Below are 230686 nucleotides of genomic sequence, written 5' to 3'. Positions count from 1 at the left end.
TTATCTGTATCACCATTTTATAGGACTATGGACTACGCATTTATGGGCCTACGGGGCAGGAGTCCCTTGCATAGTCCCAAAATATCGCCATACCGAACGATAACAGGCAATAAAAAACCCGCAAACCTAATCAGGCTGCGGGTTTTTGTGATGTTTCCGATAGTAACCGTTACTATCCGAATAGGTGTTTGGTCGGCATGAGAGGATTCGAACCTCCGACCCCCGACACCCCATGACGGTGCGCTACCAGGCTGCGCTACATGCCGACGCAGTGCGACCTATACTACCGTTTCCCGTCGTGAATTCAAGATGGCTTATCGCTGATTGCTTTAGATTTAAGCAGTTAGTTGGCAATAAAGCGTTTAACGTCGGTCAGCACCTGCAATAACAGCGCTAACTGAGGTTTTTCATCTTTTATCTCATTATCATCCTGATCGTAGGCGCGATAACTGCCGTTGCTGTCCAACATCAGGGTTTGCGTTGGCGTGGTAATGACCAGCAGGCTGCGGTTGCCGGTGGCTAGCCAGTCATTTTTCCGCTGTGCGGCAAACAGATCTTCGCCCTGCGAGTAATCATTCGCGGCGGTGCTGACATGCAACAGGCGCTGCATCAAGGTACGCATCACGTCATTGTGATTGGTCAGTTTATTGATCGCCTGTGCCGGCGTACCTGGCCAATGAATAACCAGAGGAACCTGCAACTGGCTGCGGTTGAAGCGGGTACCTGCCCCCCAATTCCCTTCGCCGGTATCATTGAATTCCATACCGTGCTCTGCGGTGATCACCACGACGGTGTTGTCCAGCATCTCTTTTTCTTTCAGCGTCGCCAGCACTTGTGCGATCTGGGCATCAACATCCTTCGCACCATTACGGTAGCGCTGGATAAATGCATCCGGTTTGTCGCTATTATTCTGTAGGGCAGCACCGCTGAAGTTGAGGTAAGAGAACCACGGTGCGGTGTGATTCTGGGCGGCCAGCCAGCGTTGCCATTGTTGGGTGGTTACCGCATCGCTCTGCACGGTAGGGGCTGGTAGCGAAAAATCAGCCAGCAATGCCTGGCGATACAGCGCGGCATTAAATCCATCCGAAGAGAACAGGCCAAACTGATAGCCTTGATCGCTCAGCGCATTAATCAATGCCGAAGGTTTACGCCCGGCTAGAATCCCATCCAGATAGGTAGGCGAAATGCCGTAAAACAGGCCAAACAGACCGGTATCAGCCTGGTTGCCGGAACTGTAATGATTGCTGAAGCGGATATTTTCTTGCGCAAAGCGGGTAAGGGTGGACATATCCTGCGCGATATCAGCCGGGCGAATGCCATCAACAACAATCATCAACAGGTTGTAACCACTCCCTTTATCACGGTAACTCAATGGGCTCAGCGGATATTCCACAGCCACGGCTTCAGGGCTGCCCTGTTGCATCAGGCGGCGTTCGTACTCTTCTTGGTTCAACAGGCCGTGTTTTTCCAGGAATTTACGCGCGGTCATCGGATAAGACAGCGGCAAGTTGGCGCGCTGCATGGTGATCGGGCGATAGAAATTGGCATCTGCCCAGATATAGATCAGATGCGAAGCAAAGAACGAGCAGATAAACAACGCCGCCAGCGGTTTGCCAAAGCTGCGCCGGTTAAGGCTGCGCAGTTTCTGCCAGCTCCAGGTGGCAAACAGCATTTGGATCAGGAAGATCACCGGTACGCTGATGAACATCAGTTGCCAGTCACGCGCCAGTTCACTCTGATCCGGGTTGATCACCAGTTCCCATACCACCGGGTTAAGGTGCAGGTGGAAGTGGGTAAATACGGCGCTATCGACCAGCAACAAGGTCAGGCCCATGGTGGCCAGCGCGGCAGAAATAAATCGCAGCAGGCGCTGCGACATCACCACAAAGGTGAGGGGGAAGATGATCAGCAGGTAGGCAGCAAACACAATAAAGCTGAAGTGCCCAATCAGGCTGACCCACGCATAAACCCGCCCCAACAATGAGGCTGGCCAGTCGGTAACAAACAGATAGCGGCTGCCCAACCCGATACTGAGCAGAATATTGAATAAGGCGAACCAGTGCCCCCAACTGATCATCTGGGAGACTTTTTCACGATAACGCTGACGGTTTGTCACCATAAATAATTATTAATGCGCTTTATCTTCACGGATCGAAGCTTGCAGAGCTTCGGCAAACGATCTTGCCAGTGACTTCCGCTGCGCGGGAGCAATACTGGTGTTGATCAGGTTGGTTACCATATTGCCCAGCACCATCAAAGAGAGGTCGGTGGGAGTATGGTGTTTTTCCAGAACATTGACCAGTTCAGAAAGCAATTGTTCAACGTGTTCGTCACTGTAACGAGATGATTGTGGCATAAAGATTGTGCTCAAAGCCTGACAAAGTCCAATATCTTACCGTATAGAGCCGTGTTTTTCCGCTCTTTTATAGCGTGAAGATCGTTAAGGAAATGATTATACCCGTTGCCTTTCAAGATGCAGGGGGCTGGCTGCTTCTATCCCTGCGCCTACCTGTATCTTGAAATCCACCGGGTATCGGTTGCAGGGCGACGCCTTCAGTGCTTGAATACGCGCTCAAAGAACAGGAGGATTTATCATGAGTCTGGATATCCAGCAGATCGCACTGCACCAGTTGGTTAAACGCGACGAACAGACGTTGGACGTGGTGTTGCGCGATTCCCTTCTCCCTACCAATGCGGCGGTGGAAGAGATGATGGCAGAGCTGCACCGCGTTTACAGCGCCAAGAGCAAAGCGTACGGCCTGTTTAACGAAGGGAGCGAACTGGCGGATGCGCTGCGTACCTGCCGCAAGGGTGATGAAGACTTCCTGGCATTCAGCCGCGCCGCGACCGGTCGCCTGCGCGATGAACTGGCCAAATACCCGTTTGCCTCCGGCGGCGTGGTGTTGTTTGGCCAATACCGTTATCTGGCGGTGGAGTATTTGCTGATCGCCGTGCTGAACAGCTGTAACAGTACGCGCGTCAATGAAGAGCTGGATCTCAGCATGACTCACTATCTGGACATCAACCACGCGGATATCGTGGCGCGTATTGATTTGACCGAATGGGAAACCAATCCGCAATCAACGCGTTATCTGACCTTCCTGAAAGGGCGCGTGGGCCGTAAAGTTTCTGATTTCTTCATGGATTTCCTGGCAGCGGCCGAAGGTTTGGACACCAAGGCGCAGAACCGTGGGCTGCTGCAAGCGGTGGACGATTACTGTGCCGATGCGCAGTTGGGTAAGAACGAACGCCAGTCGGTGCGCCAGCAGGTTTACAGCTACTGCAATGAGCAGTTGCAGGCGGGCGAAGAGATTGCGTTGCAGGAGCTGTCGAAAGAGATCGCACCGGTGGGTGAAAAAGATTTCCTGCAATTTTCCAGCGAACAGGGTTATCAACTGGAAGAGAGTTTCCCGGCGGATCGCGGTACGCTGCGTCAGTTGACCAAATTTGCCGGTAGCGGTGGCGGCATCAGCCTGAACTTTGATGCGATGCTGTTAGGTGAGCGGATCTTTTGGGATCCGGCTACCGATACGCTGACTATTCGCGGCACGCCGCCGAACCTGCGCGATCAGCTGCAACGCCGTTCAGGCGGCAAATAAGCCCGATCGCAGCCAATAAAAAACGCCGCAATTGCGGCGTTTTCTACTTCGGCGTCCCGAAATATCGATAACGTGGCGATTAAACGCGAACGAAGTCGATGTGAGCCAGTTTTGGCTTGAACGGGTGACGCTGTACAGCCTGAACCTTAACTTTGGTTTCTTTACCGTCGATAACCAGAGTTACTGCTTCGCTGTAGAATTCTGGTTTAACTTCCATGTTCTTCACAGAATCATGGTCTAGTTCGATGGAAACAGCAGCTTCTTTGCCACCGTAAACGATAGCTGGGAATTTATTTGCTGCACGCAGGCGGCGGCTCGCACCCTTACCCTGGTCTTTACGTACTTGTACGTTGATAGTGAACATTGTTTTTTCTCTTAAAAGAAAATTTACCCTGCTACAGGCGACCCAGTAACAGGCTCGATAACCTGCTTTCACACTGGGCGAACCCAGGTAAAGCGGGCGGCATTTTAACGGAAAGCCGCTCTGTGGGCAATGAAAACCTGCCGCAAGTGCGCGCCACAGCCCTTAATACAGCTCATTGGCACGGCGGAAGCGCCCCTGATAATCAAAAACTTTTTCGCGGATTTGCCAGAACTGGCCGCGTTTACGCGCCACCACAAAGTCTGGATGGCGCAGCAGCGCTTGCTGAGCCAGAACATCCGCAGCATTCTGCCAACGGAATGGCACCCCCGGCGCGCGCTGATGTGGCCGCAGGAACAGCATTTCAAACGCTTTGCGCTGAGCCGGGGTTTGCAGGCGAAAACGCTCACTAGTGCTGGTGCCGTCTTCGTCGTAGTAGGTGGCTTTCAGCCATTCCCCTTTGTCATCCCGGCCGTCTTGTAACTCCATGCCGCCGCAGCGCAACACCAGCGCATCTTTCAGTTTTAGTGCGGCTTTTAGCATATCATCAGGGTCGACCAGCACTTCCTGGCACTGATGGCAACGGCGTGCGGCGATATCGTTCTCAGCCCCGCAGTGCGGGCAGTTTTTGAAGCGGAAACGGTAGTCACACTGTTCACGATTGCCGTCGTCGTCTTCCAGCCAGCCCTGGCAGCGGCGGCCATAATGCTCGATGATCGCGCCACTCTCGGTGCATTTGCCCCAGAACAGATTGGCAAAGCCGCAGGCGGGGCAAAATACCTGCACCGGCTGGCTGCCCGCGTGCGGCTTGCTGACCCCCACTTCTGGGGTGAACAGGTCGTGCGGGTTGCCAGCATAGTCGAGGATCAAACAATCTTTCTTGCCGGGTGCCAGCCGCAAGCCGCGCCCGACGATCTGCTGATACAGGCTGACGGACTCGGTTGGCCGCAGAATCGCGATCAGATCGACATGCGGAGCGTCGAAACCGGTGGTCAATACCGCCACGTTAACCAGATAGCGTAACTGCTGCTGTTTAAAGGCAGCGATCAGAGCATCGCGCTCGGCAGGTGGCGTTTCGGCGCTAACCAAGGCGGCTTCCCCGCTTGGCAACAAACCGTGGATTTCGCGCGCATGTTCTACCGTTGCAGCAAAGATCATTACGCCTTTGCGGGTTTCAGCATACTCAACAATCTGGCTGATGATATGTGGCGTGATGCGATGCTGCTTTTTCAGTTCGCGGTTAAGATCCACCTCGCTGAACAAACCGTTGCTTCTGGCTTCCAGTCGGCTGAAATCGTACTGCACGATCGGCATATCCAACCGCTCGGGCGGAACCAGAAAGCCGTGCTTGATCATGTAGCGCAGCGGCAGCTCATAGATACAGTCGCGGAACAGGCTGCTGCTGTCGCTGCGGGTAAAACCGTGGTAGTGAAACTGATAAATCCAGCCTTTTCCCAGCCGGTAAGGGGTGGCCGTCAGGCCAAGCAGGCGCAGTTGTGGGTTGGATTTTTGCAGATGCTGGATAATCTGCTGATACTGGCTGCCGTCGTCGTCGCTGATGCGGTGGCATTCGTCGATAATCAGCAGCGAAAAAGCGCCATCAAACAGCGGTAGATTGCGCGCCACCGACTGCACGCTGCCAAACACCACTTTACCGGCGCTCTCTTTCTGCTGTAGCCCGGCGGCAAAAATGTCCGCCTCCAGCCCGTAAGCGCAGTACTTGGCATGGTTTTGCGCCACCAACTCTTTGACGTGCGCCAGCACCAGCACCCGGCCACGGGCACGCTTTGCCAGCTCGGCGATCACCAAGCTTTTGCCAGCCCCGGTCGGCAGCACAATTAATGCCGGTTCAGGATGCTGGCGGAAATGTTGGATGGTGGCTTCGACCGCCTCCAACTGATAGGGGCGCAGGATAAATGCCATGAATTAACGCCGTTTGCTGGAATGGGCCGCTGAGTGCTTATGAAAGCGAGCAACCAGCGGAAAAATTTCTATTATTATGCCCTTATCGCGCGGGGGGGGCGAGAGGCTTGGAAATTGCCGCTGTCATGGCACCGTTTACACCGCTATACTTGTGTGACAGCAATCGCTGTTTCCCCACGCGATTTTACTGATTCCTCCTCTTCGAACCTGCTTTTTGCACCTGGTGTAAGGGTGGGGGCGTCATATTCAGCAATACGATCAATGCGATCATAACAACGACAGGCAAAGCAGATTCAATGCGACTGGACAAGTTTTTATCTCAGCAATTAGGCATCAGCCGCGCCCTGGTAGCGCGTGAACTGCGTGCAAAACGCGTCACCGTAGATGGCGAAGTGGTCAAGAGCGGGGCGATCAAGCTGGCCCCGGAACAGGAAGTGACATTCGACGGCAACGTGCTGTCACAACTGACCGGGCCACGCTATTTCATGCTCAATAAACCGCAAGGTTATGTGTGTTCCACCGAAGATCCAGATCACCCGACGGTGCTTTATTTCCTTGATGAACCGGTGGCCTACAAGCTGCATGCGGCAGGGCGGCTGGATATTGATACCACCGGTCTGGTGTTGATGACCGATGACGGCCTGTGGTCGCACCGCATCACTTCTCCGAAGCATCACTGTGAGAAAACCTATCTGGTGACGCTGGAGCATCTGCTAGCCGAAGATACCGCACAGCAGTTTGAACAAGGCGTGCAGTTGCATAATGAAAAAGACCTGACCAAACCGGCGCGCCTGGAAAAGATCGAAGATCACCTGGTTCGCCTGACGCTCAGTGAAGGGCGCTATCATCAGGTAAAACGCATGTTTGCTGCCGTAGGCAACCGGGTGATTGAGCTGCATCGTGAACGTATTGGCGCCATTGTGCTGGATGATGATTTGGCGCCGGGCGAATATCGCCCGCTGACCGAAGAAGAGATCGCCAGCGTCGGTGCGCCGCACCTGCAGGATTGATTTTGCGGCCGATGAAGGAGTCGTTGAACGTGCAACAGAACCGGACATCTCACCTGGGTTTGATCTTTATCCTTGGCCTGCTTTCCATGCTGATGCCATTGGCGATCGACATGTATTTGCCCAGTATGCCGATCATCGCCCAGGAGTTTGGCGTGGAATCTGGCCGGGTACAGATGACGCTCAGCGCCTACGTGCTGGGTTTTGCCCTGGGCCAACTGTTCTATGGGCCGATGTCAGACAGCATCGGCCGCAAGCCGGTGATCCTGTGGGGTACGTTGGTTTTTGCCATCGCGGGCGGGGCTTGCGCCATGGCGCAGTCGGTTGAGCAACTGATCAACCTGCGTTTCCTGCATGGCCTGTCGGCGGCGGCGGCCAGCGTGGTGATTAACGCATTGATGCGCGATATGTTCAGCAAGGATGAGTTCTCGCGCATGATGTCGTTCGTGATCCTGGTGATGACCATTGCGCCGTTGCTGGCCCCGATGATCGGTGGTGTGCTGTTGCTGTGGTTTAGCTGGCATGCCATTTTCTGGACGATGGGTGCTGCGGCGTTACTCGGTTCCGTGCTGGTGGCGTTTTTTATCAAGGAAACCCTGCCGAAAGAGCGGCGGCAGAAGTTCCATCTGCGCACTACGCTAAGGAATTTCGGCTCATTGTTCCGCCACAAACGGGTGCTGAGCTATATGTTGGCCAGTGCCTTTTCGTTTGCCGGGATGTTTTCGTTCCTCAGCGCCGGGCCCTTTGTTTACATTGAGCTGAATAATGTTTCGCCCCAGCATTTTGGTTACTATTTTGCGCTGAATATCGTGTTCCTGTTCCTGACCACCTTGATCAACAGCCGCAATGTGCGCCGCGTTGGTGCCGTCAAAATGTTCCGTTTCGGCTTATCAGTGCAGTTGGTGATGGGCGTGTGGCTGCTGCTGGTGAGCGCTGGCGGGCTGGGCTTTTGGGCTCTGGTGCTGGGCGTGGCGGTTTATCTCGGCTGTATCGCCATGATCTCTTCTAACGCAATGGCGGTCATTCTGGATGATTTTCCGCATATGGCAGGAACGGCTTCTTCCCTGGCGGGTACTTTGCGTTTCAGTATTGGTGCGCTGGTCGGTGCAATACTTGCCATGGCACCGGGCAAAAGCGTGTGGCCAATGGTCTCCTCCATGGCGTTATGTAGCATTATTGCCATGTTGTTTTACCGCTTTGCTAGTGCGCCCAAGAAATAACCTGTCTATCCCCCTGCATTTCGCAAATGCAGGGGGATGCTTGCAGCTATACCGCTACATTCTTTCTGTGAAAAAAATGTGTTAATACCTCTGGTTTTGACAGGTTAGCCATTGGAGTCAATATTTGTGAGCTTTCTCTAATATTGCGCCTGATTTCCTCTAGTAAGTATCTTAGAGAAGGTTGTGGTTAGACGACTATTATATCAAGGTAATTTAATTGGTTAATTTATCTAAAGAGTTTTAAATCACAGGTGGGTAAAGCCTGGAGGGCATGAGAATAGCGATTCTAGCTACCGTATATTATAGGTATTCATCAATGTTTCTACCGTAATATTATTCTTATCTATCACTATCATTAAATGTGAATTAAATCACACTGCATAATAAGACAATTCCCCGTCCTAAGTGAAAATCCTATTTTAAAATTTTGTCAATGGGTTACTTGTTAACACTTATGTTGCATTTGGTTAGGGGTGAGATACATAATATGAGGTAGTGCAATCTATACGGCCTTATGTATAGAAAGAAACAGTGCACGTTAAGTTACGTTTAAAGGATTCAAAACGATGTACCCAATGGGTTTCAGAATACAGGTATATGGTAACTAGGTGAACTCCCAAACGCTGGATAAGCGAGGAAACTAGCATCTATATGTTCTGAAAGGCACCAGGGATATATGCATTAGAAAATATAATAATTGCACTAACAATAACTCTAGGAAGGAGATGCTGTGAAAAAAATACGTTTCTTACGCTCTTTATGTATTGGGATGTTTGTTGCTACGTTGTCCGCGTGCGATTCTGGCGGGGGAGATTCTTCAAACACCAACCCGCCAGTGAGTCCACCCGTTAGCCCACCCGTCACTCCGCCAGTTACACCACCTGTTGTTCCACCAGAACCCCCAATTGTCACTCCAGAGACTGCGACTCTGGATATTATTACGCAAGGCAAAGATGGCGTTGTCCTGACTGGCGCTGAAATATTCTTTGATGAAGTAAAGGTATCATCCAGCGACCAAAATGGCGTAGCGCAACTCTCTTCTCTCCCTGCGGATGAGAAGGGTTTCTGGGTCGTGAAGGCGAAAAAAGCAGGCTATGTGACGCAAGCCGTCAAAGTTGCGGTACAGGAAAAAATGCCGCCGCTGACCATATATTTGATGCCGGTAACAGAAACTAAGTACCTTGAAAATATTGAAAAAGCGCAGGGTATTTCCAGCCTGACCATGGATGCCCACGTTATTCTGCCTGAGGCTGCGTTGGTTTATGCGGACGGAACGCCTGCGACAGGCAAAGCGCGTGTTGAATTGACGCCTTGGAATATCGACAGCGATGACCTGAAAGCCATGCCTGCCAATGGGCGTGCTATTACCGCAGATAATCAGGAAGTTGACTTGATCAGCGCCGGGCTGATGGCCGTCGCGTTTTATGATGAAGACGGTAACGCCTTGAATTTGGCCGAAGGCAAAACCGCTACCTTGCAGATGAGCCTGCCGTTCTCCAACATTGATGGCCATGATTTATCGGCGGGTGGCGCAATCCCGATGTGGTACTTCAACGAGAGTCTGGGGTTGTGGGAAGAAACGCCTGATGTCAAAGGATCGGCAATCGTGGTGACCCGCAACGGCGAGAAAGTGTTGATGGTAGAAGCTACCGTGCCGCATTTCTCATCGTGGAACTGGGATTTTAAATATGAATCTCCAGGCACAACTTTCTTGCAATGTCTGGATCTCGAATCTAAACCCATTGCCTGTAGCGTAAATGCTTCGGTGGTTCTCGCTGATGGTTCAAAACTCACAAGAGGCAATAGTATTGATGCCAATGGTGCCACAATCATCAATATGCCAGATCGGGTAAAAGAGATTACTTGGGAGGCCTTTGCAGTCTTACCGGATAATGGGCGTTTAATCGGTAAAATTAAAAATCCATTAGATACGACCGGGATTGGGGCATTGATTCCTACCGCAATATCGATTCCTTTATCTGTCCCCTATCAGTTTACTGCCCAATGCCAGTTACCTGACCTGACTCCAGTAGCCTGTCGAACCAAGATGACGTTCAATGGAAGTGCAGAGGTGCAGGAATATAGCTTACCATCGGAAGGTGCTGTCATTTATCAGCAAAATGCACTGCAACTGATAAACTGGAATGCATCTCAGTACGTCACTAAAGAGAATGGTGAGGTATGGAGATATACGGCGGAAGGTAGTAATACATCATTGAGCGGAAATAAATTAGTGATGACATTTGCTACGCCGCCGGAAAAAATTGACCAGCAATATATTTATGTGCGTTGCGATCCTCAAGCACGTAACGTTGAGCCAGTTGAAGAATATTTCGCTATTGCACAATGTGAATTATCATTGAGACCTCAAATTTGGGATCAGTTCCTTCCTATACCACCGACCATTGTTTCTGCAACTATCCCTACAGGAGTCGTTTACCCTCTAGCTGTTCTTCCTGAATGGATTGCTCAGGGATATGAGCGCTTTTATCTCAACGCGGACAGTTCTATTGGTGCCTTGGAAGGCAATAGCAATAGTGATGGGTGCTATTTCTCTGCATATCGTGATTTTTCGGTAGATGAACTCTTTAACAATAATAACCAGATTTATGATTTATCCTTGGATGGCTATTGCAGGGATAAAGAGCAGCCTGCAGTAAGGTGATAGTGCATTGGCCTCACTGTAGCAAAACCCGGGAGCCCAATGATATGGGCTCCCAGTCTTGCGTAAGCTCATCAAGACCGTTCATTTGCAACCTGTAACACTCACACCTTTGACATCACCCATTAGTGGACGAGCCGAATGTGGCTTTTTTGTTAAAAATCACGCCATCGCTTAATAGGTTGTTACAGTTGCAACCCCGTTGGTAGTAAGTAGCCTCTCTTCTTTCACTCCTGTTTTTAATCATACTGTTATGCTCTATCGGGGGCGCTGCGCACTGACTGAGTGTTTACGCAATGTAAAATTATAGCAATTGTAAAGTAACCGCATTGCAATAAAAAAATGTTGAGTTCAGGGTCTGAAAGGGTTACATATAACGCAAAAAATGCGAGCTGAGTCGCAAAATGCGGTGAAATAACATTTTACGGTAGGTTAGAAAGCCGTGTGACATCAGCAAGCACAAAATTAAGTTAATTTTTTGTAAAATTTTTACGTTTAAATAACACTTGCTCACAGCAAAATCGGTTGATTGCGGCTATAACTAAGGTAGTCCTGTGATGTAAAAAAGTGTTTCACCTTTTCATACTAGGGATTTCATGTGGATACTCTCCAGCTTTCGGTAGTGCATCGCTTGCCGCAAAGTTATCGTTGGCTATCCGGTTTTACCGGTGTCAAGGTTGAACCGATTCCGCTTAGCGGCGTAGACGAGGATAACAATCTGATCGGCCTGAAGCTGCTCAGCCATGATGGAAATGATGCTTGGCTTGTCATGCAGCAGCTCAACCTGTCTTTGCAAGAGATTCAGGTCAATTGTGCCATCGTGGAATGGGAAGGTGAGCCTTGCCTGTTCGTCCATCAGCACGATGAAAGTGCCGCTATGTGCCGGTTAAAAAACGTCGGTGCGGCGATTGCTGAACAGCTCAGTGCGCAATATCCCTTCTGAATCCCGCGTCAATTAATCCACTAACTGCAATAATTGCTGTGTATAGGCCGCCGAGGGTGCATTGAAAATAGTCTGGCAGTGCCCTTGCTCCACCACTTCACCTTGGCGCAACACAATTACCTGATGGCAAAGCGAACGCACCACTTGCAAGTCATGGCTGATAAACAGGTAAGCCAATTGGTGACGTTGCTGTAACGATTTCAGCAACATCAGGATTTGTGCCTGAACCGATTTATCCAGCGATGAGGTGGGCTCGTCCAGAATCAGCAGTTGCGGTTGCAGGATCAAAGCTCGAGCAATCGCAATACGCTGGCGTTGCCCACCGGAGAACTCGGTCGGGTAACGATGACGCAATGCCGGATCCAACCCCACTTCCTGCAATGCCTCGATCACCCGCTGTTCCCGTTGTTCCGCCGTCAGTTGTTGATGAACCTCCAAGCCTTCGGCGATGATCTGCTGTACGTTCAGCCGCGGGTTTAGCGCAGAATAGGGATCCTGGAAAACAATCTGCATCCGGCTGCGGTAAGGTAACATCTGCTGGTTATTGAACTGGTGCAGGGGCTGGCCGTCAAACCAGATTGCGCCTTGCGAGTTCAACAAGCGCAGCAGCGCCAGGCCGGTGGTGCTTTTACCGGAGCCCGATTCGCCCACCAGGCCTACGCTTTCCCCCGGTTGCAGCTCGAAACTCAAATTCTTCAGCGCATAATTCTGGTCGACAACGCGTCGCAGCAGGCCGCGTTTGATCGGAAAGCTGACCTGCAAATTCTCCACTTTCAGCAGCGGGCTGTTTGATTGCTGCTTCACCGGCAGCGGCAGCGCTTCACCGACGTCCTCGGCGGCCAGCAACTGGCGGGTGTAGGGATGCTGCGGTGCACTGAACAAGCGTTCGCGGCTGCTGTGCTCTACACACAACCCTTGGCGCATCACTGCTACGTTGTCTGCCAGACGGCGCACGATGTTCAGGTTATGGGTGATAAACAGTAACCCCATGCCCAACTCTTGTTTCAGCTCTTTCAGCAAGATCAGGATCTGGGCTTGAATGGTGACATCCAGCGCAGTGGTCGGTTCGTCGGCGATCAGCAGTTTTGGCTGCGTCAGTACCGCCATGGCGATCATCACACGTTGACGTTCTCCACCGGAAAGCTGGTGCGGATAATCTTTTAAACGTCCTTTAGCGTTACGTATGCCCACCCGATCCAGGCACTGAATAATCTCACTGCGAGCGTTATCGCGGCGCATACCCCGGTGCAGCATCAGCACTTCGGCCAGTTGTTTCTCAATGGTGTGCAGCGGATTCAGTGACACCATGGGTTCTTGGAAGATCATGGAGATCTGGTTACCGCGCACCTTACGCAGTTCAGCCTCGGGTGCGTGCAATAGCGAATTGCCGTTAAACCGGATGTCGCCACCGGGGTAAACCACCGGCGGAGCAGGCAATAGCCGCAGCACGGAAAGGGCGGTGACGCTTTTACCCGAGCCTGATTCACCGACCAGCGCCAGCGTTTCACCCTGTTCAATTTGCAGCGAAACGCCGTTGACCACCTGATTGAACGTTGCCCCCTGGCGGAAAGCGATGCTGAGATCCTGAATGGCAAGCAGAGGAGTCTTCATATCAATGCGCCTTGCTGGGGTCGAAGGCGTCACGAACCGCTTCGCCAATAAAAATGAGTAATGAGAGCAGGATCGCCAGCACCAGGAAGGCGGTGATGCCCAGCCAAGGCGCTTGCAGATTGTTCTTGCCCTGCAATAACAGCTCGCCCAGCGAAGGTGATCCAATGGGCAAACCGAAGCCGAGAAAGTCGAGTGAGGTGAGGGTGGTAATCGAGCCGCATAGGATAAACGGCAGGAAGGTCAGCGTGGCGACCATGGCATTCGGCAGCATATGGCGATACATAATGACCCGATCCGGCACCCCCATGGCTCTGGCAGCGCGTATATAGTCGTAATTGCGGGTGCGCAGGAACTCGGCGCGCACCACGCCCACCAGGCTCATCCAGCCAAATAAAATGGTGATCGCCAGCAGCCACCAGAAGTTGGGCTGCACAATGCTGGAAAGCAAAATAATCAGGAACAGCGTTGGCATACCAGACCACACCTCAATAAAGCGCTGCCCCCAGAGATCGAACCTGCCGCCGTAATAACCCTGAGTGGCCCCCACGCAAATGCCGATCACGCTGGAAAACAGCGTCAGCGCCAGCCCGAACAACATGGAGATGCGGAAACCATAAAGCACCCGCGCCAATACGTCGCTGCCATTGCTGTCGGTGCCGAGCAGGTTCTGCCTAGAGGGTGGCGAAGGGAAGGGAACTTCGGTGGCAAAGTTAATGGTGTTGTAACTGAAGCGAATAGGGGCCCAGATCGCCCAACCGTGCTGGTCGATCTGCTTCAGCACGAAAGGATCCTGAAAGTCCGTAGTGGTGTGTAACTCGCCGCCGAAGGTGGTTTCGCTGTAGTTGACCATAAACGGCACGTACAGACGGCCTTCATAGCGCACCAGCAAGGGTTTGTCGTTGGCGATCAGATTGGCGGCCAGGCTGAGGATAAATACCACCAAAAACAGCCACAGTGACCAGTAACCGCGGCGGTTAGTGCGAAAACGGGCCCAACGGGCCTGATTGATGGGGCTTAAGCGGCTCATTGACGTGCCTCGAAATCAATGCGCGGATCGACCAGGGTATAGGTGATATCGCTGACGATATTCAGCAGCAGGCCGATCAGGGTAAATATGTACAGCGTGCCGAACATCACCGGGTAGTCGCGTTGTAGCGTAGCGTCATAACCCAGCAGCCCAAGGCCGTTGAGTGAGAACATCACTTCGATCAGCAACGAACCGGTGAAAAACATGCTGATAAAGGTGGCCGGGAAACCGGCGATCACCAGCAACATGGCGTTGCGGAACACGTGGCGGTAGAGGATTTTTTTCTCGTCCAGCCCTTTGGCGCGGGCGGTGACCACATATTGCTTGCGGATCTCATCAAGGAACGAGTTCTTGGTTAACATGGTCAGGGTGGCGAAACCGCCGATCACCGTCGCTAACACTGGCAGGGTGATGTGCCACAGGTAGTCGATAATTTTGCCGTACCAGGGGAGGGTATCGAAATTACTGGATACCAACCCGCGTAGCGGGAACCAGTCGAGGTAGCTGCCGCCAGCGAACAGTACAATCATCAGGATGGCGAACAGGAAGGCAGGGATGGCGTAGCCGATGATGATCAGCGTGCTGCTCCAGGTGTCAAAGGCGCTGCCGTTATGAATGGCTTTGCGGATCCCGAGCGGTATTGAAACCAGATAGATGATCAACGTGCTCCATAACCCCAGAGTAATGGAAACCGGCAGGCTTTGGCCGATCAACTGCATTACCGAGGCTCCGCGGAACAGACTGTCGCCAAAGTCGAGACGCATATAGTTCCACAGCATGGTGAAGTAGCGCTCATGCAGCGGCTTATCGAAGCCATAGCGCTTGGTGATTTCCGTGATGACTTCGGGATCCAATCCGCGTGAACCACGGTATTGGCTGTCACCCACGTTGCCGATGCCTGCTTTGCTATGCCCAAGGCCATCTCCCCCGCCCCCACCGCTAAAACCGCTGGTTTGGCCCAGTTCAATGGCGGCAATCGCCTGATCGACCGGCCCACCGGGCGCGATTTGCACAATAAAAAAGTTGATCGTGATAATGGCCCACAGGGTGGGGAGCACCAGCAATAATCTGCGTATCAGATAAGCGGCCACCACAGACTCCTTATTGTTGTTGCGTCGGCAAACGTGCAGCCTTGTTGACGTCAAACCACCAGTTATCAAACCCGAGTGAATAGGTCGGGTTTATCGCCGGCGAGGAGAATTTATCCCAGTAGGCGTAGCGGTCGTGATTGGAGTACCACATGGGGATCATGTACATGTTCCAGGTCAGCACCCGATCCAGCGCCCGCCCAAGGGACAGTAATGCTTTCTCATCCCCCTGGTGTTTCATGATTTGCCGCACCAGGCTATCGACAGCAGGATCGCTGACGCCAGGCGTGTTCCAACTGGAATCGATATAATCAGAATCCCAGCGGGTTTGCAGCGAAGAGTTTGGGAATGGCATCGCAGGATATACCGTTGGCATCATATCAAAATCACGTTTGCGCATGCGCCGCGTGAACTGACCGGTGTCTATTTCACGGATTTGCATATCAATACCCAGCCGTTTCAGGTTGTGCTGGAATGGCAGCACATACTGGAAATTGCTGCCGCTCAGCAGCATCAGTTCAAAAGTAAATGGTTTACCGGTTTTACTGTTCACCAGTTGCTGATTTTTCACTTCCCAACCGGCCTGTTGCAGCAGTTCAGTGGCTTTCAGCAGGTTTTCCCGGTTATTGCCGCTGCCGTCGGAGGCGGGCGGCTGGTAAATCGAGGTAAAGACTTCGGCTGGCACCTGGCCTTTGAGCGGAGCCAACCAGGCCAATTCGGCGGCATCCGGGTAGCCGCTGGCGGCGTAAACCGTGTTCTGGAAATAGCTGTTGGCGCGTTGGTAGGCATCGTAATACAGCGCTTTGTTCATCCAATCGAAATCAAACGCCAGCGTAATGGCTTCCCGCACCCGACGATCGGCAAAGTTCGGGCGCTGAATATTAAAGGCCAACCAGCGCGCATTTTGCGCTGCCTGATTGGTTTCATCCTGCTTGATGATGTAGTTACGTGCGAAGTTGCCGCCCTGATACTGCGTGGCCCAGCTTTTTGGCGATCCTTCCAGGCGGAAGTCGTAAGCCCCGGCTTTAAAGGCTTCGAGGGCCACTTTATCGTCCAGATAGTAATCGTAACGCAGCGTATCGAAGTTATAGCGCCCGCGGTTTACCGGCAGGTTGGCGGCCCAATAGTCACGCACCCGCTCATAGGTAATGTACTGGCCCAGTCGGTAACTGCCGACTTTATAAGGGCCGCTGCCGAGCGGTGGGGTATTCAGGGGCTCGTTGAATTTGTGATCTTTCCAGAAACTCTCTGGTAGGACAGGCAGGCTTAACAGGCCGAGAAGTTGGTCTTTATCGGGGGTGGGTAATTCTATACGCACTGTTAGGCGTGAGAGGGCTTTGACGGTGACGCCTTTGTAAACTGTACGAAATTGCGGTACGCCTTCCGTCATAAATTTATTAAAAGTGAAGGCAACATCGGCAGCAGTAATCGGGCTGCCATCGTGAAACCGGGCGCGGGGATTGATATCCAGTTCCATCCAGCGCATATCGGCAGGAAAACGGGCCGATTCGGCGATCAGTGGATAATAGCTGGAAGGTTCATCGTCAGAGGTAGTAAACAGCGTGTCGTAAAGTTCCAACGTTCTTTCGCCGGGAACACCGCGCGAAGCGAAGCGGTTGAAATTGTCATAGGTGCCTATCGCTGCCAGCCGCACGCTCCCCCCCTTTGGGGCTGCCGGGTTTACGTAGTCAAAATGGCTGAAGTCGGTGGAATATTTCGGTTCACCGAGCGTGGCGAAAGCGTAGCTTTCATTGAGGGTTTCGGCCTGTAGACCGAAACTGAGTGCCGAAAGCACCAGGGCAGCAAAAATGCGCACAGACATCTTTACGGTAAGCTCCTGCTGTGTAGTCAATTAAACCGGCCGCTAGCATAGCATTTCAGGCCCGCTTGCTGAGTAAAGAAGTTTAAATATCAGATATTCAATGAAGTTTGACGATCGGCAGTTGTATTTGCCCGGCAAAATTCTACCAGCGCCTCAATGCTGAGCGGCTTACTAAAATAGTAGCCTTGCATAAAGTTAACATCGCGTGCTTGTAGAAAGCTCACTTGCTCTGCGGTTTCGACCCCTTCGGCTACGGTGAGCATTTTCAGCTTTTTCGCTAGCGCAATGACGGCGTCCAACACGGGGGCGGTGGCGGTATCCTGGCCGATAGAGTTGATAAAACCCCGGTCGATCTTAAGGTAGTCCAACGGAAAGCGCTGTAGGTAGATCAAGGCGCTGTGCCCGGTGCCAAAGTCATCTACCGCAATCTCAATGTTCTGGCGGTGCAACCAGTCAAACTCGGTCTGTGCATTCTCTTCCTCCACCATCCCGCGTTCAGTGATTTCAAACACCAGCGTGAAATAATCATCCGGCAGTTTCGCCAACAGCTTAGATACATCGTCATGAAATGACGGAACGCTGAGATGGGAAGGTGAAAGATTCAGGCTGAGCTTGGCGCTGCGCGGCAATGCCTGCATCAGCTGCGGAAGATCAGCGACGACCAGGCTAAACAGATGGCGGGTAATCGGCACGATCACCCCTTCGTTTTCCGCGTAGGGGATAAACAGGTCGGGTGAAATACGCCCTTCCGTTGGATGTTGCCAGCGGAGCAGGGCTTCCACTCCCGCCAGTGAGCGGGTTGTGGTATGAAATACCGGCTGATATTCAACAAAAAACTCTCCACGCTTGATACCACGCATCATTGCCCGCTCCGGGCTTTGACGCAGCATCAGCGCGTAGTAACACAGCACGCCTATCATCAGCGAAAGCACCAGGCTGCCGAGCACGGTCAAACGTACATCATTGGCGGTCAGTTGCTGGCCATAAAAGATAATGGTTAATGGATATCGTGGAATTTCCAAGCGATGGGCATGGTTTTCTGGCAATTGAGTCATCGGGATCAGACGAGGGTTGAAGGTGGTGATCGCCTTCTTGCCAATGACTATTGCCAGACCAGGGGCGTTATCATTCTGCGATGTCAGCAGCAAGTAGGGCGTCAGGCTGAGGTCTAATGTCGCCAGCACGCCGGTATTTGTTTTATTGGTCTGGCCCGGCTGACGCAGCCACAGGGCAATGACCGGTTTCCCTGGTACCAGCGGCGTACCCTGTTGCAGTTGCATATCAAGGGGTTTTTGCCAGTCGATTTCCGGGTAGAGACGATTTATCGCCAGCAACATATTACCGGTCGCGGAGGAACAATAAGCAACGTCATCTTTTACCAGCAAAAAAGTACGCACGCCATTGGTAAAAGCTGCCCGGTAAGTGAGAGCCGAAAGGTTGGCAACACAGGGCTGACCGGCGAGTGGCATTATCTCTTGCATGATGGTTTGCAGGCGATCGAGATAATTCAGTGTGAGTTGCTGTGTACGGGTTTCGAACTGATGCCGATACTGCAAACGTTGGTGATTAATCAGGAATAATGTGGCGGAAGTGAAAACAATAAAAAATACCAGAGCGGCAAGGCTGCTTGTGATCAGGCTGCGCCGTTTCTGTGAAACATGGCGTGTGAATGCCCTCTTTAAGCCCATAGCTTGCCCCCTGAGCACGGCGTAACGTTCTTTCGCTGTTATGATGGTGACGATCAATATATCTCATTGATACTACTTGAGTCATTATTCATCAGGCTTAGTATGTGGCACTTCTCAAGTACAGCGTAAATAACGCATCATTCTATCGTTTGCCCTGTGACGATAATAGGCTAGTTTTCCCTGGCCGTGCAGTTTCCTTTAGATAAACGAGTAAAAGTGTGTGGGCTGAGCAACGTGGTGAGCGCTCGGAGCAATGAAAAAACGCCACCCTAGGGCAGCGTCTTGTCTCGTTTGTTTGGTTTCAGGACTGATTCAGATACTACGTGCTTAGCTCCTGCCAAGCACTCGGCGGGCTTCGCGATAACGCTTGTCCCAATAGGTTTCCGTCATACTAGAAATAGTGACACCGCTGCTGGTAGAGGCGTGAACGAATTTATCGTTACCCAAATAGATACCCACATGGCGGCCAGTAGAACCCGCGCGGAACAACACTAAATCGCCAGGACGCAGTTTGGTGCGCTGAATTTTCTTGCCCATATCTTCTTGCTCATAAGTCGAGCGGGGCAAATCCATACCAAACTGTTCGCGGAAAGTGCGCTGAACAAAACCTGAACAATCAATGCCGCGTTTGGTATCCCCACCTAAACGGTAGCGAACGCCTTTCCAGTCGGCATACTGGTCCATAATCTTTGACTTGATGTCAACGTTACGCACCATGGCTTCGAATTCATCCTGAGAGGCTTGCAGTAAAAGACTGTTTTTGTCATTAACTGCATGCATCTCAGTTTGTGAGTTATCTAATTTCGAAGTATTCATTGAGCTACAGGCGGAAAGCACAACCGCTGCTGTAATTGCAGGGAGCACCCGCAAAAAATATCTCATAAAAGGTTGAGATTTGACCATTGTAATTGTTTTCCCTTGAAGTCCTTAACGACAAAAGTCGCTATCTGAAAAATGCCAAACGAAACGAGACTAGTCGGCGCAAGCTGACAGGACAATCAGTTACCGCTGAAAATGTGCATGAACGCACACATTTAAGATGTTTGGTACTGAATCCATGTAAACCAAGCACAAACGCAGCCGAGGTTACCGGAATAAGAGGGGGATTGCGAGTTTTTTTCCGACACTCCTTATATGAAATTGTGATGAAACCTAATGCTTTATTATAAAACACCAAACTAAAAAGCCAAGTATTGAAAGGGTAAAAAATTGTTTATTTACAATGAGATGAATTTTTTTCTTCAAAAGGGAGGTGATGGGTTTTACAGGTGAAACATTCACCTTGAAAACTTCCTGTTACAAAATACGGCCAAGGTTAATTTTGTTAACCAGTGATTGCCAATGTGTAATGAATTCAGGTGGGTTTAAGTGAAAAAGTTAAAGAATAGATAAAAATGCGGTTTTGAGTGCATTTTTTAGGCAGGCAGGGTGCAGCAACGCGAAAGCGAAATTACACCGTTATGTACAGAGGCATTAATAAAAAGCGACCGCTATTCAGTTAGGCCGCTTTGTTGGGATAGGTGCCGGGCTTATAACCAGCCGGAGCGTTTGAGTTTCCTATACAGAAGAACGCAGCCGACGATGGTCACGCCGAGCGTCGTATGATAGGCCCAAGGGAACTTCAGCTCTGGCATATCGGCAAAGTTCATGCCATACAGGCTGAAGATCACCGTTGGGATGGCCAGGATTGCCCCCCAGCCTGCCAGCCGTTTGACCACTTCGTTTTGCTTTACGGTCACCAGCGCCAGGTTAACGTGCATAGCGTTGGTCAGCATTTCACGCATGTCGTCCAGGGTGCTGGCCACCTGCCGGGCGTGATCCTGAACGTCACGCACGTAGGCGCGCAGCTCTTTCGGGATCACATCATCATGCAGGTGAATCAACTGATTGCAGATCTCATCCATCGGCAGCGCCGCGTTACGCAGGCCGAGCAGATGGCGGCGCAGGCTGTAGACGTTTTCAATTGCGGTTTCATCAAACTCCGACTTGAACATACTGGATTCGATGCCTTCGATCATCTCTTCAAATTTGCCGACGATATGGCGGTAATTGTCAACGATGAAATCCAGCACTGAATAGAGTGCAAATCCTGGCCCATGGCAAAGTTGCTTCGGGTTCTCTTCCGCTTTGGCACGGATCGGTGCATAGCTGGAAGAGGCGCCGTGGCGCACCGTGATCAGGAAGTTTTTACCGACGAAGAAATGGGTTTCGCCGTACTCCACCTCGTCATTCTCCCATTGTACGGTTTTCACCACGATGAACAGTGAGTCACCATAGGTTTCAATTTTTGGCCGCTGGTGGGCACACAGCGCATCTTCGATCGCCAGATCGTGCAGGCCGAACTCTTCCTGGATCTTGCGCATGAAAGCATCTTCGGGCTGCCATAATCCCAGCCAGACGAAGGTGTCTGGCTCTTTAACCACCTCACTGATGTCATCGATAGTGAGGTCACCCAGCCGTTTACCCGCTTTGTACGCGACGCTGTTTACCACCATGGTTTGGGTTTCCATCCGGTTACCTCTGTCAGTCCGTGAGCGATTTGGTGAAAAAATAACGTTCATGCTCCACTGGAGCATTGTGCAAGATCATCTGTAACTGGTAGCCCAGCTTTTCGTAGAAAGGCCGAGCCTGGAAACTGAAGGTGTCTACCCGCGCGAACTTGCAGCCATCTGCCATGGCCTGCTGCTCTGCCGCTTTAATGAGTTGGCTGCCAACGCCTTCGCCGCGTAATGCCTCGGAAACCCATAACAGATCGATGCTCAACCAATGGCCTACGGTGCTGCCGGTCAACCCGGCCATTTTGTTGCCGTGATCATCCAAGACAAAAACCCCGATGTTCTTGTTCAGGATGTCGCCGACAAATGTGCGATTATAAGCCTTTAAATGGTTGCGGATCTCTTCGGTGTCTTCTGCTCGCAAGGCATCTGTTACGGTGATGTTCATGTTTCCTCCTTGGTGATTACTCCAGCTTAGCGGCGAATTTTTTAAATTCAATGGGTTAAACGCCGTGATGTATAGCATCAGGTAAGAGGGATCATTACCGTGTTCTGGTAGGCGGGGCGGGCACACAGTTGCTGATACCAACGCTCCAGATGTGGGCGCGGCTGGCGCTTAATCGGCAGTTCAAACCAGGCATAGATAAAGCTGCCCAGTGGGATATCACCGATGCCGAACGCGGCACCGGAAAGGTAAGGCTGCTGTGCCAGAGTTTGTTCGACAATCGCGAAGTGCTGCTCCAGTTCGGCGATCGCCGCGTCAATAGCCGCATGATCGCGCTGTTCGGGCGGAGTACGGACCATGCCCCAAAACAGGGTACGGAATGGTGCTGCGATGGTGGAGGTGAGCCAGTCCATCCATTTTTCTGCGGCGGCACGCGCTTGCAAATCTTGCGGATAAAAGGGTGCCTGACCGTACTTGGCGGCCAGATAGCGCACAATGGTATTGGATTCCCACAGCACGAAATCGTCGTCTTGCAGCAACGGCACCAGCCCGTTAGGGTTGAGTGAGCGGTATAGCTGTTCATTCACCTTGCCGTAAGCGCCACCCGCATTGATATGGTCGTAGTTCAGCCCCAGCTCTGCGGCGCACCAGCGTGCTTTCTTTACGTTATTCGAGTTTTCACGGCCCCAAATGGTCAACATAAAACGCCTCTTCGTGTATTTGAGAAAGTCGCGTTAATACCTACGCGATAAAGCGGTTTTTGTCACACCGAAAGGCATTTTTTGCTAGGTGATACGCAAATCGTCAGCGTTCCCAGTGGCACACTTCCCAGCCAGAAAGGACGGCTAGCGCGTTCAGATCGCGGTCGGGGTTGATGACCGTGGCGCTGTCGACGAATTGCAGCATGGCCTGGTCGTTGATGGAGTCGCTGTAGCCATGGCTGTGCTCAAACTTCAGTTCAGGGTGCTGCTGCAACCATTGCCGTAAGCGGATCACTTTGCCCTGCTGATAGGTTATGGTGCCGTAAGTGTTGCCGGTAAAACGGCCATCAACCACTTCAACGCCAATCGCCAGTGCGCCATTGGCACCCAGTTGTTCGGCAATCGGGGCCACCAGGTGTTCGCCGGTGGCAGAAATGACCAGAATGCAGTCACCACGCTCACGGTGCCACAGCATGCGCTCACGCGCGGCGGGGTAGACGCGAGGCAGGACATCGCGACGGATATAGCGCTGTACCCAACCGGCTACGGTCTGGGTACTCAGCCCCGTCAAGGGAACCAGCGTGGCCCGCATATAATCTTCCATCAGTAATTTACCCTGATAGTAGAGTTGCATCAGTTGCTGTTCCTGCTGTTCCAACTCCGCAGGGGCAAACCCCTCAGCCACTAACCAGCGGATCCACAGGCTGGCGCTGTCGTCATCGATCAGGGTTTCATCCAGGTCGAAAAGGGCTAAGTCCATCAGTTTTCTCCGGTAGGTACGGTGAAATAGCGTAGAGCGTAAGAAACATTGATGACCGTTTAGCGACAGTCTGTTGAATGTTTGCCTAAGCTAGCCGCCACAATGAAAGCGAATGGCATGATTTTTAGCCAATTCACCGACTAAAGCGTACAGTTATGTAAAAGTGCAGAAAAATCAGGCCAATCCCTGCAAGAATAATGGAAACCGAATAAACTCACTGTAGAGGCGCTTTCGGTATAACGTTGCTGGCCCAAACGGGAGCCGCGTGGGTTTTACGGTTGGCAGCGTTGCATCGAGCCACTCTCGCTGGTTGGCCGAAAACGTAAACAAGTTTGAAGGTTAACGCTATTTCAATGGTTTGAATGGACATTCTGGCGACGTCATGATGAAAAAAAACTTTTCCACCTCTTTTAAAAAACTGACCCTCGGCGTAGGCGTCATGTTATTGGTTGTTCCCGCCGTTCAGGCGGCAGAAGCGCCAGCCGTACCGCAAGTGGATGCTAAAGCCTATGTGCTGATGGACTACAACAGCGGCAAGATCCTGACAGAAGGCAATCCTGACACCCGCCTTGATCCTGCCAGCCTGACTAAAATCATGTCCAGCTATGTGATCGGCCAGGCGATGAAGGCGGGCAAAATCAAGCCGGATGACTTGGTCACCGTGGGTAAAGATGCCTGGGCCACCGGCAATCCGGCGCTGCGCGGTTCTTCGCTGATGTTTATTAAACCCGGCGATCAGGTGCCGGTGTCGGAGCTGAATAAAGGTATCGTCATTCAATCAGGTAACGATGCCAGCATCGCGCTGGCGGATTTTGTGGCAGGTAGCCAGGATTCGTTCGTTGGGCTGATGAATAATTACGCTAAATCTCTGGGCTTGCAGAACACGCATTTCCTGACGGTGCATGGCCTGGATGCGGAAGGGCAATACAGCACCGCGCGTGATATGGCGCTGCTGGGCCAGGCGCTGATCCGTGACGTGCCGGACGAATATGCGCTGCATAAAGAGAAAGATTTCACCTTTAATAAAATCCACCAGATCAACCGTAACCGTCTGTTATGGAGCACTAATCTGAACGTGGACGGAATCAAAACCGGTTATACCAGTGGTGCTGGGCATAACCTGGTGGCGTCGGCGACCGATGGCCCAATGCGCCTGATTTCGGTGGTGCTGGGGGCACCGAGCGATCGCGTGCGTTTCAGCGAGAGCGAGAAGCTGTTGGCATGGGGGTTCCGTTTCTATGAAACCGCCATTCCTATTAAGGCCGACAAAGCCTTTGTCACTCAGAAAGTCTGGTTTGGCGACGTGGGTGAAGTGCCGCTAGGGGTAGCAAAAGATGCTGCCGTGACCATCCCGAAAGGGCAAATGAAGAATCTGAAAGCCAGTTACAAGCTAAACGAACCAACGCTGGAAGCCCCTTTAACGAAAAATCAGGTGGTGGGGACTATCGACTTCCTGCTTGACGGCAAAACCATTGAGCAGCATCCGCTGGTGGTGATGCAGGAAGTTAAAGAGGGGAACTTCTTAAGCCGTATGTGGGATTTTGTGATGATGAACCTGAGCCGGTGGTTTGGCGGCATCTTCGGCTGAAGATAAACGGGGCCACATGAGCGGCCCCGCTCAAATCAATGACACGCCACCACTTTGATCGCCAAGCCGCCCTGTGAGGTTTCACGGTACTTGGCATTCATGTCTTTGCCCGTCTCATACATGGTTTCGATCACCTTATCCAGGCACACGCGTGGTTCGCTGGTGCGGCGTAGCGCCATGCGTGCGGCATTGACGGCCTTCACCGCAGAAATGGCGTTGCGTTCGATACAAGGCACCTGTACCTGCCCGGCCAGCGGATCGCAGGTTAACCCCAAATGATGTTCCATGGCGATTTCTGCGGCAATGCACACCTGCGCCGGGCTGCCGCCCATCAGTTCTGCCAGCCCGGCCGCTGCCATGGAGCAGGCGACGCCCACTTCCCCTTGGCAACCCACTTCAGCCCCGGAGATCGAGGCATTCATCTTATACAGCGTGCCGATCACTCCGGAAGCCAGGAAGAAACGGCTGTAAGAGTTGGTGTTGACCGGGCGGATGAACCGATCGTAATAGGCTAATACGGCGGGGATGATGCCGCAGGCACCGTTGGTCGGTGCGGTCACCACGCGGCCGCCAGCGGCGTTTTCTTCGTTCACCGCAAAAGCGAACATATTGATCCAATCCACTACGTTCATCGGGTCGATATTATTCCTGTCGCCGGTCACCAAAATACGCCGCAAAGCAGCGGCGCGGCGCTGAACCTTCATCGGCCCCGGCAGCAGGCCTTCGGTATTCATCCCGCGCTCTATTCCGGTGCGCATCACCTGCCACACCTCGGTAAAATGTGCTTCGATCTCCGCTTTGCTGCGCAGCGCCAGCTCGTTTTGCATCACCAGCCCGGAAAGCGAAAGCCCGGTTTCCTTACAGTGCTGCTGCAAATCTTGTGCGGAATGGTAAGGGTAGGGAATGAGCACGGCATTGCTGGTTGGCTGACCGAAATGCTCTTCATCAACAATAAAACCCCCGCCGATGGAGTAGTAGGTTTTGCTGTGCAGCAACAGCTCATCGGCATAAGCGCTGATACGCATGCCGTTCTCGTGCAGCGGCAAATTGTTGCTGTGGAAGTTCATACCGCCTTGGCGTGGGAAATCCACTTCGTGTTCGCCATTGGCCAACGGCAGGCGGCCACGCTGTTCCACGTCGCGGATAAAATCGGCGATGCTGTCGATATCCACGCTATGCGGCAGATTACCCGCCAGGCCCATGATAATCGCGATATCGGTATGGTGCCCTTTACCGGTCAGAGACAACGAACCATAAACATCAACCACCACGCGCGTGGTGTCGCGCAGTTGCCCGTTGGCGATTAAATCGTCGGTAAACTGTTTGCCAGCCTTCATGGGGCCGACGGTATGGGAACTGGATGGGCCGATACCAATTTTGAAAATATCGAAAACGCTGATCATAGTCTTAACCATCTTCTTCAGGTTACAGGCTTGAGAATAGAAAGGGGCATCGAAAAACCGGCGCCTTGCAACGCCGGTTGAGCGTGATTAACCGAACAGGGTGTACAGGATGGCGGAAATGGCAATCAGGCCCATTACGACCACGAATACGTTACTGATGTATCCGCTGTACTTACGCATAGCAGGGACTTTACGGATGGCGTACATCGGCATCAGGAACAGCAGCATGGCGATGATTGGGCCACCGAGGTTCTCGATCATCCCCAAGATGCTCGGGTTCAGTGTGGCAACGATCCAGGTGGTGACCAGCATGAAGATCGCCGTGATACGGTTCAGCTTATTGCTGCTGATAGTTTTGCCGCGGCTCTTCATGGATTTGATGATCATGCCGTTAAAGCCTTCACGGGCACCCAGATAATGGCCCAGGAACGATTTGGTGATGGCGATAAAGGCAATAACCGGTGCGATATAGGCGATCATCGGGTTGTTAAAGTGATTGGCCAGATAAGACAGGATTGAGATGTTCTGTGCTTTGGCTTCGGCCAGATCGGCCGGAGAGAGGCTCAAGACACAACTGAAGACGAAGAACATCACCGTCAGAACCATCATGATGTGTGCGTAAGCCAGAATACGTGAACATTTTTTCTCGGCTCCCGCGCCATACTCTTCACGCTTTGCCACCGCGAAAGCGGAGATGATCGGTGAGTGGTTAAAGGAGAATACCATCACCGGGATTGCCAGCCACAGCGTGATCACCAGGCCATGCCCCAAACCACTGCTGGAGCCTGCAAGAGAAACATTCTCGAAGATGGCACCGCTCCAGTTAGGGATCAGGTACAGCGCCAGCAGCATCAGCACGCCGACAAATGGGAATACCAGGATGCTCATGGTCTTGACGATTGCCTGTTCGCCGAAACGCACGATGGTCATCAGCCCGACGATCAGGATCAGGGATAAAACAGCGCGCGGTGGTGAGACCAACCCCAACTGATGGGTGATAAAGCTGTCGACGGTGTTAGTGATCGCTACGCTGTAAACCAGCAGGATAGGGTAGATTGCGAAGAAGTAGAGCAGGGTGATCAGCTTCCCGGCGCTGATCCCAAAATGTTCCTCCACGACCTCGGTGATATTTTCACCTGGGTTTTTCCCCGATAGCACGAAGCGGCACAAGCCTCGGTGAGCAAAGAACGTCATCGGGAAGGCGATGATGGTCATGATAATCAGGGGAATCAAACCACCGATACCCGCGTTGATGGGCAGGAACAGCACGCCTGCGCCGATGGCGGTGCCATACAGGCCCAACATCCACATGGTGTCAGATTTGCGCCAGGTACTGCTGGAAACCGAAGCCGCAGAGGCGATAGTGCCGGTCTGTGTAGTGTCCATAAATATCTCCGAGGTGAACACGTTAATTTGAATTTAAAGGCAAAACTTAAGGATTAAACCTGCTGGCGAAATATCAGATTTCTTCAGCAAAAAGCGTGAAGTGAGGTTATATGACCACCCCTGATTGTTTATTATGCTAATTACCGTTTGGCATTATTTGCCGGATAACTGGCCCAATGGTTTCTGCTGTTTAATTGCTGGAAACCGTGACTTCTGCCGGAAGATCGTTGCCTGCCGATTTTTGTTGGCGGCAAGATAACGATTTACAGCATAAACAACCGTGATCGCACTCTCAAATGCGCTATTTGTGCGTATTGGTGGTTTTTAATTGATTTTTCGTGCATATGTTACGCGATTGTAGGAGATGTTATGTTCATTAACCGTGCTAGATTGAACCAGTCTTGATGATTTTTTCAAGACAAAAATCTGCTGATAAAATAGAAAGTAGCGATATATTTTAAAATACTATTTTGATTTAGTTGAAAACCGTACTTATCGAAAATTTGAGCGTTTTTATTACAAGCTGAAACATTTTAATGTTTTATTTATTAATGAGTTAATACAGGCTAAGGCGGATGGGTGAATCAATAAGTTGAGATTTAGAGCGGATAAAAACGCATATCTATTTGTCATATAAATAATGATAATTGCCGATATTTCGCGCAGAGCAGTGAGGCGGATATTACGGTTTAAAACCGATTTATACCCGATTAACTTGAAGACGCTTGCTTTAGCACCTGAAAATTGTCATTCAGCCGGGACGATAATGAACCCGCCATCTCAGGGAGCGTTGTCGTAAAAAAGTTAAATATAGCCGTTCGGAAATCAGGCTTACTGGCAAAGTAACGGTTGTTCCTTGCACATTCGTGCATCAGCTTCCATAACCGTTCTATGGGATTCAAGTTGGGGCTGTAAGGTGGCAGGGAATGCAATTTTATATTGCAGACAAATGCCCAATCTTTGACCAGGTTTGTTTTGTTATACCCCGCGCCATCCAGAATAATATGAATTGGCTGCTTATAGTCGGGATAACATGTTCTTATCTCATTGAAAAATTGACAGATAGTGTATTCATTAATCGTTTCGTAATCATGAATGACTGGATGGGCAGCATCATTCAGATCCAGCGCGCCCAGAATGTTCATCCGAGTACGGCTTCCTGTTGTTTCAACAGTCTTTTTTTCCCCTTTTTTTATCCAGCCGAAGCTCAGTTTTGTCGCCTGAGTCGGATGCACTGCATCCAGAAAAAGGATCGGTTCACCTCTCGTGGCAACTTTTAATTCTTCATAATATTCAATGAACTGTTGCTGTTTCTCTTCACTGAATTTATGGGGTACGCCTGAGGGTTTCTTATAGCTGAAGCCATGCCGGTGCAGCCATTTGTTCATTCCTGGGACGCTGTATATGACACCCCATTTTTGTGCCACGTAGGCCACAATCTGGACAGTATGATGGAATAAATGTTGAGTTAAGTGGCTGATAAGCTGTTCGGTTTTTTCTGTGCTGAGCATGCCATCAGAGCCACCATTTTCGGGTTTCAACTTCCCTTTATTCAGATATTCGCTGATATGGTGGTCAACAGTGGTCTGATGCAGGCGCAGAGCCTGAGCAATCATGACCGAACTCCAACCTTCGGAGGCGAGAAGTACGGCTTTAATACGATCGCAAACGTGTTTGTCCCGGCTGGAATCATGCCGGCGTTCGAGTTCGATTTTTTGCTCAGCGGTGATAAATATCTTCATGGGATGAAAGCATGATCCTCTTCATCAACAAAATCAAGCATCTTCAATGATCACGGGTATATAATATTCTCACTCAGAGCGACTTGATTTAATTTTCGGCAATTTTATTTCGTACGAAATAATAACCACGGCAAGCTGTTGCAATTCATTAACCTGCAATTATGGATAATAAGCTATTTCTTAGGTTTAATTGCTGTTAATTCGTACAGAAAATCACGAGGCGCGAGCTAAAATCGGATGGTGATCGCCTGTTCACTGAAGAATTTGGTGAACTCGCTTTCAGGTTTGCGATCGGTAATGATCCGGTCAAACTGTGTCAGCGGGCCGATGCAGGCCGGTCTGGTTTGACCAAATTTGCTGTGATCCACCACCAGAATCTTTTGCTGCGCCATGGCTATGGCTTTGTGCTTCATATCCAGTTCGTCAAAGTTGAAGCAGGTGGCACCTTGTTGCAGGTTAATACCCGCCGCAGAGATAAAGGCAATGTTGGGGCAGATATGTTCGAGTTCATTATGCTGGCCAACCGTGGCAAAAATGGCGTTGTTCGGCTTGAACTCGCCGCCACACAGGATCACCTTGCAGTTGGGTTTAGCCTGCAATACCAAAAAGGTATTGAGTGAATGGCATACGGCGGTGAAGGCCAGGTCGTCCGCAATCGCGTTAATGATGGCTGGCGTAGTCGTGCCACAGTCAAAAAATACCGTATCGTTTTTATTGATCAACGGTGCGGCCAGCATGCCGATGCGCTGTTTCTCAGCTACCTGCTTAGCCTGTTGGTCAGAGACAAAATAGTGGGTTACGCCATGGCTGCGCGGTTCCGCTACCACGTAACCGCCAAGCAAAACTACGGCGGCAGGCTCGGCATTGAGATCGCGGCGAATGGTCATTTCCGAGACGCCTAACAGCGCGGCAGCCTCTTTTAGATGGATCTTGTCGGAACGCTTTAATGCCTGAATTAACCGGTTGATACGATCTTCACGCCGCTTTTCCATCTGTTCTCCTGTTGCTAAGCATTCCACACCCCAATGCGGGGCGCACGAGCAGCGCTACCCCGCATCAATCTCGGTGTCGATATTCAGTAACTACCGGCTACGGCGCTATCGCCTGAAACAATGGCCACGCCTGAACTGGTGCCGATGCGCGTAGCACCAGCGGCGATCATTTTCCCGGCGGTGGCCCGGTCACGTACCGCCCCGGAGGCTTTCACGCCCATTTCACTGCCCACGGTGGCACGCATCAGTTTGACGTGCTCTTCACGCGCTCCGCCGGTGCTGAAACCTGTAGAGGTTTTAACGAAGGCGACATCGAGTTCGCGGCACATCTCACAGACTTGCGTGATTTGCTCATCGCTGAGCAGGCAGGTTTCCAAGATAACCTTCAACGGAATGGCCGCACAAACCTCACGCACCGCAGCGATATCGGCTTGTACATCGTCCAGCAGGCCGCTTTTCAACCAACCGATGTTGATGACCATATCGATCTCCTGAGCGCCTGCGGCGATGGCCGCTTTGGCCTCGAACGCCTTGGCGACGGTCAGACCTGCGCCCAGCGGGAAACCGATGACTGAGCAGACTTTCACTTCGCTTTCCTGCAACAGGTGTGCCGCCAGCGGAACATAGCCGGAGTTTACGCATACCGCATAAAAATTATGCAGCTGTGCTTCTTCACACAGTTTGGCTATTTGGCTTTCGGTGGCATCCATCGCCAAAAGGGTGTGGTCGATATAGTGGGCATAGTCAATCTGTTCGGTGGTCATGCTGATCCCTATGAGGTCGTTAATGTAGCGCTGAATGTGATTATTCTAACATTCAGCTTTGCTGATTGATAGCTGCTGTTATTGGGGATAGGGGGGTTTTTAACATGGCTAGTTTGACAATGTTATTTAAATAACATTTGGCCTGCAACTCACGTTGAGGGAGATAAAACGCAGACAGGCAGAGGTAGATGGCCCCTGCCTGTGGAGGTATTACTCTTTCACCCATCCTTTGCGGATCGGGAAAGCAAACAGGAAGTGATACAGGCGTGTGAGTTGGTTAGCGATCGCTTCACCAAACAGGTTCCATACCAGTTGTGCGAACAGGCAACCCACAAGCCCCACCAGGAAGCCACCAACCATATCCAACGGCCAATGGACGCCAAGGAATACGCGAGCCCAGGCAATGGCTACCGCAACACCCATCAGCAGAGTACCTGACCAGGCACGGTGCCAGCATAGAAAAGCCAGTGCGAAAGTGAAGATGGCGGTGCCATGATCGCTGGGGAAGGAACTGTCTGGCGCGTGCGCCAGGAAGGTATAGCCAACACCGACCGCAAATGGCCGTTCGTGTGGCAGTAACATACCAATAGCAGCAGCGGTACTCATGGCAAATAACAGAGCAATTGTCGCCTTGGCCACCACTTCTCGCTGTGAATGCAATTTCTGTTGTGGCCCCCAGAACCACAAACCGACAATCAGTAACGGAATAATGACGATCAGATCCCGTGCAAAAAACGTGGCAAGATCGATCAACCATTCCGGGCTGGCCGGGGTGGCATTGATCCAGGCGAAAAGAAAGTAGTTCAATTGCTCCATCATGATGTATTACCTCATCTTGCGGCTGAAATAACCGCTAACCCACCAATAAACAGCCAGTTGGCTGAACCAGACCCACCACCCAGCCCACAGGTTGTGGGTAAGAAAATGTGCTCCGCGCATGATCTGACCAAATCCCATCAGCATGCCGCAGGCGATACCACCGAACCAGCACCAATAAGCGAGGCGCGGGCGTTGCGGATAAAACAGGAAGAACAGTGCCATCAGGGCAAAACCACTGGAGGCATGACCACCGGGAAAACAACGACCTGGCCCTGGGAATGCAGGTGTAGCGCCAAACAGCGGAAACGCCATGGCTTTGCCGCCGTACTCCAGCAGATCCCACGGGCAGGAATGGGCACTGACCGCTTTCAAGATACCAACAACCAATGGCCCGACACCGACCAGTAACATCGTGACGATCAAACGCGTATTGCGGCGGTAAATACCCCAAAAAAGCGCGAGCACCGAACCGGTGATAACCCCGATCTTCAATAGGCGGTGATTGATCAGATCCAGCCAGGCATTGTTCTGCCAAGGAAAACGCTGGCTTGCGGCGTCATACCAGTAATTGCTGAGCATCCAGTCCAATTGTTCATTACGTGACAGCCAGATAAATAGTAATCCGGTCAGAAGCAAGCCAAAAACTTGCCAACGGTAAAAGGATGTTGACAGGGTGTAAAGAACATCAGTCTTAATTTGCATCGTTGTTGAGGATTGATTTAATGAAGATTCTGAGATCACGCGGTAGCTCATTGGCGGTAACGAATAACACTACTGTAATAATTCCGGCTTAAGAAAACCTTAATGGGTTGTGAAGTTGGACCTGGTAAAACGAGAGGATATCCAGATTTAACCTATAATTAGGATCTGTACATTGTGCTAACGTACCGCAGTATTACGCCATGAATCATAGGGATAAAAAATGAATAAGCTTTCTTTTGCGTTTACCGGCCTGCTGATGGTGGCCTCTGCCAGCGCGGTTGCCGCAACAGCGGCCAGCGAAAATGGCGATCTCAGCCTGCAACCGTTGGAAAAGGTCGCGCCATTCCCAAAAGCAGAGAAGGGGATGAGCCGTCAGGTAATTTACCTGCCGAAACAGGAAAATGAGCAGAACTTCAAAGTAGAACTGCTGATCGGTAACACGCTGGAAGTGGACTGTAACCGGCACATGATGGGCGGCAATTTGGAAAGCAGAACGCTAGCCGGTTGGGGCTATGACTATCTGGTGCTGTCAAAACTTTCTGCACCCGCATCCACGATGATGGCCTGCCCGGATAACAGCAAGCGGCAGGAGTTTGTTGCCGCTAACTTGGGCGATGCAGCGATGCAGCGTTACAACAGCAGACTGCCGATCGTGGTTTACGTGCCGAAAGAGGTTGAAGTACGTTACCGCATCTGGTCTGCCAGCGAGACTATTGGGCGTGCGGTAGTGAAATAAGTCCGTTAGGTTTGCCAAGTCTCTCTTCATCAACCTAATCTGCCGGTCAGCGTCGACAGGCAGATTTTTTTATGTCTAAAGCGTGGGAAACATTTGGGACAACAGAGATTATGCTCGCTCAATCTTTGTCGAGAGCGCTGTTTTTATCGCCTAAGTGACACCGTTTGCAATGTTATCTTTAATGTCGCATATCTCTTTATTTAATGCGTTGAAGGTAATAAAGCCAAGAAGTAGCGTTGTGGCCATACACAGGAAACTCAAGCCAATAAGCAGGGATGCTATGGCATTTTTTCTTTCATTTTCTATAGCGTTAATCAAGGCGTTTGCTTTTTCTTTTGATGTCGGAGTGAGGTAATCACAAGCCTCATCGTAAACAGTTGAAAGCGCATATTTATATTGACTGCAATGTTTTTTGTCTATTATTACTTCTGCATTTTTGTTGTATATTTCCTCAGTGGAGATATACAGTCTCTCATGTTTTAAGTTAAAGGTAACGTATCCTATTTTATAGTTTAAAATAGTGTTTGTCAGTAGGGTAATGCCATGAACAACGCTGAGAGTAAAAATAAGGCCAACAAGAATAAAGTCAAAACTAATTATCTTTTTATGCCCTATAGGGCCAAAGAAACCGGTAAGCCAAAATGATGTACGTCTGAGTCGACCATTTTCAATATTCTCCTCTATCAATTTTGCATCATCTACGCAGGTAACATTGATTCCATTTAGAAATCGATAAATTTGCGTGTCAAAGGAGTTATCATTATATTTTTTTAATTTTTCGCTACGAAAGTCTACCCTTAAAACTCTTAATATTATTTGAAATAAAAGCGCAAAGCCTCCCATTCTAATAATCATCAAACAAACAAATAAAAACATTAGCAAAGCTTTACTTTCATCTGTCGTGAAAGAATCAAACATTATTACCCTCCTCACCAGTGAGTGCTATTTTTATAATATAGAATTATATAGCGATTGATAAGTGTTTTTCTTCTTGGGAAAATAAAAGTTGCCGTTGGTTTCTCTTAGTCATTATATCACATTGCCGCTTTTCTCTGAGAACGGCGTTTTATCTCAGAGCGCACCGACTGATATCCTGCACCTGTTGCTCACTCTTATCCAAACTCGCACCGTAAATGCCGCGGGCATAAAATATAAGTTTTGTCGCGCGGAGAGAACCTCAGTTGCCGGGTGGGTCGTATTTGATCAGTAATTACTTTTGAATCTCATCGAATTTAGGCAATAGAAAAAACGCATTCCTCACCACCGCAATAGCTTATTGCTATTTATGATAAGCTGCTGGGGGAGTGGAGAGTAAACATTAGATATATTTATGTATCTATTGTTTTATCTGCTCCCGTCTACAGGAATGTGCGTTCTTTCGGCATATACCTATCACAAAACCTCGACGAGCTGGAACTCTTCAAAAACCAGTTCCATATTTTCAGCATAGGTGCCTTCACGCTTGAAAAAAGCCTGATGCCCGGCTCTCCAGTAATCCAGGCTTAGATCGCCTTCACCTTCTTTACTGGCCTGAGCTGCGGTCATCTCGGAGAATCGGACAAGGCTCAGAGCAAGGGTTCTTATCACACAAACCGGCTGGCCTTCTCCACTCAGAATGATGCTGTAACCACCGATTGAAGGGGATTCATCTTCTTGTTCAAAGGAACTCAGAGAACCACAACTTGCGGTCTTTTTTCCTTGCACGACCAGCGCGACGAGTTCATCGGCAAGTTCCGGTGAATCACCAAACGCCCAAGACACGGCGTTTGGGTATTTTGCTGTTAAGCGATCAATTGTAACCTGTGCAGACATTTGAGAATCCTTTTCTATCGTGTAATTTATTGTATTGTAACTTATTTTTTAAAAGACACTAAAATTCAGGCAACAAAAAACCCGCATTTCTCACCACAATAATAAAATCAATAACTTATTGATTTTATAGTGGGTTTTTCAGATGATGAAGGGTGAGAAAATACGAGGATTACTTACCTACGCCGCCACTTGGTTGGCACGGCGAAGCAACAAATCCGCAGAACAGTGAGCCTGTAGACGACGTGGCGGTGCTGGAGCATGCACCGGAAACCGTTTTGACTGGCAGGATATGACCGTGACACGGTCGGTTATGGCGCAAATAAAGGCCAATACCCCGCAGGTGAACCGATCTCAACGCAGTCGCGATGCTTATCGGGGGCGCAATGTGGCTCCTTCTGCCCGCTTAACTCCGGTGGAGCGTGACAGATTACCTCAGATTGACTCAGCGCTGGTGCGCGGTGCCAAAGTGAAATTCGGTGATATATCAATGTAATATGAACCGGTTAAGGATTGTGCAGGCTTCGAATAATGGGTTGCGTGATCAGAATTAATTAGCGATACTGTATATAAATACAGTTAATTGATGTCGGAGGAAAAGGGTGCATCGGCAAGGCATTGAAGAAGTGATGATCCTGAAACGCATTGAACTCATCGCCCGCCTGGGTGTGTGCTATGAGAGCCAAGCGAAATAGCACTGATTTGGATCTCAGAACTTGCAGGAAATGCCAAGGATGATCTTACTGAGCATGTTAGGCCCAAATTTGTTAATGATTCGGTATTGCTCGAATAATTAAATTTATAAAGCTATGCAACTTTTGTATGCTGCCGTATAGATCGTTGCAATGTTAAGATTGTGAAGCGTTTTCATATGCCACGATTTTTAGATGATCTTTATGCATATGAGCCGAGATTTTGATTGAAAATATAGTTATAACAGTAGGATAGCCTGATGAACGCTCAACAATTTGATTTCCTCACTGATAGTGAGCTGACATTACTAGAACGGTATAAAACCTGTAAGGCTATGGCTCGAGGTTATGCTGATAACTATAAAGCTGATAAAGATAGACTTGTCCAAGCTCGTTCATATTGCGCTCAAATAATCAGTACATATTGGGATAGCCTTGCTAAATCTCAAGATAGTTCAATTAAAATCAAACAGATACCACATTCTGTGGTTTTGGCTGAAGTGTCATGCGATGCATTGGAGTTAGCCAAAAGTACGGGTGAGTTGATCGCTGTTTTTCCTGTAGAGGATGCAGGTTACTTGATCGGCTCTATCTATACGGTAATGTTACCTTCATCCTATCGTTCGGAAATCGGTGCTTATTATACCCCTCCGCCTTTGGTATCTCGTTTACTGGATTTAGCTGAAAATACAGGTGTAGATTTTTCTAAAGGTTCTGTTATTGACCCTGCTTGTGGTGGTGGTGCTTTTTTAGCACCTGTTGCATTAAGAATGCTACAGAAAGATAATGGCTCTTCACCTGAATGGATATTAAGACGCATTGTAAAGCGCCTTAAGGGTATTGAAATTGATCCATTTGCTGCATGGATGAGCCTGAGTCTCCTTGAGGCGGCATTAATGCCACTATGCATTGCTGCTAAAAGGAGATTACCAGAAGATACTATAATTATAGGTGATGCTCTTAAACAAGTTAATATAGGTAACTTCGATCTTGTTATAGGTAATCCACCATATGGTAGGGTTACATTAGATGTGGAAATGCGAGAAAGATATTCTCGCTCCCTTTATGGACACGCGAACCTATATGGTCTTTTTACTGATTTAGCTATTAGGCTAGCAAAGCCGATAGGAGGCATAGTAGCATATTTAACGCCGACATCATTTTTAGGCGGTCAGTACTTCATGGCATTGAGAACGCTATTAAAAGATGAGGCGACACCTTGTGCTTTTGATTTTGTGGCGGATCGTGAAGGTGTTTTCGATGATGTTCTCCAAGAAACGCTTCTTACTACATTTAAGTTAGGTAAGCATAATAATTTAGCTGAAGTATCTTCATTAATACCGAAAGGTCTTAATGATGCTAAAGTTGAAAAAATTGGTCATGTAGAAATAGAACATGGTGGGAAAGCATGGCTACTACCAAGAAATTCAGCAGATGCAGACTTTTTGAATGCTATAAAGTTGATGCCGAGTCGGTTATCTGATCTTGGGTATCGTGTATCTACTGGCCAATTGGTTTGGAACAGGTTCAAATCCCAATTACGCACGGAGCCAACCAAAAAAAGTTTCCCACTTATCTGGGCTGAGTCTATTACGAGTTCTGGATTTAAATTTAGTGCAGACCGTAGGAATCATGTTCCCTATATTGATGTTTATTCAGAGCAATCACATTTGGTGACATCGCAGCAGTGTGTTTTGGTGCAAAGAACAACATCAAAAGAACAGAGCAGAAGATTACTAGCTGCTGTACTTCCACAGGATTTTATAGATAAAAGTCACGGGGTTGTTGTTGAGAATCATATTAACATGATTTACTCGCATGAATTATTTACGTATGTAAAACCAGAAACCATTGCTGCAATATTAAACTCAAAAATAGTGGATCGTGCGTTTCGCTGTATTAGTGGTAGTGTTGCTGTTTCCGCCTATGAACTTAATTCCATACCTCTTCCAAGTGTCGAGGAAATGTTAAAAATAGAGAAGGTGGTATTTTCTGGTAGTTCTAAAGAAAAAATTGAGAAAATAATATCAAAATTCTATGGAGTGAGTTTACGGTGAGCTTACCAAAAGTCCCAAAATTGGAAGTTATAGCGGAAAGACTTCCGATTGTATTTCCAGAAGGTACGGAGAATAGAAACTACGTTATACGTGAGATGGCTGCTAAAACACTGTATGTTATGTTTTATTCTGGAGCCATATATGGTACTGAAAATTGGATAAGACCAAGTCAGGTCACTGACATGGGAACAAGACAGGCGAGTCTTGTTGATGATGTGAGTCGCAAGGATTGGGTCAAGATAACTTTATCTAGTAAAAAAGATCGCCCAATTGATGCTTGGTATGCCGCTAATTCCCGAGAGCCTGTCAGAGACGAAACTATTCGTTCAGGTTTTATACCTTGCGGTGCAGTAATAGAGCGAAGTGGTATTCCCACAACGTCATCAAAGCCGAAGTATAGTCTTGAACCATCTTTTGCAAATTTATTTGATGAAGAACTGATTGGTAGTGATTTAGATATTGCTATAACACAATGGCAAAATACCCATTTAAATAAAGCCGCATTATCTAGATTACGTCTTATGAAATCAGGAGCTGCGATTGCAGAAGATGCAGTAGTTGTCACTTTTCCAAATGGTGAGCAAAGGACATTGGCGCCAGGACCTTCAAGTGTGATAGCTAAGGCTGTTATTGAGGTTTTTGCTCCAACCTTTCTTAAATCTCCGGCCATTCTCTGGTTATCGGAGTCTGGTAATAAAGTCGTTGCTCGTGATGAAGGATTAGCAAAAGCATTAGGTTTAAGGATTGATGCATCTAAAGCACTTCCCGATATAATCCTTATCGACTTAGGGCATGATAGCAGTGGCGCAGATATGTTGGTTGTGTTTACTGAGGTCGTAGCTACTGATGGACCAATAAATAGAGAGAGGAAGAGTGCGTTAACAAAATTGGCTCTGGAGGCAGGTTTCAGCGAAAGTCACTTAGCGTTCCTGACCGCTTTTATGGATAGGGGGAGTACGCCGTTCAAAAAATCAATCTCTGAGTTAGCTTGGGGTTCTTATGCGTGGTTTGTGTCTGAGCCTGAGAATTTGATTGATTTAAAGGATGGCCAGCCACTTAAATTATCGGATAGAAGCTAAGTCGATACTGCTGATAGTAGGGATGCATGCATTGAGTGCATAAATATGCATGATGACCCGGTGCGGTTTTACCCCCGTAGAGCCCGCACTTGGGCGGCTCACGCCGGATCACGCAACTGCATGAAAAGTGATACATGAAACGGGCAGGCGAGGCGGGGATAGCATTGTGCGCAGAACTAGTTTCACTTTGCGAATTATTCACCAACATTATTATTAAATTCATAGTCAGCTAGGCGAGTATTTACAAAGTAAATTTCGAGATCTCAATATGCCAAGCTATGAATGCTCAGTTAAAACTGTGAGGTATGTTGAATAATTTATCTGCAAATAACTTAGTGATAGAAAAAATCTCAACATTGCTTTAATGTGAGGGTAAGGTGATTATTTATATTATGATTTTTAGGGAATGAAATGTCTCAAAACAATGAAGATCCAAATTCTGTTTTTGGTTCAGGTTATGTACCTACACTGAGTAACTCGCAGAATAATGGCTTGGGACTTGGGTGGGGGCTAGGTTCCATACAATTACCTGAAGCAAGAAATTTATGGTATAACAATCAAGATATTCACTTGGAGGGGTGGAAATTTGTATCTTGTAGAATGGACAATTGCAAGCTTTTCGTATCATCAGGAAACTTCATCCTGGAAAATTGTTTCGTGGATAGTCAAACCATGGTGTTATATCAGGGAAATAGTCTTCGATTAATCCAATTATTCAATAGAGGAAACGAATGGCTTAGAATGAACTACCCTATATTCGCCCCTCGTTTTAACGGTGATGGCACGATAAGCGTCGGGGTGTAATTATGGAAGGCCCGAAGTTTGAAACCAAAATGGCTCTCTTGCCAAGGAATAGCCAAATATTTATTGTCACCAGTTTACTTTTTAGTGTGTTATGTTTCTTCGCTGCTTTTGCTTTCTCCTGGTTTGATAAAAACTATTTATTACCTTTGGCTGTGGCAATTATATTCCTCGGTGTGAGTGTGATTTTATTTTTATTAACACATCGAGCAACAGATCTAAAAAACACATCACCTCTAAACATTGACCTATCAGCTAATGGTGATAAAAAAATACAAGTTGACTCTCAGTTACTGTTAAATCAGAAGTACATAGCATTAGTTATTAACTTAATGACAAACATATCTAATCTACCAACTCCATCAGGCATGGTAAATGATCAAGGAAAGATAATTAAAAATTCGAAAGAAAAAGCTATAGAGCAAGTTAATAATGCTAATGGTGAAATCAAGGCTGTATTTGAAGAGAACATTAGGAATATTAGAGATGGAAATATAAAATTTGAAGAACCTAATTTTCATCAAGAACCTTCTTTCGAAGAAAACATTAACACCTTTGAAGGTGGAGTGAAAATAATAGATGGTTACAACGAAAATTAAGCACTAAAATCCGTCACCTAGTGACGTATTTTACTTAACTTATTTATAACTCATATTTAGAAAAAATAATTATCTCTTCCCTAGGCTGTGTCCCTCAATTAAAAATGGTATGCTGATCCTTAGCTATCCCCTCATATGAGTGAGGCATGGTACGGCTTCTGAGGTATGATCTCCGTTATTGACCCGCTAATAACGAGCAGACAATCTCCATGCTTAACCACGAAATAATCCTTAACCACATTGATGACATATTCGGGCAGGACATGCATGCCAAGCGTGTATTGTCGCTCGCCAATGCAACCCACGGGGTGATTGAGTCGGGCTCATTGGCCATCCATGCAATTGGCAATGGGCTCTCTTTGGCAAGCGGCCTTGAGCGAAAGCACGCCGTCAAGCAGGTTGATAGACTGCTCACCAACACTAAACTAAACGTCTGGAGCCTGTTTGATGACTGGGTTCCCTATGTGGTGGCTGAACGTACTGACATCGTCGTCTCCATGGATTGGACTGAGTTTGATACTGATGACCACAGCACCCTGGTTATCAGCTTGCAAACCAACCATGGACGCAACACGCCGCTCCTGTGGAAAACCCACCAGAAATCCTTGCTCAAAGGGCAACGCAACGCTCATGAAAAGGCGCTGTTAACCAAGCTCAGGAAGACCTTGCCGCAAGGGGTTTTTGTCACCGTCGTGGCGGACCGTGGCTTCGGTTATATGGCGTTGTTTGAACGTCTTGAACAAGAGTTGGGTTTTGCCTATATCATTCGTTTTAAAAGCAATATTCTCGTTGGCTACCCAGGTATGGCTCAGGTGCCGGCGACTGAATGGCTTACCCCGACCGGGCGAACTCGCACGCTCAAAGAGGTGGAGCTTACCGGGCAACGACAGCGGGTCGAGCGGGTCTATTGCTGTCACAAGAGCGGTATGAAAGAGCCGTGGTTTCTGGCGAGTAATCGCGTCGATTTGAGCGCTGCCAAGGCCTTGAGTCTGTATGGTCAGCGCTGGGGTATCGAGAGCAGTTTTCGGGACATCAAGGACTACAGATTTGGCATGGGAATGGGTCAGGTTCGTGTCAAAAATCCGGCACGACGCGACCGATTATTTCTGTTCAGTGCGCTGGCGATAGTCCTGTTGACGCTGCTGGGCAAGGCGGGTGACAGCGTGGGTCTGGAACGAACGATCAAGGTCAATACCAGCAAAAGCCGAACGTATTCATTTTTCCGACAGGGTGTCATCTACTATCAGTTGCTGCCTAAAATGAAAGAAGCCTACGCGACGTTGTTGATGGAGAAGTTTACTTATTACCTGAGGCAGCATCGGTTATATACCCGCACACTTGGAATTATTTGAGTCTCTAAAAATGAGGGGATCATTGCAGCATCGGTTATATACCCGCACACTTGGAATTATTTGAGTCTCTAAAAATGAGGGGATCATTAAGATGCTGATCACCTAATTTTCAGACAGTTATCGCTATGGCTCGCTACGATTTTCCTGATGCTGCATGGGCACTTATCCTGCCATTATTACCTCCAGAACGCTCTCAGCGCCCTGGGCATCCCTATATTGAACACCGTAAAGTCATCAATGGCATGTTTTGGGTTCTGTGCTCTGGGGCTCCCTGGCGTGATTTACCCGAACGCTATGGGTCATGGAAAACCGTCTACAACCGTTTCAACCGGTGGGCAAAAAAAGGCATCATTAACTCTATATTCAATAAGTTACTTTCCATTCTTGATGAACATAAGTTGCTCGACTGGTCTGCTATCTCTCTGGATGGTAGCAATATTCGTGCAATTCGTTGTGCTGCCGGTGCCCAAAAAAACATCCCGATATCACCCGTGATCATGGCTTGGGTCGCTCACGAGGCGGTTATGGCACCAAAATCCATCTGGCAACAGACGGAAACGGGTTTCCCTTAAATATCGCGCTGAGTGCGGGTCAAGCTCATGAAAGTCAGTTTGCGCTACGGCTGTTAGATGGCATCGGCGTTCTGAGAAAAAATGGTTTTATGAAGCGTCGAGGCAAGGCCGTTCTCGCTGATAAAGCCTATTCAAACAAGGCATTACGTAGTGAGTTAAAGCGGAGTGGTATCAAGGTCGTTATTCCGCATAAGTCGAATGAAAAGGCCAGTACAGATGGACGAACCCGATTTGATAAAGAGACTTATCGTAAGCGCAATGTTGTAGAAAGAAGCTTTGGTTTACTGAAAGAAAACCGCCGCATAGCAACGCGTTATGAAAAAACAGCGAGGAACTACCTGTCGATGGTTCAACTGGGCTGTATCCGGCTGTTTTTACGACGAATATGTAATTGAGGGACACAGCCTAATCTATCCATTAATCTCTTTCATCCATTTCTGTAACGACGCTAATTCGTTGCGCACAAATATCTGACTGGCCTTCTCCACATCCCCAAAACCCCCGGTATTGTCCAGGATGATCCCTATCATCTGCGGCGGCACACGGTGCGCACTCAGCAGATCGTCGCGGCTGGAGTTTTTGATATTGAAAAAATCATCTTTGGTGGCGACCTCACTCAACGGCAAAATCTTGATGCCGTTAGGCGCGTACATAAGCAGGTTACGGAAGTTGCCTAACCCTTCGGTATCGCGCATCGCCTGCCGCATCCTGTCCACGTTACTGGTGCTTTGTGCTGTGTCGGTCATATACAGGATATACCCCGAGTTTGCGCCGTTCTGGTAATACTTGCGGCGAAACAGCGTGGCGGCTTCATTCAGCCATGCGGAGTTCAACGCGCTCAGGTATTCCGGCAGGCCGTACAGTTCCTGATTGATATCCGGTTCAATCAGGTGAAATACGCTCCCGGGTGCAAATTGGTGCGCCTCTTTCCAGTCTTGCACAAACCAGTAAGTATCCGGCACCACACCCGATGGGGGTATTTGGCTGGGAACACTGTGGATCTGAAAGAAGCCTGCGAAAGCAGGTTTTTTCGCCTGTAAAAAATGCGCCGCCATTTTGTCGCCATCGGATAACTTATTGCAATGTAGATAATTTTTTTAAAAGACACTAAAATTCAGGCAATAAAAAACCCGCTAGTCTTGAACCTGAAACGGCGGGACTAACGGGCTCCACAAATTGGGGACATCAAAGAAAAGCAGTGGCACTAATTCAGACTATCGTCAGATCGAAAAGTTCTGGTGGCCGATAAAAAAATCAAAAATATTTTGCCATTGAATCATTTCTTTCGTTGATGCGTTATCCCCATATGCCTGGCCAGATCACCACAATGAGCGAACCTGCCAGCGTTAACAATACGTTAGCGATAGCGTAGGTCCCAGCATAACCCAGCGCAGGGATGTTGCTGCGTGCCGTATCGCTGATGATCTCCATCGCCGGGGCACAGGTACGTGCCCCCATGATGGCACCGAACAGCAGGGCTCGGTTCATCCGCAAGACGTAAGCCCCGAACAGGAAGCAGATGATCACCGGTACCAGGCTGACGATTAAGCCCGCAATCAGCATCTGGCCGCCAACGGCACCCAAGCTGTTCCCAATGCCCGCGCCAGCACTCAGGCCAACACCCGCCATAAACACCATCAGGCCAAACTCTTTCACCATATTGAGCGCACCCTGCGGGATGTAGCCGAACGTTGGGTGGTTGGCGCGCAGGAAGCCAAGCATGATGCCAGACATCAACAGACCGGCAGCGTTGCCGATGCCGAATGAGAAGTTGCTGAACTGGATGGTGATTTGCCCAATCAGTAAACCGATAATAAAGAAAGCGCAGAAGGCCAGCAGGTCGGTGACCTGGCTGTGAATAGAGATAAACCCGATTTTTTCTGCCACGCTCTTCACACGGCGCGCATCACCGCTAACCTGCAACACGTCACCTTTATTCAGCACAATGCTGTCGTCAATCGGCATTTCAATCTGGCTGCGGATCACGCGATTCAGGAAGCAGCCGTGATCGGTCAGTTTCAACTGACTCAGGCGTTTACCCACGGCGTTGCTGTTTTTCACCACAATCTCTTCGGTCACGATGCGCATATCCAGCAGGTCGCGGTCGAACACTTCTTTACCGTTACGGAAGCTGGGATCGAGGCGTGCATGGGCATCGGGATAGCCCACCAGCGAGATTTCGTCCCCAACCTGCAACACGGCATCACCGTCCGGGTTGGCCAGAATACCGTTGCGGCGAATGCGTTCGATATAACAGCCCGTTTGGCGGTAAATACCGAGTTCACGCAGATTTTTGCCATCTGCCCAGGCAACCAGTTCCTGACCAACACGATAGGCGCGGATCACCGGCAGATAGACTTTGCGCTGGCTATCGGTATCCAGGCCACGCTCGCGGGCAATCTGTTGGGCGGATGTCGGGAGATCCTGATGCTGCAATTTTGGCAGGTAGCGTGCGCCAAAAATCAGGCTCACCAGGCCGATCAGGTAAGTCAGGGCATAGCCCAGGCTCAGATGATCCTGGGCCAACAGCAGCGCCGGGCCATTGGTAATGGTGTTACGCAGCGTATCGCCAGCGCCTACCAGCACGGGTGTAGAGGTCATTGAACCGGCGAGCATACCGGCGGTGAGGCCGATATCCCATTGGAACAGTTTGCCAAGACCGATAGCGATCACCATCGCTGAACCGACCATCACCAGCGCCAGCATGAAGTAATTTTTGCCGTCGCGGAAAAAAATCGAGAAAAAGTTCGGGCCGGCTTCAACGCCAACGCAGAAAATAAACAGCATAAAACCGAGATTCAGGGCTTCGGTGTTAATGGCGAAGTGTTGCTGGCCGAGCAACAGCGATACCACTAAAACGCCAATGGAATTACCGAGTTGAACGGAACCCAGACGGAGTTTTCCAAGGCAGAGCCCCAGGGCGAGTACCACAAACAGTAACAGGATATAGTTACCGCTTAACAAACTAGCGACGTTTATGTTCACGTAGGATAACTTATTGTTTACCAGTAAATTCTTGATGTATAAAACTATAAGATATAAATTTACCTATAGAATATAGGGATAAAAACTTATAGAACAGCTAACCAGCGGAAGGCAATTCAGACCATCGATCAGCGGCGCTTATTCTAGTCTCTATGACGCGCGACAGCCAGCATAAAGCATGCCTGTATGCGCCGCCCGATGCATTTAACCCTTTTTATAGCCAAGGAAAAGTTCAGTCAGCGTTGCCAGCTTTGGCTGCGCATCACAACGTCTGTGAGAAGACTGTTTTTACGATGTAGCCAGTGGTCACATCGCTAAAGGGGAGAAGTGTATGACAAGCTATCGCTACTGGCTGGGTATTTTCAGCAGTTTCTTGCTGTTTAGCCTGGTTTTTCTGGGCCAGAAGGGCGGGGTTTTCAGCGGTTCAGAGTCTGCTCATAATGGTGAGACAGGTTTGCTGCTGTTTGTGATCCCTGGTGCTATTGCCAGCTATCTGTCGAGCAAGAAACGCATTTTGTGTCCACTGCTCGGGGCGCTCTATGCGGTGCCACTTTGTCTGTTTATCCGTCATTTCTGGCTGACGCCCGGTTATTCACTTTGGCAGGAGTTGGCGTATATCGTTAGTGCGGTGTTCTGGTGCGTTTTTGGTGCCATGCTGTCTTTGTTCATGCGGGTTATTATGCATGCGCTGCAGCAGCTTCACTCGCGTGGCAGGCAGTAATGAATCAAAAGGCGCCCTGAGGCGCCTTTTCACTGTTTTACCGCAAATAGTTACTGAAACAGGTTCAGATTTTCTTTGGCATAGGCTTCAAAATCAGTGCAGCCGCCAATGTGTTTCTCATCGATAAAGATCTGTGGCACGGTTTCTACCGGTTTGCCGACCGTTTTTTCCAGATCGGCTTTGGAGATACCTTCAGCGTGGATATCAACATAGCGGAAGTTGAAATCGTCACGCTCTTCAGTCAATTTTTCTGCCAACTCTTTAGCACGGACACAGTAAGGACAGCCGGGACGGCCGAAGATTACAGCAAACATGTCACACTCCTAGTCTGTTATTCAAATCATTGACCGCTATTGTAACGACATTCCATCCGTCATAAAAAGACATCAGTAGCGCGATCACTCACGTTCTTGGCTCTTACTATGCCCGTTGCCGCAGGTAAAAAAAAGCAGGATCTGCCTGTTGGTCTGATTCATAGAACCGATTAATCATCAGGGGCTGTTGCGGCGGCGGGGAATTCACTACACTGAGCACAGCAAGTCTGGAGAAGAAAAATATGCGTTCATTCGGTGACTTACCCCGCTCGGTATTGGTGCTCGAAGGGTTGGGCATGGTGTTGTTGGTGCTTGCCTACCTGAGTATTAATGACTATGTGCGTTTGCCCGGCATACTGGCTTCGCAACAGGCGGCGGTTGGTATGATTTTCCTTGGTGTGGCGCTGATGGTTCCGGCTGCCGCGTATCTGGTCTGGCGCATGGCACAAGGGTTCAGCCCGTTACTGCGCGATCGCCAGTTGCCGAAGAAGGCGCCGCCAACGGATAAAAAAGACCACGGCCCGCAGGAGTGACTGCGGCCATGGGTGAAGGCCTGCCTGTGCAGGTGACAACGTCCCTGGGGTGACGAGTGAAAATTGCCATTCTTTCGCGTGATGGTTCATTGTATTCGTGCAAAAGGCTGCGGGCAGCAGCGGAACAGCGCGGTCACAGTATCGATATTATCGATCCGCTCTCTTGTTATATGAATATCAATCCGGCGGCGCCGACCATCCACTATCGTGGCCGCCAACTGGAGCGTTACGATGCGGTGATCCCGCGTATCGGCTCGGCGATGACCTTTTATGGTACCGCTGTGCTGCGCCAGTTTGAGTTGCTTGGCAGTTATCCGCTGAATGAATCTATCGCCATCACCCGCGCGCGCGACAAACTGCACTCGTTGCAACTGCTGGCGCGCCAGGGAATCGATCTGCCTATTACCGGTTTTGCCCATTCACCGGATGATACCGGCGATCTGATCGAACTGGTGGGCGGTGCGCCGCTGGTGGTGAAACTGGTGGAAGGTACTCAGGGCATTGGCGTGGTACTGGCGGAAACCCGTCAGGCGGCGGAGAGCGTGATCGACGCGTTCCGCGGCCTGAATGCCCATATTCTGGTGCAGGAATATATTCGTGAGGCCCAAGGCAGTGACATCCGGTGTCTGGTGGTTGGGGGGCGAGTGGTGGCAGCCATTGAGCGGCAGGCAAAACCCGGCGAGTTTCGTTCGAACCTGCATCGTGGTGGTACGGCTCGCAGAGTGCAAATTACCGGCAAGGAGCGTACTACGGCGATCAAAGCGGCCGCGACGCTCGGGTTGGACGTAGCCGGGGTCGATATTTTGCGCGCCGATCGTGGGCCGCTGGTGATGGAAGTGAATGCTTCCCCGGGGCTGGAAGGTGTAGAAACCACTACCGGGTTGGATATTGCCGGAATGATGCTTGAGTACATCGAACAGCGTTGTAAGCCAGGCTTTCGGTTGAAATCAGGAGGGGGATCTCAACGGTGGTAAAACCCTGGTTTTTCTAGTGCAAACTTGTCTTGCATCATTCGTAATTATCTGATTAACGAATTTAGTGCCTTTGATCGTGGTATATCGATTGAATATTCCGTAAGCTATGCGCCTTTTCACGTTTTGAATATTGTGAGGCTGGTTATCTATGGATTCACTCATCGTCCCCGATTTGGCGTTATTACGACGTTGGCTGGATCAATTGGGTATCTCATTCTTTGAATGTGACTCTTGCCAGGCGCTGCATCTGCCGCACATGCAAAACTTCGATGGTGTATTCGATGCCAAAATCGATCTGGTCGATGACGTGATTTTGTTCTCTGCGCTGGCAGAGGTAAAACCGACGGCGTTGATCCCGCTGGTGGCCGATCTGAGCCAGATTAATGCCAGCTCGCTGACTATCAAGGCATTTGTCGATATTCAGGATGATAACCTGCCAAAACTGATCGTCTGCCAGTCGCTGAGTATTACCGTTGGTGTGGCTTACGAACAGTTTGCCCACTTTATGCAACAGGGTGAAGAACAGATCTCGATGGTGATCCTGGAAGCCAGGGCGAATGATCTGCTGTTTATGGGGGATGAAGAAGAGAACCCGGCTACTGCCGCCCGCCAGCCAATGCTGCACTGATTCCCGCTGTACGTTATGCATGCCGTAGCTCCGGCGGCATGCTGATCCAGTTTCTCCCTGCAATGAAATATTCTGCATTTCTCTCTTATAGCCCTATATTTCTCGCTGTTTGTGCCGCAATTGGCGTATCACATAAAGAACCAGTGCATAAAAAATCGATAAAAGGCGTTTTTTACTGTGAAGACTGGTACACCCCGGCAACTCCGGTTATGCTGCTGATTCTGTTAAGGGCTTGCGTTTCCCTTTGCGGCCGCGCGGGCTAGGTAGATGAAAAAAGTTTATGTAATCAATTGCATAGCCATTCATTCGCGATCGTAACGATTGTGCTCGATGAGTCGAAGGTTTTGTATCCATTCAGGATACAAATTTACCCCCCTTGTTTTTGGAGGAAGTTACGGATGGTCAACCAACGTAAAAAGTGGTTATCGGGTGTTGTCGCCGGTTTGCTGATGGCGGCTTCCGTCACCGCATCAGCCGCGGAGAATACGCTGCACATCTACAATTGGTCCGACTATATTGCGCCGGATACCCTCGCTAAATTCCAGAAAGAAACTGGCATTAAAGTGGTGTATGACGTCTTTGACTCCAATGAAGTGCTGGAAGGCAAATTGATGGCGGGCAGTACCGGCTATGATCTGGTGGTGCCTTCGTCCAACTTCCTTGAGCGCCAGTCCAAAGCCGGTATTTTTGAACCGCTGGACAAGAGCAAGATACCCAATTACAAAAATCTCGATCCTGAGATGCTGAAATTGGTGGCCAATAACGATAAAGACAACAAGTACGGCATCCCTTACATGATGGTGACGACCGGTATCGGCTATAACGTCGATAAGGTGAAAGCCGCGCTGGGTAAAGATGCACCGGTTAACAGTTGGGATCTGATCCTCAAACCAGAGAATCTGGAAAAACTCAAAAGCTGTGGTGTGTCGTTCCTGGATGCGCCAAGTGAAGTGTATGCCACCGTACTGCACTACCTGGGCAAAGATCCGAACAGCACCAATGCGGAAGATTACATTGGGGCGGCGAACGATTTACTGATGAAACTGCGCCCGAACATCCGTTATTTCCACTCTTCTCAATACATTAACGATCTGGCGAACGGGGATATCTGTGTGGCGATCGGCTGGTCCGGTGACGTGATGCAGGCGGCCAACCGTGCCAAGGAAGCGAAAAACGGTGTGAACGTGGCCTATACCATTCCGCAGGAAGGGGCACTGGCTTATTTTGACATGTTCGCGATGCCAGCAGATGCGAAAAACAAAGATGCGGCTTACCAGTTCCTGAACTTCCTGCTGAAACCAGAAATCATCGCGGATATCAGCAACCACGTCTTTTATGCCAATGCGGTTAAAGAAGCCACTCCACTGGTTAATGCCGAGGTGCGTGATAACCCGAACATTTATCCGCCAGCGGACATTCGTGCCAAGCTGTTTGCGCTGAACGTGCAGTCGCCGAAAGTTGACCGTGTTATTACCCGTGCCTGGACTAAAGTTAAAAGCGGGAAGTAATGTTTAAAAGCTCTACAGGTAGGGCTTGATATTATCTGACCAGCAGGCGGGGGTTATTCCCGCCTGCTTTGCCATTTTGGGCCATGGCAATAGCTGTGGTTATTTGTACTGTTTTAGCCGGAGAGCACCCCGATTGAACGACGCCATTCCTCGTCCTCAAGCCAAATCGCAGAAGGTATTCACCCCTCTGCTGGAAATTCGTAACCTCACCAAAACCTTTGATGGCCAGAATGCGGTCGAAGACGTCAGCCTGACGATCTATAAAGGCGAAATCTTTGCGCTGCTTGGCCCTTCCGGTTGCGGAAAATCCACGCTGTTGCGCATGCTGGCTGGCTTTGAACAGCCAACCGAAGGGCAGATTGTTCTTGATGGTCAGGACATGTCCCACGTCCCGCCTTACCAACGCCCGGTGAACATGATGTTCCAGTCCTATGCGTTATTCCCGCATATGACGGTGGAGCAAAATATTGCTTTTGGCCTTAAGCAGGACAAAATGCCGCGTGCGGAAATCAACGAGCGCGTAACGGAGATGCTTTCTCTGGTGCACATGCAGGAATACGCGAAGCGTAAGCCGCACCAGCTTTCCGGTGGCCAGCGCCAACGCGTGGCACTGGCACGCAGCCTGGCTAAACGGCCAAAACTGCTGTTGCTGGATGAGCCTATGGGGGCGCTGGATAAAAAACTGCGCGATCGCATGCAGCTTGAGGTGGTGGATATCCTGGAGCGCGTGGGCGTGACCTGCGTGATGGTCACCCACGATCAGGAAGAAGCGATGACCATGGCGGGGCGTATTGCCATTATGAATCGCGGCAAGTTTGTGCAGATTGGTGAGCCGGAAGAGATTTATGAGCATCCGAACAGCCGTTTCAGCGCCGAATTTATCGGTTCGGTCAACGTGTTCGATTGCGTGCTGCAAGAGCGGCGCGATGATGCCCTGATCCTGCAAAGCCCCGGCCTGCGCCATGCACTGAAGGTGGATCCTGATTCTTCGGTCGTGGATGGGGTGCCGATCCAGGTGGCACTGCGTCCAGAAAAAATCATGCTGTGTGAAGATCTGCCGGAAGATGGCTGCAACTTTGCCATTGGTGAAGTGGTGAATATTGCTTACCTGGGGGATTTATCGATCTACCACGTGAAATTACTCAGTGGGCAGATGATCAGCGCTCAGTTGCAGAATGGTCACCGTTTCCGTAAAGGAATGCCGACCTGGGGTGACGAAGTGCGCCTATGCTGGGAAACCGATAGCTGTGTGGTCTTGACGGTGTAGTTGAGAAGGTGAGGAGTAACCATTATGACATTGCTTTCTGAACGTACGCCGGAGCCCCCGGCACGCACGCCCGGTGCGATAAAAGCCTTTATCCAGCGTTTGCAAATGGCTCATGGCCGCAAGCTGGTGATCGCGTTGCCGTACCTGTGGCTGGTGCTGCTGTTTATGCTGCCATTCCTGATCGTGTTCAAGATCAGCCTGTCGGAATTGGCGCTGGCAGTCCCACCTTATACCGATCTGATGAGCTGGGCGGACGGCAAGCTCGACATTGCGCTGAACTTTGCCAACTATCTGCTGCTGGCCGAAGATCCGCTGTATATTGATGCCTATCTGCAATCGCTGCAAATTGCGTTTGTCTCTACGCTGTGCTGCCTGGCGATCGGTTACCCGCTGGCGTGGGCGGTGGCACACAGTAAATCATCGACCCGTAATATTCTGCTGTTGCTGGTGATTTTACCGTCTTGGACATCGTTCCTGATCCGCGTGTATGCCTGGATGGGGATCCTGAAGAACAACGGCGTACTGAATAACTTCCTGATGTGGTTAGGGGTGATCGATCAGCCGTTGGTGATCCTCCATACCAATCTGGCGGTGTATATCGGCGTGGTTTATTCCTATCTGCCATTTATGGTGTTGCCGATTTATACCGCATTAACGCGTCTCGATTATTCGCTGGTGGAAGCTTCGCTGGATCTCGGTGCCAAGCCGCTGAAAACCTTTTTCAGCGTGATTGTGCCATTGACGCGCGGCGGCATTATTGCCGGTTCGATGCTGGTATTTATCCCGGCGGTGGGGGAGTTTGTGATCCCGGAACTGCTCGGCGGGCCGGATAGCATCATGATCGGCCGCGTGCTGTGGCAGGAGTTCTTCAACAACCGCGACTGGCCGGTGGCCTCGGCGGTTGCCACTATCATGCTGCTGCTGTTGATTGTACCGATTATCTGGTTCCACAAGCACCAGAACAAGGAAATGGGAGGGCAGGGATGAATAACTTGCCGGTCGTACGTTCACCATGGCGCATCGCCATTCTGGTGGTAGGTTTCACCTTCCTCTACGCACCGATGCTGATGCTGGTGATTTACTCGTTTAACAGCTCGAAGCTGGTTACGGTGTGGGCAGGGTGGTCAATCCGTTGGTACGTTGAGCTGTTTAATGACTCGGCGATGATCAGCGCCGTTGGCCTGAGCCTGACCATTGCGGCGGCGTCGGCCACGGCGGCGGTGATCCTCGGTACTATTGCCGCCGTGGTGATGGTGCGCTTTGGCCGTTTCCGTGGTTCAACCGGTTTTGCCTTTATGCTGACGGCACCGCTGGTAATGCCGGACGTGATCACCGGTTTGTCGTTGCTGCTGCTGTTTGTTGCCATGGGGCATGCTTTTGGTTGGCCGTCGGAACGTGGGATGTTCACCATCTGGCTGGCGCACGTCACTTTCTGTACCGCCTATGTTTCGGTGGTGATCAGTTCGCGCCTGCGTGAGCTTGATCGTTCGATCGAAGAAGCTGCGATGGATCTGGGGGCAACGCCGCTGAAAGTGTTCTTTGTGATCACCTTGCCAATGATTGCTCCAGCCTTGATCTCCGGTTGGATGCTGGCGTTTACCCTGTCGCTGGATGATTTGGTGATTGCCAGCTTCGTTGCCGGGCCAGGAGCTACCACGCTGCCGATGCTGGTGTTCTCCAGCGTGCGGATGGGGGTCAACCCGGAAATCAACGCCTTGGCGACGCTGATCCTGCTGGTGGTTGGTGTGCTCGGTTTTATTGCCTGGTGGTTTATGGCGCGTGCAGAGAAACAGCGTGCGCGTGAGCTGCAAAGGGCTGCCCGCGGCTGATCGTCGTATCTAGCGATTAACCTGGCTCAACGCGCCGCCTGATCAGGCGGCGCTTTTTCATTACCCACAAGTAAGTTTTTGTGGGTATACAGTGCTACAATCTGCGCCCTCATTAGTCATCCTGATTTCACGGTTAATATTCATGCATTGCGCTTTGTACTCGGCGGGCACCTGCCGTTCCTGTCAGTGGCTGGAAAAACCTTACCCGCAGCAACTGGCTGAAAAACAGCATCACCTGCAATCGCTGCTGGCTGGGCACCCGGTTGCGGAGTGGCTGGAACCGGTTGCCGGGGAGCAAAGTGCATTTCGCAATAAGGCGAAAATGGTGGTCAGCGGCAGCGTTGAACGCCCGCTATTGGGGATGTTGCACCGTGATGGCTCGTCGGTTGATTTGTGCGCCTGTCCGCTCTATCCCGCCAGTTTTGCACCGGTATTTAGCCTATTAAAAAGCTTTATTGCCCGTGCTGGGTTAACGCCCTACAACGTGGCGCGTAAGCGCGGTGAGTTGAAATATTTACTGCTAACTGAAAGCACCTGTAATGGCGGCATGATGCTGCGCTTTGTGCTGCGTTCAGAGAACAAGCTGGCGCAGCTGCGTGCTGCTTTGCCCTGGTTACAGCAGCAGTTACCGCAGTTGCAGGTTATCTCCGCCAATATTCAGCCAGTGCATATGGCGATCATGGAGGGGGAATGCGAAATCCCGTTGACCGAACAGCAAACGTTGGAAGAGCAGTTCAATCAGATACCGCTATATATTCGCCCGCAGAGCTTTTTCCAGACTAACCCGCAGGTTGCCAGCCGCCTGTACGCGACCGCGCGCGATTGGGTGCATGCTTTGGGTATTAGCAGCATGTGGGATCTGTTTTGCGGCGTGGGCGGCTTTGGTTTGCACTGCGCGCAGCCGCAAACGCGCCTGACCGGTATCGAGATCAGCGCGGAGGCCATCGCCTGTGCCAGATTGTCGGCACAAAAGCTGGGTTTGCAGCAGGTTGATTTTCAGGCGTTGGATTCAACCCGCTTTGCCACCGCAGAAGGCAGCGTTCCTGAACTGGTGGTGGTTAACCCACCGCGGCGAGGGATTGGTAAAGACCTGTGTGATTATCTCAACCGCATGGCGCCGGGGTATATCCTCTATTCGAGCTGTAACGCAGAAACTATGGCGAAGGATATTGTGATGTTAGTGGATTACCGTATTGAGCGCGTGCAACTGTTCGACATGTTCCCACATACCGCACACTATGAAGTGTTGACGCTGCTGGTGCGCAAGTAACAAGGGCCCGACAAGCAGGCCCGTAAGACGTGAGTGGTCAGCTTACTGTGGGAACCACTTATCGTTGATCGCCTTGTAGGTGCCGTCCGCTTTGATAGCTTCCAGAGCGGTATTCAGTTTGGCCAACAGCGCCTGATTATCTGGGCGCACCGCAATGCCTAAGCCGGTGCCGAAGTAGGCCGCGTCGGTGACATGCTCACCCACCGGTGCCAGAGTTGGGCTCGTCTTCAGCCATTGATTGACCACTGCCGTATCACCGAATACGCCATCGATACGGCCGTTTTTCAGCTCCAGAACCGCATTCTGGTAGCTGTCATAAGAGACTGTGTTGATGTCAGGGTGTCTATCCTGCATGTATTTCTGGTGAGTGGTGCCGTTCTCCATCCCGACCTTTTTGCCTTTCAAATCCGCCAGTGAGTTGAACTTCCCTTTCTCAGCGATCACGATCGCCGAGTTGGCATAGTACGGCTGAGTGAAAGAAACCTGCTTGCTGCGCTCTGGCGTGATGTCCATTCCAGAAATTACCGCATCGTATTTTTTGAATTTCAGCGCGGCGATGAGGCTATCAAATGCATGATTGGTAAAGGTGCATTCAGCTTGCATCTGTTTGCACAACGCCTTCGCCAGATCGATATCAAAACCGACGATCTGGTTACTGGCATCGAGAGATTCGAACGGCGGATAGGTTGCCGAAGAGGCAAAACGAATGGTATCCGCAGCGCTGGCGTTAAAGGCGATCCCGGCCAGCATCGTGGCGGCAAGCAATAGCTTTTTCATGGGTAAAACTCCTGTCAGAAATGGTTTTTATCGCGCCATCATTGGTTTTTACCTAACGGTATTTTGGATGGCTATGCGGATTAATATGTCATTTAATGAATTTATATGCAATTTAAATGACTTAAAATTTAATTTTGCGCATAAAAAAGCCCCGCATTGAGCAGGGCCGAATAGAGCAGGGGCGATCAGTTACGGCGTTCAAATGCCAGTGCGCGGCGTTCGATCAGACGCATCAGCAACGTCAGCAAGCCGTTGACGCACAGGTAAACGATACCTGCGGCACCGAACACCATCACATCATAAGTGCGGCCATACATCAGTTGGCTGTAGCCCATCACTTCCATCAGCGTAATGGTGTAAGCCAGCGAAGTACTTTTGAATACCAGTACCACCTCGTTGGAATAGGACGACAGCGCACGCTTGAAGGCAAACGGCAGCAGAATTCGCAGCGTTTGCTGGCGCGACATGCCCAGCGCTTCGCAGGACTGCCATTGGCCTGCCGGGATAGCGCGTACCGCACCGTGGAACAGCAGGGTGGTATAGGCCGCACTGTTTAGCGCCAGCGCGATCATCGCACACAGCCAGGGCTGTGAAAGCAGGCTCCACAGCCATGGATATTCGCGGATCGCCGGGAACTGGCCTGGGCCGTAGTAGATCAGGAAGATCTGCACCAGCAATGGGGTGCCGGTAAAGAGCGTGATGTAGAGCTTCACCAATGGGGTGAGCACCGGCGTTTTCAGCGTCAGGATCACCGTCAGCAGCAGCGACAACAGCAGCGAAACAAACAGCGCCGCAATGGTCAGCGTCAGGCTGGTATGCAGCCCTTTGAGGATTTCTGGTAGGAACTCAAGCATTAGGATGGCCCCCGTTCAAAACGCGTCGTACGGAGTTCGATCCGTTTGAGGATGTACTGGCTGAGCAGGGTGACGACCAGGTAGATCGCCGCTGCGATCACATACCAGGTAAACGGCTCCTGAGTACGGGTGGCGATACTCTTGGTTTGCAGCATCAAATCATTGACGCTGATCAGCGATACCAGCGCGGTATCTTTCAGCAGCACCAGCCATTGGTTACCTAATCCAGGTAACGCGTGACGCCACATCTGCGGCATGATCAGGCGGAAGAAGATCGCTGCTTTCCCCAAGCCCAGTGCCTGGCCGGATTCCCATTGGCCCTGTGGCACCGCTTTCAGCGCGCCACGCAGCGTTTGTGAGGCATAGGCCGAATAGAGCAGGGCCAGAGCGATCACGCCGCACAGGAACGGGCTGACGTCGAAGTTATCGATAGCCAACTGTACCGGCAACTGGAACAGACCAAAATTCAGGGTAAAGCCGTCCGACAGCATCAGTAACAGCTGCGATGAACCGAAATAGATGAACAGCACCACCAGAATTTCCGGCAGGCCGCGCAGCAGGGTCACCCAGGCGGTGCCGAGCCAACTGACCACTTTCCAGCGCGATGACTCCCAGACGGCAAACAGCATCGCCAGGATCAGTCCGAGGACCAGGGCACAAACGGCAAGGCCGACGGTCATCCCGGCGGCGCTTGCTAAAGGTTGGATTTCATTCATGGATGATGATTACTGCTGGAACCATTTTTTGTAGATGGTTTCGTAAGTCCCATCCTGTTTGATTTTGTCCAGGGCGGCGTTGAACTTGCCCTGCAGTTCGGTATTTTGCAGGCGTACGGCGATGCCCAGCCCGGTACCGAAGTAACCTTTGTCCGTCACCTTGTCACCCAGGGTAGCCAACTCCGCGTTCTGCTTCAGCCAATCGTTAACCACGGCGCTATCACCGAATACCGCATCAACACGGCCATTTTTCAGATCCAGAATGGCGTTCTGATAGCTGTCGTAAGGCACGGTGGTGATTTCCGGGTGCTTGTCGGTCAGGTATTTCTGGTGAGTGGTGCCGTTCTGCACGCCAACGCGTTTGCCTTTCAGCGCAGCCACGTCGGTCACTTTGCCTTTCTGGACGATGAACAACGCCGAGTTGGCATAGTAAGGTTGGGTGAACAGCACCTGCTTTTCACGCTCAGGAGTGATATCCATCCCAGATATTACTGCCTCGAAACGTTTGAACTTCAGGCTAGGGATCAGGCTGTCAAACGCCTGATTGGTGAAGCTACAGTCGGCCTGGATCTCTTTACACAAGGCATTAGCCAGATCGACGTCAAAGCCCTGAATTTTATTGTCCGCACCGATAGATTCGAACGGAGGATAGGAAGCCTCCATAGCAAAACGGACGGTTTCGCCCGCGGAGGCGGAAACGCTGATGCCAGCCAGAACGGCGGCAATGATGAATTTTTTCATCGCAAACTCCCCTAAAAACAGCAAATCAATTTATTAGTGTGATAAGTAGTTGGCAAATTCAGCGGTTTGCGGCTGCGCAAAGTGGCTGGCATCGCCCTGTTCCACGATATGACCGTTTTCCATATACACCACACGGCTGGCGGTTTTACGCGCGACTTCAACTTCGTGGGTGACGATCACCTGAGTGATACCGGTACCGGCCAGTTCGCGGATGATGCTGACAATCTGGGCGGTGATTTCCGGATCCAGCGCGGCGGTTGGCTCATCGAACAGCAACACCTGAGGTTCCATCATCAGCGCCCGGGCAATGGCCACACGCTGCTGCTGACCACCGGAAAGATGCAGCGGGAAACGATCGGCGAAGTCGGTCAGGCGCAGGCGCTTGAGCAACTTATCGGCACGCTCCATCGCTTGTGCCTTGGTCAAGCCAAGCACGCGGCAAGGGGCTTCGATCAGATTCTGCACCACGGTCAGGTGGGGCCAGAGATTATATTGCTGGAATACCATGCCGACATTCTGGCGCAGCTCACGGATAGCTTTTTCACCCGGTGCGTGCTTGAAGTCGAACTGATTACCCGCGATCTGCAAGTGGCCTGAGCGTGGCATTTCGAGCAGGTTTAGCACCCGCAGCAACGAGCTTTTCCCCGCGCCGCTTGGGCCAAGCAGCACTAAGGTTTCCCCTGCTGGACAATCCAGCGTGATGTTAAACAGCGCCTGGTGCGCGCCGTAAAAGCAATTGATATCTTTTAGTTGAATACTCATGCGCCGGAATTGAATAGACATTGATGTCGCGAATGTTAACTTCCACAGAATACTTATGCAATCTTTGTGAGTTAAAATTTATTACTGTGCGTCATAACGATGAAACAATAGCACAAGATACCGCGACTTACGCACGAATGGCGGATTTGTCGCGCACTGTGTGATATTGGTAGCGAATTTTCTTAAATTGTTGGGAACTTGTGCGCAATCAAGGCGTGCTGCCGGTAATTGGCGTATAGCGTGCACCGGTTGAGGTGATATCCTTAATCAGGAAATCCGTGAAAAACACAGGAAGAAACAGGTGAACATCAGGTTAGGGATCGTTGCCATAGCGCTAATGCTGCTGGTGGGCTGCCAAAGTTCAGGGCACGACACGGTGGTGGATCGCGGCAGTTATCAGTTGGAAACGCGTCATCAGGCACAAGGGGCCGATCGGCGCATCCGTTTTCTGGTGATGCATTATACCGCCGAGGATTTCCATTCCTCGCTGAAAACCCTGACCGATGAACACGTCAGCGCCCATTATCTGTTGCCTGAGCATCCGCCATTACGCGATGGTAAACCGGTCGCCTTTCAACTGGTTCCTGAAGAGATGCGCGCCTGGCATGCCGGGGCCAGCAACTGGCGTGGGCGTAGCAATTTGAATGACACCTCGATCGGGATTGAGATCGTCAACCCAGGTTTCAGTCGTACTTTGCTGAGCAAGCAGTGGCAACCCTATACCGCCGAGCAAATCGATCTGCTGATTCGCCTCAGCAGCGATATTGTGCAGCGTTATGCCATGCAACCGACGGATGTGGTGGGCCACAGCGATATTGCTCCGCAGCGTAAACAGGATCCTGGGCCGTTATTCCCTTGGCAACAGTTGGCGCAGGCGGGCATCGGTGCCTGGCCGGATAAGCCGGTGGTCGAGCGCTATCTGGCGGGGCGCGATAAACAATTGCCGGTGCCGATGGCGGCACTGCTGGAGAAGCTGGCACGCTATGGTTACGCCGTCGATCCACTGTGGGATGCCAAGCAGCAGCGCAATGTGCTGGTGGCATTTCAGATGCACTTCCGGCCCAGCGATTATCGCGGTGAACCGGATGCAGAGAGTGAGGCGATTATTGATGCGTTGCTGGCAAAATATGGCGCAGTTCGCTGATTACAAACCGTGCAGCTTGCCGTGATCTTTCAGCCAGCGGGCCGTGCGGCTGATGCCTTCTTCCAGCGAAATCAGCGGCTGGTAGCCTAATTCCTGCTGTGCTCTGGAGGTATCCAGCGTCAGATCGAAGTTGAGTTTGGCTACGCCGTAATGGGTCAGTACCGGCTCTTTCTCGCTTTTGTTGCTCAGCTTTTCCATGCCGCGTGCCAGCATATCCAGCATCGGATAAGGCACTGAGCGGATGCGGCACTTCATGCCCAGTTCGTCGATCAGTTGCTGCACCACCACACGCAATGGGCATACCTGCTGATTGGTGATGTTGTAGGCGCGGCCAGACGGAGTATTTTCTTTCTGGGTCGCCAGCCACATGGCGTGGACGGCGTTTTCCAGATAAGTCATATCCACCAAGGCATTACCGCCGCGCGGCAGCAGCAGGCTGCCATAGTGCTTAATCATTTGCAGCAGGCGTGGCAGCATCACCTTGTCGTGCGGGCCAAACAGCCCCTGAGGGCGCAAAATCGTAAAGTGGGTATGCGGGTTGGATAACGCCAGTTGCTGGATCACCTGTTCACCGGCGGCTTTGCTGCGGGCAAACTCATTGGCAAAGCGCTGTGGGCGGAAATCCTCACCCACGTTGCGATGATGCCGGTAATCGAAGTAAATCGCCGGTGAAGAGATATGGATAAACTGCGAAACACCGTAAGCCGCCGCCCATTCACCCAAACGACGGGTGGCACGCACGTTGGCCAGCTCAAAGGCTTTTTCCGTGCCCCACGGAGAAGTAAAACTGGAGCAATGCCATAACACGTCCACATCCGCCAGCATGGCCTTGGCCTGCGAAGAGATCAGATTGGTGAGATCGGCATGAATGAATTCGGCACCCAATTTTTCCAGCAGGCTGCCCATTGCCTGGTTACGGCCGGTGGCACGCACTTTTATGCCCTGGCGGCGGAGATATTCAACGGCGTTACGGCCTAAACCACTGGTTGCACCGGTGACCAATACCTTCATAGCGAACTCGAGTTCTCACCAAAAATCAGGATGCTGAGCGGGGAGTTGCTACTCCCCGGCAAATAGGGCGCCATTCTTTCGTGAATCTGTGCGCTATGCAATCGGAAAGCACCCAACCGCTGCGGCAAACTGTGCGGTTGATCGGTAAATAGGCACTCCGCCATGTTCAAGGGCGCCGGTGGTCGTATTCTTCGGCCAGTTTGGCGATGCGCTTAGCCATACCGCGGAAAATAAACAGGTGCGCAGGCATCATTACAAACCAGTACAACAGCCCGCTGAAACCCGCAGGGTGCCACCAGGCGCGTACATCAAGCTGGCGGTGGTCGCCAAAATCTTTGATGCTGAATGTCAGCCTGCCAAGGCCCGGTGCTTTCATGCCAAACATCAGTGCCAACTGGCGCAGCGGCTTCATGGTGATCACCTTCCAGCCGTCCACCAGATCGCCAACCTCTAGCGTATCCCGCGCTGGTCGGCCATAAACGATGCCATTACCCGCCATATCATCCATGCGTGCGCGAATTTGCCACAGGATGTTGGCATAGAAGTAGCCTTCCTTGCCGCCCAGTTGCTGAACCACATGCCACAAGGCGGCACTAGAGGCTTGCGTATCCAGCGTGCAACCTGCGTGCTTCGGGTAAAATCCGTAGCCAGGCCGCCAGCGGGCGCGAGCTTCGGGATCGTAACCCCAGTCGGCGGAGTCGATCACTTCATCCTCGCGGCGCAGCGTTTCCTTTACCGCTTCATCAAAGGTTTGCAGCCGTTGTGGGATCAAGGCTTGCAACGGCGCGCCGTCGGCGGGGAGATCGTGATTTAATCCCTGGATCAGCGCGCTGGCAATCGAGGTGGGAACCGAGGTAATCATGCTGATAAACCACACCGAAATAAAACGCGTTGGCAGCGGGATCGGGATCAGCCAGCGTTTTTTGCCACTGATGACGATAAAGCGCTCGAACAGGGTTTGATAGCTGATGTATTCCGGCCCGGCGACGTCAAAAATACGGTTTTCCTGTGCCGGGTGTTGCAGTAACTCGGTCATATAGACCAGCAGATTTTCCAGTGCAACCGGAGAAGACTTGGAACGCACCCAGCGCGGCGGGGTGAGGATCGGCAAGTTATAGACCATGTCGCGCATCACTTCGAAGGCCGCAGAACCGGGACCAACGACGATGCTGGCACGCAATTCGGTCACCGGGATACCGCTCTGGCGCAGAATTTCGCCGGTCAACTTACGGGCGATCAGGTGCGGTGAGCTTTCGCCCTCCGGTTGCAACGCACCAAGAAAAATCACCTGTTTGACTTTAGAACCACGCAGGGCGATGCGCAGGTTTTCTGCTGCCTGGCGTTCTTTTTCAATAAAACCATCGCCATCACCCATGCCATGAATCAGGTAGTAGACGGCATCAATCTGCCACAGGGCTGCGGTCAGCGTCTCTGGGCGATAGATATCCACGTAGCGGCAATTCACGCGTGGCCAGTTTTGCTCTTCCAGCCATTCTATGCGACGCGCTGCGGCGGTGATCTCATGGCCCTGTTCCACCAGGCGGGGGATTAGATGCTGGCCGATATAGCCGCTGGCTCCGAGAACCAGAATACGTTGGGGTATCATCAATGCTGCCTTGTGTCATTAACGTTGGTGTAAGCGGAGTGACAGGATGCCAAATTTGCTGATTAAATGCATTTTTTGTGTGGGTATTCAGCGTTGCATTTGAGCTGGCGTCAGTCCACTATACGCAGCGTATCTTGCTATGAGTTCGTGAACTTCCATGAAAATCAATCATTTCTGTTATCTTTCCCTGGTGCTGGTATCCGTTGGCTGCCTGTACTTTTCAAACCCTCTGTGGGTCTGGTTGTTGCTGGTTAACCTGTTGACGCTGCTGGTTTATGGTGGCGATAAACTCGCTGCCTGCAAAGGGTGGCAGCGCGTGCCGGAAATCACGCTACTGCTGTTCGGGCTGATAGGGGGTTGGTTAGGCGCTATTTTAGGCCAACAGCTGTTCCGGCATAAAACGCAAAAACAGCCCTTCAAGACCTATTTTATGCTCAGCGTGGTGCTGAACCTGCTGGTCATCCTGGGAGCCGGTTATTGGTTCTACGGCCGGATGGTGGTTTGAGATCTTGTATGGTTAATCCCCTGAAAAGCCTCAGGGGATTGCGGTTAAACGGCCTCAGGCATGCTGATGCAGAAATGCCTGCCACAAATCGACCACTTTCTGCAGATCCTGACGGCTGACGTTGAGATGCGTCAGGATGCGCGTCAGCGGCCCTGAGCTGATCAACACGCCGTTTTCACGCATCCATGGGCCGAGTTTTGCGGCCATCTCTGGGGATTGACGCAGATACAAAACGTTGGTCTGTGCGCCCGGCTCGGCGATATCTACGCCGATGTTGCGCAGTTGCTGTTCCAGCCATTTGGCGTTGTTATGATCGTCCTGCAAACGTTCCACGTTATGCTCAAGCGCATACAGGCCCGCTGCCGCCAGAATACCGGCCTGACGCATACCGCCGCCGGTCATTTTACGCCAGCGGATGGCACGCTGGATAAACGCTTCACTGCCGCACAGCAGCGATCCCACCGGCGCACCCAGCCCTTTCGACAAGCAAATGGTAAAGGTATCGCAATATTGCACGAGGGTTTGCAACGGAACGTTGAGCGCCACGGCGGCGTTAAAAATACGCGCACCATCAATATGCAGCGCCAGATGGTGTTCGCGGGTGAATTGCCAGGCCTGTTGCAGATAATCAAGCGGCAACACGCGGCCGCTGATGGTATTTTCCAGGCTCAACAGGCGGGTTTTGGCAAAATGGATATCGTCGGGTTTGATTGCCGCCGCCACTTTATCCAATGGCAGAGTGCCGTCTGGGTTACCCTCGATCGGCTGCGGCTGAATGCTGCCCAGCACGGCGGCACCACCGGCTTCGTATTTGTAGTTGTGCGCCTGCTGGCCAACGATGTATTCCTCACCGCGCTGGCAGTGGCTTAACAGGGCTACCAGGTTCGCCTGGGTACCGGTGGGCAGGAACAGCGCCGCTTCTTTACCGGACAGCCTGACGGCCTCTGCTTGCAGTGCGTTCACCGTTGGGTCATCACCATACACATCGTCACCGACCTCGGCATTGGCCATGACGCTGCGCATGGCCGCGCAGGGTTGTGTGACGGTATCACTGCGTAAATCTATGAGCATACGAATCCTTATCGCCAATCAGAGAAATGGCTCCCATCATAACCGGATTGCAGCGCTGAAAAAGCAGAAAATGCAGGGTGTGATGGATGTTCGATCAGGCGAGAGTCACATCGCCCTGTAACTGGCAACTACAGGCCAAGACATAGCCTTGTTCGATTTCTGCTGGCGTCAGCGTCATGGTGCTGCTGGTGGTGTAGTGGCCTTCCACAATGCGGGTTTTGCAGGAACCGCACACGCCAGCGCGACAGGCGGCAAGGACCGGCAGTTTATGGGCCTCTAGCGCCGCGAGCAGCGTACTGCCGACCGGCACGCGGAATTCGCGCAGTGGTTGGCCGATGCGCAGCGTCAGTGGTTCGCCTTGCTCGTTGTGCTGTTCCGCGGAGGTATGGAACTGCTCTTTGTGGAAGCGTGAAGCCGGGACGCCAAGTTGCTCACAGAGTTGCTCCACCTGCTGCATATAAAGCTCGGAGCCACAGGCCATCACGATACGCTCAGTGATGTCTGGCGCTACCTGTTGCAAGAATGGTGCGCTGATACGGCCGTTCAGCAAGCCAGAGTGCGCGCTTTGTTTGGCGATCAGCGTCAACTGTAACTGTGGATGAGCGGTACACAGATCTTGCCATTCATCGGCAAAAATCACATCTGCCAGAGTACGCACGTTGTAGATCACCCGGATATCGCACTGCGGGCGGTTGGCCACCAGCCAGCGACACATCGACATCACCGGCGTGATACCACAACCGGCCGCCAGCATCAGATAGCGATCGCCAGGGTGCTGGGTACAACTGAAATCCCCTTGTGCGTCTGACAGCCACAGCACGTCGCCGGGTTTGACCTCTTGCGTCAGCCAGCGCGAACCGGTGCCTTCGGGCAGGCGACGCACACTGAGGCTGATAAAGCGGCTCAAGCCGGGTGAAGAGGAAAGGGTGTAGGCGCGCAGCGTATCTTCACTGTTGCGAATGCTGACTAGCGCAAACTGACCAGGTTGGTAGAGGTAAATATCAGGGTTAATCAGGTTCAGCGTCCAGACATCGGCGGTTTCCTGCTGAATGGAGTGTACCTGCATCGGGTTAGGGCAAAGTGGGTTAGGTGGGGTCATCGGGCACCTCAAAAATAAAAAACGGGGCCGCCATCGCAGCCCCGGAAAATGGCATTAGCCAAGAAGTGTTTGCATGTCCTGTTCTACAGTGGTGATTGGGCGCAGGCCGAATTTATCATTCAGCACCGCCAGCAGGTTATCGGTCAGGAACGCCGGTGCGCTTGGGCCGGTGACGATATTTTTCACCCCCAGTGACAGCAGCGTCAGCAGGATGACGATCGCTTTCTGTTCAAACCAGGACAGCACCAGGCTGAGCGGCAGATCGTTCACCGTGCAGCCGAGTTTCTCGGAGAGTTTTACCGCCAGCATCACGGCTGAATAGGCATCGTTACACTGGCCGACGTCCAGCAGGCGTGGCAGACCTTCCAGCGTGCCGAAGTCCAGCTTGTTGAAACGGTACTTGCCGCATCCCAGCGTCATGATCAGGCAATCCTGCGGCACGCTGCGGGCAAAGTCGGTGAAGTAGCTGCGATCGTCACGGCTGCCGTCACAGCCGCCAACCAAGAAGACGTGGCGCAGTTTTTTCTGTGTCACCAGGTCGATCACCGTATCGGCGGCGTTCAGCAGCACCTGGCGGCCAAAGCCGATGGTGATCAGGTGCTCAAGCTCATTATACGGGAAGCCGTTGAGCTGCTGCGCCTGGCTGATTACCGCACTGAAATCATCCCCTTCCAGGTGTTTGACGCCCGGCCAGCCAACCATGCTGCGCGTCCAGATACGATCGCCATAATTGCCGACGTTCGGATCGATAATGCAGTTGGAGGTCATCACAATCGGGCCAGGGAATTTGGCGAATTCGGTCTGCTGGTTCTGCCAACCGCCACCGTAGTTGCCCACCAGATGGGTGAACTTTCTCAGTTCTGGGTAAGCATGGGCTGGTAGCATTTCGCCGTGGGTATAAACGTTGATGCCGCTACCTTCGGTCTGTTCCAGCAACAGGCGCAGATCTTGCAGATCGTGGCCGGAAATCAGGATGGCCTTGCCTGCCACCGGGCGCACGTTGACCGAAGAGGGCTGAGGATCGCCGTAGGCCAGGGTTTCGCCGCGATCGAGGATCGCCATAACGTTGAAGTTCATCTTGCCGATGCCCATGGCGTTATTCAGCAGGGTATCAACATCGCGCGGCGCAGTGCCAAGCCAGGCCATAAAGGCGTGGTAATCGGCGTAGATCTGGTTGTCGAACTGCCCCAGCACATGGGCGTGCTCCATATAGGCAGCGGCCCCTTTCAGGCCATACAGGCACAGCATGCGCAGGCCGTGAATATCGTCACCCACGTCGGCTTTATCGGTATTGAGGTCAAACTGTGCAGACTGCTGCAACAGCGTTGGCATATCGTTGCCAGCCAGTTGCAAGGCCGCCAGTGGATGATCGACGCGCACGCTGGCGTCCAGCAGGCGGCAGCGTGCGGCCAGTGATTCGCGCAGGGCAATGGTTTCACGCGCGTAGCTGATAATGCGGTCGGAATCGAAATTCACGTTGGTCAGCGTTGAGAAAAAGGCGCGTGGAGAGAAACTGTCGATATCGTGATCGACAATGCCTAACGCCCGAGCCTGTAACGCCCAGGCGGAGAGGCCTTGCAGCGCAGCGACCAGCAGATCTTGCAGGTCGGAGGTTTCTGCCGTTTTGCCACACATCCCTTGAGCGTAAGAGCAGCCGTTACCTGCTGGTGTCCGGATAGTTTGTTCACATTGCACACAGAACATAATCGCTTCCTTTTTAAAGTTGCATTTATAATGCCTGTTTTTGAGCATAGAACGGCAGGGCGAGCTTAAAAAGACTTTTTTAGTACAACTTTACCTAAACTTGATGTAGGACAATTTAGCGTGCGGATGGGAATTATTACACTTTGCGCCCCGTCATATTTCAAGCTGTAGGTACGTTGGTTTTCCTACAGCTCGAGTTATTCAGGGGATACGGTAAGGGCGCGTCGAAAGAGTCAGGAGAACAGGGCCATCAGCACCGGTCCCAGCAGGCTCAGCAGGAAACCATGTACGATCGCCGGAGGCACCATTTCCAGCCCGCCGCTGCGTTGCAGAACCGGCAGGGTGAAGTCCATTGAGGTGGCTCCGCACAAACCCAGCGCCGAGGAGCGGCTGCGGCGCACCAGCGTCGGGATCAGCATAATGGCTACCAGTTCGCGCGCCAGATCGTTGAAGAAAGCTGCGCTGCCCAATACCGGGCCGTAAGCGTCGGTAATCAGGATGCCGGAAAGGGAATACCAGCCGAAGCCGGAAGCCATCGCCAGCCCGGTTTTCAGCGGTAGGCCCAGCAACTGCGCCGCCAGCGCGCCACCAGCCAGTGCGCTGACCGCAACCACCACCGCCACGATCATGCCACGGCGGTTGAGCACGATCTGGCGCAGCGTCATACCGCTATTGCGCAACTGAATACCGACCAATAACAGCAGGAAGAGCAGGGCATACTCGCTGCCTTTGCTGGCAAATTGCAGCCATTGCCACTGCGTCAGGCCCAGCACAAATCCCCCCAGCACCACGCCGCACAGCTTCAGGGATTCCAGCGCCATATGCAGGCGCGAAGGCAATTTTTCCTGCTTGTGGGTGTTTTTCCACGGCCTGCGGCGCTCCAGCACAAACAACATCAGCAGGTTAGCGCAGAAAATGCACAGGAAAAACACCCCGGTATACTGGAATATCAGCACCAGATTGCTGCTGAGATTCTCCAGAAATGCCAGGCTGATGCCCATAAAGAACAGAATGACGTACACCATCCAACTCAGCAGACGGTTAATAGTCTGAATCAGGGGTTTGCTGCGCAAGGGAATAAGATAACCGGCGATCAGCGGTAACAGAATAATCAGCAGTCCTGAATACATGATGAAACGAGTGTCCTTTAATCTGGGAGAGGCCGGGAACCCGGCAAGCTCAACACGCTAACTAAAATGAACGCCGGAGTAAAGCAACAGATATGATGATGTCTGCTTGACCTGCAAGGGTTTTTTTGACCATCCTCAAGGGGGATGGTCTTCATATTGGCAGAGTGATTTGCCCTTGGTACTTGAAGTTACAAGGGGATTAGCGACGCTCACTCACTTTTGGGTGGAGCGCGCATGCGAGGTGGATGATGTTCTTAGAACGCGTTGAGATTGTAGGATTTCGTGGTATCAACCGGCTTTCATTGATGCTGGATGACAACACCGTATTGCTCGGTGAGAACGCCTGGGGTAAGTCCAGCCTGCTGGATGCGATGACCTTTCTTCTGGCTCCGGAGCAAACGCTGTACCGCTTTGAGGCCCGAGATTTTCATTTTCCTCCCGGCGATGAAGCCGCCAAAGAGCGCCATCTACAGATTATTTTCACGTTTTGCGAAAAGGATATCGGCCACGCGCACCTGCCGCGCTATCGCCATCTGTCACCGCTTTGGTCGAAGGGTGAGGATAACCTGGGGCGTATTCACTACTGCTGTGAAGGTGAACTGGAAGATGATGGAACGGTGTGTACCTGGCGCCGTTTTCTTGATGCCGACGGCAATGCGCTGCACCTGCATCATATCGATCAACTGGTGCATGCGCTGATCCGCATTCATCCGGTGCTGCGCCTGCGGGATGCGCGTTTTATCCGCCGCTTGCGCTCCCGTTCGCTTAACGATCACCTTCCCGCCGACAACGAAACCTTGGCACAGCAGTTGAATCAACTGACGCGTGAACTGGTGCATAACCCGCAAAAGTTGACCAACTCCGAACTGCGCCAAGGGCTGGCGGCGATGCAGCAACTGCTGGAACACTATTTTGCTGAACTGGGCTCGCAAGTGGCAGGGCCACGCCACCATCGCCAGCCCCAGGAACAGCAGGCGTGGCGCTCGCTGGACAGTCTTAACCGTATGATCGCCGAACCCAACAGCCGCAGCATGCGCCTGATCCTGTTGGGGATGTTTTCCACGCTGTTGCAGGCCAAGGGCAACGTCAAGCTCGATCCCCATGCCCGCCCATTGCTGCTGGTGGAAGACCCGGAAACGCGCCTGCACCCCATTATGCTGTCGGTTGCCTGGAGTCTGTTTAACCTGATGCCGTTGCAACGGATCACCACCACCAATTCCAGCGCACTGGTTTCGCTGGTGCCGGTGGAGCATATTTGCCGCCTGGTGCGTGAATCCGCCCGCGTTGCAACCTATCGCCTTGGGCCGCGTGGCCTGAGCCCGGAAGACGGGCGGCGTATTGCGTTCCATATTCGCTTTAACCGGCCTTCTTCACTGTTTGCCCGTTGCTGGCTGTTGGTGGAAGGGGAAACCGAAGTCTGGCTGCTGAACGAACTGGCGCGCCAATGCGGTTACCATTTTGAGGCCGAAGGGGTGCGGGTGATCGAGTTTGCCCAGTGCGGCCTGCGGCCGCTGCTGAAATTTGCCCGCCGGATGGGGATTGAATGGCATGCCCTGGTCGACGGAGACGAAGCCGGGAAAAAATATGCCAATACCGTGCGTAGCCTGCTGGATAACCATGAGGACAATGAACGCGATCGTTTAACGGTGCTGCCAGCGCCGGACATGGAGCACTTTATGTACAAAGAGGGCTTTAACGCGGTTTATCACCGGGTTGCGTCGGTGCCGCTCAAGGTGCAGATGCCGGTGCGGAAAGTGATCCTCAAAGCGGTGCATCACTCTTCCAAGCCCGATTTAGCCATTGAGGTTGCGGAGCAGGCAGGAACGTGGGGCATCGATTCTGTGCCGCCACTGCTGAAAAAAATGTTTTCGCGGGTGATTTGGCTGGCGCGTGGCCGGGCTGATTAGTATCAATGAAGACTGGGCTAAACGTGATAATTTATCCGCGTTACCGCTTTTGGTAGCCAAAGATTGATAGGAATAGACATTGACGTGGTTAATAGGACGTAAAAAACGCTGGATGCTGATCCTGGTTGTGCTGGCGGTGATTGCTGCGCTGGCCTATTGGCGCTCCAGCCATCCTGTGGCGGTGGATTTTAAAACGGCTAAGGTTGCCCAGCGCGAATTGCAGCAAAACGTATTGGCGACCGGTCAGTTGGATGCGGTACGTAAGGTTGACGTCGGCGCTCAGGTCAGCGGCCAGTTGGAGAGCCTGAAGGTCGAGATTGGCGACAAAGTGAAAAAGGGCCAACTGCTGGCCATTATCGATCCGCAGCAGGCGCAAAACAGCATCCGTGAAGGTGAAGCGACTTTGCAACAACTGCATGCCCAATTGCAACAGGCGCAGGCGGAGCAACGGTTGGCGTCGGTGACCTTGCAGCGCAATCGCGAACTGGCCAAGGTGCAGGCGGTATCAAGCCAGGATCTGGATCAATATGTGACCGAACTGGCGGTGAAAAAAGCGCAGGTGGAGACCATCAAAGCGCAGATCATGAAAAATCAGGCCAGCCTGGATACCGCGAAGATCAATCTGGCCTATACCCGCATCGAAGCGCCGATGGACGGCGATGTGGTGCAGATCACCACCTTGCAGGGCCAGACGGTGATTGCCGCGCAACAGGCACCCAACATTCTGACGCTGGCCGATCTGAGCACCATGCTGGTGAAAGCGCAGGTGTCTGAGGCTGATGTGATTAACCTGAAGCCGGGCCAGAAAGCCTGGTTTACCGTGCTGGGCGATCCGAACAAACGCTTCGACGGCGTGCTGAAAGATATTCAACCGACGCCGGAAAAGGTCAACAACGCCATTTTCTACTATGCGCGCTTTGAAGTGCCGAACCCGGAAGGGGTATTACGCCTGCAAATGACGGCTCAGGTACATATTCAGCTTTCCGGCGTCAGCGATGCGCTGGTGATCCCCTTGGCGGCATTGGGCGATCAGATTGCCGACAATCGTTATCACGTTGCGGTGCTGAAACAGGGGAAAGAAGAAAAGCGTGAAGTCACCATCGGCATACGCAATAACATTGATGTGCAGATCGTCAGTGGGCTAGAGGTGGGTGACGAAGTGATTATCAGCCGCGGCGGGGCTCACTGATGACGGCGTTGTTGGAACTGAGCGGTATCCGGCGTAGCTATCTCTCTGGCGATCAGACGGTGGATGTGCTGAAAGATGTCAGCCTGAGCATTGAGGCGGGTGAAATGGTGGCGATTATGGGGGCTTCCGGCTCCGGTAAATCGACGCTGATGAACCTGCTCGGCTGCTTGGATAAGCCCAGTGCCGGTACCTATCGGGTTGCCGGGCGGGATGTCGCCACTCTCAACGGTGATGCGCTGGCGCAACTGCGGCGTGAGCACTTTGGTTTTATCTTCCAGCGTTATCATCTGTTACCCCATCTGAGCGCCGCGCATAACGTCGAAGTGCCTGCGGTTTATGCAGGTTTAGGCAAAGCCGCGCGGCGAGAAAGGGCCGCCGCGTTGCTGCAACGCCTCGGTTTGGGCGATCGTATCGCTTATCGGCCAAGCCAACTTTCTGGCGGCCAGCAGCAGCGTGTCAGTATTGCGCGGGCGTTGATGAACGGCGGGCAGGTGATCCTGGCGGATGAACCGACCGGCGCACTCGACAGCCATTCCGGTGAAGAGGTCATGGCCATCCTCAAGCAACTGCGCGAGCAGGGGCACACGGTGATTATTGTGACGCACGATCCGGCGGTGGCACGCCAGGCTGAACGGATTATTGAAATCCGTGATGGGGAGATCATTGCTGATTCCGGCTCGGCCGTGCGCGGCAATGTGCAGGCCAAAACCTTGGAGTTGGCAACCCCAGCGCCTTCCTGGCAGCAGATGTTCGGCCGTTTCCGTGAAGCGCTGGTGATGGCCTGGCGGGCGATGGCGGCCAATAAAATGCGCACGGCGCTCACCATGCTGGGGATCATCATTGGTATTGCTTCCGTGGTCTCGATCCTGGTGATCGGCGATGCGGCTAAACAAATGGTGCTGGCAGATATTAAATCGATCGGTACCAATACCGTGGATGTCTATCCGGGCAAAGATTTTGGTGATGACGATCCGGCATACCGCCAGGCATTGAAATATGATGATTTGGAGGCGTTGCGTGAACAGCCCTACGTCAACGCGCTGTCACCCAAGATCGGTAGCAGTATGCGGCTGCGTTTTGGCAATATCGATGTAGCGGCTAACGTCACCGGTGTGAGCGAGCAGTTTTTCCGGGTTTACGGCATGGCATTCACTCAGGGCATCGGCATCGATCCTATGCAAGTGCAATCGCAGGCGCAGATCGTGGTGATTGACGCCAATACCCAGCGCCGCCTGTTCCCTTACCAGAAGAACGTGGTGGGGGAAGTGATTTTGGTCGGCAATATGCCCGCAACGGTGGTCGGGGTGGCAAAAGAGAAACAGTCGATGTTTGGCAGCAGCCAGGCGCTGAGCGTGTGGGTGCCTTACACCACCATGGCGAATCGATTGGTGGGGAAAGACAGTTTTGATTCAATCACGGTGCGCATTCGTGAGGATTACAACAGCCAGGAGGCGGAACAACAACTGACGCGCCTGCTGACGTTGCGCCACGGTAAGAAGGATTTCTTTACCTATAATATGGATAGCCTGGTACAAACGGCGGAAAAAACGACTCGCACGTTGCAGTTATTCTTAACACTGGTGGCGGTGATCTCGCTGGTGGTTGGCGGCATCGGGGTGATGAATATCATGCTGGTCTCGGTCACGGAAAGGACGCGTGAAATTGGTATCCGTATGGCGGTGGGCGCGCGCTCTGGCGATGTATTGCAGCAGTTTCTGATCGAGGCAGTGTTGGTTTGCCTGGTGGGTGGCGCGCTGGGGATTACCTTGTCATTCGCCATCGGTCTGCTGGTACAAGCGGTGCTGCCGGGCTGGCAGATCAGTTTCCCACCCGCTGCGTTGCTGAGTGCGTTTCTGTGTTCTACGGGGATCGGCGTGGTATTCGGTTATTTACCGGCACGCAGTGCGGCCCGGCTGAACCCGATTGATGCCTTGGCGCGTGAGTAGTAAGCTGATAAAAAATGCCAGTCATAGATTGGCTGGCATTTTTAATGTGGCATTGCAGAAGAGCTTTGAAGGGCGCCTAGGCCAGTGCCTCGCTTTCCAGCGGCATAATAAGGCTCGCATGATTCCCTTTCGGCCCTTGATGAACGTCAAATCTGACCTGCTGGCCAGCTTTTAGCGTCCTGTAGCCATCCATCTTGATTGTTGAATAATGAGCGAAAATATCTTCGCCGCCGCCTTCAGGGCAAATAAAACCAAAACCTTTGGCGTTATTGAACCATTTAACAGTACCCGTCTCCATGCTTCTACATCCCTCGCAACGCAATATTTAGGTGAGATGAATAACTGATTCAGGTGAGTGTAGGGTGGTCAAAAGACCAGCAGCTCACGAAATTACACTCTAGAGCAAATGATCATCACGTCAAGGGATCGGCTTTTGACAGCACCGAGCAGTTCATCAAAGTTTGAAGCAGTTAACGCTATTGACATTGTTTGGTAACAAATTGTACCGGAAATCGGCTCTGTTTTATCTGGTTTAAGCTGCGGCGCGCTGGCCATGAAGATGGTAAAATAGTAGTGATATTCCCTTTGAATAACCCGAACGTGCCCTCATATCTGGGGTCATGGTTAGAGAAGATGAACTGCGATGGGCAAAAGCAATGATTGGCTAAATTTTGAACACTTGGCTGAAGAAAAACAAATCGATGCGGTAAAACCGCCATCAATGTATAAAGTTATACTTAATAACGATGATTACACGCCGATGGAATTTGTGATTGACGTGCTGCAAAAGTTCTTTTCTTATGATATTGAACGTGCAACACAACTGATGCTTACGGTTCACTATCGAGGTAAGGCGATCTGCGGTGTGTTCACCGCCGAGGTGGCGGAAACCAAGGTCGTTCATGTGAACCGTTACGCGAGGGAGAATGAGCATCCGTTGCTTTGTACGTTGGAAAAGGCCTGAATGGAGTCCGATTCAATAGGCGCTATCAGCGTAGCCAGTTTGGGCGTAGGCAGCGCATCGTAGCCCGGAGCGTACATGCAGTACGTTACGTAAGGAGGCGAACACTGCCCTGGCGCAAAGTGGCAAGTAAAATAGTCTGGTAAACAGACTAAAAGGTAATCTATTTGGGAGGTGCCTATGCTCAATCAAGAACTGGAACTCAGTCTAAACATGGCTTTCGCCAGAGCGCGCGAGCACAGACACGAGTTTATGACCGTGGAGCACCTGTTGCTGGCACTGCTCAGCAACCCTGCCGCGCGAGAAGCGCTTGAGGCATGTACGGTGGATCTGGCGGCATTACGTCAGGAACTGGAAGCCTTTATTGAACAAACAACACCTACGTTGCCCGTCAGCGAAGAAGAGCGCGATACTCAGCCGACGCTCAGTTTCCAGCGGGTGCTGCAACGTGCGGTATTCCACGTGCAGTCTTCTGGTCGTAGCGAAGTCAGCGGCGCTAACGTGCTGGTGGCGATCTTCAGCGAGCAGGAGTCGCAGGCGGCTTACCTGCTGCGTAAACACGACGTCAGCCGTTTGGACGTGGTGAACTTCATTTCACATGGTACGCGTAAAGATGAGCCGGGCCAGGCCCCGAATGCGGAAAACCCGGTAAACGAAGAGCAGTCCGGAGGGGAAGACCGTATGGAAAACTTCACCACCAACCTGAATCAACTGGCTCGTGTGGGCGGTATCGATCCGTTGATCGGTCGTGACCGTGAGCTGGAGCGTGCTATTCAAGTGCTGTGCCGCCGCCGTAAAAACAACCCGCTGCTGGTGGGTGAGTCCGGCGTGGGTAAAACCGCGATTGCCGAAGGGCTGGCCTGGCGTATCGTGCAGGGGGATGTGCCAGAAGTGATGGCAGACTGCACGCTATACTCGCTGGATATCGGTTCGCTGCTGGCAGGGACCAAATACCGTGGCGACTTTGAAAAACGCTTCAAAGCGCTGCTGAAACAGCTGGAGCAGGATCAGAACAGCATTCTGTTTATCGACGAAATTCACACCATCATCGGTGCCGGTGCGGCTTCCGGTGGGCAGGTGGATGCCGCTAACCTGATTAAACCGCTGCTGTCGAGCGGCAAGATCCGGGTGATCGGTTCTACCACCTATCAGGAATTCAGCAATATTTTCGAAAAAGACCGTGCTTTGGCTCGTCGCTTCCAGAAAATAGACATCACCGAGCCGACGCCGGAAGAGACCATTCAGATCATCAACGGTCTGAAAACCAAGTACGAAGCGCACCATGATGTGCGTTATACCGCCAAGGCGATCCGCGCTGCGGTTGAGCTTTCGGTGAAATATATCAACGATCGTCATCTGCCGGATAAAGCGATTGACGTGATTGACGAAGCGGGCGCGCGCAGCCGGTTAATGCCGATCAGCAAGCGCAAGAAAACCGTTAACGTGGCGGATATTGAATCCGTCGTCGCGCGCATTGCGCGTATTCCGGAAAAAACCGTCTCTGCCAGCGATCGCGACGTGCTGAAGAGCCTGAGCGATCGTCTGAAAATGCTGGTGTTTGGCCAGGATCCGGCGATTGAAGCCTTGACCGAGGCGATCAAGATGAGCCGCGCGGGCTTGGGCCAGGATCGCAAACCGGTGGGTTCCTTCCTGTTTGCCGGGCCGACCGGCGTCGGGAAAACCGAAGTCACGGTGCAACTGGCAAAAGCGCTGGATATTGAGCTGCTGCGGTTTGATATGTCCGAGTATATGGAACGTCACACCGTCAGCCGCCTGATTGGTGCACCTCCAGGCTACGTGGGTTATGATCAGGGCGGTCTGCTGACCGATGCGGTCATCAAGCATCCGCATGCGGTGGTGCTGCTGGATGAAATCGAGAAGGCGCACCCGGACGTGTTCAACCTGCTGTTGCAGGTAATGGACAATGGGACTCTGACCGATAACAACGGCCGCAAGGCAGATTTCCGTAACGTTATCCTGGTGATGACCACCAACGCCGGTGTGCGCGAAACAGAGCGTAAATCGATTGGTCTGATTGAGCAGGACAACAGCATTGATGCGATGGAAGAGATCAAGAAAGTGTTCACGCCAGAATTCCGTAACCGTCTGGACAACATCATCTGGTTCAACCATCTGTCTCCTGCGGTGATCCAGCAGGTTGTTGACAAGTTTATCGTCGAACTGCAGGCGCAGCTGGATGCGAAAGGCGTGTCGCTGGAAGTGAGTGACGAAGCGCGTGATTGGCTGTCAGTGAAAGGCTATGACCGTGCGATGGGTGCTCGCCCAATGGCGCGTGTGATGCAGGAAAGCCTGAAGAAACCGCTGGCTAATGAACTGCTGTTCGGTTCGTTGGTGGACGGGGGGTCAGTGAAAGTTGAGTTGGATAAGGACAAAAAACAGCTAACTTATCACTTCCTCAGTGCTGCGATGCGTAAAGCCGATGAAGGTGCGGTGCACTAAGCGGTAAGCAGACAAAGAAAAGCGATGCCTCGGCATCGCTCAGATTGATGACAAAGTCCTGGCCGTGAGGCCAGGACTTTGATCTAATAAGGTCAGTGCAAAAAATGGACTGACTGCCATGCTCAAAACACCCTCTCCCCAGCAATATCAGTTTGAAACCCTCACCCTGGATGAGTTGGTCCCCGAAGACCATCTGGTTCGCCAAATCGATGCCGCCATTGATTTTGAATTTATCCGCGACGCCGTTGCTCATCTCTACTGTCCTGATAACGGCAGACCCGCTATTGACCCCGTTCGCCTGATTAAAATGATGCTGCTGGGTTATCTCTTCGGTATCCCCAGCGAGCGCCGTCTGGTCAAGGAAATACAGGTCAATGTCGCTTATCGCTGGTTTCTGCGTATGGCCCTCACCGAAAAAGTCCCTGACGCCTCGACCCTGAGCCAGAACCGCCTCCGCCGCTTCAACCACAGCGACGTCTTCCAGCAGATTTTTGACCACATCGTGGAACAGGCTCTCAGCCGCGGCATGGCCAACGGGCGTGTTCTTTACACTGACAGCACGCACTTGAAAGCCGACGCCAACCCTCGCAGAGCGGTGAATGAAGAACGTCCGGTAGGCGTCAGTGAATATCTGGAGCAGCTTGATGCTGCCGTGGAGGCCGACAGGAGGAAGCACGAAAAAAAGCCGCTGCCCGCCGTAAAAAAGACGCCAGAAAGCGTCGCCGTTAAGAACACCAAAGTCAGCACCACCGACCCGGAAAGCGGCTTTATGCACCGGGATAACAAACCGAAGGGCTTCTTCTATCTGGACCACCGCACGGTGGACGGGAAGCACGGCATCATCCTGGATACGCATGTGACACCGGGCAATGTCCATGATAGCCAGCCCTTTATCGGGCGACTTGAGCGGCAGGTAGAGCGCTTCGGTCTGGAGCCGGTGGCGGTGGGTGTGGACGCGGGTTACTTCACCGCCGCGGTGTGCCATCTGACACAGGAAATGGGTATCGCGCTGGTTCCCGGCTATCGGCGGCCGCACAAAGGTCAGAATGAGTTCCAGAAAAAGCACTTCAGGTATGATGAGGCACGGGAAGTGTATGTGTGCCCGGCAGGCGAATTGCTGATATATAGCACGACAGACCGTAACGGTTATCAGCATTACCGTTCAGACCCGGCAGTGTGCCAGTGCTGTGAGCAGAGGCAGCAATGTACGCAGAACAGCAAGGCACAGAAAACGATAACGCGGCATGTGTGGGAAGAGGCGAAAGAGGAAGCCAACAGGTTACGGCTGACGAAATGGGGCAAGAAAATCTACGCGCGGCGCAAAGAGACAGTGGAGAGAAGCTTCGCGGATGCGAAACAGCACCATGGCCATCGGTATGCGCGGTTCCGTGGACTGTCAAAAGTGCAGATGCAGTGCCTGCTGGCGGCCACAGCGCAGAATATGAAGAAGATGGCGCTGCTGGCGCTTCTTTATTGTCTTTACCGGTGGTGGAAAGCGTCTTGGGAAGGCCAGAAAACAGCCTTGTGCGAACAGAAGTCACTAATGACGGTATTATGGAAAAATATCGCGATCGCGACCTGCGGTCGCTAAAAAAGAAGAACCCCACCTGAAAAAGTGGGGTTAGTCAACAGTCTGAGCGATGCCTCGGCATCGCTTTTTTTATACGTGAATTTCACGTGGAACAAAAATGAGTGAGCCCTCTCAGTTTACTCGCGCCGGTACAACTCGGTGGTGAACGTTGCTGCGGGGGTAAACGGAAAGGGCTCCTGAGGGATCACATCCTCAATGTTGCCAAATGCTGGCAACGGGTGAGCCGATTAACGGCTACGGAAGACAATGCGGCCTTTGCTCAGGTCGTACGGGGTCAGCTCTACAGTGACTTTGTCACCCGTCAGGATGCGGATATAGTTTTTACGCATTTTACCGGAGATATGAGCGGTTACCACGTGCCCGTTTTCCAACTCAACGCGGAACATGGTGTTCGGCAGCGTATCAAGAACGGTGCCCTGCATTTCAATATTGTCTTCTTTGGCCATCGAATCCTCTAGGTGTAACTACCTTAGTTTTTAACCGGCAAGATAATGCCGAAAAACCCACATTATGTAAAGATGTGTCGGTGAACAATGCACCGTTTCCGCAAAATTAGTCAGTTGGGGAGGGTGGTTCAACCTGCTGTGGGGGTATAACTTGTGGTTGCCAGCATTCCGGCGCTAAAACCCTGCGTTGAAGGTTGCTCAGCAACTGCAAAAATTGGCGGCGGGAAATCTCTTTTGCTCCCAGCGAGGCAGTGTGAGCGTTAAGCACCTGACAGTCAACCAATTCTCCGCCATAAGCAGCAAAATGACGGCAAAACGCCATCAGGGCATATTTTGACGCATTGGTTGTACGGCTGAACATCGACTCTCCGCAAAACAGCGCCCCTTGCGCGACACCATACAGGCCACCAACCAGTTCATCCCCTTGCCATACCTCAATGGAATGGGCTTTACCCTGCCGATGCAGTTGCCAATAGGCCTGCTGTACTTCTGGGCCGATCCAGGTCCCTTCGTCCGGGCGATAGGCACAGGCGGCAATCACCGCAGCGAAATCGTGATTAAGGGTGATATGGAACGGATTGCTGCGTAGGAAGCGCTTAAGGCTGCGGCTGGCATGGTATTCTGCCGGGAACAGCACGGCACGGGGATCGGGTGACCACCATAAAATCGCTTCCCCCGGTGAGTACCAGGGGAAAATACCGCGTTCATAGGCGGCCAGCAGGCGCGAAGGTGTCAGATCGCCGCCAATCGCCAACAGGCCGTTAGGATCGCGCAGGGCGCTCTCTGGTGAGGGAAACGCCAATGACTGCGGTGACAGCTTAACAATACGCATAAATCCTCTTAGCGTTGCCTACAGGCCGTTTTACAGCGATATATTACTGATCCGCTGATGGAATTGGGCATAACGACCTTGTTGCTGCATTAGGGCAGCATGATGACCTTGTTCCACGATCTTGCCGCCATCCATCACACAGATACGATCGAAATGTTCCAACCCATACAGACGATGGGTCACCAGAATCAACGTTTTGCCACGGCAGTGCTGGCGTAACAGAGCCAAAATCTGCTGCTCGGTTTCGGCATCCAGCCCTTCGGTAGGCTCATCAAGCAGCAGTAGCGGAGCTTGATGCAGCAGCGCGCGGGCAATCCCCAGGCGGCGCTGTTCGCCACCGGAAAGCTGACGGCCACCTTCACCCAACCAGGCATTCAGCCCTTCGTTTTCCAGTAGTTTACCCAGCCCAACCTGTTGCAGGGCGTTGTTCAGTACCTCATCGCTCGCCTGCGGAGCGGCGATGCGCAGGTTTTCACGTAGCGTGCTGCTGAAGATATGCACTCGCTGGCTGACGACCGCAGTCATGGCGCGCAGCGTAGCTTCATCATAGCTGTTCAAGGGTTGGCCATTGAGCTGAATCTTACCGCTGTCAGCATTCCAGGCGCGCGTCAGCAGTTGCAGCAGGGTGGATTTGCCACAGCCGGTTCGCCCCAGCAGCGCGATGTGTTCACCGGCGGCAAGATTCAACGCGATGCTATGCAACACCGGGAGCGGTTGCCCGGGATAGGTGAAAGAGACGCCATGCAGGTTCAGCGTTGCGCCCGGCTGTGCCGCTGGCCCACTCTCAGGGAAAATAACTTCCGGTTGCTGATCGATAATCTGTTTGACGCGCGTTGCGGAGGCGATGACCTGGCCTAGATGTTGGAAAGCGCCGGCAACTGGCATCATGGCCTCAAAGGAAGCCAGTGCGGCAAAGGCAAACAGTGCAATCAGCGCCCCTGGCTGAGTATCACCGCCGATACCGGCTGCCGCCAGCCACAGCATCAGCGTAACGGTGAGGCCGCTGGCAAGAATCGTTAACGCCTGAGCGATTCCGCCCAGCGAAGCCTGCTGCCATTGGCGCTGTTGCCAGCGCTGTTCGGTGGCATTCAGTTTGGTACGGAAACCCTCTAGCGCGCCGAAAATCACCAGTTCTGCCTGCCCTTGCAGCCAAGATGCTAGCTCGGTGCGGTATTGGCTACGCAGTGCGGTTAATTCGCCGCCTATCGGCTTACCGGCGTGATAGAACACTGGGGGAAGCAACAGCAGCAACAGCAGTAAAATGCCACCCAAGGTGAAGGCTAACGGGCCATCCAGCCAGCTAAGGCCGAAAGTCACCACCATAATCACCACTGCGGCGCTGACCAACGGGGAAATCACCCGCAGATACAGGTGATCGAGCGTATCGACATCGGCCACCAATCGGTTCAGCAATTCAGCCTGACGGAAGCGGGCAATGCCACCGGGGGACAGCGGCAAGATCTTCTTGAAGGTAAACACTCGCAAATGCGACAGTACGCGGAACGTTGCATCATGGCTGACCACGCGCTCTGCATAACGCCCTGCGGTGCGGAAGATCGCGGCTCCGCGTACGCCTGCCGCTGGCAACATGTAGTTGAAGGTCAATAAACCGGCCAACCCGGCCAGTGAAGAAGCCGCCAGGAACCAGCCGGAAAGCGCCAGCAAGCCGATACTGGCCAGCAGGGTGACGATCGCTAGAATAATTCCCAGGCAAATCAGAAAGCTGTGTCTGCGGTACAACGCCAGAAATGGCAATAAAACGCGCATGATTATAGTTCCCCGCTGCGGTGGGCAATCAGATTGGCAAACAGGCCGGGTTGGGTACTGAGCGTGGCATAATCGCCCTGTTGAACGATTTTCCCGCTGTCCATCACCCAAATCTGGTCGTAATCTTCGATATCTTCCAACTGATGTGTCACTAGCAAGGTGGTCTGCTGATGTGAGGCGTTATTCAATGCCTGCATCACCCAACGTTCACTGTGCGCATCCAGGCTGGCGGCCGGTTCATCCAGCAGCAGCAAGCGGCGTGGGCTGATCAGCGCGCGTGCGACCGCCACCCGCTGCGCTTGCCCGACAGAAAGGCGCGCGGCACCATCCCCCAGATCGGTTTCCAGCCCGTTTGGCAAATGTGGCAGGAATTCGCTGACGTAAGCCTGCTCAATCGCCTGCTGTAGTTGCTCTTCGCTGGCTTCGGGCGCACCAAGCAGAATATTTTCTCTTAGCGTTGGTGCTGGCAGGTGCGGGTTTTGCCCCACCCAGCCGAGCTGTTGACGCCAGCTTGCCGCCGCCAGTTCACGCAGTTCTGTGCCGTTAACCTGCAACGACCCACGGTATGGCAGAAAGCCGAGCAACAGATTCAGCAGCGAGCTTTTCCCGGCACCGCTTAGCCCGACCAGCGCAATACGTTGGTTGGCCGGTAACGTGAAGCTGAGCGGCCCAGCCAGCAAGACGCCGTCAGGGGAGAGAATCTCCAGATCCTGTGCCTGCAACGTTAGCGCTGCTGTAGCATCGATGGTCTGAGTCCCATTCCCTACCTGTTCAGCTTCTGTGGCCAAGAAGGTTTCCAGCGCTTCGGCGGCCCCTACGGCCTGCGCCTTGGCATGGTAGAAAGCCCCCAGATCGCGCAGCGGTTGAAAGAATTCCGGCGCGAGGATCAGCACCAGGAAACCGGCAAACAGCGTAACGCCGGTACCGTAGCTGCCGAAATTCAGCTCGCCGAGATAGGAGAAACCAAAGTAGACCGCCACCACGGCGATGGAGATGGAGGCAAAAAACTCCAACACCGCAGAGGAGAGGAAAGCCATACGCAGCACTTCCATGGTGCGTTGGCGAAAATCCTCCGAGGATTTGGCAATCTGCTCTGTTTCTGCTGGCCCACGGTTAAACAACCGCAGCGTATCCAACCCGCGCAGACGATCGAGGAAATTGCCACTCAGGCGTGCCAGCGCCACAAAATTACGGCGGTTGGCATCCGCAGCCCCCATTCCAACCAGCGCCATAAAGAGCGGGATCAGCGGAGCAGTGGCCAGCAGGATAAATCCGGCGGCCCAGTTAATCGGGAAGACGGTGATCAGGATCAGCAACGGGATAAAGACCGCCAGATACATCTGTGGCAGATAGCGCGCATAGTAATCCTGTATATCTTCAATCTGTTCAACAATGATGCTGGCCCAGCTACCGGCGGGTTTCCCCTGGATCCAGGCGGGGCCCAGCCGTTGCAATTTATCCAGTACCTGCGCCCGCATGCGCTGGCGGATCACCTGCCCGCAGATAAACCCAACGCGCTCGCGCAGCCAGCTTAACAGCGCGCGCAGCGCAAAGGCGGCAATCAGCCAGATAAACGAGGAAACAAGTTCAGCGCGGGGTTGATGTTCGATAATCAGGGCATGGAGCAGGGAGGCCAGCAGCCAGGACTGGGCGACAATCAAAATGCCGCTGAGCAGGCCTAACAGCATGGAAAGACGCAGCCAACGCTGTGCCAATGCACTCTGGGTTTTGAGCCAACGGGTTAATTGGTACTGTCTGGTTTTTTTCATCAGGTAGTCTGCGTCGCCGATGCCTGTCGCAACAGGTCAGGTTAACGTACTGTTAAAAAGTGTTTGCCTCGACCTGAAGCGAAACAAGTGAACGCTAATGTTACCTCGTCACCATGCAGACTGAAAATAAATATCCCTTTCGTATTATCAGCGTCGGGAATTCAGGGGGGTATTTGAAATGCGCTGGAGATAAATAAGGCGGCTACGGAAGCCGCCTGGCTTGAACTAAGGGGAAGGGCTTACCGCACTTCAGCCTGGGCGATACCGTCAAGATAGCGTTCGGCATCCAGTGCAGCCATGCAACCGGTACCGGCAGAGGTAATTGCCTGACGATAGATATGGTCCATCACGTCGCCAGCGGCAAACACGCCAGGGATACTCGTCTGGGTTGCGTTGCCATGAATGCCGGACTGCACTTTGATGTAGCCATTTTCCAATGCAAGCTGGTCACCGAAGACAGCAGTATTAGGGCTGTGGCCGATCGCGATAAATACACCGGCAACGGCCAGTTCTTCGGCTTCATTACCAGCTTTGGTGCTGCGGATACGCACACCGGTAACACCCATTTGGTCACCCAGCACTTCGTCCAGCGTACGGTCGGTGTGCAGGACGATGTTGCCGTTTTTCACTTTATCCATCAAACGGTTGATCAGAATTTTTTCTGAGCGGAAGCTGTCGCGGCGGTGAATCAGATGCACTTCAGACGCAATGTTAGAGAGATACAGCGCTTCTTCCACGGCGGTATTACCCCCACCCACCACTGCAACCTTTTGATTCCGATAGAAGAAACCGTCACAGGTCGCACAGGCGGAAACCCCTCTGCCTTTGAAGGCTTCTTCGGTTGGCAACCCTAGGTAGCGGGCAGAAGCCCCGGTTGCGATGATCAGCGCATCACAGGTGTATTCGCCGTTGTCGCCAAACAGGCGGAAAGGGCGGTTCTGCAAATCAGCACTGTTGATATGGTCAAAGACGATTTCAGTCTCGAATTTTTCAGCATGCTCGCGCATGCGTTCCATCAATGCCGGGCCAGTCAGCCCTTCGGCGTCACCAGGCCAGTTTTCGACCTCGGTGGTGGTGGTCAACTGACCCCCTTGTTCCATACCGGTGATCAACACCGGGTTCAGGTTTGCCCGCGCTGCATAAACAGCGGCGGTGTAGCCAGCCGGGCCTGAACCCAGAATCAGTAATTTGCTATGTTTAGCCGTGCCCATGAATAACCTCTTTTCCCACGATGGCGGACAGTGGTAGCGATTGTAGGGAAAATGCGGCAGTAAAAAAAGCATCAGGAAATGTTGTTAACGATTTGTTTGATAGCGATTACCGATTAATGACAGATTCCCGATTCCTCGACGCCGTAATTCAGTTAATCTCAAGGCAAGGATTATATCTGTACATAAACGCGTGAAAAATGGCATTTTTGTCGGGTTTATGTAGCTAACTTCCTGACTTTTTAATGCGGAGATTCCTAACTGAAAATGAGGTGCTCCGTTTTCCTCACGGCACGTTCTTCTGATTTTACTTCTTTTACTTTGACAATCCGCTGCGCATTTGCGAAAACATCATAGGAAGAAGAAATTATCCCCGCACCGGCAGTAAATCGTTTGTATTTATGGCAAGAAAGCAGCGTATTACATCGTTGCGGCAGGTGGGGGTGGATTTGGCTCTCGGGGGTGAATTCTCTTCTGCATGTAAGCATCATTTGAATTCGTTGTATGGGGTGGACAGACAGGCTGTATAACGACGGAAGATGGTAGTGAAGGGGCAGTACGGCGGTAAGTGTTACAGAAATATTCCCTGTCTCAGGGGAATGGGCCGCTTATCAAAGACATCGGGTCTTCGCTTGGAACAAGCCCTTGCACATTGACGTTGGCTAGGGTGTGGCAAGTGCAGGGAAGAACATAAGAGAGACAATAATAATGGCAGACAACAAAAAACGCCCGGGTAAAGATCTTGACCGTATCGACCGCAACATCCTGAATGAATTGCAAAAGGATGGGCGAATTTCGAACGTCGAGCTTTCGAAGCGCGTGGGGCTATCCCCAACGCCATGTTTAGAACGTGTGCGCCGCCTTGAGCGCCAGGGTTTTATCCATGGTTATACCGCATTGCTCAACCCACATTATCTGGACGCTTCCCTGCTGGTTTTCGTGGAAATCACGCTGAACCGCGGTGCGCCGGACGTGTTTGAGCAATTCAACTCAGCCGTACAGAAGCTTGAAGAAATTCAGGAGTGTCATTTGGTTTCCGGTGATTTCGACTATCTGTTGAAAACCCGTGTACCCGATATGTCGGCTTACCGTAAATTGCTGGGCGAAACTCTGTTGCGTTTGCCGGGGGTTAATGACACCCGGACTTACGTGGTGATGGAAGAAGTGAAACAGAGTAACCGTCTGGTTATCAAAACACGGTAAGACGCAGGTGCAAAACCTGATTAAATTCGTTATACTCCTGTTTATCCATACAGTTTCGGCGCCGAGGAAGCCTCTCGGCGCTGTTACTATGCCAGCTAACAGGAACCTGGAGAGCCTTTCTTGAGCCAGGAATACACAGAAGATAAAGAAGTTACCCTGAAGAGGCTTAGCAGCGGGCAGCGTTTGCTTGAGGCTTTGTCGATCGTGGTAGCGATTTTTGCCGTTTACCTTATGGCTGCACTGGTCAGTTTCAATCCTTCTGACCCCAGTTGGTCGCAAACTGCATGGCACGAGCCGATCCATAATCTGGGCGGCGGTGTTGGCGCATGGTTGGCCGACACGCTGTTCTTCACCTTCGGAGTACTCGCTTACGCGATACCACCGATCATGTTCACTCTATGCTGGGCTGGGTTTCGTCAGCGCGGCAATCATGATCATATTGACTATTTTGCGCTGTCGTTACGCCTGATCGGCACGTTGGCGCTGGTGCTTACCTCCTGTGGTTTGGCAGCACTGAATGTTGACGATCTCTATTATTTCGCCTCCGGCGGCGTGATTGGCAGTTTGCTGAGCAATGCCATGCTGCCATGGTTCAATGGCATTGGTGCCACCTTGGCGCTGTTAGGCATTTGGGCGGTGGGGTTAACGCTGTTCACCGGCTGGTCCTGGTTGGTTATCGCTGAAAAAATCGGTGGTGTGGTACTGGGAACCGCTACTTTCATGACCAACCGTTCACGTCGTGACGATCATTATCACGATGATGACGACAGGTTGATTGATCAGTCAGAGCCAGATGCTAAGAGCACCGCCGTAGCCGCTGTGACGGACGAGGATGATGTGCTGTTCTCTGCGCCTTCGGTCAGTGAAATGGCGCAACAGGATGACGTTGATCCACTCTTGAGTGGCTTGCGCGCCATCGATGACGAACTTGAACCTGTACATGCGGTGGTTGATATACCGGTAACCACTCCGCCTGCGGTAACGGCTGCCCCCGCAGCACCTGCTTCGATCAGTCAGCATCCATTGAACCCAGCGCCAGAGCAGAGCACGCCACCGCTCTATTCGTTTGAGCTACCCGAAGAAACACCAACGCCGAAAACGACACGCCCGCTAGATCCTTATCAGGACGAAAACGAGCCGCGCTTGGGGGATTGGAACGCCTCTGTGGCGCCGCAGCGTGAGCAGTCGCCGTTTGATTTTTCTACTGCACAGCGCGATCACGTTGGTTTCAGTGGTTCAACCGGGTTCAGCGCCAGCGATGATGTACCTCCTTTTGGTGCAATGAAACCACCATCCGCTACGGCAACAACCGCCGCCGCCAGTGTGGTGAACCATACCTTTATGCCAGCATTTACCGCCACCAGCGACGGTAATTCTCAGATCAAGCAAGGTATCGGCCCTGAGTTACCGCGCCCGAATCCGGTGCGTATCCCCACTCGGCGTGAGCTGGCCTCCTACGGCATCAAGTTGCCTTCGCAGCGGATGGCAGAGCAGGAGCAGCGTCATCGCAGCGAAGAGCCCGTCAGTCCTCCACAAGAGGATGAGGCTTTGCAGGAAGCGGCATTGCGTCAGGCATTTGCCGAGCAGCAAAACCAGCGCTATGGCGAAGAATATCAGCATGATGATGAAAACGCCTTGCAGGAAGCGGCACTCGGCCAGGTTTTTGCTCAGCAACAGCAGGCACGCTATGGTGAAGCTGAATCCGCGCCAGTTTCGCGCCCTATTGATACCAGCCAGGCTTTCAGCTTCTCACCGATGGCAGATCTGGTTGATGATGGCCCAAAAGAGCCTTTATTCACTCTGTCGCCGCAGCTTGAGGAGCGCATCGAACTGCAAAGCGAAAGAGAAGATGATGTGCCTTTCGGCCAATTTGAGCCAGAAACGCCCGCTTATCAGGCACCACGGCCTGTGCCTGCTTATCAGCCGCAACAGCCTTATCAACCACCGGCACAGCAGCAATCTGCCGCGCCTGCCATGGACAGCCTGATCCATCCGTTCCTGATGCGTAACGATCAGCCGTTGCAGAAGCCGACAACACCGTTGCCTACGCTGGATCTGCTGACCGAAGCCCCGAAAGAGGTGGAGCCGGTTGATTCGTTTGAACTGGAGCAGAAAGCCCGTCTGGTGGAAGCCAGCCTGGCGGATTATCGGGTTAAGGCTGACGTGGTGGATATTCTGCCAGGCCCGGTGATTACGCGTTTCGAGCTGGATCTGGCTCCAGGCGTCAAAGCCGCACGTATTTCCAATCTGTCGCGTGATTTGGCCCGTTCGCTGTCAACCTCGGCGGTGCGCGTGGTTGAGGTGATCCCTGGTAAACCTTACGTAGGTATCGAGTTGCCAAACGCCAAGCGCCAGACCGTTTATCTGCGTGAAGTGCTGGATTGCCCGGCATTTCGCGATAATCCGTCGCCGCTGGCGATCGTGTTGGGCAAAGATATTTCCGGCCAGCCAGTGGTGGCCGATCTGGGCAAAATGCCGCACCTGCTGGTGGCAGGGACCACCGGCTCCGGTAAGTCGGTCGGGGTCAACGCCATGATCCTGAGTATTTTGTATAAAGCCACGCCAAAAGAAGTGCGCTTTATCATGATCGATCCGAAAATGCTGGAGCTGTCGGTCTATGAAGGCATTCCGCATCTGCTGACCGATGTGGTCACCGACATGAAAGATGCGGCCAACGCGCTGCGCTGGTGTGTCGCCGAGATGGAGCGTCGCTATAAGCTGATGTCTGCTTTGGGTGTGCGCAATCTGGCGGGTTATAACGAGCGTGTCGATCAGGCCGAAGCGATGGGCAGGCCGATTCCGGATCCGTTCTGGAAACCTACAGACAGCATGGGTACTGTGATGCCGATGCTGGAAAAAGAACCCTACATCGTAGTGATGGTGGATGAGTTTGCTGATCTGATCATGACGGTCGGCAAGAAAGTAGAAGAACTGATCGCCCGTCTGGCACAGAAAGCGCGTGCTGCGGGTATCCATCTGGTATTGGCAACGCAACGTCCATCGGTGGACGTGATTACCGGGTTGATCAAAGCGAACATTCCAACGCGTATTGCCTTCACCGTTTCCAGCAAGATCGACTCCCGTACCATTCTCGATCAGAGTGGTGCTGAATCCTTGCTGGGGATGGGGGATATGCTGTACTTGGCACCTAACTCCTCCATTCCGGTACGCGTGCACGGCGCTTTTGTACGCGATCAGGAAGTGCATGCGGTAGTGAAAGATTGGAAAGCGCGTGAGCGGCCACAGTACAAAGAGGGTATCCTCAGCGGCGGTGACGAAGGCGAAGGTGGTGCGGCTGGCGGCTTGGACGGTGATGAAGAGCTGGATCCGCTGTTCGATCAGGCCGTGGAGTTTGTGGTGGATAAGCGCCGCGCTTCTATTTCTGGCGTACAACGCCAGTTCCGCATCGGCTATAACCGCGCTGCGCGTATCATCGAACAGATGGAAGCGCAGGGGATCGTCAGCGAGCAGGGGCACAACGGTAACCGTGAAGTATTGGCTCCACCGCGCCATGATTGATGGTTGGTTTCTACCCGCATAGAAATAATAAAGGGCCGCTGTAGCGGCCCTTGTGCAAAGAAGCGTAAACACGTGAATTTCTCGGAGTATTGATCTGGCAGCCCGTTCAGGGCTTCAGGTACAGTGGTGAGCGTTAAAGGTTATTTGATCCGTGTGGCACTGCCCTGCGGTAAATGAATTTCATAAGGTATCTGGAATAATGAAAAAACTGTTAGTTGCCTGTTGCCTGCTTTCAGGCTTTGCGTCCACGTCAGTGCTGGCGGATGCCTCTCAGGATCTGCAAAACCGCCTGGCGAAAGTGAACAGTTTCCACGCCAGTTTCTCCCAATCGGTGACCAGCAGTGACGGTGCTGCGGTGCAACAAGGGGAAGGTGAGCTGTGGGTAAAACGCCCGAACCTGTTTAACTGGCATATGACTTCTCCGGATGAGAGCGTGCTGGTTTCTGATGGCGAAACCCTGTGGTTCTATAACCCGTTTGTTGAGCAGGTTACCGCTACCTGGCTGAAGGGTGCTACCGGCAACACGCCGTTTATGCTGATTACCCGTAATAATGCCAACGATTGGAAACAGTACCACGTTAAGCAAAAAGGCGATGATTTTGAGCTGACGCCAAAAGCCAGCAGCGGCAATCTGAAGCAGTTTGCGATCACAGTCACCAGCAGCGGTACGATCAAGAGTTTTACCGCAGTTGAACAAGACGGCCAACGCAGTGATTACCAGCTAAAAAGCCAGCAGAACAGCAGCGTTGATGCTGCCAAATTCAAATTTACCCCGCCGAAGGGGGTGACGCTGGATGACCAGCGCAAGTAGAGGTCTGCGTGAGTAATCTGTCACTTGATTTTTCCCACAATGAATTCCAACCCTTGGCCGCGCGTATGCGGCCAACAACGCTTGCGCAGTACATCGGCCAGCAGCATTTGCTGGCACCGGGTAAGCCTTTGCCACGGGCGATTGAAGCCGGGCAACTGCACTCGATGATCCTGTGGGGCCCACCGGGAACCGGGAAAACCACGCTGGCAGAACTGATTGGCCGTTATGGCCAGGCGGACGTTGAGCGGATCTCTGCGGTCACTTCCGGTATCAAGGAAATCCGCGAGGCGATCGAACGCGCGCGGCAAAACCGTGATGCTGGCCGCCGTACCATTCTGTTTGTCGATGAAGTGCACCGGTTCAATAAAAGCCAGCAGGATGCCTTCTTGCCGCATATTGAAGACGGGACTATCACTTTTATCGGTGCCACCACGGAAAACCCCTCTTTTGAGCTGAATTCTGCCTTGTTGTCTCGTGCTCGCGTCTACCTGTTGAAAGCGCTGACCGCCGAGGATATCTGCCAGGTGCTGGATCAGGCCATGAAGGATAACGGCCGTGGTTTTGGCGGCCAGAACGTGGTGCTGCCGGAAGACACCCAGCGCATGCTATCGGAACTGGTGGGCGGCGACGCGCGCCGTGCGTTGAACAGCCTGGAAATGATGGCCGATATGGCCGAAATTGATGCTCAGGGAATGCGGGTATTAACGCCGGAATTGCTGAAAGAGGTTTCTGGTGAACGCAGCGCACGCTTCGACAATAAAGGCGATCGCTATTACGACCTGATCTCTGCGTTGCATAAATCGGTGCGTGGTTCAGCGCCGGATGCAGCGTTGTATTGGTATGCTCGTATTATCACCGCTGGGGGCGATCCGCTGTATGTGGCGCGCCGCTTGCTGGCTATCGCTTCCGAAGATGTCGGCAATGCCGATCCTCGCGGCATGCAGGTGGCGATTGCCGCCTGGGATTGTTTTACCCGCGTCGGGCCTGCGGAAGGGGAACGTGCGATCGCCCAAGCGATCGTTTACCTGGCCTGCGCGCCGAAAAGCAATGCGGTTTACACCGCCTTCAAAGCCGCGGTGCGTGATGCCAAAGAGATGGCGGATTACGACGTGCCGGAGCATTTGCGTAACGCGCCAACCAAGCTGATGAAGGAAATGGGGCTGGGTGCGGAATACCGCTATGCCCACGATGAACCCAATGCCTATGCGGCGGGTGAGAGCTATTTCCCACCGGAAATGGCGGCTACCCGCTACTATCATCCGAGCTCGCGCGGGCTGGAAGGCAAAATCGGTGAAAAGTTGGCATGGCTCGCTGAGCAGGATCAAAATAGCCAGACAAAACGCTACCGCTAGCGTTGCCGTTGCGGTAAGGTTAACGGGTATCACTCTTCTTTTTATGTGGCTTTAACGTCGCCGTATAAAACAACAATTTCTCTTTCAATAACAACAAGCACAGGATTAGCATGCTCGATCCCAATTTGCTGCGTAATGAGCTAGACGCAGTCGCCGTAAAACTGGCTCGCAGAGGCTTTAAACTCGATTTGGACCTGCTGCGTTCGCAAGAAGAACGCCGCAAAGTTCTGCAGGTAGAAACTGAAACACTGCAGGCAGAGCGTAACTCCCGATCGAAATCCATCGGCGCAGCCAAAGCGCGCGGTGAAGATATCGAGCCGCTGCGTCGCGAAGTGAACGAACTGGGTGAAAAGCTGGATGCCGCCAAGGCCGAGCTGGATAAGTTGCAGAACGAGATCCGTGATTACGCCCTGATCTTGCCAAACCTGCCGGACGACGCCGTGCCTAACGGTAAAGACGACAGCGAAAATCTGGAAGTCTGCCGTTGGGGTGAACCGCGTCAATATGATTTTGCCGTGCGCGATCACGTCGAACTGGGCGAAATGGCCGGTGGCTTGGATTTTGCCGCCGCAGTCAAACTGACCGGTGCGCGCTTCGTGGTGATGAAGGGGCAAATGGCCCGCATGCACCGTGCGCTGTCGCAGTTTATGCTGGATCTGCATACCGAAAAGCACGGTTATCTGGAAACCTACGTGCCGTATCTGGTGAATCACGCAACCCTATACGGTACCGGTCAGTTGCCTAAGTTTGGCGAAGATCTGTTCCACACCAAGCCGCTGGAAGAAGAGTCAGAAAGCAGCAACTATGCGCTGATCCCAACCGCGGAAGTGCCGGTGACCAACCTGGTGCGTGACGAGATCCTCGACGAAGACGATCTGCCGCTGAAGATGACGGCGCATACGCCATGTTTCCGTTCCGAAGCCGGTTCTTACGGCCGTGACACGCGCGGTCTGATCCGTATGCATCAGTTCGATAAAGTCGAAATGGTGCAGATTGTCCGCCCGGAAGATTCCATGGCGGCGTTGGAAGAACTGACCGGTCATGCAGAGAAAGTGTTGCAGTTGCTGAATCTGCCATACCGTAAAGTGCTGCTGTGCACTGGTGATATGGGCTTTGGCGCATGCAAGACTTACGATCTGGAAGTATGGCTGCCTGCGCAGAACACCTATCGCGAAATCTCTTCCTGCTCCAACATGTGGGATTTCCAGGCGCGCCGCATGCAGGCTCGTTGCCGCAGCAAAACCGAGAAGAAACCTCGCTTGGTGCATACGCTGAACGGTTCTGGTTTAGCCGTTGGTCGCACCTTGGTCGCCGTGCTGGAAAACTATCAGCAGGCCGATGGTCGCATTCAGGTGCCTGAAGTATTACGCCCTTACATGGGTGGCCTGGAATATATCGGCTAACAAACAGTTCTAAGCCTGACTGAAAAGCGCCTTCGGGCGCTTTTTTTGCTAGAACAGCCAAAAAAGTCCGTCCTCGATAATACCCCCACCAAATTCTGAAATAAAAATCATTATCATTAAAGCTATTTATATCAACTAATTATTGATTGTGAACAAAGTGAAACTACCTCTTTAGGAGGATAGTTTCGCTGTTCGCAGGCCACTATAAAAACGCTTTCGCCTGCGTGTTTGAAGCCGATCTGCTTTCAGAATGCCGTAACACTTTGATTGCAGATTTTCTTGTTGCCATACCACTGGCTAACTGAAGCAACCCAGAGCGAAACAAATATGAGTGAATCCGAGAAAAAACCATTGCCCAGCCTACGGTGCTCGCGGCGAAAACTGGTTAAGAACAGCGCCATCGGTGGCCTTGCACTCGCCGTTGGCGGGATCTCCCTGCCGTTCAGCCGCCAAGCGGGTGCTGAAACCTCTTCAACGACACCCGCTACCACGCCACCCGACGAAAAAGTCGTGTGGAGCGCCTGTACGGTAAACTGCGGTAGCCGTTGCCCGCTGCGTATGCACGTTGTTGATGGTGAAATCAAATATGTCGAAACCGATAACACTGGCAACGATGAATACGCAGAACTGCATCAGGTACGCGCCTGCCTACGTGGGCGCTCGATGCGCCGCCGCGTGTACAACCCCGATCGTCTGAAATACCCGATGCTGCGGGTGGGCAAACGGGGTGAAGGCAAGTTCAAACGCATCAGTTGGGATGAAGCCTTCACGCTGATCGGCGATAACCTGCAACGCATCATCAAAGACTATGGTAACGAAGCGATTTACCTGAACTACGGCACCGGGACGCTGGGTGGCACCATGACCCGCTCCTGGCCGCCAGGTGCTACGCTGATTGCCCGCCTGATGAACTGCTGTGGCGGCTATCTGAACCACTATGGCGACTACAGCACGGCCCAGATTGCCATGGGCCTGAACTACACCTACGGTGGCTGGGCCGATGGCAACAGCCCGACCGATATCGAAAACAGCAAACTGGTGGTGATGTTCGGTAACAACCCTGGTGAAACCCGCATGAGCGGTGGCGGAGTCACCTATCTGCTGGAACAGGCGCGTGAGCGTTCGAATGCCCGCATGATTGTTATCGATCCGCGTTATACCGATACCGCCGCCGGGCGTGAAGATGAATGGATACCGATCCGCCCTGGCACCGATGCGGCACTGGTAGCCGGGTTGGCGCATGTGCTGATTACGGAGAATCTGGTCGATCAGCCTTTCTTGGATAAATACTGCGTCGGTTACGACGAGAAAACCTTGCCCGCCGGGGCACCGGCTAACGGCCACTACAAGGCGTATATCCTGGGCCAGGGTGAAGACGGTGTAGCGAAAACGCCCGCCTGGGCCGAGCAGATTACCGGCATCCCGGCCGCTCGTATCATCCAGCTAGCGCGTGAAATCGGCAGTGTGAAACCGGCTTATATCTGCCAAGGGTGGGGGCCACAGCGCCAGTCCAACGGCGAACTGACCTCCCGCGCCATTGCCATGCTGCCGATCCTGACCGGTAACGTAGGGATTAATGGCGGCAACAGCGGTGCGCGTGAAGGTTCTTACGGTTTGCCGTTTGTGCGGATGCCAACCTTGGAAAACCCGGTGAAAACCAGCATCTCGATGTTCCTGTGGACCGATGCCATCCTGCGCGGCCCGGAAATGACCGCCAAGCGCGATGGGGTGCGCGGCAAGGATAAGCTGGATGTGCCGATCAAGTTTATCTGGAACTATGCCGGTAACTGCCTGGTTAATCAGCATTCGGAAATCAATCGGACTCACGATATTTTGCAGGACGACAAGAAGTGCGAAATGATCGTGGTGATCGATAACCACATGACATCGTCGGCGAAATATGCCGACCTGGTGCTGCCGGATTGCACCGCTTCCGAGCAGCGCGATTTTTGCCTGGATGCCTCAAGCGGCAATATGGGCTACGTTATTTTTGCCGATCAGGCCATCAAGCCGCGTTTTGAATGCAAAAACATCTATGACATGACCAGCGAGATCGCCCGCCGTATGGGGGTTGAGCAGGCGTTTACCGAAGGCCGCACTCAGGAAGAGTGGCTACGCCATCTTTACCAGCAATCCCGCCAGAAAATCCCGGCGTTACCTGACTATGAACAGTTTTTGCAGCAAGGGATCTTCAAACAGCGCGATCCGGAAGGCCACCACGTGGCGTACAAAGCGTTCCGTGCCGATCCGCAGGCCAACCCGCTGACCACGCCTTCCGGCAAGATCGAAATCTATTCCGCTGAACTGGCGAAACTGGCGGCGACTTGGGAGCTGGCAAAAGACGACGTGATACATCCATTACCGATCTACGCGGCAGGTTTTGAAAGCCTCGACGATCCGTTGAGCAGCAAGTATCCGCTACAGATGACCGGTTTCCACTATAAAGCGCGCACTCACTCCACCTACGGCAATGTGGACGTGCTGAAAGCGGCTTGCCGCCAGGAAATGTGGATCAACCCGCTTGATGCGAGATCGCGCGGTATTGTTAACGGTGACCTGATCCGCATTTACAACGATCGTGGCGAGGTGCGCATTAATGCCAAGGTAACGCCGCGTATGTTACCGGGCGTGGTCGCGCTGGGAGAAGGAGCCTGGTATTCGCCAGACGGCAGCCGTATCGATCATGCTGGCAGTATTAACGTACTGACCACCCAGCGTCCTTCGCCGCTGGCCAAAGGGAACCCTTCTCATACCAACCTGGTTCAGGTCGCCAAACTGTAAGGAGTTGCTGATGACTACGCAATATGGATTCTTTATCGATTCAAGTCGTTGCACCGGCTGCAAAACCTGCGAGCTGGCCTGTAAGGACTATAAAAACCTGACGCCGGACGTCAGCTTCCGCCGCATTTATGAATATGCCGGGGGCGACTGGCAGCAAGACGGTGAGAGCTGGCACCAGAATGTGTTTGCCTATTATCTGTCGATCGCCTGTAACCACTGCGAAGATCCCGCCTGTACCAAGGTGTGCCCAAGCGGGGCGATGCACAAGCGCGAAGACGGTTTAGTGGTGGTGAATGAAGAGATTTGTATCGGTTGCCGTTACTGCCACATGGCCTGCCCGTATGGCGCACCGCAGTACAACGCGGCAAAAGGCCATATGACCAAGTGTGACGGTTGCTATGAGCGCGTTGCCGAAGGGAAAAAACCGGTGTGCGTGGAGTCTTGTCCGCTACGTGCGCTGGATTTTGGCCCGATCGACGAATTGCGCAAACAACATGGCACCTTGGCAGAAGTGGCTCCGTTACCGGCAGCTCATTTCACCAAACCCTGCATTGTGCTGAAACCGAACGCCAACAGCCGCCCAAGTGGTGACACTACTGGCCATCTGGCCAATCCGAAGGAGGTTTAAAATGGGTATGGGATGGCATGAATGGCCGCTGATGGTGTTCACCGTGTTAGGGCAGTTTGTGGTGGGCGGCGTGATAGTCATGGGGCTGGCGTTGATCACCGGGAATCTGACCGATCGCCAGAGCAAAGCGGTACACGGCACGATGTTCTTCCTGTGGCTGCTGATGGGCATGGCGTTTGTCGCCTCGGTGCTGCATCTGGGCACGCCGCTGCGGGCTTTCAACTCGCTAAACCGCATTGGGGCTTCGGCGTTGAGCAACGAAATTGCCAGCGGTGCGCTGTTTTTTGCGGTGGGTGGCCTGTACTGGTTGCTGGCCGTGCTGAAAAAACTGCCGCAGCCGTTGGGGAAAATGTGGCTGGCAGTGACCATGATACTGGGCTTGCTGTTTGTCTATGCCATGACTCGTGTTTATCAGATCGATACGGTGCCGACCTGGCATAACGGCTACACCACCCTGAACTTCTTCCTGTCGGTGTTTATCGGCGGGCCGCTGCTGGGCGTGCTGCTGTTGCGCGCTGCCGGGCTGGAAGTTTCCGGGCGTTATCAACTGGTGATGCTGAGCGTGCTGGCGCTGCTGCTCAGCCTTTGTTCTGCGTTGTTGCAAGGCAGCGAACTGGCGACGATCAGCAGCTCGGTACAGCAGGCTTCGGCGCTGATCCCGCAATACGGCCAACTGATGGTTTGGCGGTTGGTATTGCTGGTGTTGGGGCTGGGTTGCTGGATTTGTCCGCTGTTGCGCCGTGGCAATGCGGGTGTAATGGGGCTGACCTTGGGCTTTGTGTTAGTCTTTGCCGGTGAGTTGATTGGCCGTGGTGTGTTCTACGGCCTGCATATGACCGTTGGCATGGCAGTTGCTGGCTGACGTTTAACCTGGGCGCAGCGTGCTGCGCCTCTGGAGAAGCCCTCGTTATGATGCTTGAAAAGATCGCGTTAACCGGCCGAGTGCTGGGTATTTTGCTGTATGCACCACCGGAGAGCAAAGAGAGCCAGCCACTACTGGCGACATTGCAGGATCCACAGTGGGCTGTGGAATGGCCGTATGAAGGCTGCGAGGAGGCTGCTGCCTTGATCGCAGAGGGAATGGCAGAAGATCAGCCGGAGACGCTGGCAGACGCTTATCAACGTCTGTTTGTTGGCCCTTATGCGTTGCCTGCGCCACCTTGGGGATCGGTATATCTGGATAAAGAAAGCGTGCTGTTTGGTGATTCGACGCTGCGTTTGCGCCAGTGGCTGCGGGCGAATGGCATCGAAGCACAGCGCGAGCATAATGAACCGGAAGACCATATCGGGACGTTGCTGATGATGGCGGCCTGGCTGGCAGAAGAGCATCAGCAGGCAATGGTGAGCGGGCTGCTGGCACAGCATCTGCTGCCGTGGGCTCCACGTTATCTGGAACTATTGCAGCAACACGCCGGGCATCCGTTTTATCAGGGGCTGGCACAGTTGGCGCAAGTGACGCTGGCCGCTTGGGTGGCCGATTGCCCAGCGCCAGTGGTTACGCGGGATCTGTATTACTGATGAAAAATAATCAGCAACTGACACCGCAAGGCACTAGCCGACGCAGGTTGCTGACGGGCTGGATGGATCGCAGCAAACACCAGCCAGAACCTCTGATCCTGCCTGCGGTGGCTCGTCCGCCGCAGGCAGTGCCTGAGCCGTTATTCAGCGCGCAGTGTGACGGCTGTGGTGCCTGTGTGAACCATTGCCCGTATGGTCTATTGCATATCGATCAGGGTAAGGCCGCGTTGAATATCGATTTCACTGAATGCGATACCTGCCGGAAATGTACTTCAGCCTGCCAAACGGGAGCGCTGCGCGATCAAATGCCCTGCGATACCCTGTTGCGCCCGCAGATCAGCCTGAGTTGCCTAGGGCGGCAGGATAGCTGCCGGATGTGTACGATTAACTGCCCGCAGCAGGCGTTGGCTTTTGGCATTTCTGCCGCTGGCGATCGTCAATTGCACTGTGACAGCGAACGTTGCAATGGCTGTGGCTTATGCAAGTTATCCTGTTTCCATGGGCATATTTCGCTTTCTCCGCTCGGCGAAAAGTCGTTACCCGAACAGGCGTAACCGCAGATTTCGCGCATGACCAAACATATTGTGCGGTTATCACTTAGCCACCGATTGACTTTTTTATCGCCAGTGGCATGATGCGCGCACTCTCTTAGCGCGTTCGGTTTCAAATTCATTATGTCCGCATATTCCCGCCCAGTGCTGTTATTGCTCTGCGGTCTGTTGTTGCTCACGGTTTCTATTGCCGTGTTGAATACCTTAGTCCCCCTTTGGTTAACCCATGCTCAACTGTCAACCTGGCAAGTCGGGATGGTCAGCTCTTCTTACTTTACCGGCAACCTGGTCGGCACGCTGATTGCGGGCAAACTAATCAAACGCGTTGGTTTTACCCGCAGCTATCATTTCTCCTGCCTGATTTTTGCCGTAGCGACTGCCGGTATGGCGCTGTCTCTCGATTTCTGGAGCTGGATGGGCTGGCGTTTTTTTGCCGGGGTAGGGTGCGCGTTGATCTGGGTGATTGTCGAAAGTGCCTTATTGCGCAGCGGTAATCTGAGCAACCGTGGCCAACTGCTGGCAGCCTATATGATGGTTTATTATCTTGGGACGGTGGCCGGGCAACTGTTGCTGAGCATGGTGTCCACCGAACTGCTGAACGTAGTGCCTTGGGTGACGGCGATTGTGATCGCAGCAATGTTACCGATGCTGTTTGCCCGAGTGAATAATCAGGATGACGAACCGCAGCAGATTGCCGTTTGGCCAATGTTCAAACGCCGCAGCGCGCGATTGGGGATCAATGGCTGTATTATTTCTGGGATGTTGCTGGGTTCGCTGTACGGCTTGATGCCGCTTTATCTGGCCCATCAGGGCATGAGTGATGCCAACGTGGGATATTGGATGGCGCTGTTGGTCAGTTCGGGGATTGTCGGGCAATGGCCGGTAGGGCGGATGGCCGATCGCTATGGTCGCCTGCTGGTGTTGCGCATCCAAGTGTTTGTGGTGATCCTCGCCAGCATCGCGATGCTGGGCAACTATGCCATGGCACCTGCGCTGTTTATCCTTGGCTGTGCTGGTTTTACCCTGTATCCAGTCGCTATGTCTTGGGCCTGCGAAAAGGTGATGCCGCATGAATTGGTGGCGATGAATCAGGCGTTGTTGATGAGTTATACCATCGGCAGCCTGTTGGGGCCGTCAATGACCTCTATGCTGATGCAGAGTTATTCCGATCGGTTGCTGTTTGTGGCGATCGCCGCAGTGGCGTTGATTTATCTGCTGATGCTGCTGAGAAAACCAGATCGTCATCAGACACCGCTGGCGGCCTGAAAATAAAAAAACCGGCATGAGCACCGGTTTTTTTGAACAAGCCAATGACAATCAATAAATCACTTTATGGCCGTAGCTTTCCAGGATCCCTTTAACGCGCTCCATGGTATCGGCTTTTGGTGGACGGACGCCGTCCAGTTTGTATTCCTCGCCCATCGCTACCCATTTATGCTTGCCCAGTTCGTGGTAAGGTAACAGCTCGATCTTCTCGATATTGGTCATGTCTTTGGTGAATTCACCGAGCAGATGCGTCGATTGATCGTCGTCTGACCAGCCTGGCACCACCACATAACGGATCCAGGTGCGCTGATTGCGTTTGGCCAGATAGCGGGCAAACTCCAGGGTGCGATGGTTGGAAACCCCCACCAGATTCTGGTGAATATCATCGTTCATCTGCTTCAGATCGAGCATCACCAGATCGGTAACATCCAGCAGTTCGTCGATCACCGGATCGTAACGGCGCACAAAGCCGTTGGTATCCAGGCAGGTGCTGATGCCTTCCTGCTGGCAGGCACGGAACCAGTCGCGAACGAATTCCGCCTGCAAAATAGCCTCACCGCCGGACGCGGTGACACCGCCGCCGGAAGCATTCATAAAATGACGATAAGCGACGGTATCGGTCATCAGTTCTTCTACGGTCACTTCTTTCCCGCCGTGCGTATCCCAGGTGTCGCGGTTATGGCAATACAGGCAGCGCATCAGGCAGCCCTGGAAGAAAACAATAAAGCGGATACCGGGGCCATCAACGGTGCCACAGGATTCGAATGAGTGGATGCGGCCTTTTAACGACATTGCGGGGTTCTCTCCAAAATTGACTGTCAAACGCAGTCTAAAATTAGGCTGGTAACCACCAGACAGGTATCAGCGATGCGGCAACAGGGCAGGCCCGGCGCCGGAGTGAAACGATTCCTGTTGGTCGGTTACTTGCCGGGTCACTGTTTTGCCGGATATCCATTCAGTATAACCCCTTCATCTTGCCAGCAGCATGCTGCATGAGATTTATGGGAGATAGGCATCTGGCAAAACAGACTCGTGTAACGTTGCGTATTAAAAAGGCCGGAATATCCGGCCTTGGTATTTCCCAGTGGGCGGTGTGACCCGGCCACTGGCAGCATGAATTACATCGACTGAGTGAAAGTACGGGTAATCACGTCTTGTTGCTGTTCTTTAGTCAGCGAGTTGAAGCGCACCGCATAACCGGATACACGAATGGTCAACTGAGGGTATTTCTCAGGGTTTGCCATCGCATCCAGCAGCATTTCACGGTTCATCACGTTAACGTTCAGATGCTGACCGCCTTCGATGGAGGCTTCGTGATGGAAGTAACCATCCATCAGGCCTGCCAGGTTGGCTTTACGCACGTCATCATCTTTACCCAGCGCGTTAGGCACGATGGAGAAGGTGTAAGAGATACCGTCTTTCGCGTAGGCAAACGGCAGTTTGGCAACAGAAGTCAGAGAAGCAACCGCACCTTTCTGATCGCGGCCGTGCATCGGGTTAGCACCTGGGCCGAATGGGGCGCCTGCACGGCGGCCATCTGGGGTGTTACCGGTTTTCTTACCATAAACCACGTTCGAGGTGATGGTCAGAACCGACTGAGTCGGCACCGCATTACGGTAGGTACGCAGTTTCTGAATTTTCTTCATGAAACGTTCTACCAGATCGCAAGCGATATCATCGACGCGCGAATCGTTGTTACCGAACTGCGGATATTCACCTTCGATTTTGAAGTCAACGGCCAGGCCGTCTTCGTCACGGATGGTGGAGACTTTGGCGTATTTGATGGCAGACAGGGAGTCAGCGGCAACGGACAGGCCCGCGATACCACAAGCCATGGTACGGTAAACATCACGGTCATGCAGTGCCATCAGCGCAGCTTCATAGCTGTACTTGTCATGCATGTAGTGAATGATGTTCAGCGAGGTCACATACTGCATGGCCAGCCAATCCATAAAGTGGTCCATGCGGTCCATGACTTTGTCATAGTCCAGCACGGTATCCATCATTGGCGATTCTTTCGGGCCAACCTGGATTTTCAGCTTCTCATCAACGCCGCCGTTGATCGCGTACAACATGGTTTTCGCCAGGTTGGCACGCGCACCGAAGAACTGCATTTGCTTACCGACAATCATTGGGCTGACGCAACAGGCGATGGCGTAGTCATCGTTGTTGAAGTCTGGGCGCATCAGGTCGTCGTTTTCATACTGTAGGGAGGAGGTGTCGATAGACACTTTCGCTGCGTATTTTTTGAAGTTCAACGGCAGTTTTTCAGACCACAGAATGGTCATGTTCGGTTCTGGCGACGGCCCCATGGTGTACAGGGTGTTCAGGAAACGGAAGCTGTTTTTGGTCACCAGCGTACGGCCATCAACGCCCATACCGGCCAGAGATTCGGTCGCCCAGATTGGGTCGCCAGAGAATAGCTCATCGTATTCTGGAGTACGCAGGAAACGCACCATGCGCAGTTTCATCACCAGGTGATCGATCAGTTCCTGAGCCTGTGCTTCAGTCAGTTTGCCAGCCTTGATGTCACGATCGATGAACACGTCAAGGAAGGTGGAGACGCGGCCGAAGGACATGGCTGCGCCGTTCTGGGATTTCACCGCAGCCAGATAGCCGAAGTAGGTCCACTGCACGGCTTCCTGCGCGGTTTTAGCCGGAGCAGAAATGTCATAGCCGTATTTGGCCGCCATTTCTTTTATCTGGGCCAGCGCGCGGTGCTGTTCAGCAATCTCTTCGCGCAGCTGGATGGTCATTTCCAGATCTTCGCCTTTTTCCAGCTTGCTTTGCAGAGACTTGAACTGGCCCAGTTTGTCGGCCATCAGGAAGTCGATACCGTACAGTGCAACGCGACGGTAGTCACCAATAATACGACCACGGCCATAGGCATCTGGCAGGCCGGTCAGCACGCCAGATTTACGGCAGTTCAGAATGTCTTTGGTGTAAACATCGAATACGCCCTGGTTGTGGGTTTTACGGTATTCGGTGAACACTTTTTTAACTTGTGGATCCAGTTCACGGCCATAAACTTTGCATGAACCTTCAACCATCTTGATGCCGCCGAAGGGGATCAGCGCGCGTTTTAGAGGGGCATCGGTCTGCAAACCGACGATGGTTTCCAGATCTTTATTGATGTAGCCCGCATCATGAGAAGTCACGGTAGAAACAACGTTGGTATCGAAATCAACTGGCGCATGGGTGCGGTTCTCCAGTTTGATCCCTTCCATCACCTTGTCCCACAGGGTAGTCGTCGCCTGACTTGCGCCAGCCAGGAAGGATTCATCACCCTCGTAAGGAGTGTAGTTTTTCTGGATGAAGTCACGCACGTTGACTTCTTTCTGCCAGTCACCTTCGCTGAAACCTTGCCAAGCGTTAGCTAACTTCTCGTTAAGTTCGGTCATTATACACCTACCTTCTAATGTGGATTTCTTTGTAAACCCGGCGCGTGCCAGCCAACAGATTAGTGCTTCTGTTCGCTATCACGCAGATAAATTACCCAATAAGTCAACCCAACCAGCAGACCACCACCAATGATGTTGCCAATGGTAACGGGAATCAGGTTGTCGATGATGAAGTTGCTTACGGTCAGATGAGCAAACTGCTCAGGTGCTGCCCCTACGGCTTGCCAAAACTCTGGCGTGGCGAAGTGTTTAACCACGATACCCATAGGGATCATAAACATATTGGCGATACTGTGCTCGAAGCCGCTGGCGACAAACATGGCTACCGGCAGGATCATGGCGAACATCTTGTCCATCAGACTACGGCCGGAGTAGCTCATCCATACGGCCAGACAGACCATCAGGTTAGCCAGAATGCCAAGGCATACGGCTTCAATAAAGGTGTGGTGCAATTTATGGCTAGAGGTTTGTAAAACATTCAGCCCCCACAACCCATTGGCTGCCATATATTGGCCAGAGAACCAGATCAGGGCGACAAAAATCAGTGCGCCGAACAGATTACCAATATAGACGTTCAGCCAGTTGATCGCTAATTGCCGCCAGGTGATACGGCCACTGGCTTTAGCAATCACGGTGAGCACGGTGGAAGTGAACAGGTCTGCGCCGCAGACCACAACCAGCATTAACCCCATGGAGAAGCAAATACCCCCCACCAGTTTGGCCAGGCCAAAGGGAACGGCAGCGGTGCCGGTGGTGGCGGTAATATAGAAAACAAAGGCGATAGAAATGAAGACACCGGCAGTGATCGCCAAATAAAACGTTTTTAGCGGATGCTTGGTGGCTTTATACACTCCCGCATCTTCGGCGATTTTCGCCATTGCGGCAGGTAACAGCATATCGAAGGGGTTGTCAGCTCTCACACTAACTCTCACTTTTAAGGGTTAAAACAATGCAATGAGATACTAGCAAAGCAGTATAGGGTAAAAATTGACTTGGATCATAACGCGGGGAAGTAAAACGGTAAAAAGCCGCAAAATTCATAGGGGTAATAAGGTTAATTTATTGATTTTTAAATAAAAAATAAATTTTAATCTTTGCAAAAAATTTTGAAAATACAACGATTTTTCACCGTTACCGGGTTAATTTTTTGTACTTATTGTCGCTTTTTTATCAATAATACTTAATTGGTGGTTAATTATTATTTAACCGTCATGCAACAACTATAGAATAATATGCCCTGGTCGGTGAAAAGTGCTTATTTAACGAAACAAATGAAATGTGATTCAGCGTAATTAACGATCAAAATAAACCGGAAAATGCAGGGTGCTGAGAATAATCACGCTGGCAAGTTTCTGCCAGCGTGCTAGTAACACTTATGCCCAGTGGCGGCGTTTCGCTTTCTGCAACTTTTCGTAAGCGGCCAGCAGTGCCTGGTGAGCGGGTAACGCTTGCAAGTCGCTGTCGATGGCAAACAGGCCGTTGAAACGTTCTTCACCGCTCATCGCGGCCGAAGCGGCATCGACTGCGTCCTGGCCGTACATCTTCACAAACGCCGTGTGATACTGGGCCGGATCGCGCTCTGGCTCCAGCGCCAACAGCAGCAGCGTTTGCAGACAACGATAGTAGTTGCTGCGTTCTGGGGTAAAGATCGACGCGTTAAACTCCTGCGTCCACTCCGCCCAGATCAGCGCCTGATCGAGATCGCCACCCGACAAGGCCAGCATCGATTTCAGTTCGCCCACGCGCAGCGTATACCAGGCGTTATCTTTACCTGAAGCGATCCCCAGCAGCTCGCGCACGCGGGTGAAATCGTCCAGACCTTCATCATCCAGCCGCTGGATCAGCGCCAGATACTCTTCCGGCTCCCATTCGCTGCCCGGCAATTGCAGCAATGTCTCGCGCAGGTGTGCGCCCATGCTGTTGTTCGCCAGCAGCAGATCTTCTGCCGGGTAGATATCAGACATGCCTGGCACGATGATACGGCAAGCATAAACGTCCAGGTGCTCGTAATCCGCAATGTACACTTCGGCACCTTCTTTATCGAAGATGCTCATCAAGGTGGCGAATTCTTCTTGGGTGCTGCCGCTGAAACTCCAGTCGACAAACGGATAGTCGGCATTCTGCTTGAACATATCCCAGGAAATCAGGCCGCTGGAATCGATGAAGTGGGTTTCTAAATTGGCATGTTCGGCCACTTCTTCATCATCGAAGGTGGGCGCGGTAAACACGTCCAGATCTTTCAGGCTACGGCCTTGCAGCAGTTCGGTTACGGTACGTTCCAGCGCTACGCCGAAATCAGGATGCGCGCCAAATGAGGCAAAACAGGTGCCGTTAGCCGGGTTGAACAGCACCACGCAGATCACCGGATAGTTGCCGCCCAGCGAGGCATCATAAGAGAGGATCGGGAAACCTTCGGCTTCTAGTTTAGCGATGGCTTCAACCACGCCAGGATAGCGGTTCAGCACGTCGGCCGGGATCTCCGGCAGGCTGATGGATTCGGCGATAATGCGGTTTTTCACATAACGTTCAAACACTTCAGAAAGGCCTTGAACCCGCGCTTCGTTAGCGGTATTACCGGCCGACATCCCGTTGGACACATACAGGTTGCCAATGATATTCATCGGAATATAAACGGTTTGCCGATCAGACTGGCGGGCGAACGGCAGGGCACAGATACCGCGATCGCCGTTGCCCGATTGCAGGTCGATCAAATCGCTGGCACCCAGTTCCTGTTCCGGATCATAGAAGGCGTGCAGACGTTCATCGAGAATACCCTGCGGCAGCGCGTTATCAGCCGGAAGCGGGAACCATTTCTCGTTCGGATAGTGCACAAAATCGCCCTCGGCGATCTGTTTACCCAGATAGAAATCAGCGAAGAAATAGTTGGTGGACAAGCGCTCGAAATATTCACCCAGCGCAGAAGCCAGTGCCGCTTTCTTGCTGGCACCTTTACCGTTGGTGAAGCACAGCGGGCAATCGCGATCGCGAATATGCACCGACCAGACGTGCGGAACCGGATTCAGCCAGGAGGCTTCTTCGATGTTGAAACCCAGATCGGTTAATTTCTGCTGAAAACGAGCGATAGAGTCTTCCAGCGCCGCGTCTTTGCCAGGGATAAAAGTTTGCGTCATTGTCTTCACTTATTTGGGCGTACTAAAAACGTGCAATGATACGGGGTTTTCCCCTTAAGCTCCACGTATTCCTAAAGCTGTGCAAATATCACAGTTTTTATAAGAATAAAGTCCATAATTCAGCGAGTTATCAATCATGGAGAAACGTAATGAAATCAATGAAACTCAGCGTATTGGCACTGTTGCTGGCGGGGGCGAGTGGTTCTGCCCTGGCTTTGCCTTCGATCACGCTATTGGCGACCGGTGGCACGATTGCGGGTGGGGGCGAGTCAGCGACGCAGTCCAATTACACTGCTGGGAAATTGGGCGTGGACGCCTTGGTCAAAGCGGTGCCAGAGCTGAAAAACGTGGCCAATGTGCAGGGCGAACAACTGGTGAATATCGGTTCGCAGGATATGAATGATGAGGTCTGGCTCAAGCTGGTCAAGAAAATTAATGCCGACTGCGGCAAAACCGATGGTTTTGTGATCACCCATGGAACGGATACGCTGGAGGAAACCGCCTATTTCCTCGATCTCACGGTTAAATGCGACAAACCGGTGGTGATCGTCGGCGCGATGCGCCCGGCAACCGCCATGAGCGCCGATGGCCCGTTCAACCTGTATAATGCGGTAGTGGTGGCGGCAGATCCGCAATCTGCCAAACGCGGTGTGCTGGTAGCCATGAACGATACCGTGCTTGATGGCCGTGATGTCACCAAAACCAGTACTACCGCAGTGCAAACCTTCCAGTCACCGAACTTTGGCCCGTTGGGGTACATCCATAACGGTAAAGTGGATTATCAGCGTTCACCGCAGCGTAAACACACTACCGAAACGCCGTTTGACGTCAGTAACATGAGCCAACTGCCGAAAGTGGGCATTATCTATAACTACGCTAATGCTTCCGACGCGCCAGCCAAGGCGTTGATCGCCGAAGGATATCAGGGGATCGTCAGCGCCGGTGTCGGTAACGGCAATCTGTACAAAACCGTGTTTGATACGCTGGCTACGGCCGCGCACCAAGGTGTGGCAATTGTGCGTTCTTCCCGCGTGCCGACAGGATCCACCACTGAAGATGCGGAAATAGATGATGCTAAATTCGGTTTTGTGGCTTCAGGCACGCTGAACCCGCAAAAAGCGAGAATTTTGCTACAGTTGGCACTAACGCAAACCAAAGACGCCAAACAGATCCAGGCGATGTTTAATCAGTATTAATCGCCGTTTAATACGGGGGCGTTAAGCCCCCGTAATTCAGCATAAACCCCCGAGCTAACCCACTGAACCAGCCCCGTTCACAGCGTTTTATCGCAGGAAAAAACGATGGGGCGGCAGAGCCTGTTACCGGCAGCCGGAACAGTTTCCCGCTCTCGGACGAATAAGCATTGCAGCGGCGTTACGTGAGTGATAAAACTCGAAGGAGTTGGTTAACACTCGCGTTAACTTCGGGCGTATTACGACAGGCCGATCTCTGCGGCGAACAGTGAATGTGGTGAGGGGAAATGACTCAGGTTTATAATTTTAGCTCTGGCCCGGCAATGCTGCCGGTTGAAGTGTTGCGTCGTGCAGAACAGGAACTGTGCAACTGGCATGGCCTCGGTACTTCAGTGATGGAAATCAGCCATCGCAGTAAAGAATTTATTGAGGTTGCCGAACAGTCCGAACAGGATCTGCGCGATCTGCTGAAAATCCCCGCCAACTATAAAGTGCTGTTTTGCCACGGTGGTGCGCGCGCGCAATTTGCGGCGTTACCGCTGAACCTGTTGGGTGATAAAACGACTGCCGATTATATCGACGGTGGCTATTGGGCGCACAGCGCCGTTCTGGAAGCCGAGAAATACTGCAAGCCGACGGTGATTGATGTAAAGACCACCGTGGGTGGTTTAAGCGGCATCAAGCCGATGAAAGAGTGGCAACTGAGCGATAATGCCGCTTATGTGCATTATTGCCCGAATGAAACCATCGACGGCGTGGCTATCGATGAAACGCCTGATTTCGGCGATAAAGTGGTGATTGGGGATTACTCTTCTACCATTCTTTCCCGCCCGTTGGATGTCAGCCGTTTTGGTATGATCTACGCCGGTGCGCAGAAAAACATTGGTCCTGCTGGCCTGACGCTGGTGATTGTGCGTGACGATCTGCTGGGCAAAGCACGCCGCGAAGTGCCGTCGATTCTCGATTACACCGTGCTGGCAGAAAATGGCTCGATGTTCAATACTCCGCCAACCTTTGCCTGGTATCTTTCCGGTTTGGTTTTCAAATGGTTGAAAGAACAAGGCGGCTTGGTAGAAATGCAAAAACGCAACCAGGCGAAAGCCGAGCTGCTGTATGCCACCATCGATAAATCCGATTTTTACCGTAGCCAGGTGGCGCTTGCCAACCGTTCATGGATGAACGTGCCGTTCCAGCTGGCCGATCCGGCGTTGGACAAGGTGTTCCTCAGCGAAGCAGAAGCCATTGGCCTGCAAGCGTTGAAAGGCCATCGCGTAGTCGGCGGTATGCGTGCTTCTATCTATAATGCGATGCCGTTGGTTGGCGTGAAAACCTTGACCGATTTTATGGTCGACTTTGAGCGCCGTCATGGTTGATTGCCGTTGCCTGCGTTGAGCAGGTAATATATTACTCAGTGGCTTAAAGCGGCTCCGGCATGATCCCCGGGGCCGTTTCGTTTATCAGATTCTGGAGAGCTTTATTCACATGGTGGATTCCCTGACGTTACAACCGGTGGCTTTGATCGACGGCACCGTCAATTTACCCGGTTCCAAGAGCGTTTCTAATCGTGCTCTGCTGCTGGCTGCGCTGGCCCAAGGGACGACCCGGCTTACCAACCTGCTGGATAGCGATGATGTGCGCCATATGTTGAACGCATTGCAGGCGTTAGGGGTGAGCTATCAACTGTCTGACGATCGTACAACTTGTTGTGTTGAGGGTGTTGCGGGGGCGCTGGTGGCCAAGCAGCCACTGGAGTTGTTTCTCGGTAATGCGGGTACGGCGATGCGCCCGCTGGCAGCCGCGCTGTGCCTGGGCGCTGGTGATGTGGTTTTGACCGGTGAACCACGCATGAAAGAGCGGCCAATTGGTCACTTGGTAGAGGCTTTGCGTCAGGGCGGGGCACAGATAGATTATCTGGAGCAGACCGACTACCCACCAGTGCGCCTGCGCGGCGGCTTCTGCGGCGGTGACGTTAGCGTTGATGGCAGCGTTTCCAGCCAGTTCCTGACCGCATTGCTGATGATGGCACCCTTGGCGCAACAGGATACCGCCATTCATATCAAAGGTGAGCTGGTTTCCAAGCCTTATATTGATATCACGCTGCATCTGATGAAAACCTTCGGTGTTGAAGTGACGCATGATAATTATCGCGTATTCCAGATTCGTGGCCAGCAGACCTATCGTTCACCTGGGGATTACCTGGTAGAAGGCGACGCCTCTTCTGCCTCTTACTTCCTAGCAGCGGCGGCGATTAAGGGTGGCAAGGTACGTGTAACCGGTATTGGCAAAAAAAGCGTGCAAGGTGATACCAAATTTGCCGACGTATTGGAAAGAATGGGCGCACGTATCACCTGGGGCGATGATTTTATCGAGTGCAGCCGTGGTGAACTGAAAGGTATTGATATGGATATGAACCATATCCCGGATGCGGCGATGACGATTGCCACCACTGCACTGTTTGCCACAGGGCCGACCACTATCCGCAATATCTACAATTGGCGCGTGAAAGAGACCGATCGTCTGGCGGCGATGGCCACCGAATTGCGCAAAGTCGGCGCCGAAGTGGAAGAGGGTGAGGATTATATTCACGTTGTGCCGCCGAGCAAACTGCATTTCGCCGAAATCGGCACTTATAACGATCACCGGATGGCGATGTGTTTTTCACTGGTCGCGCTGTCTGACACGCCGGTGACGATCCTCGATCCTAAATGTACTGCGAAAACGTTTCCAGATTATTTTGAACAGTTTGCGCGTATCAGCAAGCTGGCTTAAGTGCTGAAAACTTTGTGATTCAAGGCCCATGATTGGGCCTTTTTTGTACCCTGCGATTAATTGCTGTGGTTTTGAGATTCATCCTATTGTCGACAAATGTTCAGCATGAATGTAAGTGTTACATAAGAAAGGTATTAGGTTTAAATTGATTTTTAACATGCTATTAATACATTCATTATTTAAATCTATCATAAAATAAGTGATAAATATCATTTTTTAATTTTTATTGGTTTATTATCCTTTTTTAATGGGATTATGTTTCTATGTTTTCTTTTTTTCTATTCTATGTCTTTGTTTTTACTGATTTTAAAGGATTTTCTCTGATATAGTTAATGTTTAAGTATTAATGTTATTAATGTTTACTATGGAAGTAGGGAGAATGTAAGGAGGTAAGTGATGGCATTTATAGGGATGGTGGGTATATTGATGATTATCGTATATATATCCGTCGCTTTTGAGGTCGATAGGAGAAAAAAGAATTATCTTAGCCCCAGTAGCAAGTATTTGTATAAAGGAAGGCGTGCCAATATGAAAAAAAGATGCTCAAGATTACTGAAAGTGCTTCTTTTCAATACGTGACTATTTCACTTCTCCATACTCTTTCGATATTGTGGCCCTAATGATTTCGGCCGGTAAAGCTCGTTGGCGCAGACGAAGAAGTCCCGAAAAAAACTCGGGGCTTTTTTTGTGTCTGCGGTTAGCGGTATTTCATTGGAAACGTCTTAAGTTTGAACGTTTCTGCTGTAAATAAGGGACATTGATGACGGTGAGCTGCCCTGTAATGGCCGGGTTAACGCCAAAGTAGAGGTTGAACCAGGTGAGAGATGCGGTGTGCTGCACCTTCTCTATACTTTCTGCACATCAGTGGCCTTATTTTCAACAACTAGACAGTTCTGGGGTAACAGTAAGCGGTCTAGGCGCGTATAATACGCCACCGAATCTGCCCTTGACTGGGCAGATAGCAGGGATGTTTTACCCTTTGCCATTGCAGAGGTGCATCCCGGAGAGGTTTTCTACCTGAAGGAGAGATAAATGACGGCTACAGTCCCGGTGATAACCGTTGATGGGCCCAGTGGTGCAGGTAAAGGCACACTGTGCAAAGCACTGGCCGAGTCCCTTGGGTGGCGTTTGCTGGATTCAGGCGCGATTTACCGTGTTCTGGCCTTGGCGGCACTGCATCATCAGGTGGATATCGCTTCTGAAGAGGCATTAGTCCCTCTGGCCGCACATCTCGACGTCCGCTTTGTTGCTCTGGACGGTAAGTTGCAGGTTATTTTGGAAGGTGAAGATGTCAGCAATGAAATCCGCACCGAAACCGTCGGCAATACTGCTTCGCAGGCGGCGGCTTTTCCTCGGGTGCGTGAAGCCTTGCTGCGTCGCCAGCGTGCGTTTCGCGAGATGCCTGGCCTGATTGCTGATGGTCGAGATATGGGCACCGTAGTGTTCCCCGACGCACCCGTGAAAATTTTCCTTGACGCCAGCGCTGAAGAACGGGCGCATCGCCGTATGCTACAGTTGCAGGAAAAGGGCTTTAATGTTAACTTTGAACGTCTTTTAGCCGAGATAAAGGAACGGGATGACCGTGACCGTAATCGGGCTATTGCGCCACTGGTGCCGGCTCTCGATGCCCTTGTGCTGGATTCTACCAGCATGTCGATCGATGAAGTCATCCAGCGGGCGTTGGCATATGCACATGAGGTTTTAGCGTTGCCGCAGCAATAAATGCGGCGGCGTTATCAGTTTTTTGTCATATTTGTCATTGTATTGCATGGTAGTATCTGAATATATCGGGTAAAATTTTACCCCTGTAACCTAAACCCTGTCGGCATGGAGCCAATGGCGGGGTATGTGAAACAACCCCATTCGGCGGGATGCTAAATGGACGTTAAACTAAAGAACCCTGAAGATTAACAACATGACTGAATCTTTCGCTCAACTCTTTGAAGAATCCCTGAAAACAATCGAAACCCGTCCGGGTTCCATCGTTCGTGGCGTTGTCGTTGCTATCGATAAAGATGTCGTACTGGTTGACGCCGGTCTGAAATCTGAATCTGCCATTCCGGCTGAGCAATTCAAAAACGCCCAGGGCGAACTGGAAATCCAGGTTGGTGACGAAGTTGATGTTGCGCTGGACGCTGTTGAAGATGGCTTCGGTGAAACTCTGCTGTCCCGTGAGAAAGCTAAGCGTCACGAAGCTTGGATCACGCTGGAAAAAGCTTACGAAGAAGCTGAAACTGTCGTCGGTATCATCAACGGCAAAGTGAAGGGTGGCTTCACTGTAGAGCTGAACGGTATTCGTGCGTTCCTGCCAGGTTCCCTGGTTGACGTGCGTCCGGTTCGCGACACTCTGCACCTGGAAGGCAAAGAGCTTGAGTTCAAAGTCATCAAGCTGGATCAGAAGCGCAACAACGTTGTAGTTTCTCGTCGTGCAGTCATCGAGTCCGAGAACAGCGCAGAACGCGATCAACTGCTGGAAAACCTGCAGGAAGGCATGGAAGTTAAAGGTATCGTTAAGAACCTCACTGACTACGGTGCATTCGTTGATCTGGGCGGCGTTGACGGCCTGCTGCACATCACCGATATGGCTTGGAAACGCGTTAAGCATCCAAGCGAAATCGTCAATGTTGGCGACGAAATCACGGTTAAAGTGCTGAAGTTCGACCGCGAACGTACTCGTGTTTCTCTGGGCCTGAAGCAACTGGGCGAAGATCCATGGGTCGCTATCGCTAAACGTTACCCAGAAGGCACCAAGCTGACTGGCCGTGTGACCAACCTGACTGATTACGGCTGCTTCGTGGAAATCGAAGAAGGCGTTGAAGGTCTGGTACACGTTTCTGAAATGGATTGGACCAACAAAAACATCCATCCGTCCAAAGTTGTTAACGTGGGCGATGTAGTGGAAGTGATGGTTCTGGACATTGACGAAGAGCGTCGTCGTATCTCCCTGGGCTTGAAGCAGTGCAAAAACAACCCATGGCAGCAGTTCGCAGAAACCCACAACAAGGGCGACCGTGTTGAAGGTAAAATCAAGTCTATTACTGACTTCGGTATCTTCATCGGCCTGGACGGCGGCATCGACGGCCTGGTTCACCTGTCTGACATCTCCTGGAACGTTGCAGGCGAAGAAGCAGTTCGTGAATACAAGAAAGGCGACGAAATCGCAGCGGTTGTTCTGCAGGTTGACGCAGAGCGCGAGCGTATCTCCCTGGGCGTGAAGCAACTGGCTGAAGATCCATTCAATAACTACCTGTCTATGAACAAGAAAGGTACTATTGTTACGGGTAAAGTCACGGCAGTTGACGCTAAAGGTGCTACAGTTGAATTAGCAGGCGGCGTAGAAGGTTACCTGCGTGCATCTGAAGCCTCTCGCGACCGCATTGAAGATGCAACTCTGGTTCTGAACGTTGGTGACGAAGTTGAAGCTAAATTCACCGGTGTTGATCGTAAGAACCGCGTTGTAAGCCTGTCCGTACGTGCGAAGGACGAAGCTGACGAGAAAGATGCCATTGCTACGGTTAACAGCAACAAACCGGAAGAAAGCAACTTCTCTAACGCTATGGCTGAAGCCTTCAAAGCGGCTAAAGGCGAGTAATGACGGGGGGCGGTTTCTGGCCGCCCCGATACGGTAGTTTAGCTGCAAAGCTTGGAGGTACTATGACCAAGTCTGAACTTATTGAAAGACTTGCTGGCCAGCAATCTCATATTCCGGCGAAGGCCGTTGAGGATGCCGTGAAAGAGATGCTCGAACACATGGCTGCTACGTTAGCCGAGGGTGAACGCATCGAGATTCGCGGATTTGGCAGTTTTTCTCTTCACTACCGTGCTCCGCGCGTTGGTCGTAACCCTAAAACGGGTGACAAAGTCGAGTTGGACGGCAAGTACGTTCCTCACTTCAAACCAGGTAAAGAGTTACGTGACCGCGCCAATATCTATGGCTAGTCTCTGACTCTCCATAGCGTTGTTGCTTGTAAAGAATATGAAACGGTGCCTTCAGGGTGCCGTTTTTTTTGCTTTTAGATCCCACTCTTCCATCCCTTCCTGTTTCATCCGAGTTGCGAGCTAATACGTAATAAAGCTGCAAATGCAATGCTTGAAAGCAATAGCTTGCGTGCTGTTTCCATACATTGATATCCGCTGCTGGCAGTTATTCTCCAGATAATTAATCTCTAGCCCAGCACAACGGGGTAGGTAATGGTGATGGCTATCAGGATTTCAGTCGATATCGCAGCAATAGCGCTGGTAGTGGGGATGTTACCCCTGCTTTTTTTACCGCAATTACCGTCTTCGTTGTTGCTAAGTGTGCTCGCTATTCTGGCATGGCTGCTGTGGCGGCAAACGCAACAGAAGTGGTGCCAATCGCTTTGTTGGCTATTGCTGGGCTTTATCTTTGCTGCTTTAAGTGCCAACCATCTGGTAAAGCAAATGACGTTACTGGCGCGTAGCAATGATGTTGAGGCTATCGTCTCGGTGAGTAGTGTAAAGCTGGAAGGTATGGGGATGCCGAAAGTGCTTTTACGCATTGAACAGGTTAAAGGGCGCAGGTTATTTCCTGCGATCTTTTTTACAGCCAACTGGCAGGGAGGAACCTTGTGCGCAGGCCAGCGGCTAGCAATGAAAGTACGATTTCGGCCGATACACAGCAGCTTGAATGAAGGCGGTTTTGATGGTCAGCGTTGGGCTTTTGCTAACCGGCAGCCGCTCAGTGGCTATATTAAGTCGGCAAAGCACATCGACGAGCGTTGTGGCTGGCGGCAGTGGGTTATCAGCCGGGCAGATGAGCAAATGGGTGCCTTGCCTCACCGTGATATTTTGCTGGCTTTGGCGTTTGGTGAACGAGCATTAATTAGCAATGAAACCCGCGATCTTTTTATTAAAACCGGGATCGCACATTTGATGGCGATTTCTGGCCTGCATATTTCGATGTCTGCAATCCTGCTGTGGGGATTGGTGCGTTTGGTGCAATATCCGCTGCCTGCCCGTTATATCGGCCACCGTTTACCTTTATTGATAAGCTGGTTTGCCATGTGGGTTTATGTCTGGTTAGCCGGTGCGCAACCTCCGGCACTGCGAACCGCTATCGCGCTGTCTTTATGGTTAGTACTGCGTCTGCGAGGGGTTACCTGCTCCTCTTGGCAAATCTGGCTGTGGTGTATTTGTCTTATTCTATTAAGCGATCCTCTGGCAGTGCTGTCAGACAGTTTCTGGCTTTCCGTATTGGCGGTTGCAGCGCTGATTTTTTGGTTCGAATGGGCACCCTTGCCTCAGCGTTTTAACTTATCCTGGTTCTGGGCACCGCTACGCTGGTTGCATATTCAACTGGGTATGACGCTGTTGCTGTTGCCATTACAATTCGGTCTTTTTCATGGAGCCACCTGGACCTCGCTTCCTGCGAATCTGTGGGCCGTACCTATTATTTCACTGCTGTCTGTTCCACTGATTTTACTGGCCTTGTTGCTCAGCTTTATCCCTGTAATGAGTGCCTTTTTATGGTGGCTGGCTGATATCACCGTTGACTGGGCGCTTTGGCCTTTACCTTGGTTGGAGGTAGGGTGGGTGCAGATAGGAGCCACTTTGCTGCCATTCAGTGCTATTGGTTGGTTGATCGTTGCCTGCTGGCGTTTTTATTGGTGGTACAGTTTTCCCGTTGGTTGCCTGGCCGTACTGCTTTGTGGCCTGTTATGGCGGGAACGGCAGCAGGACTACCGTTGGCGGGTAGACATGATTGATGTCGGCCATGGTTTAGCGGTGATTATCGAGCGCGCAGGGAAAGCGGTTATTTATGACAGCGGAGATATGTGGGAGAGAACCAGCGCTGCCGAGCGTTTTATTTTGCCTTATCTGCGTTGGCGGCAGGTTGCTGTCGAGCAGATTATCATTAGCCACAGCCATCAGGATCATATTGGCGGGCTACCGGTATTACAGACTGCGTTCCCGCAGGCCAGCGTTCGTTCACCACTCGCTAATCAAGGCCATTTATCTTGTATTCAAGGGCAACGATGGCAATGGAGTGGGTTGTATTTTCAGGTACTGTGGCCACCACAGCAGAAAAAACATGCGAATAATGACGACTCTTGTATTGTTCGGGTTGATGATGGCAAGTACAGCATTTTACTAACTGGCGATCTGGAACAACGTGGAGAGCAGGAACTACTCAAGCAGCGTTCAGCTCTGCCTGCCACTCTTTTACAAGTGCCACATCATGGCAGCAAGACCTCATCGTCACCGCCATTTTTGCGTGCGGTAGCACCGAAACTGGCTGTTGCATCGGCTTCTCGCTACAACGCGTGGCGGTTACCAGCAGAAAAAATCGTCAAACGATACCGGGAGAACCATATTGCCTGGCGAGATACTGCACACTCCGGGCAGTTGAGTGTGCTATTTTTCGACAACGGCTGGCAGGTTAAAGGCTTTCGCGAGCAATTAATGCCCCGTTGGTACCATCAGCGGTTTGGCGTAGAGGGCGATAATGAGTAGAATGGGCCGCTATTTCTTCCGATGCTGGTATCTGCATGATGAATGATAAAGATCTCTCCACCTGGCAGACGTTCCGTCGCCTCTGGCCGATGATCACTCCTTTTAAAGCCGGGCTGATAGTGGCCGCTGTTGCGTTAATTTTAAACGCAGCAGGGGACACGCTAATGTTGTCCCTGCTCAAGCCGCTTTTAGACGATGGTTTTGGTAAAACCGATAGCCGTGTTTTGGTCTGGATGCCTCTGGTCGTTATTGGCCTGATGCTGATGCGCGGTGTGACCAGCTTCATTTCCAGCTATTGCATTTCCTGGGTGTCGGGCATGGTAGTGATGCATATGCGTCGCCGCTTATTTGGCCATATGATGAGAATGCCGGTGGCCTTTTTCGACCAGCAATCCACCGGGACTCTATTGTCACGTATCACCTATGATTCTGAGCAGGTTGCTTCGTCGTCCTCCAGCGCACTGGTGACCGTTGTGCGTGAAGGGGCGTCGATCATCGGCCTGTTCATCTTGATGTTCTATTACAGTTGGCAGCTTTCGGTCATTCTGATTGTGCTGGCACCGATTGTATCTTTTGCTATCCGTCTGGTGTCTAAACGCTTCCGTAATATCAGCAAAAACATGCAAAACACCATGGGGCAGGTGACCACCAGCGCCGAGCAAATGCTGAAAGGGCACAAAGAGGTTCTGATCTTTGGTGGCCAACAGGTGGAGACGGAGCGTTTCAATTCGGTCAGCAACCGCATGCGGCAGCAGGGGATGAAGCTGGTTTCTGCCTCTTCCATTTCTGATCCTATTATTCAGTTGATCGCATCGTTGGCCTTGGCGTTTGTCCTGTTTGCGGCCAGCTTCCCGAGCGTAATGGAAACCTTGACTGCCGGTACAATTACCGTAGTGTTTTCCTCAATGATTGCCTTGATGCGCCCGCTGAAATCGTTGACTAACGTTAATGCCCAGTTCCAGCGCGGTATGGCAGCATGCCAGACTCTGTTTTCAATTCTGGACATGGAGCAGGAAAAGGATACCGGCACTCGCCAGGTGGAGCGTGCCAAAGGGGACATCGAGTTCCGTAATGTGACGTTCTGTTACCCTGGGCGAGAAATCCCGGCGCTGCGTGATATCAATCTGAGTATCGCCGAAGGTAAAACGGTGGCGTTGGTCGGGCGTTCTGGCTCGGGCAAATCAACCATTGCCAATCTGTTGACGCGTTTTTATGACGTCCAACAAGGTGAAATCCTGATGGATGGTCATGACCTGCGTGAATATACCCTGGCCTCACTACGCGATCAGGTGGCATTGGTATCGCAGAACGTCCACCTGTTCAACGACACCATTGCCAACAATATTGCCTATGCGCGTGAGCAGCGTTACAGCCGTGAAGAGATAGAGACTGCGGCACGTATGGCTTATGCCATGGACTTTATCGGCAAAATGGAGAATGGTCTTGATACGGTGATTGGGGAAAATGGTGTAATGCTTTCCGGTGGTCAGCGCCAGCGTATTGCTATTGCTCGCGCGTTACTGCGTGATTGCCCAATTCTGATCCTTGATGAAGCTACCTCTGCGCTGGACACCGAATCTGAGCGTGCCATTCAGGCCGCACTGGATGAGTTGCAGAAAAACCGTACCTCGTTAGTCATTGCGCACCGCCTGTCTACCATTGAGAAAGCGGATGAAATTTTGGTGGTTGAGGATGGTCAGATCGTTGAACGTGGTCAGCATGCGGCACTGATTGAGCAACGGGGTGTTTACGCACAGCTTCACCGTATGCAGTTTGGTCAGTAATGATAGAGCGTATCTGGTCCGGTAGCTCACTGATTTATCTGCTGCTGCTGCCGCTTTCCTGGCTGTATGGCCTGGTTAGCGGCGTTATTCGGCTCAGTTATCGTGTGGGCTTACGTAAAAGTTGGCGTGCGCCCGTGCCGGTGGTGGTAGTGGGGAATTTGACGGCTGGCGGCAACGGTAAAACCCCTATGGTGATCTGGCTGGTTGAGCATCTTCAGCAGCGAGGTTATCGCGTGGGCGTTGTTTCCAGAGGGTACGGCGGTAAATCCGCGGTATATCCTCTGGTGCTGAATGCTCAAACTACAACGCAGCAGGCTGGTGATGAACCGGTGCTGATCTACCAGCGTACCCGTGCGCCGGTGGCAATTTCCCCCAAACGTACTGAAGCTATTCAAGCATTGCTGCAACAGGGTGAACTTGATGTGGTGATTACCGACGACGGTCTCCAACATTATGCTTTGCAGCGTGATTTTGAATTGGTGGTTATTGACGGTGTACGCCGCTTTGGCAACGGCTGGTGGTTACCGGCAGGGCCGATGCGTGAACGTGCTGCACGGTTGAAGACGGTGGATGCCTGCGTCGCTAATGGCGGTGTCGCGCAACCGGGTGAAATTGCCATGAAACTCCAAGCGCTGGATGCGGTGAATCTGGCGAGTGGTGAACGATGCCCGGCAACCGAACTGCCACATGTGGTCGCAATGGCTGGAATCGGTCATCCGCCGCGCTTTTTCGCCACGCTGGAAAAGCTGGGGATTGAGGTTGAAGGTGAAATCCCGTTTGCCGATCACCAGGATTACACTCATGCGCAGTTGGCTACGTTGACAAAAGCAGGGCAGACGCTGCTGATGACTGAAAAAGATGCGGTGAAATGCCGTCATTTCGCCCAGCCTGACTGGTGGTATTTACCGGTTGATGCGGTACTTCCTGCCGATCAGGCTGAGCGGTTATTACAAGATATCGAGAAACTACTCAAATAAATCAGGCCTCCAGCGCGCATACCCCTAATGCTTGCGCGCAGGCCTGCAATGAACGCTGTTGCGTCTGTTGATACAGCTCCAACTCGTCAATCACTTCTGCTCCTAATGCCTGTTCAAATGCGCTACGGCTTGACGCTGTGCCGTATTGCGTATGGCGACTATCACCGAGATTGGACTGGAAAATCCCTGCGGCACTGACTGGCAGAAAATCTTCATATACCAAGGGTTGGAAGCGGATGTAATCAAGCGCGATAAGCTGCTCCAGAGAGCTGTGTTTATCTATCGCCTCTTTAGCGGCCAGACCGCATTCTGTTGGGAAATAGCGGAACCAGGCCAATCGTTGCTCGCGCAGCGTGGCGTAATCATCTGGAAATGCCTGAAAATGTTCGATCAGTAATTGATTGTACTGCGCAGCATTTTTTTCAGTGGCCGGAGCTTGCAATGCATCATTGGTGGCCTGTAACAGACGATCGTAAAGCGCACGCCCTTTGGGAGTAAGCGCAACTCCTCGCTGCTCGATTTCACCGAAACGCGCGGTATGGTGTCCGGCAACTTCATGGCCATCATGCTCGATAAAGGCGACATCTTCTTCTAACGCCTTAAAACTGGTCTGGCGCAGCAGGATCGGGCAGTTGCGTGGGGGCGGGCCTTCAATCACCGCTTTAGGCGTAATGCCGCGTCCTGGCATCGCCAGTTGTACCCGATCGATATCCAGCGTGCGCGGTGTTAGATGATTAATATGCGGGCCTTTGAAAGCAACCACATCGGCAATCAATCGGTGTTGATCGTGTAACTGTTGATATTCACTGGCGCTCACCGTGGCTTGACTGTGCCAGCGGAACGTTTCTAGCGCTTGTGCAATAAATTCCTGTGCCTGCTCTTCATCCAATCCGCCTTGTGCCTCATGTAGCGTCATCAACTCTAAAGCCCGCTCGGTAAAGATACGGCGGCGGGCTAACAACTGTTGGGCCAGCTCACGCAACTGCACATTTTCAATCAGTTCGAGCCGCAGTAAAGATGTAAATACCCGGAATGGGCTGAGCTGCAGCGCGCTTTCATGCACGGCACGAAATGCGGTTGAGTGAACGGGCACACCGGCAACTGCCAAGTCATAGTAACCAACGGGAGACATCCCCATCACGCCAAACAGACGGCGCAATGTTTTCAATTCCTCTGCGGTGCCTACGCGGATAGCGCCATGGCGTTCCATCGTCAGCCGGTTAATTTCGCCGGTAATTTGCAGTTGATTGGCCAAGACGGCGTCTTCACTCAGAACTTGCCGATTAGTCTCCGCCACGAGTTCGACCAGTGCGCCATACAACGGCACTTCTTTCTGATACATGGTCGACATTGCCTTGGAAAATCTGGCACGAATCTCATTCGATGAGATGAACTGCTGGGCAGTCATGCGCATAACTCCTTTGATTAATTAAAGTCTGAATAATATGGTTTAGTGTTGGTTAGAGGGGCACTCACCTTGTTTTCACCTGAAGTTTAGCCAGCTCGTTTGGGATTTGTTATAGATTGGCTAACGATATTAGAGTTTTATGCGTTAGCTCTCATTTGGTTTTGCCGATGAGGGATAGGGATACCAAGATCATCGGCTAACTGGGAGAGATTTTTGTGATAAACCTCTTGTGTTAATGAAATTTTTATGAGTAAATACACCCCGGCCTGTGATACAGACCTATTTATGTTTGAGTTTAGAGTTAAGCAGTTCCTCCCAAAACGTTATCATCTGATTCCGCTTCAAAGACGAACCTTCTAAGTACCTCCCATAAGTAATGATTCTGAAAACGGCCAAATCGCCTCATGGTAGGTTGTGTAAATATATTTAAAAGGTAATAGTAATGTCTAAGAAAATGGGTCAGGTTAAGTGGTTCAACGAAAGCAAAGGTTTTGGTTTCATTGAGCAACAAGACGGCGGTAAAGATGTGTTCGTACACTTCTCCGCAATTATGACCGATGGTTTCAAAACCCTGGCAGAAGGCCAGCGTGTTGAGTACACCATTCAGGACAGCCCGCGCGGGCCGGCTGCCGCCAACGTTGTTGCTCTGTAAATCCACAGGGAATAACGTATAGAGAACTTGATACAACCATAATGACGCATTTATGCTGAGTTATTGCGGAAGATATTGAGCTCAACAAGCCCGCCAAAGTGCGGGTTTTTTATTTTTTGCTCACGAGAGGTTTGTTACGAGAAACTTTAGGATGGGCTGGTAGCATCCAAACAATAATAAAAATGATGTTGTTAAGGATGCTCAAGTGAAAGGAATTAAATGATGTTTAAAAATACTGTGTTAAAAATGGGCCGAGTGAAGTGGTTTAATCAGAGCGAAGGCTATGGTTTTATTTCCCCGGTTGATGGTAGTGACGAAATTTATGTTAGCCGCCGTGCTATCGCCAATACCAAGAATAAATCGTTAAATGAAGGTCAGAACGTCGAGTTCTCGATCTATCGTAGCTCTCACGGGCTGTCTGCGGCAGACGTTATCGCGTTCTGACCCACCCCTTCCTCGCCAGTGCCGGTGCCGCCACCCCATGCACTGGCGAAGAAAAATTCTTCGATATCCTTTATGATCAGGCGATTGTTCAATCACCTGGGATATCAGGATGCCAACCCCCGTTATTTCGCTTTCTTCTGCCCGCGCGCTTCATCTTGCCGCTCAAGGGCTGCTCTCCCCTGTTAAACGCAAAGCCAGACCCGATGATGTGATTGGTGCCATAGAACGCATGGGGCTGCTGCAAATCGATACGATCAGCGTGGTTGCACGTAGCCCTTATCTGGTGCTATTCAACCGCCTGGGTGATTATCAGCCTGAATGGTTGGAGCAGGCTTTGGCCGATCGCAAGCTGTTTGAATATTGGGCGCATGAAGCCTGTTTCCTCCCCATTGATGATTTCGGATTGCTACGCCACCGTATGCTGGATCCGCAGGGAATGGGCTGGAAACACTCACAAGCGTGGGTGGAAAAACACCATGCGGCCATTGAGGCGCTTTTGCAGCATGTCGAAACCCAAGGCCCGGTGCGTTCGGCAGACTTCACCGCCGAAAAGAAAGGCGCTAATGGCTGGTGGGATTGGAAACCGGAAAAACGCCATCTTGAGACTCTGTTTACCACCGGTAAGCTGATGGTGGCCGAACGCCGTAATTTCCATCGCGTCTACGATCTTACCCAGCGGTTACTGCCTGATTGGGATGATAATGTCCATGCTTTGCCGCGGGCCGAGGCTCAACAGGAAATGCTGCGCCGTAGTTGCCGCTATCTGGGTATTTTTAAAGCCGAATGGCTGGCGGATTATTATCGCCTGAAGCGTGTGGCTCCTAAAAAGCTGTTAGCAACGCTGCTGCAACAAGGGGAGATTCTGCCGGTGGAAATCAACGGGCTGGAAGGCGAATTCTATGTGCATCAGTCGTTGGCCGCCGAGTTGGCATTGGCTGAACAAGGGAAACTTAAGTCCAGCGTGACCTGCCTGCTTTCCCCTTTTGATCCGGTAGTGTGGGATCGTCGCCGTGCATTAGATCTGTTCAACTTTGATTACCGGCTGGAATGTTACACGCCGAAGGAAAAACGTCAGTACGGCTATTTCACTTTGCCGCTATTGCAGCGGGGTGAACTGATCGGTCGAGTTGATGCAAAAATGCATCGTAAACTGGGCATTTTTGAAATTATCAGTTTTCATCTGGAGCCGAAAACCAAGCTGAATAAGCAGCGCTGCCAGGATATCCGGCAGGCGATAACTCGCACGGCGAAGTGGCACGGTGCGCAACAGGTCACTCTGGGGGATATACCGACTCAGTTGGCGGCGGAATGGTCGACAGGTTGGCGTGTGGAATAACGGATTTCGCGGAGTAAATCAGGCGGTGATTAACCTGCTCTATAGCGTTATGCTATCCTCACGCACTTTCCTTGATGCCTATATCCCCTGGAGGAAGCATGGATCACCGTTTACTCGAAATCGTTGCCTGCCCGGTCTGCAACGGCAAGCTCTACTTCAATAAAGAAAACCAGGAACTGGTCTGCAAAGTGGACGGCCTGGCCTACCCACTGCGCGATGGTATTCCGGTGTTGCTGGAAAACGAAGCGCGTTCACTGTCACTGGATGAGAAACACGCATGAGTTTTATCGCTATTATTCCTGCTCGCTATGCGTCCACCCGTTTGCCGGGTAAACCGCTGGCCGATATCCACGGTAAACCGATGGTGGTACATGTGATGGAGCGCGCGCGTGAGTCCGGTGCTTCGCGCGTTATTGTCGCTACCGATCATCCCGAAGTGGCCAAAGCAGTAGAAGCTGCCGGTGGCGAGGTTTGTATGACCAGCCCCGACCACCACTCAGGTACCGAGCGTTTGGCGGAAGTGATCGAGAAATGCGGCTTTACTGACGATCAAATCATCGTCAACGTGCAGGGCGATGAGCCTCTGATTCCGCCGATAATCGTCCGCCAGGTAGCCGAGAATCTCGCCTCCTGCGAGGCTGGAATGGCGACGTTGGCCGTGCCAATCGCAACCGCCGAAGAGGCGTTTAACCCGAATGCCGTCAAAGTGGTGATGGATGCACAGGGCTATGCGCTCTATTTCTCACGCGCCACCATCCCGTGGGATCGTGAACGCTTTGCCCAGTCGAAAGCAAGCATCGGCGATAGCCTGCTGCGCCATATCGGCATTTATGCCTACCGGGCTGGATTTGTGCGCCGCTACGTGACTTGGCAGCCCAGCCAGCTTGAGCAGATCGAACTGCTGGAGCAGCTCCGGGTGCTGTGGTACGGCGAAAAAATTCACGTTGCGGTGGCAAAAGCCATTCCGAGTGTGGGCGTTGATACGCCAGAAGATCTGCAACGCGTGCGTGACAGCATTAAAAACTGATTATTCTGTCGGTCAGATCACTCTGGCCGCTTCATTTCTTGTTTCCTTATCTCCATTTTATTGATCTGCGTTGAAGAATTTCGCTGTTCACCGTTCGATGATGTAGGGCGCTTTTCCTTAACCTAGAGGGTTTTGCCCAATGGAGCAGTTGCGTGCCGAATTGAGTGTGGTGCTGGGTGAATCAATCAGTCGCCTGGAGCGTGTTAGCGAGCAACCCTATGCACATATGTATTCGCTGTATGATCAACAGGATCACGCGATTCCGTTGATGGCGAAAAGTTTTGTTTGTGAGGGGATCGCGCAGCAGGAGGCTTATAAGCTCTCCATGTTGGCACGTGAAGGGGATATTCGTCTGCCGACGGTTTATGGCATGGTGTATAGCCATGAATCCCCCTATAAAGAGATTTTGCTGATCGAGCGCCTGCGCGGCGTTTCGGTTGAAGCACCCACGCGCACCCCCGATCGCTGGGACATGCTGATGGACCAGATTATCGACGGTGTATTGGCTTGGCACCGTATCGATAGCCACGGCTGCGTCGGTACGGTAGACAGCACCCAGGAAAATGATTGGTTCTGCTGGTATCAGCAGCGTGTCGAAGTGCTGTGGTCAACGCTCAGTAACCTCAACTCGCCGCTGTTCACCATGACCGATCGCCGTCTGCTTTATCGCACGCGAGAAGCACTGCCCAATTTCTTTGCCGGTTTTGACGATCCCTGCGTGCTGGTACACGGCAACCTTTCGTTGCGCAGCATGCTGAAAGATGCCAAAACCGATCAACTGCTGGCGATGCTTAATCCTGGCATGATGCTGTGGGCTCCGCGGGAGTATGAGCTGTTCAGGCTGTGTGAGGCGGGGATGCCGGATCAGTTGCTGTTTCGCTATCTGCAACGTGCACCAGTGGCAGAGTTGTTCCTGGTGCGTCGCTGGCTGTATGCGGTGTGGGAAGCGGTGGGCCGGATGATTCACACCGGCAAGCTGGATCGCTTGCTGTTCGATCAGGCGGCAAAACAGTTGCTGCCCTGGCTGGCCGATTAATTACTGTGAGTCTGACATCGTTTCGTGATCCCCTTTCAATTGCTGCCACAGGCTGCCAAGGGTTTCATACACCGCGCGCTCACTGTGGCCGAGGAATATCGAGGATGGCATCACCCGATCCCAAATATTTAACGGTGAACTGATCGCCAGTTGGTTGGCCGGTGCCGGGATCGGGTGTAACCCTTCGGCTTCGAAAAAGCGCATTGCGCGCGGCAGATGGTTGGCAGAGGTCACCAGAATAAAGGGTTGTTCTCCGACCAGTGCGGCCACTTGCGCGGCTTCTTGTTCCGTGTCCAACGGGCGATCCAAAATCACGATATCGCCGTGTGGCACTCCCAGGCTTTCAGCTACGCGCGCTGCGGTCGCGGCATTGCTCAAGGTATTGGCCCCGCGAGCGCCGGTAAACACCATCTTGCTACCGGGATGAGAGAGGTATAGCCTGACACCTTCCGTGACCCGCGGCAGACTGTTGCCGATCAGGTTGGAACTCGGTGCCCAGTCTGGGTTGAAGGTGTAACCGCCGCCCAGTACCACGATATAATCGACCCGATCATCACCGCGGTAAGTGGCATAGTGGGATTCGAGCGGCCGCAGTAAACGATCGGCGACCGGTTGCAGGCTTAAAAGCAGTAAAAACAGCCAACTCAGGCTCAAAATGGTTTTGCCGCTTTTTTGCCAGCGGGTAAACCACAGCAGCAGTAGCGCCAATCCCATCAGCAAAAGCAGGGCGGGTAACGGCATAAACAGGTTGCCGATGAACTTTTTCAGATTAAACAGCATCAAAAATCAGGTCCTTTTGGGCGAAAAAACGACATCTGGGCGTAATCACGCCGCAAGAAGATTCATTCTAAGCCAGTCTGTGCCAAAATAGCAGGTTTGAATGGGCTGGTGCTTTGCCTCAAGCCAAGATGAACTCAGCGGAGCCGTTGTCCATGCAGGATCGCAATTTTGACGATATTGCGGAGAAGTTTGCGCGTAATATTTACGGCACGACCAAAGGGAAAATCCGCCAGGCGGTGGTTTGGCAGGATCTGACCACGCTGTTGGCGCAATTGCCGCAGCGGCCATTGCGCATTTTGGATGCTGGCGGTGGCGAAGGTCATATGGCCTGCCAGTTGGCAGAATTAGGACATCAGGTGTTGTTGTGCGATCTTTCTGGTGAGATGATCCAGCGCGCCGCGCTGCTGGCAGAGCAGAAAGGTGTGAGCCAGAACATGCAATTTATACAAAGTTCGGCGCAAGACATCGGGCAACACTTGGAACAGCCGGTTGATCTGATATTGTTCCATGCGGTTTTGGAGTGGATCGCCGAGCCACAGGCGGCATTGGCGGCGCTGTTCGACTGCCTGTTGCCGGGAGGGGCGCTGTCGCTGATGTTCTTTAATGCCAATGGTCTTTTGATGCGCAACGTGGTGCTGGGGAATTTCCAACTGGTGGATCCCGAAGTCCGCAGGCGCCGCAAGCGCTCTTTGTCGCCACAGTACCCACATAAACCGCCGCAGGTGTATGCGTGGCTGGAACAGTTGGGGATGCAGATTTCAGGGAAAACCGGCGTGAGGGTTTTCCATGACTATCTGCAAAGCAGACAATTGCAGACACAAAAATTTGAAGAGCTACTGGCGCTTGAACAGCTTTATTGTCGACAGGAGCCGTATGTGAGTTTGGGTCGCTATATTCACGTCATGGCGCATAAACCAAACCTGAAGGACGAACTATGAGTGAATTTTCCCAGACAGTACCCGAACTGGTCGCCTGGGCACGGAAAAATGATTTCTCTATTTCGCTCCCCACTGAGCGTCTTGCGTTCCTGCTGGCTATCGCCACGTTAAATGGCGAGCGGCTGGACGGTGAGATGAGTGAAGGTGAGCTGGTTGATGCATTTCGCCATGTCAGTAAAGGTTTTGAACAGACGCATGAAACGGTGGCCATTCGCGCCAACAATGCGATCAACGATATGGTGCGCCAGCGCCTGTTGAACCGTTTTATCAGCGAACTGGCGGATGGCAATGCCATCTACCGCCTGACACCGTTGGGTATCGGCATTACCGACTATTACATCCGCCAGCGTGAATTCTCGACCCTGCGCCTTTCCATGCAACTGTCTATCGTGGCGGAAGAGCTTAAGCGCGCCGCCGACGCCGCCGAAGAGGGCGGTGATGATTTCCACTGGCACCGTAACGTTTTTGCACCGTTGAAGTATTCGGTGGCCGAGATCTTTGACAGCATCGATCTGACGCAGCGCCTGATGGACGAACAGCAGCAGAGCGTAAAAGAAGATATTGCCGCCCTGCTGAACCAGGATTGGCGCGCGGCGATCTCCAGCTGTGAGATGTTGCTGTCGGAAACTTCCGGCACCTTGCGTGAGTTGCAGGATACGTTGGAGGCCGCAGGTGATAAGCTGCAGGCCAATCTGCTGCGGATCCAGGACGCCACGCTGGGTGGCATGGAGCTGGGCTTTGTCGATAAGCTGGTGTTTGACCTGCAAAGCAAGCTGGATCGCATCATCAGTTGGGGCCAACAGGCGATCGACCTGTGGATCGGTTACGATCGCCACGTTCACAAATTTATCCGCACCGCGATCGATATGGATAAAAACCGCGTGTTTGCGCAACGTTTGCGCCAGTCGGTGCAAAACTACTTCGATAACCCTTGGACACTGACTCACGCCAATGCCGATCGTCTGTTCGATATGCGTGATGAAGAATTGGCGTTGCGCAGTGAGGAAGTGACCGGGGAACTGCCGCCCGATCTGGAATATGAAGAGTTCAGCGAAATTCGCGAGCAACTGGCAGCGATGATCGAACAAGCGTTGAAGGTTTATCAGGAACAAAAAATGCCGCTCAATTTAGGGGCGGTGATGCGCGATTATCTGGCGCAATATCCGCGAGCACGTCACTTCGACGTCGCTCGCATAGTGGTCGACCAGGCAGTGCGCCTTGGTGTGGCTGAAGCTGATTTTTCAGGGTTGCCAGCGCAGTGGCAGGCAATCAATGATTACGGAGCCAAGGTACAGGCCCATGTCATCGACAAATATTGAACAAGTAATGCCAGTCAAGCTGGCCAAGGCGCTGTCGAATACGCTGTTCCCGGCGCTCGATAGCCAACTGCGCGCGGGGCGCCACATCGGCATCGATGAACTGGACAACCACGCTTTCTTAATGGATTTTCAGGACGAACTGGAAGAGTTTTACGCCCGTTACAGTGTCGAACTGATCCGCGCGCCGGAGGGGTTTTTCTACCTGCGCCCGCGTTCCACTACGCTGATCCCGCGTTCGGTGCTTTCCGAGCTGGATATGATGGTCGGTAAGATCCTGTGTTATCTCTATCTCAGCCCGGAGCGCTTGGCGCACGAAGGCATCTTCAGCCAGCAGGAGCTGTATGAAGAGCTATTGAGCCTGGCAGATGAAAATAAGCTGCTGAAGTTTGTTAACCAGCGTTCTACCGGTTCGGATCTGGATCGGCAAAAGCTGCATGAAAAAGTGCGTTCATCGCTGAACCGCCTGCGCCGTTTGGGCATGGTCTATTTCATGGGCAACGACAGCAGCAAATTCCGCATTACCGAAGCAGTGTTCCGCTTTGGGGCCGACGTGCGCAGCGGTGACGATCCGCGTGAAGCGCAGTTGCGGATGATTCGTGACGGTGAGGCGATGCCGGTGGAAAACAGCCTGTCGCTGAATGATGAGAGCGAGGCTGAAGATGTGCAGGCCGATAACGCCATAGACGGTGCAGAGGATGAACAGGAATGATTGAACGCGGTAAATTTCGCTCACTGACGCTGGTTAACTGGAACGGTTTTTTCGCTCGAACCTTTGATCTGGATGAGTTGGTCACCACGCTGTCCGGCGGTAATGGGGCGGGGAAATCCACCACCATGGCGGCGTTTGTTACCGCGCTGATCCCCGATCTGACGTTGCTGCACTTCCGTAACACCACCGAAGCGGGTGCCACCAGTGGTTCACGCGATAAAGGGTTGCACGGCAAGCTGCGCGCCGGTGTCTGCTATTCTACGCTGGACGTGGTGAACTCGCGCCATCAACGTGTGGTGGTCGGGGTGCGTTTGCAGCAGGTGGCAGGGCGCGATCGCAAGGTCGATATCAAACCCTTCACCATTCAGGGGCTGCCGACGGCGGTACAACCGACTGAACTGTTGACTCAGACCGTGGGTGAACGTCAGGCGCGTGTGCTTTCGTTGCAGGAGCTGAAAGAGCGCGTCGAAGAGATGGAAGGAGTGCAGTTCAAACAGTTCAACTCCATTACTGATTATCACTCATTGATGTTTGACCTCGGGGTGATCCCGAAACGTCTGCGTTCTTCGGCCGATCGCAGCAAGTTTTATCGCCTGATCGAAGCCTCGCTTTATGGCGGGATCTCCAGCGCCATTACCCGCTCACTGCGCGACTACCTGTTGCCGGAAAACAGCGGTGTGCGCAAAGCGTTCCAGGATATGGAAGCGGCGCTGCGTGAGAACCGCATGACGCTGGAGGCGATCCGCGTTACCCAGTCAGACCGCGATTTGTTCAAGCATTTGATCTCTGAGGCCACCTCTTACGTGGCGGCGGACTACATGCGCCACGCCAATGAGCGCCGTATCCACCTGGATGGCGCGCTGGTGTTGCGCAGCGATTTGCTGGGCAGCCGCAAGCAACTGGCCAGCGAACAGTTCCGCCATGTTGAAATGGCGCGCGAACTGGCCGAGCAAAGCGGTGCCGAATCCGATCTGGAAACCGATTACCAGGCCGCCAGCGATCACCTTAATCTGGTGCAGACGGCGATGCGCCAGCAGGAAAAGATCGAGCGTTATGAAGGCGATCTGGAAGAACTGACTTACCGCTTGGAAGAGCAGAATGAAGTGGTGGCAGAAGCGGGTGAGCAGCAGGCAGACAATGAAGCACGTGCCGAAGCCGCTGAGCTGGAAGTGGATGAGTTAAAAAGCCAGCTTGCCGATTACCAACAGGCACTGGACGTGCAGCAGACTCGTGCCATTCAATATCAACAGGCACTTCAGGCGCTTGAACGTGCCCGCGCGCTGTGCCAGGTGCCGGAGCTGACCGCCGATAATGCCGAGGAGTGGCTGGAAACCTTCCAGGCGCGTGAGCAAGAGGCTACCGAAGCCCTGTTGATGTTGGAACAGAAACTGAGCGTGGCGGATGCCGCCCACAGCCAGTTCGAACAGGCTTATCAATTGGTGGGTAAAATAGCCGGTGAAGTGAGCCGCAGTGAAGCCTGGCAAACCGCCCGCGAGCTGCTGCGTGACTGGCCTTCGCAGCAGCACCAGGCCGAACGCGTCCAGCCGTTGCGTATGCGCCTGAACGAACTGGAACAACGCCTGCGTTCACAACAGGATGCCGAGCGTTTGTTGCAGGAATTCTGTAAACGCCATGGGCAGGAATATCAACCGGACGAACTCGATACCTTGCAGCAAGAGCTGGAAGAGCGTCTGGAATCGCTGTCACAGAGCGTTAGCGAAGCCGGTGAGCGGCGGATGGAAATGCGCCAGGAACTGGAGCAAATCCAGCAGCGTATTAAAGAGCTGACCGCGCGTGCGCCAATCTGGTTAGGGGCGCAGGATTCGCTGAGCCAGCTCAGTGAGCAAAGTGGTGAAACTTTCGAAGACGGCCAGCAAGTTACCGAATACATGCAGCAATTGCTGGAGCGCGAACGGGAAACTACCGTTGAGCGCGACGAAGTGGCTGCGCGCAAGCGCGAGATTGAAGCGCAAATTGAACGCCTCAGTCAGCCAAGCGGTGCGGAAGATCAACGGCTGGTAGCGCTGGCCGAGCGTTTCGGTGGCGTATTGCTATCAGAAATTTATGACGATGTGACCATTGACGACGCGCCCTATTTCTCCGCGCTGTATGGCCCGTCGCGCCATGCGATCGTGGTGCCGGATCTGTCGCTGGTGCGCGAGATGCTGCAAGGGTTGGACGATTGCCCGGAGGATCTCTACCTGATCGAAGGGGATCCGCAGTCGTTCGATGACAGCGTATTCGCCGTTGAAGAACATGAAAAAGCGGTAGTGGTGAAGACCGCCGATCGCCAATGGCGTTATTCGCGTTACCCGGAAGTGCCGTTGTTTGGCCGTGCGGCGCGTGAGAATCGCCTGGAAGTGTTGTATGCCGAACGTGACTCGTTGGCTGAACGCTATGCCACCTTGTCATTTGACGTGCAGAAAACCCAGCGTTCCCATCAGGCTTTCAGCCGCTTTATCGGTTCCCATCTGGCGGTGGCATTTGATGCCGATCCTGAGGCAGAAATCCGCACCATGAACGGCCGCCGTGGTGAGATTGAGCGTTCGCTTAACAACCACGAAGCGCAGAATCAGCAGCAGCGTCAGCAATACGAACAGGCGAAAGAGGGGATTTCCGCGCTGAACCGCCTGATGCCGCTGGTTTCGCTGCTCAATGACGATACGTTGCAGGATCGCGTTGAGGAAATCCGCGAAGAGTTGGAAGAGGCCCAGGATGCTGCGCGCTATATTCAACAGAATGGGGTTGCGCTGACCAAGCTGGAGCCGCTGTTATCGGTGCTGCAAAGCGATCCGGAACAGCACGAGCAGCTGCAACTGGATTACACCCAGGCGCAGGCAACGCAGCGTCAGGCCAAACAGCAGGCGTTTGCGCTCACCGAAGTGGTGCAACGCCGCGCACACTTCAGCTATACCGACTCTGCCGGTATGCAGAATGCCAACAACGATCTCAACGAGAAACTGCGCCAGCGGCTGGAACATGCGGAAGCGGAGCGGACTCGCGCCCGCGAGCAACTGCGCCAGTATCAGACCCAGTTTACCCAGTACAGCCAAGTGCTGGCATCGCTGAAAAGTTCCTTTGATGCCAAGCGCGATATGCTGAAAGAGCTGAGCCAAGAGCTGGTGGACATCGGCGTACAGGCGGATGCCAATGCCGAAGCCCGCGCGCGCCAGCGCCGTGACGAACTGCATGCGGCGCTGAGCACCAATCGCACACGCCGTAATCAGTTGGAAAAGCAACTGACCTTCTGCGAAGCGGAAATGGACGGCTTGCAGAAAAAACTGCGCAAGCTGGAGCGTGATTACTACCAACTGCGTGAGCAAGTGGTCACCGCGAAAGCGGGCTGGTGTGCGGTAATGCGCCTGGTGAAAGACAACGGTGTTGAACGCCGTCTGCATCGCCGTGAATTGGCCTATATGGACGGCGATGAACTGCGATCTATGTCGGATAAGGCATTGGGTGCGCTGCGCTTGGCGGTGGCGGATAACGAGCACTTGCGCGATGTATTGCGCCTGTCGGAAGATCCTAAACGGCCTGAGCGTAAAATCCAGTTCTACATTGCGGTGTATCAGCATCTGCGCGAGCGTATCCGCCAGGATATCATCCGTACTGACGATCCGGTCGAAGCCATCGAACAGATGGAGATCGAACTGGGCCGCCTGACGGAAGAACTGACCGCCCGCGAGCAGAAGCTGGCCATCAGTTCGAAGAGCGTGGCGAATATCATCCGTAAGACCATCCAGCGTGAACAGAACCGCATCCGCATGCTCAACCAAGGCTTGCAGGCGGTCTCCTTCGGCCAGGTGAAGAGCGTGCGTTTGAACGTCAACGTACGCGAAGCCCATGCCACCTTGCTGACCGTGCTCTCTGAGCAGCAGGAACAGCATCAGGATCTGTTCAACAGTAACCGCCTGACCTTCTCGGAAGCACTAGCGAAACTCTATCAGCGCCTGAATCCGCAGATCGATATGGGCCAGCGTACGCCGCAGACCATTGGTGAAGAACTGCTGGATTACCGTAACTACCTGGAGCTGGAAGTCGAAGTATTCCGCGGTTCCGATGGTTGGCTACGGGCGGAAAGTGGCGCTTTGTCCACCGGGGAAGCGATTGGTACCGGTATGTCGATTCTGGTGATGGTGGTGCAGAGCTGGGAAGAGGAATCGCGCCGCCTGCGCGGTAAAGATATCTCGCCTTGCCGTTTGCTGTTCCTGGATGAAGCGGCGCGTCTGGATGCCAAATCCATCGCTACGCTGTTTGAGCTGTGCGATCGCTTGGAAATGCAGTTGATTATTGCGGCACCAGAAAATATCAGCCCGGAAAAGGGCACCACTTATAAACTGGTGCGTAAAGTGTTCCAGAATCATGAGCATGTGCATGTAGTTGGTTTACGTGGTTTTGCCCCGGAACAGGCCGCATTGCCCCCAACGGTGGCAGAAACGCCTTAAACTTGAATAAAACTGCCCTAAAAGTCTGAAAATAGTCACCTTTAGGTGGCTATTTTTTTGTGCTGCGAGGATGATAGATAGGTTTTTTTACCGCTGAAACTAAGTAACGTAATTAGAGTAAACAGTAATTCTACGGCGCTGAGAGCAAAAGGGCCGTTCTGTTTGTATACTGAAACGAATAGATAATCTTTGTTGTATTTTTGTGAGCATACAGGGGGCAAGGGATGTTGCTTAAAAAAGGAAACTCAGTACGACGTCTGGCATTGAGTTGCGCAATTGCGTGTAGTTTTGCTATGTCGTTACCTGCATGGGCTGCCGTGCAGGCGTTTCCATCGGTGTCACCATCCGGCATGTCTGCTGTGCAAAGCCGCACTGAAATATTGGCGGTATTGCCTAAAGGTGCGGTGCCATATTATCTCCCTACCTTGGCTCAACTGTATGCATCCAACCAAATGCAGCCAATGTGGCAGGATCGGGAAACCGTGTTGCAGTTCCAGCAGCAACTTGCTGAACTCGCCATTTCGGGTATACAGCCACAGTTCACCCAGTGGGTGAAATTACTCACCGATCCGGCAATCACCGATATGGCACGCGATATTGTGCTGTCTGATGCCATGTTGGGCTATCTGCAGTTTGTTTCGTCAATCGGGGTAAACGGCAACCGTTGGCTGTACAGCAATGTTCCTTACAAGCTGGCGCTGCCAGCGAATACCGTGATCAACCAGTGGCAGCTTGCGCTACTACAGGGCAAAACCCTGGCGTATGTCAATTCGCTGACGCCCCAACATCCGCAGTATGAAAAAATGCATCAGGCGCTGCGTGAGCTGTTAGCCGATGGGCGTCCGTGGCCGCAGGTGAGCAATGGTTCAAGCCTGCGCCCTGGTCAACTCAGTGACGACATCCCGGCGCTACGGGAAATTCTTGCGCGTACCGGAATGTTAACCGTAGTACCGGTCGCCACGCCGCATTCGCAGGAACCCGCAGCGACCCCGACAGCCGCAACAGCACCGGTGGTGGAAGACGATCTGTCGGTGGATGAAGAGAAGAATCGCAGTACTGCCGGGGCGGTAGTCAGCCCAGCGGCGGCACCGATTAAGGATCTTGCGCCTTCTCCCGAAGCTCCGTTGGTGCGGCAAGCGGCTAGCCCGGTTTCGGTGACGGACAACCGTTATACCGACGATTTAGTGGAAGGGGTTAAGCGTTTCCAGACGTGGCAAGGATTGACGCCAGACGGTGTCATCGGTGCTCGAACCCGCGAATGGCTGAACGTTTCCCCCCAAATGCGCGCCTCTTTGCTGGCGTTGAACATTCAACGCCTGCGTATTTTGCCTGGTCACGTTGATACCGGCATTATGGTCAACATTCCGAACTATTCACTGATCTATTACCTGAATGGCAATGAAGTGTTGTCGTCGCGGGTGATTGTGGGCCGTCCAAGCCGTAAAACGCCATTGATGAGCAGCGCATTGAACAATGTGGTGGTTAACCCACCGTGGAATGTACCGACTAAGCTGATACGTGAAGATATCGTGCCTAAGGCGATGCATGACTCGGGGTATTTCCAGAAGCATGGTTATAGAGTGTTTTCTGGCTGGAGCAATGAATCTGAGGCGATCGATCCATCCATGATTGACTGGAACGTGACTTCAGCACGCAATTTCCCTTACCGCATCCAGCAGGCACCTGGGGCCAGCAATTCGCTGGGGCGTTTCAAGTTCAATATGCCAAGTTCCGATGCGATCTATCTGCACGATACGCCTAACCACGGTTTGTTCCAGAAAGATATCCGTGCGTTAAGTTCGGGCTGCGTGCGTGTGAACAAGGCTTCTGATCTGGCCAAGATGCTGCTGCAGGATGCTGGCTGGAATAACGCTCGAGTCTCCTCCACGCTGAAAGCGGGCAATACCACTTATGTGAATATTCGCCAGCACATCCCGGTGCAACTTTATTATCTGACGGCTTGGGTTGCTGATGACGGCAAACCACAGTTCCGTACAGATATTTACAATTATGATGCTACGGTGAGATCGGGTGCACAAATTTTGGCTCAGGCTGAAAAATTGATGCAATAAATGCAGTAATTCTAGGTAAATAACGGTCTGAATGTCTGGTTACCCACAAGCACTCTTTTTGTGAGTGCTTGTAAACCTAAGCCTATAGCGGGTTGACTCCGCATACGCTGGCGGTTATGGTTCGGGCTGTGCGCAGTTTTGTGCATTTATTTTGACATTCTTGCCGAGTTTAAAAGAGTCATGGACAAAATTGATCATCATCGCCGTAAATGGCTAACGCTAGGTAGCGCAGCCATGGGTATCGCACTGCTCCCTGGGCAGGCGTTTGCCAGTCTTTCTACCGCTCGCCCACGTATTCTGGTACTCAATAATCTGAATACCGGCGAATCCATTAAGGCCGAGTTTTTCAACGGTAAAGGTTACAACCGGGAAGAGTTAGTGCGGTTGAACCATATTTTCCGTGATTATCGTGCCAATAAGATCAAGACGATCGATCCTCATCTGTTTGATCATCTCTATCGCCTGCAAGGCTTGCTGGGAACGACCAAGCCGATTCAGTTGATTTCGGGTTACCGCTCTTCATCAACCAATAATGAAATGCGTGAGCACAGCCGTGGTGTGGCTAAACAGAGTTATCACACCAAAGGGCAGGCAATGGATTTCCATATTGAAGGTATCCAACTGAGTAACATCCGCAAAGCGGCGTTAAAAATGCGCGCTGGTGGTGTAGGCTATTATCCACGTAGCAACTTTGTGCACATTGATACCGGCCCGGTGCGGACCTGGTAATCACTGTGCACCATGGTGAATAGCGCCAGCCTGTCGGGTATGGCGCTTTTTTCGTTGGAGCTTTATGAAATACCATATTATTCCCGTAACGGCGTTCAGCCAAAACTGTACCCTGATCTGGTGTGACAACACGCAGCAGGCCGCTTTGGTTGATCCTGGTGGTGAGCCAGAAAAATTGAAAGCGGAAGTGGCGAGAAAAGGCGTGAAGATTAGCCAGATTCTGCTTACGCATGGTCATCTCGATCACGTTGGTGCGGCGGCTGAATTGGCTGAGTATTATCAGGTGCCGATCTTGGGGCCAAATAAAGAAGATGCCTTCTGGCTCGAAGGTTTACCTGCTCAGAGCCGCATGTTCGGCTTGGCAGAATGTGCAGCCTTTACGCCAACAAAATGGTTGGAAGAAGGGGATACTGTGCAGGTGGGGGAGGTATCGCTGGGTGTTCTGCATTGCCCTGGCCATACACCGGGCCATGTCGCTTTTATCAACGATAAGGCACGTCTGGCGCTGGTGGGCGACGTATTGTTCAGCGGTGGCGTAGGGCGAAGCGATTTCCCGCGTGGTGACCATCAGACGCTGATTAACTCGATCCGTACCAAGTTATTACCGCAAGGCGATGATATCGCGTTTATTCCCGGGCATGGGCCGATGTCCACCTTTGGGCAAGAGCGCCAAACCAATCCTTTCCTGCGTGAAGAGCCAGCCATCTGGTAAGGGAAATTTTCCCAACAGAAATAATAGCAAAGGGGCGCAGAGCGCCCCTTTTCAATGCCGAATTTTCAGCTTATAGCACGGCGACGATGGCTTCGCACAGCGGTGCCATATTGTCTGGCGTCATACCCGCCACGTTAACGCGGCCAGAGTTAACGGCATAAACACCGAACTCATCACGCAAGCGCAGAACCTGCTCTTTGGTCAACCCGCTGAAAGAGAACATGCCATTTTGGTTGATGATAAAGCTGAAGTCCTGCTTCGCGCCTTTCTCTTGCAGGGTATTCACGAACAGCTGACGCATACGGTGAATGCGCTGGCGCATGTCGGTCAGTTCCTGTTCCCAAGTGGCACGCAATGCTTCATTACCCAGAATAGTGGCCACCACGGCTGCACCGTGTGACGGTGGGTTGGAGTAGTTAGCGCGGATCGCGGCTTTAACCTGACTGAATGCACGATCGGCAGTCTCAGCGTCGGCAGCGACCACGGTGCAGGCACCAACCCGCTCGTTGTAAAGACCGAAGTTCTTCGAGTAAGAACTGGCAACAATCAGTTCCTGATGCTTGGCCGCAAAAATACGCAGCCCTTGAGCGTCTTCTTCCAGACCTCTGGCAAAACCTTGGTAGGCGAAGTCGAACAGCGGCAACCAACCCTTGGCGACGGAAAGTTCTGCCAGTTGTGCCCACTGTGCCTCGGTTGGATCAATGCCGGTTGGGTTATGGCAGCAACCGTGGAACAGCACCACATCGCCAGCTTCCGCACGTTTCAGGCTATTGAGCAGGCCATCAAAGTCCAGCGCATGGTTGGCGGCGTCATAATAGTCATATTCCAGCACTTCCAGGCCAACAGCGCCGAACACATTTTTATGGTTAGGCCAGGTTGGGTTGCTGATCCAGATACGTTTGGCGTTGGTTTGGTTGGCAATAAAATCTGCTGCGACACGCAGGGCACCGGTACCACCGGGTGTTTGCGCGGTGCGCGCACGCTTGCTGCCAATGATTGGGCTTTGTTTGCTGAACAGTAACTCTTGTGTACAGCTAGCAAACGCAGGGATACCTTCAATACCAAGGTAGTTTTTGGTGGTTTCATTTTCCAGCAGGTATTGTTCAGCTTTCTTCACGCTGGCCAGTACCGGTGTTTTACCGGTTTCGTCTTTATAGACGCCAATCCCTAAGTTGATTTTGTTCGGACGGGCGTCCGCGCGGAAAATATCGGTCAGACCCAAAATCGGGTCGGCAGGTGCAGCGGTGATTTTTTCAAACATGTCAGATTGCTTCCATGGCCTAGAGTTAAGCAGACAGAAGCATCAGGGTAGCGCCAGTTATCGGCTTTGCCAACCGTTTGCGAGAAAAACACATCGATCTTGTGATGGCGGCAGATTCAGCACAAAAAATGACGGAGAAGGGAGCATTAACAGGATAAAAAGCGGCAGGACAACGTAAACAAAAACAGGGCCGAAGCCCTGTTTTTAACTCATCTGGCAAGAGACTGCCATTAAGCGCAACAACTTAGAACTGGTAAACCAGACCGGTAGCTACGATGTTGTCAGTAGCAATACCAACAGCGTTGTAGAACCCAGAGTCGTTGTCGTTCAGCAGGTTGATTTTGTAATCAACATAGGTAGACATGTTTTTGTTGAAGTAGTAAGTAGCACCGATATCAACATATTTGACCAAGTCTTGGTTGTTATACCTGATACCATTAAACTCTTGAACCAGGTCTAAACCTCTGGATTGCAGGTATGCGATAGAAGGACGCAGGCCGAAGTCGAACTGGTATTGGGCAACCACTTCATAGTTACGAGCTTTGTTAGCAATAGCCTTATCGAACTTGCTACCGAATGGAGTCATGTTATGTGTTTCTGAATACATGGTCGCAAAGTAGACGTTGTTCGCGTCATACTTGGCACCCAGTGCCCATATTTCAGCAACATTACCGCGAGCAGAGGATTGAGTTTTTTGAGTAAGAGTACGGTTGGAAGAAGTGTATGCAGCACCGAGGCTGATACCGGTATCCATGATTGCATAAGTGGTAGAAACGCCTACACCGTCGCCGTTAGCTCTTTTAGGTTCGCCTTCGCGATCATTTTTACCCTGATACTGCAACGCGAAGTCCCAACCATCAACCGTACCGAAGAAGTTCTTGTTACGATAGGTCGCTACACCTGTAGCACGTGCGTTCATGAAGTTATCAGTGAAGGTGTAGGTATCGCCACCTTGCTCAGGCAGCATATCGGTCCAACCACCAATGTCATACGCTACGCCGTAGTTACGGCCGTAGTCGAATGAACCGTAATCAGCGAATTTCAGACCAGCAAAGCCCAGACGGGTTTTGTTGCCATCTTGGGCATCTTTACCTTCGCTGTTGCTAGCTGAGAAGTTGTATTCCCACTGGCCATAACCGGTCAGTTCGCTATTGATCTGGGTTTCACCTTTGAAGCCAAGACGCGCGTAAGATTTGTCACCGTCATCACCTTCATTACTAGAGAAATAGTGCAGGCCAACAGCTTTACCATACAAATCCAGCTTGTTGCCGTCTTTGTTGTAGATTTCTGCTGCGTTTGCTGCACCAGCTGCTAACAGAGCTGGGATTACTACTGCAAGAATGTTGCGTTTCATCATTATTACCCTCATTAGTGTTATTCGGACACCTTGCCACTGCCGTCAATAATTCTTTTGGAACTATTGTTGATAGTTTGGTGTCGTCCTGTGTCTGAACGCAGTGTTCCATTCACGGGCGGGTTAATCTAGAACGAAAATGCTACTAATGTCGCAATCAGGTTTCAAAAAGAAAGTATTTGTTACAAAATGTAAATTAAAGGGAACTTTGTGACTTGGATCAAGAATAAAAAACACGAAAGGCCAGCAATGCCGGCCTTAAAAGTGTACAGAAATAGATTAAAAAACGTCTGATCGGATTAACTAGAAACTTGCGTTACGTGGTGTACGAGGGAATGGGATCACATCACGTACGTTTTGTACGCCAGTCACATAAGCGATTAAACGCTCAAAACCCAAACCAAAACCGGAGTGCGGCACGGTACCGTAGCGACGCAGATCGCGATACCACCAGTAATCTTCTTTATTCAGCCCCATTTCCTCCAGGCGCTGATCCAGCACATCAAGGCGTTCTTCACGTTGTGAACCACCAATGATTTCGCCGATGCCCGGTGCCAAGACGTCCATCGCGGCCACGGTTTTGCCATCTTCGTTCATACGCATATAGAAGGCTTTGATATCTTTCGGGTAGTTCTTCACTACTACTGGTGCCTTAAAGTGCTTCTCGGCCAGATAGCGTTCGTGCTCAGAAGAAAGGTCGATCCCCCAGGAAACCGGGTTCTCGAAGGTTTGGCCGGAAGCGATCAGAATTTCAACCGCTTCGGTGTAATCTACCTGGGCAAAGTCTGAAGAAACAAAACGCTTCAGGCGCTCAACCGCATCTTTATCTACGCGTTCGGCAAAGAACTGCATATCGTCAGCACGTTCATTGAGTACGGCTTGGAAGACATACTTCAGCATACTCTCGGCCAAGCCCGCAACGTCATCCAGGGTGGCGAAAGCCACTTCAGGTTCGATCATCCAGAATTCAGCCAGGTGGCGGCTGGTATTGGAGTTTTCTGCGCGGAAGGTTGGGCCAAAGGTGTACACTTTTGATAGCGCACAGGCGTAGGTTTCGCCGTTCAACTGGCCAGATACGGTCAGGAACGCTTCTTTGCCGAAGAAATCCTGGCTGAAGTCGATTTCGCCTTTGTCGGTGCGCGGCAGGTTTTCCATATCCAGCGTGGAAACGCGGAACATTTCACCGGCACCTTCGGTATCAGAAGCGGTAATCAGTGGGGTAGACACCCAGAAATAGCCATTTTCATGGAAGAAACGGTGAATAGCCTGCGCCAGAGTGTGGCGTACGCGGGCAACGGCACCGATCAGGTTGGTACGCGGGCGCAGGTGGGCCACTTCTCGCAGGTATTCAATGCTGTGGCGCTTGGCCGCCATCGGATAGGTATCTGGATCGTCAACCCAGCCAACCACCTTAATCGCCGTTGCTTGCAGTTCGAAGCTCTGGCCTTCACCCGGGGAGGCAACCACGTTCCCGGTGATCTCAACAGAGCAACCGGTAGTCAGATGCAGAACTTCATCCTGATAATTCGGCAGAGAATTATTAACGACGGCCTGTAACGGATCAAAGCAGGAGCCGTCATAAACGGCGAGGAAGGAGATACCAGCTTTAGAATCTCTCCGGGTACGTACCCAACCGCGTACGGTGACTTCACTGTCAACCGCAGCACGACCTTGCAGTACGTCGACTACAGGCACTACGCTCATAGATTTCTCTCTTTATAAGTTTTGGTTCAGAAATAGCGAACAACCCAAGAATTTGGGGATGATGCTATGTTACTTGCCGCGTTGCAGAGCACAAGTAGAAATCACCAGAATGTCGCAACATTTCTTGCGGGCAGCTAAAAAAGGAGGGCAGGATATTGCAGGTATATAAAGGAAAGAAAGATAAGCCGGCATCAATGATTCAGCCGGCTCGTGTTTCAACTGGCTTTTTTCACCAGTGGCAGGTCGAAAGCTTTGCGCAAGGCTTTTACAAACGCTTGATCCTGGCAGATGGTTTTGCCTGGGCTATCGGAAAGTTTCGCCACCGGCCTGCCGTTGCACTCAACCAGCTTGATCACAATATTTAGCGGTTTGACACCGGGAATATCGCAGGTCAGGCGTGTGCCGATGCCGAACACCAGATTGATACGCCGATCGAAGTGGCGATAGAGCGCCAAGGCTTTATCCAGATCCAGATTGTCTGAAAACACCAACGTCTTGCTCAGCGGATTTATGCCCAACGCCTGATAATGAGCGATGGCTTTCTCCCCCCATTCGAAGGGATCGCCAGAGTCATGGCGCAATCCTTGGTAAGGCTGGGCAAACTGCGGATCGAAATCGCGCAGGAAGGCATCCATGGTGATGCAGTCGGTGAGCGCAACGCCTAGCTGATCGGGATATTCATCCAACCAAGCCTGTAACGCTGCGCGCTGGCTATTGGCAAGCTCCGGGCTGATCTGCTGGTGAGCCTGGAACCATTCATGGGCCTGTGTGCCGACCGGCGCTAAAGCTAACTGATGAGCCAGATCGTAGTTACTGGTGCCGACCAGATAAGGGAATTCACTTTTCAGCGTGCTGACGATGGCGTGCTGCACATCAAGGGAAAAGCGGCGGCGGGTGCCGAAGTCCATCAGCTTGAAGCGAGAGATATCGATATCTCTCGCCATGTGTTTGAATTGCGTCAACTTACTGCGCAACTGGTTCACGGCCATCTCTGGCGTTACCTGCGGTGAACGATGGCGATGTACCACCTCGCTGATCACGGCAAGCAGCGGCACTTCCCACATAATCACTTCGAGCCATGGCCCGGCGATGCGGATCTGTAGTTGGCCATCGTGATTATCAATGGTGACCTGTTGGGGGTTATAACAGAAGTCACGCAGCCAGTTCAGGTAATCTTGCTGGAAGAAGGGTAAGCCGGAAAGGTATTGAAATTCCTCCTCGGTCAGCGCCAGTTTGCTCATCAAGGCAACTTGAGTACGGATCTCGTCGGCATAATCGCCCAGCAATTCGTCACCACGGCAACGAAACTCTGCCGCAACGGTAATGGCAGGGTAGCGATGGAACACGGCTTGCTGCATATGAAGCTTGTAGGCATCGGTATCAAGCAGTGAGGTTAAAATCGGGGAAGCGTATAGAGTCATATCGCGTAACAGCATCCTCGTCAGGCGCGTATCTAAATCCGGAACACCATAAAAGTGGGGGGAGTATACCCGGATTATCCTGTTATTGAAGCCTCATCACACCACAAATGGCGGGAACGGGTCGAGGATTAAACGTGCCTTTATCCGGTTGGGGTTCGCTACCGGCAAGAAAAGCCAGAGAATCCAACAAGCTGAGCAACTTAGTCTATTTAATGATAAAAATTATAATGTTAATTATTTTAAACACAGATTCAGATAAACCCGCTTGGCGTATAGATACTGACCTGGTTCTTGCCGCTTTTTTTACAGAAATACAGCGCTTCGTCAGCCTGTTTTATCGCCGGGTGCAGTTCCTGAAGGTGGCTGACCGACGCGATGCCGCAACTGATGGTAAAACGCACCTTCTTGTTATTAGGCAGTTCCAGGCTGAGTTCGCTGGTTTGATCCCGAACTTTTTCCATGATGCTGCGGGCATTTTCCAACGTACAGTGGTTGAGCAGGATGGCGAACTCTTCCCCGCCGTAGCGGCAGAAGATATCACTGGAGCGGAAGGTGTTGCGCAGCAATTGTGCGAACATCACCAGCACCCGATCGCCGATGTCGTGGCCATAAGTATCATTAAGCCGTTTGAAGTTATCGATATCGATCAGGCAAAAGGCGTGCGGGTAACTGTTGGCAGCCAACAATTCGCATTCGAGGAAGAATTTGCGGCGGTTATAGATATTGGTCAGCGGGTCGAGGAACGATGAGGCTTCAAGCTCTTTGATGAGTTGATGTTTCTCATTTTCCAGCGCAATTTTTTCCTGGTGATATTGTTTGAGCTGCGTAATGGCATCGCTGATAGCGATCAGTTCTTTGCTGTAAAACGCCTCGTTGTTATCAATATTCATCTCCCCCCGTGACAGGCGCAGAATATTATTATGCGTTTTGGTCAGCCAACGGCTGATATTTGAACAGAATATCAGTGCGGGCAACAGAATGAACAAAGCGATCAGCCAACCGAGCGAAATCATGCCATAAATAGCGGTTTGACTGTCATATATTTTGGCTTCAGAGGCAGCAATTTCCAGTTCAAAACTGCGCTGATATAACTGTTGCGAAAGTTGGCTCAGCGCTTTGACATACTGATAAATAAACTCTGAGCTGTAGCCAGTGTTATAGGTCATCGCCTGATACAGGTCTTCCGAGATGCTGTTGATTTTATCGCTGGAGATGTTTTGCAGTATGCCATCCACCAGCTCTGCGATTTGTAGGTCGCCATAGGCCAACTTCATAAACACCAAGCGGGTGTCGAGGGCTCTAAGGGCTCCCGTCAGTTGGATCGCCTTCAGATAGGGTTTTTTCTGTTCCCGGCCATCCAGATTGATGTCAATAATTTGGTCCATCAATTCGGCCAGGGTCATATTCAGCCGGTTATTGAGACGAATCGCTTCCAGAAACAGAAATGAATCGGCGGTGATCATCCGGGTATCATAGGTATAGCGGTAAAAGGTCTTAGTGGTCTGGCCGATATAGTAGGCGCTGTTGATATTAAACAGGTTGGTGTTGGCTTCATTGATCAGGGAAATCTGGCGGGAGTCGTTATCCAACAATTTTTCCATCAGGTCGACGAGAGTAAGCAGGGCGAATTTCTGCTGGAGCCCCAGCCGTTGAGAATTCTCACTGCCGATATGTGATTTGACGATCGCTATTTTTTTACGCGCCTGAGCATCATCATCTTGCCATTGGGCTTCGCTAATCTCTTTATTAACCAGGCTTAATCTTTTTGAGCGGTGCGCGCGCAATGTGGCCTGAAACGCGGCTGAAACTTCTTTGGCTCGGTGGATTTTATACAGATTTTCCTGGCTTTGGCGATAACTGCTATGCGCTTCCATCAGCCCATTAGAAATAAACATGGCAAAGGAGAACGTTAAAGCAAAAGTGAAGAAATAGATCAGATATTTTACTTTCATGCCAATCCGTTTCTCCTGCAAGACGAGAGTAGAATTATAACATCGTGCTGACTGCCTCGCTTCAGTAATATTGTGGTAGGTCCGTGAGCCGCGTACCTGTTTTTTTGGCTAATGCGGCCATTTCTGGGTTTTTTTCGTGGCTGTGGTACAGTTTATTTACGATCGGGCCGTTGAAGAACAACGCCATCCCACGGACTCATATTCGTATGACGTGACGCGGCCAATACCTGCAACTTACTGAAACGTCGAAGGGTTTTTATGACACAACAGCCACAGGCGAAGTTTCGCCACGATTATCGCGTAGCGGATTACACCATTACCGATATCGATTTGGATTTCGAGCTGGACGCGGAGAACACGCGCGTCACCGCCATCAGCCAGATCAAGCGCCTGGGAGCAGCAGGAGCACCTTTAATCCTCAATGGTGAAGATCTGACGCTGGTGAGTATTCAGATTGATGGTCAGCCATGGAGCCGCTATCGTCAACAGGATAACCAACTGGTTATTGAACAACTGCCAGCACAATTTACCCTGACTATCGTCAATGATATCCACCCGGCAAAAAACACCGCGCTGGAAGGGTTATACCTGTCCGGTGAAGCGCTGTGTACCCAGTGCGAAGCCGAAGGGTTCCGCCACATCACCTATTATCTGGATCGCCCAGACGTTCTGGCTCGCTTCACCACCCGTATCGTGGCGGACAAAGCGCGTTATCCTTTCTTGCTCTCCAACGGTAACCGCATGGGCGAGGGCGATCTTGCAGATGGCCGCCACTGGGTGCAGTGGCAGGATCCGTTTCCTAAACCTAGCTACCTGTTTGCCCTGGTTGCTGGTGATTTCGATGTGCTGCGCGATAGCTTCACCACGCGCTCCGGGCGTAAAGTCGCGCTGGAGCTGTTTGTAGATCGTGGCAACCTGGATCGCGCCGATTGGGCGATGACCTCGCTGAAAAACTCGATGAAGTGGGACGAAACCCGTTTTGGCCTGGAATACGATCTGGACATATATATGATCGTGGCCGTCGATTTCTTCAACATGGGTGCGATGGAAAACAAAGGGTTAAATATCTTTAACTCGAAGTATGTGCTGGCGAAGGCGGAAACGGCCACCGACAAAGATTACCTGAATATCGAAGCGGTGATTGGTCACGAATATTTCCATAACTGGACGGGCAACCGCGTGACCTGCCGCGACTGGTTCCAGCTCAGTCTGAAAGAGGGGCTGACGGTATTCCGCGATCAGGAGTTCAGCTCAGATCTCGGCTCCCGCTCGGTTAACCGCATCGATAACGTGCGTGTGATGCGTGGCGCACAGTTTGCCGAAGACGCCAGCCCGATGGCACACGCCATTAGGCCGGATAAAGTGATCGAAATGAATAACTTCTACACCCTGACGGTTTATGAGAAGGGTTCTGAAGTGATCCGCATGATGCACACCCTACTGGGTGAGCGGCAATTCCAGGCCGGTATGCAGCTGTACTTTGAACGTCACGATGGCAGTGCGGCAACCTGCGATGACTTTGTGCAGGCAATGGAAGATGCTTCTAACGTCGATCTTTCCCTGTTCCGCCGCTGGTATAGCCAATCGGGCACGCCACTGCTGACGGTGCGCGATGAGTATGACGCTGAACATCAGCAATACCGCCTGCATGTCAGCCAGAAAACTGCGCCGACTGCGGATCAGCCAGAAAAGCTGCCGCTGCATATTCCGCTGGATATTGAACTGTACGATGGCGAAGGCAACGTTATCGCCTTGCAGAAAGGCGGTGCACCGGTAAACAACGTGCTGAACGTGACCGAAGCGGAACAGACCTTTGTGTTCGATGGCGTGGCGCATCAGCCGGTGCCTTCGCTGCTGCGTGAATTCTCTGCCCCGGTGAAGCTGGATTATCCGTACAGCGATCAACAACTGACCTTCCTGATGCAACATGCGCGCAATGAGTTTGCTCGTTGGGATGCCGCACAAAGCCTGCTGGCCACCTATATCAAACTTAACGTGGCCAAGTACCAACAAAAACAGCCGTTGACCTTGCCGCTGCATGTTGCCGATGCGTTCCGGGCGGTGCTGTTGGATGAAACGCTGGATCCGGCCTTGGCGGCGCAGATCCTGACGCTGCCTTCAGAAAACGAGATTGCCGAACTGTTCACTACCATCGATCCAGAAGCGATCGCGGCGGTGCACGACGCGATCACTCGCTGCTTGGCACAGGAAATGGCCGATGAATGGCTGGCGGTGTATCGCGCTAACAAAACCGACGGTTACCGCGTTGAGCACCGCGACATTGCCAAGCGTTCGTTGCGTAATGTTTGCCTCAGCTATCTGGCCTTTGGTGATGCAGAGCAGGCTAATCAACTGGTGCTGAAGCAGTTCCAGCAGGCGGACAATATGACCGATTCGCTGGCGGCCCTTTCCGCTGCGGTGGGTGCGCAGTTACCGTGCCGCGATGCGTTGATGGCCGAGTTTGATGAGCGCTGGCATCAGGATGGCCTGGTGATGGACAAATGGTTTGTGCTACAGGCCACCAGCCCGGCGGCTGATGTGTTGACCAAGGTGCGCGGTCTGCTGCAACATCGCTCATTCAGCCTCGGTAACCCGAACCGTACCCGTTCACTGATTGGGGGTTTTGCTTCTGCCAATCCGGCGGCATTCCACGCCGCAGATGGCAGCGGGTATCAGTTCCTGGTTGAGATCCTCAGCGATCTCAACCAGCGTAACCCGCAGGTGGCTGCCCGGTTGATCGAACCCCTTATTCGGCTGAAACGTTATGATGCTTCTCGTCAGGCGTTAATGCGCATCGCGCTGGAGCAGTTGAAAGGGTTGGAAAACCTGTCCGGCGATCTGTATGAGAAGATCACCAAGGCGTTAGTCGCCTAAAAGAGGCAGGGACGGTCTGTGCCGTCCCTGCGATTTAATGTGTTGCCACCCGGCACACTGTTTCCAGCGCCTGCGGTGGCGACAACACCCTGTCCAGCACTTCGGCTTCCAGTTCAGCCAGCCTTGCCGAACCTTTACGGCGCGGCCGTGGCAAATCGATGGCCAAATCCAACCCGATACATCCTTCCTCGATCAGCAGTACCCGATCGGCCAACGCAATGGCTTCACTGACGTCATGCGTCACCAGCAGCACGGTGAAACCCTGTTGTTGCCACAGGCGTTCGATCAACCCCTGCATCTCAATACGGGTTAACGCGTCCAGCGCTCCCAGCGGTTCATCCAACAGCAATAGGCGAGGGCGATGAATCAACGCCCGCGCCAACGCGACACGCTGTTTTTGCCCGCCGGATAGCGCCGCTGGCCAGTCGTTAGCGCGATCGGCCAGCCCGACCGTGGTTAACGCTTGTAACGCGTCATCACGCCAGTTACCGCGCAGACCAAGCCCGACGTTATCAATCACCTTTTTCCACGGCAGCAAGCGGGCGTCCTGAAACATCAAACGCGTATCGTCTTTGGCACTGCTGAGCGGAGCACTACCGGCCAGCAATGCGCCATCACTGGCGGTTTCTAGCCCGGCCAGCAGGCGCAGCAAGGTGCTTTTACCACAGCCGCTGCGGCCCACCACGGCGACAAACTGACCCGCAGTGATGCGCAGTTGCAGATCATCCAGCACGGTGCGATTGCCATAGTGTTTGGCGATGGATTCCAGGGTGACCGGAATGCCTGGCGGAATGCGAGTGGGAGCTGTCATAACACTTCTCCTGATTTCGGTTGATAGGCCGGGTGCCAGCGTAGCCAGATACGTTCGAGCCCTTGTGCGCTGGCATCGGCCAGTTTGCCAAGCAGGGCATACAGCACGATCGCCACCACCACGACATTGGTTTGCAGGAATTCACGTGCGTTCATCGCCAGATAACCGATGCCGGAGTTGGCTGAAATGGTTTCAGCGACGATCAGCGTCAGCCACATAAAGCCAAGGGCGAAGCGCACGCCGACCATGATCGAAGGCAATGCGCCGGGCAGCACCACTTGGCTGAACAAGCGAAAACCGCTCAGGCCGTAGCTGCGCGCCATCTCCAGCAGGCCGCGATCGAGATTCTTGATGCCGTGGTAAGTATTCAGGTAGATCGGGAACAAAGTCCCCAAGGCCACCAGGAAGATCTTGGCTGATTCATCAATGCCAAACCACAGGATCACCAGCGGGATCAGCGCCAGATGAGGCACGTTGCGGATCATCTGAACCGAGCTGTCGAGCAGGCGTTCGCCCCAGCGCGATAAACCGGTGATAAACCCTAGCACCAGCCCGATGCTGCCGCCGATACTGAAGCCAATCAGCGCGCGCCAACTGCTGATCGTCAGGTGCTGCCACAGTTCACCGCTTTTGGTCAGAGTCCAAAAAGCGGTGATAACCGCGCTGGGGGCGGGCAGAATGCGGTTTGACAGCCAACCGGCTTCAACGGCTGCCTGCCAGATCACCACCAGTACTACCGGCAAAACCCAAGGAGCCAGCCGTTGCAGGAAACGCTGTGTGCCGATTGCCATCATGATGCTCCTTAGCTTTGAGCCACTTTTTGTGGTGAATAAATATTGGCGACCGTTTCCCCCTGCGGTTTGATCGCCCGCAGCTGTGCAGGTGGTTCGTTTTTCACCAAGTCCAGATGTGGGAACAGCAGTTCGCCAACCCGATAAGCTTCTTCAAGGTGTGGATAGCCGGAGAGCACGAAGGTATCGATACCCAGATCGGCGTATTCCTGTATACGCTGCGCCACCGTTGGGCCATCGCCCACCAAAGCAGTACCCGCACCGCCGCGCACCAGCCCGACACCGGCCCACAGGTTCGGGCTGATTTCCAGATTGTCTTTCCTGCCGCCGTGCAGTGCTGCCATCCGCTGTTGGCCCACTGAGTCGAAGCGTGCAAAAGCCTTTTGCGCATCGGCAATAGTTTGGTCATCCAGATGAGAGATCAGACGTTCGGCCGCGCGCCAGGCTTCTTCGGTGGTTTCGCGCACGATCACGTGCAGGCGGATACCGAAGCGGACTTTGCGCCCCACAGCGGCGGCTTTGGCACGCACTTCCTCGATTTTTTCCTTCACCTGTGCCGGTGTTTCCCCCCAGGTCAGATACAGTTCCACCTGTTCAGCGGCCAGATCTTGTGCGGCTGCGGAAGAACCGCCGAAGTAAAGGGGAGGGCGCGGCTGTTGTACCGGTGGGAACAGCAGCTTGGCCCCTTTCACGTTAATGTGCTTACCGGCGAAATCAACCGTTTCACCCTCCAGCACCTTGCGCCACACGTAAGTAAATTCGGTAGAGGCTTCGTAACGTTCCGCGTGATTCAGGTGCAACCCCTCTGCGGCCAGCTCTTCTGGATCACCACCGGTAACCAGATTGAACAGCGTGCGGCCATTGGAAAGCCGGTCCAGCGTTGCGGCCTGCCGTGCTGCCACGGTCGGCGAAATGATGCCTGGGCGCAGCGCCACCAGGAACTTCAAGTGCTGCGTGATCGGGATTAACGAAGCGGCCACCAGCCAGGAATCCTCACAGGAACGACCGGTGGGGATCAGCACCCCGCCAAATCCAAGCCGATCGGCCGCCTGAGCAACCTGTTGCAGATAACTGTAATCCACCGTGCGAGCGCCTTCAGCACTGCCTAGATAGTGACCATCTCCATGGGTCGGTAAAAACCAGAATACGTTAATGCTCATAATTCGATGCTCCTTGCTTATTGTGCGGCTGGGTGCCAGACACGTTGAGAAATATCCACCTTGACCGGCACCAGCCGGTTGGCGAAGAACAGATCGGCAGTTTGTTGCTGGGCGGCGATATTTTTCGCCTCCAGCGGTTTGATAGTGGTAATGGGGCGATGATCCAGATAAGAGGCAATCACCGGCTCCGGTAACCCCATGGCGTTAGCCAGCAAAGTAACGCTCTGCGCCCGACTGCTGCGGGTTAACGCATCGGCCTGCGTCAGGGTATCCAGCACCTGCTGAATGAACGGGCCATTGGCTTCGGTATAAGGGCGAGCAGCCAGATAGAACGAGCCGGTCTGATTCAGTTGGCTACCGTCGGTTAGCACCCGGACGCCGCCTTGCAGCAACGCGGCGGAATAGTAGGGATCCCAGATCGCCCAGGCGTCGACGTTACCCTGCTGGAAGGCCGCGCGAGCATCGGCAGGCGTCAGGTAAATTGGTTTGATATCGGTAAACGTCAGGCCCGCCCTTTGCAAGGCACGTAATAGCAGGTTGTGAGAACTGGACCCTTTTTGAAAGGCGAGCTTACGCCCTTTCAGCTCAGCGACGCTGTTAATCGGGCTGTTTTCCGGCACCAGGATCACTTCCGCTTTCGGCTTTGGTGGCTCTACGCCGACATACAGCAGATCGGCCCCGGCTGCCTGAGCAAAAATGGGCGGGATATCGCCGGTGCTGCCCAGATCGATACTGCCGACATTCAGCGCTTCAAGCATCTGCGGGCCTGCCGGGAATTCGATCCAACTGATTTGCGTGCCGGGGAAACGTTTCTCCAGCAGTTGGTGAGTTTTTGCCAGCACTGAACTGACGGAACCCTTCTGATAGCCAATGCGGAACTGGGCTGGGGCATTCTCCTGCGCGCTGGCGGCGTTGGCGATCGCCAAAGCAAACATGGCAGACAGCGCGCCCGTATTGAACCAGCGGCGGAGAGTTGAGAATCGCTTCATCATAGTTTCCTATTTATCTTCAGGCGGATTGCTGGGCTAACAGGGAAGAGGCGAGCCTTAACGCAGGCGGTTTGCGGCGGCCCAGTGCCAGGTAAAAGCTTTCCAGCGCTTCTTCCAAACGGGCGGAAACCGTGTCTGACAGGGTATACTGCTCACCGTTAAGCAGGATCTGGCTGTCATCGGCAAAAACGCCGTGCAGCACCTCTTGGGCTTTCAGCGCCGCCAGCACCGGTTTCAAGGCGTAATCCACCGCTAACATGTGGCCAATGGAGCCGCCGGTGGCCAGCGGCAACACCACTTTGTGGTCCAGTGCGCGCTCTGGCAGCAGATCGAGTAACGTTTTCAGTGCGCCAGAAAATGAGGCTTTATATACCGGCGTGGCAATCAGCAGGCCGTCAGCCAGCGCGAGCTGGGCGGCAAAGGCTTTGATATCAGGACTGTTGAAGTTGGCATACAGCAGATCGTCCGCCTTAAAGTCGTGCAAGGTATAAGCGATCACTTCCACGCCCTGTTGTTGCAGCCACTGTTGGCTCAGGTTGAGAAGTGCTGCTGAACGTGACGGAATTCGTGGGCTACCTGCCAGTGATATAACGCGCATTGCCGCTCCTTATAGCTAAAAGTTATCAATGTTAAAATAATGTTTGTTTAGTGTTTTAAAGCTAACAGCAAAAGAGGGCGTTTTTTAAATCTCAATTTCTGATTTGGATATGCGCAGAAGGGGAAAGGCGGGGCTTTAGGGGTTGAATCCGCAAAACGATGAGGTTAAAAACGGTTTTTTTGCCTTTAATCAATTCCAATTAACGGCAGGATGCCGGAGAATATGCCCCCGGCTTGCAACTAACCGGGAAATCAGGAGAGTACATGTACTACCCCCTCATCAGGAAAGCGTTGTTTCAGCTCGATCCCGAGCGTGCGCATGAATTGACTTTCAGTCAGCTCCGCCGGATCACCGGCACCCCGCTAGAGTTTCTTATCCGTCAGTCCGTGCCGATCAAGCCGGTGAACTGCATGGGGCTCTCTTTTAAAAATCCGCTAGGCTTGGCTGCCGGTCTGGATAAAGACGGTGAGTGCATCGACGCCTTTGGTGCCATGGGTTTTGGCTTTGTTGAGGTGGGCACCGTTACTCCACGCCCGCAACCCGGTAATGATAAACCGCGTTTATTCCGCATTGTTGAAGCCGAAGGGCTGATTAACCGCATGGGTTTCAATAACCATGGGGTGGATAATCTGGTTGAAAACGTTAAAAAATCCCATTTTGGCGGTATTCTGGGGATTAATATCGGCAAGAATAAAGATACGCCGGTAGAACAAGGTAAAGATGATTATCTGACCTGCATGGATAAAATTTATCCGTATGCCGGTTATATCGCGATTAATATTTCTTCACCCAATACGCCGGGATTACGATCGTTGCAGTATGGCGAAGCATTGGACGATCTGTTAGCGGCAATTAAAAATAAGCAGAGTGAGCTGCACGCGCACCATCACAAATATGTGCCGGTGGCGGTAAAGATCGCGCCGGATCTTTCCGAAGAAGAATTGATCCAAATAGCCGACAGTTTGGTTCGCCATAATATCGACGGAGTGATCGCCACCAATACCACGCTCGATCGTAAACTGATCCAGGGATTGAATTATTGCGAGCAAACCGGTGGGCTCAGTGGTCGCCCGGTACAATTACGCAGTACCGAAGTGATCCGCCGTTTGTCGCAGGAATTGCAAGGGCGCCTGCCGATTATCGGCGTGGGGGGAATTGATTCCCTGACCGCTGCGCGAGAAAAAATGGCGGCAGGGGCAACGCTGGTGCAAATTTATTCCGGCTTTATCTTCCATGGCCCACGTTTGATTAAAGATATCGTTACCCATATCTAATATTTTTCCTTTCATTTCCGGCCGGGGGTTTATTTCTGCTCCCGGCTCGTCTATATTTTGTTCGGTAGTCTAAATATCATTCGTGGAATTAGCCGATGTCGGGGTGATAACATCACCTTTTAGGTATCGCGTTGTTATGCAGCAAATTGGCAAGAAGGATGAGTAATGAAGATAAAACCTGACGATAATTGGCGTTGGTATTTTGACGCTGAGTACGATCGAGTGATGCTCGATCTCGCCAATGGGACTCTCTTCCGCTCGCGCTTTCCGGCAAAAATGCTAACTCCGGATGCGTTCAAAGAGTGTGCTTTCTGCGTTGATGATGCTGCACTGTATTTTGATTATGAAGAGCAGTGCAAACAGCTCCAACTCAGCCATGAACAACGTGCCGAACTGGTATTGAATGCTCTGGTCGCTTTCCGCTTCCTGAAACCGCTGATGCCGAAAAGCTGGCATTTTGCCCAGCAGCATTATCCGTTGCACCCGAAGAACGGCACATTGGCGGCGGTGAAGGTGATGGATAGCGGCGAGGATGCCCGCTTGCTGGTGGTGGAAGCCGGTGATAATGCCAGCCTGTGCCTGCTGGCGCAAAACCAGTTGGCGTTAGCTGGCCGTACCATGGTGCTGGGCGATGCCATCAAAGTGATGCACGATCGCCTCAAGCCTTGTATTTGGGATGATCTCTCCGCTCCGGCGTATGACAGAGCGGTTTAGCGTTAAGCCAACTTCACATTGCTTTTGGGAATACAGCTGCAACACAGAACCGTGCCGTCTTGGCCGATAGCGCTCTGCTTTAGCGGTGCCACTTCCCCGTCGACCAACTGGATCCGGCAACTGCCACAAATGCCCGCCCGGCAGGAATAGGGAATACGAATTCCCTGCTGTTCTAGCTGCTCCAACAAGATCTGCTGATTGTTACCGGTGAACACGTTACCGGCATATTCGATCGTCACGCTGTGTGTGTTGTCCTGCGGGGCTTGCAGGCTGGCCACCACGTTCCCTGCGGCATAAGGCCGTGGCGGCTTGTTCGACAGCACTTCAACCGCATCCCCCACGCGGATAATGCCGCTGTTGCGGGCAACCATATTCTGGCCAAAATCGACATCACCGTTCTCGGCGGTGCGGAATTTTTGCAGCGTGCTGAGTGGCTCACCGCTCGGGTGCTTGCGGCCACGCTCGGTGCTGACGGTGGTCAGAACACAGCGGCTACAGGGTTTCACCAGATCAAACATCACCTCGCCGACGCGAATGACCTGCCAACCATCTTCCGCCCAGGCGCTGGCTCCGGTAACCACCAGGTTCGGGCGAAACTGTTCCAGTTTGATGCTGCCGGGGCAACGCTGTTGCAGATCCTGGAATGAGGCTTCGTTGATCAACAAATAAGGGTAACCGTCGGCGAACGATAACGGAATTTCCGGGTGCTTTTTCACTCTGCGGGTTAATTGCGGCCCAACCCAGCGTAGCTGTACGTCACGCTGAAAATAACCGCTCAGCCAGCTGTTGATCGCCTGTGGCGCAATCAGCGCGGTGAAATGGTTGCCCCAAACTTCGGTCGGGTGCTCATCGGCGGCAAAATCACTGAAGCGGATCGTCGCACTTTCGCCATCCGGGGCGGACAGATACAAACCGTCTGCCAGCAACGCCGGGGTAAACAGCACCATCTGCGGGTATTGGCGGGCCGTAATAAAAGTGCCATCGGGTTCGGTGATCATAAAGCTGCGATCAAAAGCCAACCCGTGGTTTGCCACCTGGGCGTGAGAAAGCTGTAAACCGCGTAGTGATTTGACCGGATGAACATAAAGCCGCGAAAGCGTGATCACCGCTGCCTCCATACGATGATTAAATAGAAGGGAGCAACTTTATGACAAGCGGCCTGGATTAGCTATAATGCGCAACAATTTTCTTTTTGGTGATAAGCACGATATGAACTCTCTGTTTGCCAGCACGGCGCGTGGACTGGAAGAACTGTTAAAAAGCGAACTGGAAGCGCTTGGCGCCCACGCCTGTAAAGTGGTACAGGGTGGGGTACATTTTCAGGGTGACGATCGTCTGCTGTACCAAAGCCTGCTGTGGAGCCGCCTGGCTTCACGCATTCTGTTGCCGCTGAATGAATTCCGCGTGCATAGCGATCTGGATCTGTATCTTGGCGTTCAGGCGATTGACTGGCCGGGTATCTTCGGCGTGGATAAAACCTTTGCCGTCCACTTCAGCGGCGTCAACGAAGAGATCCGTAATAGCCAATATGGCGCGCTGAAGGTGAAAGACGCGATTGTCGACAGCTTTACCCGCAAAATTGACCAGCGGCCAAGCGTGGCTAAACAGCAACCGGATATCCGCGTCAACGTGTTCCTGCAGCGCGATATGGCCAGCGTAGCGCTCGATCTGAGTGGCGAAGGTCTGCATCAGCGCGGTTACCGCGATCTTACCGGCGCGGCTCCGCTGAAGGAAAGCCTGGCGGCCGCTATCGTTCAGCGCTCCGGCTGGCAGCCGGGTACGCCAATGCTCGATCCGATGTGTGGTTCCGGCACACTGTTGATTGAAGCGGCGATGATCGCTTCCGATCGCGCGCCCGGCCTGCATCGCCAACATTGGGGGTTCACCGCCTGGAATAACCATAATGCCGATCTGTGGCGTGAAGTGATCACCGAAGCGCAGGTGCGTGCGCGCCGTGGCTTGCAGGAAACCACGTCCCGCTTCTTCGGTTCAGATATCGATCGCCGGGTGATCGAGATGGCGCGGGGCAACGCCCGCCGTGCCGGTGTGGCGGAATTGATCACCTTTAACGTCAATGACGTCAGTAAACTGACCAATCCATTGCCGGAAGGCCCGGCGGGAACCGTGGTCAGCAACCCGCCTTATGGCGAACGTCTTGAGAGCGAACCGGCGCTGATCGCCTTGCATAACATGCTGGGGCGCATCATGAAGAGCGCGTTCGGCGGCTGGCAGCTTTCGCTGTTCAGCGCCTCACCGGAACTGCTGAGCTGCCTGCAACTGCGCGCCGAACGCCAGTTCAAGGCGAAAAACGGCCCGCTGGACTGCGTGCAGAAAAACTATCAGTTGGCGGAAAACCCGCTGGGTTCTGCGGGCGTGCAGGTGGCGGAAGATTTCGCTAACCGCTTGCGTAAAAACCTGAAGAAACTGGAAAAATGGGCGAAGCAGCAGGGGATCGAATGCTATCGCCTGTATGATGCCGATTTGCCGGAATACAACGTGGCGGTAGATCGTTACGGCAGCAAAGTGGTGGTGCAAGAATATGCTCCGCCAAAAACCGTTGATGCGCAGAAAGCACGCCAACGCCTGTTTGACGTGATCAACGCAACGCTGTCGGTGCTGGATCTGCCTTCCAATCAGTTAGTGCTGAAAACCCGCGAGCGGCAGAAAGGCAAAAACCAGTATGAAAAACTGGCGCAAAAGGGCGAGTTTTTGCTGGTGGAAGAGTTTAACGCCAAGCTGTGGGTCAACCTGACGGATTATCTGGATACCGGCCTGTTCCTTGACCACCGCATTGCGCGCCGGATGCTGGGTGAAATGAGCAAGGGTAAAGACTTCCTTAACCTGTTTGCCTATACCGGCACTGCCAGCGTGCATGCCGGGTTGGGCGGTGCGCGCAGCACTACCACGGTGGATATGTCGCGTACCTACTTGGAATGGGCGGAGAAAAACCTGCGGGCTAACGGCCTGACCGGCAAACAGCACCGCTTGATTCAGGCCGATTGCCTGTCGTGGCTGCATAATGCCGACGAACAGTTTGATGTGATCTTTATCGATCCGCCGACCTTCTCCAACTCCAAACGGATGGAGAACAGCTTTGATGTGCAGCGCGATCATCTTGATCTGATGAAAGATTTGAAACGGTTACTGCGCCGTAACGGAACCATTATGTTCTCCAACAACAAACGCGGTTTCCAGATGGATATGGCTGGCCTGAACGCACTGGGTCTGGAAGCGAAAGAAATTACCGCCCAGACGTTGTCACAGGACTTTGCCCGTAACCGTCAGATTCACAACTGCTGGCTGGTCACCCACGCTGGCGAAGGAAAATAATTACTATGTCGTTAATCAGCATGTCTGGTGCCTGGCTGTCTTTCAGCGATGCACCTTTGTTAGACAACACCGAAATCCATATTGAAGACAACGAACGTGTGTGTCTGGTCGGGCGCAACGGGGCGGGTAAATCCACGCTGTTGAAGATCCTCGGCAAAGAGATCCCGTTGGATGATGGCCGGATTATCTACGAGCAAGATTTGATTGTGGCGCGGTTGCAGCAGGATCCGCCGCGCAACATCGGTGGCACGGTGTTTGATTTTGTCGCCGAAGGCGTGGCCGAGCAGGCAGAACACCTGAAGGCTTACCATGCGATTTCACATCAGGTGGAATTAGATCCCAGCGAGAAGAATCTGGCGCGCATGGCGCAGATTATGGAGATCCTCGATCACCAAGGTTTGTGGCAGCTCGACAGCCGCATCAGCGAAGTGCTGTTGCAGCTTGGCCTGAATGGCGATGCCGAACTGTCTTCGCTCTCCGGCGGCTGGCTGCGTAAAGCCGCGCTTGGCCGTGCGCTGGTCAGCTCACCGCGCGTGCTGTTGCTCGATGAACCGACCAACCACTTGGATATCACCACCATCGACTGGCTGGAAGGCTTCCTGAAAGAGTTCCAGGGCAGCATCGTGTTCATTTCGCACGACCGTTCGTTTATCCGTAACATGGCAACGCGCATTGTCGATCTCGATCGCGGCAAGCTGGTGTCCTGGCCGGGTAATTACGAACTGTATCTGGAAAGCAAAGAAGAAGCGCTGCGGGTGGAAGAGCTGCAAAACGCCGAGTTTGACCGCAAACTGGCGCAGGAAGAGGTGTGGATCCGTCAGGGCATCAAGGCACGCCGTACCCGTAACGAAGGCCGTGTGCGTGCGCTGAAAGCGCTGCGTAATGAACGTTCGCAACGGCGCGAAGTGATGGGCACCGCCAAGATGCAGGTCGAAGAAGCGGTGCGCTCTGGCAAGATTGTGTTTGAAATGGAAGACGTCAATTATCAGATTGACGACAAAGTGCTGGTGAGTAACTTCAGCGCGCAGGTACAGCGTGGCGATAAGATTGCCTTGGTGGGCCCGAATGGCTGTGGTAAAACCACGCTACTGAAATTGATGCTCGGTCAACTGAAAGCCGACAGCGGCCGCGTGCACTGTGGCACCAAGCTGGAAGTGGCTTACTTTGACCAGCACCGTGCCGAGCTGGATCCAGAACGCACGGTGATGGACAACCTGGCAGAAGGCAAACAGGAAGTGATGGTCAATGGCCGTTCACGCCATGTATTGGGCTACCTGCAAGACTTCCTGTTCCATCCGAAGCGCGCAATGACGCCGGTGAAAGCGTTGTCCGGTGGCGAGCGTAACCGCCTGTTGCTGGCCAAGCTGTTCCTCAAGCCAAGCAATTTACTGATCCTCGATGAGCCCACCAACGATCTGGACGTAGAAACGCTGGAGTTGCTGGAAGAGATGATCGACAGCTATCAGGGCACAGTGCTGCTGGTGAGCCACGATCGTCAGTTCGTGGATAACTCGGTGACCGAATGCTGGATTTTTGAAGGCAATGGTGTGATCGACACCTATGTCGGTGGCTATTACGATGCTCATCACCAGCGAGCCACGGCGAAGCCTATCCGTCAGGTCGCGGTTGCCCAGGCCAAACCCGTTGCGGAGAAAAAGGCCGAACAGCCTAAGAAACAGAGTACCAAGCTGAGTTACAACCTGATGCGCGAGCTGGAACAGTTGCCGCAACGCCTCGAACAGCTGGAAGCGGATATTGAAGCGTTGCAGGCGCAGGTCAGTGATGGCGGATTCTTCTCCCGCCCACATGGTGAAACACAGCAGGTGCTGATTGACCTCGCCACGGCCGAACAGGCGCTCGAAGAGGCTTTTGCCCGCTGGGAAGAACTGGAAGCGATGAAGAACGGCTGATCGGTTTACCCCAGGGATTTCAAGAGGCAGGCAGCCAAGGCTCCTGCATCTTGAAAGACCGCGGGTATAAATGCTGACCCGCACGCTGCTGCGTATCAGCATTGCAGTTCCGGTGAACGACGTTGTTAAGGATGAATATGGTGTGTTCCCACGAAGATAATCAGCAGCATAGCCATGCGGCCAAGGGAGAACGGCAGCAGGGCAACCTGATGCTGTGCCCACAATGCGACATGCTGGTGGCGTTACCGCCGCTGGCATTCGGTTCCAAGGCGGTTTGCCCCCGTTGTAAAACCACGCTCAGTTCCCGCTGGGCTGAGCCGCGTAAACAACCTATTGGCTATGCCATCAGCGCATTGATTATGCTGGTGCTTGCCAATCTATTCCCGTTTGTCAATATGCGGGTCGCCGGTATAACCAGTGAAATCAAACTGATCCAGATCCCGCAGGTGATGGTGGCAGAGGATTACGCCAGCATGGCCACGCTGTTTATGGTGCTGGTTCAGTTTATCCCGGCGTTCTGCATGTTGGCGATTATGCTGCTGTGTGCCAGAGCGCGTATCCCGCAAGGGCTGAAAGTCTGGATGGCCAAGGTGCTGTTCCAGTTCAAAACCTGGTGCATGGTGGAGATTTTTCTCGCCGGTGTGCTGGTCAGCTTCGTCAAACTGATGGCCTATGGTGACATTGGCATTGGCACCAGTTTTATCCCTTACTGCCTGTTCTGCCTGTTGCAGGTGCGCGCATTCCAGTGTGTGGATCGCCGCTGGCTGTGGCAGGACATCGAACCGGCTCCGCGCCTTGAACACCCGGCGCAGGTTGGCCGCACCGGCTTGCGGCAAGGGCTGCGATCCTGCCAGTGCTGTACCGCGATCCTGCCTGCCGAACAGACCCGCTGCCCGCGCTGCCATACCACCGGGCATGCGCGCCGCCGTCATAGCCTGCAATGGACGATGTCGCTGCTGGTGACGTCGATCATGCTGTATATCCCCTCAATGGCGATGCCGATTATGATCACTGAGGCGTTAGGCAACAAAATGCCCTCAACCGTAATGGCTGGGGTGATCCTGCTGTGGGGAGAGGGTTCCTACCCGGTGGCCATGGTGATTTTTATCGCCAGCGTCATGGTGCCTTCACTCAAAATGCTGGCGATCGGCTGGTTATGTCTGGATGCCAATGGCAAAGGTAAAGACCGGGCCGACAGTGAACGTATGCATCTTATTTATGAAGTTGTGGAGTTTGTTGGCCGTTGGTCAATGATTGACGTGTTTGTGATCGCCGTCTTGTCGGCGTTGGTACGTATGGGACAATTGATGAGTATTTATCCTGCCACGGGTGCGTTACTGTTCGCCGGGGTGGTTATCCTCACTATGTTTGCTGCCATGACGTTTGATCCCCGTCTGACGTGGGATCGCGTAAATGAAACAATAAAGAAGGAGCCGCAAGGTGAAGGAAAGTAATCATAGCGTCGCGGACGTTGAAAAGATCAAACGTTGGTCACCGGTGTGGATCATTCCCATCGTCACCGCGTTGATCGGCGCATGGATCCTGTTTTACCACTTCAGCCACCAGGGGCCAGAGGTGATGTTGACGACCACCAGCGCCGAAGGGCTGGAAGCGGGTAAAACCAAGATCAAGAGCCGTAGCGTTGATGTGGGCGTAGTGGAAAGCGTGACGCTGAGCGAAGATCTGAGCAAAGTGCTGGTGCAGGCGCGCCTGAATTCCGGCATGGAAGCGCTGTTACGTGAAGACTCTGCCTTCTGGGTAGTGAAACCACAAATTGGCCGTGAAGGGATCTCGGGCTTAGGCACCTTGCTGTCCGGTGCTTATATCGAATTGCAGCCCGGTAACAAAGGCAAAGAAGGTAAAGACGATTTCCAACTGCTGGATGCGCCTCCGCTGGCACCACCCGATGCTAAAGGGCTGCGCGTGATGCTGGACAGTGAAAAATCCGGTCAGTTGAATGCGGGCGATCCGGTGTTGTTCCGTGGTTACCGCGTCGGTTCGGTAGAAACCAGCTATTTTGATGCCAAAGAACGCGTGATGCGTTATCAGCTCTTTATTTCGGCACCTTATGATCAACTGGTTACCAGTAACGTACGCTTCTGGAAGGACAGCGGTGTGGCGTTCGACATGTCTGCGCAAGGCATGCGCGTGGAGATGGGCTCACTGACGACGCTGTTCAGCGGGGGCGTCAGCTTTGACGTGCCAGAAGGTTGGGAACGTGGTGAGGCGATCAAAGAAAAATCGGAGTTCCAGCTGTTTGATAGCGAACGTAATATTCAGGATTCCCTGTATACCGAACATACTGATTATCTGATGTTCTTCTCTGACTCGATACGTGGTCTGCAAGCTGGGGCACCGGTGGAATTCCGGGGGATCCGTCTGGGTACGGTGGCACAGGTACCCTTCTATAAAGAAGGCATGGCGCAACGTCTGGATTCCGACTATCGCATCCCGGTACTGATCCGCATTGAGCCCGATCGTTTCCAGCAGCAGTTGGGCAAAGGCTTCAACTTCCAGCAGCATCTGAAGGATGCGGAAGGCCGCGGCATGCGTGCCGCCCTGAAGTCTGCCAACCTGTTGACCGGTGCGCTGTATATCGATCTGGACTTCTATCCGCAGGAGAAACCGTGGAAAGGCCCGCGTGAGATGTTCGGCTATCCGCTGTTGCCAACCACCAGCGCTGGCTTGGCGCAGATCCAGCAGAAACTGATGCAGACGCTGGATAAGATCAATGCGATGCCGTTGACGCCGATGGTCAACGAAGCGACCAAAACGCTGGCCGAAAGCCAGAAAACCATGCAGGAAACGCAAAAAACCATGCAGTCGCTGAACGACATCATCTCAAGCAAAGAGATGAAGGCACTGCCTGCGGACATGCAAAAGACGCTGCAGGAACTCAATCGCAGTATGAAAGGGGTTCAGCCTGGCTCACCGGCCTACAACAAGATGGTAGGTGATATGCAACGCCTCGATCAGGTGCTGCGTGAACTGCAACCGGTGCTGCGTACCCTGAATGAAAAGAGCAACGCCCTGGTGTTTGAAGCCGCGGGTAGTGATGATCCTCAGCCGAAGAAGGCCAAAAAATGATGAAATGGATTCCGGTAGCTCTGGCGCTGTTGCTCAGCGCCTGTAGCAGCACGCCAAGCAAGACTTATTACCAGTTGCCTGCTTTAGGAGCAACAACACAGGTGAGTGAAGCCCCGGCATCACGCCAGCTTTGGTTGGAGCATGTCAATGTGGCAGATTTTCTGGCGCAGAGCGGTGTGGTCTATCAAACCAACGACGTGCAGTATGTGATTGCGCAAAACAACCTGTGGGCCAGCCCGTTGGATCAGCAATTGCAGCAGACTCTGGTGACCAATCTTAGCGGTGCGCTGCCGGGTTGGGTGGTGTCATCGCAGCCGATGAGCAGCGATCAGGATGTGCTTAACGTGACGGTGAGCGGCTTCCATGGCCGCTATGATGGCAAAGCGATCATTCGTGGTGAGTGGGTGCTGAATCATCAAGGTCAGCTGATTAAACGGCCGTTCAGCCTGGAGTTGAAGCAAGGGGAAGATGGCTATGACGCGCTGATCCGCACTTTGGCACAGGGATGGTTGCAGGAAGCGCAGGTTATCGCGACCCAGGCCGCACGTTTTTAATTATAATTTTTACTAAAATCGTCTAAACCTATCCCGGCAAGGAGTATCAAAACGCTTTGTCGGGATTTTTTTATTGTTTTTCATGCGGTTATTGTCAACCTCGGCTTATCAGCCACTTAGCGGATTCTCTGGGCGTAGCTCACAAATATGACATTGGTGTGAAATTGGCACATTGATCTTCCCGCCATTTGGAGCTATTCATTAAAGGTGGCTGCGCAAAAAGTGGCCATTGTTTTCTTTCCACCAGACAACGATGAGGGAAACGAGGCATGAAGAGACAGAAACGAGATCGTCTGGAGCGGGCTCAATCGCGTGGTTATCAAGCAGGTATTGCGGGGCGTTCAAGAGAACTTTGCCCTTACCAATCTTTAGATGCACGGGCTAACTGGCTGGGAGGGTGGCGACAAGCCATGGAGGACAGGGCTGTGACCGCTTAAGCGGCTCCCTGTTGTGAAGAAGGAACAACCTCCGCCAAGGCGGAGGTTTTCGTTTCTGGTATAAAATTATTCCTGCCAGCGTTTCAGCAAAATACTCGCATTTACCCCACCAAAACCGAAGCCGTTAGATAGCGCATAGGTCATTGCCATCGGTTCTGCCTGGTTTGCCACTAAATGCAGGCCAGCAGCGGCAGGATCCGGGTTATCCAGATTCAAGGTGGCTGGAGCGATTTGATCGCGCAGCGCCAAAGCGGTAAAGATGGTCTCCAAACCACCGGCCGCGCCCAGCAAATGGCCGGTAGCCGATTTGGTGGAGGCGATCGCAATACCGCCATCAGTGCCAAACAGGTGCTTAATGGCATTGATTTCACCCAGATCGCCAACCGGTGTCGATGTGGCATGGGCATTCAGATGCTGTACCTGCCCCGGTGTGACATTTGCCTGCTTCAAGGCGATCTTCATGGCCCGATAAGCCCCGTCGCCATCTTCAGCACCGGAGGTCATGTGATAGGCATCCGCACTGGTGCCATAACCAACAATTTCGGCCAGCGGTTTGGCACCGCGCGCCAGAGCATGTTCTAGCGTTTCGATCACCAACATACCGGCACCTTCACCCATCACGAAACCATTACGGGCACTGTCGAATGGCCGTGAAGCGCGAGTGGCCTCTTCTGCTGGCGTTGTTGACATGGCGCGCGCGGCAGCAAAACCCCCCAGGCTGACGGTATCAATGGCGGCCTCGGCGCCGCCGCACAGCGCGATATCTGCTTCGCCATTACGCAGCAGGCGTACCGCATCACCAATGGCTTGTACACCAGCGGCACAGGCGGTGACCGGTGCGCCGATCGGCCCTTTGAAGTGATGTTTGATGGACACGTGCCCGGCCGCCAGATTGACCAGAAATGAGGGGATGGTAAAAGGTGAAAGGCGCTTTGCCCCACGGCTGTCGGTAGTACGCACCGCGTGGGCGATAGCCGGGAACCCGCCGATACCGGAGGCAATGACCGTAGCGGTGCGCTCTTGTTTATCGTCGGTATCGGCTACCCATCCAGCCTGATGAATGGCTTCGTCAGCGGCCGCCATGGCCAGCAGAATAAAGCGATCCATTTTCTTTTGGTCTTTCGGTGCCACGGAGAGATCTGGATTGAAGCCAGCTTCGGCATCCTGCGCCAAAGTGGGGATCTGACCACCGATTTTAACCGGTAGATCCGCTACCATCGGTTCTGGCAATGGGCTGATACCCGATTGGCCAGCCAGCAAGCGCCGCCAGATGGCTTCCACGCCGCAGCCCAGAGGAGAGACCGCTCCCATCCCGGTGATAACGATACGATGACTGCTCATAATGACTCCTTGGACGATTCGGTGAGTAAAGCGGAGTGTTGCTGCATCCGTGAGGCGCGTAAACGCATGCCTTCCCCGGCTGCCGGGCCCGGTGCCAGCGTGACGTGTTGCAAAGTGACGGGTTGTTGAGACATGGTATCAATCAGCTGTGGCTGTATCGGTTTGCCGCTGCGGCGATCCACCAATTCTGCGGCGATACCATCATCCGCCAGATGCGTGTTGCCCCAGTGAAACAACGTAACCAACACCGGGAAGAAGTCTTTGCCGCGTTCGGTCAACAGATACTCATAACGTACCGGGCGCGCTTGATACTGCTGCTTGTGCAAAATACCGCTCTCCACCAGAAATTTAAGCCGGCGGGTCAGCAGCGTAGGGGATAGCCCCAAACTTTGCTGAAATTCATCAAATTTAGACAGACCGTGAAAAGCGTCCCGCAGTATCAGGATGCTCCACCATTCCCCCACGCGGCCTAGAGAGCGGGCAATTGGGCACGGGGTACTTTCGAAACTGATTTTTTTCATCACATTCCCTTTCTAATTACTACATTTATTGTAGTCACTAATTAATCGTTAACCAAGCCAGCTTCACAGCATGCAATAACGTAACAACCGGGAAAATAGACGGCGGCCAGGAAAGACCGCCGTAATGGTGCTTAGAATGCAGCAGCGTCCTTGAACAGGCCCACTTTCAGATCGCTGGCGGTGTAGATCACTTCGCCATCAACCAGAACTTCACCATCGGCAACACCCATAATCAGTTTGCGAGTGATAACGCGTTTGAAGTTGATTCGATAGGTGACTTTTTTGGCGGTCGGTAATATCTGCCCAGCGAATTTCACTTCGCCCACGCCGAGCGCGCGGCCTTTACCTTCGCCACCCAGCCAGCCGAGGTAGAAACCGACCAACTGCCACATGGCGTCAAGGCCCAGGCAACCCGGCATCACCGGATCGCCGATAAAGTGGCAGCCAAAGAACCATAGATCCGGATTGATATCGAGCTCAGCTTCTACATAACCTTTATTGTGGCTACCGCCGTCTTCGGTCATTTTGACCACGCGGTCCATCATCAACATGTTACCTGCTGGCAATGGTGGGCCACCGGCACCAAACAGTTCACCGCGGCCAGAGGCTTCGAGGTCTTCTTTCGTATAGGATTCGCGTTTATCTACCATGTTTCAGTAAGCCTTATTTTAATGAAGAACGCAGATTAGCTAACACGTGTACGCTGAACAAGTCCGATCAGCCGTGGTTGAACCAGTTGAGCCAACGCAATGGCCATGGCAACTGGCGACGTTCCTGTTGATTTACCTGTGCAATCCGCTCCTGAATAGCGGCCAGTAAACTTGGCTGCTGCTCATCGGCGTAGGGGTATCCGGTTAATAATGGCAGGGCTTCCGCGACGCTGTCCACTGCCCACAGGTGGAATTGTTCCTCGCGCACGGCGTTGATAACATCTTGGCGCAGGCAAAGATTGCGTACGTTGCTTGCGGGCAGAATAACACCTTGTTTACCCGTCAGGCCACGACGCAGACAGACTTCAAAGAAGCCTTCGATCTTTTCATTGACTCCGCCGATCGGCTGCACGTTACCAAATTGGTCAACAGAGCCGGTTACGGCGATTTGCTGAGTGATCGGCTGTTGTGACAAGGCGCTGACCAATGCGCAGAGTTCTGCCAGCGAAGCACTGTCGCCATCCACTTCGCCATAGGACTGCTCGAAGACAATGGATGCGGAGAAGGGCTGTTGCTGATCAAGATCCAGTTCAGAGATCAGGAAGGCCTGCATGATCATCATGCCCTTGGCATGGAGATTGCCCCCCAATTCGGCTTTACGCTCAACGTCGGTGAACTCACCATCGCCGAGATGCACCACGCAGCTGATACGTGAAGGCTCACCAAAGCTGCGCGGATGGCCTGGATAATCCAGTACCGATAGGCCATTGATCTGGCCGATGACCTCGCCTTCGGTTTCGATCATGATTTGGCCAAGTTCGATCTCATCCTGCATGCGTTCTGCGAGATAACTTTCACGCCATTCGCGAGAATTTAGCGCTGCTTCCAACGCTTTTGCACCGATCTGTTCTTCTTCGGCATACAGGGCCGCCTCAGAGAGCTGCTGGCTAACCCACAACGGTGATAGTGGCAGGTTGCCCTGATCGCCGGTATAACGCACAGCTTGGACCATCAGAGGCTGCCAGGCGTCTGCCGCCAACGGAGGTAACTGCTGTTCAGCAATTACCGCGTTGATGTAGCTGCACCACTGCACCATATCATCGGCTTCGGTAAGCTGAAGATCGTCTTCATATTCACCATAGATAGCCTGTTCACACAGTTCGGGCTCGATGTCATGGAAATCAGCCAAACCGTGGCGATCGCCGAGCACGATCAGACGTAACTCCAGCGGCATCGGGGGAATAGAAACGGGCAGCGGCCGGGTTTCATCCGGGGTAAACCATTGGAATTGGCGTTGAATGATCATCTGCTTCAAACGCAGCCACAGCAAGGGTTGTGCCAGCAATGAACGCACCGACAGAATCAGCACGCCGCCGTTGGCCTGATGGATAAGACCAGGCTGCAAGGTGATTTCACCATTGTGCATTCTAACGCAGCCAAACAGTTGTTCAGGCTCGATCCATTCCTGATAAACGCAGGCTCCGCCAGCCGCAAAGGGCTCATCACCGCGAACCGCTGGCTCCACACTGATCTTGTTGGCATCGATCACATAGTGACTGCCTTTAACAGTATTCTGTGGCTGCAACTTTTCTGCCGCTTGAGCAATCAACGCCAGATACTCACGCGTTTCTTGTGCTTTCAGCAGCATAAAGCGCGGTTGCGACAGCGGGTGCAGGAACAGCGTCAACGCATTATCCAAACGAGGCTGGATGGCAGAAAAGGTTGCGGGTGCCAGTTGAGCGGCGGAATCAAATATCGCCTGATAAGGCGTGGCAACAGGCAACAAGGATTGCCATTCAAGTCGGTTATTGGTCAAAGTGTTAGATGCAATCATTAAAAAGGGAAAGGGCGATTATACAAGAATAACGCCAGCTTGATAGATGCAGAGTGGTTGTTGATGTCTGGGAGTTTGACATCACACGATTACTGTGTAAAAAACAGTCTAAAAGTAGTTCTAATAGCCGAGGAAAATCGGCGTAAAGCTGTTATGCTTAATAGAAGTTACACGGTCACAGAAGAGTTCATGATGAAATATCAGCAACTGGAAAATCTGGAGAGCGGTTGGAAATGGAAGTACCTGGTAAAAAAACACCGGGAAGGTGAGTTAATCACCCGCTACATTGAAACCAGCGTTGCTCAGGAAGCAATTGATGAACTGTTGGAGCTGGAAAATGAGCCGGTAAAAGTACTGGCGTGGATTGATGTGCATATGAATCCGGTGTTGGATAACCGGATGAAGCAAACCATCCGTGCTCGGCGCAAGCGTCATTTTAATGCAGAACATCAACATACGCGCAAGAAATCTATCGATCTGGAGTTCTTGGTTTGGCAACGGTTGGCCGCGTTGGCCCGCAGGCGTGGGGTGACGCTGTCGGAAACCGTCGTTCAATTAATTGAAGATGCGGAGCGAAAAGAAAAATATGCCAGCCAGATGTCATCGCTGAAACAGGATCTGAAAGCGATTCTTGGTAAAGACGACGATTAACGGATTCCTTGTCAGGCAAAAATGTCGAAAAAAAACCCCGCAATGCGGGGTTTTCCACTAAGGAGAGGTAACTTAGCCCTGAGGCTGAGATACAACTTCTTTGATGCCTTTAACTTCGATCTCTACGCGACGATCTGGAGCCAAGCAGGCAATCTGTGCTGGGGTAGCACGGCCAGAGCGGTAACCACAGGTGTCACCGGTAACTGGGTTAGCTTTGCCCATACCACGAGCGGTGATCTTGTCTGCTGGGATACCTTTAGAAACCAGGTAATCCACAACGCTGCGTGCACGTTGCTCAGACAGACGCAGGTTAGACTCAGCAGAACCTACTGCGTCAGTAAAGCCGACAACGACTACAGAACCGTCTTTCGGATCCAGAGAGCTCAGTTGGCTATACAGTTCATCCAGAGCGTGTTGACCTTCTGGCTTCAGAGTCGATTTGCCGAAGTTGAACAGAACACCAGAAGACAGGGTGAATTTCTTGGTTTCAACAACTGGGGCTGGAGCCGGAGCCGGAGCGATTACTGGAGCAGCAACTTCATCCTGGCCGAAACGGTAAGAAACACCAACGCTCAGCAGGGCGTTATCTGGACGAGCACCAACGGTACCTTTGTCACCGATGTTGTTAGTCCACTGGTAATCCAGGCGGGTAGCCCAGTTCTGGGTCAGAGCGTATTCAAGACCCACTGCTGCCAGAGGAGAAACACCAGTATCGTGAGCACTGATACGATCACCAGTTGCACCGTAATAAGCGGTAGAATCTGCACGCCAAACCATACCACCCAGACGAGTGTAGATGTCCAGATCGTTCATGATTGGGTAGCTCAGCTTGGTTGCCAACTGAATGCCTTGAGCTTTGAAAGCACCATTGTTCACGCTGCCTTTGTAAGGCATGCGGCCAAGCCAGTCATAACCCATTTCAAAACCCAGGTATTGGTTCGCTTGATAACCTACAAACGCGCCTGTACCCAGTTGAGTTCTGTGGGTTGGACCATTACCGATAGTGCTGTCAAAGCCATTACCGTCGAACCCAGTGTCATAATACTTGGACCAGCCCAGTTTTGCGCCAGTGTACCAGGTGTTATCTTTTGGGGCGGCTTGCGCTACGGTAGCGAAACCTGCCAGTGCCACTGCTAATGCGATAGCTGTCTTTTTCATTTTTGCGCCTCGTTATCATCCAAATAGGCAATGAGCTTTAAAGCTGTTTTAAGCCCTTGGTTTAAATTCATTCGCCCAGGTTTGTACCCTCGTTTGTTACTCTGCCAGTTTTTCTGACCTTAATAGAGCAACCTTGGCGATGTAAAGTCTACAACGTGGCGCGAAAGTTACAAGTGTGATGTGATAAAGCTCTAAAAAAAAACATGGAATTAGACATATTCGCTAACATATTTCAATAAAAGACGCGGCTGATTTTTGCACAATTATTGATGTGAAACCCCAGCCAACCTCGCTTTGTGCATGATCCCATGTGAGTTCCCTCAGTAGAGGCAAATAACGGTGGGAAAAATCCTAAATTTACTTAATGATACAAAGAAGAGTGAATTTTTAGCGTAGAACAGTGTCCGTGTGAGGTATCCACATCCCGCTGTGGGTGCATTATGAACCCATAAGCGTTCCCCAATTCTGCTGCCCGGCTCAACTTCAGGCGATCTTCTTCGGTCAGTTCCGGCAACCATCCCAGCACGACACTGTAATTACCGGTCAGCAATGCTTTCTCCATGGCGTCGACGGTATCCATTGGGCTGATCTGGCTCAGTTGCACCACTTTATCGACAGGCAACCGGGCTTGCTGTAACCATTGCTTGCTGAGCTTCTGTTGTGGGATCAGCCACAATAACCAGCGTGACTGCATACCCAGTTGTTGTAGCAATGGCACAAGGAGTTGCGCCACAACGGGTTGGTGTTCGTTGTAAACAAGTTCACTGATGAGTCCATTGACCTTACCGTTGTGAGGCGTTTCTGCAGTCTGGTTAACCGCAAAAGAAGTATGGCTGAAATGGGGTTGATAGAGTGATTGAGTACGCATGAAGTATCCCGCCCGTAGTGTTACTGTATGTATGTACAGTATAGCTATCAAAACAGAAGATCAACTCAAATTTTCGTGACGCCTCGCATATTTGCGATTCTTTTTTATACACCTCGATTTTGTGATTGGCACCGAAGGGGATAATGCGTATTTTCCCTAATTAGTTGTTCCCGTTACGTTTATTTCATTGATGTAACGAATGTTTATACCTAATGGATTTCGAAATACGGGTAAGAAGTAACATCCCAGTATATTGAGATACGGCGGGTATAGATCATCGCTCACTTAAGGAGGTTTTAATGAAAGGCAGATCTGCAGGAAGGATCGCACAGGCAAAAGTCTGCTTTGCTGCATTAGGAAAAATTACTACACGTTCGCAATTTGGCGGATATGGCTTACTGGCCGATGGCATGATGTTTGCCGTCATTGCAGAGGGAGAATTGTATTTACGTGCTACCGAGAGCCTGGAATCAACATTTCGTGGGCGTGGGATGGTGAATATGACGTATCTAAAACGCGGGGCGCCAGTGACCATGCGCTACTATTGGGTGGATGAATCCTTATGGCAGGAAAGTCAGGAGCTGTTCGCGCTCGCCTGGCAGGCGGTGTGTGAAACACGTAAAGAGATTACGGTGAAAACCCGCAGCAATGGCAGGTTAAAAGATTTACCGAACATTGATGTAGCTATGGAGCGCTTACTATGGCGGGCTGGCATACAGAGCATTTATGAATTGCGTTTATTAGGTGCCAAACGCTGCTATCTCAAACTGTTGCAGCAACAACAAGGTCTTGGCATTAAGGTGTTGATATCACTGGCTGGAGCACTGGCGGGGTATCATCATGCCGCATTGCCTGCCTCTCAGAAGGAAGAGTTGACCGAGTGGTTCGAAGAAACCATGCAGCTTCCTTGTCTGAAGCCGCGTTTGGAAAAAAAATCGGGCACTTGGCCCTTAAATAATTAATCTGCTTTACCGATCTGTGCGTTGAGTGCCGTCAGTTCTGGGAGCAGTTCAAGCACTAATCCAATTTGTTGCAACACCAGTTGTTCTTCACTTTCTGGTTCAGGCGTTAACTGCTCGATACGTGCGGAGAGCGTCTCCAGAGCTTGCATGATACGTTGATGGTCTTGTGCATCGTGGTGCAATGCGCCATCAACATAACATACGGCATCATTTAGCAAATCCAGCACGGCGGAATTGTTCAGGCGCTTGCGGTGTGCTCCGAGTGCTGAGATATAGCTCAGCAGTGTGTGGTTAAGGCACAACAACCGGAAAGCCGCATCCTGAATGGCTTTGTCCGCTTTGGGGTCCGCAGACATGTTGGAAATCACCGAGGCCAGTTCTGCATCGCTGTTATGCGCATCCCGGCGGGCGATGCGATAAGGCAAGCCGTTATCCTTGCCCTGATGATATTGCACCATAATAGCGTCCAGATAGCGGCAGTTGGCATTAAGCGTCTTGCGCACTACCGCAGGCAACTGGCGGAACTTCCAGTCTGGCCAGATAAAACTCACCGCAGCCCAGGCGATAGCGCAACCTAATAGGGTGTCGTAAACGCGCGGAGCTGCCACTTCGAATCCTTCACCCAGCAGGTTAAAGCACAGCAGAACCAGCAGGGTGATAAACATCGTGGCATGAGCATATTGCACGGTACGGAACGCAAAAAACAGCACACCGGAAATGACGATCAGAATCATTTGCCCTTCAAGGGAGGGGACAAAGTATAAAATCGGCAGGCCAAGCAAAATACCCGCCAGCGTCCCGATGATACGTAATGCCAGGCGTCGGCGGGTGGCGTTGTAGTTTGGCTGGCAGACAAACAGGCTAGTCAGTAGGATCCAGTAACCGTGCTGTAGATTGGCAATCTGGATAAAAGCGTAGCCTGCGCATAGCACGACTGACATGCGAACGGCATGGCGCAGTAGGGCCGACTGGGGCGTCAGGTGGCGGCTGATACGCAGACGAATATCGCTCCAGCCAGTGAGCCGGTCGTCGGAAAGACTGTTCTCTTCCGCCTGTTCATTAGCCAGTGCCTGTTCTGACTCAATATTGGCCAATTGTGCATCAATAGCCCGCAGGTTTTTCAACAGGTGTGAGAGTGCTCTGGTCAGTTCACGGTTTTCTGCGGTGATCGCAACCTGGGCCAGCGCTTCTTCTATACGGGTGAATGCCGGTTCAAAGCGCGGGTTATGAAGATATTTCTGCCGTAGCAGGATCGATTGCGCCAACTGCCGACAGGCGCGAGCCTGCATGGTGAGCAAACGCTGGAAACGGAACAGAATATCGCTGTGGCGGAATTGTTGGCTCAGTGTCTGATATTGCACATGAGAGGAACTGGCACGCTCATGAATATCTTGTGCCACAAAATAGTAGTGCAACGTCCTGCGGGTGCCGCGTTGGCCGCGATCGCCCTTCAGGCGGGTAAGCAAAGAGGCTTTAGTTTGGTTGAGCGTCGAAACCAACGTGCTGTTGGCCATGGCGACATCCATCCAGGGCAAATCCGTATCGTGTTCGGCATCCGGATCGAACAGGTTGGCCTTGGCATCCAGATAGTTCGCCAATTGTTCGTAGCTGCGGGCCAGGCTTTCCTGCAATGGTTTGATCGGGTACAACAGATGGCCGATCAACGTCAGCAGGTTGTACCAGATGGCACCGATAATCAGCAGTGTGGGTTGCTGATACCAGGCGTCATACATCGAAGTACCCAGCATGGTGTAAACGGCGATCAATAACGCACCAAAAGCAATGGTGGCATAACGCTGCCCTAGCGCGCCCAGCAGGATAAATCCGCAGGTTGAAGTCGTCAGCCCAAGAGCGAACCACCAAGGATAGGGAAACAGCAGTTCAATGGATGCCGAAGCAAGAAAAAAGCACACCAGCGTAATCAGCAGGTTGCGCAGTCTCCCGGCTAATCTGTCGTCCAGATCGGTTAACGCGGCAGCCACAACGCCCAGCGTCAGCGGAATGGTTAGGGTCGGCACTCCCAGCCACCAGGGCACCGCCGCAGCACCCGCCAAGGCAATAAAGATCCGCAGATTGTAAAGCAGATTGCTGTTATAGGTATAACGCCTTATGGCTGGTGCAAAAGAGAGCACAAAAAACTCCTTAAATCGGAGAAAAAATTAACGTTTCTGGTACTGACGCCGTGCGTTTTCTGCCCGCGCCAGTTGGGCCATTTCAACAGAAACGACGCGTCGCCCAACGGGCCACAGTGCGATGGCTGCAATCTTGAAATTGGTAATACCAACCGGGATACCGATAATGGTAATACACTGTGCAATTCCGGCAGCGATGTGCGACAGGCACAACCACCAGCCAAACAGCACCAGCCAGACGATATTCAGCAACGAACCACTGGCGGCAAGCAGCGCATTGCTCTTCTCTGGGTATAATTCATCTACGTGAATGGCTTCGTTACCGAATGGCAGGAAAGATAGCTTGGTGATCTCCCAGCAGGAGCGGGTCAGTGGCAGAGTAAAGATCAGCACTATGCTAAAGAGGGTGGCAATCAACCAACCAAGAGTTGTGAAGAAACCACCCAACACGAAATTAAGAATATTCAATACGGTACGCATAGGCGACATTCTGCTCTAATAGTGGATAAACCGCAGTGCGGATACATTTACACGTTATTCTACCCTGTTTTTAACGCTAGAGTGCCACTGCTTATCACGGGTAAACTGGCGATATTAATCTCAATAGAGTCATGGCGCGAGCATATGGAACTTAAAGCGACATCGCTGGGCAAACATCTGGCGCAGCATCCCTACAATCGCGTGCGGCTGTTGCATGCTGGCGTTGAGGTGAGCGGCGAGAAGCATGAATATCTTATCCCTTTCAATCAGTTAATCCAGGTACGCTGCAAACGCGGCATCGTCTGGGGCGAGTTGGAATTCGAGCTGCCTGATGAAAAGGTGGTTCGCCTGCATGGCACCGAGTGGCAAGAGACACAGCGTTTCTACCATTATCTGCAACAATCCTGGCAGCAGTGGAGTGCTGAGATGAGCGCAGTCAGTGCTGTGGTATTGCAAGAGCAGGTTGGGTATATAGGTGTTATCGAACAGCAGGATAAATGGTTCAAGCGTTCTGAGTTGAGCAAACTGCAACAACAAATCCGTCAGGCTTTCGGGGTATTACCGATGCCGGTTGCACGGCTGGACGAATTTGATAACTGCCGTGAGGATTATCAGCAATGTCTGCAATGGTTGCAGCATGGCCAACGTAGCGTCGTGCAGCGCAACCAGCAGTGGACCGAGCGTATGTTGGAAACCCACCACGATTTCTTCCAGACCATCGAAACTTCACCGCTGAATACATCGCAAAGCCGGGCAGTGGTGAACGGTGAGGATTCCGTACTGGTGCTGGCCGGTGCGGGCAGCGGTAAAACGTCGGTCTTGGTCGCACGGGCCGGGTGGCTGTTGCGCCGTCAGGAGGCTGAACCAGGGCAGATTCTGCTGCTGGCATTCGGCCGAAAAGCGGCTGATGAAATGAATGAGCGCATTCAGGATCGCTTGGGGAAGGTTGCCATTCAGGCCAAAACCTTCCACGCGCTGGCGCTACAGGTGATTCAGGAAGGGAGCCGCAAAGCCCCTGCGATCAGCAAGCTGGAAACCGACAGCAAAGCGCGCCGGGCATTGTTGATAAAAAACTGGCAACAGCAATGCACAGAGAAGAAAGTGCAGGCCAAAGGCTGGCGTCAGTGGCTGACGGAAGAGTTGGAATGGGAGCTCCCAGAGGGGGATTTCTGGCATGACTCGCGTCTGGCGGAGCGCTTGGCCGGGCGTCTTGAGCGTTGGTTGGGGTTGATGCGCACCTATGGCGGCAGCCAGGCCGAGATGATCGCGTTGGCCGATGAAGAAATCCGCGATCTATTCGCCAAACGCATCCGATTGATGGCACCGTTGCTGAAAGCGTGGAAAGCCGCGCTGAAGGAAGAGGGCGCGGTGGATTTTGCCGGGTTAATCCATCAGGCGGTCAATATTCTGGATAAAGGGCGTTTTATCAGCCCATGGAAACACATTTTAGTGGATGAGTTTCAGGATATCTCGCCGCAGCGGGCCCAACTGCTGGCAGCATTACGCAGGCAGAATAAGCAGACCTGCCTGTTTGCCGTTGGCGATGACTGGCAGGCTATTTACCGCTTCAGCGGTGCAGAGCTTGCGCTGACGACCGCATTCGCCGCGAATTTTGGTGAGGGTGCGCAATGTGCCTTGGATACCACCTATCGTTTCAACGATCGTATCGGTGAGGTGGCGAACAGTTTTATCCAGCAGAACCCGCATCAACTGAAAAAACCGCTTAACAGCCTGACACAGGGGAATAAAAAGTCGGTGGTTATTTTGCCGCAGGAGCAGTTAGAAGCCTTGTTGGACAAGATGAGCGGTTATGCAAAACCAGAGGAACGTATTCTGGTGTTGGCGCGTTATCACCACCTGAAACCCGATGTGTTACTCAAAGCAGCAACGCGCTGGCCTAAGTTGAATATTGAGTTTATGACCATACATGCCAGCAAGGGGCAACAGGCGGAATATGTGATTATTGCCGGGCTGCACGAGGGGAATGATGGGTTCCCGGCAATTGCCCGTGAATCGTTGATCGAAGAGGTGTTATTACCGCAGCCGGAAGATTTCCCTGACGCTGAAGAGCGGCGGTTGTTGTACGTGGCACTGACGCGCGCCAAACATCAGGTGTGGCTATTGCAGGATCGCGAATGCCCGTCGGTGTTTGTTGAGCAATTACAGGATATCGGCGTACCGCTGCAGAAAAAGCCGTGAATGCAGGCCTGGTGGCAGCACCAGGCCTTGGCGGTTATTTCAGACGAGCTTCGAGATACTTTTGATAATCAGGAATGGTGATCTCGATTTCGCGTTTGAACATCGGTGAGTCGATGAGGAAATCTGCTGTGGAGCGGTTGGTGGCGACGGGAATGTTCCAGACGGTCGCCAGGCGCAGTAGCGCTTTCACATCGGGATCGTGCGGTACGGCGTTGAGCGGATCCCAGAAAAAGATCAGCATATCGATCTTGCCTTCAGAAATCAGTGCGCCAACCTGTTGGTCACCCCCCATCGGGCCGCTCAGCATGCTTTGAACCGGGATGCCGCTGGCTCGCTGGATCAAGTTGCCAGTGGTGCCAGTGGCATAAAGTTGATGTTGTGTCAGTATATCCTTGTGATCTTCAACCCATTTCAGCAGAGCTTGTTTACGATGATCGTGCGCAACCAGCGCGATGTGCTTGCGTGCGGCGATGGTGCGGGTGGTCTGTTCCATATCAGTATCCTTGGCAACTCAAATGATTTGTCACAGATTACTGAAACTGTTTTTCACTGCCTAGCGTTAACGCCGGAAAATGCGAGTAAAACACGCCTTTGCACGAGAAAGGCGCGAATTCATCTCAATGGGTGACACGTTGGCTGGCCCAACTGATGAAACGTTTTTGTGTTTCTTTATCGGCCTGCAAAAACCAGTATTGCAGCATCTGCTCTGAGACATTTCCCCCTTTCATGGTAATCACTTTCTGGTTGGCCTTAGTGGCGATTAGCGGATCTGCGATGATGGTGGCACGCAGATGTGCCAGGGCTGGCACAGACGCTGGGTGAGCCTGCCCGTTGTAATCGGCAATCACTTTTTCCAGATGGGTATCGGCAGACAGCGTATGCATTGGCAGCACATCGCGTTTCACCGCCAGCGCTTTGCCGTTTTTATCAATGATTTTATAATTCAATACATCATCAAAGTGCCTGCTTTCGCGTTCATTTTCGATACGTGGCAGCTCAATGCTTACTGAACTGACATTCTGACTATTGAACACCACAATCAATGGCAGTGAGGTGTACAACACTTGCGTCCGTGCATTTCTGCGTACGGATTTGGTGACTTTGAACAGCAACTGATGCTGTCCACCATCCAGCTCCAGGCTGTCTGCGCCTTTTAATAATGAGCCGGTTATTTTCTTGCCATCGACCACCAGCAAATCGATATCTGGTGACAGTTTCAGGGTTGTAGCTGCGGCCGATACACTCAGCGAAAGACTGAATAGCCCCGCAACCACCAAACCAAATTTCATCGCTCTTTCCTTTTCGTAGCACATGGTAATAAGTGTTGAGTACAGCGCAGGTTGTGTCAAAGTTTTTCAATATTATGTTTTAATTTACATTTGTACATATTTATAAATATTTTGAATTAAACTGTGGCGGGCGTGTTGCGAAGAAATACTCACTGGGATAGAGCCTTCGGTTACACTTGAGGAAGGAATTTCCCCTACACCCTATCGGGAGTGAAACATGCAAGATCAAGACATTGCAGACGTATTGAAGCGGGTAAAAACGATTGCATTGGTGGGTGCCAGTGATAACCCTGGTCGGCCCAGCTACGGTGTGATGGCCTATCTGCAGGCGCAAGGATATCAGGTAACGCCGGTCAGCCCGAAACTGGCGGGGCAGACGCTGCTTGGCCAGCAGGTTTACGCCAAACTGGAAGACATTCCTTACCCTATCGATATGGTTGATGTCTTCCGCAACGCTGAAGCGGCTTACGGCGTGGCACAGGAAGCGATCGCTATCGGTGCCAAGGTGTTGTGGCTGCAAATTGGTGTGATCAGCGAACAGGCTGCGGTGTTGGCTGGAGATGCAGGGTTAAAAGTGATTATGGATCGCTGCCCGAAAATAGAGATCCCGCGCCTGGGGCTTGAGCGCTGAATCAGCCGAAAAATAAGGGCCTGGCCTCAGGCCAAGCCCTTACGCGGGTTTCTCAGGCTTTGGTGCTCAGTTGCGCAGGCGCGGAGCCTGTAGCTGGTGGCGGATGGATTCCGCCAGTTCATCCAGCGAGGGTTGTTCCGGATGGGCATCCTGTTCTTCACCCGCTAACTGTACTTCAGCCAGATAAGTGTGAACCGGTTGGCCTTCCTCGTCTTCCATCACCACGTGATACCAAGGTGCGAGACGCAGCTCATCGTTGGCTGCAATCTCGTCAGCTTTGGGTTGCTCCAGAGAGTATTCGGGGTCGATATCAATAACCACGCCCAAATACCCCAGCAGTTTATGACGAACCTGCTGTCCAATACCGAATTTGCTGGCAATCATGATGACCTCCTGAGAAACAGTGCATTGCCTTCTATATGAGGGCAAAACAGCGTATTTCAAGTTACATCACCCGACACGCAAACCCTTTCAAGTACAACCCTTCAGGGTAAGTCGCGATCACCGGGTGATCGGCAGCTTGCCGGAACTGCTCTATAAATTGTACATCACGCCCGGCATCTACAGCGGCATCGGCTAAAATTTTCTGGAATAAATCGGTTGGCATCAGGCCGGAACAAGAGAAGCTGAGCAAAATGCCACCCGGATTCAACAATTGCAGCGCTAACATATTGATGTCTTTATAACCACGGCAGGCGCCAGCCAGTTGATTCTTGTTTTCGACGAACTTGGGCGGATCCATGATGATCAGGTCGAATTTCTCACCTTGTGTGCGATAGCTGCGCAATAACTGGAAAACATCGTCACGCACAAATTCTGCCTTGCTCAGATCCAGTTGGTTCAGCTCAACGTTCTGTTTGGCGATATCCAGCGCCGCCTGTGAAGTATCCACGCTGATAACCTGTGTACAGCCGCCCATCAGTGCCGAAACCGCGAAGGCACCGGTATAGGAGAAACAGTTCAGCACGCGACGGCCTGCGGAATAGTTGCGCGCTGCCAAGCGGCTATCACGTTGATCGAGATAAAAACCGGTCTTATGGCCTTGCTGAATATCTACCAGCAATTTCATACCGTGTTCGGTAATCGGCAACAGAGCAGGCGGCAGATCGCCCAAAACCAGGCCTTGCGCTAAAGGCAGGCCTTCTTTTTTACGCACGGCAACGTCGGAGCGATCGTAGATGGCACACTCTGGGTAACAGTGCTGCAAGGCCGAAATCAGTGGCGCTCGCTGATATTCCGCGCCTGCGGAAAGCAATTGCAGCACCAGGAAGTTTTGGAAGCGATCGATGGTGATCCCTGGCATACCGTCAGACTCACCGGCAATCAGGCGATAACCATTCAGTCCATCACGTTGTGCAACCCAGTCACGCCAGCTTTGCGCCTGTTGCAGGCGACGGATAAAGAACGCAATATCGATCTCTTCATCTTGCTGGAAGGTCCAGACGCGTGCGCGAATTTGTGATTCTGGCGAATAAGCGCCGCGCGCCAGCCATTTGCCATGGCTATCGAGAATATCAATGGTTTCGCCAGAGAGAGCTTTACCTTCAAGGCGCAGAACCGCACCAGAGAAAACCCATGGATGGCGACGAAGTAAGGACTTTTCACGTCCCTTTGCGAGAAACAGGCGTACGGTCATAATTAAGTATGCTGCCAGCTAGATAAAAAAGAGTCACACTCTCTGGGCATCAGCGCAGAAAATGCCATAAACGAAAAATCGATAAGGAGCCGATTATGACACAAGTTTGTATTGCCGCGTATGTCTATGGCCTAGTGCAAGGGGTAGGGTTTCGCTATAACACACAGCATAAAGCGACGGCACTAGGGCTAACCGGTTATGCACGCAATCTGGATGATGGCAGCGTTGAAGTTGTCGCCTGCGGTGAACAGCCGCAGGTTGATCAACTGGTTGAATGGCTAAAAAGCGGCGGCCCACGTGGTGCCCGCATTGAGCGCGTGCTGGTGGAACCGCAAGGCGTCGCTGATCACAAAGGGTTCAGCATCCGCTACTGAATGTTAGATGCATTTCACCGGTTTTGGCAGGCCAGCGATTTTTGTCGCCTGCTTGGCCGGGCCTTTTGGGAACAGGCGATAAAGGTAGCGGCTGTTGCCTTTCTCTTCGCCGTACTTTTGCGCCATGGCTTTCACCAGCATGCGGATAGCGGGCGAAGTATTAAATTCCTGATAGAAATTACGCACAAAACGCACCACTTCCCAGTGCGCTTCCGTCAGCACGATCTCTTCCTGCGCTGCCAGCAACGGTGCCAGCCCCTCTTGCCAGTCGGCGCTGTTTTTCAGGTAACCCTGGGCGTCAGTTTCAATGGTCTGACCTTCAAACTCCAACATACTGCCTCGGTAACAAATAATTTATGGCGGGCATCAGTCTAGCAAATTTTGGCTTCGGCAAAAAATAAAGCCCCGCAGGATTTGCGGGGCTTGGGAGCTTGCCAAACGGTCAATCAGTTGCTGCGGGCGAAGCCCAGAATGCTCAGCAGGCTGATGAACATATTGTACAGCGAAACATACAGGCTGACGGTGGCACGGATATAGTTAGTCTCACCACCATGAATGATGTTGCTGGTTTCCCACAGGATGGCACCGGCAGAAAACAGAATAAACAGCGCGCTGATCGCCAGGTGTAAAGCCGGGATCTGCAAGAACAGGTTAGCGATCACCGCTACTAGCAGCACCACGAAACCCGCCATCAGCATGCCAGAAAGGAATGACATATCTTTACGGGTCGTCAGTACATAGGCTGAACAGCAGAAAAACACCGCTGCGGTGCCCCCCAGTGCCAGCATGATCAAATCGCCAGCACCAGCATTAAGGAATGAACTCAGGATCGGGCCAAGGGCATAACCCATAAAACCAGTGAAGGCGAAAGCAGCCAGAATACCTGCCGGGCTATTTGCCAGCTTGTGCGTCAGGAACATCAGACCATAAAAACCTGCCAACATTAGCAATAACCCAGGAGCGGGCAAGCCAAGCATGGTGCTGGCCGTAGCGGTCAGCGCAGAAAAGCCCAGCGTCAGTGACAGCAGGAAATAGGTGTTACGCAGCACTCGGTGCGTGCTCAGCAACGAATCGCGCGAGGAGGATGAGACGACAATGCGGTCCATAATGATCTCTCTTATCAGGTCATCACAAAATTAGTCACGATGATAGGCAGCACAACCGTTTGATTAAAGAGTGTTTACTCATCTTTACTCATTAGCGAGCACGATGGGGTTCTGGACATGACAAATGGCGATTTCTTCAGCGCACGGTGGCTATATGCCTGTTTTTCGTTCGGTTAAACGGTTTCAGGCTTTACAAGCGGATCGGCTGTGTTTATAGTTCGCTTCGTTGCGGAGGGGTGGCCGAGTGGCTGAAGGCAACGGTCTTGAAAACCGTCGACGGGAAACCGTTCCAGAGTTCGAATCTCTGCTCCTCCGCCATTTCTTCCTTCTAGTTGTTTCCTAACGATTTTCTCCCCCAAGAATTCCCATTGCTACACACAGATGCTACACAGGGTTCCCCTATGTGCACTCATCTAGTTAAACGTGGCTCACGCTATTACTTCCGTCGCAGAATCTCCTCGGTATTTTCATCCTTCGTTTTCTGAAAGCATTTGTTTGACGAAATGCTTAGGCTGCTGCTATTGGGATACTGAATTCACCAACTGACAGAATGAACATCCCGGCTTAATTGTGCATCAGTGGTTTTTTTATTCAGATGCTGTCTTGTTCTTGACGTGTTATTGAGTGAGTGTCTCAAGAGGTTATTAGATTCATTATCCCGCAATCCTCTTTCGTATCCACGAATGCGCTATTCTCAGGGTATTTATAATATAAATGCTGGTTAAAAAATAAAACATTCACCATATGAATGTTTTATTTGTATCTAAAAGCCAGATATCTGATAGCTGACGTTGAGATAAACCTTTAAAACGGGATTTGGGCTGCTCTTATGTGGCCTGATGCTTTGTGGCTGGTTGCGGGTTTTATAGGATATTTTTATTAATCAGTATGATACGCTTTTAGGGCGATCGCTATTACCGCCACTTTGCGTGGAAAATATTTTCTTTCCAATCACTTTGCTAATCCTTCTGCGCTGCTATTATGGTCGTCTGTCTGGAAGACGACGGTATTTCAGATTTTGACTTAAAACACACAGCGTCATGCCATCAAGGATTGAATGTGTTCGCTTGTCACACCCATTTTGGTTTACCCGAACGGTGTAAAAAAAGGATGTGGTTGTCTGGCAGGGTTAGCCATTCTTATTAATTCCTCAAGGCAGACCGTTCTTCATTGCATCAGTTGAACAGGGATAGCCATGTCAAATTCTTATCAGAACGAAGTTCCTAGGGCTCGCGTTAACATTAAACTCGACCTGCATACCGGTGGCGCGCAGAAGAAAACTGAACTGCCGCTCAAGTTGCTGGTGATGGGCGACTACAGTAACGGTCAGGAGCACCGAGCTCTCTCTGAACGCAGCAAAATCAACATCAACAAAAATAATTTCGACAGCGTGTTAGCGGAGTTCCAACCAAGCCTGACCCTTTCTGTGCCTGATACCCTGGCCGATGATCACAGCGACACCGCCGTAGCGCTGGCCTTCCGTGAAATGAAAGACTTCGAACCGGAGCAGGTAGCCCGTCAAATCCCGCAGCTGCGCGCCATGCTGGCGATGCGCAACCTGCTGCGTGACCTCAAATCCAACCTGCTGGACAACACCACCTTCCGACGCGAGTTCGAAATCATCCTGAAGGATGAGGCGCTGAGCGACGAACTGCGGATGGAACTGGAAATACTGGCACTCGAAAACTGTTAATCGCCCAGGATGGGAATGATAAGGAATAGACCGATGTCTGGACAGGAAGAAACATTGCAGGAAACAACGGCACAGCGTCATACCACCACCGTGCTGGAAAAAGACGCCCCGGCCCCTCACAGCGTTTACGCATCATTGTTTGAAAAAATCAACCTTAACCCGGTCTCCCAACTGAACGGCATCGAAGCCTTTCAGGACGGCGACGCCCTGGCGGACGTCTCGGCCGATGAGCGCGTCACCGCCGCCGTCAGCGTCTTTTTAGACCTGCTCAAGCAGTCGGCGCAGAAAGTTGACAAGCTCGACAAGAATCTGCTGGACAGCCATATTGCTGCGCTGGATGAAAAAATCAGCCGTCAACTGGATGCAGTGATGCATCACCCTGATTTCCAACGGGTTGAGTCCACCTGGCGTGGCGTGAAATCGCTGATTGACCAGACCGATTTTCGCCAGAACGTGCGTATCGAACTGCTGGATATCAGTAAAGACCACCTGGTGCAGGATTTTGACGATGCGCCGGAAATCGCCCAGAGCGGCCTGTATACCCATGCCTATATTCAGGAATACGACACCCCCGGCGGTGAGCCGATTGCTGCCGCCATTTCCAACTACGAATTTGACGCCAGCCCACGGGATATCGCGTTGCTGCGTAACCTTTCCAAGGTGGCTGCGGCGGCCCATATGCCGTTTATCGGCGCGGTTGGCCCGGCGTTCTTCGGCAAAAACACCATGGAGGAAGTGGCTGCTATCAAGGATATTGGCAACTACTTTGATCGTGCCGAATATATCAAATGGAAGTCCTTCCGTGAGACCGACGATGCGCGTTATATCGGCCTGACCCTCCCTCGTGTGCTGGGCCGCTTGCCCTATGGCCCGGATACCGTGCCGGTGCGCAGCTTCAATTATGTGGAAGCGGTAACCGGGCCGGACCACGACAGATATCTGTGGACCAACGCGTCGTTCGCCTTTGCTGCCAACATGGTAAAAAGCTTTATCGACAACGGCTGGTGCGTGCAGATCCGCGGGCCTCAAGCGGGCGGGGCGGTCACCAACCTGCCAATCCACCTGTATGACTTGGGCACCGGTAACCAGGTGAAGATCCCGTCAGAAGTGATGATCCCGGAAACCCGCGAGTTCGAGTTCGCCAACCTCGGTTTTATTCCGCTGTCGTATTACAAAAACCGGGATTACGCCTGCTTCTTTTCCGCCAACTCGGCGCAGAAACCCGCGCTGTATGACACCGCAGATGCCACGGCCAACAGCCGCATCAACGCGCGCCTGCCGTATATCTTCCTGCTGTCGCGCATTGCCCATTACCTGAAGCTGATTCAGCGCGAGAACATCGGCACCACCAAAGACCGCCGCCTGCTGGAGCTGGAGCTTAACAACTGGGTGCGCGGCCTGGTAACCGAGATGACCGATCCGGGTGATGACCTACAGGCGTCACACCCGCTGCGTGACGCGAAGGTGACGGTGGAAGACATTGAAGACAACCCGGGCTTCTTCCGTGTCAAACTGTATGCGGTGCCGCATTTCCAGGTGGAAGGGCTGGATGTGGCGCTGTCACTGGTATCCATGATGCCGAAAGCCAAAGCCTGATAGCCTCTTCGTTCCGGTGTTGTCGCCAATCGCGCAGCAACGCCTGAAAGAGGAACCGGATTGTATGCAAGGAATGTTGATGAAGATTTACCGTCCGTTATGGAGTGAAGGGGCTTTTCTGGCCCCGCAACAGTTTCAGCAGCAGGCACAATGGGAAGCGTTCAGTACCGATCGTGTGGCGCGTATTCCGGTGGTGCACCCCTGGGGCGTGCTGGTCTGCGAGTTTGATGAGCAGGCGCTGAACGTTGAGCGCCTGAACTTGCAACATTTGGTGGTGCGCCTGCCTGATGGCACCCTGATTGATAGTCAGATTGCCGACACTTTACCCCCTGCCTGCTCACTGGCGGCGTTGGCGGGGCGCGAATCTGCCACCGTGGTGCTGGCCTTGCCATTGCTGAGCGCCGGGGGCAGCAATGTGGATGCTGCAGGTCACAGTGAGCGCCCGCTGCGATACCGGCAGGAATGGGCCAACGTACAGGATATGCTGGGTGAGGCGCGCACGGAAATGGCGGTGCTGCGTCATGCCCTGACTCTGCGTTATGACCATGAAGAAAATGGTGAATACCTGACGCTGCCGTTGGCACGGCTGGTGCGTGATAGCCAGGGGCAATGGCGTTTAGACAGCCACTTTGTGCCGCCGCTGCTGGCGTTTTCCGCCAGTCCGTTATTGATTGAGCAACTGACGCAACTGGCCTTGCAACTCGGTGCCAAGCGCCGTCGGCTGATGGGTATGCGCCGTGAAAGCAACCAGCGCATGGCCGATTTTGCCGTGGCGGATGTGTCGCTGTTCTGGCTGCTTAATGCGCTTAACAGCCATGAGCCGGTGCTCAATGACCTGCTGGCCCATCCGGAACAACACCCAGAGCTTATCTACCGTGAACTGGCCCGTCTGGCGGGCAGCCTGATGACGTTTTCGCTGGAGCACGATATCGACGCTATTCCAGCCTACGATCATGGCGCGCCGGGCAACGTTTTCCCGCCGTTGTTTACTCTGTTGAGCCTGTTGCTGGAAGCCAGCCTGCCGTCACGGGTGCTGACCATCGATCTGACTCGCGAAGGCGGGTTCTGGAAAGGGGCGCTGCACGATGCCCGTCTGCGGGAAGAGGCTGACTTCTACCTGTCGGTACGTTCTTCCGTACCTGCCCATCAGTTGCAAACCCAGTTCCCGCTGCTGTGTAAAGCGGGCAGTCCGGATGAAGTGGCCGATATCGTCAACGTGGCGATCAGCGGTGTGCCGCTGGTGGCGCTGAGCCATGTGCCCGCGGCTATTCCGCTGCGGCTGGAGAACCAGTATTTTGCCCTGACGCTCGATAACGATGCGGCCCGGGCGATGCTGGCGGCCGGGGCCTGTGCGTTCTATGTACCAGGAACGTTGGGTGACGTGCAGCTTGAACTGTTTGCGGTGCTGCGTTCATGACCACGATAGCGATAGATACCCTGTTGCATGACACCTGGCGCACGGTCTGTCAGTTGCGTAACGGCTGGCAGGCCGAAGATGGCCGGGGTCTGTACCGTACCGCCTGTGCGCAGGTGGATAATGCCCGCGCTGCCTTGGCTGATGCGGGGCTGAGTGCCCCGGATATTGACCATATTCTCTACGCCCAGTGCGCCTTGCTGGATGGTGCGGTGATGAGCCGCAAGGTGCAGGACGCAGGTTACCGTGAATGGCTGAACTCGCCGTTGCAAACTCGCTACTTCAATACCTTGGGGGCGGGCGAACTGCTGTGGGAGCGTATCCGCAGCGTGCTGCGCCAACCGGCACCAAACGTGGCTGTGCTGACCTGTTTTCATCGGGTGCTACTGTTGGGTTTCAGTGGCCAATACCGGGATGAGGATGCGCCGGACAGAGAGGCGATGCTGGCGACGCTCGAGCGGATGGTGCCGCCATTTGCCTTGCCGCAGCCGACTCCTATGGTGGCCAAGCCCCGTGGTCGCAGGTATCGGCGCGGTGCCCGTTCCCTGTGGTGGCGCGCATTGCTGGCCGTTGTGGCGCTGGCGGGGTTGTGGTGGGGATTACACCTGAGCCTGCAGCAGTGGGTGCAGCAGACGCTGTCGTGAGGATCCTCCGATGACGACCGTTTCACGGTGCTTGCTGTGGTGCTGGGCGGGGTTGCTGGTGCTGCTGTTGGTCTGGGTTTTTTTGCCGCTGGCAACGGCTTCCCACTGGTGGTTGACCGCAGCGGTGTTGCTGGCTGTTGCGCTAGCTGGCTGGTGGATGACCCGCCGCGAACTGCCCTTAGCCGATTCAGTACCGGCGATATCCTTGCCGGTAACCCTACCAGGAGCACTGGTGTTGGTGTGCGGAGATACCACACGCTTGTTCGCGGGTGGAGAAACTTTTCGCGCCACGGTGCAGGGAGCCTATCTGGCCACGCCGACGCAGGACTGCCTGTTAAATACCGTGCGGTGGCTCGCCGCCCATCGCCCGGAGGTGTTACCGCATCTGTCACTGATGTTGAATGTGGTGCCTGAACAGCATCAGGACGAAGCCGCCTTGCGTGGGCAATTGCACCATTGGCGCAGCGCCATCAGCCAGTGCCGTGCCTTGCGCTCTGCGACACCGTTCTGGCTGTGCGGTTATTTTGCTGCGCCGGGGGCGGATGAGGCCTGGTTTGCCGACGTGGGGGAAGGGATAACGGCTGTCTCTGCCCCGTCTTTTGCTGAGGCGAGGCCGATAGGGACAGAACGCTCGGCTGCCGAAGGGCGGCTTTCGCAGTCCTTGTGGTTGGACGAGGCGTTGCGCTGGCTAAATGCGGTGGTGGTGGATGAACTGACGAGGGTGCAGACGACGTTGCCGCCTTTACGCCTGCATTTGTTAGCGGTGAGGATGATCGCGATGCGCGGTGATGGCGATAACCTGTGGCAGCGCGTTTTACAGCGTGGTACCACGCTCACGGCACCGTTGCCAGCAATACCCGCAGTGGCGTTGCCGTTTCCCGACCCCTTTTTGCCTTTTTTGCCAATACGGGGTGAGCTGACGCCAGCGCAGCGTATCGGGTGGTGGTGGGGGGCTGCATTGGTGTTGTTTGTTGCGGCGGCGTTGCTGGCGAGCTTTGTCAATAACCATCGCCTGACCCACAGTATCCACCAGGACTTGGCGCAGTACCGTCTTTTGGACGGAACGCCCCCGGAGCCTAAACGGCGGGCGCAACAGCGTTTGCGTGAGGATGAAAGACAACTGGCACGCTATCAACGACAGGGTGTTCCGTTGTCGCTGGGATTGGGATTGTATACGGGGGATCCACTGTATGCGGCAGTGCAGCGCGCGGTCAGTGATTGGGCTCCCGCAGTTTCCCTGTCGGCACCCGAGTCAGATGTGATATCGGCAGCGTCACAAGCGGTACGGCTTGACAGCCTGTCGCTGTTCGACACCGGCAAGGCGCAGCTTAAACCGAGCGCTATCCCGGTGTTGATCAACGCGTTGGCTACCCTCCACGCCCAGCCGGGTTGGCTGATTGTGGTGAGTGGCCATACCGATGCCACTGGCAATGCGCAGGGCAACCAGGTGCTGTCGCTCAAGCGGGCCGAAGCGGTGCGTGATTGGATGATACAAAACAGCGCGGTGCCCGCGAGTTGTTTTGCAGTGCAAGGGTTTGGTGCGACTCAGCCGTTGGCCAGCAATGACACGCCAGCCGGGCGGGCGGCCAATCGCCGGGTTGAAATCAGTTTGGTATCGGCGGCTTCGGTCTGTCCGGGGCCAAAAATGATAACCGGGTCACCGGAACAAGTGACCTTATTACGTCAATAAAAGGAGTTAACCATGGCAATTCCAGTCTATCTGTGGCTGAAAGATGACGGCGGTACGGACATCAAGGGATCGGTGAATGTGCAGAGCCGCGAAGGCAGCATCGAAGTGGTGGCACAGGACCATAACCTGTACATCCCGACCGATAACAACACCGGCAAGCTGACCGGTACCCGTATCCACACGCCGTTTGTGTTCACCAAGGAAATCGACGCTTCCAGCCCGTATCTGTACAAAGCGGTGACCAGCGGTCAAACGCTGAAAACCGCTGAATTCAAGTGGTACCGCATTGATGATGCTGGCCAGGAAGTGGAATATTTCAACACCAAACTGGACAACGTCAAAGTGGTGAAAGTGGCCCCGAAGATGCATGACATCAAGGATCCGGGTAAAGAGAAGCACAACCACTTGGAAGAGATAGAGTTGCGCTACGAAAAAATCACCTGGACCTACAAAGACGGCAACATCATTCATTCCGATGCCTGGAATGAGCGTACTACGGCGTAATCCGCTTGCTTGTTAATGCTGATCCGTTAAGCAGCATCATCATGCGGTAGATGTAAAATGTGACGCCCCCTCTCCCTGTGGGAGAGGGCCGGGGTGAGGGGCTTGTAGTGCGGTGATCGTCCCCTCACCCTAACTCCCAAAGAGAGGGAACTGATTAATCCTAGCAGGTTACTTTTTGTGTTTTTGGCTGAGTCTCGCCGTGCCGGTACTCAGCCAAACGCATTCACAATGCATCAGATGACCTTATGGGCCTCGGTTAACGGCTATGGGCGGTAGCGTGCCCGCACGGCGTCATGACGGGCAGCAAAGAGAGAGCAGGGAAGAGGCATGAGCAATCATTCAGTACGTTTATTACATCGGTTAAATCCTTACTGTGCCCAAGCATTGGTATCGGCCGCCACGTTATGTCAGACCCGCGGCCATGCGGAGATCACCGTGGAGCACTGGTTACTCAAGTTGTTGGAGCAGGGGGACGGCGATCTATCGGTGATCGCCCGGCGCTATGACTGGGATCAGGATGCGCTATGGCATGGGTTGCTGGCACACCTGGAACGTTTGCCTCATCAGATCCAGGGCAAACCGCAACTGTCGGCTCCGTTGCAACAACTGATACAAAGCGCTTGGCTGGAGGCGTCGGCACAGATCAATACGGATGCGGTGCGTTCGCTGTATGTGCTGATGGCCCTTGCCGCCGAACCGGCCCTGATCACACAGAATGCCGCCTGGCCGCTGCTCAGCCTCAGTGCTGCACAACTTGCCCACCTGCTGCCGCTGCTGGATGCGCAATCGGAAGAGCGCCCGGAAAAACAACCGCGCCTTGAATGGTCGGTCGACGAACCGGTACAGACCACCTTGCCACCCGCCGTTGGGCTTGATGATGCCCTACAAGCCGAACTGGATAAGTTTACCCAGGATCTGACCGCCAAAGCGCGGGCTGGCCAGATTGATCCGGTATTGGGCCGTGACAATGAAATCCGCCAGATGGTGGATATTCTCTCCCGCCGCCGCAAGAACAACCCGATTTTGGTGGGCGAGCCCGGCGTGGGTAAAACCGCCCTGGTGGAAGGGCTGGCGCTGCGCCTGGCCGAAGGGGATGTTCCCGCCAGTCTGAAAACCGTCAGCGTGCGCACCCTGGATTTGGGCCTGTTGCAGGCGGGGGCGGGCGTACGCGGTGAGTTTGAACAACGGCTCAAGAACGTGATTGCGGCGGTGCAACAGTCTCCTACCCCGATCCTGCTGTTTATCGACGAAGCGCACACCCTGATCGGTGCAGGCAATCAGGCGGGCGGTGCCGATGCGGCCAACCTGCTGAAACCGGCGCTGGCGCGTGGCGAACTGCGCACCATCGCGGCCACTACCTGGTCAGAGTACAAGCAGTATTTTGAGCGTGATGCGGCGCTGGAACGGCGCTTCCAACGGGTCTTGGTGGAAGAACCGGATGATGGAAACGCCTGCCTGATGCTGCGTGGCTTGAAGGAGCGCTATGCCGCCTATCATGGGGTGCATATCCGCGATTCGGCGGTGAAAGCCGCCGTGACCTTATCGCGCCGTTATCTGACCGGCAGACAGTTGCCGGATAAGGCGGTCGATCTGCTGGATACCGCCAGTGCTCGGGTACGTATGAGCCTGGACAACGAACCGCAGCAAATCGTACACCTCAGGACGGAACTGGCGGCGCTGACGATCGAGCAGCAGGCGATCGAAGACGACAAGGTGTTAAGCACAGAGGTGGATCCGGCGCGATTGGCGGACATCAGCGATCGGCTTCGGGCACTTCAGAAGCATCAGATCCGGCTTGCCGTGCAATACGAGAAAGAGCGGGCGCTGACAGCGCAACTGCTGGAGGCACGTCAGAAAGGCAACCGCCGTGAAGAGTCCCTGGCGCTCAGGGCGCAACTGCATGATCTTCAGCGTTGCAACCCGTTGCTGTGGTTGGATGTGGATGTCCGCGCGGTGGCGACGGTGATTGCCGACTGGACCGGTGTACCGCTGGGTAGCCTGTTGAAAGACGAACAGAACCAGCTATTGCAGCTCGAGCGCCAACTGGCTATACGGATCATCGGGCAGGAGGCGGCGCTTGGTGGCCTGGCACAGCAGTTGCGTGCCGCCCGAGCCGGGCTGACGCCGGATAACGGCCCGCTGGGGGTGTTCCTGCTGGTGGGGCCGAGCGGGGTGGGGAAAACCGAAACCGCGCTGGCGCTGGCGGACACCCTGTTTGGCGGTGACGCGTCGCTGATCACCATCAACCTCTCCGAATACCAGGAAGCACACACCGTCAGCCAGTTGAAAGGCTCGCCACCGGGTTATGTCGGTTACGGTCAAGGGGGCATTTTGACCGAAGCGGTGCGCCAGCGGCCTTACAGCGTGGTGCTGCTGGATGAAGTGGAAAAGGCTCACCACGATGTCCTCAACCTGTTCTATCAGGTATTTGACCGGGGGAGAATGCGCGACGGCGAAGGCCGCGAGATTGATTTTCGCAATACCGTGATAGTGATGACCTCCAATCTTGGCAGCGACGCGTTGATGGCGCACTTGGAGAAACACCCCGACGCGCCGGAGAGCGAATTACATGAACGGTTACGCCCTGTGCTGCGCGACCATTTCCAGCCTGCGCTGCTGGCGCGCTTCCAAACCTTGATTTATCGCCCGTTGGGCGCGGTGGCGCTCAAACGTATCGTCGCCATCAAACTGGCACAGCTAGCCCAACGACTGTACCAGCATTACGGTCTGCGCTGCGTGATTGAAGACAGCCTGACCAATACCCTGGTAGAAGCCTGCCTGCTACCAGACAGCGGGGCGCGCCATATCGACAGTTTGCTTAATCAACAGATCTTGCCCGCACTCAGCAGCCAACTGCTGCAACGGCAGGCGGCAGCACAACCGGCTCACGGTCTCACGTTGGGTTACAACGACGTCGACGGCATCACCCTGACTTTCATGGACGAGGAACACCAAAATGAGCACGCTCACAACCACCCTTAATAACGTCATGTCCGGCCTGAACCGTTACCGCCTGGCGGTACAGGGCTGCGATGCCCCGCTGGATGTGGAGTCCTTCACGGCGCGCGAGCAGTTCAGCGCGACCTACCGCTATCACATCCGTTTTACCAGCCGCACCCAGGATATCTCGCTGCAACAGATGCTGCGCCGGGGTACCACCTTCCAGATGCAGACGCTGGGCGACACCGTGTTCGGCGTAGTGACCCCGCCAACGGTGCAAAAAGTGGTGCACGGCGTGGTGACGGATTTTCGCCGCCTGTCCGGCTCGCTGGACGAGGCGTTGTACCAAATCACCCTCGAACCGTTCTTCGCGCTGCTGGATAACCAGACGCGCAGCTACCGCTTTTTCCTCAACCAGTCGATCCCGGAAATCGTTGAGCAAATCCTGCGCGAGCACAATCTGAAGGGCTGGGAGTTCGAGTTCCAGCTAAAAAGCAGTTACCCGCGCCGCGTGCAGGTGAACCAAGTCAACGAGAGCGACAAGGCGTTTATTGAACGGTTGCTGGCCGAGGTGGGGATTTTTTACACCTTCGCACTGCACCCGGATACCCAGACCGAGATATTGCGCTTTGGCGATCGGCAGAGCTTTTACCAGTTCGGCAAAACCCTGCCGCTGCGCAACCCGTCGGGGATGAACGACAACGCCGCCGACAGCGTCTGGGGCTTGAGCGTGCGCCATAAAGTGGTGGAGCAGTCGGTGCTGGTGAAGGATTACAACTACCGCGAGGCGCACAACCCGCTGCTGTCGGCCCCGGCGGACATGACCCGCGGCGAGGGCGAAAAGATCACCTACGGCGAGGTTTACCACTACCTGCCGCGCCACCTGAGCCAGGGCGATAAAATCACCCCGGATCCCGAGACCGCCAACTTCTGGGCGCGGCTGGATCACGAACGGATGTTGACGGCGCAGACCCGCCTGCGCGGGTACAGCACTGACGTCACCTTGGCCCCCGGCCAGGTGCTGACGCTCAGCGCGACCAGTCCACTGCCGGACGCCTTCCGCGAAGAGATGGTGATCACCGCGGTGCGTTTCAGTGCCAGCCGCTCAAACGCCTTGCAGGTGATTTTCACCGCGATCCCGTACAGCGAAACCCTCTGCTATCGTCCGCCGCTGAAGCCGCGCCCGGTGGTGACCGGCACGCTGATGGCGCGGGTCACCAGCCCGATTGACAACGACCTGTACGCACACCTGGATAAAGACGGCCTGTACTGGGTGAAGTTTGACGCCGATCGGGACGAAAAACGCCAGGGCTACGAAAGCATGCCGGTGCGGCTGGCCAAACCCTATGGGGGCGATACCTATGGGATCCACTTCCCGCTGATCCAGGGCGCAGAGGTGGCGATTGCGTTCCATGAGGGGGATCCGGATCGGCCGTATATCGCGCACGCCATGCACGACTCGCGTCACCCGGACCACGTGACCGAACGCAACAATACCCGTAACGTGATCCGCTCTCCTGCCAACAACAAACTGCGGATGGAAGACCGGCGCGGCGAGGAGCACGTCAAGCTCAGCACGGACCACAGCGGTAAATCCCAGCTGAATCTGGGGCATATTGTTGACGCCGGTCGCAACCTGCGCGGCAAAGGAACGGAGCTGCGTACCGATGCGCATCTGGCGATCCGCGGCGGTGACGGGGTGTTTATCAGTGCAGATAAACAGCCCCAGGCGGAAGGGCCGGTGCTGGAGATGGCGGCGGCGATCGGTCAGTTACAGCAAGCGCAGAGCTTGACTGAAGCGTTACGCGCAGCGGCAGAAACCGCGAAGGCGGAACTGGCAGATTTGCAAACGCAGAAGGCCTTGCTCAGCGATGTATTGACAGAACTCAAACAGGCGGCGCTGTTGCTCTCTGCGCCTGCGGGTATCGCGCAAACCACGCCGAAAAGCCTGCAATTATCGGCCGGGGAAAATGTCACGGTAACCAGCGGAAAAAACACCGACTTTAGCGTACTGAAAGCCTTCACGGTGGCGGCGGGCGAAAAGGTGAGCCTGTTTGCGCACAAACTGGGGATGAAACTGTTTGCCAGCCACGGCAAGGTTGAAATCCAGGCGCAGGGGGATGAAATGACGCTGGATGCGCTGAAAGATGTGCGTATCAGCAGCAGTGAAGGCAAGATAGTCATCAGCGCGAAGCAGGACATCCTGTTGGTGGGCAGTGGCGGGGCGTATATCCGTATCGGCAACGGTGTGGTGGAAAGTGGCGCACCGGACAAGATCATTCAGCGGGCGGCAGTGTGGCAGAAGTTCAGCGGGCAAAGCGCCAGCCAGATGGCGCAGCAATGGGAGCAGGCGGATTTTGCGGTGACGCCGGAGTTACGCTGGTTACAAGGTGACTCGCCAGTGGTGCAGCGTCGTCTGTCGATAACCCCATCAGACAGTATGCAGAGTGCGAAAACAACAGACACACAGGGGCAGGTGCAACCCCAGAGCAGTGCGTTTATTGATACCTTACAGATAACCTCTGAGGCAAAGGAGTGACCCATGGCTGAGGAAAAGCAGGAAAACATCGAAATTGTTCATGCTGAACGCGATCAGCAGGGGCGGTATACCGCCTCCATCACCCCGGGCAGAAAAGAAGATAATAAAAAGGCCATTATCTACCTTGACGATATTCGGGTGATCCCCATCGTTTTTTTGCCGGGGATAATGGGCAGCAATCTGCAAACCATTCCTAAGAACAAAAAACTGCCAGGCGATGCCATATGGCGACTGGATGGAAAAACCTCGTTATTGGGTTGGTCACTGCCGTTCGCCGGCAGCGCAACCAAACGCAAGGAGCAACTCGACCCGAACAAAGTACAGGTCGATGATCGCGGCGACATTATTGGTCCGTTGCAGCATGAGATGGCGGTGCTACAGGGCCGGTATCCTCTGAGCAGCAGAACCACGCAGGAAGAGATTGATGCCTACAATAAGGCGAAAGAGGCCGTGCTGGCCAAGGATACGGAAAGCAAACTGTTTGGCAGCCGCCGAGATCGCGGCTGGGGGCAGGTGGCCAATATGAGCTATGGCACGTTTCTGGATTGGTTGCAGCATACGCTGCACCGCGATAAAAAAGGCAAGGCCTATCAGGAACTGTTAAACAAGCTGTTGGGTGTGGAGTACAGCCGCGATGCCGAGGCGCTGACCGAAGGGGATCTGAAGGTTCTGGATTACTACCGTTTTCCGGTTCATGCCATGGGCTATAACTGGTTGGGCTCTAACATCGAATCAGCAGAACGACTTAAAACCTATATTGATGGCCTGCTCAAGAAATACCGTGAAGCGCCAATGAAGTACAAGTGCAACAAGGTGATCCTGGTCACTCACTCCATGGGGGGGCTGGTGGCGCGTTACTACTCTGAAGTGCTGGGGGGAAAAGCCAATATCTACGGCATTGTGCATGGGGTGATGCCCTCCACCGGGGCCCCGGCAGCCTATACCCGAATGAAGCGCGGTACCGAGAACCCTGGGTCAACAGCAGCGGGTTATATTACCTCGCATATTCTGGGGCGCAATGCCGCCGAGATGACCGCCATCTGCTCCCAGTCCCCCGGCCCGCTGGAGTTGCTGCCTTCACCGTTGTATGACAAAAACTGGCTGCACATTGTTGATCGTCATGGCAACAAGAAGAGTTATCCAGACAAAAATCCCTACGAAGATATTTATCTCAATCAGACCGACTGGTGGCGGCTGATCGACCCTAATCTGCTAAACCCTAAAAACAGCAGCGGTAATCCGGCGCAACTGGTAAAGGACTGGGAAACCTTTAAAGATATTATTATGGAAAAAGTAAAGGTTTTTCATGAGAAATTGGCCGACAAATATCATTCCAATACCCATGCCTTTTATGGGTTGGATACCGCCATGCCTGGCCGCGTGTCCGCCGCTTATGCCACCCATCAGGTAGTAACCTGGAAGGGGGTACTGGCGAAGGGGTTATCCCATGTGCAGCGGCAACCGGCAGCGGGGCGCCAGGAGGGCGATCTGCTAGACCCGAAAGAGCTGATGGAGTACCGCACCACCTATACGCAGCTTTCACCGGCCGAGCAGGCCTATTCAGAGCCGGTCAACCCACGCGGGGGGAGCAGTAAAGTCTATATTGGCCAGCGTTTTACCTTGCAAGAGGCTAGTGGCAATGGGGACGGCACGGTGCCGCAAAAGGCGGGGTATATTGAGGATCGTCATCTGATGTCCCGGCTGGCGATCACCACCGAACATGAGCCAGCCTATCAGCACCCCACCGCGCAGGCCTTTACGCTGCGCGCCATCGTGAAAATAGCCCAGGAGGTGAAAAATGACCCGTCAATGGCGTTTAAATCGTTATCTGCCTAAGCCATGGCAGAAAGCGAGCGTGGCCCTCACGCTGCTGAGCGTGGGGTTATTCGCCTATGTCAACTCCTCTCCCCTCGATCGCCCATTGAATGACAAGGAACAGGCCATGCTCACCCCCCTGCTGCAACACCCGACACCGCGCTGTGTCGGCCTCTATCTTATCGATCTGCCCGCTGATTTTATTGTTGATGAGGGCATGTTTTTACTGCTGGATGATGGCACCAAAATGGAGAGCCGGGAGCAATACCGCCCGCCCTTTAACCAGTTGATGCAGCGTCGAGAGCAGGAGTTGAAGACAACCGAACCCTATGACCCACTGGATAAACCGTTCTTAAAGAAAATACATCCGTTACCCGAAGAGATGGTCGGTACGGTGTTTGAACGTAATGAAGATAAGAGCACACCTGACGTTGCCAGAATACTGGAAGCCTATAAATGGGATACGGGCGTGACCTTTAAGATTGAGATAAAAGCCAAAGATGGACGTTCCTCACGTTATGATCCAGACCGTGCTACATATGGGAAGGATATATATCGCTACAACGTCCCAGAGAAACTGGCCGCAGTACAAGCTCTACTCCATCGCACCGCAGCCAGAGAGGATACGCTGATCCCCAACCAGCCGGGATTTTGTATCAGGCGCGGTTTTATCGCGGGTAAACCGATCGAGTCCTATGACTTTGGTATGGGGTACGTGCATAACCATATCAAAAACCTGGTCGTGGGTTTTAGCAGCAATGATTACCAGAGTACCGGTGATACCCTGCTGGAGCAGGATGAACGGGTCATCGGCCAAGGTAAATACCATACGCTGCATAAAGGGAAGCGAGATATTAACGGACTGGCGATTGAAGAGTGGCTGTTAGGGGGGGAAGTGACGGAGCTCAAGTATGTTACTCCACCGTACAATGAATATTTTTTCTACCTTAAATACAACCAGTTAAATCCCACACCCCAGCAGCCAAGGTTTGAGATCACCCTGTACTACAAAACCGAAAACCTGACCCCGGAAGAGATCTTGAGCGAAGCGCAACTGATCGCGGTGTGGAAAGAGCTCACCTCAACATTGCGTATCCGGCATGGGGCGATTTAAGGCGCTTGGGGGAGTGATGCAGGATAAAAAGAAAGACAGGAGGTCAACAATGAGCCGTCAATGGCATTTAAATCGTTATCTGCGTAAGCCTTGGCAGAAAGTGGCCGTGGCCCTCATGCTGATGAGCGCGGGGCTTTTCGCCTATGTCAACTCCTCTCCCCTCGATCGCCCATTGAATGACAAGGAACAGGCTATGCTCACCCCCCTGCTGCAACACCCGACACCGCGCTGTGTTGGCCTCTATCTTATCGATCTGCCCGCCGATTTTATCGTTAACAAGGGCATGTTTTTACTGCTGGATGATCGCACCAAAATGGAGAGCCGGGAACAATACCGCCCGCCCTTTAACCAGTTGATGCAGCGTCGGGAGCAGGAAATGAAGGCAACTGAGCCGATTAATCCACTCAATAAGCCTTATCTGAAGCAGATTCATCCGCTACCGGCAGGGATGGTCGGTACGGTATTTGAACGTAATGAAGATACAAGCACACCTGATGTTGCCAGAATACTGGAAGCCTATAAATGGGATGCAGGCGTTACCTTTAAAATTGAGATAAAAGCCAAAGATGGGCGCTCCTCACGTTATGATCCAGACCGTGCTACATATGGGAAGGATATATATCGCTACAACGTCCCAGAGAAACTGGCCGCAGTACAGGTTCTACTTCGCCGCACCGTGGCCAGAGAGGATACGGTGATCCCCAACCAACCAGGATTTTGTATTTTGCGCGGTTTTATCGCAGGTAAACCGATCGAGTCCTATGACTTTGGTATGGGGTATGTGCATAGCCATATCAAAAATCTGTTGGTTGTTTTTAGCAGTAATGATTACCAGAGTACCGGTGATACCCTGTTGGAGCAGGATGAACGGGTCATAGGCCAAGGCAAGTACCATACGCTGCATAAAGGGAAACGGCAGATTAACGGGCTGGCGATTGAAGAGTGGCTGTTAGGGGGGGAAGTGACGGAGCGTGAGTATGTGACTCCACCGTACAACGAATATGTTTTCTATCTTAAATACAACCAGTTAAACCCCACACCCCAGCAGCCAAGATTTAATATCAAGATGTATTACAATACCAAAAACCTGACCCCGGAAGAGACCTTGAGCGAAGCGCAACTGATCGCAGTGTGGAAAGAGCTCACCTCAACATTGCGTATCCGCCCAGGGGCGATCTAGGGATCGTGGGGGAGTGATGCAGGATAAAAGAAAGACAGGAGGTCAATAATGCCCCGTCAATGGCGTTTAAATCGTTATCTGCCTAAGCCATGGCAGAAAGCGACCGTGGCCCTCACGCTGCTGAGCGTGGGGCTTTTCGCCTATGTCAACTCCTCTACCCTCGAACGCCCATTGAATGACAAGGAACAGGCCATGCTCACGCCCCTGTTGCAACACCCGACACCGCGCTGTGTCGGTCTCTATCTTATCGATCTGCCCGCTGATTTTATTGTTGATGAGGGCATGTTTTTACTGCTGGATGATCGCACCAAAATGGAGAGCCGGGAGCAATACCGCCCGCCCTTTAACCAGTTGATGCAGCGCAGGGAGCAGGAATTGAAGACAACCGAACCGGATGACCCACTGGATAAACCGTTCTTAAAGAAAGTTCATCCGTTACCCGAAGGGATGGTCGGTACGGTGTTTGAACGTAATGAAAACTCATATAAACCTGATGTTGCCAGAATACTGGAAACCTATAAATGGGATGCGGGCGTCACTTTTAAAATTGAGATGAAAGCAAGAGATGGACGCTCCACACGTTATGATTTAAATCGCTCCAGATATGGTGCCGATATATTCAATTATAACGTCCCAGAGAAATTGGCCGCAGTACAAAGTCTACTCCGTCGCACCGCAGCCAGAGAGGATACGCTGATCCCCAACCAGCCGGGGTTTTGTATCAGGCGCGGTTTTATCGCGGGTAAACCGATCGAGTCCTATGACTTTGGTATGGGGTATGTGCATAGCCATATCAAAAACCTGGTCGTGGGTTTCAGCAGTAATGATTACCAGAGTACCGGTGATACCCTGTTGGAGCAGGATGAGCGGGTCATAGGCCAAGGTAAATACCATACGCTGCATAAAGGGAAGCGAGATATTAACGGGCTGGCGATTGAAGAGTGGCTGTTAGGGGGGGAAGTGACGGAGCGTGAGTATGTTACCCCACCGTACAACGAATATGTTTTCTATCTTAAATACAATCAGTTAAATCCCACTGCCCAGCAGCCAAGATTTAATATCAAGATGTATTACAAAACCGAAAACCTGACCCCGGAAGAGACCTTGAGCGAAGCGCAACTGATCGCTGTGTGGAAAGAGCTCACCTCAACATTGCGTATCCGCCCAGGGGCGATCTAGGGATCGTGGGGGAGTGATGCAGGATAAAAGAAAGACAGGAGGTCAACAATGAGCCGTCAATGGCGTTTAAATCGTTATCTGCCTAAGCCATGGCAGAAAGCGACCGTGGCCCTCACGCTGCTGAGCGTGGGGTTATTCGCCTATGTCAACTCCTCTACCCTCGAACGCCCATTGAATGACAAGGAACAGGCCATGCTCACGCCCCTGTTGCAACACCCGACACCGCGCTGTGTCGGTCTCTATCTTATCGATCTGCCCGCCAATTTTATTGTCGATGAGGGCATGTTTTTACTGCTGGATGATGGCACCAAAATGGAGAGCCGAGAGCAATATCGTCCGCCCTTTAACCAACTGATGCAGCGCCGGGAGCAGGAACTGAAGGCGAGCGAGCCAATTAATCCACTCAATAAACCTTACCTGAAGCAGATACATCCGCTACCAGCTGGGATGGTTGGTGTTGTTTTCGAACGTAATGAAGATAGGAGTACACCTGATGTTGCCAGAATATTGGAAGCCTATAAATGGGATGCGGGCGTCACTTTTAAAATTGAGATGAAGGCTGATGATGGGCGTTCCTCACGCTATGACACAGACAAGGCTCAGTATGGGAGTGATATATATGGCTATAGTGTTCCAGAGAAACTGGCAGCGGTACAAGATCTGCTCAGCCGCACTGCGACCAAAGAGGATACGCTAATCCCCAACCAGCCGGAGTTTTGTATCAGGCGCGGTTTTATCGCGGGTAAACCGATCGAGTCCTATGACTTTGGTATGGGGTATGTGCATAACCATATCAAAAACCTGGTCGTGGGTTTTAGCAGCAATGATTACCAGAGTACCGGTGATACCCTGTTGGAGCAGGATGAGCGGGTCATAGGCCAAGGCAAGTACCATACGCTGCATAAAGGGAAACGGCAGATTAACGGGCTGGCGATTGAAGAGTGGCTGTTAGGGGGGGAAGTGACGGAGCGTGAGTATGTGACTCCACCGTACAATGAATATTTTTTCTACCTTAAATACAATCAGTTAAATCCCACCGCCCAGCAGCCAAGGTTTGAGGTCACCCTGTACTACAAAACCGAAAACCTGATCCCGGAAGAGACCTTGAGCGAAGCGCAACTGATCGCGGTGTGGAAAGAGATCACCTCAACACTGCGTATCCGCCCAGGGGCGATCTATGGGGAATGACCCGTCAATGGCGTTTAAGTTGTTATCTGCGTAAGCATTACTAGGAGAAAGAATATGCCAGGAGTTGTTTGTTTAGGCGATGCCACCACCCATGGTGGTGAAGTAAAAACTGCGTCTTCCACCCTGTATATCAATGGACGGCAGGTTGCATTGGTCGGTGATTTGGTCTCCTGCCCTGTACATGGCATAAATGCTATCGTAGAAGGTCATCCCACCGCATTTGAAGATGGACGACAAGTGGTGGTTAATGGTTGCTTGTGTGCCTGCAAATGCCGTGTGATCAGTTCTCAACCCGAAAACAGCATAGAGTCGTAATTATGGCCTGGCCCATCCCTGCTATACCAGAGCAACCTTTGCTATCGCCCCCCCGTTATGGCATCTGGATCGTTGTTTTGGTCGTTATACTGATTATCAGTACGCTGTCTGTTCTGTTTATTGGCAACATTACAGCTTATGGGCAGTTATTGCTCTACGGCACATTACCCGGACTGTTGCTATGGATGTGTCTCTTTGGTGTGGTGCTGAATCGTTATGAACAATCATCGGCATCGGCGCGTGCTTGGTATGAAGAAACGGAGCAGACCAAAGCACAATGGCAGCAATGGAGCCGTACACAGCTCGCCGTAGTCGGGAATGTCTTGTTGACGCCCGAAGCGGAAGGGATGGGGGTTGTATTGGGTGAGCTGGAAGATATTCCCATGTATCCCCAAAAAGCCCGCCCTCTGTTTGGTGCACCACTATTGTTATCGGCGCGATTAGGTGAGATTGATAGTGAACTGGAGCGCCAGTGCCCGGGGTTCCGCCATCACTTGCAGACGGTTTATATGCTGCATGGCTCCACCTTGCAACGGGAATCCATAATTTCAGCGGTGTTCGGTCAGTGGGATTTGGTGCCCGACACTGTTGATGCTATTGAGCAAGTTCCCGTTCTACAGCAGGAATCTGAGTTTACCGGCGTGATTTTACTGCTCTGTTTGCAACACTGGCCTGACAGTATGCCGCAAAAATCCAGCGAGCTTATTTCTGCCCAACTGGTGGCGTCTCCCACTTTTGCTCGTAGGCAGGCATTACCCGTCATGGCGGGATTGGGACGTATGATGCCATTAATGCCTGAGAAGTTATCCGACGATCTTGACATGTTATTCGACTATACCCGTCTGGAGAAACAGCAGATACAGCATGTCTGGTTATCGGGTTATACAGAGAGCACACCAGCGGACATCGCGCTGTATGCCGACACTCACCACTGGATGTTACCTAAAAAGCAACCGGTTCATCTTATCGATCTCTCTTTCGGGCCACCCGGGGAGCTTTCTTTCGGTATATCAATGAGTATGATGGTAGACGCTGTCTGTAGGACCTCGCAGAATCAATTGGTTATTAGCCAAACACCCCAATCATCAGGCTGGCTGTGTTTAGTCACCTCGGAGTTATTTTAATGAGTCAAGAGAAAGGATCTCGTCCGCAACGTTATGGATTTTGGGGATATTTTCTCCTGATTGTGGGGTTGGCGGGGTTGAGTGCATTACTGTTGTTCGTCAATCAGGATGCACTGGAAAGAAGGGGGATTTCAGTTTCCCATGCCTGGTCTGTCTGGGGAGGGATTTTTTCCGCATTATTCTTCGGGTTGGTTGGGATGTCATTCTGGTGGCGTTGGCGACAAAAGCTGAGGCAGCACGAGTTTAGACCTCAATCGTCAAACAAAGAGGTCTCCGCAGTTTCGGTATCGACCACGACCAGTAGTGGTCACTTCGTTGGTATCAAGCCACACCTCCGCGCCCGTTACGGTTTCTTCTGGCGTCGTAAAGTACGCATCCTGATGCTGATGGGTGAACCCATGCAGGTCGATGCCATCGCCCCTAAGCTGGTCAGCCAGCAGTGGTTGGAAGGAGAAGGCACGGTATTGCTGTGGGGCGGAGCCGCGGCGGGAGAACCCGACCGCGCAACCCTCAAGTCCCTGCGTGCCCTGCGCCGCCGCCCGCTTGATGGCCTGGTGTGGGTCACCGACGGCTACAGCCCGCCGCCGGTAGGGAGTGCCGGTGCATCAGCGCCGCTCACCAGCGTGCTGGATGGTGATGCGTTGGATAACATTGCGCGCTCTTTGGTCAAGCGCTATGAACTTTTGGGCTGGCAGGTGCCGCTGTACGTCTGGTCACTGCAACACAGCGGCTGGGACCAGCGTGAGCGCGTGACTCAACCGGTGGGTTGTCTGCTGCCCCCACGCTGCCAGCCGGAAGAGCTGGCGGCAAGTCTTGCCACGTTACCACCGCAACTGATTGAACAGGGCACCCAACAGGTGCTGAAAGACCCGCGTCATGACTTCCTGCTGCGGTTGGCAGACACGCTGCTGCAAGGCGGGATTGAGCGGCTGCAAACCGGGTTGGCGGTCTTTATGAACCCTTACCAGCCGTTGCCGGTGGCCGGGGTGATGTTCAGCCTGCCGCTGAGTGGCAGCGGGCGCACGGCACCGCACAGTTGGGGCACCGATAATAGCTGGCAGACGGTGCTGGAGTCGGTTAAACAACTGCCCGCCGCGTTGTTGCCTAAACGTGTGGGCTTTGCTTGGCTGAAGATCGTGCGCTGGTGCCTGGCCGTGGTGATGCTGGCCTGGGGCACGGGTATGGTGCTGTCGTATATGACCAACCGTACCCTGATCAGCGAAAGTGCCGAACAGGCCCGTTTGGCCAGCGATGTGAAGGCTCCGTTAACCGAGCGGTTGCGCAGCCAGCAGGCACTGCAACAGACGATAGCGATGCTGCAATACCGCGAGGCTCGTGGCGCTCCGTGGCATGCTCGTTTGGGGCTGAACCAGAATGCGGTGCTGTTGCAGTCGTTGTGGCCGTGGTATGAGCGCAACAACAACCTGTTGATACGGGATGCGGCAGCCGAGGTGCTGCACGGCAAACTGATGGCGCTGATTGCCCTGCCGCCGGATAGCCCGCAGCGCGCGCAGCAGGCGAAAGTGGCCTACGAGCAACTCAAGGCCTACCTGATGATGGCACGGCCAGACAAAGCGGATCCGGCACTGCTGAGCAAAGCCTTGCAAACCCATTGGCCAAAACGTGAAGGGGTTCCGCAAGGATTATGGCAAGCCGTAGCACCGTCGCTGCTGGGGTTCTATGCCCAGAACCTGCCTGCTCACCCCGAGTGGAAAATCACCGCCGATAACAATCTGGTGCGTGATGCCCGACAGATACTGCTCAAGCAGCTAGGGGTACGTAATGCCGAAGCCACGCTGTACCAGAAGATGCTGCAACAGGTGGCAAAAACCCGGGGTGATATCAATCTCGCCCAGATGGTAGGCGACACGGATGCCGAACTGCTGTTCTCCACCGAGATGGTGGTGCCGGGCGTCTTTAGCCGTAAAGCGTGGGAAAACGATGTCTCGGTGGCGATCGACAAGGTGGTGAATCAGCGTCGGGAAGAGATTGACTGGGTGTTGAGCGATAGCCAGCACACCCCATCTTCAGACCTCTCGCCAGAGGCGCTAAAGGCGCGTTTGACCGAGCGCTATTTCACCGACTTTGCCGGTAGCTGGCTGGAGTTTCTCAACAGTATCGAGTGGAAACCCGCCAACAGCCTGTCGGACTCCATTGACCAGTTGACGCTGATGGCCGACGTGCGCCAGTCGCCGCTGATCGCTCTGATGAATACCCTGGCCTATGAGGGCAAAACCGGCCAGACCGGCGTAGCGCTGTCTGATTCGTTAGTCAAATCAGCCAAGACGCTGTTAAACGGCCAGGAACAACCGGCGATAGAGCAGGACAACGGCATCAAAAGCCCGATGGACAATACCTTTGGGCCACTTTTGGCGCTGATGGATGGCAAAGCGGGCGGGCAGGGCAATACCAACCTCAGCCTGCAAACCTTCCTCACCCGAGTGACGCGTGTGCGCCTTAAGCTACAACAGGTGACCAACGCCACCGATCCACAGGGCATGACCCAGTCGCTGGCGCAGACGGTGTTTCAGGGTAAGTCCATCGACCTGACCGATACCCGCGACTATGGCAGCCTAGTAGCCGCCAGCCTGGGGCAGGAGTGGAGTAGCTTTGCCCAGGCGCTGTTTGTCCAGCCGATGGATCAGTCCTGGCAGCAGGTGCTGATGCCGACCGCCGAGAGCCTGAATAGCCAGTGGAAAGGGGCGATTGTCGATGACTGGAACAGCGCGTTCGGGGGCCGCTATCCGTTCAAGAACGTGGCCAGTGATGCGTCGCTGCCGCTGTTGTCACAATACCTGCGGGCAGACAGCGGGCGTATTCAGCGCTTCCTCGAAAGCCGTTTGGCCGGGGTGTTACATAAAGAAGGCAGCCGCTGGGTGCCGGACAGCATTAATGCCCAGGGGCTGAGCTTTAATCCGGCGTTCCTTGAGGCGGTTAACACGCTGAGCCACTTGGCGGATGTGGTGTTTACCGATGGGGAGGCGGGGATGCACTTTGAGCTGCGGCCAGAAACCGCGGGGGAAGTGATGCAGACCGACCTGATTATCGACGATCAGAAGCTGTCTTATTTTAACCAGATGCCGAACTGGAAACGCTTCAATTGGCCAGCAGATACTTCAGCACCGGGTGCGACATTAAGCTGGGTGAGCACCAAAGCTGGAACGCGGCTGTATGCCGATCTACCGGGTGCCTGGGGGCTGATACGGCTGCTGGATCAAGCCAAGGTTGCGCCGAACCCAGGTATGCGCAGCAGCTTCAGCCTGCGTTGGACCGCGCAGGATGGCCTGCCGCTCAACTACACCTTGCGTACCGAACTGGACGAAGGTCCGCTGGCGTTGCTCAAACTCAAAGGCTTTGTGCTGCCAGAGCAGATATTCCTGACCCGCCCGTCGGCAGGAGGTGAGCAATGAGTTTCTGGTCTGCAAGGCAAGCGGCGCAGCGAGATGTAGCTGATTTACCCTCGATTTTTCCTTTTACGTCAACCGAGTACCCGACATGGAAGATTTAACCCTACGCTATTTCGAAGCCGAAATGCGCTATTTGAAAGAGGCGGCCCGCGAGTTTGCCGATGCGCACCCGGATCGTGCCGCCCAACTTAGCCTGGACCGGGTGGGGGATATCGATCCCTACGTTGAGCGCCTGTTTGAAGGGTTTGCCTTCTCGATGGGGCGGTTGCGTGAAAAACTCGATGATGACCTGCCGGAGTTCACCGAAGGGTTGGTCAGCCTGCTGTGGCCGCACTATCTGCGCACCATCCCGTCGCTGTCGGTGGTTGAACTGGCCCCAGACGTCAGCCAGATGAAGATGCAAGAAAAGGTGCCGCTGGGGTTTGAGGTGCTCTCTCAGCCGGTTGGCCCGAAAAATACCGTCTGCCGTTATCGCACCACGCAAGAGATGCGCCTGAACCCGATTGCGCTTGAAACGGCACAGATGGCCACCGAACCGGATGGCCGTTCGGTGCTGCGGCTGCGTTTTCGCGTCAGCGAACTGGTGGATGTGGGGCAGATGGATCTGAGCCGCCTGAGCCTGTACCTCAATGCCGATGCGCCGGTCAGTGCCGCGCTGCATCTGGCATTGACCAAACAGCAGGCCGCGCTCTACCTGCGGGTGCCGGGTGCAGCAGATCGCCAGCCGCTGAAGGGTTATTTCTCCCCCGGCGGCTTTGCCGATGAAGACCGCCTGTGGCCGAAAGGCGACAGTGCCTTCAGCGGCTACCAACTGCTGCTGGAGTATTTCACCTTCCGCGAAAAATTCATGTTTGTGCACCTGCATGGGCTGGAGAGCATGGTGCTGCCGCCGCGCGCCAGTTGGTTTGAGCTGGAGGTGGTGCTAGGGACGTTGTGGAACCACGAACTGCCGGTGTCGGCCAACAACCTGCGTCTGCACTGTGTGCCGGTGATTAACCTGTTCACCATTGAAGCCGATCCGCTGATTATCAGTGGGCTGGAGAGCGAATACCTGCTGCGCCCGCGCCGCTTGCAGGACGGTTATACCGAGATTTATTCGGTAGACGGGGTCAGCGGCTCACAGCGCATTGAAGAAACCCAATACGTGCCCTTTACCAGCTTCCGCCACCGTGGGGGCATGCTGCGCCACACTGCACCCGAGCGTTATTACCACACGCGGGTGAAACGCGGGCCGTCCGGGTTGCATGACACCTGGCTGATTTTAGGCGGCCAGTCCTGGGAAGATGATCGGCTGTTTGTGCGTGAAACCGTCTCGTTGCAAATTACCGGTACCAACGGCCAACTGCCGCGCAAGGCGCTGCGCAGCACGCTGATTAACCGTTGCGAACAGTCGCTGCAAATCCCGCTGCGCGTGCAGAACCTGTGCCCGCCGACGTTGCCATGCTATCCGCCAGCCGAAGACCGCTTTCACTGGCGAGTGATGAGCCACCTGGGGTCGAACTTCCTCAGCATGATGGCCAGTGCCGAAGTGCTGCGCGGTACGCTGGCGCTGTATGACTGGCTGGATAACGAGATGACCCGCCGCAAGCTGGAAGCGATTGTGGAGGTGAAACAGCATCTGATACAGCGCTTTGAACAGGGCTTTTTACTGCGTGGTACGGATATTGAGGTGACGCTCAACAGCGACGGCTTCAGCGGTGAAGGGGATATCAACCTGTTTGGTGAAATGCTTAACCGTTTCTTTGCCCTGTACGCCGATATTCACCTGTTTAACCAACTGACCCTTATTCTTCAGCCCAGTGGAAAATGCTTACGATGGAACGAGAATCACAGCCAGCGCATCCCCGGCTGATAGCGCAGTTGGCGCCTCATGTAGCCAAAATCAATTTTTATCGTTTTTGTCAGCTGATTGAGCAGGCGACGCCCGGTTCGCCGGGTTTGGGGCGCAATCATCATCTGTTGCATGAGGCGGTGCGTTTTCGCCCTAATCCGGGGATGGGGTTCCCGGTCAGTGAGCTGAAGGCGCTGGAAACCGACAGCGAACACCCGGAGCGCCCGCCAACGGTGCGTACCACCTTTCTTGGGTTGTACGGCATCGAATCGCCGTTACCGACGCGCTATATCGACGACATTGCCCAGCAGCGCGAAGGAACCGAGGCGGTCACGGATTTTCTGGATATCTTCAACCACCGCCTGACCACCCAGTTTTACCGCATCTGGCGTAAATACTCTTACCCGGCCACTTTCCAACCGGGCGGGACGGATGAAACCTCGCAGTATCTGCTGGGGCTGGTGGGCTTGGGCATTCCGGGCACGGAAAAGCAGATTGGTGCTCCGGCGTCGCGTTTTCTGGCGCTGCTCGGCACGCTGCGGTTACCGACCCGTACCGCCGAAGGCATTATGGCGCTGGTCAGCCTGCTGGCACCGCGCACCCAGGCCCGCGTGACGCCGCATGATAAATTGACGATTAACCTGCCCAGCCCGGTGAAACTCAGCAGCCAGCACCCGGTCAGCCTGCAACGGCGCCCGGTGTTGGGCAGCCAGAGCGTGGACGTTAACAGCCAAGTGCTGTTGACGTTGATCACCGAAGACCCGCAGGAAGCGCAAGGCTGGTTGCCGGGCGGGCAACTGCACAGCGATTTGCTCACCCTGCTGCACGTTTATCTGGGCGCGCGTTGCCATGCCCGGCTGCAACTGACGTTACCGCGGCACCTGCTGCCCGCCGCGCAACTGTGTAGTTCCCCTGCGGCAGGCACGGTGCAACTGGGGCGCACTGCCGTGCTGCCGGGTATTCCGCTGGCGTCTTCCGCGCGTAACCCGCAGACGGTGACCGTCAGCCTGGGCCGTTATCAAGGTTTAACCGCTAATCCACAACATCGAGAGGCTGCCAATGGCAATTACTCGTTTTAAGTTCCTCCTGCCGATGATTGCCCTGAGCGGTATGCTGGCTGGCTGCGGCCTGAGCCAGTCCGTCAGCAACGGCACGGCGTCCGCCACCAAAGCGATTTTTTACAAGCAGGTCACTACGCTGCATCTGGACTTTACGGCACGCAGCGCTAGCAATAACAACCCGAGCGGTGTGCCGCTCTCTACCGTGGTGCGCGTCTACCAGCTCAAAGACCGCAAGGCGTTTGATACGGCGGATTACCGTGCGCTGTCAGCCGCTGACACCCTGGAGATCAAGGCCGATCTGCTGGCGGATCGCGATATACGCTTGCCACCGGAAGGGGCTTATTCACTGGAGATGCCGATGGAGAAAGAGGCGCAGTATGTGGCGGTGGTGGCACTGTTCCTGGCTCCAGAGATTGAGCAGAACACCTGGCGCGTGGTGATGAAACGTGATGAGCTTGATCCGGATAAACCACGCAAGATTGAGCTGAATAATAATCGGCTGGTGCTGCAACCGGTTAAAAAGGAGTGACGTATGCCTCATCCCAAAACCCCCTCGCTGTACGAAATACTGACGCAGAACTTCAGCGGTGGATTGCCGTTGCAGCAGGTTAATGAGGACGACCAACGCATTCTGTCGGTGCTGGATAATCTGCAACGTATTCTCAACAGCCGGGCGGGCCAGTTGGCCCACCTGCCGGATTATGGGCTGCCGGACATGAGTGAAATCCTGCAAGGGATGCCCGGTTCGGCCCACAGCCTGATGGCTACCCTGCAACACGTGCTGATGAAATATGAGCCGCGCATTGCGGGTGTCAGTATTGCGCTGTTGCCGCAGAAGATGCCTGGGGAACTGGAGTATGCGCTGGAGGCGGAACTGAAAGGGATAGGGCGGGTGTCATTCGGCACCACCTTTACGCCGGAAGGTAAAATCCTGGTCCGTCACTTGAAACAGCAAAATTACGTCTGATCGCCCTCTCAGCATCTTAGCCGTAACATATTGATAAAAAATCAGGAAAAGCAGCGTGATTTCACTTTTCATCGGGTTCTTCGACGCTTTTTATCATTTGGGAAACAGGATATATCATGATGCATGTCAAACAACGTTGAATATTGACTAACAGTACAGAACCGTTATAGGTCACTTTAACTGACAAACATTAATCTGTATGAGAGGGTTTTATGAATATTAGAAGATTCTTGAACACTATTTTACTGTTAGCATCAAGTTGTTGTTTTAGCGGTTTCTTAAGTGCGGGCGAAACAGGCACGCTTACGGTGCGATTTGGTCACACAACAGAGGATACGTTTAAGGCCACTCATCCTGATGCCGTCAACTTGGGTTTTAATAAAAACCTGCAAGGAACGATTTACCTGAAGTCGGCAGAAACATCGCCTAATGCTTTCCATTTTGATGGCATGAAAAATGTTTTTACGTTGTTCGATCAGAATAAGAGGTTAATCGCTATATATACCCAGTTTGAAGGCGATTATTCGGCTATTGCCGGTGATTTTCTGACTAAAAAATACAGGCTCATGGTAAATAAAAAACCATTAATTGGCACGAAATATATGAAGTTATACAATAATGGCGTTTATATTTATATGATAACTCCTTTGTTTTCAAGTACGTCTGTATTCTATATAACAACAGATGAACAAGATAAAATCTTAAAAGGTACGCCTGAAAGCCTATTTGAAAACGAGAGTGAAACTATGGATTTCCTCGTTGAAAAATGTTTTCCAAAAGTTATGAGATAACCATAAATAGGTTGGGTGGGTTTTTGACTTCTGTCAATTAATAACAGTAGATCCACTGGTCGTGACCTTATATCACCCTAAAGTTGATACCAAGCGTGTTATGGTTGTATTTTTCAGGGGCGGCACCGCGATGTGTTGGCATCGTCACTTGATGCGGCCATTTATACATCATGATGCAATGATTGATTTTACTTCTTGGGTTTTGGCAAATGCAAATAATAGCGAGAGTGTTGTTGAGCCTCACGGTACTTATCGCAAGTACCGTATGCTCGGCTGAAGAAGATATGTTAGATAATGTGGCGTATGAGCGACAGGCGCTTCTTGTCGTTCAGCGTTGGCAACTTGCCTACCAGAATAAAGATCTCAAAGAATTAGCGGCGCTTTATGCAGATAAAGTTGATTACTTTCACAAAATGATGTCGCGTGAAAAAGTCATTGCGGATAAATCAGTATTTTTCAATTCAAATAAAAAGAAATTCTTATCACAATCGATCGTCAGCACGATCAGCGTTAATGCAGATGGAAATAATACCGACGATGGTGGTTTGGACGACGGCATGCGCGCAGAGTTTATAAAGCAGGTCAATGTGGGGGGGCAAACGCAAAATTACCCTGCCAGTTTGTATATAAAACCGAACGCTTCGGGGCAATGGCAGATTATCGCTGAGTCTGATGGTATTACAGATGCTAATCTTGGTTTCGATGACGATAGCCGCCAAGTGGTAAGAGGCAAGTTCGACGGTATTCAACGGCAATATGCTTGGGTAAATAGCCGCAATGCTAAAACCGGCGGCGGCTGTAATAATGGCGATGATTGCAATTGTTATCTCTGGGCATCAAAAGCAGAAGTTAAACCTGCAATCATACCTCGGTGTATTAACGCATCACTGGAAGTCGTCTCGGGGCTGGACAGCAGCGGGCGCGATCGTCTGCAACTGATTGACCAGCGTTGGCAAGGAGGCTGGGTGGCAATTCATTTGTACGATATCCAGCACTCACGGTGGACACCGGCGATTCGAACCGTGAGCACCAATATCAGTGAAATAGAACAGGTTGCCGGAGCATTAGTGACCCCCGATCCGGCAAAACCGGGATATGTACGGGTCACTGAAACCACCCCAGACCCTGATACCGCTGAGTTTATCAATAAGACAGAGGTGTTACCGTTAAATATTCTGCCTGTTCAATAAGTTCTGATGCAACCTGTGCTTGAGTACCTTGGCGCAGCGCTGCGGTAAATAACGTTAAGAATGTGAAATGACGAGACGGTGAAAGAGTTACTCAATAAATCCAGCAAACAGTGGCGTGTGAAGGAGATGGATATCTGTTCACCGGAACCCCCATATTGGTATCTTGAGGATAAAGATCTGACTATGCCTTGCGAGGTTTATGCGGGTTTGAATAATGGAGGGAATAGTAGCCTTGAGGAGCGTTGCAGGATTCAAAGCAACAAGCTCCGTTAAGCGCACTGATACTCTGGGCCAATCAGAACTGAGATTCGGCTCGGTGCGGGCATGACTAACAGAGCGTTGTGCCAAAACCTGAGCGCTGGTCACGCCAGCCTCTGAGTGATCCCTGCAAACTCAAGCCACACAGCGATCTGCTCCTGCAACCTGGTACAGACTTAAAAATTACAGGTATAATCCCACAAATTATCCAATTGGTTTAGAAACGAAGATGACAAAACTCACCTTACAAGAGCAGATGCTAAAAGCTGGATTAGTAACCAGCAAAAAAGTGGCCAAAGTTCAAAGAACGGCTAAAAAGTCACGGGTTCAGGCTCGTGAGGCAAAAGAGGCGGTGGAAGAAAATAAAAAAGCACAGCTTGAGCGCGATAAACAGCTAAGCGAACAACAAAAACAGGCTGCTTTATCTAAAGAATATAAAGCTCAGGTAAAGCAGTTGATTGAAATGAACAGAATCGATATTTCAAAAGGCGATATCGGTTTTAACTTCACAGATAATAATCTAATTAAAAAAATTGTTGTGGATAAGCTGACTCAAGCTCAGCTGATTAGTGGTCGCCTTGCCATTGCTCGTTTGGTTGTTGATAGCAGTGGCAAGAGTGAATACGCTATTATCCCCGCGAGCGTAGCCGATAAAATTGCGCAGCGAGATACGAACAGCATTGTATTAAACAGTGCGCTCAGTCAGGAAGAGCAAGATGAAGATGATCCGTATGCCGATTTTAAAGTGCCCGATGATTTGATGTGGTAATTAACGTTTTGCAGATGCTTATGTATGAAAAGCCCTTCAGGGCTTTTCATTAAGATGTTATGTGGGCATAGAAAAACGTAGGGTGATTCTGGCTAATTGCCAACACCTTTGCTGCCAGCCTGACTGGATTAGGTCTTTTGGTGGCCAAATATTTACTGACCCCGGTAATGGAAATGTGAGAACGTATCAACAATAAAATCCATGTCAGGTTCAAGCATAAAATAATCTGGGGCAGGGGTTTCGCTCGGTATTCATCTAACGTAATGCTTTTTATTTATAATGAATTTTTAAAAGTGCATCGTATTCTGCTTACGAATTACCCATGGCAATCTTACATAGAGACTATTTTATGAAACTGGAATCGTTGGCTTTACATCATGGTTATGTGTCAGAAGCGACCACCAAATCGGCCGCTGTCCCTATTTATCAAACAACGTCTTATACCTTTGATGACACACAGCATGGGGCCGATCTTTTCGATCTGAAAGTGGCGGGTAATATCTACAGTCGCATTATGAATCCAACGACGGCCGTCCTTGAGGAACGGCTTGCCGCTATTGAAGGTGGTGTCGGTGCTCTTGCTGTCGCTTCTGGGATGGCGGCTATCACCTATTCTATACAGGCGTTGACTGAAGTTGGCGACAATATTGTCAGCACCAGCCAACTCTATGGTGGAACCTATAATTTTTTTGCCCATACGTTACCCCGTCAGGGTGTTGAAGTCCGCATGGCTAGCTTTGACGACTTTGCTGGCCTGGAATCTCTTATTAACGAGCGGACGAAAGCGTTGTTCTGTGAATCTATCGGCAATCCAGCCGGTAATGTTGTCGATATTGCACGCCTGGCACAGATTGCTCACCGGCATGGTATACCGGTGATTGTAGATAACACGGTGGCAACACCGGTACTGTGTCGGCCTTTTGAACACGGCGCTGACATTGTGGTGCACTCACTGACCAAGTATATCGGCGGACACGGAACGACCATTGGCGGGATTATTATCGATTCAGGAAAATTCGACTGGGTTGCCAACAAATCTCGCTTTCGTCTGTTGAACGAACCAGACCCTTCCTATCACGGCGTAGTGTATACCGCAGCGTTTGGCCCTGCTGCTTACATAGGCCGCTGCCGTGTCGTACCGCTGCGTAACACCGGTGCAGCACTCTCGCCGCATAGCGCTTTTTTACTGCTCCAAGGGCTTGAAACATTGAGCTTGCGTATGGAAAAGCATTGCAGTAATGCGCAGGCGCTGGCTGTTTTTCTGCAAAACCATCCGTTGGTTAATTGGGTTAACTACGCTGCACTTCCTGATAGTCCCTATAAGCCGAGCTGTGAAAAAATAACCTCTGGCAAGGCTTCAGGGATTGTGAGTTTTGGGATCAAAGGCGGGAAAGAGGCGGGTGGGCACTTTATTGACGCATTAAAGATGATCTTACGGTTGGTTAATATTGGTGATACCAAATCCTTGGCGTGCCATCCGGCCACCACAACTCACCGGCAGCTTAGTCCTGATGAGTTGGCTCGTGCCGGTGTGAGTGAGGACTTGATCAGGATCTCTGTCGGTATTGAGAATATTGAAGACATCATAGATGATGTTTCACAGGCGCTTCGAGCTTCGCAAAAGTCAGCCTCTTCAATCATTTGATGGCTTAAGGCGCTTTATGCTTACCTTGGCGAACAGGCATCTCGACCACGGAATTTGCCTAAGTCAGCAAACTCCGTGGTCGGTTCACTCCCGCTTAAACAAACACCTCAACCCGGTGGTCCACGCCGTCATCCCCGATCGGGATCCTGTAATCCGTCAGCACATTGCCATCCATCACCACCCGGTATTGCTCCTCGCTGCGCCGTACGGTGATGTGATAGCGGCTGCTGCCTTGCTGATAGCTCAGCAAGACTTCAGGCCAGCTGGCCGGGAGGCGCGTGTGGAGGGTGATAAATTCGCCGTGGCGCTCCAGCCCCAGCAGGGATTCGGTAATCAAGCGGTAGGTCCAGCCCGCAGAGCCGGTATACCAGCTCCAACCACCGCGCCCGGCGTGAGGATCTACCGCATAGATATCCGCACACATCACATAAGGCTCGACTTTATAACGAGCAACATCCGCATCGTTAAGGGCATGATTGATCGGGTTAATCATCGCCATCAGTTGCCATGCGCGCTCTACTTCGCCCATCTCAGCAAATGCCATCACCGCCCAAATTGCTCCGTGGGTATATTGGCCGCCGTTTTCCCGCACGCCGGGCAGGTAGCCACGAATATAGCCGGGGTTCGGGCCGTTGCCGTCGAACGGCGGCATCAGCAGCTTGATGATCCCGGCATCGGTATCAACCAACTGCCGGTCCAACTGCTGCATGGCCTGCTGGCTGCGCTCGGTATCGCCAGCGCCGGAAAGTATCGACCAGCTTTGGGCGATCGCATCAATCTGGCACTCATTGGCGGTGTGGGAACCCAAGGGTTCACCATTGTCGAAATAACCCCGGCGATACCATTCGCCATCCCAGCCATGGTCGTGCAGATTCTGCTTGAGCGTGGCGGCCTGTTCCCGGCACAACGCCTCAGTCTCGGCATCATCATGCTGCTGTGCCAGCGCGGCGTAGCCTTGTAACACGCTGTAGAAGAAAAAGCCGAGCCAGACGCTTTCACCGCGCCCCTCCATTCCCACCAGGTTCATGCCATCATTCCAGTCGCCACAGCCGATTAACGGTAAGCCATGCTCGCCAAACGTCAGGCCGTTTTTGATCGCCCGAACGCCGTGCTGCCACAGGGTTTCCTCAACGGAACTGAGCGAAGGATGTTCATAGCTGGATTCCTCGCCTGGGTTGAGCCTGCGCGCCTCAAGGTAGCTAACCTTCTGTTCGAGGATAGAGGCATCGCCAGTCACCTTAACGTAGTGGCAGATCGCCAATGGCAACCACAGATAATCATCCGAACAACGGGTGCGCACGCCGTTGCCCTGCGGTGGATGCCACCAGTGCTGCACGTCGCCCTCGACGAACTGGCGCGAAGCGCACAGCAGGATCTGTTCGCGCATCCTTTCCGGCGCGGCATGGGCCAGGGCCAGGCTGTCCTGCAACTGATCGCGGAAGCCATAGGCACCGCCAGACTGATAATATCCGCTGCGTGCCAGCATTCGGCAGGCCAGCGTCTGATACATCAGCCAGCCGTTGGTCAGCAGATTCAGCGCCGGATCCGGCGTGGTGATCTGGATTTTATCCAGCATCTGGTGCCAATGATGGTGAATGCGATCCAGTTCGGCGTGAGCTGCGTCTTCGTTGAGGAACTGGCGTATCAGGGCTTCCGCTTCTTGCGCGTTCTGGCCGATGCCTAAGGCAAACACAAAGGTACGCTGATCGCCGTCAATCAGGGTAGTGGCCGATTGCACCGCGCCGCATGGATCGAACCCGGCACCGGTTTTGTTGTATAATCGCAGGAGTTCCAGCGCCGCCGGAGCGGCCGGTGAACCGTTGCGCCCGAGGAATTCACCCCGATCGCCACTGATGGCGCAGTGAGCGCCGCTCACGGCAAAGAACGCGGTGCGCTCGGATCCGTTGCTGCCATAATAATTGTTGGCCAGCACGCCGCAGCCGTTAGCCACTCTGGCGGCAGAGGTCACCACATGGCGGGAAGAGGTTGAGCGCAGGTTGCCGAGCACCCATTCCACATAGCCGGTCACCAACAGTTTGCGGGTGCGGCCAGAGTTATTGCTCAGCGTGAGGGTAAACAGCTTCACCGCTGCATGTTCCGCCACCGTTACCGTCAGTTCGCTGTCAATGCCGGTTTCCTGATGCTCAAAAACGCTATAGCCAAAGCCGTGGCGCGTGAGGTAACTACCTTGCCCGCGCACCGGCAGCGCCATGGGCGACCACAGGTAGCCGCTCTCTTCATCGCGCAAATAGAAAGCCTCGCCAGAGCTGTCGCACACCGGATCGTTTTCCCACGGCGTCAGGCGATATTCATGGGCGTTTTCATACCAGGTATAGGCCTGGCCGCTTTCAGAAAGCACCGTGCCAAAGCTGGCGTTGGCGATCACGTTAGACCAAGGGGCAGGGGTGTTTTTACCTTCTTCCAGCAGGATTTGGTATTCACGGCCATCGGTTGAGAAGCCGCCCAAGCCGTTAAAGAATGCCAGATGCTCGGTAGCAAAGTGCCGCAGCGGTTGCAGGTTGCGCGGTAAGTTAACCTTCGGAATCAGCGGCTGCTGAATCGACAGGGTGGCTTGCATCCGCAGCGTAATCTGTTCCAGCAACCCGCCGCTCTGATCGTCGAGCACAATGTGCGCCACGCTCAGCAGCAGGGTGCGATCTTCCGGCGAAACCTGCTCGCCGTTGCGGATAAAGATCCCGCCGGATTTATCGCGCTGGCTGTTTTGCGCGTCTTCAGCGATCAGATCGACGATCTGATTGTGCAGGTCTTGGCGGTAACCGCCCATGCTGTCGTTAAGGATCACCAGATCGGCGCGTAACCCTTTTAAACGCCAGTAGTTATGGGCGCGGATCAGCGTGGTCACAATGCTGATGTTCTGCTCGTCGGTGACGGTGAGCAGCACAATCGGCAGGTCGCCAGAAATGGAGTGCCCCCACAGGCCAGCTTGCCCGCGCCGGTTCTGCATAATCACCCGCGATTCAGCACGCAGCTCATGGGAAGGGAACAGCACAGCACCGGCCAGGCGGTTAAACAGGCTGGCATCATCTTCGTTGGCATTGAGTTGGCGTAAAACCACTTGGCTGTGAGATCTCACCATTTCAAACACCCGATCAGCCAGATGGCTGTCGCGGTATTTTTCCATCAACGCCAGGGTGGTCGGGCGATCTTCGCTCACGCCATAAATAGCATCAATAATCACCGGCACCCCCGGTTCCAGCCGGATACGCTGGCGGATGGCGATCGCCGGATCCAGCACCGGGCCACAGGTGTTGCTCAGCGCGCCACCCTTTTTCAGCGCCTGCGGGTCGGCTGGCGTGTGGCCACGGCCAATAAATTTGGCCCGATCGGTTTCAAATGAGGTTTCCCGCTGGATGTCGCCGTGGATCACCATCATATGCAGCAGCCATGGGCAGGATTCGTTGGCTTCTCGCGGGCGGCGATGGCACAAAATCGCTTCATGTTGCGGCAACAGTTCGGTCTGTATAAACAGATTATTGAACGCCGGATGGGCCAGCTCGTTGGCGGCAGGCGCCAAGACCACTTCGGCATAGGTGGTGATTTCAATCACTCGGGCATGGCGTCCGCGATGGGTGAGCGTCATGCGGCGCAGCTCAACGTCGTCCTCTGGCGAAACCACGATTTTAGTCTGTACGCTGAGGGTGCCTTCCGTGCGGGTGAATTCGGCACCGGCATCAGTAAACAGCGCATGGTAATGTTCGGGGACCGTGCCCACCGGCTGCCAGGTGGTGCTCCACATCTCGCCGGTTTTCGGGTCGCTCAGGTAGCAGAAGGTACCGCGGTTATCGCGGGTGGTATCTTCACGCCAACGGGTCAGCGCAATGTCTTTCCAGCGGCTGTAACCGCCACCGGCCTGCGTCACCATCAGGTGATAATGGGTATTGGAAAGCAGTTGAACTTCAGGGATCGGGCTGCCTACGTCGTTGAATTCACGTGTTTGGTAGTCGATGGATTTCAGGCGGCCTTCATAAGACTCGAACTGGCGGCGCGGGCTGTAAAGTTCAACGGCATCTGGCATCCGTTCTTGTAACAATAAGCGGGCGGATTGGAATGAAGGGTTAGCGGCAAAACGATCGACCATTGGTGCATCGAGTAACAAGTGGGACAGCGCGAGAAAGCCCATCCCCTGGTGGTGTGCCATGTAGGATTGCACAATGGCATAAACCTGGCCGCGCGCCAGCCTGGAGGCGGTGTAATCCAGCGCCTCATAAAATCCGAACTGGCCTTTAGCGCCGTTTTTCTCCAGCACCCGCAGGTTAGTGTAAGCCTGTTGAGGCGCGACGATCAGCGCCATCAGCGCAGCATAAGGGGCAATGACGATATCGTCACCCAGCCCACGGCGCAGCCCCAACCCCGGCACGCCAAACGCGTGATATTGGTAGTTTTGCTGCGGATCAAACGAGAAATAACCGGATTCTGAAATACCCCACGGCACGCCACATTGTTTACCCCAGTCAATCTGGCGATCGACCGCCGACTGGCACATGCGGGTCAACAGCGTATTCGGGTAGGCGGGCATCACCAACTGCGGCATCAGATATTCAAACATCGAACCGCTCCACGACATCAGCGCGGGCTGTTTGTCGATCACGGTAAACAACCGGCCCAGAGCAAACCAGCTTTTCATCGGCAACTGATTGGCGGCAATGGCAAAGAAGTTGGTCAGGCGAATTTCCGAGGGCAGCAGATCGTATTTGCCGCTGTCCATTTTGGTGATATCGCAGTTATAGCCGACGCTAAGCTGCCTGCTGGCCTTGTGATACAGAAACTGGAAATCCATGATCGCATGATTATTCAGCCGTTCTTCCAGCTCCGCCATAATCGCCAGGCGTTGACGGGCTTCCCCAATGGCTGACTGCATGCTGGCCAACTGTTCCGGGCCGATCGCGGGCTGTTGATCGGCCAGCGCCAGCCACAGGGTGGAGGGCAGGGTAGCCAACTGGCTATCGGGGGCGATCCAGCTCAGCAGCAGCGCCCATTCCGCGCACATCAGGCCCAACTGTTTATCCAGCTTTTCCAGCCAGTCGAGTAACACGTTGTCTTTAGCGTCCGCCAGATTTAGCAAACCGGCAGCCAGCACCATCATCGCGTTCAGTTGGGTAAATAGCTGATTGAGCGGCAGTAATGCGAGGTCGTTCAGGTTTTTGCGTACCTGCCGCAGTAAACCCGGTGCGGCTTGGCCCCAGCGATCTTCGATTAGGCATAAAGTATCGTCGAGCCCGGCAATCAGGCGGGGAATATCCAGGATCGGCTGATGTTTTAATCCGCTGATGCCAGAACTGAGCGTCAGCAGGTGCCCGGCCAGATTGCCGCTGTCGACGCTGGAAATATAGCGCGGAGTTAACGGCACCAGCGTGCGGGTGTCGTACCAGTTATACAAGTGGCCACGGTAGTGCTCCATCTTGTCCAGCGTATCCAGCGTCAGGGAGATGCGCTGCAACACTTCGCCCTGCGGAATATAGCCAAAGTCCCAGGCGGTGAGGTTCGCCAGCAGCGACAGGCCAATATTGGTGGGCGAAGTACGATGGGCAATGGTCGGTACCGGGATCTCTTGATAGTTATCCGGCGGCAGCCAGTTTTCCTGCTGATTGGCAAAGGTTTCAAAAAACGACCAGATTTCGCGGCTGGTTTGGCGCAGAAAACGGCGCTGCCGATCGTTGATCGCCACCGACGGGCGCACCGGTTGCTGGCTGAGCCAACTCAGCAGGCGCGGTGTGATAAACCACAGCAAGCCGATCGCCAGGGCAACCGGCAGCAGGGCGGGGTTAAGTCTGGCGCTCAGCAAGGCCAGTAAAATGCCTGCGACCGGGTTCAGCCACATGGCCCGATAGAAATTGATCGGTTGCGCAGAAACCCCGGATTGGCTCTGAGCAAAACGGGTCCACTCATGCAGATTGCGCTTGCTGATGGTGAGCCGCCACAGCGTCACCGCAATCGCCCGCAGGGTATAGCCGCTTTCATGCGGCAGCGTGGCCAAGTGCAGGCCAATATGCGCTAAGCGTTTTAGCGTACCGTTCAGCACAATGCTCACGTGTTGCAGCAGCGGACGGCGGCGCGGTTTGCTGATTAGCCCCTGCAACAGCATTAGCAGGGTTGGCAGCAGCAGCATGATGGCGAATGCCAGCAGCCAGAACAGCGGATTCGGCGCGATGGTCAAAGTGTAAAACAGCATCATCAACAGGCTGGGGGCGACCAGACTGCGGCGCAGGTTATCCACCAGCTTCCAGCGCGACAGCACGCTGAGCGGGTTGGCGATGCGGCTGTTGTCTGCCAGCCGCACCCGCAGGCGCAGCCAGTTCAGCAATTGCCAGTCACCGCGGATCCAGCGGGTGCGCCTGGCAACGTCCACCAGATAGTTGGCTGGATACTGCTCATAAAGCAGCACGTCACTCAGCAGGCCGGAACGGGCATAGCAGCCTTCCAGCAAGTCGTGGCTGAGCACCAGGTTTTCCGGGCAGACGCCGCTGGTGGTGCAGATAAACATATCGACGTCATAGATCCCCTTACCGACGAAGGAGCCTTCTTTGAACAGATCCTGATAGAGATCGGAAGACATCAGGGAATAGGGATCATTACCGGCAACGCTGCTGGACATCGCCGCATAGCGGCTCTGCCCATAGCGCGGGATCTCTTCCGCCAGGCGTGGTTGCAAAATGCTATAGCCACTGACCACCCGTTTGCTTTGTGGATCATACACCGGCGTGTTAAGCGGGTGCGCCATGGTGGCCACTAACTGGTGCGCGGCCTCGCGCGGCAGCACGGTATCTGCATCCAGCGTAATCACGTACTTAACGTTGCTCAGGATTTCAGGGTGATTACCTTCCACGGTGGAGAACTGTTGTTGCTGATCGCGCAACCACTGGTTTAGCGCCGCCAGCTTACCGCGCTTACGTTCATAACCCATCCACTGCCCCTGCTGTTGATTCCATTCACGCTCGCGGTGCAGCAAAAAGAATGAGGTGCCCAGATTGGCCGGATAACGGCGGTTAAGCTGGGCGATCTGATGAACCGCATAGGCCAGCAAATTGGCATCTTCAGGCTGGGTTTGCGTGGGGGCGTCGGGGAAATCGGTTAACAGCGCGAAATGCAGGTGCTGCATCGCGTTACCCAGATAACACACTTCCAGGCTGTTAATCAGCTCGTCAATGCCAACTCGGCTGCCCAACATGCAGGGCATCACGATCAGGGAGCGAAACTGGGGCGGGATTTCGCAAGAGAAATCCATGCGTGGCAAGGGTTTTGGCGTTTTAAGCCGGTTGATAATTTCACTTAGCAGATTGATAGCAAACTGGCTGACCACGATCGCCGTCGGGATGGCTAGCAGCCAAAGTAATGGCGGGGTATCGCTGCGGTAACTTTCAGAGAGAATATAGAGGCTACCCACCGCCGTGAGCAGGCCCAAGCCGCCTAGCCAGGATAACAGTGACACCTTTTTCAGCATGGCGCGCAGCCGAGCCAACGGTGAACGGCGAATGGCAAGGCATTGCTCCAGATCACCCCGGCCTTTATCCACCAGATAATAACCCACGTGGCGCATACAGCCTTGGTCTGCCGCACTTTGCGCCAGCGATAACACCTGCTTGGCCACCTCGGCTTCACTGTGCGCACACTGGCGAGCCAGCGCTTCGATAATATGCCGGTAATGGTCGCGGGTATCGAAATGCATTTTGCCGTAAATCTGCGCCGGATCCTGGTTCAGGGTTTGTTCCACCAGGCTCATGGTTTCGGCAAATTCGGCCCAGTTCATATCGCTCAACTGGCGCAGGCTGGAGATACTGTTGCTGACCGAAAGCTGGCTGTTGGCCAACTGTTGGTTAAAGTTGAGGATGATCTGATCGCTGGTTAACCCGACTTCCGATAGCCGCTGCTCCACCCAGGTCAGCGGCAGGGCCAGCATCTTGCCATGGCCTTTCAGGCAGCGCACCAGTTCGGCGACAAAGGCGCTGGCACGCGGTGGGTTGGAGCTGGCCATCTCGGCAATAACAATGATCAGGTTGGCCGGATCGTTCTCGGCGCTGTCGAGCATTTTATTCACCCAGCGCGTAGCCAGGTTGCGTTCCTGCTGGGTTTCCGCCACTTCAATGCTGACGCGCCGCAGGTTTTCAATCAGCGCCAAGCGCAGCATCCCCGGCAACGCCCACAATTCACCCAGCGTCAGAATCGAGACTTTCTGATAGGCGGCGATATAGCGGGTCAGGCTGGCGGTGTCCCAACGGCCATCGCCGTGAGCAATGGCTTCGGTGGCAATATCATAAATACGCGGGCAGTGATGGGGCGCAGAGAGCTGCGGCAGCCCCTTGCCAAAGTTCTTCGGTAAGTGATGGCGCACCAGCCGCATCTGTTCTTCCACCAGATAAAAGTTATCCAGCAACCACTCACCCGCCGGGGCAATGCTGATTTTGCTGCCGCTGCTCAGAATATGGCAACTGTGGGTTAACACCGCTTCATTGTCATCCAGGCGTTTTAATAAAAAGTAGGGCGTCTTTTTACTGGCCAGCTTATGCGAACGCGCCAGCTTTTGGCCGTAGCGTTCCATTTGATCGATGGAAAATAGCTCAGCATTGATCGCTGCTTCGTCACGGCGTTCTTTTGGCGCAAGGGGCAGTTTGGGCTTATGACTAAGCCAACGCATAAAATTTATTTTCACTCATACACTCCGTAGCGTAACAGACACCGAGAGGCAGTCGCTGAAACGGGGAAAATGGTGCAAAAATAGTGAAGTGGGAAGCGTGGAGAACTTCACCGAAGGATGGGGATTTTGGCAAGGTATGCCGCGACTATAGCAAAATTTATCGTTGCAGAGTTAATTATTAGCTAATGAAATGTCAATGGCACTGATAAATAGCGTTTTATATCGGAAGACGGGATGAGCACGGCGTGAGGGAGATATTGGCTGCGGCTTGAAACCTGAAAGCCCGTTAATCCTTAAACCCCAATTTTGCGCCCCAGCAGGCTGCTGGAACGGGCCTGGCCATCAGGGCCATACAGCGATGAGTTCTGTTTGCTTAACACCGCCAATGCCTGTGCGTTGTGATCAAGATGCTGTTTGAGCAATAGCCCGTTGTGCTGATTCTGCTCACGCAGTTGCTGGCCCAGTTGCTGCACGCGTTGCCAAAGGGCAGCAAGGTGCGGATGATACGTATAGGGTGCCCGTAGCCCTTGGGGTTGTTCTATGTTTAACCGCTGTTTTTCCAGGTAACTGACCGTGGCCAGCAGTTGGCTTTTGCTGTCCGTAACCCGTTGTAATGCCACACCGGCCAGCGTATTGGCACACAGCAAGGCATGTTCCTGCGCGATCGTCGTGCCTAAGGCATTCAGCGTTGCCAGCAGTTTATCCAGCAGTTGTGTCAGGTCTTCCATCGTGATTCCCTTTAACCGTCGCCGAGCATCCATTGCGCATCATTTTGCATCTGTTGTAACAACGCATCGGCAATTTTTCCGGCATCCATTTTCAATTCACCGCTGCGGATCGCCTGTTTGATGGCTTCCACCCGGTTCATATCAATATCCTGCGTACCCGGCTGCATCAGGCGCGCCTGCGCGTCACTCAGCTTAACCTGAGTGCCGCTGACGGCCGGTTCCTGCTGCACGCCTTTGCGCGCTGGCAGGGTGTTCTCCGCGGTCGTTTCTCGCGGTTGTACCGCAGGAACGGGCGGCAACCGCTGAGTGCGATCGATACTCATGTTCCATCTCCAGTCGTACCACTTGCTGTGGTTTATATCATGTATTGCCCTGCGGGCCAGTGTTCCCTCTCCCTTGGGGCTGTCTCTTATACACAACGTGTTCGTCTCTGTAAGTCAGGTGTAATGGGAATTGCCGTAAAAGATCATAATCCGATAGAACAATAATGGACGGCAATTGCAGGGCCCAAGGCGGGGCCCTGCACCCACGCCTACGCTTAACATGGTCTGCCCGCTGCGCGGGTACCTTCGCTACGTCCCCGTTGCCGGACGGGTCGGCTCAATTCACGTCCCTGTTCATCTCGCCTCAACCGGCCCTCCATGGCCGGTTGCCCCTGGCAACGGTGTCTTGCTCAGCAGGCCATGATGCGCTCAACGTCAACACCCGAATCTGTGAGTAACGGGCAAATTTTACAATGGTATTGATAACAGCGTGTCAAACTAGTGTTGCTTTGTTAGCCATGCTGGTCGGTTAAGGCTAACCAGTCCCCTCTCCCTTGGGGAGAGGGTTAGGGTGAGGGGGAGCCAAGATCACCGAGCTAAAGCTCCACACCTCGGCCCTCACCTTTAGCATTGTGCCGTATTATTCGGCATGCTTTATTTAACTGACTGATATTAAACCTGGTGCCCCTTTCTCATCGGGAGAGGCGCGAAAATATTTCACAATTCTGTTATCGGCACGCTGCAGCAAATCTTTAATTTTTTATAACGCAATCCGAATCGTGCCGTCAGGGTGGGCAATACCGCTGACGATCTGCCCGGAAACCATCCGTACCCGCACGCTGTCTTCCGCTGCGGCATTGTTCATCGCCTTGCCCGTTCCGCTGATGTTAAACCCGTCCCCCTGCGCGATTACCTGCACCGGTTGCCCCGCTTTGATCACCCAATCGCGCCTGAGCATTGCCAGGCTCAGCGGCTGCCCAGGGCGGAGATTACGCAGGCTGATGGCGCCGATCGCCTGGCGGGTTTGCGTCAGCGTGCGCGGCGGCAAAGTATCCAGCCGCCCGGTTTTCAGGGTGATATCGGCGGCAGTCAGTTTGCTGCCCGCCTCGATCCCGCGCGTGGAAACCAGATAGTGGCCAATCGCCTGCACCTGAACCTGGATAAAGCGCCGCTCCTGGCCACAGCGGACCGAAACGCTGAGGTTGCCCCAGCGCCGGGCATTTTGCGGCAACGCAAGCTGTGGGGCTTCACACTGCGGCCATTGGCCAACCGGGGTACGCACCTGTACCTTGAGCTCGATCGAACTATCAGCCAATTGCACCCTGATAAAACGGTTAATTTGCGCCGCCAGATCGTCGGCCCGCGCGCTCTGGCCGAGCAGCAGGGCGGTGAGCAGCAGGACGGTGATACCCGGCAATTTACCTTTCATTTTCGCCTTCAAATGCAGTAACGCGGTATCTCAGTGTACCCATGGCCTTCGCCGGTTAAACCGGCAAATAGCCGCGCATTTTGCCCTTATTCCCGCGATGGGTGGGGAATAGCGGCGTTTATGCTAGCGGTTCCAAACTCTCATCTCGTGAGGAAAGCATGCTCGACAAACTGGACGCAGCGCTGCGCTTTGGCCAAGAGGCGCTGAACTTACGTGCCGAGCGGCAGGAGATCCTGGCCGCCAACATTGCCAACGCAGATACGCCGGGCTATCAGGCACGCGATATCGATTTTGCCAGCCAACTGAGCCAGGCGATGGCGCAGGGGCGAGCCAGCGGCATTGCGCTGAATCTGACCTCGGCCCAGCATATTCCGGCGCAAAACGCGCAACCCCTGTCGCTCGCGTTGCTGTTCCGCGTACCGGATCAACCGGCGCTGGACGGCAATACGGTGGATATGGATCGCGAGCGTACCCATTTTGCCGATAACAGCCTGAAATATCAGACTGATCTGACCCTGATGAGCGGGCAGATCAAGGGCATGATGTCCGTGCTGCAAGGAGGATAATGCGTATGTCGCTACTGAATATTTTTGATATCTCCGGCTCGGCGCTGTCGGCGCAGTCGCAGCGGATGAACGTCAGCGCCAGCAACATGGCGAACGCCGACAGCGTCACCGGCCCAGACGGCCAGCCGTATCGTGCCAAACAGGTGGTGTTTCAGGTAGCCGCTGCGGCGGGGCAAGCGACCGGCGGCGTGCGCGTGGCGCAAATGCTGGACGATCCGGCCCCCGATCGCCTGGTGTTTCAACCCGGCAATCCGCTGGCGGACGCCAAAGGCTACGTGCGCATGCCCAACGTTGACGTGGTGGGTGAAATGGTTAACACCATTGCCGCTTCACGCAGCTATCAGGCCAATGTTGAAGTGTTGAACACCACCAAATCCATGATGATGAAAACCCTGACGCTGGGTCAGTAACCGGAGCTTGTTATGGCGATTGCCGCAACCACCAATGAATCATTGGACAACAGCATTGCCGGTGCCAACGGCCGCAACAGCACCAGCGCAGATTTACACAACAATTTCCTGACGCTGCTGGTGGCGCAATTGAAAAATCAGGATCCGACCAACCCGATGCAGAACAACGAACTGACCACGCAGTTGGCGCAGATCAACACCGTCAGCGGCATTGAAAAGCTGAACACCACGCTCGGGGCGATTTCCGGCCAGATCGACGGTAATCAGTCAATCCAGGCCAGTACGCTGATTGGTCACGGTGTGATGGTGCCGGGGAAGGAGATCCTGGTGGGCAATCAGGGGGGCAAGGTGAGTACCACGCCTTTTGGCATCGAACTGGAGCGCAGCGCCGATGCGGTCACTGCTGCCATCAGCGACGCCAGCGGCAAAGTGGTTCGCACCATAGATCTCGGCGGGCTGAGCGCAGGCGTGCATTCGTTTGCCTGGGATGGCTCGCTGGACGATGGCACCAACGCCCCGGACGGGGCTTACCGCGTGGCGATTGGGGCTAAAAACGGCAGTGAACAGTTGGTGGCGCAGCCGCTGCGTTTTGCCAGGGTCAATGGCGTCACGCGCGGGGCAGATGGCGCGAAACTGGATCTGGGCATGGCGGGATCCGCCACGCTGGGCGATGTACGCCTGATCTTATCCAAATTCGGTGGTGCGGATAGCAGGGAATGAACTCCTTCGTCGGCAACGGACTGCTGAGCCCATTCTAAAATTCTATTTCCGGAGAATAACATGGCTTTTTCTCAAGCAGTCAGCGGTCTGAACGCGGCAGCCACCAACCTGGATGTGATCGGTAATAACATTGCCAACTCCGCGACCTTCGGTTTCAAATCCGGCAGCGTTTCCTTTGCGGATATGTTTGCGGGCTCCCAGGTTGGGCTGGGGGTGAAAGTGGCGGGGATCACTCAGAACTTCAAAGATGGCACCACCACCAATACCAACCGTTCGCTGGACATTGCCATCAGCCAGAATGGTTTTTTCCGGATGCAGGATGCCGACGGTGGGATCTTCTTCACCCGCAACGGCCAGTTCAAAATGGATGAAAACCGCAACATTACCAACATGCAGGGCTTGAGCCTGACGGGCTACCCGGCCAGCGGTATGCCGCCAGCGATCCAACAGGGGGCCGAACCGGTGCCGCTGAATATCTCGGAAGGGATGATGATCGCGCGCGCCACCTCCTCCGGCAGCATGGTGATTAACCTGAAATCCACCCATCCGGTACCGCAAGTGACGCCGTTTGCGCCGAACAAAACCGACTCGTTCAATTACGTCAACACCGTTACCACCTACGACTCGCTGGGCAATGCCCACAATATCAACGCCTATTTTGTCAAAACGGCGGATAACCAATGGGATGTTTACACCCAGGACGGCAGCGTGAGCGGTTCTCCCGTCGGGAAAGCGGGCAGCCTGAATTTCAATACCAGCGGGGTTCTGACCGATACGCGGGATGCGGCGGGCAATCCCAGCGCCATGCCGTTCAACCTGGTGGTACCAATGTCGGCCAAAGACGGTGCTCCGGCGCAAACCTTCAACCTGAGCTTTGCCAACAGCCTGCAACAGAACGTGGGCAGCGATTCTGTCAGCAAGCTCGCTCAGAATGGTTACGCCACCGGTGAGTACAAAGGCTTTGAGATCAACAAAGACGGCAGCGTGGTAGGGGTGTATTCCAACCAACAGACCCAACTGCTGGGCCAGATCGTTCTGACCAACTTCTCGAACCCGGAAGGGCTGGCAGCGCAGGGTGACAACCTGTGGAAGGCCACCGGCACGTCAGGCCAGCCGCGCGTGGGCCTGGCCGGTGGTGGTGGGTTTGGCACGTTGACCAGCGGTGCGCTGGAATCTTCCAACGTCGATCTCAGCCAGGAATTGGTGAGCATGATTGTTGCGCAGCGTAACTACCAGTCGAACGCGCAGACCATCAAAACCCAGGACTCGATCTTACAGACGTTAGTCAGCCTGCGTTAAGAGGACTGAATTATGGATCACGCGATTTATACCGCCATGGGCGCAGCGCGCCAGACGCTGGAACAACAGTCGGTTACGGCAAATAACCTGGCCAACGCCTCTACGCCCGGCTTTCGTGCGCAACTGACGGCGCTGCGTGCGGTGCTGGTCGATGGGCCGAGCCTGCAAACGCGCACTTTGGTCACGGCCTCCACGCCGGGGGCCGATATCAGCCAAGGGCCGCTGAATTACACCGGCAGGCCGCTGGACGTGGCGTTGCAGCAGGACGGTTTTCTGGCGGTCAGCCTGCCGGATGGCAGCGAAGCCTACAGCCGCAACGGCAGCATTCAGATCTCTTCCAGCGGGCAACTGACGGTGCAGGGGCAGCCGCTGATGGGCGACGGCGGGCCAATTGAAGTCCCTCCCCAGGCGCAACTCACCATCGCGGCAGACGGCACCATTTCGGCGCTGAATGCTGGCGATCCGCCGAATACCGTGGCGCAAATTGGCCGCTTGAAGCTGGTGAAGGCCGAGATGCGCGACGTGATGCGCGGTGATGATGGCCTGTTCCATCTGACCGCCGCCAGCCAACAGCAGCGGGGTAATACGCTGCAAAACGATCCGCAGGTGCGGGTGATGCCGGGGGTGCTGGAAGGCAGCAATGTTAAACCGATGGAAACCATGGTGGAGATGATCGCCAACGCCCGCCGGTTCGAAATGCAGATGAAGGTCATCCACAGCGTGGATGAAAACGCACAGCGCGCCAACGCCTTGCTGTCAATGAGTTAAGTGCAGAGGAAGATGCCATGATCCCATCGTTATGGATTGCCAAAACCGGTCTGGATGCGCAGCAGACCAATATGGACGTGATCGCCAACAACCTAGCCAACGTCAGCACCAACGGTTTCAAACGCCAGCGCGCGGTGTTTGAAGACTTGCTGTACCAGACCATGCGCCAACCGGGGGCGCAGTCTTCGGAACAGACCACGCTGCCTTCTGGTTTGCAGATTGGCACCGGCGTGCGCCCGGTGGCGACCGAGCGCATCCACAGCCAGGGGAACCTGTCGCAGACCAATAACAGCAAAGACGTGGCGATCAAGGGGCAGGGGTTCTTTCAGGTCATGCTGCCGGACGGTAGCCAGGCTTATACCCGCGACGGTTCGTTCCAGATCGATCAGAACGGGCAACTGGTGACGGCCAGCGGTTTTCAGGTGCAACCGGCGATCACCATTCCCGCCAACGCTTTGAGCATCACCGTGGGCCGTGACGGGATCGTCAGCGTTACCCAGCAGGGGCAAACCACTGCTCAGCAGGTGGGGCAACTGACCCTGACCACCTTTATCAACGACAGCGGCCTGGAGAGCGTGGGCGAAAACCTGTATCAGGAAACCGAAGGTTCCGGCGCGCCGAATGAAAGCACTCCCGGCCTGAACGGTGCCGGTCTGCTGTATCAGGGGTATGTGGAAACCTCTAACGTCAACGTGGCGGAAGAGTTGGTCAGCATGATCCAGACTCAGCGGGCTTATGAAATCAACAGCAAAGCGGTATCGACCTCCGATCAGATGCTGCAAAAGCTGACGCAGTTGTAACGGGTGGGAGATCGCCGTGGTAAGCACCGATTTAACGGTTTGTCGGCTGTGCCTGGTGCTGCTGATGCTCAGCGGCTGCGCCTATATACCGCGCACGCCGCTGGTAGAAGGGGCGACCACGGCGCAACCGGCACCGGCAGGTGCGCCAGTGCCGAACGGCTCGATTTTCCAGGCGGCACAGCCGATGAACTACGGCTATCAACCGCTGTTTGAAGATCGTCGGCCACGCAATATCGGCGATACCCTGACCATTGTGTTGCAGGAAAACGTCAGCGCCAGCAAAAGTTCGTCGGCCAATGCCAGCCGCAACGGGGCGAGTACATTCGGCGTGGCGACTTCGCCGCGTTATCTCGACGGCCTGCTGGGCAATGCGCGGGCTGATATGGCGATCTCCGGCGACAGCACCTTTGGCGGCAAAGGCGGGGCCAACGCCAATAACACCTTTAGCGGCACCATTACCGTGACTGTCGATCGGGTATTGGCCAACGGCAACCTGCACGTGGTGGGAGAAAAACAGATCGCCATCAATCAGGGCACCGAATTTATTCGTTTTTCTGGCGTGGTCAATCCGCGCACCATCAGCGGCAACAACGCGGTCACCTCAACACAGGTGGCAGATGCGCGCATCGAATACGTCGGCAATGGTTACATCAATGAAGCGCAGACCATGGGTTGGTTGCAGCGTTTCTTCCTGAATATTTCACCGTTTTAAACTAGCGCGTTTCAAGACCGGCCAGCGAGGTGACAATGTTAAAGAAAATAGTATTGATGCTGCTGATGAGCGCACTGACGTTGCCCGCTCACGCCGAACGCATTCGTGATTTGGTTAAGGTGCAAGGCGTGCGTGACAACGCCCTGATCGGCTACGGGCTGGTGGTGGGGTTGGACGGCTCCGGCGATCAGACCATGCAGACGCCGTTTACCACCCAAAGCATGAGCAATATGCTGTCGCAACTGGGGATCACCGTACCGCCCGGCACCAATATGCAGTTGAAAAACGTGGCGGCAGTGATGGTGACTGCCAAGCTGCCGCCATTCTCCCGCGCGGGTCAGAATATCGACGTGGTGGTGTCCTCCATGGGCAACGCCAAAAGCCTGCGCGGTGGCACTTTGCTGATGACGCCGCTGAAAGGCGTGGACAATCAGGTTTACGCGCTGGCGCAGGGCAACGTGCTGGTGGGGGGAGCCGGGGCGGCGGCTGGCGGCAGCAGCGTGCAGGTCAACCAACTGGCGGGCGGGCGTATCAGCAATGGCGCGATCATCGAACGTGAACTTCCCACCACCTTTGGTCAGGACGGGATGATCATTCTGCAACTGAATGATGATGACTTCACGCTGGCGCAGCAGATCAGCGATGCCATCAACCGCCAGCGCGGCGGTGGCACCGCATCGCCGCTGGATTCGCGCACCGTACAGGTGCTGGTGCCGCGCGGCAATAGCTCACAGGTGCGTTTTCTGGCGGATATTCAGAATATCAGCATCAACATAGGGGCGATGGATGCCAAGGTGATCATCAATTCCCGCACCGGTTCGGTGGTGATGAACCGCGATGTGATGCTCGACTCCTGCGCAGTGGCTCAGGGCAACTTATCGGTGGTGGTCGATCGTCAGGAGATCGTCAGCCAGCCAGATACCCCACTGGGCGGTGGTCAAACGGTGGTGACGCCCAATACTCAGATTTCGCTGCAACAGCAGGGCGGATCGTTACAGAAAGTGAACGCCAGCGCCAATCTGAACAACGTGATTCGTGCTTTGAATGCGCTGGGTGCTACGCCGATCGATCTGATGTCGATTCTACAGGCAATGCAGAGCGCGGGCTGCCTGCGTGCCAAGCTGGAGATTATCTGATGAGCAGCGATCTGATGGCGTTGTCGGGCGCAGCCTATGATACTCAGGCGCTGAACGGCTTGAAACGCGATGCCGCCGCCGATCCGCAGGGCAATCTGAAGCAGGTCGCTCAGCAGGTCGAAGGCATGTTCGTACAGATGATGCTGAAAAGCATGCGAGCCGCCTTGCCGCAGGACGGTGTGTTGAGTAGCGATCAAACCCGGCTGTATACCTCGATGTACGATCAGCAGATCGCCCAGCAGATGACGCAGAAAGGGTTC

General features: G+C 53.1%; 188 protein-coding genes, 2 tRNA genes and 1 pseudogene (1 of these 191 cut by a window edge). 112 read left to right on the top strand and 79 right to left on the bottom strand.

The features are described from left to right. Positions 1–189: 189 nt before the first annotated feature. The 3 genes from ACX9GT_RS16245 to ACX9GT_RS16235 form a co-directional block, all read right to left on the bottom strand. Positions 190–266, bottom strand: a tRNA-Pro gene (locus ACX9GT_RS16245). Positions 267–343: 77 nt separating this feature from the next. Further along, positions 344–2119 carry an LPS biosynthesis-modulating metalloenzyme YejM gene (yejM, locus tag ACX9GT_RS16240; protein ID WP_473187746.1) on the bottom strand — a complete coding sequence of 592 codons (1776 nt, stop codon included), beginning with the start codon at positions 2117–2119 and terminating at the stop codon, positions 344–346. A gap of 9 nt (positions 2120–2128) precedes the next feature. Beyond that, positions 2129–2356 (bottom strand): YejL family protein, encoded by a 228-nt coding sequence (locus ACX9GT_RS16235; protein ID WP_076941538.1) that lies wholly within the window; start codon positions 2354–2356, stop codon positions 2129–2131. A 238-nt stretch (positions 2357–2594) separates the two neighbouring features. On the opposite strand from ACX9GT_RS16235, the gene yejK reads away from it, so the two are divergent. Next, on the top strand, positions 2595–3599 hold the full coding sequence (yejK, locus tag ACX9GT_RS16230; protein WP_473187745.1) for a nucleoid-associated protein YejK: 1005 nt from the start codon (positions 2595–2597) through the stop codon (positions 3597–3599). Between the two features lie 79 nt (positions 3600–3678). On the opposite strand, the gene rplY is transcribed toward yejK, so the two are convergent. Both rplY and radD read right to left on the bottom strand, forming a co-directional pair. After that, positions 3679–3963, bottom strand: coding sequence for a 50S ribosomal protein L25 (gene rplY / locus ACX9GT_RS16225; protein ID WP_076941536.1), 285 nt, complete (start codon positions 3961–3963; stop codon positions 3679–3681). Between the two features lie 162 nt (positions 3964–4125). Continuing rightward, positions 4126–5883, bottom strand: coding sequence for a DNA repair helicase RadD (gene radD, locus ACX9GT_RS16220; protein ID WP_473187744.1), 1758 nt, complete (start codon positions 5881–5883; stop codon positions 4126–4128). 296 nt (positions 5884–6179) lie between these two features. On the opposite strand from radD, the gene rsuA reads away from it, so the two are divergent. From rsuA to ACX9GT_RS16200, 4 genes are all read left to right on the top strand, one after another. Further along, positions 6180–6893 carry a 16S rRNA pseudouridine(516) synthase RsuA gene (rsuA, locus tag ACX9GT_RS16215; RefSeq protein ID WP_473187743.1) on the top strand — a complete coding sequence of 238 codons (714 nt, stop codon included), beginning with the start codon at positions 6180–6182 and terminating at the stop codon, positions 6891–6893. A 29-nt stretch (positions 6894–6922) separates the two neighbouring features. After that, complete coding sequence (locus ACX9GT_RS16210) at positions 6923–8110, top strand: Bcr/CflA family multidrug efflux MFS transporter (RefSeq protein ID WP_473191616.1); 1188 nt, start codon at positions 6923–6925, stop codon at positions 8108–8110. Positions 8111–8840: 730 nt separating this feature from the next. Further along, complete coding sequence (locus ACX9GT_RS16205; RefSeq protein WP_473187742.1) at positions 8841–10775, top strand: hypothetical protein; 1935 nt, start codon at positions 8841–8843, stop codon at positions 10773–10775. A gap of 595 nt (positions 10776–11370) precedes the next feature. Then, positions 11371–11715, top strand: coding sequence for a YejG family protein (locus tag ACX9GT_RS16200; protein ID WP_473187741.1), 345 nt, complete (start codon positions 11371–11373; stop codon positions 11713–11715). Positions 11716–11727: 12 nt separating this feature from the next. Here the strand turns inward: ACX9GT_RS16200 and yejF are convergent, their stop codons facing one another. The 10 genes from yejF to ACX9GT_RS16150 all read right to left on the bottom strand — a co-directional run bounded on the left by yejF (position 11728) and on the right by ACX9GT_RS16150 (position 23352). Then, positions 11728–13326 (bottom strand): microcin C ABC transporter ATP-binding protein YejF, encoded by a 1599-nt coding sequence (yejF, locus tag ACX9GT_RS16195; protein WP_473187740.1) that lies wholly within the window; start codon positions 13324–13326, stop codon positions 11728–11730. A gap of 1 nt (position 13327) precedes the next feature. Beyond that, positions 13328–14353, bottom strand: coding sequence for an ABC transporter permease (locus ACX9GT_RS16190; RefSeq protein ID WP_473187739.1), 1026 nt, complete (start codon positions 14351–14353; stop codon positions 13328–13330). Continuing rightward, positions 14350–15444 (bottom strand): microcin C ABC transporter permease YejB, encoded by a 1095-nt coding sequence (locus ACX9GT_RS16185; RefSeq protein ID WP_473187738.1) that lies wholly within the window; start codon positions 15442–15444, stop codon positions 14350–14352. Before ACX9GT_RS16185 ends, ACX9GT_RS16190 begins: the two co-directional genes overlap by 4 nt. A 10-nt stretch (positions 15445–15454) precedes the next feature. Further along, positions 15455–17263: an extracellular solute-binding protein gene (locus tag ACX9GT_RS16180; protein ID WP_473187737.1), complete on the bottom strand. Its 1809-nt coding sequence runs from the start codon at positions 17261–17263 to the stop codon at positions 15455–15457. A gap of 89 nt (positions 17264–17352) precedes the next feature. Beyond that, positions 17353–18951: a cyclic di-GMP phosphodiesterase gene (locus ACX9GT_RS16175; protein ID WP_473187736.1), complete on the bottom strand. Its 1599-nt coding sequence runs from the start codon at positions 18949–18951 to the stop codon at positions 17353–17355. Between the two features lie 327 nt (positions 18952–19278). Continuing rightward, the gene (gene mepS, locus ACX9GT_RS16170; RefSeq protein ID WP_473187735.1) at positions 19279–19854 is read right to left on the bottom strand and encodes a bifunctional murein DD-endopeptidase/murein LD-carboxypeptidase; all 576 of its coding nucleotides are present in this window, start codon (positions 19852–19854) and stop codon (positions 19279–19281) included. Positions 19855–20480: 626 nt separating this feature from the next. After that, a complete protein-coding gene (locus tag ACX9GT_RS16165; RefSeq protein ID WP_473187734.1) occupies positions 20481–21461 on the bottom strand; it encodes a magnesium and cobalt transport protein CorA in 981 nt (326 codons plus the stop codon). Positions 21462–21474: 13 nt separating this feature from the next. After that, positions 21475–21894 (bottom strand): GNAT family N-acetyltransferase, encoded by a 420-nt coding sequence (locus ACX9GT_RS16160; RefSeq protein ID WP_473187733.1) that lies wholly within the window; start codon positions 21892–21894, stop codon positions 21475–21477. Positions 21895–21971: 77 nt separating this feature from the next. After that, the gene (locus tag ACX9GT_RS16155; RefSeq protein WP_473187732.1) at positions 21972–22592 is read right to left on the bottom strand and encodes a glutathione S-transferase family protein; all 621 of its coding nucleotides are present in this window, start codon (positions 22590–22592) and stop codon (positions 21972–21974) included. Between the two features lie 103 nt (positions 22593–22695). Further along, positions 22696–23352 carry an HAD family hydrolase gene (locus ACX9GT_RS16150; protein ID WP_473187731.1) on the bottom strand — a complete coding sequence of 219 codons (657 nt, stop codon included), beginning with the start codon at positions 23350–23352 and terminating at the stop codon, positions 22696–22698. Positions 23353–23734: 382 nt separating this feature from the next. On the opposite strand from ACX9GT_RS16150, the gene ACX9GT_RS16145 reads away from it, so the two are divergent. After that, on the top strand, positions 23735–24940 hold the full coding sequence (locus ACX9GT_RS16145) for a serine hydrolase (RefSeq protein WP_473187730.1): 1206 nt from the start codon (positions 23735–23737) through the stop codon (positions 24938–24940). 35 nt (positions 24941–24975) lie between these two features. Here ACX9GT_RS16145 and ACX9GT_RS16140 read toward each other — a convergent pair whose 3' ends face one another. The 7 genes from ACX9GT_RS16140 to ACX9GT_RS16110 all read right to left on the bottom strand — a co-directional run bounded on the left by ACX9GT_RS16140 (position 24976) and on the right by ACX9GT_RS16110 (position 32799). Beyond that, entirely contained in the window at positions 24976–26343 is a 1368-nt protein-coding gene (locus ACX9GT_RS16140; RefSeq protein WP_473187729.1) for an L-serine ammonia-lyase, read from the bottom strand. A gap of 87 nt (positions 26344–26430) precedes the next feature. Further along, positions 26431–27729: an HAAAP family serine/threonine permease gene (locus tag ACX9GT_RS16135; protein ID WP_473187728.1), complete on the bottom strand. Its 1299-nt coding sequence runs from the start codon at positions 27727–27729 to the stop codon at positions 26431–26433. A gap of 710 nt (positions 27730–28439) precedes the next feature. Continuing rightward, a complete protein-coding gene (locus tag ACX9GT_RS16130) occupies positions 28440–29471 on the bottom strand; it encodes an IS630 family transposase (protein ID WP_473187389.1) in 1032 nt (343 codons plus the stop codon). Positions 29472–29698: 227 nt separating this feature from the next. Beyond that, positions 29699–30463 (bottom strand): DNA-binding transcriptional repressor DeoR, encoded by a 765-nt coding sequence (gene deoR / locus ACX9GT_RS16125; RefSeq protein WP_473187727.1) that lies wholly within the window; start codon positions 30461–30463, stop codon positions 29699–29701. Between the two features lie 83 nt (positions 30464–30546). Next, entirely contained in the window at positions 30547–31227 is a 681-nt protein-coding gene (gene deoC, locus ACX9GT_RS16120; RefSeq protein ID WP_473187726.1) for a deoxyribose-phosphate aldolase, read from the bottom strand. Between the two features lie 210 nt (positions 31228–31437). Then, positions 31438–32043, bottom strand: a complete 606-nt coding sequence (ybjG, locus tag ACX9GT_RS16115; protein WP_473191615.1) for an undecaprenyl-diphosphate phosphatase — start codon at positions 32041–32043, stop codon at positions 31438–31440. A 9-nt stretch (positions 32044–32052) separates the two neighbouring features. Continuing rightward, the gene (locus tag ACX9GT_RS16110) at positions 32053–32799 is read right to left on the bottom strand and encodes a phosphatase PAP2 family protein (protein WP_473187725.1); all 747 of its coding nucleotides are present in this window, start codon (positions 32797–32799) and stop codon (positions 32053–32055) included. 169 nt (positions 32800–32968) lie between these two features. Here ACX9GT_RS16110 and eco point away from each other — a divergent pair, with 169 nt between their 5' ends. Continuing rightward, positions 32969–33484 carry a serine protease inhibitor ecotin gene (gene eco, locus ACX9GT_RS16105; RefSeq protein ID WP_473187724.1) on the top strand — a complete coding sequence of 172 codons (516 nt, stop codon included), beginning with the start codon at positions 32969–32971 and terminating at the stop codon, positions 33482–33484. Between the two features lie 150 nt (positions 33485–33634). On the opposite strand, the gene ACX9GT_RS16100 is transcribed toward eco, so the two are convergent. Continuing rightward, positions 33635–34402, bottom strand: a complete 768-nt coding sequence (locus tag ACX9GT_RS16100) for a hypothetical protein (RefSeq protein ID WP_473187723.1) — start codon at positions 34400–34402, stop codon at positions 33635–33637. A 474-nt stretch (positions 34403–34876) separates the two neighbouring features. Continuing rightward, a complete protein-coding gene (locus tag ACX9GT_RS16095) occupies positions 34877–35296 on the bottom strand; it encodes an ASCH domain-containing protein (RefSeq protein ID WP_473187722.1) in 420 nt (139 codons plus the stop codon). A gap of 295 nt (positions 35297–35591) precedes the next feature. On the opposite strand from ACX9GT_RS16095, the gene ACX9GT_RS16090 reads away from it, so the two are divergent. The 7 genes from ACX9GT_RS16090 (at position 35592) to ACX9GT_RS16060 (ending at position 42840) form a co-directional block, all read left to right on the top strand. Further along, entirely contained in the window at positions 35592–35789 is a 198-nt protein-coding gene (locus ACX9GT_RS16090) for a hypothetical protein (RefSeq protein ID WP_473187721.1), read from the top strand. Between the two features lie 456 nt (positions 35790–36245). Continuing rightward, entirely contained in the window at positions 36246–38042 is a 1797-nt protein-coding gene (locus tag ACX9GT_RS16085) for an HsdM family class I SAM-dependent methyltransferase (RefSeq protein WP_473187720.1), read from the top strand. Continuing rightward, positions 38039–39121 (top strand): BsuBI/PstI family type II restriction endonuclease, encoded by a 1083-nt coding sequence (locus tag ACX9GT_RS16080; RefSeq protein WP_473187719.1) that lies wholly within the window; start codon positions 38039–38041, stop codon positions 39119–39121. Before ACX9GT_RS16085 ends, ACX9GT_RS16080 begins: the two co-directional genes overlap by 4 nt. A 411-nt stretch (positions 39122–39532) precedes the next feature. Then, positions 39533–39925: a hypothetical protein gene (locus ACX9GT_RS16075; RefSeq protein ID WP_473187718.1), complete on the top strand. Its 393-nt coding sequence runs from the start codon at positions 39533–39535 to the stop codon at positions 39923–39925. A 2-nt stretch (positions 39926–39927) separates the two neighbouring features. Next, positions 39928–40521, top strand: coding sequence for a hypothetical protein (locus ACX9GT_RS16070; protein WP_473187717.1), 594 nt, complete (start codon positions 39928–39930; stop codon positions 40519–40521). Positions 40522–40730: 209 nt separating this feature from the next. Continuing rightward, on the top strand, positions 40731–41873 hold the full coding sequence (locus ACX9GT_RS16065; protein WP_473187570.1) for an IS4 family transposase: 1143 nt from the start codon (positions 40731–40733) through the stop codon (positions 41871–41873). A gap of 125 nt (positions 41874–41998) precedes the next feature. After that, positions 41999–42840 (top strand): IS5 family transposase gene (locus ACX9GT_RS16060; protein ID WP_473187716.1). Its coding sequence is split into 2 segments (ribosomal slippage): positions 41999–42341 and positions 42341–42840, totalling 843 coding nucleotides; the frame shifts between segments, so codons are not numbered across the junction. A gap of 15 nt (positions 42841–42855) precedes the next feature. Here the strand turns inward: ACX9GT_RS16060 and ACX9GT_RS16055 are convergent. Further along, positions 42856–43404: pseudogene (locus tag ACX9GT_RS16055) on the bottom strand (phage portal protein); the annotation flags it as partial. A 337-nt stretch (positions 43405–43741) separates the two neighbouring features. Next, positions 43742–45430 (bottom strand): aspartate:alanine antiporter, encoded by a 1689-nt coding sequence (locus ACX9GT_RS16050; RefSeq protein ID WP_473187715.1) that lies wholly within the window; start codon positions 45428–45430, stop codon positions 43742–43744. A gap of 331 nt (positions 45431–45761) precedes the next feature. Here ACX9GT_RS16050 and ACX9GT_RS16045 point away from each other — a divergent pair, with 331 nt between their 5' ends. After that, a complete protein-coding gene (locus tag ACX9GT_RS16045) occupies positions 45762–46151 on the top strand; it encodes an inner membrane protein YbjM (protein WP_473187714.1) in 390 nt (129 codons plus the stop codon). 50 nt (positions 46152–46201) lie between these two features. Here the strand turns inward: ACX9GT_RS16045 and ACX9GT_RS16040 are convergent, their stop codons facing one another. Next, positions 46202–46465 carry a GrxA family glutaredoxin gene (locus ACX9GT_RS16040; RefSeq protein ID WP_473187713.1) on the bottom strand — a complete coding sequence of 88 codons (264 nt, stop codon included), beginning with the start codon at positions 46463–46465 and terminating at the stop codon, positions 46202–46204. Between the two features lie 242 nt (positions 46466–46707). Here ACX9GT_RS16040 and ACX9GT_RS16035 point away from each other — a divergent pair, with 242 nt between their 5' ends. From ACX9GT_RS16035 to rlmC, 8 genes are all read left to right on the top strand, one after another. Then, on the top strand, positions 46708–46998 hold the full coding sequence (locus ACX9GT_RS16035; protein ID WP_473187712.1) for a YbjC family protein: 291 nt from the start codon (positions 46708–46710) through the stop codon (positions 46996–46998). Positions 46999–47054: 56 nt separating this feature from the next. Next, positions 47055–47972 carry a 30S ribosomal protein S6--L-glutamate ligase gene (gene rimK / locus ACX9GT_RS16030; RefSeq protein WP_473187711.1) on the top strand — a complete coding sequence of 306 codons (918 nt, stop codon included), beginning with the start codon at positions 47055–47057 and terminating at the stop codon, positions 47970–47972. Positions 47973–48120: 148 nt separating this feature from the next. Beyond that, entirely contained in the window at positions 48121–48600 is a 480-nt protein-coding gene (locus ACX9GT_RS16025; RefSeq protein WP_473187710.1) for a type III secretion system chaperone family protein, read from the top strand. Positions 48601–48998: 398 nt separating this feature from the next. Next, positions 48999–50108: a spermidine/putrescine ABC transporter substrate-binding protein PotF gene (gene potF, locus ACX9GT_RS16020; protein ID WP_473187709.1), complete on the top strand. Its 1110-nt coding sequence runs from the start codon at positions 48999–49001 to the stop codon at positions 50106–50108. 133 nt (positions 50109–50241) lie between these two features. Continuing rightward, complete coding sequence (potG, locus tag ACX9GT_RS16015) at positions 50242–51375, top strand: putrescine ABC transporter ATP-binding subunit PotG (protein ID WP_473191614.1); 1134 nt, start codon at positions 50242–50244, stop codon at positions 51373–51375. A gap of 24 nt (positions 51376–51399) precedes the next feature. Beyond that, complete coding sequence (gene potH / locus ACX9GT_RS16010; RefSeq protein WP_473187708.1) at positions 51400–52362, top strand: putrescine ABC transporter permease PotH; 963 nt, start codon at positions 51400–51402, stop codon at positions 52360–52362. Continuing rightward, a complete protein-coding gene (potI, locus tag ACX9GT_RS16005) occupies positions 52359–53204 on the top strand; it encodes a putrescine ABC transporter permease PotI (protein ID WP_473187707.1) in 846 nt (281 codons plus the stop codon). Before potH ends, potI begins: the two co-directional genes overlap by 4 nt. Positions 53205–53346: 142 nt before the next feature. Beyond that, on the top strand, positions 53347–54474 hold the full coding sequence (rlmC, locus tag ACX9GT_RS16000) for a 23S rRNA (uracil(747)-C(5))-methyltransferase RlmC (RefSeq protein ID WP_473187706.1): 1128 nt from the start codon (positions 53347–53349) through the stop codon (positions 54472–54474). A 42-nt stretch (positions 54475–54516) separates the two neighbouring features. Here rlmC and ACX9GT_RS15995 read toward each other — a convergent pair whose 3' ends face one another. The 5 genes from ACX9GT_RS15995 to artP all read right to left on the bottom strand — a co-directional run bounded on the left by ACX9GT_RS15995 (position 54517) and on the right by artP (position 58324). Next, positions 54517–55251, bottom strand: a complete 735-nt coding sequence (locus ACX9GT_RS15995) for an arginine ABC transporter substrate-binding protein (protein WP_459402137.1) — start codon at positions 55249–55251, stop codon at positions 54517–54519. A 185-nt stretch (positions 55252–55436) separates the two neighbouring features. Further along, complete coding sequence (gene artM, locus ACX9GT_RS15990; protein WP_473187705.1) at positions 55437–56105, bottom strand: arginine ABC transporter permease ArtM; 669 nt, start codon at positions 56103–56105, stop codon at positions 55437–55439. Next, on the bottom strand, positions 56105–56821 hold the full coding sequence (artQ, locus tag ACX9GT_RS15985) for an arginine ABC transporter permease ArtQ (RefSeq protein ID WP_473187704.1): 717 nt from the start codon (positions 56819–56821) through the stop codon (positions 56105–56107). Before artQ ends, artM begins: the two co-directional genes overlap by 1 nt. 9 nt (positions 56822–56830) lie before the next feature. Beyond that, entirely contained in the window at positions 56831–57562 is a 732-nt protein-coding gene (gene artJ, locus ACX9GT_RS15980) for an arginine ABC transporter substrate-binding protein (RefSeq protein ID WP_473187703.1), read from the bottom strand. Positions 57563–57595: 33 nt separating this feature from the next. Next, positions 57596–58324 carry an arginine ABC transporter ATP-binding protein ArtP gene (artP, locus tag ACX9GT_RS15975; RefSeq protein WP_473187702.1) on the bottom strand — a complete coding sequence of 243 codons (729 nt, stop codon included), beginning with the start codon at positions 58322–58324 and terminating at the stop codon, positions 57596–57598. A gap of 337 nt (positions 58325–58661) precedes the next feature. On the opposite strand from artP, the gene ACX9GT_RS15970 reads away from it, so the two are divergent. Beyond that, positions 58662–59468 (top strand): N-acetylmuramoyl-L-alanine amidase, encoded by an 807-nt coding sequence (locus ACX9GT_RS15970; RefSeq protein WP_473191613.1) that lies wholly within the window; start codon positions 58662–58664, stop codon positions 59466–59468. Here the strand turns inward: ACX9GT_RS15970 and ACX9GT_RS15965 are convergent, their stop codons facing one another. Both ACX9GT_RS15965 and ACX9GT_RS15960 read right to left on the bottom strand, forming a co-directional pair. Beyond that, on the bottom strand, positions 59469–60479 hold the full coding sequence (locus ACX9GT_RS15965; RefSeq protein WP_473187701.1) for an NAD-dependent epimerase/dehydratase family protein: 1011 nt from the start codon (positions 60477–60479) through the stop codon (positions 59469–59471). It abuts the gene before it with no gap. Positions 60480–60645: 166 nt separating this feature from the next. Continuing rightward, positions 60646–62085: a DUF2867 domain-containing protein gene (locus ACX9GT_RS15960; protein ID WP_473187700.1), complete on the bottom strand. Its 1440-nt coding sequence runs from the start codon at positions 62083–62085 to the stop codon at positions 60646–60648. Between the two features lie 157 nt (positions 62086–62242). On the opposite strand from ACX9GT_RS15960, the gene ACX9GT_RS15955 reads away from it, so the two are divergent. After that, positions 62243–62590, top strand: a complete 348-nt coding sequence (locus ACX9GT_RS15955) for a DUF1294 domain-containing protein (protein ID WP_473187699.1) — start codon at positions 62243–62245, stop codon at positions 62588–62590. A gap of 54 nt (positions 62591–62644) precedes the next feature. On the opposite strand, the gene ltaE is transcribed toward ACX9GT_RS15955, so the two are convergent. The 4 genes from ltaE to ACX9GT_RS15935 all read right to left on the bottom strand — a co-directional run bounded on the left by ltaE (position 62645) and on the right by ACX9GT_RS15935 (position 67594). After that, on the bottom strand, positions 62645–63661 hold the full coding sequence (gene ltaE, locus ACX9GT_RS15950; protein ID WP_473187698.1) for a low-specificity L-threonine aldolase: 1017 nt from the start codon (positions 63659–63661) through the stop codon (positions 62645–62647). A gap of 94 nt (positions 63662–63755) precedes the next feature. Then, on the bottom strand, positions 63756–64760 hold the full coding sequence (gene hcr / locus ACX9GT_RS15945; protein ID WP_473187697.1) for an NADH oxidoreductase: 1005 nt from the start codon (positions 64758–64760) through the stop codon (positions 63756–63758). A gap of 54 nt (positions 64761–64814) precedes the next feature. Continuing rightward, on the bottom strand, positions 64815–66464 hold the full coding sequence (gene hcp / locus ACX9GT_RS15940) for a hydroxylamine reductase (RefSeq protein WP_473187696.1): 1650 nt from the start codon (positions 66462–66464) through the stop codon (positions 64815–64817). Between the two features lie 233 nt (positions 66465–66697). Further along, positions 66698–67594 (bottom strand): LysO family transporter, encoded by an 897-nt coding sequence (locus tag ACX9GT_RS15935; protein WP_473187695.1) that lies wholly within the window; start codon positions 67592–67594, stop codon positions 66698–66700. Between the two features lie 248 nt (positions 67595–67842). Here ACX9GT_RS15935 and ACX9GT_RS15930 point away from each other — a divergent pair, with 248 nt between their 5' ends. The 3 genes from ACX9GT_RS15930 to macB all read left to right on the top strand — a co-directional run bounded on the left by ACX9GT_RS15930 (position 67843) and on the right by macB (position 72636). Next, a complete protein-coding gene (locus ACX9GT_RS15930; RefSeq protein ID WP_473191612.1) occupies positions 67843–69501 on the top strand; it encodes an ATP-dependent endonuclease in 1659 nt (552 codons plus the stop codon). Positions 69502–69613: 112 nt separating this feature from the next. Next, a complete protein-coding gene (gene macA / locus ACX9GT_RS15925; protein ID WP_473191611.1) occupies positions 69614–70690 on the top strand; it encodes a macrolide transporter subunit MacA in 1077 nt (358 codons plus the stop codon). Further along, the gene (gene macB, locus ACX9GT_RS15920) at positions 70690–72636 is read left to right on the top strand and encodes a macrolide ABC transporter ATP-binding protein/permease MacB (protein WP_473187694.1); all 1947 of its coding nucleotides are present in this window, start codon (positions 70690–70692) and stop codon (positions 72634–72636) included. The genes macA and macB overlap by 1 nt, the downstream gene beginning before the upstream one ends. A 76-nt stretch (positions 72637–72712) precedes the next feature. Here macB and cspD read toward each other — a convergent pair whose 3' ends face one another. After that, positions 72713–72934 (bottom strand): cold shock-like protein CspD, encoded by a 222-nt coding sequence (gene cspD / locus ACX9GT_RS15915; protein ID WP_037393863.1) that lies wholly within the window; start codon positions 72932–72934, stop codon positions 72713–72715. Positions 72935–73279: 345 nt separating this feature from the next. Here cspD and clpS point away from each other — a divergent pair, with 345 nt between their 5' ends. From clpS to ACX9GT_RS15900, 3 genes are all read left to right on the top strand, one after another. After that, positions 73280–73600 (top strand): ATP-dependent Clp protease adapter ClpS, encoded by a 321-nt coding sequence (gene clpS, locus ACX9GT_RS15910; protein ID WP_459402151.1) that lies wholly within the window; start codon positions 73280–73282, stop codon positions 73598–73600. 177 nt (positions 73601–73777) lie between these two features. Beyond that, on the top strand, positions 73778–76057 hold the full coding sequence (gene clpA / locus ACX9GT_RS15905) for an ATP-dependent Clp protease ATP-binding subunit ClpA (RefSeq protein WP_473187693.1): 2280 nt from the start codon (positions 73778–73780) through the stop codon (positions 76055–76057). 118 nt (positions 76058–76175) lie between these two features. After that, a complete protein-coding gene (locus ACX9GT_RS15900; protein ID WP_473187692.1) occupies positions 76176–77648 on the top strand; it encodes an IS1182 family transposase in 1473 nt (490 codons plus the stop codon). A gap of 227 nt (positions 77649–77875) precedes the next feature. On the opposite strand, the gene infA is transcribed toward ACX9GT_RS15900, so the two are convergent. The 5 genes from infA to trxB all read right to left on the bottom strand — a co-directional run bounded on the left by infA (position 77876) and on the right by trxB (position 83673). Next, a complete protein-coding gene (gene infA / locus ACX9GT_RS15895; protein WP_002211347.1) occupies positions 77876–78094 on the bottom strand; it encodes a translation initiation factor IF-1 in 219 nt (72 codons plus the stop codon). A gap of 106 nt (positions 78095–78200) precedes the next feature. Further along, positions 78201–78926: a leucyl/phenylalanyl-tRNA--protein transferase gene (aat, locus tag ACX9GT_RS15890; protein WP_473187691.1), complete on the bottom strand. Its 726-nt coding sequence runs from the start codon at positions 78924–78926 to the stop codon at positions 78201–78203. A gap of 30 nt (positions 78927–78956) precedes the next feature. Beyond that, on the bottom strand, positions 78957–80693 hold the full coding sequence (gene cydC, locus ACX9GT_RS15885; RefSeq protein ID WP_473187690.1) for a heme ABC transporter ATP-binding protein/permease CydC: 1737 nt from the start codon (positions 80691–80693) through the stop codon (positions 78957–78959). Between the two features lie 2 nt (positions 80694–80695). Beyond that, positions 80696–82462, bottom strand: coding sequence for a heme ABC transporter permease/ATP-binding protein CydD (gene cydD / locus ACX9GT_RS15880; RefSeq protein WP_473187689.1), 1767 nt, complete (start codon positions 82460–82462; stop codon positions 80696–80698). A gap of 239 nt (positions 82463–82701) precedes the next feature. Further along, positions 82702–83673: a thioredoxin-disulfide reductase gene (gene trxB, locus ACX9GT_RS15875; RefSeq protein ID WP_473187688.1), complete on the bottom strand. Its 972-nt coding sequence runs from the start codon at positions 83671–83673 to the stop codon at positions 82702–82704. Positions 83674–84378: 705 nt separating this feature from the next. Between trxB and lrp the strand changes: the two genes are divergently transcribed. From lrp to ACX9GT_RS15820, 11 genes are all read left to right on the top strand, one after another. Further along, entirely contained in the window at positions 84379–84873 is a 495-nt protein-coding gene (lrp, locus tag ACX9GT_RS15870; RefSeq protein ID WP_004928318.1) for a leucine-responsive transcriptional regulator Lrp, read from the top strand. A gap of 120 nt (positions 84874–84993) precedes the next feature. Next, a complete protein-coding gene (locus tag ACX9GT_RS15865; protein WP_473187687.1) occupies positions 84994–88392 on the top strand; it encodes a DNA translocase FtsK 4TM domain-containing protein in 3399 nt (1132 codons plus the stop codon). 199 nt (positions 88393–88591) lie between these two features. Beyond that, positions 88592–89203, top strand: a complete 612-nt coding sequence (gene lolA / locus ACX9GT_RS15860) for an outer membrane lipoprotein periplasmic chaperone LolA (RefSeq protein WP_473187686.1) — start codon at positions 88592–88594, stop codon at positions 89201–89203. Between the two features lie 8 nt (positions 89204–89211). Then, on the top strand, positions 89212–90555 hold the full coding sequence (locus tag ACX9GT_RS15855; protein ID WP_473187685.1) for a replication-associated recombination protein A: 1344 nt from the start codon (positions 89212–89214) through the stop codon (positions 90553–90555). Positions 90556–90665: 110 nt separating this feature from the next. Beyond that, positions 90666–91958: a serine--tRNA ligase gene (gene serS, locus ACX9GT_RS15850; protein WP_473187684.1), complete on the top strand. Its 1293-nt coding sequence runs from the start codon at positions 90666–90668 to the stop codon at positions 91956–91958. A gap of 327 nt (positions 91959–92285) precedes the next feature. Beyond that, positions 92286–94739 (top strand): dimethylsulfoxide reductase subunit A, encoded by a 2454-nt coding sequence (dmsA, locus tag ACX9GT_RS15845; protein WP_473187683.1) that lies wholly within the window; start codon positions 92286–92288, stop codon positions 94737–94739. A 10-nt stretch (positions 94740–94749) separates the two neighbouring features. Then, positions 94750–95367: a DMSO/selenate family reductase complex B subunit gene (locus ACX9GT_RS15840; protein WP_473187682.1), complete on the top strand. Its 618-nt coding sequence runs from the start codon at positions 94750–94752 to the stop codon at positions 95365–95367. Between the two features lies 1 nt (position 95368). Then, the gene (locus ACX9GT_RS15835; protein WP_473187681.1) at positions 95369–96229 is read left to right on the top strand and encodes a DmsC/YnfH family molybdoenzyme membrane anchor subunit; all 861 of its coding nucleotides are present in this window, start codon (positions 95369–95371) and stop codon (positions 96227–96229) included. 47 nt (positions 96230–96276) lie between these two features. Then, on the top strand, positions 96277–96885 hold the full coding sequence (dmsD, locus tag ACX9GT_RS15830) for a Tat proofreading chaperone DmsD (protein WP_473187680.1): 609 nt from the start codon (positions 96277–96279) through the stop codon (positions 96883–96885). Continuing rightward, a complete protein-coding gene (napF, locus tag ACX9GT_RS15825) occupies positions 96885–97439 on the top strand; it encodes a ferredoxin-type protein NapF (RefSeq protein WP_473187679.1) in 555 nt (184 codons plus the stop codon). The genes dmsD and napF overlap by 1 nt, the downstream gene beginning before the upstream one ends. 120 nt (positions 97440–97559) lie before the next feature. Further along, entirely contained in the window at positions 97560–98702 is a 1143-nt protein-coding gene (locus tag ACX9GT_RS15820; RefSeq protein ID WP_473187678.1) for an MFS transporter, read from the top strand. Positions 98703–98753: 51 nt separating this feature from the next. Here the strand turns inward: ACX9GT_RS15820 and pflA are convergent, their stop codons facing one another. From pflA to ycaO, 4 genes are all read right to left on the bottom strand, one after another. Beyond that, positions 98754–99494: a pyruvate formate lyase 1-activating protein gene (pflA, locus tag ACX9GT_RS15815; RefSeq protein ID WP_473187677.1), complete on the bottom strand. Its 741-nt coding sequence runs from the start codon at positions 99492–99494 to the stop codon at positions 98754–98756. A 326-nt stretch (positions 99495–99820) separates the two neighbouring features. Beyond that, positions 99821–102103 (bottom strand): formate C-acetyltransferase, encoded by a 2283-nt coding sequence (gene pflB, locus ACX9GT_RS15810; protein ID WP_473187676.1) that lies wholly within the window; start codon positions 102101–102103, stop codon positions 99821–99823. 59 nt (positions 102104–102162) lie between these two features. Further along, positions 102163–103023, bottom strand: coding sequence for a formate transporter FocA (gene focA, locus ACX9GT_RS15805; protein ID WP_473187675.1), 861 nt, complete (start codon positions 103021–103023; stop codon positions 102163–102165). Positions 103024–103476: 453 nt separating this feature from the next. After that, on the bottom strand, positions 103477–105234 hold the full coding sequence (gene ycaO, locus ACX9GT_RS15800; protein ID WP_473187674.1) for a 30S ribosomal protein S12 methylthiotransferase accessory factor YcaO: 1758 nt from the start codon (positions 105232–105234) through the stop codon (positions 103477–103479). A 149-nt stretch (positions 105235–105383) separates the two neighbouring features. Here ycaO and ansB point away from each other — a divergent pair, with 149 nt between their 5' ends. The 9 genes from ansB to lpxK all read left to right on the top strand — a co-directional run bounded on the left by ansB (position 105384) and on the right by lpxK (position 118431). Continuing rightward, positions 105384–106430 (top strand): L-asparaginase 2, encoded by a 1047-nt coding sequence (gene ansB / locus ACX9GT_RS15795; RefSeq protein WP_473187673.1) that lies wholly within the window; start codon positions 105384–105386, stop codon positions 106428–106430. Between the two features lie 284 nt (positions 106431–106714). After that, positions 106715–107800 (top strand): 3-phosphoserine/phosphohydroxythreonine transaminase, encoded by a 1086-nt coding sequence (gene serC / locus ACX9GT_RS15790; RefSeq protein ID WP_473187672.1) that lies wholly within the window; start codon positions 106715–106717, stop codon positions 107798–107800. 109 nt (positions 107801–107909) lie between these two features. Continuing rightward, the gene (gene aroA / locus ACX9GT_RS15785) at positions 107910–109196 is read left to right on the top strand and encodes a 3-phosphoshikimate 1-carboxyvinyltransferase (protein ID WP_473187671.1); all 1287 of its coding nucleotides are present in this window, start codon (positions 107910–107912) and stop codon (positions 109194–109196) included. Between the two features lie 1032 nt (positions 109197–110228). Next, positions 110229–110918 carry a (d)CMP kinase gene (gene cmk / locus ACX9GT_RS15780; protein ID WP_473187670.1) on the top strand — a complete coding sequence of 230 codons (690 nt, stop codon included), beginning with the start codon at positions 110229–110231 and terminating at the stop codon, positions 110916–110918. 193 nt (positions 110919–111111) lie between these two features. After that, positions 111112–112788, top strand: coding sequence for a 30S ribosomal protein S1 (gene rpsA / locus ACX9GT_RS15775; RefSeq protein WP_473187669.1), 1677 nt, complete (start codon positions 111112–111114; stop codon positions 112786–112788). 62 nt (positions 112789–112850) lie between these two features. Next, complete coding sequence (ihfB, locus tag ACX9GT_RS15770) at positions 112851–113135, top strand: integration host factor subunit beta (RefSeq protein ID WP_004928264.1); 285 nt, start codon at positions 112851–112853, stop codon at positions 113133–113135. A 258-nt stretch (positions 113136–113393) separates the two neighbouring features. After that, entirely contained in the window at positions 113394–115670 is a 2277-nt protein-coding gene (locus ACX9GT_RS15765) for a ComEC family protein (protein WP_473187668.1), read from the top strand. Positions 115671–115705: 35 nt separating this feature from the next. Further along, entirely contained in the window at positions 115706–117454 is a 1749-nt protein-coding gene (gene msbA / locus ACX9GT_RS15760; protein WP_473187667.1) for a lipid A ABC transporter ATP-binding protein/permease MsbA, read from the top strand. Next, positions 117454–118431 (top strand): tetraacyldisaccharide 4'-kinase, encoded by a 978-nt coding sequence (gene lpxK / locus ACX9GT_RS15755; protein WP_473187666.1) that lies wholly within the window; start codon positions 117454–117456, stop codon positions 118429–118431. Before msbA ends, lpxK begins: the two co-directional genes overlap by 1 nt. Position 118432: 1 nt before the next feature. Here lpxK and hglS read toward each other — a convergent pair whose 3' ends face one another. Then, positions 118433–119839, bottom strand: a complete 1407-nt coding sequence (gene hglS, locus ACX9GT_RS15750; protein WP_473187665.1) for a 2-oxoadipate dioxygenase/decarboxylase HglS — start codon at positions 119837–119839, stop codon at positions 118433–118435. Between the two features lie 442 nt (positions 119840–120281). Between hglS and cspE the strand changes: the two genes are divergently transcribed. The 6 genes from cspE (at position 120282) to ACX9GT_RS15720 (ending at position 124334) form a co-directional block, all read left to right on the top strand. Next, a complete protein-coding gene (gene cspE / locus ACX9GT_RS15745; protein WP_037393997.1) occupies positions 120282–120491 on the top strand; it encodes a transcription antiterminator/RNA stability regulator CspE in 210 nt (69 codons plus the stop codon). A gap of 222 nt (positions 120492–120713) precedes the next feature. Then, on the top strand, positions 120714–120935 hold the full coding sequence (locus ACX9GT_RS15740; RefSeq protein WP_473187664.1) for a cold-shock protein: 222 nt from the start codon (positions 120714–120716) through the stop codon (positions 120933–120935). A 109-nt stretch (positions 120936–121044) separates the two neighbouring features. Continuing rightward, positions 121045–122271, top strand: a complete 1227-nt coding sequence (locus tag ACX9GT_RS15735) for a winged helix-turn-helix domain-containing protein (RefSeq protein ID WP_473187663.1) — start codon at positions 121045–121047, stop codon at positions 122269–122271. Between the two features lie 98 nt (positions 122272–122369). Then, positions 122370–122552, top strand: a complete 183-nt coding sequence (locus ACX9GT_RS15730; RefSeq protein WP_004942667.1) for a Trm112 family protein — start codon at positions 122370–122372, stop codon at positions 122550–122552. Next, entirely contained in the window at positions 122549–123298 is a 750-nt protein-coding gene (gene kdsB / locus ACX9GT_RS15725) for a 3-deoxy-manno-octulosonate cytidylyltransferase (RefSeq protein ID WP_473187662.1), read from the top strand. Before ACX9GT_RS15730 ends, kdsB begins: the two co-directional genes overlap by 4 nt. A 139-nt stretch (positions 123299–123437) precedes the next feature. Next, positions 123438–124334, top strand: coding sequence for a YcbJ family phosphotransferase (locus tag ACX9GT_RS15720; protein WP_473187661.1), 897 nt, complete (start codon positions 123438–123440; stop codon positions 124332–124334). On the opposite strand, the gene elyC is transcribed toward ACX9GT_RS15720, so the two are convergent. Further along, entirely contained in the window at positions 124335–125114 is a 780-nt protein-coding gene (elyC, locus tag ACX9GT_RS15715; RefSeq protein WP_473191610.1) for an envelope biogenesis factor ElyC, read from the bottom strand. Positions 125115–125266: 152 nt separating this feature from the next. On the opposite strand from elyC, the gene cmoM reads away from it, so the two are divergent. The 7 genes from cmoM to ACX9GT_RS15680 all read left to right on the top strand — a co-directional run bounded on the left by cmoM (position 125267) and on the right by ACX9GT_RS15680 (position 136038). Beyond that, positions 125267–126052: a tRNA uridine 5-oxyacetic acid(34) methyltransferase CmoM gene (cmoM, locus tag ACX9GT_RS15710; protein ID WP_473187660.1), complete on the top strand. Its 786-nt coding sequence runs from the start codon at positions 125267–125269 to the stop codon at positions 126050–126052. Next, entirely contained in the window at positions 126049–127371 is a 1323-nt protein-coding gene (mukF, locus tag ACX9GT_RS15705; protein WP_473187659.1) for a chromosome partition protein MukF, read from the top strand. The genes cmoM and mukF overlap by 4 nt, the downstream gene beginning before the upstream one ends. Then, positions 127352–128080, top strand: coding sequence for a chromosome partition protein MukE (gene mukE, locus ACX9GT_RS15700; protein ID WP_473187658.1), 729 nt, complete (start codon positions 127352–127354; stop codon positions 128078–128080). The genes mukF and mukE overlap by 20 nt, the downstream gene beginning before the upstream one ends. Continuing rightward, entirely contained in the window at positions 128077–132525 is a 4449-nt protein-coding gene (gene mukB / locus ACX9GT_RS15695; protein WP_473187657.1) for a chromosome partition protein MukB, read from the top strand. The genes mukE and mukB overlap by 4 nt, the downstream gene beginning before the upstream one ends. A 224-nt stretch (positions 132526–132749) precedes the next feature. Next, entirely contained in the window at positions 132750–134597 is a 1848-nt protein-coding gene (gene ldtD / locus ACX9GT_RS15690; protein WP_473187656.1) for a L,D-transpeptidase, read from the top strand. Positions 134598–134777: 180 nt separating this feature from the next. Beyond that, a complete protein-coding gene (mepK, locus tag ACX9GT_RS15685; protein ID WP_473187655.1) occupies positions 134778–135326 on the top strand; it encodes a peptidoglycan L,D-endopeptidase MepK in 549 nt (182 codons plus the stop codon). Positions 135327–135390: 64 nt separating this feature from the next. Next, the gene (locus ACX9GT_RS15680) at positions 135391–136038 is read left to right on the top strand and encodes an MBL fold metallo-hydrolase (protein ID WP_473187654.1); all 648 of its coding nucleotides are present in this window, start codon (positions 135391–135393) and stop codon (positions 136036–136038) included. 70 nt (positions 136039–136108) lie between these two features. Here ACX9GT_RS15680 and ACX9GT_RS15675 read toward each other — a convergent pair whose 3' ends face one another. The 5 genes from ACX9GT_RS15675 to ACX9GT_RS15655 form a co-directional block, all read right to left on the bottom strand. Continuing rightward, complete coding sequence (locus ACX9GT_RS15675) at positions 136109–137299, bottom strand: amino acid aminotransferase (RefSeq protein WP_473187653.1); 1191 nt, start codon at positions 137297–137299, stop codon at positions 136109–136111. 244 nt (positions 137300–137543) lie between these two features. Then, positions 137544–138653 carry a porin OmpC gene (gene ompC, locus ACX9GT_RS15670; protein ID WP_473191609.1) on the bottom strand — a complete coding sequence of 370 codons (1110 nt, stop codon included), beginning with the start codon at positions 138651–138653 and terminating at the stop codon, positions 137544–137546. A gap of 303 nt (positions 138654–138956) precedes the next feature. Continuing rightward, complete coding sequence (gene asnS / locus ACX9GT_RS15665; protein ID WP_473187652.1) at positions 138957–140357, bottom strand: asparagine--tRNA ligase; 1401 nt, start codon at positions 140355–140357, stop codon at positions 138957–138959. A 215-nt stretch (positions 140358–140572) separates the two neighbouring features. Next, positions 140573–141778 (bottom strand): nicotinate phosphoribosyltransferase, encoded by a 1206-nt coding sequence (pncB, locus tag ACX9GT_RS15660; RefSeq protein WP_473187651.1) that lies wholly within the window; start codon positions 141776–141778, stop codon positions 140573–140575. 251 nt (positions 141779–142029) lie between these two features. Further along, entirely contained in the window at positions 142030–143730 is a 1701-nt protein-coding gene (locus ACX9GT_RS15655) for a GGDEF domain-containing protein (protein WP_473187650.1), read from the bottom strand. 258 nt (positions 143731–143988) lie between these two features. Here ACX9GT_RS15655 and pepN point away from each other — a divergent pair, with 258 nt between their 5' ends. After that, positions 143989–146604: an aminopeptidase N gene (gene pepN, locus ACX9GT_RS15650; protein WP_473187649.1), complete on the top strand. Its 2616-nt coding sequence runs from the start codon at positions 143989–143991 to the stop codon at positions 146602–146604. A 34-nt stretch (positions 146605–146638) separates the two neighbouring features. Here pepN and ssuB read toward each other — a convergent pair whose 3' ends face one another. The 5 genes from ssuB to ssuE are packed head-to-tail and all read right to left on the bottom strand — an operon-like array spanning position 146639 to position 150953. Further along, complete coding sequence (ssuB, locus tag ACX9GT_RS15645) at positions 146639–147415, bottom strand: aliphatic sulfonates ABC transporter ATP-binding protein (RefSeq protein ID WP_473187648.1); 777 nt, start codon at positions 147413–147415, stop codon at positions 146639–146641. Continuing rightward, positions 147412–148206 (bottom strand): aliphatic sulfonate ABC transporter permease SsuC, encoded by a 795-nt coding sequence (ssuC, locus tag ACX9GT_RS15640; RefSeq protein ID WP_473191608.1) that lies wholly within the window; start codon positions 148204–148206, stop codon positions 147412–147414. Before ssuC ends, ssuB begins: the two co-directional genes overlap by 4 nt. A gap of 11 nt (positions 148207–148217) precedes the next feature. Further along, positions 148218–149366: an FMNH2-dependent alkanesulfonate monooxygenase gene (gene ssuD, locus ACX9GT_RS15635; protein WP_473187647.1), complete on the bottom strand. Its 1149-nt coding sequence runs from the start codon at positions 149364–149366 to the stop codon at positions 148218–148220. A gap of 17 nt (positions 149367–149383) precedes the next feature. After that, on the bottom strand, positions 149384–150355 hold the full coding sequence (locus ACX9GT_RS15630; protein ID WP_473191607.1) for an aliphatic sulfonate ABC transporter substrate-binding protein: 972 nt from the start codon (positions 150353–150355) through the stop codon (positions 149384–149386). 19 nt (positions 150356–150374) lie between these two features. Further along, positions 150375–150953: an NADPH-dependent FMN reductase gene (gene ssuE / locus ACX9GT_RS15625; RefSeq protein WP_473187646.1), complete on the bottom strand. Its 579-nt coding sequence runs from the start codon at positions 150951–150953 to the stop codon at positions 150375–150377. 263 nt (positions 150954–151216) lie between these two features. Between ssuE and pyrD the strand changes: the two genes are divergently transcribed. Beyond that, positions 151217–152227 carry a quinone-dependent dihydroorotate dehydrogenase gene (gene pyrD, locus ACX9GT_RS15620; RefSeq protein WP_473187645.1) on the top strand — a complete coding sequence of 337 codons (1011 nt, stop codon included), beginning with the start codon at positions 151217–151219 and terminating at the stop codon, positions 152225–152227. Positions 152228–152392: 165 nt separating this feature from the next. Then, on the top strand, positions 152393–152941 hold the full coding sequence (locus tag ACX9GT_RS15615; protein ID WP_473187644.1) for a cell division protein ZapC: 549 nt from the start codon (positions 152393–152395) through the stop codon (positions 152939–152941). Positions 152942–152943: 2 nt separating this feature from the next. Here the strand turns inward: ACX9GT_RS15615 and ACX9GT_RS15610 are convergent, their stop codons facing one another. After that, positions 152944–154047 (bottom strand): YcbX family protein, encoded by a 1104-nt coding sequence (locus ACX9GT_RS15610; protein WP_473187643.1) that lies wholly within the window; start codon positions 154045–154047, stop codon positions 152944–152946. A 103-nt stretch (positions 154048–154150) separates the two neighbouring features. Here ACX9GT_RS15610 and rlmKL point away from each other — a divergent pair, with 103 nt between their 5' ends. The 6 genes from rlmKL to rmf all read left to right on the top strand — a co-directional run bounded on the left by rlmKL (position 154151) and on the right by rmf (position 162259). Beyond that, on the top strand, positions 154151–156271 hold the full coding sequence (gene rlmKL, locus ACX9GT_RS15605; RefSeq protein ID WP_473191606.1) for a bifunctional 23S rRNA (guanine(2069)-N(7))-methyltransferase RlmK/23S rRNA (guanine(2445)-N(2))-methyltransferase RlmL: 2121 nt from the start codon (positions 154151–154153) through the stop codon (positions 156269–156271). Positions 156272–156276: 5 nt separating this feature from the next. Further along, positions 156277–158181, top strand: a complete 1905-nt coding sequence (locus tag ACX9GT_RS15600; RefSeq protein ID WP_473187642.1) for an ABC transporter ATP-binding protein — start codon at positions 156277–156279, stop codon at positions 158179–158181. Positions 158182–158318: 137 nt separating this feature from the next. Then, a complete protein-coding gene (pqiA, locus tag ACX9GT_RS15595; RefSeq protein WP_473187641.1) occupies positions 158319–159635 on the top strand; it encodes a membrane integrity-associated transporter subunit PqiA in 1317 nt (438 codons plus the stop codon). Next, positions 159622–161268: an intermembrane transport protein PqiB gene (gene pqiB / locus ACX9GT_RS15590; RefSeq protein ID WP_473187640.1), complete on the top strand. Its 1647-nt coding sequence runs from the start codon at positions 159622–159624 to the stop codon at positions 161266–161268. The genes pqiA and pqiB overlap by 14 nt, the downstream gene beginning before the upstream one ends. Continuing rightward, entirely contained in the window at positions 161265–161822 is a 558-nt protein-coding gene (gene pqiC / locus ACX9GT_RS15585; RefSeq protein WP_473187639.1) for a membrane integrity-associated transporter subunit PqiC, read from the top strand. Before pqiB ends, pqiC begins: the two co-directional genes overlap by 4 nt. 269 nt (positions 161823–162091) lie before the next feature. Continuing rightward, positions 162092–162259 (top strand): ribosome modulation factor, encoded by a 168-nt coding sequence (gene rmf, locus ACX9GT_RS15580; RefSeq protein WP_072010836.1) that lies wholly within the window; start codon positions 162092–162094, stop codon positions 162257–162259. A gap of 66 nt (positions 162260–162325) precedes the next feature. Here rmf and fabF read toward each other — a convergent pair whose 3' ends face one another. From fabF to ACX9GT_RS15560, 4 genes are all read right to left on the bottom strand, one after another. Further along, complete coding sequence (fabF, locus tag ACX9GT_RS15575; protein ID WP_473187638.1) at positions 162326–163600, bottom strand: beta-ketoacyl-ACP synthase II; 1275 nt, start codon at positions 163598–163600, stop codon at positions 162326–162328. Next, the gene (locus ACX9GT_RS15570; protein WP_473187637.1) at positions 163597–164121 is read right to left on the bottom strand and encodes a winged helix-turn-helix transcriptional regulator; all 525 of its coding nucleotides are present in this window, start codon (positions 164119–164121) and stop codon (positions 163597–163599) included. The genes fabF and ACX9GT_RS15570 overlap by 4 nt, the downstream gene beginning before the upstream one ends. Before the next feature lie 131 nt (positions 164122–164252). Next, positions 164253–164771: a bifunctional 3-hydroxydecanoyl-ACP dehydratase/trans-2-decenoyl-ACP isomerase gene (gene fabA, locus ACX9GT_RS15565; protein ID WP_473187636.1), complete on the bottom strand. Its 519-nt coding sequence runs from the start codon at positions 164769–164771 to the stop codon at positions 164253–164255. Positions 164772–164838: 67 nt separating this feature from the next. Beyond that, positions 164839–166587, bottom strand: coding sequence for an AAA family ATPase (locus ACX9GT_RS15560; protein ID WP_473187635.1), 1749 nt, complete (start codon positions 166585–166587; stop codon positions 164839–164841). 210 nt (positions 166588–166797) lie between these two features. Between ACX9GT_RS15560 and matP the strand changes: the two genes are divergently transcribed. Then, entirely contained in the window at positions 166798–167256 is a 459-nt protein-coding gene (gene matP, locus ACX9GT_RS15555; protein WP_473191605.1) for a macrodomain Ter protein MatP, read from the top strand. Positions 167257–167328: 72 nt separating this feature from the next. Here the strand turns inward: matP and ompA are convergent, their stop codons facing one another. Further along, positions 167329–168414, bottom strand: coding sequence for a porin OmpA (gene ompA / locus ACX9GT_RS15550; RefSeq protein ID WP_473187634.1), 1086 nt, complete (start codon positions 168412–168414; stop codon positions 167329–167331). A gap of 361 nt (positions 168415–168775) precedes the next feature. Further along, positions 168776–169282, bottom strand: a complete 507-nt coding sequence (sulA, locus tag ACX9GT_RS15545) for an SOS-induced cell division inhibitor SulA (RefSeq protein ID WP_473187633.1) — start codon at positions 169280–169282, stop codon at positions 168776–168778. Positions 169283–169581: 299 nt separating this feature from the next. On the opposite strand from sulA, the gene ACX9GT_RS15540 reads away from it, so the two are divergent. Further along, the gene (locus ACX9GT_RS15540; RefSeq protein WP_473187632.1) at positions 169582–170244 is read left to right on the top strand and encodes a TfoX/Sxy family DNA transformation protein; all 663 of its coding nucleotides are present in this window, start codon (positions 169582–169584) and stop codon (positions 170242–170244) included. Here the strand turns inward: ACX9GT_RS15540 and yccS are convergent. Both yccS and ACX9GT_RS15530 read right to left on the bottom strand, forming a co-directional pair. Next, the gene (gene yccS / locus ACX9GT_RS15535) at positions 170241–172376 is read right to left on the bottom strand and encodes a YccS family putative transporter (protein WP_473187631.1); all 2136 of its coding nucleotides are present in this window, start codon (positions 172374–172376) and stop codon (positions 170241–170243) included. The two genes, ACX9GT_RS15540 and yccS, sit on opposite strands and share 4 nt — an antisense overlap. 27 nt (positions 172377–172403) lie before the next feature. Then, on the bottom strand, positions 172404–172856 hold the full coding sequence (locus ACX9GT_RS15530; protein ID WP_473187630.1) for a YccF domain-containing protein: 453 nt from the start codon (positions 172854–172856) through the stop codon (positions 172404–172406). A gap of 144 nt (positions 172857–173000) precedes the next feature. Between ACX9GT_RS15530 and helD the strand changes: the two genes are divergently transcribed. Beyond that, positions 173001–175055, top strand: coding sequence for a DNA helicase IV (gene helD, locus ACX9GT_RS15525; RefSeq protein WP_473187629.1), 2055 nt, complete (start codon positions 173001–173003; stop codon positions 175053–175055). 34 nt (positions 175056–175089) lie between these two features. On the opposite strand, the gene ACX9GT_RS15520 is transcribed toward helD, so the two are convergent. Both ACX9GT_RS15520 and ACX9GT_RS15515 read right to left on the bottom strand, forming a co-directional pair. Then, entirely contained in the window at positions 175090–175548 is a 459-nt protein-coding gene (locus tag ACX9GT_RS15520) for a methylglyoxal synthase (RefSeq protein WP_473187628.1), read from the bottom strand. A 124-nt stretch (positions 175549–175672) separates the two neighbouring features. Beyond that, positions 175673–176344 (bottom strand): DUF2057 family protein, encoded by a 672-nt coding sequence (locus ACX9GT_RS15515; RefSeq protein ID WP_473187627.1) that lies wholly within the window; start codon positions 176342–176344, stop codon positions 175673–175675. 217 nt (positions 176345–176561) lie between these two features. Here ACX9GT_RS15515 and ACX9GT_RS15510 point away from each other — a divergent pair, with 217 nt between their 5' ends. After that, the gene (locus ACX9GT_RS15510; protein WP_473187626.1) at positions 176562–176975 is read left to right on the top strand and encodes a CoA-binding protein; all 414 of its coding nucleotides are present in this window, start codon (positions 176562–176564) and stop codon (positions 176973–176975) included. A 66-nt stretch (positions 176976–177041) separates the two neighbouring features. Here ACX9GT_RS15510 and hspQ read toward each other — a convergent pair whose 3' ends face one another. Both hspQ and rlmI read right to left on the bottom strand, forming a co-directional pair. Beyond that, positions 177042–177359 (bottom strand): heat shock protein HspQ, encoded by a 318-nt coding sequence (hspQ, locus tag ACX9GT_RS15505; RefSeq protein ID WP_024913550.1) that lies wholly within the window; start codon positions 177357–177359, stop codon positions 177042–177044. 61 nt (positions 177360–177420) lie between these two features. After that, on the bottom strand, positions 177421–178611 hold the full coding sequence (rlmI, locus tag ACX9GT_RS15500) for a 23S rRNA (cytosine(1962)-C(5))-methyltransferase RlmI (RefSeq protein ID WP_473187625.1): 1191 nt from the start codon (positions 178609–178611) through the stop codon (positions 177421–177423). 95 nt (positions 178612–178706) lie between these two features. Here rlmI and yccX point away from each other — a divergent pair, with 95 nt between their 5' ends. Then, positions 178707–178985 (top strand): acylphosphatase, encoded by a 279-nt coding sequence (gene yccX / locus ACX9GT_RS15495; protein WP_473187624.1) that lies wholly within the window; start codon positions 178707–178709, stop codon positions 178983–178985. A 3-nt stretch (positions 178986–178988) separates the two neighbouring features. On the opposite strand, the gene tusE is transcribed toward yccX, so the two are convergent. Both tusE and yccA read right to left on the bottom strand, forming a co-directional pair. Then, positions 178989–179318: a sulfurtransferase TusE gene (gene tusE, locus ACX9GT_RS15490; RefSeq protein ID WP_473187623.1), complete on the bottom strand. Its 330-nt coding sequence runs from the start codon at positions 179316–179318 to the stop codon at positions 178989–178991. A gap of 113 nt (positions 179319–179431) precedes the next feature. Beyond that, positions 179432–180091: an FtsH protease modulator YccA gene (gene yccA / locus ACX9GT_RS15485; RefSeq protein ID WP_473187622.1), complete on the bottom strand. Its 660-nt coding sequence runs from the start codon at positions 180089–180091 to the stop codon at positions 179432–179434. A gap of 230 nt (positions 180092–180321) precedes the next feature. On the opposite strand from yccA, the gene ACX9GT_RS15480 reads away from it, so the two are divergent. The 25 genes from ACX9GT_RS15480 (at position 180322) to ACX9GT_RS15360 (ending at position 212945) form a co-directional block, all read left to right on the top strand. Next, positions 180322–180409, top strand: a tRNA-Ser gene (locus ACX9GT_RS15480). Positions 180410–181286: 877 nt separating this feature from the next. After that, complete coding sequence (tssB, locus tag ACX9GT_RS15475; protein WP_473187621.1) at positions 181287–181784, top strand: type VI secretion system contractile sheath small subunit; 498 nt, start codon at positions 181287–181289, stop codon at positions 181782–181784. A 33-nt stretch (positions 181785–181817) separates the two neighbouring features. Next, a complete protein-coding gene (gene tssC, locus ACX9GT_RS15470) occupies positions 181818–183380 on the top strand; it encodes a type VI secretion system contractile sheath large subunit (RefSeq protein ID WP_473187620.1) in 1563 nt (520 codons plus the stop codon). Positions 183381–183459: 79 nt separating this feature from the next. Next, positions 183460–184797: a type VI secretion system baseplate subunit TssK gene (tssK, locus tag ACX9GT_RS15465; RefSeq protein ID WP_473187619.1), complete on the top strand. Its 1338-nt coding sequence runs from the start codon at positions 183460–183462 to the stop codon at positions 184795–184797. Beyond that, the gene (tssL, locus tag ACX9GT_RS15460; RefSeq protein WP_473187618.1) at positions 184794–185438 is read left to right on the top strand and encodes a type VI secretion system protein TssL, short form; all 645 of its coding nucleotides are present in this window, start codon (positions 184794–184796) and stop codon (positions 185436–185438) included. The genes tssK and tssL overlap by 4 nt, the downstream gene beginning before the upstream one ends. Before the next feature lie 10 nt (positions 185439–185448). Continuing rightward, entirely contained in the window at positions 185449–187128 is a 1680-nt protein-coding gene (locus ACX9GT_RS15455) for an OmpA family protein (RefSeq protein ID WP_473187617.1), read from the top strand. Between the two features lie 12 nt (positions 187129–187140). Next, entirely contained in the window at positions 187141–187632 is a 492-nt protein-coding gene (locus ACX9GT_RS15450; RefSeq protein ID WP_473187616.1) for an Hcp family type VI secretion system effector, read from the top strand. 327 nt (positions 187633–187959) lie between these two features. Then, entirely contained in the window at positions 187960–190614 is a 2655-nt protein-coding gene (tssH, locus tag ACX9GT_RS15445) for a type VI secretion system ATPase TssH (RefSeq protein WP_473187615.1), read from the top strand. After that, a complete protein-coding gene (locus tag ACX9GT_RS15440) occupies positions 190589–193111 on the top strand; it encodes a type VI secretion system Vgr family protein (protein ID WP_473187614.1) in 2523 nt (840 codons plus the stop codon). Before tssH ends, ACX9GT_RS15440 begins: the two co-directional genes overlap by 26 nt. Before the next feature lie 3 nt (positions 193112–193114). After that, the gene (locus tag ACX9GT_RS15435) at positions 193115–194947 is read left to right on the top strand and encodes an esterase/lipase family protein (protein ID WP_473187613.1); all 1833 of its coding nucleotides are present in this window, start codon (positions 193115–193117) and stop codon (positions 194945–194947) included. Continuing rightward, complete coding sequence (locus tag ACX9GT_RS15430; RefSeq protein WP_473187612.1) at positions 194910–196040, top strand: T6SS immunity protein Tli4 family protein; 1131 nt, start codon at positions 194910–194912, stop codon at positions 196038–196040. The genes ACX9GT_RS15435 and ACX9GT_RS15430 overlap by 38 nt, the downstream gene beginning before the upstream one ends. Positions 196041–196089: 49 nt before the next feature. Beyond that, positions 196090–197220, top strand: coding sequence for a T6SS immunity protein Tli4 family protein (locus ACX9GT_RS15425; RefSeq protein WP_473187611.1), 1131 nt, complete (start codon positions 196090–196092; stop codon positions 197218–197220). A gap of 48 nt (positions 197221–197268) precedes the next feature. Beyond that, positions 197269–198399: a T6SS immunity protein Tli4 family protein gene (locus ACX9GT_RS15420; RefSeq protein WP_473187610.1), complete on the top strand. Its 1131-nt coding sequence runs from the start codon at positions 197269–197271 to the stop codon at positions 198397–198399. Positions 198400–198447: 48 nt separating this feature from the next. Then, entirely contained in the window at positions 198448–199587 is a 1140-nt protein-coding gene (locus ACX9GT_RS15415; RefSeq protein WP_473187609.1) for a T6SS immunity protein Tli4 family protein, read from the top strand. Positions 199588–199641: 54 nt separating this feature from the next. Continuing rightward, positions 199642–199902 carry a PAAR domain-containing protein gene (locus ACX9GT_RS15410; protein ID WP_473187608.1) on the top strand — a complete coding sequence of 87 codons (261 nt, stop codon included), beginning with the start codon at positions 199642–199644 and terminating at the stop codon, positions 199900–199902. 2 nt (positions 199903–199904) lie between these two features. Then, positions 199905–201026 carry a hypothetical protein gene (locus ACX9GT_RS15405; protein WP_473187607.1) on the top strand — a complete coding sequence of 374 codons (1122 nt, stop codon included), beginning with the start codon at positions 199905–199907 and terminating at the stop codon, positions 201024–201026. After that, positions 201026–204436 carry an ImcF-related family protein gene (locus tag ACX9GT_RS15400; RefSeq protein WP_473187606.1) on the top strand — a complete coding sequence of 1137 codons (3411 nt, stop codon included), beginning with the start codon at positions 201026–201028 and terminating at the stop codon, positions 204434–204436. The genes ACX9GT_RS15405 and ACX9GT_RS15400 overlap by 1 nt, the downstream gene beginning before the upstream one ends. Before the next feature lie 85 nt (positions 204437–204521). After that, on the top strand, positions 204522–206285 hold the full coding sequence (tssF, locus tag ACX9GT_RS15395; protein ID WP_473187605.1) for a type VI secretion system baseplate subunit TssF: 1764 nt from the start codon (positions 204522–204524) through the stop codon (positions 206283–206285). Beyond that, on the top strand, positions 206249–207343 hold the full coding sequence (gene tssG, locus ACX9GT_RS15390; protein ID WP_473187604.1) for a type VI secretion system baseplate subunit TssG: 1095 nt from the start codon (positions 206249–206251) through the stop codon (positions 207341–207343). The genes tssF and tssG overlap by 37 nt, the downstream gene beginning before the upstream one ends. Beyond that, positions 207324–207854: a type VI secretion system lipoprotein TssJ gene (gene tssJ / locus ACX9GT_RS15385; protein ID WP_473187603.1), complete on the top strand. Its 531-nt coding sequence runs from the start codon at positions 207324–207326 to the stop codon at positions 207852–207854. The genes tssG and tssJ overlap by 20 nt, the downstream gene beginning before the upstream one ends. A gap of 3 nt (positions 207855–207857) precedes the next feature. Continuing rightward, complete coding sequence (tssE, locus tag ACX9GT_RS15380; RefSeq protein ID WP_473187602.1) at positions 207858–208292, top strand: type VI secretion system baseplate subunit TssE; 435 nt, start codon at positions 207858–207860, stop codon at positions 208290–208292. 212 nt (positions 208293–208504) lie between these two features. Continuing rightward, entirely contained in the window at positions 208505–209083 is a 579-nt protein-coding gene (locus ACX9GT_RS15375) for a hypothetical protein (RefSeq protein ID WP_473187601.1), read from the top strand. Positions 209084–209367: 284 nt separating this feature from the next. Next, complete coding sequence (locus ACX9GT_RS15370; protein WP_473187600.1) at positions 209368–210273, top strand: hypothetical protein; 906 nt, start codon at positions 209368–209370, stop codon at positions 210271–210273. A 487-nt stretch (positions 210274–210760) separates the two neighbouring features. Beyond that, positions 210761–211300, top strand: coding sequence for a DUF2058 domain-containing protein (locus ACX9GT_RS15365; RefSeq protein WP_473187599.1), 540 nt, complete (start codon positions 210761–210763; stop codon positions 211298–211300). Between the two features lie 349 nt (positions 211301–211649). Next, entirely contained in the window at positions 211650–212945 is a 1296-nt protein-coding gene (locus ACX9GT_RS15360; RefSeq protein ID WP_473191604.1) for an O-acetylhomoserine aminocarboxypropyltransferase/cysteine synthase family protein, read from the top strand. Positions 212946–213039: 94 nt separating this feature from the next. Here ACX9GT_RS15360 and ACX9GT_RS15355 read toward each other — a convergent pair whose 3' ends face one another. From ACX9GT_RS15355 to flgA, 4 genes are all read right to left on the bottom strand, one after another. Then, positions 213040–221610, bottom strand: coding sequence for a GH36-type glycosyl hydrolase domain-containing protein (locus ACX9GT_RS15355; RefSeq protein WP_473187598.1), 8571 nt, complete (start codon positions 221608–221610; stop codon positions 213040–213042). 278 nt (positions 221611–221888) lie between these two features. Further along, on the bottom strand, positions 221889–222323 hold the full coding sequence (locus ACX9GT_RS15350; RefSeq protein ID WP_473187597.1) for a flagella synthesis protein FlgN: 435 nt from the start codon (positions 222321–222323) through the stop codon (positions 221889–221891). An 11-nt stretch (positions 222324–222334) separates the two neighbouring features. After that, positions 222335–222646 carry a flagellar biosynthesis anti-sigma factor FlgM gene (flgM, locus tag ACX9GT_RS15345; RefSeq protein ID WP_473187596.1) on the bottom strand — a complete coding sequence of 104 codons (312 nt, stop codon included), beginning with the start codon at positions 222644–222646 and terminating at the stop codon, positions 222335–222337. A 700-nt stretch (positions 222647–223346) separates the two neighbouring features. Further along, on the bottom strand, positions 223347–224015 hold the full coding sequence (gene flgA / locus ACX9GT_RS15340) for a flagellar basal body P-ring formation chaperone FlgA (protein WP_473187595.1): 669 nt from the start codon (positions 224013–224015) through the stop codon (positions 223347–223349). A gap of 158 nt (positions 224016–224173) precedes the next feature. On the opposite strand from flgA, the gene flgB reads away from it, so the two are divergent. The 9 genes from flgB to flgJ form a co-directional block, all read left to right on the top strand. Then, complete coding sequence (gene flgB / locus ACX9GT_RS15335) at positions 224174–224581, top strand: flagellar basal body rod protein FlgB (RefSeq protein WP_473187594.1); 408 nt, start codon at positions 224174–224176, stop codon at positions 224579–224581. Positions 224582–224586: 5 nt separating this feature from the next. Further along, complete coding sequence (flgC, locus tag ACX9GT_RS15330) at positions 224587–224991, top strand: flagellar basal body rod protein FlgC (RefSeq protein WP_473191603.1); 405 nt, start codon at positions 224587–224589, stop codon at positions 224989–224991. Between the two features lie 12 nt (positions 224992–225003). Further along, on the top strand, positions 225004–225711 hold the full coding sequence (flgD, locus tag ACX9GT_RS15325) for a flagellar hook assembly protein FlgD (RefSeq protein ID WP_473187593.1): 708 nt from the start codon (positions 225004–225006) through the stop codon (positions 225709–225711). A 60-nt stretch (positions 225712–225771) separates the two neighbouring features. Beyond that, a complete protein-coding gene (gene flgE / locus ACX9GT_RS15320) occupies positions 225772–227010 on the top strand; it encodes a flagellar hook protein FlgE (RefSeq protein ID WP_473187592.1) in 1239 nt (412 codons plus the stop codon). 12 nt (positions 227011–227022) lie between these two features. Then, on the top strand, positions 227023–227778 hold the full coding sequence (locus tag ACX9GT_RS15315; RefSeq protein WP_473187591.1) for a flagellar basal body rod protein FlgF: 756 nt from the start codon (positions 227023–227025) through the stop codon (positions 227776–227778). Positions 227779–227795: 17 nt separating this feature from the next. Next, a complete protein-coding gene (gene flgG / locus ACX9GT_RS15310) occupies positions 227796–228578 on the top strand; it encodes a flagellar basal-body rod protein FlgG (RefSeq protein ID WP_459402283.1) in 783 nt (260 codons plus the stop codon). 64 nt (positions 228579–228642) lie between these two features. Beyond that, complete coding sequence (locus ACX9GT_RS15305; RefSeq protein WP_473191602.1) at positions 228643–229290, top strand: flagellar basal body L-ring protein FlgH; 648 nt, start codon at positions 228643–228645, stop codon at positions 229288–229290. Positions 229291–229325: 35 nt separating this feature from the next. After that, positions 229326–230426, top strand: coding sequence for a flagellar basal body P-ring protein FlgI (locus ACX9GT_RS15300; RefSeq protein ID WP_473187590.1), 1101 nt, complete (start codon positions 229326–229328; stop codon positions 230424–230426). Next, a protein-coding gene (gene flgJ / locus ACX9GT_RS15295; protein ID WP_473187589.1) for a flagellar assembly peptidoglycan hydrolase FlgJ crosses the window boundary here: on the top strand, positions 230426–230686 show its start. 681 nt of this gene lie beyond the right edge of the window; the window shows 261 of its 942 coding nt (coding positions 1–261); its start codon is at positions 230426–230428; the stop codon falls past the right edge of the window. The genes ACX9GT_RS15300 and flgJ overlap by 1 nt, the downstream gene beginning before the upstream one ends.

The sequence above is a fragment of the Serratia sp. YWN4 genome, assembly GCF_055790845.1.
This window is presented reverse-complemented; position numbering and strand designations above follow the sequence as displayed.

Bases quoted from the DNA above. Each gene is read 5' to 3' on its own strand.
- yejM (WP_473187746.1), bottom strand. From the start codon at position 2,119: ATGGTGACAAACCGTCAGCGTTATCGTGAAAAAGTCTCCCAGATGATC.
- ACX9GT_RS16235 (WP_076941538.1), bottom strand. From the start codon at position 2,356: ATGCCACAATCATCTCGTTACAGTGACGAACACGTTGAACAATTGCTT.
- yejK (WP_473187745.1), top strand. From the start codon at position 2,595: ATGAGTCTGGATATCCAGCAGATCGCACTGCACCAGTTGGTTAAACGC.
- rplY (WP_076941536.1), bottom strand. From the start codon at position 3,963: ATGTTCACTATCAACGTACAAGTACGTAAAGACCAGGGTAAGGGTGCG.
- radD (WP_473187744.1), bottom strand. From the start codon at position 5,883: ATGGCATTTATCCTGCGCCCCTATCAGTTGGAGGCGGTCGAAGCCACC.
- rsuA (WP_473187743.1), top strand. From the start codon at position 6,180: ATGCGACTGGACAAGTTTTTATCTCAGCAATTAGGCATCAGCCGCGCC.
- yejF (WP_473187740.1), bottom strand. From the start codon at position 13,326: ATGAAGACTCCTCTGCTTGCCATTCAGGATCTCAGCATCGCTTTCCGC.
- ACX9GT_RS16190 (WP_473187739.1), bottom strand. From the start codon at position 14,353: ATGAGCCGCTTAAGCCCCATCAATCAGGCCCGTTGGGCCCGTTTTCGC.
- ACX9GT_RS16180 (WP_473187737.1), bottom strand. From the start codon at position 17,263: ATGTCTGTGCGCATTTTTGCTGCCCTGGTGCTTTCGGCACTCAGTTTC.
- ACX9GT_RS16175 (WP_473187736.1), bottom strand. From the start codon at position 18,951: ATGGGCTTAAAGAGGGCATTCACACGCCATGTTTCACAGAAACGGCGC.
- mepS (WP_473187735.1), bottom strand. From the start codon at position 19,854: ATGGTCAAATCTCAACCTTTTATGAGATATTTTTTGCGGGTGCTCCCT.
- ACX9GT_RS16165 (WP_473187734.1), bottom strand. From the start codon at position 21,461: ATGGAAACCCAAACCATGGTGGTAAACAGCGTCGCGTACAAAGCGGGT.
- ACX9GT_RS16160 (WP_473187733.1), bottom strand. From the start codon at position 21,894: ATGAACATCACCGTAACAGATGCCTTGCGAGCAGAAGACACCGAAGAG.
- ACX9GT_RS16155 (WP_473187732.1), bottom strand. From the start codon at position 22,592: ATGTTGACCATTTGGGGCCGTGAAAACTCGAATAACGTAAAGAAAGCA.
- ACX9GT_RS16150 (WP_473187731.1), bottom strand. From the start codon at position 23,352: ATGGACTTAGCCCTTTTCGACCTGGATGAAACCCTGATCGATGACGAC.
- ACX9GT_RS16145 (WP_473187730.1), top strand. From the start codon at position 23,735: ATGATGAAAAAAAACTTTTCCACCTCTTTTAAAAAACTGACCCTCGGC.
- ACX9GT_RS16140 (WP_473187729.1), bottom strand. From the start codon at position 26,343: ATGATCAGCGTTTTCGATATTTTCAAAATTGGTATCGGCCCATCCAGT.
- ACX9GT_RS16135 (WP_473187728.1), bottom strand. From the start codon at position 27,729: ATGGACACTACACAGACCGGCACTATCGCCTCTGCGGCTTCGGTTTCC.
- ACX9GT_RS16130 (WP_473187389.1), bottom strand. From the start codon at position 29,471: ATGAAGATATTTATCACCGCTGAGCAAAAAATCGAACTCGAACGCCGG.
- deoR (WP_473187727.1), bottom strand. From the start codon at position 30,463: ATGGAAAAGCGGCGTGAAGATCGTATCAACCGGTTAATTCAGGCATTA.
- deoC (WP_473187726.1), bottom strand. From the start codon at position 31,227: ATGACCACCGAACAGATTGACTATGCCCACTATATCGACCACACCCTT.
- ybjG (WP_473191615.1), bottom strand. From the start codon at position 32,043: ATGGAGCAATTGAACTACTTTCTTTTCGCCTGGATCAATGCCACCCCG.
- ACX9GT_RS16110 (WP_473187725.1), bottom strand. From the start codon at position 32,799: ATGAGCTACCGCGTGATCTCAGAATCTTCATTAAATCAATCCTCAACA.
- eco (WP_473187724.1), top strand. From the start codon at position 32,969: ATGAATAAGCTTTCTTTTGCGTTTACCGGCCTGCTGATGGTGGCCTCT.
- ACX9GT_RS16100 (WP_473187723.1), bottom strand. From the start codon at position 34,402: ATGTTTGATTCTTTCACGACAGATGAAAGTAAAGCTTTGCTAATGTTT.
- ACX9GT_RS16095 (WP_473187722.1), bottom strand. From the start codon at position 35,296: ATGTCTGCACAGGTTACAATTGATCGCTTAACAGCAAAATACCCAAAC.
- ACX9GT_RS16085 (WP_473187720.1), top strand. From the start codon at position 36,246: ATGAACGCTCAACAATTTGATTTCCTCACTGATAGTGAGCTGACATTA.
- ACX9GT_RS16075 (WP_473187718.1), top strand. From the start codon at position 39,533: ATGTCTCAAAACAATGAAGATCCAAATTCTGTTTTTGGTTCAGGTTAT.
- ACX9GT_RS16070 (WP_473187717.1), top strand. From the start codon at position 39,928: ATGGAAGGCCCGAAGTTTGAAACCAAAATGGCTCTCTTGCCAAGGAAT.
- ACX9GT_RS16065 (WP_473187570.1), top strand. From the start codon at position 40,731: ATGCTTAACCACGAAATAATCCTTAACCACATTGATGACATATTCGGG.
- ACX9GT_RS16045 (WP_473187714.1), top strand. From the start codon at position 45,762: ATGACAAGCTATCGCTACTGGCTGGGTATTTTCAGCAGTTTCTTGCTG.
- ACX9GT_RS16040 (WP_473187713.1), bottom strand. From the start codon at position 46,465: ATGTTTGCTGTAATCTTCGGCCGTCCCGGCTGTCCTTACTGTGTCCGT.
- ACX9GT_RS16035 (WP_473187712.1), top strand. From the start codon at position 46,708: ATGCGTTCATTCGGTGACTTACCCCGCTCGGTATTGGTGCTCGAAGGG.
- ACX9GT_RS16025 (WP_473187710.1), top strand. From the start codon at position 48,121: ATGGATTCACTCATCGTCCCCGATTTGGCGTTATTACGACGTTGGCTG.
- potF (WP_473187709.1), top strand. From the start codon at position 48,999: ATGGTCAACCAACGTAAAAAGTGGTTATCGGGTGTTGTCGCCGGTTTG.
- potH (WP_473187708.1), top strand. From the start codon at position 51,400: ATGACATTGCTTTCTGAACGTACGCCGGAGCCCCCGGCACGCACGCCC.
- potI (WP_473187707.1), top strand. From the start codon at position 52,359: ATGAATAACTTGCCGGTCGTACGTTCACCATGGCGCATCGCCATTCTG.
- rlmC (WP_473187706.1), top strand. From the start codon at position 53,347: ATGCATTGCGCTTTGTACTCGGCGGGCACCTGCCGTTCCTGTCAGTGG.
- ACX9GT_RS15995 (WP_459402137.1), bottom strand. From the start codon at position 55,251: ATGAAAAAGCTATTGCTTGCCGCCACGATGCTGGCCGGGATCGCCTTT.
- artM (WP_473187705.1), bottom strand. From the start codon at position 56,105: ATGCTTGAGTTCCTACCAGAAATCCTCAAAGGGCTGCATACCAGCCTG.
- artQ (WP_473187704.1), bottom strand. From the start codon at position 56,821: ATGAATGAAATCCAACCTTTAGCAAGCGCCGCCGGGATGACCGTCGGC.
- artJ (WP_473187703.1), bottom strand. From the start codon at position 57,562: ATGAAAAAATTCATCATTGCCGCCGTTCTGGCTGGCATCAGCGTTTCC.
- artP (WP_473187702.1), bottom strand. From the start codon at position 58,324: ATGAGTATTCAACTAAAAGATATCAATTGCTTTTACGGCGCGCACCAG.
- ACX9GT_RS15970 (WP_473191613.1), top strand. From the start codon at position 58,662: ATGCTGCTGGTGGGCTGCCAAAGTTCAGGGCACGACACGGTGGTGGAT.
- ACX9GT_RS15965 (WP_473187701.1), bottom strand. From the start codon at position 60,479: ATGAAGGTATTGGTCACCGGTGCAACCAGTGGTTTAGGCCGTAACGCC.
- ACX9GT_RS15960 (WP_473187700.1), bottom strand. From the start codon at position 62,085: ATGATACCCCAACGTATTCTGGTTCTCGGAGCCAGCGGCTATATCGGC.
- ACX9GT_RS15955 (WP_473187699.1), top strand. From the start codon at position 62,243: ATGAAAATCAATCATTTCTGTTATCTTTCCCTGGTGCTGGTATCCGTT.
- ltaE (WP_473187698.1), bottom strand. From the start codon at position 63,661: ATGCTCATAGATTTACGCAGTGATACCGTCACACAACCCTGCGCGGCC.
- hcr (WP_473187697.1), bottom strand. From the start codon at position 64,760: ATGACCCCACCTAACCCACTTTGCCCTAACCCGATGCAGGTACACTCC.
- hcp (WP_473187696.1), bottom strand. From the start codon at position 66,464: ATGTTCTGTGTGCAATGTGAACAAACTATCCGGACACCAGCAGGTAAC.
- ACX9GT_RS15935 (WP_473187695.1), bottom strand. From the start codon at position 67,594: ATGTATTCAGGACTGCTGATTATTCTGTTACCGCTGATCGCCGGTTAT.
- ACX9GT_RS15930 (WP_473191612.1), top strand. From the start codon at position 67,843: ATGTTCTTAGAACGCGTTGAGATTGTAGGATTTCGTGGTATCAACCGG.
- macA (WP_473191611.1), top strand. From the start codon at position 69,614: ATGCTGATCCTGGTTGTGCTGGCGGTGATTGCTGCGCTGGCCTATTGG.
- macB (WP_473187694.1), top strand. From the start codon at position 70,690: ATGACGGCGTTGTTGGAACTGAGCGGTATCCGGCGTAGCTATCTCTCT.
- cspD (WP_037393863.1), bottom strand. From the start codon at position 72,934: ATGGAGACGGGTACTGTTAAATGGTTCAATAACGCCAAAGGTTTTGGT.
- clpS (WP_459402151.1), top strand. From the start codon at position 73,280: ATGGGCAAAAGCAATGATTGGCTAAATTTTGAACACTTGGCTGAAGAA.
- clpA (WP_473187693.1), top strand. From the start codon at position 73,778: ATGCTCAATCAAGAACTGGAACTCAGTCTAAACATGGCTTTCGCCAGA.
- ACX9GT_RS15900 (WP_473187692.1), top strand. From the start codon at position 76,176: ATGCTCAAAACACCCTCTCCCCAGCAATATCAGTTTGAAACCCTCACC.
- infA (WP_002211347.1), bottom strand. From the start codon at position 78,094: ATGGCCAAAGAAGACAATATTGAAATGCAGGGCACCGTTCTTGATACG.
- aat (WP_473187691.1), bottom strand. From the start codon at position 78,926: ATGCGTATTGTTAAGCTGTCACCGCAGTCATTGGCGTTTCCCTCACCA.
- cydC (WP_473187690.1), bottom strand. From the start codon at position 80,693: ATGCGCGTTTTATTGCCATTTCTGGCGTTGTACCGCAGACACAGCTTT.
- cydD (WP_473187689.1), bottom strand. From the start codon at position 82,462: ATGAAAAAAACCAGACAGTACCAATTAACCCGTTGGCTCAAAACCCAG.
- trxB (WP_473187688.1), bottom strand. From the start codon at position 83,673: ATGGGCACGGCTAAACATAGCAAATTACTGATTCTGGGTTCAGGCCCG.
- lrp (WP_004928318.1), top strand. From the start codon at position 84,379: ATGGCAGACAACAAAAAACGCCCGGGTAAAGATCTTGACCGTATCGAC.
- lolA (WP_473187686.1), top strand. From the start codon at position 88,592: ATGAAAAAACTGTTAGTTGCCTGTTGCCTGCTTTCAGGCTTTGCGTCC.
- serS (WP_473187684.1), top strand. From the start codon at position 90,666: ATGCTCGATCCCAATTTGCTGCGTAATGAGCTAGACGCAGTCGCCGTA.
- dmsA (WP_473187683.1), top strand. From the start codon at position 92,286: ATGAGTGAATCCGAGAAAAAACCATTGCCCAGCCTACGGTGCTCGCGG.
- ACX9GT_RS15840 (WP_473187682.1), top strand. From the start codon at position 94,750: ATGACTACGCAATATGGATTCTTTATCGATTCAAGTCGTTGCACCGGC.
- ACX9GT_RS15835 (WP_473187681.1), top strand. From the start codon at position 95,369: ATGGGTATGGGATGGCATGAATGGCCGCTGATGGTGTTCACCGTGTTA.
- dmsD (WP_473187680.1), top strand. From the start codon at position 96,277: ATGATGCTTGAAAAGATCGCGTTAACCGGCCGAGTGCTGGGTATTTTG.
- napF (WP_473187679.1), top strand. From the start codon at position 96,885: ATGAAAAATAATCAGCAACTGACACCGCAAGGCACTAGCCGACGCAGG.
- ACX9GT_RS15820 (WP_473187678.1), top strand. From the start codon at position 97,560: ATGTCCGCATATTCCCGCCCAGTGCTGTTATTGCTCTGCGGTCTGTTG.
- pflA (WP_473187677.1), bottom strand. From the start codon at position 99,494: ATGTCGTTAAAAGGCCGCATCCACTCATTCGAATCCTGTGGCACCGTT.
- pflB (WP_473187676.1), bottom strand. From the start codon at position 102,103: ATGACCGAACTTAACGAGAAGTTAGCTAACGCTTGGCAAGGTTTCAGC.
- ycaO (WP_473187674.1), bottom strand. From the start codon at position 105,234: ATGACGCAAACTTTTATCCCTGGCAAAGACGCGGCGCTGGAAGACTCT.
- ansB (WP_473187673.1), top strand. From the start codon at position 105,384: ATGAAATCAATGAAACTCAGCGTATTGGCACTGTTGCTGGCGGGGGCG.
- serC (WP_473187672.1), top strand. From the start codon at position 106,715: ATGACTCAGGTTTATAATTTTAGCTCTGGCCCGGCAATGCTGCCGGTT.
- aroA (WP_473187671.1), top strand. From the start codon at position 107,910: ATGGTGGATTCCCTGACGTTACAACCGGTGGCTTTGATCGACGGCACC.
- cmk (WP_473187670.1), top strand. From the start codon at position 110,229: ATGACGGCTACAGTCCCGGTGATAACCGTTGATGGGCCCAGTGGTGCA.
- rpsA (WP_473187669.1), top strand. From the start codon at position 111,112: ATGACTGAATCTTTCGCTCAACTCTTTGAAGAATCCCTGAAAACAATC.
- ihfB (WP_004928264.1), top strand. From the start codon at position 112,851: ATGACCAAGTCTGAACTTATTGAAAGACTTGCTGGCCAGCAATCTCAT.
- ACX9GT_RS15765 (WP_473187668.1), top strand. From the start codon at position 113,394: ATGGCTATCAGGATTTCAGTCGATATCGCAGCAATAGCGCTGGTAGTG.
- msbA (WP_473187667.1), top strand. From the start codon at position 115,706: ATGATGAATGATAAAGATCTCTCCACCTGGCAGACGTTCCGTCGCCTC.
- lpxK (WP_473187666.1), top strand. From the start codon at position 117,454: ATGATAGAGCGTATCTGGTCCGGTAGCTCACTGATTTATCTGCTGCTG.
- hglS (WP_473187665.1), bottom strand. From the start codon at position 119,839: ATGACTGCCCAGCAGTTCATCTCATCGAATGAGATTCGTGCCAGATTT.
- cspE (WP_037393997.1), top strand. From the start codon at position 120,282: ATGTCTAAGAAAATGGGTCAGGTTAAGTGGTTCAACGAAAGCAAAGGT.
- ACX9GT_RS15740 (WP_473187664.1), top strand. From the start codon at position 120,714: ATGTTTAAAAATACTGTGTTAAAAATGGGCCGAGTGAAGTGGTTTAAT.
- ACX9GT_RS15735 (WP_473187663.1), top strand. From the start codon at position 121,045: ATGCCAACCCCCGTTATTTCGCTTTCTTCTGCCCGCGCGCTTCATCTT.
- ACX9GT_RS15730 (WP_004942667.1), top strand. From the start codon at position 122,370: ATGGATCACCGTTTACTCGAAATCGTTGCCTGCCCGGTCTGCAACGGC.
- kdsB (WP_473187662.1), top strand. From the start codon at position 122,549: ATGAGTTTTATCGCTATTATTCCTGCTCGCTATGCGTCCACCCGTTTG.
- ACX9GT_RS15720 (WP_473187661.1), top strand. From the start codon at position 123,438: ATGGAGCAGTTGCGTGCCGAATTGAGTGTGGTGCTGGGTGAATCAATC.
- elyC (WP_473191610.1), bottom strand. From the start codon at position 125,114: ATGCTGTTTAATCTGAAAAAGTTCATCGGCAACCTGTTTATGCCGTTA.
- cmoM (WP_473187660.1), top strand. From the start codon at position 125,267: ATGCAGGATCGCAATTTTGACGATATTGCGGAGAAGTTTGCGCGTAAT.
- mukF (WP_473187659.1), top strand. From the start codon at position 126,049: ATGAGTGAATTTTCCCAGACAGTACCCGAACTGGTCGCCTGGGCACGG.
- mukE (WP_473187658.1), top strand. From the start codon at position 127,352: ATGTCATCGACAAATATTGAACAAGTAATGCCAGTCAAGCTGGCCAAG.
- mukB (WP_473187657.1), top strand. From the start codon at position 128,077: ATGATTGAACGCGGTAAATTTCGCTCACTGACGCTGGTTAACTGGAAC.
- ldtD (WP_473187656.1), top strand. From the start codon at position 132,750: ATGTTGCTTAAAAAAGGAAACTCAGTACGACGTCTGGCATTGAGTTGC.
- mepK (WP_473187655.1), top strand. From the start codon at position 134,778: ATGGACAAAATTGATCATCATCGCCGTAAATGGCTAACGCTAGGTAGC.
- ACX9GT_RS15680 (WP_473187654.1), top strand. From the start codon at position 135,391: ATGAAATACCATATTATTCCCGTAACGGCGTTCAGCCAAAACTGTACC.
- ACX9GT_RS15675 (WP_473187653.1), bottom strand. From the start codon at position 137,299: ATGTTTGAAAAAATCACCGCTGCACCTGCCGACCCGATTTTGGGTCTG.
- ompC (WP_473191609.1), bottom strand. From the start codon at position 138,653: ATGAAACGCAACATTCTTGCAGTAGTAATCCCAGCTCTGTTAGCAGCT.
- asnS (WP_473187652.1), bottom strand. From the start codon at position 140,357: ATGAGCGTAGTGCCTGTAGTCGACGTACTGCAAGGTCGTGCTGCGGTT.
- pncB (WP_473187651.1), bottom strand. From the start codon at position 141,778: ATGACTCTATACGCTTCCCCGATTTTAACCTCACTGCTTGATACCGAT.
- ACX9GT_RS15655 (WP_473187650.1), bottom strand. From the start codon at position 143,730: ATGAAAGTAAAATATCTGATCTATTTCTTCACTTTTGCTTTAACGTTC.
- pepN (WP_473187649.1), top strand. From the start codon at position 143,989: ATGACACAACAGCCACAGGCGAAGTTTCGCCACGATTATCGCGTAGCG.
- ssuB (WP_473187648.1), bottom strand. From the start codon at position 147,415: ATGACAGCTCCCACTCGCATTCCGCCAGGCATTCCGGTCACCCTGGAA.
- ssuC (WP_473191608.1), bottom strand. From the start codon at position 148,206: ATGGCAATCGGCACACAGCGTTTCCTGCAACGGCTGGCTCCTTGGGTT.
- ssuD (WP_473187647.1), bottom strand. From the start codon at position 149,366: ATGAGCATTAACGTATTCTGGTTTTTACCGACCCATGGAGATGGTCAC.
- ACX9GT_RS15630 (WP_473191607.1), bottom strand. From the start codon at position 150,355: ATGAAGCGATTCTCAACTCTCCGCCGCTGGTTCAATACGGGCGCGCTG.
- ssuE (WP_473187646.1), bottom strand. From the start codon at position 150,953: ATGCGCGTTATATCACTGGCAGGTAGCCCACGAATTCCGTCACGTTCA.
- pyrD (WP_473187645.1), top strand. From the start codon at position 151,217: ATGTACTACCCCCTCATCAGGAAAGCGTTGTTTCAGCTCGATCCCGAG.
- ACX9GT_RS15615 (WP_473187644.1), top strand. From the start codon at position 152,393: ATGAAGATAAAACCTGACGATAATTGGCGTTGGTATTTTGACGCTGAG.
- rlmKL (WP_473191606.1), top strand. From the start codon at position 154,151: ATGAACTCTCTGTTTGCCAGCACGGCGCGTGGACTGGAAGAACTGTTA.
- ACX9GT_RS15600 (WP_473187642.1), top strand. From the start codon at position 156,277: ATGTCGTTAATCAGCATGTCTGGTGCCTGGCTGTCTTTCAGCGATGCA.
- pqiA (WP_473187641.1), top strand. From the start codon at position 158,319: ATGGTGTGTTCCCACGAAGATAATCAGCAGCATAGCCATGCGGCCAAG.
- pqiC (WP_473187639.1), top strand. From the start codon at position 161,265: ATGATGAAATGGATTCCGGTAGCTCTGGCGCTGTTGCTCAGCGCCTGT.
- rmf (WP_072010836.1), top strand. From the start codon at position 162,092: ATGAAGAGACAGAAACGAGATCGTCTGGAGCGGGCTCAATCGCGTGGT.
- fabF (WP_473187638.1), bottom strand. From the start codon at position 163,600: ATGAGCAGTCATCGTATCGTTATCACCGGGATGGGAGCGGTCTCTCCT.
- ACX9GT_RS15570 (WP_473187637.1), bottom strand. From the start codon at position 164,121: ATGAAAAAAATCAGTTTCGAAAGTACCCCGTGCCCAATTGCCCGCTCT.
- fabA (WP_473187636.1), bottom strand. From the start codon at position 164,771: ATGGTAGATAAACGCGAATCCTATACGAAAGAAGACCTCGAAGCCTCT.
- matP (WP_473191605.1), top strand. From the start codon at position 166,798: ATGAAATATCAGCAACTGGAAAATCTGGAGAGCGGTTGGAAATGGAAG.
- ompA (WP_473187634.1), bottom strand. From the start codon at position 168,414: ATGAAAAAGACAGCTATCGCATTAGCAGTGGCACTGGCAGGTTTCGCT.
- sulA (WP_473187633.1), bottom strand. From the start codon at position 169,282: ATGCGTACTCAATCACTCTATCAACCCCATTTCAGCCATACTTCTTTT.
- ACX9GT_RS15540 (WP_473187632.1), top strand. From the start codon at position 169,582: ATGAAAGGCAGATCTGCAGGAAGGATCGCACAGGCAAAAGTCTGCTTT.
- ACX9GT_RS15530 (WP_473187630.1), bottom strand. From the start codon at position 172,856: ATGCGTACCGTATTGAATATTCTTAATTTCGTGTTGGGTGGTTTCTTC.
- helD (WP_473187629.1), top strand. From the start codon at position 173,001: ATGGAACTTAAAGCGACATCGCTGGGCAAACATCTGGCGCAGCATCCC.
- ACX9GT_RS15520 (WP_473187628.1), bottom strand. From the start codon at position 175,548: ATGGAACAGACCACCCGCACCATCGCCGCACGCAAGCACATCGCGCTG.
- ACX9GT_RS15515 (WP_473187627.1), bottom strand. From the start codon at position 176,344: ATGAAATTTGGTTTGGTGGTTGCGGGGCTATTCAGTCTTTCGCTGAGT.
- ACX9GT_RS15510 (WP_473187626.1), top strand. From the start codon at position 176,562: ATGCAAGATCAAGACATTGCAGACGTATTGAAGCGGGTAAAAACGATT.
- hspQ (WP_024913550.1), bottom strand. From the start codon at position 177,359: ATGATTGCCAGCAAATTCGGTATTGGACAGCAGGTTCGTCATAAACTG.
- rlmI (WP_473187625.1), bottom strand. From the start codon at position 178,611: ATGACCGTACGCCTGTTTCTCGCAAAGGGACGTGAAAAGTCCTTACTT.
- yccX (WP_473187624.1), top strand. From the start codon at position 178,707: ATGACACAAGTTTGTATTGCCGCGTATGTCTATGGCCTAGTGCAAGGG.
- tusE (WP_473187623.1), bottom strand. From the start codon at position 179,318: ATGTTGGAGTTTGAAGGTCAGACCATTGAAACTGACGCCCAGGGTTAC.
- yccA (WP_473187622.1), bottom strand. From the start codon at position 180,091: ATGGACCGCATTGTCGTCTCATCCTCCTCGCGCGATTCGTTGCTGAGC.
- tssB (WP_473187621.1), top strand. From the start codon at position 181,287: ATGTCAAATTCTTATCAGAACGAAGTTCCTAGGGCTCGCGTTAACATT.
- tssC (WP_473187620.1), top strand. From the start codon at position 181,818: ATGTCTGGACAGGAAGAAACATTGCAGGAAACAACGGCACAGCGTCAT.
- tssK (WP_473187619.1), top strand. From the start codon at position 183,460: ATGAAGATTTACCGTCCGTTATGGAGTGAAGGGGCTTTTCTGGCCCCG.
- tssL (WP_473187618.1), top strand. From the start codon at position 184,794: ATGACCACGATAGCGATAGATACCCTGTTGCATGACACCTGGCGCACG.
- ACX9GT_RS15455 (WP_473187617.1), top strand. From the start codon at position 185,449: ATGACGACCGTTTCACGGTGCTTGCTGTGGTGCTGGGCGGGGTTGCTG.
- ACX9GT_RS15450 (WP_473187616.1), top strand. From the start codon at position 187,141: ATGGCAATTCCAGTCTATCTGTGGCTGAAAGATGACGGCGGTACGGAC.
- tssH (WP_473187615.1), top strand. From the start codon at position 187,960: ATGAGCAATCATTCAGTACGTTTATTACATCGGTTAAATCCTTACTGT.
- ACX9GT_RS15440 (WP_473187614.1), top strand. From the start codon at position 190,589: ATGAGCACGCTCACAACCACCCTTAATAACGTCATGTCCGGCCTGAAC.
- ACX9GT_RS15435 (WP_473187613.1), top strand. From the start codon at position 193,115: ATGGCTGAGGAAAAGCAGGAAAACATCGAAATTGTTCATGCTGAACGC.
- ACX9GT_RS15430 (WP_473187612.1), top strand. From the start codon at position 194,910: ATGACCCGTCAATGGCGTTTAAATCGTTATCTGCCTAAGCCATGGCAG.
- ACX9GT_RS15425 (WP_473187611.1), top strand. From the start codon at position 196,090: ATGAGCCGTCAATGGCATTTAAATCGTTATCTGCGTAAGCCTTGGCAG.
- ACX9GT_RS15420 (WP_473187610.1), top strand. From the start codon at position 197,269: ATGCCCCGTCAATGGCGTTTAAATCGTTATCTGCCTAAGCCATGGCAG.
- ACX9GT_RS15415 (WP_473187609.1), top strand. From the start codon at position 198,448: ATGAGCCGTCAATGGCGTTTAAATCGTTATCTGCCTAAGCCATGGCAG.
- ACX9GT_RS15410 (WP_473187608.1), top strand. From the start codon at position 199,642: ATGCCAGGAGTTGTTTGTTTAGGCGATGCCACCACCCATGGTGGTGAA.
- ACX9GT_RS15405 (WP_473187607.1), top strand. From the start codon at position 199,905: ATGGCCTGGCCCATCCCTGCTATACCAGAGCAACCTTTGCTATCGCCC.
- ACX9GT_RS15400 (WP_473187606.1), top strand. From the start codon at position 201,026: ATGAGTCAAGAGAAAGGATCTCGTCCGCAACGTTATGGATTTTGGGGA.
- tssF (WP_473187605.1), top strand. From the start codon at position 204,522: ATGGAAGATTTAACCCTACGCTATTTCGAAGCCGAAATGCGCTATTTG.
- tssG (WP_473187604.1), top strand. From the start codon at position 206,249: ATGGAACGAGAATCACAGCCAGCGCATCCCCGGCTGATAGCGCAGTTG.
- tssJ (WP_473187603.1), top strand. From the start codon at position 207,324: ATGGCAATTACTCGTTTTAAGTTCCTCCTGCCGATGATTGCCCTGAGC.
- tssE (WP_473187602.1), top strand. From the start codon at position 207,858: ATGCCTCATCCCAAAACCCCCTCGCTGTACGAAATACTGACGCAGAAC.
- ACX9GT_RS15375 (WP_473187601.1), top strand. From the start codon at position 208,505: ATGAATATTAGAAGATTCTTGAACACTATTTTACTGTTAGCATCAAGT.
- ACX9GT_RS15370 (WP_473187600.1), top strand. From the start codon at position 209,368: ATGTTAGATAATGTGGCGTATGAGCGACAGGCGCTTCTTGTCGTTCAG.
- ACX9GT_RS15365 (WP_473187599.1), top strand. From the start codon at position 210,761: ATGACAAAACTCACCTTACAAGAGCAGATGCTAAAAGCTGGATTAGTA.
- ACX9GT_RS15360 (WP_473191604.1), top strand. From the start codon at position 211,650: ATGAAACTGGAATCGTTGGCTTTACATCATGGTTATGTGTCAGAAGCG.
- ACX9GT_RS15350 (WP_473187597.1), bottom strand. From the start codon at position 222,323: ATGGAAGACCTGACACAACTGCTGGATAAACTGCTGGCAACGCTGAAT.
- flgM (WP_473187596.1), bottom strand. From the start codon at position 222,646: ATGAGTATCGATCGCACTCAGCGGTTGCCGCCCGTTCCTGCGGTACAA.
- flgA (WP_473187595.1), bottom strand. From the start codon at position 224,015: ATGAAAGGTAAATTGCCGGGTATCACCGTCCTGCTGCTCACCGCCCTG.
- flgB (WP_473187594.1), top strand. From the start codon at position 224,174: ATGCTCGACAAACTGGACGCAGCGCTGCGCTTTGGCCAAGAGGCGCTG.
- flgC (WP_473191603.1), top strand. From the start codon at position 224,587: ATGTCGCTACTGAATATTTTTGATATCTCCGGCTCGGCGCTGTCGGCG.
- flgD (WP_473187593.1), top strand. From the start codon at position 225,004: ATGGCGATTGCCGCAACCACCAATGAATCATTGGACAACAGCATTGCC.
- flgE (WP_473187592.1), top strand. From the start codon at position 225,772: ATGGCTTTTTCTCAAGCAGTCAGCGGTCTGAACGCGGCAGCCACCAAC.
- ACX9GT_RS15315 (WP_473187591.1), top strand. From the start codon at position 227,023: ATGGATCACGCGATTTATACCGCCATGGGCGCAGCGCGCCAGACGCTG.
- flgG (WP_459402283.1), top strand. From the start codon at position 227,796: ATGATCCCATCGTTATGGATTGCCAAAACCGGTCTGGATGCGCAGCAG.
- ACX9GT_RS15305 (WP_473191602.1), top strand. From the start codon at position 228,643: ATGCTCAGCGGCTGCGCCTATATACCGCGCACGCCGCTGGTAGAAGGG.
- ACX9GT_RS15300 (WP_473187590.1), top strand. From the start codon at position 229,326: ATGTTAAAGAAAATAGTATTGATGCTGCTGATGAGCGCACTGACGTTG.